This is a genomic window from Ruegeria sp. CJ2 (assembly GCF_056536745.1).
The window spans coordinates 1-220124 of sequence record NZ_JBQFQF010000006.1 but is presented as its reverse complement, the minus strand read 5'-3'; the positions used below and the strand labels follow the sequence as shown (position 1 = coordinate 220124).

Sequence of the window (220124 nt, the reverse complement as noted above, 5' to 3'; positions counted from 1 at the left end):
AATGCTGCCCCTCCGCGTCTATAAGCGCGTCTGTAGCAAAAGGAATTCGCCCATGCGCAGCGCAAAGATCAGCCGTCAGACCGCCGAGACCGAGATCTCGGTCGAGGTCAATCTGGACGGCACCGGCCAGTATGACAACCAAACCGGCGTCGGGTTCTTCGATCACATGCTGGACCAGCTTGCGCGCCATTCGCTGATCGACATGACGATCCGCGCCAAGGGCGATTACCACATCGACGATCACCACACGGTCGAGGATACCGGCATCGCACTGGGTCAGGCTTTGACCGAAGCCCTGGGCGACAAGAAAGGGATTCGGCGGTATGGCGAATGCCACCTGCCCATGGATGACGCGCAGGTGCGCTGTGCGCTGGACCTGTCGGGTCGCCCGTTCCTGATCTGGAATGTCGAGCTGCCCACGCCCAAGATCGGCACGTTCGACACCGAACTGGTGCGTGAATTCTTTCAGGCGCTGGCCACGCATGGCGGTATCACGCTGCATATCGACCAGTTACACGGCTTCAACAGCCACCATATTGCCGAGGCCGCGTTCAAGGCGGCCGCGCGCGCGTTGCGTCTGGCGGTTGAAACCGACCCGCGCAAGGCCGATGCGATTCCGTCCACCAAGGGCGCGCTATAAATGCTGACAGCCATTATCGACTACGAGAGCGGCAATCTGCACTCGGCAGAGAAGGCGTTTCAACGCATGGCGCGCGAACTGAATGCGGGTGAGGTCGTTGTCACCTCGGACGCAGACGTTGTTGCGCGCGCGGATCGCCTGGTTCTGCCGGGCGACGGCGCGTTTCCTGCTTGCGCTGCCGAGTTGCGGGGCCACAAGGGTATCTATGATGCCATGGTCGAAGCGGTCGAACAAAAGGGGCGACCGTTTCTGGGAATCTGCGTCGGGATGCAGCTTATGGCCTCAAAAGGCCACGAATACATCGAGACGGATGGTCTGGGCTGGGTTGCTGGGGACGTTGTACGCATCGCCCCTTCGGACGGCGCGCTAAAGGTGCCGCATATGGGCTGGAACGATTTGGTGCTTGAAAGCAACCACCCGGTCTTTGACGGGGTGAAGTCGGGTGACCATACTTATTTCGTCCACTCCTACCATTTTCGTGTCACCGAACCGGCGCAACGGCTGGCCTATGTGGATTATGGTCAGGAAGTCACGGCCGTGATCGGCCGCGACACAATGATTGGCATGCAGTTCCACCCCGAAAAAAGCCAGGACGTTGGCCTGCGTATGATCGGGAACTTCCTGAACTGGACTCCCTAGGCCTTACTGTACGCGGGTCCACGTCTGCCCGCGGCAGACCAGACCACCCGCAACACAGCCCTTTACGGTCAGTTGGTTCTGGCCGTTCAGCGTCATTTTCGAGTTGTAGGTCTTGTCCTTGTCCGGGGCCCAGATCTTGCCGCCACCATAGGCTCCGTCACCCTCTGGCGTCATGTCCCAGATCATCTGTTTGCCCAAGTGCTCATAATCCAGCACCTGATCGCCCGAGCCGTCAAAGGCGCTGTCGATGGTACCGCAGGTCGCACTTCCGCAAGGCTGGATCGAAACCTGCAGGTAATTGCCTTCCTCATTCGGCTCGGTTTTCCACAGACCGTCTACCGGATCGGCTGACGCGGCCGTGGAAAAGACGCAAAGCGCGGCCGCTGCAATGATTGAGTGTTTCATGATGTTCTCCCTTTGATGGCGGTACTGTGTCGCGCTGAGAGCCGTGCCGCAAGATTGACCCAGCGTCGCGTTGCAAACCCCGCCCCGCTTGTGCGATATCCCGCCGGACAGACCATGAAAGAAGGCCCAAAATGATCCTCTACCCCGCTATCGACCTCAAAGACGGCCAGGCCGTGCGCCTGCTGCGCGGTGAAATGGACAAGGCAACCGTGTTCAACGACGACCCGGCGGCGCAGGCCAAGGCCTTTGTCGATGCGGGGTGCGACTGGCTGCATCTGGTTGACCTGAACGGTGCCTTCGCGGGCGAGCCCATCAATGCAGCACCGGTCGAAGCGATTCTGGCGGCCTGCAACGTGCCCGCGCAACTTGGCGGCGGCATTCGCGATCTGAAAACGATCGAAACCTGGATCGACAAAGGGCTGGCGCGGGTCATTCTGGGCACCGTCGCCGTGGAAAACCCCGATCTGGTGCGGGAGGCCGCGCGTGAATTCCCCGGCAAGGTCGCCGTTGGCATCGACGCCCGCAACGGCATGGTCGCCACCAAGGGCTGGGCCGAGGAAACCGACGTGCAAGTCACCGATCTGGCACGCAGCTTCGAGGACGCGGGCGTTGCGGCCATCATCTATACCGACATCAACCGTGACGGGGCCATGCAGGGCCCCAACATCGAGGCAACTGCCGACCTTGCCCGGGCCGTCTCAATTCCTGTGATCGCGTCAGGCGGCGTCAGCTCTTTGGACGATCTGATTGCCCTGCGCGATTGCGGCGTGGAACTGGACGGCGCGATTTCAGGGCGCGCACTTTACGACGGCGCGATTGATCTGGCCGAAGCCATCCGCGCCCTGAGCTAGATTACTGCGCGGCCGCGGCGGTCAACTTGGCCAGCGCGCCGCGCAACTTGTCGATCACCGGCGATTTTTCGACCTCGTCCAACTCGTCCATCGTCTCTTTTGGGTCTTCGTAGGCCAGCCACACCTGACCATCGGCGTCTTGGTAAGCCTGAACCTTCAACGGCAGGAACAAACCGGCCCTCGGGTCGATCTGCATCGCGGGTGTGCCCAATGCAGGGTTGCCAAAGATCAGGACCTGATTGGCCGGGATCGGGGTGCCAACCTTTTCGGCACCGGCTGCATGGTCGACCCGGGCAAATACGGTCGCGCCCGCATTGCCGACGGCTGCCTCGAGCGCATCCAGTGCTTCAGCGACAGATTTGTCTGTAGGGATTTTGATAATGTCGTCGGCCATGGCGGACAGAGTGCCTCCGAAAGTCAGAAAAGTTGCCAGTATCAGATTGCGCATATCGGAATTCCTTTGTTGAATTTCACCCCAGTTTTCACAGCTTTGCGCCGTGCGGCAATCACAAGTCTGGCATCGGCGGGGCTTTGCCGGTAGACGTGCCCGCTATAGAGGATACCACATGCTGAAAACCCGCATCATTCCCTGTCTGGACGTCGCTGATGGCCGCGTGGTCAAGGGCGTCAATTTTGTCGGCCTGCGCGATGCGGGCGATCCGGTGGAGTCGGCGAAAGCCTATGACGCGGCCGGAGCCGACGAGATCTGCTTTCTGGACATCCACGCCACCCATGAAAACCGGGGCACCATGTTTGACGTGGTTCAACGGACGGCTGAGCAGTGCTTTGTCCCCCTGACCGTGGGCGGGGGTGTGCGCACCAAAGAGGACGTGCGCGCCCTGCTGCTGGCTGGTGCTGACAAGGTCAGCTTCAACTCGGCAGCCGTGGCGAACCCGGATGTGATCGCAGAATCGGCGGATCAGTTCGGCAGCCAATGCATCGTCTGCGCGATCGACGCCAAAACCGTCAGCCCCGGCAAATGGGAAATATTCACTCATGGGGGTCGCAAGCCAACCGGCATCGACGCAGTGGAATTTGCGAAAGCCGTGGTCGCAAAGGGTGCCGGGGAAATCTTGCTGACTTCGATGGACCGCGATGGCACGAAGGCTGGGTTCAACCTGCCTCTGACCCGCGCCATTTCCGACGCCGTTGACGTGCCGGTTATCGCCTCTGGCGGGGTCGGCAATCTTAACCATCTGGTCGAGGGCGTGACCGAAGGCGGCGCGAGCGCCGTTCTTGCTGCCTCGATCTTTCATTTCGGCGAGTACACAATCCGCGAGGCCAAAGAACATATGGCCGCCGCAGGCATTCCGATGAGGCTGACATGAGCATCCTGCAAGATCTGGCCGCAACGATTGAGGCGCGCAAAGGGGCTGACCCGGACAGCAGTTGGACCGCCAAGCTGCTGGCGAAAGGCCCGGAAAAGTGCGCCGAGAAATTCGGAGAAGAAGCCGTCGAAGCGATCATCGAGGCTGTCAAAGGCGATCAGGCTAAGCTGACCTCCGAGGCTGCGGATGTGCTTTATCATCTTCTGGTTATGCTGGCCGCACGCGACGTCGCGTTGGACGACGTGCTTGATGAGTTGGCACGGCGTCAGCGCGTCAGCGGTCTGGAAGAAAAGGCTGCGCGACCAAAGGGGTGACGCCCACCCTCGCAATCTCGTAATGTGTCTTTGGACGGTTCACAGATCGAAGGCGCGGACATGATCAGAGCTTTGGGGTTTGTATGTGCGCTTGCGATACTGGGCGCCTGTTCGGTCGCCCCGCCGCCCACCGGTGACGAGGTTCAGCGGCTGGCGGCTGAAATTCGCAGCCTTGGCCCGGATATTGACCCCGAAGAAGCAGACCGTGCGGCGCGTATCGCCTATTCCTATACCGCGCAATTGGTGCAGGAATACGAAATCACCGATCCCCCGCTGATTCACAATGCCAAGGTCAACAAGGGGCTGCGCCCTCGCGGGTTGTGCTGGCACTGGGCTGAAGATATCGAGCGGCGGCTGGATCAGGAAAGCTTCCAAACACTGGAAATGCATCGCGCCATCGCCAATGCAGACAACCCGTTTCGCATCGACCACAGCACCGCCATCATCAGCCGCAAAGGTGAAACCATGTATGATGGCGTCGTTCTGGACCCTTGGCGGTACGGTGGCACCTTGTTCTGGTCCCCGTTGCCGGAAGACACGAAATACGAGTGGGTGCCGCGCGACATCGTACTCGAACAGCGGCGGCTGGAGCAGGTCGCGCGGCTAAAGCCCCTGCCCGACAGCTAAACCCTCAAAGCTTGGACGATATCACCCCGGTTGCGAAGCCGCCCATGCGAAGCTCTCCGAACAGGCGTTGATATTCGATTTTCGGGCACCGATTCATCACAACCTCAACGCCGCGCGCCTCAGCTACGGCTGCGGCATCAGGATTTTCCACACCGATCTGCATCCAGATTGTGCGCAGGCTTGGAAACGCCTTCAGCGCCTCATCCACAATCGGCGGAACGGCTTCTGAGCGTCGGAAAATATCCACCATGTCCACCGGCTCGGAAATATCTGCCAGCGACGCGCGCACCGTCTCACCGAACAACATTTTGCCTGCATGCCCCGGATTGACCGGGATCACAGTATATCCCTTAAGCGACAGGTAGCGCGCCACATAATAGCTAGGCCGAACCGGGTTCATCGAAACACCAACAACGGCGATCGTTTTGGTTCGCTTCAGGATGTCTTTCAGAAATGCATCGGAATAGTCGGTCATGCGGTCACCCTATTCGGACCACACAAAAGAAAAAAGCGCTCAGATAGAAACCTGAGCGCCAGTTGTTGGAACGAGGGACAGTGAAATGACCCGCGGCAGTTCCGTTCCGCGGTCACTGTGACATTTAGGCATAAGTTGAGAGAAAAAAAGAGGGGGTGCGCGTTTTTGTGATGACAGATCACAAAAAGCGGAAAACCGCCTACTGCTCGTATAGTACGACGGGCCAATGTGCCTCGGCCATGCGGATGTATTCTGCCGTATCACTGCTCCACACCTGCTCGATCTCGGGCGAATGCGTCAGGTACAGGCGTCCATCAATCATTTTCCACAGATGCGGGTCAGTGCTGACCAACTCCCCCATTGCCATCGCGTAAGCGCAGTATCCGCCGAACTGAGGGGCATAGGCCCTTGGGTTCATCTCGAAAGCGTCGCGATTCTCGGCCGAGGCAAAGTGCCATTCAGCACCCTTCCACTTCACCGAATACTCGGGAAGCCCACGGCGCGGGGTGTCGTCGGTGAAATAGGAAACCGCATCATATCCGGCCATAACTGCCCCGTCCGTCTCAAAAAAGACGGGCATGTCCTGGGCAAATGCCGCCGGAGCAAAAACAGTGGCGGCCATCGCGCCAAGTAGGAAACGTCGGTTCATTATCATCGAGTCTCGGTCTGAGGTTTCGGGAATCAATGTGCAATTTTTTGACACATCGGAAACCCCCATTAACGCGGTTGTGATCGCATGGGACGTGAATAAACCCGATCAATCAAAGATATCTTCAACCACGTCCCATGCTTCATCCAGAACGCGCGAAAACAATCCCTTTTTCTTCTTTTTCTTCTTGTTCTTGTATGGATGCTGGTTTCTTGCGCTATCCCGCGTGGGCTTGCTGTCCGAAAGTTTGCGCTTGGGCACCATCTTCAGGTCGTGCAGCGGGGCGCCGCAGCTTGAACAACTAAGCTCATGACGCTGCTTTCCTTTTAGAACCAGCGCCGCGCGGGTTCCGCAATAGCAGCAGGTGGCGATTTTCGAGGGCGTGGAAATGGTGCTCTCCTGTTTATCTGTGCCTTGAGGCATATAGGGCAATCGCGGCCGCATTTGAGACGTTCAGAGACCCAAACCCACCCGCTGCGTCGATTTTCACCAGATGATCAACGGTTTCCTTGGTCTTCTGGCGCAGACCTGGTCCTTCGGCCCCAAGCACCAGAGCCACTGGTTGATCCAGTTTGCCTTCCAAAGTGGCCTCGATGGTAAGGTCCGCTTCGCCGTCCAGTCCCAGCACCAGAAAGCCCATATCCTGCAACGCGACTATTGCATCGGCCAGATTGCGGACGCGCAGATAGGGCTGCCTTTCCAGTGCACCACTGGCGGTTTTTGCCAAGGCCCCTGTTTCCGGGGCCGAATGATGGCGCGTTCCGATAACCGCGCTGGCCCCCAGCACTTCGGCCGAGCGAAGAATCGCCCCGACATTGTGCGGGTCTGTCACGCGGTCCAGCAGGATCACGCGCGGATGTTCGCGCCCGATGCAGTTCTCGGCCAGACCACCCCAGTCCAATGGCTTCACTTCCAACGCCGCGCCCTGATGGACGGAGCCGGAATCAATCGGAGCGTTGAATTTGCGCGGGTCGACCATCTCGGGCTCAATCCCTGCAAACTCAATGGCTTCGGTCAGTTTGTCCCGCGCGTTACGGGTCACAATCAAGCGCAGCTTCTGCCGCTCTGGATTCACCAACGCATCGCGCACAGCGTGCAAACCAAACAGCCAAACAGTTTCGGACGCGGCCGCCTTGCGCGCCTGTTCCTTTTCAACGACCCACTTGGGTTTCTTCATTTCTTGGGCCTCCGGGCCGGGAAATCGGTTTCCTGCGCCAAAGCGATATTTTCCTGTTGACGCTCCTTTAGAGCGCTAGTAATCACGCCTCCACGTCAGGTGCAACGCCTGACAGTGGGCGACAGGCCGCAAGGTGTGGCAGGGGACTGTAACTCCCTCGCGGAGACGCACGCCTGGTTCGATTCCAGGGTCGCCCACCATCTTCTTCAGATGGTGACAAAGATCAACGGGCCGTTAATTCGGCAGGCATTGCCATTCGTCCACCACCTGCCCCCCTTTCAAAACCAAAAGCGGTCCGAACTGGTTTAGAACTGCCTCGCTTTGTGTGGGTCGCAACAGGGCGATGTCTCCGGGTTTCACGCTGGAATCCAAGGGGCCGGTCCAAACTTCCTGATTGCTCGAACGGCCGAAAATCGACGAATAGGAAAAACCGCCTGGAAACACCGGCAACCCCAGAAAATGCCCACCAAATATCGCCAAGTCCGTCTTCCGTCTGGGCAGAAAGTCCAAACCCGGCAACGCGTTACCTTGCATCACTTTCAGAATTGGCGAGGCGATATATGCGGCAGGTTGAAACGCCGTTGTCGTGACGTGGTCAAAATCGGTGGGCTTGACCAGAACCGACCCAAAGGCAACCTCGTTGGCGGCTCCGTCAGCGCGATAGGACTGGAACGTCAGGCTGCCCCCCGTATTAAGGCAAAGCCCCTCACCCGCGTTTGGCAGCCCCGCGACTGCACGTTGAAACGCGTCTGCGCTCGACCGCGTGGCGCGGGATTTCAGAAGGCGTGGCAACTTGGCCAGATGCGCCTCATACCCCATAACTCCGACTAAATTCGCATGCGGATGACTGCCAATACGCCGCGCGATCCGAGGGATGTCTTCAGGGCGCAACCCACCCCGGTGTAAGCCGATATCCACCTCTAACGACAGGCGAAGCCGAAGATTGAGAGCTTCGGCCAGCGTCAAATAAGCATCCAGAGTTTCGCGCGTATCAATAAGCCACTGGACACGATCCGCTGCAGTTGGGGTCTTTTGCAACACACGCGCCACAGAACTGACGGGCAGCGGCTTACCGATCAAGTGATCGGTATCAGGCTCCGCCTCCAACAGCGCCGTCAGCATAGGTTCGGAGAAGGTCATGAGACCTGATGTCGGGATCTTCGCCCGAATGTGATCCAGCAGCGGCAGACATGGGAGGGATTTGGCAACAAGACGGCATGCCAAACCCGGCGCAACCGAACCAACCACCAGCGCGCAATTTGCATCGAGCCGGTCCAGATCGACCACGGCCACGGGCTTATCCACCCCGTAGTCTTGCAGCGTTTTGGACAGGTTCCGCAAATACTCTGCTGTCATGGCCGGAACAGCTTGGTTAGCGCGGGTGTAAGGAATTTTCCGCTTGGGTCCAGTTGCTCTCTCACCGCGCAGAAACGGTCGAAGTCAGGATACAGGCGTGAAAGCTCTTTATACGTCAAGCTATGCATCTTGCCCCAATGCGGGCGCCCTCCGGCCTCAAGAAGTATTGGCTCAATGTCGGCAAAGTAACGCATGTGATCTTCGGCAGCGTCGGTATGAACAGCAACCGAAACACGCGGGCCACCCTGAAACGGAGAAATGCAGGCCGTGTCGCCAGCGGTCTGCCTGACCTCGATCGGAAAGTATATGTCGGAATGATCCCGGTGCAGACGCGCGAACACATCCCGAAGCACATCCCCGGCGACATCGGGCGGCAGGTGATATTCCATCTCGTTGAACCGAATGTGGCGATCACTGCACAAAACGCGCCAGCTTTCGCCAACATAGTCCTCATCCGACTGGGCCAATGTCAGCAGCTTGAGCAACGCGCTTCGCAAACCGCTGCTGTAGCGCCCTGCGTTTCTTGCCAGCCTCAGCACTTTGACCGCGATCATGTCCAGATCGCGTGGCGCCTTGGTCTTGGGCGCGTCGGTTAGGTCATGGCGAATTTCGACCGCCTTGCCGGTAAACGGGATGTAGAAAAACTCAAAATTCCGAAACTCCGCCCATTTTCGATGCATGTTGGCTAGTGTTTCCTCGAGCGGTTCCAAAGTGACACGGCGTCGTAAGTTGTACTTCGGAACCACAGCGATTTGCGCGTCGGTCAGAACGCCGAGCAACCCAAGCGAGACCTGAGCCATCTCAAGCGGGATATCCTCGGTCGACAGGATATCTCCCCCCGCCCCTACAAAACTGGCTGCTGTAATTTCGGCGGAAATGCAGGGCAGGTCTCGACCGGTTCCGTGTGTCGCGGTTGCGGCCGCCCCCGTCAGCGATTGTGCGTTGATGTCCCCGAGGTTACGAAAGGCCAACCCATGTTCGGCCAATGCCGGAGAAAGATCGCGCAAACGCGCGTTGGCATTGACCCACACACGGTCTTCGGTGACCTGACCCAATGTCGGCAGCTTGAGGTCGGACAGGTCCAGGATCCGGTCCGCGCCAGCCACGATCGGCGTAAAGGAATGTCCTGCCCCAACAACGCGCATACTGTCAGGTTGCGCAACGGCGTGTTGCAGTTCGGCAAGGGTTGAAGGGCGCAATATGGGTGCGCTTGAGCTTTGGCCACCTGCCCAGTTGGTCCACATCTGCAATCTCCTCCGGCTTAGAGGATTGCAGCACATCGACCCCAAAACAAGTCAGGTTTCCAGTAAGTTACCCTACGGCAAGTATCGTCACGCGGCCGCCGCGCGCTCGGCTGTCACCCGGGCGAACCATTCAATGATCGCTTCAACCTCGGGCACAATCTGCTCAGCCGCGCCATCGGTGAAGGCTTCGAATTTTTCCCTGTTCAACCCGTTCACTCCGACCAGAACCGGGATGTCCTGCGCCAGGGCCTCGGCGATAACAGGGCGAAATCCGCGCCCGTCAGCTTCGTGCTTACCAAACTTGTTCACGACCAACAGTTGGGGTGCGTCTGCCAGTGACGCGGTGACATAGCCCACGGCTTGCTCCAGCGCGGCAGGGTCCAGACGGCAGCCGCGCGACTGTTCACCCAGTGACTGCGAAATGCGGATGGTCTCGCCTGCAGGCAGAACACGGACGTCCATGTCACATTTGCTGCTGTCTGCGCATTCGGTGTTGGTTTGCACAACACCTGCCAACTGCGCGCCGGTTTTCAGCAACTGCTCGGCGGCGGCGCTCAGCAGGCGATCGGTTGCGCCACGGTCCGTCGTGGTTACGTAGGCCAGGTACATTCAGAGACCTCTTGATAAAACTGTGACACTCCAGATAGCACGCAAGTCACCGCCCGACCACTCCCTGCATTATGGCAGCGGTGAAACTCCGATCACAGACGCGTGCGCACCAAGCAGAACCAGGTAAGCCACCAGCGACGCAACCCAAACCCAGGGACGCGGCCAGGGCGGCGGGACCCGCAAAGACAGCCGCGCGGTGTTGCGCGACAGACGAACCCATTCCATACCCATTTCGCGTGACTTGCGACGATCAATCACCGCCATGCCCATAGCTGCGAATCCGGCGAACAGGCCGAACAAGATGACATGAGACAGGCTGCCATTGGCCAGCAGATGCGCGACGGACCACAACATCAGGGCGGCCAGAATTGGGTGGCGGGTGATGCGCAATATGCCGGGGTTCTCGGGGTCAAAAGGGCGATGACCCAACCCGCCGAAAGAAAACGGGTTTTGAATGGCTACACCGCAGACAGCCAACCAGCACACAACGGGCATACACAATAGCGGAATCCATCGCAGGATCGCGAACGGCGGAATGATTTCGACATAGGGCGCGTGGGCGGCTGCAAGGATCAGCCAACCCAGAACCACCAGGGACAATATGGAATACGCGCCAAAATAACCCCGCCGACCAAGTATCGAGATCAAATGCTCGCGCACGGCAGGGCGGGCCGGAATGATATGGCTCAGCAGGAACACGATCAGCGCGGCAAAGAATGATCCCCAGCCCATCGTCATGGTCTCCGTAAGAATTGGACCTGACTTACGTCAGCGCGGCCGGGTGATCCTTGTCCGAAATCAAGTCGAGGGCGGGGCGGTCGCGCCGCCCCTGCCCTTTGGCTACAGACCCAAAGCTTTGCGGCGTTCTTCGGCAAAGCCCTGCACCATACGGTCGGCAATCAGCGCCAGAATCGCCATCGCAGCCCCGGCCGAGATACCAAGCCCAACATCCGCCTGCCCCAACGCCAGATAGATCGACTGCCCCAGACCAGTAGTCCCGATCAGCGCGGCGATCACCAGCATCGCAAAGGCATAGAGGATCGTCTGGTTCAGCCCCAACAAGATGGTCGGCGCAGCATAAGGCGCACGTACATCGCGCATGATCTGCCACTCGGTCGCGCCGCTGGAGATCGCGGCCTCCATCATTTCCTCGGGTGTGTTGACCAACCCATGCCGGGTGTAGCGGATCATCGGCACGATCGCGTAGGCGCAGATCGCAAGGAAGGCCGAGAACTCACCGATCTGAAACACCATCAGCACCGGGATCAGAAACACGAACAGAGGGATCGTCTGCAACATGTCGCAGATTGGTCGGACGATTTTCCACACCGGCTCCCACACTGCGCTGGCCAGACCGATCAGCCCGCCGACCACGGCACAGGAAAACACCGCCGCGCCGCTGAGGTAGAGCGACAGCAAGGCGCGCTCCCACAGCCCGGAGACGAGGATGGTGCAAAGCAGCCCCACCGACAGCGCCGCCAGCCGCCAGCCGCCAGCCACATAGCTGAGAGCAGCGGCACCGGTCAGAACAAACGGCCATGGCAGGTTGGCAATGCCGGTTTCCAACATGCCGATCAGGATCAGTACGACCAGCCCTCCGGTCATATGCCCGCGCCATGCCATCAGCGCAGCGATGACGGCAGCCACGGCGAACAGGCCATAGCTCATGCCCGGTGTCCACTGAAAGCCCCATGTGAACGGCAGTACCGCTTGGTCGAGGCCAATCCGCAGAGGCAACAGCACATAGAACAGCGAGTTGTTCTTGAGCGCATCCAGCCATGGGCCGTTGGCCTGAGTGAACGCGGTCAGGCCACTGTCAATCGCCTCGGCCATCGGGTCCAGCAGGGTCAGTTCGGACGGGTTCGGCAGCCATAGCCAGAAGGCAGCCGTGAACAGCACCGTAAAGCCCAGAACCGCCCAGACAACGCGCTGATCATAGCGTTTGCGCTCGGTCGCAAGCGTCCCGCTCATCCGGTCGATAACGACGGCAAAGACCACGATCACCAGACCGGCCATCAGGGATTCACCGAACTGCGCCTTGCGCATGGTCAGCAGAACCTCCCAGCCGATATCGTTGAAGCCTCCGATCACGGCGGCGATGATCACCATCGAAAGCGCCGCCATAAGGCATTGGTTCACACCGACCATGATCTGGGTCGCGGCAGCCGGGATTTCCACCTGAAACAATTGCTGGAAACGGGTGCCGCCGGACATGATGGCAGCCTCTTTGATCTCGGGCTCGACCCGTTCCAGCCCCAGCATCACGTTGCGCGCCATGGGCGGCGCGGCGTAGATGGCCGAGGCGATCAGACCCACCACCGGGCCGAAACCAAACAGCAGCAGCAAAGGCGTCAGATAAGCAAAAGTCGGCACGGTCTGCATCACATCCAGCACCGCCTGCACAAAGCTTTTTACGCGGGGGATTTCATTGGCAAGGATACCAATCCCGCCGCCCACAACCAGCGCCACGGGGACCGAAACGGCCACCAGCGCCAGCGTATTCATGCTCTCGGCCCAATAGCCCGAGGCCAGCACGAAGCTGAGGCCAAAGAACCCGAGCGCCGCCATCGGCAAGCCGCCCAGATACCAGCCCAGCGCGGTGACAAGCCCGATCAGGATCGGCCACGGGGTGTTCCCCAGTACGAAATTCGCCGCATCCATCGGATAGGTCATCAAGTCGGAAAACAACCGCATCGCCGGTTTGATGCCGTTCAGGAACCAGTCGAGGAAAGCTCCGACCCACTGAGTCGCGGGCAACTCCCACGCGGCGGGCCATTTGACCAGCCACGGGGCGACACCCTCAAGCGCCAAGCACAATGCCCCGACGACAACCGTGATCAGCGCGGCCTTGGCTCCGACCGTCAAACGAGCCTGCGCGGGAACGTCGGTAATCGCTGTCATGTCTCGTCCACCTGAAGCGCGGCGGCCAGATCGGACGGGTGGACCGTGCCGACGATATTGCCTGCCTCGTCACGCACAGGCACCGGCTCATAGAGTTCCATACAATGGGCCAGAGCTGCGTCCAGCGTCATACCGGTCGTCAGACCGGGATCATCCGGGCCGCGCTGATCGTCGTCGCGCATGACCGAGGCAACCTTAGCGTGCTGCCCCTTGGCAACGTCTTTCGAGAACTCGCGCACATAGTCATCAACCGGACGCAGCACGATATCCGTGGGCGTGCCGATCTGCACGATCTTGCCATCGCGCATGATGGCGATGCGGTCGGCCAGTTTCAGCGCCTCTTGGATATCGTGAGTGATAAAGACGATGGATTTCTTCAACGTCGCCTGAATGCGCAGGAATTCATCCTGCAACTGGCGACGGATCAAGGGATCGAGGGCCGAGAACGGCTCATCCAGAAACCAGATATCGGGGTTCACGGCCAAGGACCGCGCGATGCCTACACGTTGCCGCTGACCGCCGGACAACTGCCGTGGAAAACTGTCCTCGCGCCCCTCAAGGCCGACCAGCGAGATCACCTCTTGCGCGCGGGCCAGACGTTCTTTTTTGCCGACGCCCTGAACACGCAGCGGATAGGCCACGTTTTCGGCAACGGTCATGTGGGGGAACAGGCCGAAATGCTGGAACACCATGCCCAGCTTTTTGCGGCGCAGATCGGTCAGCACCTTTTTCGACGCGCCCATGACGTTTTCGCCATCCACACGAATCTCGCCCCCCGTTCCGGGCAGCAGTTGCGAGATACAGCGGATCAGCGTCGATTTCCCCGAACCCGACAGGCCCATGATGACGAACAGCTCGCCTTCCTGAACCTCGAAATTGGCGTCCTGTACGGCGGGTATGAACCCGTGTTCACGCAGGTCGGCGGCGGCTTTGTCGGCGTCATTCCCTGACCGAGACAGCGCGTCGGTCAGGGCCTTATCAGCACCGGGGCCAAAGACCTGCCAGAGGTTCTGGCAGGCAATGGCTGGCGTTTTAGCGTCAGTCACTTAGGCAGGCTCACTGCGTTGCCGCGTCAACAACCGGACGCCACTTGCCTTCGTTCTCGGCCATCCATGCCGCGACGACTTCTTCGACTTTACCGCCGTCCACGTCGATCGCGCCCATCATTGGCTGCTGGTCCTCGACCGCCAGTTGATAGTTGGTCAGGATCTCATACGCAGCCGGCCATTTATCTTCCATACCGCTCCAACCGGCCTTGAAGATGCGCGAGGGCGAGAAGTCACAGTCGTTGACAGCATTTGGATTCGGTCCCCAGGACGGGTCGTTAAAGCATGCTTCTTCGCCGGCTGGCAGTTCAACGAATTGCACGTCATAGGCCGACATCGCCCAATGCGGCTGCCAGAAGGTGATCAGCAATGGCGACTTACGCTCGGTCGATGCGCGAAGTTCGGCGATTAGAGCGCCCTCGGACCCAGCAGGAACCGCTTTGAACGGCAGCTCAAGCCCGGTCATGCGGTCTGCGCCGGGGGTACCCCAATCCGCCGGGTAATCGACCAGACGACCACCGGGCAGCGTTTCCGCAGTCGCAAAGACCTGCGCGCAATCTTTCAAGGCTTCCCAGGCGGGCAGACCCGGGCACAGTTCGGCCACGTGCGCGGGATACGCAATGCCTTCCTTGGCATCCAGACCCAGATCACCGATTTCGACGACGGTTCCTTCCTCGACCTTCTTGGCATATTCATCCGAGACGTTCGACGACCAGATTTCCAAGGTCGCGTCGATGTCGCCATCAGCCAGCGCCTGGAACTGGTTCATCATGCCCGCGGTGACATATTCCACGTTATAGCCCGCGGCTTTGAGCATCTCACCGGCAACATGTGTCGTGACATGCTGACCCGTCCATTCGTTGATCGCCAGTTTGATCGGCTCGTCCACAGCGCCCATATCGGCTGCGTAAGCAGATCCGGCTACCGTCATCGCCAAAAGGCTTACACTCAGTTTTTTCATCGACATTCTCCCTGTCTTCTATTTTTTGCCCAAACCGGCGCGATCGCGCGCCGGAAGGCTTGTCGCATGACAATACCATGTCGCAACATGCACAAAATTGGCCGGAAAAGGGAAGTGAACAGTTTGATGCACGACCGGTTCGCCATGACCAAACTTCTATCTGATTTCCCACCTTTCACTGTGCGCCGCGTCCTGCCCCTTGTGTTTTCACCCTATTCTCGGGGGTCGGAAGTTGATTGACGAGTCAATCACAAACCAAAACCACCCGGTTTGTCGAGCATTTCTTTTAAAAATCGAATGATTTCCTAACGTCCGCCCAAGAATTGATCTTCGGTACACGCCTTGCATCACATCCCCTAAAACGCGACCCTGTGATCGGAGGGCGCTTTTCATGCATCATTTCGACGAGATCTTTTCCATAGCAGCACAACGGCACGGCGGTCACGACGCGCTGGAACAAAAACTCAGCAAACCCAAAACCATAGATGAACTTGCTGCGATTCCGGATGACCGTTGGCTCGCGATCATTACAAAATGCATCTTTCAGGCGGGGTTCAACTGGAAGGTCATTGAAGCCAAATGGGATGGCTTTGAAACGGCGTTCGACGGGTTCGATGTCGGGCGTTGTGCTTTCATGGATGACGAAAAATTCGACTCGCTGCTGCAAGATACCCGAATCGTGCGGAACGGCACAAAGATCGCGACTGTTAGGGACAATGCGGCCTTTCTTCTTGAACTGCGGGAAGAAGGGGGCGCGGGCAAGGTGCTGGGCGGATGGCCGTCAACCGATTACGTCGGGCTGCTGACAATGCTGGGCAAACGAGGCTCGCGTCTGGGCGGCGCCTCGGCCCAATACGCCATGCGGTTTGTCGGGCGCGACAGTTTCATCCTTTCGCAGGACGTGACCGCGCGGCTGATTGCCGAGGGGGTTGTTGACAAGGCACCAACGTCCAAAAAAGCGATGACTGCTGTCCAAGACGCCTTCAATGTCTGGATGGAACAATCGGGCCGGTCGCTGACCGAAATCAGCCGTGTTTTGGCGATGAGCGTATGAAAACGGGTTACAGAGTGAAGGCAACGCATTAGGCTTTGAACATGACGCGCCTTATTTTGATGACGTTTCTATTGCTGTTTGCCTCCTGTGGTCGGCCGCTGACGGATCAGGAGGTGGCCTTTGCAAGCGCTGTTCAGGGCGACACGCTGAACCTTGAAAACGTGCGTCTGGTCGAGGGCGCCCCGGTCGCGCCGATTACGTTTTACCGCGAAAAGCGACCGCGCCTCGCCTGCCGAGAGCGTATTCTACCCCCCGCCGAAGAAGGTGTTGTGACTGCAAAACCCGCAGCCGTTGCCCTGTTCAACCGCGTCTATTTTACTCGGGAGTGGTATCTGGAGGACTATATGTCTGACTTTCCGGAACAAATGGACCTGATCGCCGCGATGCTTCTCGCGCACGAACTGACCCATGTCTGGCAATGGCAGAACCGCAAGACAACGGGATATCACCCCTTGCGGGCGGCGGCTGAACATGGCGGCAACAAGGACCCTTACCTGTTTGATCTGAATACCTCGCCTGATTTCCTGTCCTACGGGTTTGAACAACAGGGCGCGATTGTCGAGGAATACGTGTGCTGCCGGGCGCTGGACCCGACCGCCCCGCGCACAACGCGGCTGCATGAAATGCTGGGCCAGCATTTCGACCTGTCGCCGTTACCTCAGCACGAGCGGGAAAGGGCCGTGGTCATCCCATGGGCCGACGCAAAGGTTGAAGGCATCTGCCGTTAAAATCAGCCACCCTGTATCGTCTCGAGATACGCGACCAGATCGACAATCGGCTGGCTGGTCAGGATCGGTTGACCTTCAGGCGTTTTCATTGAGGTGTCTTGCCCGTCAAAATAGGGCCCATATACCGGCATGGGGCTGCCGTGGCTGACCAAAGGGTCGCGTCCATCAATGCGGGCCACAACCCGGGCGGTCGGAAACACACCGTCGTCCCCGGCAAGCTGGGTCAGGTCGGTCGGTTGAATGACAAGCACGCCAGCCATTGGCCCGTGACCCGTTGCCTCGATCCCATGGCAGGTCGCGCAATAGTGCTGATAGAGTTCGGCCCCAGTCTCAACATCCTGGGCGCCTGCCTGCGACGCCATCGCCGCCAGTCCTAATGAAACAGCCCCGAGTATCCTTCTGGTCATCCTATCCTCCTGTCGTGATTGACATTTGCAGGCTTGCCCGAAGCCCCGCTTGGCGCAATGATCCAGATCAACGAAGCAGGAGGGTTCGGGCGATGACTCAATACGCAGCTATCATGCTGGCAGCCGGGATTGGCGTACCAATCCTTGCGGCCCTGAACGCAGCGCTGGGAAAGCTGATCGGCTCTCCCACCACGGCGGCGGTGATCCTGTTCGCCATCGCGTTTCTGTCATCTGCGCTGGTGATGCTGTTGTTTCCCGGCGCAAGCGCCTTGTCCAAAGTCACCGAGGCCCCAAAACACCTTCTGCTGGCAGGCGTCTTGATCGCCTTTTACGTCCTGTCGATCACCCATGTCGCGCCGCATTTCGGGGTCGGCAATGCGGTGTTTTTTGTGCTGTTGGGGCAGTTGATCAGCACCGCCGCGATCGACCATTTTGGACTGTTCGGCGCACAGATCACTCCTTTGACGTGGATCCGGGCGGGCGGCATCGCAGTGATGGCGGCCGGGGTTGCTATTACTCAACTGGCTTGAGCACACCACCGTCCAGCCGCAACTTACGGTCCATCCGGGCCGCAAGATCCATATTGTGCGTCGCGATCAAGGCTGAAAGCCCTTCGTCCCGCACCAGCGCCATCAGCGCGTCGAACACCTGATCCGAGGTCTCGGGGTCCAGATTTCCCGTGGGCTCATCCGCCAGCAAGACGCGGGGCTTGTTGGCCAAAGCCCTGCAGAACGCCACCCGTTGTTGCTCGCCCCCGGACAAGGCCGCCGGTCGGTGATCGGCGCGTGCCGAAACGCCGACGCGATCCAGAAGGGTCATCGCTCTGCTCTGAGCATCTTTTTCCGAAACGCCATTGGCCAGTTGCGGCAGGGTAATATTCTCAAGCGCCGTGAACTCGGGCAACAGATGGTGAAACTGATAGACAAAGCCGACATCCTGCCGCCTGAGAGCGGTGCGGGTGCGGTCGCCTTTTCCGCTCACGCTTTGTCCGGCTATTTCCACCGACCCTGCATCGGGCGTGTCCAGCAAACCGGCGATATGCAGCAGGGTCGACTTGCCCGCGCCAGACGGGGCAACAAGCGCAACAGCCTCACCCGCGCGCAGATCCAGATCAACGCCGCGCAGAACCTGCACCTCGCCCGGTGTCCCTTTCAAATAGGTCTTGGTCAGACCATCCAACCGCAACGTGACATCACTCATAGCGCAGCGCCTCTACGGGGTTCAGCCGCGCCGCGCGACGGGCCGGGAAATAGGTGACAAAAAAGGACAAGCCCAAAGACAAGCCAACCGCCTTTAACACGTCCGCCAAATGCAACTCGGCGGGTAAAGCGTAAATCCCCCGGATGGACGGATCCCAGACACCACCCCCCATGACAAAGTTCACAAAACTGAAAATCGGATCGATATAGATCGCGAACAAACACCCCAGCACTACGCCCATCCCGGTACCGATGATCCCTGTAAAGGCCCCGCAGATAAAGAACACCCTGAGCACCGATCCCTCACTCAGGCCGATCGTTCGTAGAATTCCGATGTCGCGACCCTTGTTTTTGACTAACATGATCAACCCGGACACGATGTTCATCGCGGCAATCAGGACGAGGATCGACAGGATGATGAACATGACATTGTCCTCGACCTCAAGCGCGCGCAGAAACCCGCCGGACGCGTCCTGCCATGTCCAGATGCGGCTGTTTTCTCCGGCCGCCTGCAGGATCAGATATATGGTCGGGTCCAGCTCTTCGGGCTGATCCACCATGACTTCAATCTCGTCAGCGACACCTTCGCGGTTGAAGAAGCTCTGCGCCTGCGTGAACGGCATATAGACCCGCGTGCGGTCGATGTCATAGCGCCCGGCCGAGAACACATAGACCACGCGATAGGCATTCACCCGCGGCGATGTGCCAAACGCGGTCTTCACCCCGTTGGGCGAGGTCAGCTTGACCGTGTCCCCAACGGTCGCGCCGATGCTGCGGGCCACCCCTGACCCAATGGCGATCACATCCTCGCCGTTCTGAAACTGCGAAAGATCCCCGACGGCCTGTTCGCTTTCCGCCGCGCCCGGCAAGTCAAGCAAGTCGTCGGGTTGGATACCGAACACTTCGACCCCACTGCTGCGGTCGCGGTTGGTGATCAGCACTTGCCCTTTAACCAAAGGCGCAGCCCGGTTCACACCGGGGACCTCTGCAATACGCCCGGCCATGTCTGCATAATCCGAGATGGTGCGATCCAATCGGCCCTGCGCATCCATCTCTCCGGCCGAGTAGACCGTGACATGCGCATTGGCCCCCAGAATGGTTCCCACGAATTCTGACCGGAAACCGGACCGCACCGCCAATGTCGCGATCAGAGCGAATACCGCCAGAGTAATCCCGATCAGCGAGATCCATGTCATGACACTGACACCACCTTCTGCACGGCGCGCGCGCAGGTATCGCCAGGCGATTTTCCATTCAAAGGGGGCAAAGGGCGGGGGCGTCGTGGCCATGTCTGCTCCGGTTCTTATTGCTTGGCGCGACCCTTTCGGCATTTCACCCGATGGTCAAGTTCGTTATGCGCCACCCAAGCGTACGTGGGCAACACCGCCTTCTAACCCGGCGCGAATCACCCGCGAAGCCAGTTGGCCTACTCTGGCAGAAGGTGAGGGGCGTGCCATTTCTTACACCTTTGGTTGTGACGCCCTTCACAGACAAACGCCAATTGTTTCAGCTATGAAGCTAATGTGGCTGTTGCGTGAGCGACTGAACTCGAAATGCAACATTCATTAAGCAACTTTATTTCGCCTTTTGCTTATTTTCAGAAACTTTGTCACCCTAGAGTTAAGGGGGATACCATTTTTCAGAGCGGGAGACGCTCATGTTAGTAAAGAGTAGTACGGAATTGATGGACCCAATATTGGTCCCAAAAGCATCTTCAGAGTTGGATTGTGAAACCGCTGCGCTATTGCGCGCAACCATCCGCCCGATATTCGACACTGCGGCAAGCTGGGCAAGTTTGTCCGATATCCTGAGAGATAAAGGTTATCGCCTCGCCTTCCGCGAAGGGAGGATGTGCATCACAGATCGCACAACGGACGAGCGTGTCTGCGGGATTCGCTTTCTCGGGTTTGAATTCAAGGAACTGGTAAAACGTCTGGGACGCCCGATTGTCGTCGCACGTGGCAACAGCGCGGATGGCGATATTCTTGCCGAACGGCCAGAACCACAGCGCGGCTAGTAGCTGCGCCAGAATTGAGCCTTACGTCGCAGCGTCTTTGACAGGCTGTAAACAGCAGCGCGCGCGATCGCTGGATCCGACAGGGATTTCATCAATATGGCGCCGGATACCCGAACCGGCAGATGGCCCTGTTTGTACCATCCAAGGCGATCTTCATCCGAGTATCGGGACATGTCGCAGAACTGGCTATAATTCTTCAACCAACTCGCAGCCATTTCAGCACCTGCGGCGTCCGTGTCCGCAGATACCCCGCCAATCCGAAACAAGGACACCGGCATCTGCAACCGATGACCGGAATGGCCGGACAAAATCATCCGCAATACCATGTCGTAATCCGCAGCAATTCGAAACTGCAGGTCATGCCCACCCAATTCCAGAAACAGCGACCTTTTCAGGACCATCGCATTGTGACCGAACGGCAAACGCTGAAGGATGGATTTTGGCGTCAGTCGACGCGCGTGACGCCGGTTGCCTTCATCGTCAAAAAACACTGTTTCTCCGTACACGAAATCAGGTTTCTCGGGCGTGATGGCTTTCTGAACATTCGCGAGGCTGTCTGCGTCCGCGATCAAGTCGTCCGAATTCAGGAACAGCACATATTCCCCGGAACAACGTGCAACCGCTTGGTTCATCGCATCATACAGGCTTTTGTCCGCCTCGCAGAAATACCGCACCGGGATCGAATCACCAGAGCTTTCGATCTTTTGAATTGCGTCCCTCAGCAACTCTTGCGTGCCATCGGTGGACTGGCCGTCCCAGATCACATGCTCAATGTTGCGAAACGTCTGCGCCTGCACGCTGTCGAGCGCGGCGAGGACTTGATCCCCCCGCCCCGCTTCGATCAGGTTTCTGGTAACAGTAACGACCGAGATCAGCGGCCGAGTGTGCTGTTCAGGCGATTTGCTCATAGATTTCGGCAACTTTCGTAACGGCGGCCTCAGGGCTAAGCTCTTCGCTTTCACCGGTGCGGCGGCAGGTCAGTTCAACCACACCGTTTTTCAGACCGCGCGGACCAACGGTGATGCGCCAGGGCAGACCAATCAGGTCCATAGTCGCGAATTTACCCCCTGCCCGTTCGTTGCGGTCATCATAAAGGGGCTCCAGCCCCAAGGCAGTCAGAGCGGCATAGAGTTTGTCACAGGCTGCATCGGCTTCTTCGTCACCTTGCTTGAGGTTCACGATCCCGCAATGGAACGGGGTCACGCCTTCGGGCCAGATGATACCCTTGTCGTCATGGCTGGCCTCGATGATCGCCCCGATCAAGCGGCTGACGCCGATGCCGTGGCTGCCCATGTGAACGGGCGTCGGCTTGCCATCGGGACCCTGCACCGTTGCGCCCATCGCTTCGGAATACTTGGTGCCGAAATAGAATATCTGCCCAACCTCGATCCCCCGCGCCACGCGGCGGCGGTCTTCGGGCACTTGGTTGAACAGCGCCTCGTCATGGGTTTCATCGGTGCGGGCGTATTTCGAGGTGAACTCTTCGAGAATGGCCTGACATTGATCGCGGTCGTCATAGTCGATCTGACGGTCCCCAAAACTCAGGTCGGTGACGGCGCTGTCATAGAAGACTTCGGATTCGCCAGTATCAGCCAGAACCAGGAATTCATGCGTATCGTCGCCACCGATAGGGCCGGAATCGGCGCGCATCGGGATGGCTTGCAGGCCCATGCGTTCGTAAGTGCGCAAGTAGCTGACCAGATGGCGGTTATAGGCGTGCAGCGCGTCCTCTTTGGTCAGGTCGAAATTGTAGCCGTCCTTCATATAGAACTCACGCCCGCGCATAACGCCGAAACGCGGACGGATTTCATCGCGGAACTTCCACTGGATTTGGTAGAGCGTCAGCGGCAGGTCTTTGTAGCTGTTGACGTGGCCGCGGAAGATATCGGTCACCAGTTCCTCGGCGGTCGGTGTGAACAGCATATCCCGGTCGTGCCGGTCCTTCATCCGCAGCATTTCCTGACCGTAGTCATCATAACGCCCGGATTCGCGCCACAGGTCCGCCGATTGGATGATCGGCATCTGGATCGCGATGTGACCGGCGCGCGCCTGCTCTTCGTGGATGATGTTTTCCAGCTTGCGCAGCACTTTGAAGCCCATCGGTAGCCACGAATAAATCCCGGCCGAAGCCTGCTTGATCATGCCCGCGCGCAGCATCAGCCGGTGGCTGACGATCTGAGCCTCGGAGGGGTTTTCCTTGAGAACGGGCAGAAAGTAACGGCTCAGGCGCATTGGGTGACCTTCAAAGGTGAGAATTTCGCTGCAAGGTGATTATGCCAAAGCCTCGCCGGGGGCAATCACGCATTGGCGTTTTTGCGACCTCGGGTCAGTCGCATTTTTTATTGACCCGCCAATCAGGAAACTCAAATGTGACAGGAATGTAAAAGTAAGAGGCCGCGATGCAGACAATCTCGGAACCCGCCCGTCAAATCCCTGTGGTCCACAAAACGGACGTTCTGGTCGTCGGCTCTGGCCCCGCTGGTCTGGCCGCTGCGTTGGCTGCTGCACGTGCTGGGGCCGAGGTGTCTCTGGTCGACCGGTTCGGCTGCATGGGCGGCAATATCACCGCCGTGGGGGTCGAAGGGTTCGCGTGGTATCGCCACGAGCAAACGGTCGAGGCAGGCGGCATCGGGATGGAGTTCGAGACGCGCGCCAAAGAGATGGGCGCGGCGGTGCCGGAAAGCCAATCGCTGAGTTATGAACTGGACAGCGAAGGGTTCAAGTTGGTGGCTGACAAGCTGGTGCAAGAGGCAGGCGTGCATCCGATGCTGCATCGACAGTTCGTGGCCCCGATCATGGACGGCGACCGGATCACCGGCATCATCACCGAATCCAAAGCGGGTCGCGAGGCTATTCTGGCCCGCGTTGTGATCGACGCCACGGGGGATGCTGACGTCGCCCACCGCGCAGGCGCCCCCACTCACAAGACCGCGCGCGAGGATATGATGGCCGCCTCGGTCATGTTCCATCTGGCCGGTGTCGACAAACGCGCCTTTATGGAGGGCGTCAAGGCCGACCCGCAGACCTATAAGGACTGGGGCGGCGGTGGCGAGTGGAATATCGAGACCTCAGGCAAAGAGGACGATATGTTCTCGCCCTTCGTTCACAAACCCTTCCAGCAGGCGATTGATGCGGGGCTGATCCCGCCGCACCTGAACACCATCGCGGGCACTTGGGGCGCGATGCATGACACGGGTGAGCTGACCTACATGAACCTCATCCATCTGGCCGAGATTGACGGCACCGATCCCGACAGCCTGACGCGCGGTGAGATCGAGGGCCGTCGTCAATCGATGCTGGCTATCGAGGCGCTGCGACGCTTCATGCCGGGATGCGAGAACGCGCGGCTGCGCAACTTCGGTATGACCATCGGCATCCGCGACACCCGCAAGATCGACGCCACGTACAACATGACCGAGGATGACGCCCGCCATCAGGGTCGGTTCGAGGATACCATCGGCATCTACCCCGAATTCATCGACGGGTACGGCATCCTGATCCTGCCAACGACGGGGCGGTATATGCAGATCCCGTACCGGTCCATGCTGCCCAAGGGGATTAAGGGCCTGCTGGTCGCGGGGCGTTCGCACGGATCGGACAAGGTGGCACACGCGGCCACACGCAACATGGCGTGCTGCGCCGTGATGGGGCAAGGCGCGGGGATCGCCGCCGCGCTGTCGCTGAAAAGCAATCAAGACGTGCACGATATGAACCTCGCCCCCGTTCACAAGGAACTGGACCGGCAGGGCGTCAGGATTCACTGATGGATCACATCCCGACGATAGACATCGCACCGCTGTTTGAGCCGGACCACCCGCGCTGTGGACAGACAGTGGATCAAGTCATCGACGCCTGCACCGGCATCGGTTTTTTGTCCATCACCGGCACCGGAATAGCGCCCGAGACCGTAAAGACTGTTCGCGCCTGTGTTCGGAAAATCTTTGCTGTCGAAGAATCTTCGAAATGGGATCAGGCGATCACGCGACAGAATTACCGGGGGTATATCCCCATGGGCTTCTTCACGCCAAATGACGGGACGGGCAAGGCAGACAAGTACGAAGGTTATAAGCTTCACTATGACGTCGCCGCAGACGCAACGGTCCGGGCAGATTGCAGTCTGTATGGCCCGAACATCTGGCCCAAGGAAGTGCCAGAGGCCCGCGGGATCATTCTGGACTATTGGTCCCAACTGGATGGTGTCACTGACGTGTTGCTGGCCGCTTTGGAAGCTGGGTTTGGGCTGGAAGACAAGGTGTTACGCAAGGCGTTTCACACTCCGATGACCAATATGACCCTGCTGCATTACCCGCCACAGGCCGCTGACGAAGGTGGTTATGGCATTCATCCCCACAAGGATACCGACGCGCTGACCATTATCGCGCCCGATCCGGTCGGTGGGCTTGAGGTACAGACCCGAGACGGAGGATGGATCACCCCGGACTGCCCCCCAGATGGGTTCATCGTGAATATCGGCGACATGCTGGAGCTGTGGTCAGGCGGCAGGCTCATGTCGACGCCCCACCGGGTCGTCAACCGTTCGGGAAACGAGCGATACTCGTTCCCCTATTTCGCAGTACCACGCCATGATGTGGTTGTTTCACCCTTGTTGAACCCCGTCGACGGTTTCGATCGTCCCTCGGTCCATTGTGGCCATTGGTCTGCAGAAATCTGGCGCACCAACTGGCCGGACGAAATAGCCCACGATCAGACGCCCGAATTGGGCACGCTAGGCGATTAACCGCGACAATAGTCCAAAGAAATGAAACGCTTGCATCGCAGGCGTTCATAAGCCAATAACTTGTGCAAGAACCGATAAAAAGGGGATGAGCATGGCTTTGCCCGTGAAGGATCAACTTAGATACTGGGGCATTGCAGCGGCGATTTTTGTGCTTCTGTTATGGGCACTTGGCGACGTTTTGCTGCCTTTTGTGATCGGTGGCGCCATTGCTTATTTTCTCGATCCCGTCGCCGACCGGCTTGAAGGGTGGGGCCTGTCGCGGATCGCGGCAACCGGACTGATAACCGTCGTCGGGATATTGGGCTTTGTCCTGATGGTGCTGATGGTCGTGCCCGCGCTCGTCACGCAGTTGATCGACCTGATCGAGGTCCTGCCCAGCCTGATCAAGCAACTGCGCAGTTTCATCGAACAACAGTTCCCTTCCCTGCTGGATCGCGAATCCAACTCGCACCAATTCCTTGTGTCGTTGGGGGAAACGCTGAAATCCAAGTCCGGCGATGTGCTGCAATCTGTCGCCTCATCGTTCAGCTCGGCCATCAACGTGGTTGTTCTGCTGGTGATCGTGCCGGTTGTTGCCGTTTACCTGCTGCTGGACTGGGATCGCATGATTGCCCGCATCGGAGAGCTGCTGCCGCGTGATCACGCCCCCACCATCAAACGGCTTGCCGGGGAAATCGACGACGTCCTTGCCTCGTTCGTGCGCGGCATGGGCACGGTCTGCCTGATCCTTGGCACCTATTACGCTGTGGCATTGATGGCCGTGGGTTTGCAATTCGGCCTGATCGTCGGTTTCATCGCCGGGCTGGTTACCTTTATTCCCTATCTCGGCGCGCTCATCGGCGGCATGTTGGCCATTGGGCTGGCCCTGTTTCAGTTCTGGGGCGATTGGGTGCAAATTGGCCTGGTCGCCGGGATATTTGCGTTGGGTCAGGTGACCGAAGGCAACTTTCTGACCCCGAAACTGGTCGGTAACTCGGTCGGGCTGCACCCGGTGTGGTTGCTGTTGGCCCTGTCCGTATTCGGCGCCTTGTTCGGATTTGTCGGCATGCTGATTGCCGTCCCGGTCGCGGCAGCCTTGGGCGTATTGGCACGGTTTGCCACGTCGATCTATCTGGAAAGCCGTCTATACACCGGTTTAGAAAGCGCTGAACAGGCTGACCAGAAAGACGAATAAATGGCCCACCAACTGAGCTTTGATCTTCCGGCCAAAACTGCGCTGGGGCGAGAGGACTTTTTCGTATCCCCGGCAAATGCACTGGCCGTTGCCATGATCTCGGCCACGTCATGGCCGGGGAACAAGCTGGTTCTCAGCGGTCCCGCCGGGGCCGGAAAAACGCATCTGGCCCATGTCTGGGCCGCCGAAACGGGCGGACGCATTGTACAGGCGAAAGACATCACACACGACGACGTGCCAGACCTGGCCCGTTCAGCAATTGCTGTCGAAGATGTGCCCATGATCGCTGGTGACATTGAGCAGCAGAAAACCCTGTTTCACCTGCACAATCTGGTTTTGGCCGAAGGGAATGCTCTGCTGATAACAGGGCGTATGGCTCCGAAGTTCTGGGAACTGCCCCTGCCCGATCTGCAAAGCCGGATCGAGGGTGCGCACCATGTTGCGCTGGACCCGCCGGATGACGCGCTGCTGGGTGCGGTTCTGGCCAAGCTGTTTGTCGACAGGCAACTGAACCCCGGCCCCGAGGTCATTGCCTATCTGGTCAAGCACATGGACAGGCGGTTCGAGACGGCTGCCAGTGTCGTCGCGCAACTGGACCAGTTGGCGTTGTCGGAAAAACGTGAAATCACGCGGGCTTTGGCCGTGCGTGTCCTGAGCTCAGAGCGCGATGAATTCCAATCTGGTAATTGACCCGCACCCGGTGATCTCGCATTCTAAGCCCGGAATATCTGGAAGAGACATGGATCAGACCGTCGAGACCGATATCCCCGACTGGGGGCCTTTCGGAAAACCACTATTCGACGACCCCGAGGCGCGCGCCCTGTCGCGCGTGGGGGTTGTTGATGTCGGGTCAAACTCGGTCAGGATGGTGATCTTTGACGGGGCCGCGCGATCTCCGGCATATTTTTACAACGAAAAAGTCATGTGCGAACTTGGTGCTGGCCTCTCTGAGACCGGTCGCTTGAACCCACGCGGACGCGTGCGTGCATTATCTGCCTTGCAGAGGTTCAACCAACTGGCCGAGGATCTGGGCCTTCCGGGGTTGCATGTTGTGGCCACTGCCGCCGTGCGCGAAGCCGAAGACGGCCCGGATTTTTGCGCCGAGGTGTACAGCGAAACCGGCCTGACCGTTTCGGTCATCGACGGCGAAGAAGAGGCTCGCCTGTCTGCACAGGGCGTCCTGTTGGGATGGCCCGGTGCCTACGGTCTGATCTGTGACATTGGCGGGTCTTCCATGGAACTGGCCGAGATCGGCGACGGAGAGGTCGGGCGACGTGTCACGTCAGCCCTTGGTCCGCTCAAGCTGAGGGATATCAAAGGCGGTCGACGCGCGCGAAAGGCCCATATCAAAGAAACCATGGAAGAGCTGCGCGCCCAAATGGGTCCACAACGCGACCGTCTGTTTCTGGTCGGGGGCAGTTGGCGGGCGTTTGCGCGTCTGGACATGCTGCGGCGGGGGTATCCGCTGAACGTCTTGCACGAATACCGCATGACCACGTCGCAAGTTCGCGAAACCATTAAGTTCATTGAAAAGGGCGATCCGGATAAACTGCGCAGCCTGGCTGGGGTTTCCGGATCTCGGATGTCGCTGATTCCTTACGCGATGGACGTGCTTGGGCGGCTGGTTCGAACATTCAAACCCAAGGACATCGCCATTTCCAGCTATGGCATCCGCGAGGGCCTGCTGTACGAACAAATGCCGCAAGTCTTGCGAGACCGCGATCCGCTTGTTGAAGCCAGCCGGTTTTCCGAGGCCAAAGACGCGCGTCTTCCCGGGTTTGGCAAGCACCTCTTTGACTTTGTGATGCCTCTTTTCAAATCGGCCCCCCCTGCCCGGATCAGGCTGATCAAAGCCGCGTGCCTGCTGCATGACGTAAGTTGGCGCGCCCATCCCGACTACCGTGCGGAAGTTTGTTTTGATAATGTTACGCGTGCCAATCTCGGCGGACTGAAGCACTCTGAACGCGTTTTCATCGGCCTTGCGTTGCAGCATCGGTACCGCAACAAACGCGAAGGCAACAGGTTCGCACCGCTCTATGAGCTGCTGGACGAGAAAGACCAGAAACAGGCTGAAATTCTGGGCAAGGCCATGCGGTTTGGCGCGATGCTTTGGATGCAAAGCAACGCAACGATGGGAACTCTGCGGTTTTATCCCAAAAAGCGCCAGTTGGATCTGTACCTGCCGAAATCGGCCAGTCTGCTATTCAATGAAGTCGCCGAAGCGCGACTGAATTCTCTGGCCACCGCGCTGAAATCTGAGACACGCGTTATTACAAAAGGGTAGCGCTCAGATATCGGTCGCGCCTTCGGGCAGGTCCTCGGATGGATCGGGGGCCTTTTCTGGGTCCGGAGCATTCTCAGGCACAGACGGCTTTTTCCGAATGATGATATCCCCATTGGGCAGGATTTCCGGAGCCTCATACGCGCTCCAATCCTGAATTTCACCGACCAGTTCCGCCAGAGCCGGCCCCATTTCTTCAAAGAAAGACTGCATGGCCGGACCGAACTGATCCGCCAATCCCAGCAAGTCCTCCAATGCAGGCTCCATTTCCTGCCGCAGCCCCTCAAAGAACAGTTCTGCGCCCTGCTCCATCAAGGACTGTCCGGTCTCATCTTCTGCATGCGCAGGCATGGCCAGCGCCAGTGTCACTGCACATATGGAAACAAGGTTTTTCATGTCAGACGATATAAGCGGTTGAGGCTGTTGGTTAAAGGTCAAAGGTCAATATCCAAAGTCACCGGAAAATGGTCTGACGCGGTCAAAAGCGCGTCGTGCAAGTCTGGTTGAGCCTTGCAGATCGGGTCATGAAACGGGTGCCAGATGCGCCATTCAGGGCGGCGCGCGCGCAATCCGTCGCTGATCATTATGTAATCCAACAGCGCTTCGAGGTGCCCACCGGATTCAGGTCTTGGAAAACGCGCCGTTGACGGAATTACCCCCGGTTCTGGCCCATATGCTGTGATTGCATGCGGATCGAACAGCCCCGACTCTAGCAGAATTTCGACCGAAGACCGACCGAACAGGTTTTCGAACTCATCAAGTCCCGGCCCATCATTCAGGTCACCCAGAAGAATGACGTCCTCGCCCTTGGCGATATGGGCCTTGATCCGTCGCGCCAGCCAAACCGCCTGAGCGAGCTGCTTGCGGCGGTTGGCGATTGAAATGCGGATCGCCTCGTCGCGGCTTTCCGCCCCATGCGGCGCCTTGGATTTCAGATGCGCTCCGATCAGGCGCAACGAAGCACCGGTCGGAGTTTTGACTGCCATCTCCATAGGCGGTTTTGAGAACCGCACCTGATCCTCGGTCGCGTCGATATCGAGGTCAATTTGAAACACCGAATCGAAGCGGGGTGCATCGGACCGCGCTGCATCATCACCGATCGGGTCGTGGCGCACTGAAAGACAGGCGGGATCATACAGCAAGGCCAATTCCTGATGCGTATCATTCGCAAAGCCCATGGCTGCATGACTGGTTCGAAGATCAAAAGCCTCGGCAAACCGCTGCAACGCGCGGACAGTATTCTGAGTTTTGCCGGTGTTCGGCGCTTCGACGATCAAAAGGGCGTCGGCGTCGATGGCAGTCAGAACCTTAGCGATCGCTTCGACCTGCTGGGCGGTCGTGACATCATGTCTGCCGGACCAACTGTCGTCAAAAATCAACCGGTCTTTGCGGTCAAACAGATTGGCAAACCACTCGATATTGTAGGTCGCCAATCGCATGAGTGTCAGGCTCGGGCGCCATTGATCTGATCCCAGGCGCGATTGATGTCGATCATCTTCTTTTCGGCCAGACGAATGGCCTCTTCGGGGACCCCGCGTGAAATCATTGCATCAGGATGAGTTTCGCGCACCAATTGCCGCCAGACCTTGCGGATATCGGGCAAAGGCATGTCGTGCGGGACGCCCAGCACCGTATAGGGGTCTTTGGGCGCGTCCGGCACAAACCTTTCCCGCAGCGCAAGAAACTGGGCTTCGGTCTGCCCGAATATCCGGCTGACCTCCTCAAGAAACTCATTTTCGTTCGGATGGTAGAACCCGTCAGCCATCGCGATATGGAACAGTCCTTCCATCAAATCACAGAGCGTGGTGCTGTCATCGGCGAACATTCCGGCGATCTTGCGCGCGTATTCCTGATAGCCCGCGACGTCGGTCCGGGCCATGTCGAAAACGCGGGCGGCGTCGGCTTCATCCTCGCGCGCGATTTGGAACACGTCGCGAAAGGCTGTGACCTCGTCCCGTGTAACTTGCCCATCGGCCTTGGCCATTTTTGCGCCCAGCGCGATTACGGCAATGGTAAACGCGACCGACCGTTCAGGCGGTGTGCGAAGAATTTCAAAAACAGCGGTCAGGCTTTCGCCCTGTGCAAGCGCGCTCAGCGCGTCGGATATGCGGGTCCAGATCGACATGATCGCACCCTAACGCCCCAATTCGCCGGTGTCAGGTGCAACCAATGGGTCAGCGGCAAGAATTTTCTGCATCAGCACAAGATCCAGCCTTTTGCCCCACTTGAACCCAACCCCTGGCATGCACCCGACTTTTTCAAAGCCGATCGCGGCGTGAAACGAAATCGCCGCCGGGTTTGCCGACGATATCCCCCCAACCAGAACATGGACGCCCGCGTCCGTGGCCACAGCCTCTAGCGCAGCAATCAACGCGCGGCCAAAACCATGCCCACGCGCCATGGGAGAGAGTTGGATAGAGTGTTCCCGGCATTGGGCGTATCCTGGACCAGAACGAAACGGGCCGTAGGTGGCAAAACCCACAACCTGCCCGCCCAACTCGGCCACCAGAAAAGCGGGGCCACGGTTTTTGATATCGTCGGCTATGCCGGCCAAGTCGCGCTCGGCTGTGGTAAAGGTTATAAGCGTGTCCCGAATGATCTGGTTGGTGATCTCAGCAATGGCATCCGCATCGGTAACTTTAGCCTGACGGATGATCATTCCAGCACGCGCAGGCCATGGGGCGTTTCAAACTCAGCGCGCAGGGCGACGGGGCCGGAATCAAATACCACGCGGTCCAAAGCCCCCAGCAGTTTTGCCAGTTCAAGCGCGTCGGGATGGAACACAACCAACTGTCGCAATCGACATCCGCTATCCTGCAACATCTGCGCGGGGTGCAGGTCGCCGTGCCATTGGATCAATGCGGGAAACAAGTTGTCAAACGGCAACCGCCCGTTGGGGGGAACCGCCATACGCCAGCTCAGTGCGCCTCTGGTCAGGTTAATGGGATGTCCGACGCCATCCGGGAAAACGTCAAGCGATGCTTCGATGTCCGGGACACGGCAAATCCAGTTTGTCAGTCGCGGACTTCCCTGAAACCGGTCAAGGTCGAACCAGCGCGTCCGGTCGGGACGCGGTGCGGACGGGTCAATCGCGATCGCCTCAAGGTACAGGCCATCCGCCAGACCAAGCAGCCGATTGTATGTTCCGAATTTTTCGTGCTTTCCACCGTCCTGAAGGGGGACACCCAGCGCCTGCTCAACATGAGCAGCGGCGTCTTCAAGCGTTTCACCCGCGACGGCCAGATGATCGAGTAACATGAGCGCCCTCCTACGAAAAACGACCAGACCCAAACGGATCTGGTCGTATGTTTCCGCCAAAGGCGCGGGATCACAAGGGTTTTCAGTGGGAAACCCGCATTAACCCTTGGCCTCACCAATCAGGCGCAAAATGTCCTGCGCCGCCTCGGGGATATTGGTGCCCGGACCAAAGATCGCTTTGACCCCATGATCATAGAGGAACTGGTAGTCCTGCTGAGGGATCACACCACCGCAGATGACGATGATATCCTCGGCCCCGGCTTTCTTGAGTTCTTCCACCAATTGCGGTGCCAGTGTTTTATGCCCCGCCGCCTGCGAGGAAATACCGACCACATGCACGTCATTGTCCACCGCGTCCTGTGCGGCCTCGGCGGGCGTCTGGAACAGCGGGCCAACATCCACGTCAAACCCGATATCGGCAAAGGCGGTCGCGATCACCTTGGCGCCCCGGTCGTGCCCGTCCTGCCCCATCTTGACCACCAGCAGACGCGGGCGACGGCCTTCGGCCTCGGCGAACTCCTCGATGGATTTCTGGATGGCGGCAAAACCTTCGTCGCCCTCATAGGCCGCGCCATAGACACCAGCCAGTGTTTTAACCTCGGCGCGATGGCGGCCGAACTCTTTTTCCATTGCCATGCTGATCTCTCCTACGGAAGCGCGGGCGCGGGCGGCTTCGACCGCAGCCGCCAGCAGGTTTCCACCCTCCTGGGCGGCCTTGGTCAGCGCGTCCAGCGCCTTTTCGCAAGCAGCTTCGTCACGAGTTGCGCGGATACGCTCCAACCGTGCGACCTGTGCCTCGCGCACGGCCACGTTGTCGACGTCCAGAATGTCGATCGGGTCTTCCTGTTCCTTGCGGTATTTGTTGACGCCGACGATGACTTCTTCGCCCCGGTCGATCATTGCCTGACGTCGAGCGGCACTTTCTTCGATCCGCAACTTGGGCATGCCCGAAGCGACGGCCTTGGTCATGCCGCCCATCTCTTCGACCTCTTCCATCAGGGCCCATGCCTTTTCGACCAGCTCATTGGTCAGGCTTTCGATGTAATAAGACCCCGCCAGCGGATCGACCACATCGGTCACGCCGGTTTCCTCCTGCAACACAAGCTGAGTATTACGCGCAATGCGGGCCGAGAAATCGGTGGGCAGGGCAATCGCCTCGTCCAGCGCGTTGGTATGCAACGACTGCGTACCGCCCAGAACCGCGCTCATCGCCTCGTATGCGGTGCGGATCACGTTGTTATAGGGGTCTTGTTCCTGCAACGACACGCCGGAGGTCTGGCAATGGGTGCGCAGCATTTTCGACCGCTCGGATTTCGCGCCGAAATCGGTCATCACGCGATGCCACAGGGTGCGGGCGGCGCGCAGTTTGGCAATCTCCATGAAGAAGTTCATACCGATGGCAAAAAAGAACGACAGACGGCCCGCGAACTTGTCGACGTCCATCCCGGCCTGCGTCGCAGCGCGGACATATTCTCGGCCATCGGCGAGCGTATAGGCCAGTTCCTGCACGAGGTTCGCACCGGCCTCTTGCATATGATACCCCGAGATCGAGATCGAGTTGAACTTGGGCATCTCATTTGAGGTGTAGTCGATGATGTCCGAGATGATTTTCATCGACGGTTCAGGCGGGTAGATATAGGTGTTGCGCACCATGAACTCTTTCAGAATGTCATTCTGAATGGTGCCGGACAGGACGGATTTGTCGTGGCCCTGTTCTTCGCCCGCAACGATGAAATTCGCCAGAATCGGGATCACCGCGCCGTTCATGGTCATCGAGACCGAGACTTTGTCCAACGGGATACCGTCGAACAGGATCTTCATATCCTCAACACTGTCGATGGCCACGCCTGCCTTGCCCACATCGCCCACCACACGCGGGTGGTCACTGTCATAGCCCCGGTGCGTGGCCAGATCGAAGGCCACGGACACACCCTGCTGACCGGCGGCCAGATTGCGGCGGTAAAAGGCGTTCGATTCCTCAGCCGTCGAGAACCCTGCATATTGCCGGATCGTCCAGGGGCGGCCCGCATACATCGTGGCCTTCACCCCACGCGTGAACGGGCCGAACCCCGGCAGCGTGCCCATATGCGGCAGATCAGCGGTGTCCTCGGCTGTATAGAGCGGCTTGACGTCGATGCCTTCCAAAGTCTCTTTGGTGAGGTCTTTCAGCGGACGACCGCGCAGCTCTTTCTCGGCCAGCGCCTGCCAGTCTTTGGTATCGGTCATGGCGATTTCCTTTTCCTATTTCGGATCGCGCGCAGAGAGGAACCTGCCCGCAGTTATGTTTCGGATTGCCCGATCCAGTCGGGCTGCACGCAACAAATTGAGCGCGCAGTGCATTTCACTGGTCGCATTCATCGACACAGGGGCTATATTCGATGGGACAGGAGGCCCAATGACACGAACGCTTGCCCTTGTTTTCTCGGCACTAATCCCGCTGGCGGCCCTTGCCGCTGACGGGTCTGCGCCTGCCGAAGACGAATTCGTCCGCCCTGCTAGTGACAGCGATCTCAGCGAGTTTTTGTGGGTCAGCCGACCCATCGTCGTCTTTGCCGACACCCCAGCGGACCCACGGTTCCAACAGCAGATCGACATGCTGGTTGAAGGCGAAGCGGCCATGCGGGATCGCGACGTTGTGGTGCTGACAGATACCGACCCATCGGCCCGGTCCCCGATCCGGTCGCAACTGCGGCCGCGCGGGTTCCAGATGGTGTTTGTCGACAAGGACGGTGTGGTCAAACTGCGCAAACCGTCGCCGTGGAGCGTGCGCGAGATTGGCCGGTCCATCGACAAGACCCCCCTGCGCGAACGCGAAATTCGCGAAAGGCGTGAGGGCGGCTGAACGCTTTTGCCACGCCCCAGCCCCCCGGCGCAGAACGCCGGGGTATCAACGGGATATGGCAAACGCGCCGTCATGATCACTCGAACTCGATGATCACATCGTCCACGGCGAGGCTGTCGCCGGGACCAGCGTTGATCTTGGCGACCACGCCCTTTTTCTCGGCGCGCAGGATGTTTTCCATCTTCATCGCCTCGACGGTGCACAGAGCCTGACCTTCCTGCACCTCCTGCCCCACTTCGACATCGACCTTTACGATCAGGCCGGGCATCGGGCAAAGCAGCATCTTCGAGGTATCGGGCGGCAGCTTTTCAGGCATCAGACGCGCCAATTCCGCCTGACGCGGACGGCGCACATGGACTTTCAGGTCCGCACCCCGGTTGCGGATACGGAACCCGCCCGAGACTTTACCGACCTTCATGACCAGCGGATCACCGTCCACTTCGACCACCGCAAGCTGGTCACCGGGCGTCCATTCGGAAGCGACGCGCAGGGTTGACCCGTCCTCGAACCGGACCGTCGCGCCGTCCTTGTCCGCGCCAACGCGAACCGCAAACTCCTGCCCTTGCAGCGATACAACCCAACGGTTGCCAACCTTGCGTTCGTGATTGTCCATACGGCCCGACACGCGAGTCCGACGGATTTCAGCAACCCGGTACATGGCTGCGCAGGACGCCGCGATACGGCGCAGGTCTTCGTCGGGTAGTTCAACACCTTCGAACCCGTCCGGATATTCCTCGGCGATGAAGGCGGTGGTCATGTCGCCGCTGATGAATTTCGGGTGATCCATCACAGCTGACAAGAACGGCAGGTTGTGACCAATGCCTTCCACCTCGAAGCTGTCCAGCGCCACGCGCATCGCTTCAATCGCGGCTTCACGGGTCGGGGCCCATGTACACAGCTTGGCGATCATCGGGTCGTAGTACATGCTGATCTCGCCGCCCTCGTAGACGCCGGTATCGTTACGCACTGCGGCCTCGCCTTCGGGCGCGTCACCCTGCCATTTGCCATTCACCAACATCGGACCGGCCGCCGTTTCCATCGGCGGGCGATAACGGGTCAAACGGCCAATCGAGGGCAGGAAGTTGCGATACGGGTCTTCGGCATACAAACGGTTTTCAATCGCCCAGCCAGTCAGGGTCACGTCATCTTGGGTGATGGTCAGTTTCTCACCTGCGGCTACGCGGATCATCTGTTCCACCAGATCGACACCGGTGATCAGCTCGGTCACAGGGTGTTCCACCTGCAAACGCGTGTTCATTTCCAGGAAGTAGAAATTCTTGTCGCCGTCCACGATGAATTCCACCGTCCCGGCGCTGGCGTAATCCACGGCCTTCGCCAAAGCGACCGCCTGTTCGCCCATCGCCTTGCGGGTCTCGGGGTCGAGGAAGGGCGACGGGGCCTCTTCCACCACCTTCTGATTCCGGCGCTGGATCGAGCATTCGCGCTCGCCCAGATAGATGCCGTTGCCGTGGCTGTCGCACAGAACCTGAATCTCGATATGGCGGGGCTGGGTCACGAATTTTTCAATGAAAATCCGGTCATCGCCAAAGGAATTCGCGGCCTCGTTCTTGGACGACTGGAAGCCTTCGCGCGCCTCATCATCATTCCAAGCGATCCGCATGCCTTTACCACCGCCACCAGCGCTGGCTTTTATCATGACCGGATAGCCGATCTCGTTCGAGATCTTCACCGCCTCATCCGCGTCTTCGATCAGGCCCATATATCCGGGAACCGTCGAAACACCCGCGTCCTGCGCGATTTTCTTCGAGGTGATCTTGTCCCCCATGCTTTCAATCGCACCAACCGGCGGACCGACAAAAGCAACACCTTCGGCGTCCAGGGCCTCGGCAAACTTAGAGTTCTCAGACAGGAAACCATATCCGGGGTGAACCGCCTGTGCACCGCTTTGACGGATCGCATCCATGACCTTGTCGATCACAATGTAAGACTGGTTCGCAGGCGGCGGCCCGATATGGACAGCTTCATCCGCCATCGACACATGCAATGCGTTCTTGTCCGCGTCCGAGTAGATGGCGACGGTGCCAATACCCATTTTACGAGCGGTCTTGATGACCCGGCAGGCGATCTCGCCCCGGTTGGCGATCAGGATCTTGTTGAACATGGGACGTCCTTTGTCTTGGTGTTCTGGAAACGCAAAACGCCGCCGCAAGGCCTAAACCCCACGACGGCGTGATGCGCGATGACGGTCGAGGCGGCGCGCGCCCCGAGGATTACGTTAGTAGCAGTTTCTTTGTGTTTTGCAGAAAAGCACGTTGCCAGCGGCACCGACCGCAGCCCCGACAAACGGGTCGGCGCTAAGGACGGCCGCGCCCAACGCGCCCGCGCCACCGCCAAGCAGCGCCTGTTCGCCCGTGTTTTCACCACAGGCCGCAAGGCCCGCGCAGGTCGCCAATACAAGAACGACTTTGTTAATTCGCATGATATCTGCCCCTTCAGGTTATTAGATGCGTTCGGGGGCACATGTCGGATTTGCGCCTTGTTATTCAATATCAGGCGGATCAAATTCCGGGTTTGCGCAGATTTATGCCGCTTTTTGCGCAATTCACGCGCAAAGAAAAACGCGGGCAGGGAATTGTGGGTTTCACAAGCCTGCCCGCGGAAGGAAGGGGTACGGAATAGTAGGTGCATGTGCGGCGCAGGCAAAGTAGAGCCGCACGGCCCATCAACCATGCACGTCACACATTCGGTCGCCAACCACGCATCGTTTCCGTTTGATTTTCCGGCTGAATCCTGCCCATGCATTGAAACCACGCGCAAATATGCGCCGACGAGAATATGCAAAAATCTGTTCACAGACGCCGCGCAGACCGTCACATAGCTGTTACACGGTGATCTCAATTCGATACCTCGAGCCGAACTGACTTCACAGCGTGCTGCAGATGCAAAGACTACAAAACCCATGTTTTGCAACGCGTTGGCGGTTCCGTTCACCGGGCCGTGAAAATCGGCGAACGAAATAACACAGTCGCATGAGAATTTCGGCTCAAATTCTCCCGACTTGGTGATTTCCCTCTGAAATGCATGCGTGAAACCTTGGCCCTGCACACTCGCATACAAGGAATTATCCCCATGAAAACAAAGGGAAAATACGCTCGCCTGCTTGCTGCCAGCGCGCTTTGCGCGGCTGGCGTGCCGGCCTTGGCGCAAGATGCAGAAACCCAGGCTGAGCTGGAGAATCTGCGCCTCCGGATCGAAGCGCTGGAGTCTCAAGACCCTAACTCCACCCCCGGTGAGTTCCGGATTGGGAACACGACCCTGGACCTGTACGGCTATGTCAAAGCCGACTTCTTCTACGACTTTGACTTTGATCAGGGCGACACGGCCTTCGTGAACGTCGTAGGTGAGCCTTCTGCTGCGACCAGCGGTACCTTCGGCGCAACCGTTCGGCAATCGCGGCTCGGGCTTCTGACAAGTACGCCCAGCGCGATTGGCGATATCGGCGGGCAACTGGAACTTGACCTGTTCGCTGGCGGAGGGGCCGCCGAACTGCGCCTGCGTCACGCGAATATCCGCATTGGCGAACAATGGTTGATTGGTCAGTTCTGGACCAACTTCCAGCCGCTGGACACCTACCCGACCTCGGTCGAATTCAACGGCCCGGTTGGTATTGCCTTCGCCCGCGTTCCGCAGGTGCGTTACACGAATTCGTTCTCCAGCAACGCTGAGTTCGCGCTGTCCATCGAGGAAAATGTCGGCGGTTCGAATTCGGATGACCCGGTCCTGACGGCCTCGGCCGAGTATAATGACGGCAAGTTCATCGCGCGCGGCGCCCTGCTTTACGGTAAGGCCGAGGGTGGCGGTGTCGAAGTCGATCAGACCGGTCTGACCCTGTCGGGCTCGGCGCGTCTGTGGGAAGGTGGCCTGTTCCAGGTCAACTACGTCACCGGCGAGGCGCTTGGCCCGTGGCTGATCGGCCTTGGTGACGCGGTTGTCGGCGGCGAAGCCAATGACGTTGACGGTTTCACCGTCGAACTGCGTCAGCAGCTGACCCCCAAATGGAATGTCGGTATCGCCTACGGCTATGAAGATTATGACTTGGCGACCTCGACAGGTACGCTGGCCTTCACCGAGCTTGAGACGATACACGTCAACGCCTTCTATCAGGCGACAGACAACCTGACGCTGAGCGCCGAATACATCTATGGCGAACGCAACGACGCCCCTACCGGACGGACGTTCGACGCCAACCGTGTTCAGGTGGCCGCACAGCTGAACTTCTGACGCACGACCCTGACCCTGCCCCACGCTGGGCGGGGTCAACCGATCGGGACCTGACGTCCGCAGATATGTGGCGGCCAAAGGCACGATCAGCGCCCCCCATCGAAAATATCGGGAAACGACTGCCTTGCAGCCTCGACGTCAATCATCAAAAGCGCGTCATAGCTGGCGGGATCAAACGGGTCTTCGGCCGGGATCACCTCGCGCTGGAACAGCCAGCTCAGCCGTCCGGCATCCAGATTTCCACGCTCGAAGGGCTGATCGCCAAAATTCTCCCATAGCGCCTGCATGAAAGCCGTATCCGCGCGTCTGTCGGCCGGTTTGCGGTCGCGAAACCGTTCGCGCCGGGTAATCGGGGTCACCCCCTTGGGATTGGCCCGACGGATGGTGAACTGAAAATCCGTTCCGGCAAGGCGGCCCGGAAAACCTCGATGTTTCAGCATTGAGCCACCTCGCGAAAATAAGAACAAAACGCACATCCGTTGCAGGACGAAGCCATTTCAAACACCCCCATAGCGTCTTTGCTGGTCAGAAACGCTTTGACTGGTTTACACGCGGTCATCATGGTCAAAGCCCCTCCCAGATACACTGAGACTGTTCCAGCCGGTAGGCCTCGAAAAACTGCGTGGCATCAGGGGATGAGCGGCCAAATTCAGTGGGTCGATCAGACAGGGAAATAACGACACGGGCCGGTTCAAGCTCGTATTGTGCAACGTAGGCGACGGCCAGTGTCTGGCATAGATGCTCCATATCGACGGATGCAACGTCATAGCCAATTCGTCCCACGTCGGACCCGATCTTGGGCGCAATAAACCGAAACCGCACCCACAGCTCTCCGGGATTGTTGTCCAGAAGAACATCGCTCAGGTGTACGGGCTGGCCTGACGGGACCGGCAACAGCGCCGAAGACTCTGCGAAGGAAGGCTGTCCAAGAAGGATCAGAATAAAGGCGCGACCCCAGACCCGCCAATGGCAGGCTCCTCTCTCTGGGGTCGCGCGCGCATGGCTTTTGGCCCGCGCTTTCCTATTTCCGATAACCACATTCATTTAACAGCTTTGACCTCAAAGTCAAACTTGACTTTCATTAAGCCTAGTCACTTGATCCGAGTCCTGTCCTCAAACCAAGCAACCTGTTCTGCACCAAGACCTTACAGCGGGATATTGTCGTGCTTTTTCCACGGATTCTTGAGCTGCTTGTTCCGCAGGCTGGCAAAGGCCCGAGACACGCGACGGCGCGTCGACTGCGGCATGATCACCTCGTCAATGAACCCACGCTCAGCAGCAACAAAGGGGTTGGCAAAACGGTCTTCATAGTCCTGCGTATGCTGTGCGATTTTCTCAGCATCCCCCAGGTCGGCGCGGTGAATGATCTCGGTCGCGCCCTTGGCACCCATCACGGCGATCTCGGCGGTGGGCCACGCATAGTTAAAGTCCCCGCGCAGGTGCTTGGACGCCATAACGTCATATGCGCCGCCATAGGCTTTGCGGGTAATCACAGTAACCTTCGGCACAGTTGCCTCACCATAGGCAAACAGCAGCTTGGCACCATGTTTGATGACGCCGCCATATTCCTGACTGGTCCCCGGCAGGAAGCCCGGCACATCAACCAGCGTCAGGATAGGAATTTCGAAGCAATCACAGAAGCGCACGAACCGAGCTGCCTTGCGGGAACTGTCGATATCCAGACAGCCTGCCAAGACCATCGGCTGGTTTGCGACCACACCAACGGTCTGGCCTTCCAAGCGGATAAACCCGGTGATGATGTTCTTGGCATAGTCTTCCTGAATCTCGTAGAAATCCCCCTCATCCGCCACTTTGGTGATGAGTTCCTTCATATCGTAAGGGGTATTCGGATTGTCCGGGATCAACGTGTCCAGAGACGCCTCGATCCGGTCAGGTTCGTCAAAGAAGGGGCGAACCGGTGGCTTTTCGCGGTTGTTCAGCGGCAGGAAGTCGACCAGACGGCGCACTTCGGCCAGCGCTTCAACATCATTTTCGAACGCTCCGTCAGCGACCGATGACTTCTTCGTGTGGGTCGAAGCACCGCCCAACTCCTCGGCCGTGACGACCTCGTTGGTGACGGTTTTCACCACGTCAGGGCCCGTCACGAACATGTAGGACGTGTCCTTGACCATGAAAATAAAGTCGGTCATCGCCGGGCTATAGACCGCACCACCTGCGCATGGCCCCATGATCACACTGATCTGCGGCACCACGCCCGAGGCCATGATGTTGCGCTGAAAGACTTCTGCATAACCGGCCAGCGACGCGACGCCTTCCTGAATACGCGCGCCACCCGAGTCATTGATACCAATCACCGGCGCGCCATTCTGTATCGCCATATCCATGATTTTACAGATTTTCTGGGCGTGGGTTTCCGAAAGCGACCCGCCAAAAACGGTAAAGTCCTGGCTGAACACGTAAACCATGCGACCATTGATCGTGCCCCATCCGGTCACGACACCATCGCCAGCGGGCTTTTGGTTCTCCATCCCGAAATCGGTGCAACGGTGGCTGACGAACATGTCAAATTCTTCAAAGCTGCCTTCGTCCACCAGCAACTCGATCCGCTCACGCGCAGTAAGTTTGCCCCTGGCGTGCTGCGAGTCGATACGTTTTTGTCCGCCCCCGAGACGGGCATCGTTGCGGCGGCTCTCTAGTTCGGTCAGGATGTCTTTCATGACGATGATCCCCTCTGAAATTTGACGGGACCCTATACGCATTGCCCCAAGGACCAAAGCATCATTCGGCAAATTTGCAAAACTTTGGAAATATCATCTCAGAAAATTGTAAATTTGCTAATATTGTATCGAATTCGGCAAGACGGATGGTAATTGCGACGCTGCCCACTATACACGCGAACTATGCAGTTCAGTTCATCCTCGGCGCGACGCTCGCCCCCTACCATTACCACCCTCGTCCTTTTGTCGGGGCTGTCTGCGCTTAGCCTGAACCTTTTTCTACCCAGCCTTCCGAATATGGCGCTGTATTTCGACGCGGACTACAAGGTCATGCAGCTGTCGATAGCCCTGTATCTGTTGGTGAACGCAGTTCTGCAGATTTTGATCGGCCCCATCGCGGACAAGGCCGGTCGCAGACCAGTTCTTCTTTGGGGATTGTCCCTGTTCCTGATTGCAACACTCGGCAGCATCTACGCACCGAATGTCGAGGTGTTCCTGATTTTCCGCATGTGTCAGGCGGTCATTGTCGTTGGGATGGTACTCAGCCGCGCCGCCGTCCGCGATCTTTTTGATCAAGACCAAGCCGCCTCAATGATCGGTTATGTCACGATGGGAATGGCTGTCGTCCCCATGATCGGCCCAGCCGTCGGCGGTCTGCTGGAGGAAAGCTTCGGCTGGAAGGCAAACTTCTGGCTGCCATTTGTGCTGGGTGCGCTGACACTCCTGCTGGTGTACATAGACTTTGGCGAAACCAGTGCCAAAAGCGGCAAGACGCTGGGGCAACAGTTCAAGGAATACCCTGAATTGCTGACATCGCCGCGGTTCTGGGGATATTCGCTGTCATCCGCCCTGTCCTCAGGCTCCTTTTTCGCCTATCTCGGCGGCGCGCCCTTTATCGGCACCGAGCTGTTTGGCCTGACCGCATCCGAAGTCGGAATTTACTTTGGCGCACCCGCCATCGGATACTTCTTCGGGAACTTCATCAGCGGTCGGTACTCAGTTCGATTTGGCGTTAATCGAATGGTTCTATGGGGATGCGTATTGAGCGCCGCAGGCGTCTTGCTGTCTGTCATATTGTTTCTTGCCGGTTTTGGCACGGCGCTCAGCTTTTTTGGCTTCATGACCTTCGTCGGCGTTGGCAACGGCATGACGATACCTAACGCCACTTCGGGCGCCCTATCCGTGCGCCCCCATTTGGCCGCCACAGCCTCCGGCCTCAGCGGTGCCATCATGCTCGGCGGCGGCGCTGGCCTGAGCGCACTGGCTGGCACTCTGTTGACGCATGAAACCGGCGCGATGCCCCTGTTGTGGCTGATGCTTGCCACTGCGCTACTCGCTGTTTGCGCAATCGCAACGGTGATCCGGCGCGAGCGTCAATTGGGCCTATAAGACAGCTTGCACCCCTTAGTTTGCAAAGTTAGCCTAGCGCGACAGAAAAGTTGCAAAGGCACGCCATGGCGACCCAAAAGCTCTATGCTGGTGCGAAGCTGCGCGAGATGCGTACACGCCTGGCGCTGACCCAGAAAGAATTCGCAACCAAACTGGGCGTTTCGCTGCCGTACTTAAACCAGATGGAGAACAACAACCGCCCGATATCCACGACGGTTGTGTTGGCTCTGGCGCAAGAGTTTGGAATGGACGTGACCGAACTCAGCACAGGTGACAGTGAACGGCTTGTGTCGGACATGCGCGAGGCCTTGGCAGATCCGGTGTTCGATGACGCGACCCCGCCTCTGGCCGACCTGCGTCTGACGGCTTCGAATGCGCCCGCGCTTGCGCGCGCGTTTATCGCACTGCACCGCACCTACCGGCAGACGCACGAAAGACTGGCCTCGCTGGACGAAGCGCTGGGACGTGAGGACGCCCAGATACAGGCAAGCCCCTGGGAAGAAGTGCGCGACTTCTTTCATTACTGCGACAACTACATCGACGCCGTCGACCGCGCCGCCGAGAGGTTTTCCAGCCGGGCGTCAGACGCCGGCGATATTCGCACCGCCGCCATTGAAAGCCTGGGCGAGCGCGGCATCAGAGTTCAATTTCCAGATATCGCGGAAACGCGGAAATACGACGCAGACAGCAAAACTCTTTTCCTGTCATCCCGCATTGCGCCCCAGACACAGGTGTTCCAACTATTGCTGCAGGTCGCCCTGATCGACCAGGACAAGCTGCTCGAAGCGACACTGGATTTTGCAAAGTTTCAAAGCGACGAGGCCCGCGCAATCGCGAAAATCGGTCTGGCCAACTACTTTGCCGGGGCCTCCCTGATGCCGTATGGAAAATTCCTTTCCGCGGCTCAGGAATACAGGCACGACCTGGAATTGCTCAGCAACCGTTTTGGGGCCTCGATTGAACAGGTCGCCCACCGGCTTTCCACGCTGCAACGACCCGGCGCCAAGGGGATTCCGTTCTTTTTCGTGCGTGTGGATCAGGCCGGAACGATCACCAAGCGCCATTCCGCCACCCGACTTCAATTTGCCCGGTTCGGAGGGGCATGTCCCCTGTGGAACGTGCACCGCGCCTTTGAAACGCCCGGCCACTTCCTCAGACAGCTCGCCGAAACGCCGGATGGCGTCCAGTATATCTCCCTCGCGCGTGACGTGTCCAAATCCGGGGGATCGTTTGGCGCGCCGGTGCGCCGCTATGCCATTGCCCTTGGATGTGAAGTGCGCCACGCCGAGGCGTTGGTCTACGCCGACAACCTGGATATCAACAACGCCAGCGCATACGAACCCATAGGCATATCCTGCCGCATCTGCGAACGTCAAAATTGCCATCAACGCTCTGTTCCACCGCTGGAGCGTCGTCTGTCCATCGACGCGCATACACGTGGCACGCTGCCCTACGAAGTCACCTGATCTTCACCTGGCAATCAAATATCCCGGGGGAGTCGCGGCCTGCCGCGACGGGGGCAGAGCCCCCGCCTTTTGGATCAGGCTTTCGACAATATCGACCAGATCTCGTCCTTCAGGGCTGCGCGTTTCTTGCGCAGCTCGCCTTCGGCCAGATCTTCCATCGGCTCAACATTGGTTTCCGCGCGGTGAACGCTGCGGTTGATCTCATGATACTCATCTGCCAGCCGCGCGAAATGCGCGTCCGATTGCTTGAGCTGGCTCATCAGTTCAACTTTGTCCGGAAACTCTTCGGCCAGTTCATGCGGGGTGTGGGACATTCCTGTTCGCTCCTTGAATATGTCGTTGCGATTCAGGTCTATAGATGATTCCCATACCCCGCTTTGACGCGGATCAAATTACCGCTGCGCAGTCGCCCATTGCGGATGAATCCACGGCCGGTCGTTGGCCTTGGGCAAAGGGTCACGGCCCAGAAGATGATCCGAGACCTTCTCGCCCACCATGATCGAGGGCGCATTCAGATTGCCATTGGTAATCTGCGGAAAGACCGAGCTGTCGGCGACCCGCAGCCCCTCTACCCCGATTACACGACCCTGAGGATCTACAACCGCATTCCTGTCATCCGCCCGCCCCATGCGGCAGGTGCCGCAGGGATGGTACGCGCTCTCGGCATGCTCGGCGATAAAGCCGTTTAGCTCTTCATCACTTTGAACGCCTGCGCCGGGCTGAATTTCTTTTCCTGCGAACGGCTTGAACGCCTCCTGCCCGAATATTTCGCGCGTCAGTCGGATACAGGTTCGGAAATCTTCCCAGTCCTCTTCGTGGCTCATGTAGTTAAAGCGGATCACAGGTGCATCCTCGGCCCGTGCCGAACGCAAGGTTACAGACCCACGCGACGGAGACCGCATTGGCCCCACATGCGCCTGAAATCCGTGCCCCTCGGCCGCCGCCTGCCCGTCATACCGCACAGCGATCGGCAGGAAGTGGTATTGGATATCGGGGTACTCGACCCCTGGCTTCGACCGAATAAAGGCCGCACTTTCGAATTGGTTCGATGCCCCAAGCCCGGTTTTGGTAAACAGCCACTGCGCCCCGATCAAACCTTTGCTAATCAGGTTCCAGTGCTTATACAGCGTGATCGGCTGTAACGACGCCTGTTGGATATACAGTTCCAGATGGTCTTGCAGGTTCGCCCCCACACCGGGGCGATCAGCGACAACCTCAATCCCATGCTCGGCCAGTTGCGCCGCAGGACCAATCCCCGACAGCATCAGCAGTTTGGGCGAGTTGATCGACGAAGCCGCCAGAACAACCTCGCGCCGCGCGCGGATAATCTCCTTCTTGCCGCCCCGGATCAGTTCAACGCCAGTTGCCCGGCCATGCTCCATAACAACCCTAGAGGCAAGACCGCGGACAATATCGCAATTCTCGCGCTTGAGAGCGGGTTTGAGATAAGCATTTGCCGCCGACCAGCGCCGTCCCTTCCAGACGGTCTGCTCCATCGGGCCAAAGCCTTCCTGCTTTTCTCCGTTATAGTCGCCCGTGACCTCGTACCCGGCCTGCTGACCCGCATCAACGAACGCCTTGAACAGTGGGTTTTCGCGCGGGCCGCGTGACACGTGCAACGGACCATCGGTGCCACGCCACGCGGTGTCGCCACCATGACCGCCATCGTGCCACGTTTCCATGCGCTTGTAGTAGGGCAGCACATCCGCATAGGACCAGCCATCCGCGCCCATCTCGGCCCAGGTGTCAAAGTCCCGCGCATGGCCGCGCACATAAACCATGCCATTGATCGAGGACGATCCCCCTATCACCTTCCCGCGCGGACAGGCCAGACGGCGGTTATTCAGATGCGGCTCGGGTTCCGACTGATACCCCCAGTCGTAGCGCGCCATGTTCATCGGATAGCTGAGCGCGGCAGGCATCTGAATGAACGGGCCGGCATCGGTGCCGCCATGTTCAATAACCAGAACCGAGGCTCCGGCCTCGCTCAGTCGATATGCCATCGCGCAGCCTGCGGAACCTGCGCCGACGATGACGAAATCTGCTTCCATTTTCGGGTCTCCATTGCCGCTTCAGCGCTGAGATTTTCGTCAAACAATCTCAGCGATACCGAAGGGGGTATTTCTAAGTCAGTGTGTCATTCTCCGCGGGGAAAGCGCTGGCTTTCCTCGACGATATTCAGGTCCATGTGATTGCGCATGTAGCGTTCGGACGCTTTTTGCAGCGGCTGGTAATCCCACGGGTAATAGCCGCCCTGCCGCAACGCCTCATACACGACCCAGCGGCGGGCCTGGCTTGCGCGGACGTCGGCATCAAAGCGGTCCAGATCCCAGCGTGCCTCGGACTTGGCGCGCAGGGTTTGCAGGGTGCCTGCGTGCTCGGGCTTGTCCGCGAGGTTATCCAACTCGTGCGGGTCGGCCTCAAGGTCGAAAAGCTGATCGGGGTCCAGCGCGCAGCGGTTGTACTTCCACTTGCCATAGCGCAACGACACCAGCGGGGCATAAGACGCCTCGGCCGCGTATTCCATTGCAACGGGGGCCGTGCGCTCTGCCCCCTGCGCCAGCGGAACGAGGTCCTCACCATCGGTCCACGGCGCGATCTCGGCCATATCGACACCGGCCAACGCACCCAGCGTCGGGGTCACGTCGATGGTTGAAACAGGCGTATCAACTCGCCCAACCGGAAGGTCAGGGGCTGAAATCATCAGCGGCACGCGCGACGAGCCTTCGAAGAAGGTCATCTTGAACCACAAACCCCGCTCGCCCAGCATATCCCCATGGTCCGAGACGAACAGAATGATCGCTTCTTGGCGCGTGGAGTCCAGCACCTCGAGAATCTCGCCAATCTTGTCATCCAGATAGGAGATATTTGCAAAATAGGCTTGGCGGGACTTGCGGATGTCGTCCTCGGTGATGTTGAAACTGCGCCAATCATTGGCGTCGAAAATCCGTTTCGAATGTGCGTCCTGATTGTCGTATCCAAGGTCGGACACCTCGGGCATCAGATGCTCGCAATCTTCGTACAGGTCCCAGTACTTGCGGCGCGCCACATAGGGATCGTGCGGATGGGTAAAGCTGACGGTCACGCACCAAGGGCGCTCATCCTTGCCCCGCGCCAGATCATAGAGCTTGGCCTTGGCGTTGTAGGCGACCTCGTCGTCATATTCCATCTGGTTCGAGATTTCAGCCACGCCCGCACCCGTCACCGAGCCCATATTGTGATACCACCAGTCGATCCGCTCACCCGGCTTGCGATAATCCGGCGTCCAGCCGAAATCGGCAGGGTAGATATCGGTGGTCAGGCGATCCTCGAACCCGTGCAGCTGATCGGGGCCAACAAAATGCATCTTGCCAGACAGACAGGTGTAATACCCTGCCCGGCGCAGATGATGCGCATAGGTCGGGATGTCGCTGCAAAATTCAGCCGCGTTGTCATAAACACCGGTCCGAGAGGGCAACTGGCCGGACATGAAGCTTGCCCGTCCGGGCGCGCATAATGGCGAGGCCGTATACGCATTGGCAAATCGCGTTGAACGATCAGCCAACTTTTTCAGGTTCGGAGCATGAAGCCATTCGACGGGGCCGTCTGGAAAGAGGGTCCCGTTCAGCTGATCCACCATCAGGATCAGAATGTTCGGTTGTGTCATTTTTCAGCCTCGAGAAAGGTGTTGAGCACCCGGATGGCATGATTGACCGCCAGTTGCGGCTCTTCCGGGGCGCTCAGCGCGGCGCGGATGTAAAGCCCGTCGATCAGCGCGATCATGTTTTCAGTCGCCTCGACCGGATCAGACAACAGCGGCCGCAGCGCAAATATCAGATTTGACCGGATACGGGCCTGATAGATCTGCCACAAGCGCAGCGCGTCTTCATTGGTTTGCGCCAGAACATAGAATGTCATCCACGCAGCGATCACATCCGGCGTAAAACAAGACGGCGCAAAGCAAGATCGGATGATGGCTTGCGCGCGTTCATCAGGTGCAGCGGATCTAAGCTCTTCCCGTGCTTCTGCTCCGAAATCAGACAGAATTCGGCGCATCGCAGCAAGAAATATCTGGTCCTTTCCACCAAAATAGTGATGGGCCAGCGCGCTGGACATCCCTGCCCGTTTCGCAATCTGGCTGACGGTCACATCAAGGGATTTCTTGGACCCAAGCTCGGCAATCGTCGCCTTGACGATCGCATCACGACGAATTGGCTCCATTCCGAGTTTCGGCATCACGGCCCCCTCACCTGCTACTGGTGAGGAAACGCTAGGCGCTTTTTATTGACTCGTCAATCAATAACGGTTTTTCGACCGCTATACGCTTAAAGTTTGGGCGCGATGCTGGGTGTGGTCAAGCTGCTGCGGTTCAGAACAGCTTCGCGCCAGGCAATGAAACTGACCGCTGCAAGAATCAATGTTCCGCCTGCAACGACCCAGATGTCGACACTCTCGTGGAACACCAATGCCCCAAGCAGAGTGGCCCAGATCAGTTGCAGGAACGTCACCGGCTGCGTGACGGCCACAGGCGCCGCCTGAAGCGCAATCGTCATGAGATAATGGCCAAGTGTCGCAAAACTGGCGACCAGAAACAGAACGCCCAGATCATACAGGCTGGGCGGGGTCCAGACAGCGGCGGCAAAGGGGATCAGCGCAAGCGTGACCCAAATCGACATATGGGCAACAACGACCGAAGGCGGAAGGTCCCGCACCAGCGTTTTGGCCAACAGGTAAGACGCCCCCAGCATCAGGGATGTCCCCAACATCGCCAAATGACCCGCCGAGATTTCACGGAAACCGGGGCGCAGGATGATTGCGACCCCGATCATGGCGACAAGGATCGCCGCAATCCGGCGAAAGGCCAGTTTTTCACCCAGAAACAGGGCCGCGCCCAACGTGACGTAAACCGGTGTCATGTAGTTCATGGCCGTAACCTCGGCCAGCGGGATTTGCGTCATGGAAAAAAACCACAGCATGACAGCAACCGCGTGAACCAGACCGCGCACGCCAAACATCGCAACGTGCCTGCGTGTCAGATGCGTGGTGACGATTAAGCGCAGCGCGGGCAACAAAAAGACCAACCCGAACGCAAACCGAAAAAAAGCCGCCTGAATGGGGTTCATTGACGATCCCAGCGACTTGACCAGAGCGGTCATAACGACGAACGCCAAACCAGCGGCAAACATCCAGAACATGCCCGCGACGGGGCGATAAGAGGCGGCTTGAGTTGTCATGTTAACGATTCAATACTGAATTGCCGCCGGGAACAACCCTTCACATCGCAATAAGCTTTGCCGCAATCGCCAGCATCACGACCCCGATTACCGCATCCAGCACTTGCCATGCTCTGGGTCGGGCAAAGACGGGCGACAAAAGCCCGGCCCCGTACCCGAGGGAAAAGAAGAAAACGAAACTCGCGGACATGGCTCCCAGCGCAAAAGACAGCTGATCGTCGTATTGCGCGGAAATCGAGCCGATCAGAACGACCGTATCCAGATAGACATGAGGGTTGAGCCAGGTAAACGCGAGCACTGTCAGCAAAACGGATTTCAGGCTGGCCGACTGCCCCTGCCCGACCTCCATAACGGCCCCGCCGCGCCATGCTGAGCCAAGGCTGCGCAACCCGTACCACGTCAGGAATATCGCACCGCCATAGCGCATGACCGTTTCAAACCAGGGAAAAGCCTGCGCCAATGTGCCGAACCCGGCAACGCCTGCAGCAATCAGGATAGCGTCTGACACGGCACATGTCAGACACAGGGGAAACACATGCTCGCGCCGCAACCCCTGACGCAGGACAAATGCGTTCTGAGCACCAATGGCAAGGATCAGACTAAAGCCAAGCACAAAACCGGCGATCAGGGATGTGGTCATGAAACCTCCTGTGTTTGCACGTTGACTATGCGCATCCTCGCGATCTATCAAATTAAAGATGCTGACCCTTGTTAAGTTTTTCTAATGACTCTGGACCCTCATCACCTGTCCGCACTGTCGGCTATTCTGCGTCATGGCAGTTTCGAAGCCGCCGCCGCCGACCTGTCTGTAACTCCCTCGGCGATTTCCCAGCGGATCAAAGCCTTAGAGGATCGTGTCGGGGCTGCTTTGATACATCGCGGCACACCGTGCACGGCAACACCCATGGGATTGCGGATCGCGCAACATGCCGAGGATATCGGTCTGCTCGAGGCAAAGCTGGCCCGAGAGTTGACTCTGGATCGCAATACAGGTCCGGCGCGGGTGCGCATCGCAGTTCCGGCGGATTGTCTGGCTACCTGGTTTATTGATGCAATGGCCCAGGTCGACGACCTGCTGTTCGATCTGGTCATTGACGACCAAGACTACTCGGCCGAGTGGTTGCGGCGCGGCGAAGTCAGCGCCGCGGTAACCGTTGGAGGGCAAACAGTTGCCGGGTGTGATGCGATTGCCTTGGGCGCGTTGAGGTATCTTCCAACCGCCAGCCCCGAATACCTACGTAAATGGTTTCCAAGCGGTGTGGACGAAGCCAGCTTAAGCCGCGCGCCTTGCCTGACCTTCAATCGCAAGGACAGCTTGCAAAAGGAATGGATCGCGCGTCAGACAGGCCGTCGCCTTTCTCCGCCTTCGCACTTCCTGCCCTCTTCGCAAGGGTTCGTGGATGCAGCCATTGCCGGCTTGGGGTGGGGGATGAACCCGGTTGGGTTGGTGGAAACGGCCCTGTCGGTTGGGCGGCTGGGCTTGCTTGTCGAAGATGCGCCGCTGGATATCCCCATGACATGGCAGGTCGGGCGCATTCTGGCACCGGCGCTCAAGCCGTTAACCGCCGCTGTGCTCAAAAGCGCCCAGCGCGCCCTTCGGCCAGACACGCAAGCAGCCGATCAACTCTGACCCACAGTTTTGGAACGCGGAACAACCACGCGATAGCATGCGAGGGCTGCAAAAAGGCTCACAATGACGATGAACAGGATCGCCCAGCCCACTTCGTGCATATGCGCAACCGCGGCTAGGGCCGCCGAAAGAATGACCCCGGAAATACGGCAGATGCTTTTGATTGCTGCCGCCCCCTTCACGCGCTGATCTTTGGGCGCGACGTCCAGAAAGTACAGCTTTCGCGCGCTGCTGATGCCCGTAACGGCGACCGTCACAATAAACAAAGCGACCGCGTGCAGGTGAACGTCGTGATCGACACCCAAATAGTGAACGGACAACAGTGCCGCTCCGGTTACGGCCACCATGAGGTTTCCGGTAACCATGACCGCACGATGCGATTTCATATTCACCAACTGCCACAACGGGGCCGACACCAGATAACCTGACGCCGATGAGATTATCATCGCGGTCAGACCCTTTGCCGAGGTGTGGTGTGCTTCGGCTGCAATCAGGGCAAAGAACGGCACAGACAGGGACACCACAACAAGCGGCAGGCGCATAATCATATAACGACGGAACCAAGCTTCGTTGAACATGGCCGCGATATCGGTGAAATTTTCGGTGAACTTCCGTTTTCGCACGGCAAAGTCTTGGCCGCCCGCTTCTGGCCGCGAAGTTCCTTCGGACATTGCCAAAATGGACAGGCCAGACAGCACAAAGAAAGTCACCGACACCGCGATAATTGCGGAGTGACGCGAAAATGGAGGGTTTTCCTTGGTGATTTCGTGAACCAGCAGCGCCAGCCCGATGGCACCCAGCCCACCAATGCCAAGTTGCAGATAATGCATGATCATCCGCGACTTTGATTGTACGTGGTCGCCCAGAAGGTCCGTATACATCAGCGATTGGATCTCTTCGATCAGACCGATCAGAAAGAACGCCGACACGAAGGCAATCGCAATAAGGGGAACCTGTCCGGTCGCGGCAATGACAAGGGCCACAACAAGGCATGCGCCTATTGCGATTTCCGTCATCGCGATGCCGCGCTTCTTGCGCTCGCGGGCTGAAATCGGCTGGGCCAGGAACACGTCGGAAATCATGCTGCCAACCATCCGCACCGATACCAACGCACCGGCGACGAACATCGGCAACTCCAACGAAACCGCGAGAAAAGGCAAAACGATGGACGGGCTGCCAAGTGTCCAGGCGACCTGAGACAGAATGCTCTGCCCAGTCAGAACGGGGATGTTTCGTTTTGCTGTATCTGCGGGATTGCGCGTCATTCACTCGATCATGTGGCGCCCCGTCTGCGGCGCGAAAATGGCCAGGGGTCGATTGCGTTTCATCGCAGCTTACCGAGTTTAACAGCACCGGCCAAGCATCCAGAAAACGCAAACAAAAAACCCGGCCAATAGCCGGGTTTTCGCAGGTCAAATCAGGTTTGGATCAAAGCTGAGCCATAACCTCGTCCGATGCCTCGAAATTGGTTGTGACGCGCTGGACGTCATCGTCATCTTCCAGTGCATCCACCAGTTTCATCAGTTTTTGCATGTCGTCCAAACCCAATTCAGTGGTTGTGGTCGGCCTCCAGACCAGCTTGGTCGACTCTGTCTCGCCCAGTGCGGCTTCCAATGCGTTCGACACGTCATTCAGATCGGTATCGGCGCACCAGATGATGTGACCCTCGTCCGAGCTTTCGACATCTTCGGCACCAGCCTCGATCGCCGCTTCAAACACGGTATCAGCGTCGCCTACGGTCGTGGGGTAAACAACTTCGCCCTTGCGCTCAAACATGAACCCAACCGAGCCGGTCTCGCCAAGGTTTCCGCCATTTTTCGAAAAGGTCGAGCGCACAGTCGACGCGGTGCGGTTACGGTTGTCGGTCATCGTCTCGACGATCACGGCCACACCGTTCGGGCCATAGCCCTCGTACCGGATTTCTTCGTATTCGTCGCCTTCACCTGCGACCGATTTCTTGATCGCGCGGTCGATCACGTCCTTGGGGACCGAGTTCGACTTGGCTTCTTTAACGGCCAGACGCAGGCGCGGGTTCTTGTCGGGATCGGGGTCGCCCATCTTGGCGGCGACGGTGATCTCTTTCGACAGCTTGGAAAACAGTTTGGACCGCGCGGCGTCCTGACGTCCCTTGCGGTGCTGGATATTGGCCCATTTGGAGTGGCCTGCCATGGTGCGTCCTCGTGATAGTGATTGCGTATTCGGCGCTCATATAGACGTTTGCGGGCCTCGGGATCAAGAGAGCGGCTTGTCCGGTGGCCACTTGCGGGTATGGTGTCGGCATGACGACAGATCAGATTATTCTTTTTACCCTTTTTGCAACTGTATTTGGAATGCTGCTGTGGGGGCGTTACCGGTATGATCTTGTGGCGTTTTTGGCCCTGTTGATCGGGGTCGTCCTTGGGGTTGTGCCTGTAGACAATGCCTTTGCCGGGTTTGGCCACCCGGCCACGATTATCGTGGCGCTGGTTCTTGTTGTTTCCGCCGGGCTGGTGCGGTCGGGTGCCGTGTTCATGATCACGCGCACTTTGGTCGATGCATCGCGCGGCCTTGGTGCGCATATCGCCTTGATGGGCGGAATCGGAGCTGTCCTGTCGGCATTCATGAATAACGTGGCAGCGCTGGCCCTTTTGATGCCTGTCGACATTCAGACGGCGCGCAAAGCGGGGCGATCTGTTGGGCTGACGCTGATGCCGCTGAGCTTTGCAACCATTCTGGGCGGCATGGCCACGCTGATCGGCACGCCACCCAACATCATTATTGCCTCGATCCGCGCGGAAACACTGGGCGAGCCGTTCCATATGTTCGATTTTGCCCCGGTTGGCGGGCTGGCGGCTATTGCAGGCTTGGCTTTTGTCTCGTTGATTGGCTGGCGGCTGATCCCCAATCGCGGCCCGCAAGAAGAAAGCTCCGAGGCATTGGCCGAGTACATTGCCGAACTGACGATCCCACCGGATTCGGCCCATATTGGCAAACGAGTCAGCGAACTGTACGAGGCCGCCGAAAAGTCAGACGTCGCCATCATCGGCCTGATCCGGGATGGCAAACGGCGGTATGGTCGGTCGGCACATGCAACCCTGCACGAAGGCGACGCGCTTGTGCTGGAGGCCCGCCCCGAGGCGCTGGACGAATTCCGCGCGGCGCTGAACCTGAATTTCTCGGACACGCGGCGACAGGAGTTGCTGACGGCCGAAGGCGACGGGCTGGAAGTGATCGAGGTCGTCGCCACCGAGAGCGCGCGCATCACCGGGCGTACCGCGCAAGGGTTGGGCTTGGCGTGGCGTCAAAGCACGGTTCTCATGGGTATCTCACGCCAAGGCCGCAGGATCACGCAGCAGGTTCGGAAGACCGAAGTCGAAGCCGGTGATATCCTTTTGCTGCTCTGCCCTCGCGACCGGAGTGCGGATGTCACCGAATGGCTCGGATGCCTGCCGTTGGCCGAGCGCGGGTTGAACGTCACCGCCAATGACAAGGCCTGGCTTGCGATTGGCTTGTTTGCTGCTGCCGTGATTGCGGCCAGTGTCGGGCTGATCTACTTGCCGGTTGCGCTGGGGCTGGTGGTCGTTGCCTACGTACTGACCAAGATCATGCCCATTGCCGATCTCTACAACCATATCGAATGGCCCGTGGTCGTTCTGCTGGGGTCGATGATCCCGTTGGGCAGCGCGCTTGAAACCTCTGGCGGCACGGAACTGATTGCAAACGGGCTGATCCAACTCACCAATGGAATGCCCGCCTGGGCTATTTTGACGGTGCTGATGGTCGTCACGATGACGCTGTCGGACGTGCTGAACAACACGGCAACGGCGATCGTCGCGGCCCCCGTGGGCATCCAGATGGCCCGCACGCTTGAGGTTTCGCCCGACCCGTTCCTGATGACGGTCGCCGTGGCAGCCTCGGCCGCGTTCCTCACACCTATCGGACATAAGAACAATACGTTGGTGCTGGGCCCCGGCGGGTATCGCTTTGGCGACTACTGGCGCATGGGTCTGCCGCTGGAGATTCTGATCGTTGCGGTTTCGGTCCCGGCAATCCTTGTGTTCTGGCCTCTGTGACGGGTAAAGGCTGCGTATGAAACGATTTCTGATCCTGCAACTGCGCCCTGAAACCGATGCATCGGACGCTGAATATGCCTCGATTCTGGACAAGACGGGGCTGATGCCCGATCAAACCCACCGCATCCGGCTGGACCGCGAAGACCTGCCCGAGGGGTTGGACGTGACCGACTATGCAGGCGTGATTGTCGGCGGCGGTCCCGGTTGCGTCAGTGACGATCCGGCGACGAAATCGGCGGTCGATACACGGGTTGAGGCGGCGATCATGGGGCTGATGCCGCAGATCACCGCACAGGATCACCCATTTATGGGGTGCTGTTACGGCTTGGGGATACTGGCGTCCCATCTGGGCGGAGAGGTCAGCAAGGATCGCTTTGGCGAACCCGTCGGCCCATCCACGTGCCGCCTGACGGAAGACGGATTGCAGGACTCGCTGACCTCGGGGCTGGAACCACGCTTTGACGCCTTTGTTGGCCACAAGGAAGCTGTTCAGGCCTTGCCCGAGGGGTGCGTGCACCTGTTGGCCTCGGACCCCTGCCCGTTTCAGATGATCCGTTGGGGCCAGAATGTATATGCCACTCAGTTCCATCCCGAAGCCGACGCGGGCGATTTTGAAGAACGGATCAATATCTACAAGCATCACGGCTATTTCCCGCCCGAAGATGCCCAGCGCCTGATCGACATCTGCCATGCGGCGGACGTCACCCAGCCACGCGAAATCCTGCGGCGGTTTGCACAACGGTATGGATGACCCTACGGCGCTGTTGCCTGATCGCGCGCCCCTCGCATAGGCTGCCCGGAACGGCTTTGGGAGGAGTTGTTCTTGGATCTCATAATAAATGTCGGCCTGCCCCTGTCGCTGGCCATCATCATGCTGTCATTGGGCATCGGGCTGGAAGTTGCCGATTTTCGCCGTGTTCTAAGCAGGGGCTACCCGTTTGCGATCGGTGCCATATCACAGGTGATCTTGCTGCCCGTTGCGGCCTTTGCGACAGTAAAGCTGTTTGCCTTGCCGCCGGAAATCGCAGTTGGGTTCATGCTTCTCAGCTTTTGCCCCGGCGGGGTCACAAGCAATATCCTGTCCAAACTGGCCAAGGGTGATGTCGCCCTGTCCGTCAGCCTGACGGCTGTCATCAGCCTGTTGTCCATGCTGACCGTTCCCATTCTGGCCGCGTGGTCCATCGCCTACTTTATGGGAGAGGACGCGCCCGAAGTCTCGATCACCGGGTTGGCCATCGCCCTGTTCCTGATCACCACTCTGCCTGTCGCCATCGGCGTCAGTATCCGACATTTCTCAACCGGGCTCGCCAACCGGGTCGACGCGCCGTTGTCTAAACTGGCCACGGTCCTGTTTGTCCTGATCGTCGTCGCTGCACTTGCAGGTAACTGGCAGTTGTTCGTGGACAACCTCAGCATAATGGGCGCAGGCTTGATCACGCTGAATATCGCCTTGCTGCTGATTGGGCTTGGCTTGGCGCGCGCCGCTAACCTGTCGTGGAATGAGAGTAAGACGGTCTCAATCGAAACCGGCATTCAGAATTCGACCTTGGGAATAACCTTGGCCGCGCTAATTACTGGCACGGAAAGCGGATTTAGCCCGCTTGCGCTTCCATCCGCCGTTTACGGGATCACGATGTATGCGGTTGCCCTTCCCCTGATCCTTTGGTTCCGCCGCCGCTGAGAGGAGTTTTCATGTCCAACAATACTGCTGACGCCATTGTCGTAGGGGCTGGTCTGGCTGGTCTGGCCGCCGCAGCCGAACTGGGGGATCGCGGCAAGAAGGTGATCGTACTGGATCAGGAGCCGCAACATTTTCTTGGCGGGCAAGCGTTTTGGAGCCTTGGCGGGCTGTTCATGGTCGACACGCCCGAACAGCGCCGGATGGGAATCCGCGACAGTCACGAACTGGCCATGAGAGATTGGCTGGGCAGCGCCCAGTTCGACCGGGACGACGACGCCTGGCCGCGCAAATGGGCCGAAGCCTATGTCGAGTTCGCCGCCGGGGAAATGCGCCCTTGGCTGCATGATATGGGTCTGCGTTGGTTCCCGATCGTCGGCTGGGCAGAACGCGGCGGGTCCTATGCGGATGGTCACGGAAACTCGGTTCCGCGATTCCACATCACATGGGGCACCGGGCCGGGCGTTCTGGAACACTTCATCCGCCGCGTGCAGGAACATGTCGACGCCGGATTGATCGAGATGAAGTTCCGCCATCAGGTCAGCCACATCATCATGCAAAACGGATGCGCCAAGGGTGTCTCGGGCGAGGTTTTGGCCAATGACACCGCTCAACACGGCGCCAAAACCAACCGCGACGAAGTTGGAGAGTTCGAAATCTATGCCCCGTCAGTCATCGTCAGTTCCGGCGGGATCGGTGGCAATTTCGAGATGGTCCGCAAGAACTGGCCCCGCGACCGGCTGGGGGAGCCACCGAAAGATATGGTTGCGGGTGTGCCCTTCCATGTTGACGGCCGGATGATCGCGATCAGCGAAAAGGCTGGCGGGCATGTGATCAACGGCGACCGGATGTGGCACTACACTGAAGGCGTGCGAAACTGGGACCCGATCTGGCCCTCGCACGGAATTCGCATCCTGCCCGGCCCAAGTTCGATGTGGTTTGATGCGCGTGGAAACCGGATGAAACCACCTTGCCTGCCGGGGTTTGACACGCTGGGAACGCTGAAGGAAATCCTGAAAACCGGGTATGAATACAGTTGGTTTGTGCTGACCCAGAAGGTGATCAAAAAGGAATTCGCCCTCTCGGGGTCCGAGCAGAACCCGGACATGACGGAAGGCGGATGGCGCGAAGTGCTGTTGCAGCGCATTTTGACCGGCTCGAAGGCCACAGCCCCGGTTGAAGCGTTCAAGGAACACGGTGAGGACTTTATCGTCGCCAACACGCTGACCGAACTGGTCAGTGGCATGAACCAGATGGGCGGCGGTCTGATCGACGAAGCGCATCTGCGCGCCCAAATCGAAGCGCGGGACTCACAGATCGACAATCCGTTTACCAAAGATGCGCAGATGGCGGCGATTCTGGCGGCGCGCAACTATCGCGGAGATCGTCTGATCCGCACTGCCAAACCGCACAAGTTTCTTGACCCGGCCAACGGGCCTCTGATCGCAGTCAAGCTGCACATTCTAACCCGCAAAACTCTGGGCGGTCTGCAAACGAACCTCGACAGCCAGATGATCGGAGCCGATGGCCAGGTCGTCCCCGGCCTTTTTGCCGCTGGCGAGGTCGCCGGGTTCGGGGGTGGCGGCTACCACGGGTACAATGCGTTGGAAGGCACGTTCCTAGGGGGCTGCATATTCTCTGGACGCAATGCCGGTCGTTCACGGGCCGTCGCCTGATGGTCCGGCGATCAAGTCGCCCGTGCGAACTGGATGACGGCCTGTCCTGCACTGTCCAACAGCACGAGTGTGTCGCCTTTGAACGCATAGGCCGTCACGCCTGACAGGGCTTTGAAGAACTCTCGCTCAATCTCATCCAGCGGCGGCGGGCACGCCATCAGGGTCGCGGCCATATTGTCCGGGAAGTCAATCTGACTGCCGATAATCTCGGCCTGACCCGTGAACCGGTTGCAGCCGCCGCTGCCCGAAAACGCCCCGCCTTCGGCAAATGCCAGTACCGGGCGCTTTTCTGTCTCAAGCGGTTTTCCATTCAGTCCGGTCGCCGTCCACTTTGTGTTCTCCAATGTGGCAACCCCCTGTGGCTGGGCCTGAACCAGAACCAGATCGGTCGTGTTCCCACCACCATTCGTCAGAACCGGAAAGGCCGTATCCGTGGTGAACAGCAGTTTGTCCCCCTGAAAGATGGACCCGCGCACGACATACCGCATTCCGTCCCGGATCAGCGCATCGTCATAGCTCAGTTCGAATTGGGCGGGCACTCCGGTCAGTGCGTAGCGTTTCGAGGACAGCGTCACCGACGGCGCATCGGCGCGCGAGACATCCTGCAACTGGACCAACAGGGTCGCATCAGGCGGAACCGCGATACGTTCGCGGTAAGTGGCTGTGCCTTCAATCGTTCCGGCGCTCGCGACGCCCCCCAGAACCGTGGACATGGCGACAACGGCCAAGGCAGAAGATCCGAATTTGAGCATACGTTTGCTCCTTCCTGCAAAATCATTTTTTACAAAGATCGTAATAGAGGTCGATTTTACAAGGACTTCGCCGGAAAACCAGCGGTTATGCGCCGATGCTACAGAGGCCAGATCAGCGGGATCAGAAGCGACGCCAGCAAACCAACGGTTAGGTTCAGCGGGATACCCACTTTCATGAAGTCGACAAACCTGTACCCGCCCGGACCATAAACCATCATGTTGGTCTGATACCCGATCGGCGTCGCGAATGACGCCGAGGCCGCGACCATAACCGCAACGACAAGCGGGCGCGGGTCAATACCAACAGCCTGCGCCAACCCAATGGCGATGGGCGTCACAACGACGGCGACCGCATTGTTGGACACCAGTTCGGTCAGCACCGAGGTCAGAAGATATACGGCCCAGATGATCAGGAAAGGCGGCAGCGCGCTTAGTCCCGGCGCAATGGCTTCGACGATCAGCGAAACCGCGCCCGACTTGTCCAGCGCGGCACCAATGGCCAGCATGGAGAAGATCAGCGCCAACAGGCGGCCTTCGACAAAAGAAAACGCCTCGTCCGCGTCGATACACCGTGTCAGCAGAACCACCGCAACGGCTAGAACCGACAACAGCAATATCGGCGCGACGCCCAGCGCGGCCAGTACGACGATACCCGCAAGAGCGCCGATCGCAATCGGCGCATGGCTACGCCGGAACGCGCGCGCAGAAGGCTGCGTGACATCGACCATGTCCATATCTGCCGCAAGCCGCTGAATATCCTCAGGCGACCCTTCCAGCAGCAGGGTGTCACCTACCCGCACCACAAGTTCATCCAGTTGCCGCCCGATATTCTGGTTCCGGCGGTGCACGGCCAGCACATAAACACCATAGCGCCGCCGCAGGCGCATTGCGCCCAGCGTGCGCCCAACCATGCGGCAGCCCGGAGTAATCAGCACCTCGACCGTTTTGGTCTCGACAGCAGAAACCTGATCCACGCGCTTCAGTTCCTTGTTGCGCTGTAGGCCCAGCAATTCGGTCATCTGGGTACGCAGAACCACGCGATCGCCCAGTTGCAGCTGAACCCCCTTGAGGTTCCGGCGCAGCGATTCGTCACCCCGGATGACGTCGATCAGGCGCACTCCGGGCCGTTTGAAAAGTTGAACACCGGTGACTTCGCGACCGATCAGGTTGCTTTCCGGGGGGATAACCGCCTCGGTAAAGAACTTCATTTTGGACCTGTCGCTTAGAAGCGACGCCATGCTGTCCCGCTCGGGCAGCAAACGTGGCGCGACAAATCGCAGATACACCATGCCATAGATCACCAGCGCAATACCCAGCGGCGTGACCTCGAATATCGTGAACGGAGTCATGCCCTGCGACCGGGCCACACCGTCTACCAAAAGGTTGGTCGATGTGCCGATCAGGGTCAGTGTTCCGCCCAGAATGGCCGCATAGCTCAGCGGGATCAGCAGTTTCGAGGCCGGGACGTTAAGTGTCCGCGCAATCTGCACAAATACCGGAATCATAACGACAACGACGGGCGTGTTCGACACAACCGCCGACGCCAGCACAACGAAGGCCATCAGTAATCCGATAGCGATACGCGGGTTCACCTGCGCCTGTTTCTGGGCGGTTGAGGTAAACGCGTCTAACGCTCCGGTCCGCACCAACGCCCCCATGATGATGAACATCGCGGCGATGGTCCACGGCGCGGGGTTTGACAGCACGGCCAGGGCGCTTTGGTACGGAAGAATACCTGTCACCAACATCACGGCCACGCCGCCAATGGCGACGACCTCGGTCGGGTAAACCTCTCGCAGGAACATGACAAACATGCCTGCGACGACCAACAGCGCCAGTATCGCGCTTCCTGTTTCTGTCAGTTGGAGGAATTGCATTCTTGGTATTCTGTCCGAACCCTGGCTTGGCAAACGCGCCCGGCAAGCAGTTTCCCGCATTGCGCGGGTCAGAGCAAGCCTTACTGCGGCCCTGCCTGCTGTAACCGCCCGCCAACGCGCACCATTTGGACAGATTTCGCCTGCCCGTTCTGGTCATCGGTCTCGACAAACACGCCGCTGAGCGTCGCCTCGCCATTGGCTGGGGTGAATCTTGCCTTGGGCATTCCGGTGATAAAACGGCGCATGGGTTCCAATTTGTCCATGCCGATAACCGAGTCGTAGTCCCCGCACATACCCGCATCGGTCAAATAGGCCGTGCCGCCCGGAAGGATCTGAGCGTCCGCAGTGGGCACATGGGTATGCGTACCCACCACAAGGCTGGCGCGTTTGTCGCAATAGTGACCCATCGCCATTTTTTCCGAGGTCGCCTCGCAATGCATATCGACGATGATCGCCTGGGCCTGCCCACCCCGCGGATGGGATTTCAGGATCGGCTCGATGGCCGAAAACGGATCATCAAAGGGCCGTTTCATGAATACTTGCCCCAGCACCTGCACCACCAGCACCTTGCGTCCACCCGGCGCGGTATACAGACGATGCCCCCGCCCCGGTGCGCCTTTGGCAAAATTCACGGGGCGCACAATGCGCGGTTCATTTTCGATGAACTGCAGCATGTCCTTCTGGTCGAACGCATGATCGCCCAGCGTCAGGCAATCCGCGCCCGCATCCAGCAACAGTTTGGCGTGATCCCCGCTCAGCCCCATCCCGTTCGAGGCGTTCTCACCATTGACCACGACAAAATCCAGCCGCCATTCGTCACGCAGACGCGGCAGATGCTGCTGAATGGCCGAACGTCCCGCCCGCCCCATAACGTCACCCAAAAACAGTATTCTCATTCAAACCGTCCTAAGTGTGGCATCCATCAAGCACAAGTGGTTAAACTGACACCATAAACCGCCAATACCTATTCCAAAGGAGCTCTTCATGAACCGTTTCCTTATCTCGGCAGCAATTCTGACACCACTTGCGGCCTGTGATCCTGTTCCGGAACAATCCGCAGAACTGGCAAATCCCGCGGCGACATTCTGCGTTGAAAGCGGTGGAACATACGAAATTCGAGACGGCTCAGACGGGCAAAGCGGGGTCTGCATTCTGGCAGACGGTCGCGAAGTCGACGCTTGGGATTATTTCCGCGAGAACCACTCGGGGTAAGACAGTTTTCAGGTCGGAAAGGTCAACACGCGACTTTCTGTAACAACCATATCCAATGGCTGATCGGTCGCCTCAAGGGGCAGCCCGTCAGCCTGTTGCGCATCGAATGCGAAACCAATGGCCAGCGTCGGCCGCTTTGCCCGTAATCCTTCCAGCGTGCGGTCATAAAAGCCGCCGCCATACCCCAGCCGCCCCCCTTGCGCGTCAAAAGCAACTAAGGGGACGATCAGGATTTCCGGCTCAAAATAATCATCGACCTCGGGCACTTTGGCCCCGAAAGGTCCGTCTTTCAACGCGCCCTCTGGCGTCCAGCGAGAGAATTTCAAAGGCTGTCCCGCGGCCTGAATGACCGGCACTCCAACCGGGCCATAAGCCGACGCTTCGGCCATCGCAGGCAAAGGGTCAATTTCTGTTCGGATCGGCATATAGCCAGACAGCGCCACGCCCCGGTGCCCTGCCAGCACTTCGGACAGGCGCCCGGCTGCCCCGGGCAGGCATGTATCAAAGGCGGCCTTTCGACGGGCAAAAGCCTCTTTCCGCGCCGCAGCCTTAATTTCACTCAGATCGGTCACAATAGCACCACGCTGGCAAGTCCAAGGAACAGGAAGAACCCCATGACATCCGTTGTGGTTGTCACAAAGGTGCCGGACGCAAGCGCCGGGTCAGCGCCCAGACGGTCCAGCACCACCGGTACTACCGTACCAACGAAACCAGCGATGATCATGTTCACGACCAAGGCGGCCCCGATCACGACACCCAAGAGCGGCGAGTCGAACCAAAGCATCCCGACCGTTCCCAGAACGATGGCGAAACACAATCCGTTCAACATCCCCACCAGCAATTCACGACGGATCACCCGCAACACGTTCGACGGCGTCAGGTCGCGTGTGGCCAGTGCGCGCACGGCGACCGTCAGCGACTGTGTCCCGGCATTGCCGCCCATCGACGCCACGATCGGCATCAAGATCGCCAGCGCCACCAACTGGTCAATCGCCGCCTCGAATTGCGAGATCACCAGCGAGGCACAGATCGCCGTGCACAGGTTCACGGCCAACCACGGCAAACGCCGCTTACTGGTTGCCGCCACCGAGTCGGACAGCGAGCTTTCGTCGCTGACCCCCGCCAGGCGCAGGATGTCTTCCTCATGCTCTTCGTCCAGAACTACCATCGCGTCGTCGATGGTAATGACACCGACCAGCCGCCCGTCAGCATCCACAACCGGGGCCGAGATCAGGTGGTACTGATTGAAGGCATAGGCCACGTCTTCCTCATCCTGATCGACGGGAATCGTGTGAAATTCCTCTTCGGTGATGTCCAGCAACGGCACGTCGCGCCGCGCCGCCATCAGCTTGCCCAGCGTAACCTGAGCCGAGGGCTTCAGTCGGGGGTCAACCAGCACGACATGATAGAACTGTTCCGGCAGGCCGTCATTGGCGCGCATGAAGTCGATGGCTTGCCCGACCGTCCAATGCTCGGGCGCCATGACAACTTCGCGCTGCATAAGACGACCGGCCGAGTTCTCGGGGTAAGACAGCGCCTGTTCCGCCGCGATCCGCTCGGAATCCTCCAGCGCGTCCAGAATCGCCTCTTGCTGCGGTTCTTCGAGGTCTTCCAGCAGGTCAACGACATCGTCGCTTTCCATGTCGCGGACGGCTTCGGCCAGAACGTCCGGCTTGAGGATACCGATGATCTCTTCCCGAACGGCCTCGTCGAGTTCCGACAGGATGTCGCCGTCAAATTCCTTGTCATACAGCCGGATCAGCCGGGCGCGGTCGTAAGGGTTGATCTGTTCAAGAAGGTCCGCGATGTCAGCCGGATGCAACGGCTCCATCAACTCGATCAGCTTGTCGCGGTCATCCACGTCAACCGCATAGAGGATCGCAGCCACGGTTTTGCGATCCAGCGCATAGACGTCTTCGTCACTGCTCGTGTCGATTACGGGTTCATCAAAGCCTGTGGTCATATCTGCCCCCGTTCCGTTCGGTCATTGCCCCCTAATTAGAAGAAGCAGCTACCGGAAAACAATGACAATGCGCCGATTTACCGGCAAGTTTCCCGCCCTTATGCTGTTTCGCAGTCCCATACAGGCGGAGATGAATGAAAATGGCGCAAAAAACGCTGCTGAAAGGGCGTGTCCTGAGCTTCACCGGTTCCCCCTTCGAAGGAGAGCCGACCGAGGCCGTCAAGATCAGCGAAGCCGTTCTGATCGAAGATGGCCGGATTTTGGCCGTGGCGGATGCGGACAGCCTGCGCTCAGCGCATCCCGAGGCCACCGTGGTTGACCACGGCAATCATGTCATCATGTCTGGGTTCGTGGATGCGCATGTGCACTATCCCCAGACCGCAATGATCGCCAGTTGGGGAAAACGCCTGATCGACTGGCTGAACACCTATACTTTCCCCGAAGAAATGAAGTTCGGCGATCCTGCCTATGCCTCGGAGATCGCGAACCGCTATCTCGATCTGACGGCAGCCCATGGGACGACGACGATGTGTAGCTTCTGCACCATCCACCCCGAAAGCGTCGACGCTTTTTTCTCGGCCGCGCAGCAGCGCAATCAGCGCGTGGTCGCGGGCAAAACCTGCATGGATCGCAATGCACCCGAAGGGCTGCGGGACACGGTACAGACCGCCTATGATCAGTCCCAAGCGTTGCTGGAGAAATGGCATGGGGTCGACCGCCTGTCCTATGCCATCACGCCCCGCTTTTCTCCGACATCCACGCCCGAACAGCTTGAGGCGATGGGCGCGCTCTGGGCTGAACACCCGCATTGCCTGATGCAAACCCACCTCAGCGAGCAGACCGACGAAATCGCATGGGTTCGCGAGCTGTTCCCCGAGGCACGGGATTATCTGGATACTTATGAGAAATTCGGCCTGTTGGGATCGCACGGCGTTTACGGCCACGTCATCCATCTGGAGGCGCGCGAGCGCGACCGACTGCGCGAGGTGGATGCGGCCCTGATCCACTGCCCGACGTCAAACACGTTCATCGGCTCAGGATTGTTCGACATGACCGGGCTGATGCAGGACGGCCACCGCGTTGGCTTGGCGACGGATACAGGCGGCGGGTCGAGCTTTTCGATGCTGCACACCATGGCTTCGGCCTACGAAATCGGACAATTGCGCGGCGCACCTTTGCACGCGGCGCAATTGTTGTGGCTGGGCACAGTCGGTTCCGCCCGCTCGCTACGGCTGGATGACAGCATCGGCAACGTCGCACCGGGGATGGATGCGGATCTGGTCGTGCTTGATCTCGCCTCAACACCCGCGATTGCCCAGCGTGAAGCCTGCGCCGATGATCTATGGGAAGCCATTTTCCCAACGATCATGATGGGCGACGACCGGGCCATTGCAGAGGTTTGGATCGGAGGGCAGGCAGTATCGCGTTGAAGGGAATGGGCCTAGGGCCCATGCCTCCGGCGGGGATATTTTTGGCCAGATGAAGAACGGATCCGCGCTTAACCCGCCAACGCGTGGGCGAGGCGGTTTTGGGCTTCAATGATTTTGGGCAGTTCGAGCGTTGTGATCTGCCCGTCGCGCACGATCTGACGGCCTTCGACAAACAGGTGTTTGACTTTCATCGGCCCGGCCAGCAGCAAGGCGGCTGGATCCCAACTGCCGGCACTTTCGATGCCGCGCGTGTCCCAGATGGCGATATCGGCGCGTTTGCCGGGCTCTAACCGGCCGCAATCAGGGCGGTTCAGCACTTCCGCGCCGCCTCGGGTGGCAATTTCCAGCGCCTCGCGCGAGGACATAGCGTCGGCCCCGTTTGCGACCCGTTGCAGCAGCATGGCCTGCCGTGCCTCCAGGATCAGACTACCGTTGTCATTGCTGGCGGACCCATCTGCGCCAATCCCGACGGGTACGCCGCGATCTCGCATGGCGCGCACCGGCGCGATGCCAGATCCCAAGCGGCAATTCGAACAGGGGCAATGGGCCACCCCGGTTTGTGTGCGTGCAAAAAGGTCGATCTCGGACCCGTCCAGCTTGACACAATGGGCGTGCCAGACATCTGATCCGGTCCAGCCCAATTCTTCGGCATATTGCCCTGGACGGCAGCCGAACTGCGCCTGCGAATAGGCGATATCCTCGTCATTCTCTGCCAGATGCGTGTGCAGCATCACGCCCTTGTCGCGGGCCAGAACAGCAGAGTCGCGCATTAGGTCGCGGCTGACCGAGAAGGGTGAACACGGAGCCAACCCCACCCGGCACATTGAGCCATCAGAGGGGTCGTGGAATGCGTCGACCACGCGGATCATATCTTCAAGAATGGCGGCTTCGGCCTCGACCAGAGAATCCGGCGGCAGGCCTCCATCGCTTTCACCTATGCTCATCGCACCGCGCGTGGGATGAAACCGCATGCCGATCTCGGCAGCCGCCGCGATGGTGTCGTCCAGCCTTGAGCCGTTCGGATATAGGTATAGGTGATCGGAACTCAGGGTACATCCCGACAGGGCAAGCTCTGCCAGGCCAATCTGCGCCGAGACGAACATCTCTTCCGGTCCGAACCGGGACCAGATTGGATAGAGCGTTTTCAACCAGCCGAACAACAAGGCATCCTGTCCCCCCGGAACAGCGCGCGTCAGGGTTTGATACAGATGGTGATGCGTATTCACCAGCCCGGGGGTCACAACGCAGCCCGACGCATCATGGACATCGCCAACCGTCTTCAGCGCATGGCCAATCTGAGCAACCTGCCCGTCACGGATCAGGATATCCGCGCCCGAAAGCTCTTGGCGCGTGTCGTCCATCGTCAGGATTGTATCGGCATTTTTGATAAGGATTTCGGTCATTTCGCCCTCCTTGCACAAGCCCGTTTCATGCATGGAGTGCGAAGGCTGGCGGAAAACGGGCATAAGAACCAGCCGGGCAGAACTTACCCGACCGGCCCCACCACGGCAACAGGTTTCAATAGTTGCGCAGGATTTCCAAAGCTGCGGCATGCACGTCAGCATTTGCCGCCGCCAGCGCGCGCCCACCGTTATGAGCCGCCCTACCTTGCCAATCGGTGACAATACCGCCTGCGGCCTCGATCACCGCGATTGGTGCCTGGATGTCATAGGCGTTCAGGCCAGATTCGATCACTAGGTCAACCTGACCGGCGGCCAGCAATGCATAGGCATAACAATCCATGCCGTATCGGGTCAGGCGCACGTGTTGGGCGACAGCTTCGAACCCTGCGCGGTCCTGCAATGACCCAACTTCGGGGAAAGTCGTGAACAGGATTGCCTGATCCAACGTGCGTGTCGACCGCGTCCTGAGTTGCGTCGTTCCGGTCGGTCCGACCGCCTGAGCGACTTTCGCGGAACCCACAAATCTTTCACCGATATAGGGCTGGTCAATAACGCCCATAATCGGGCCGTCCTGACCGCTCAACGCAATCAGAACACCCCAGGTCGGCGTACCACTGATAAAGCCCCGCGTGCCGTCGATGGGGTCCAGAACCCATGTCCGACCGCTGCTGCCTTCGGCTTGCCCAAATTCCTCGCCGAAAATTCCATCCTCGGGGCGGTGACGGGCAAGAACCTCTCGCATGGCCTGTTCAGCCTCGCGGTCGGCAATCGTAACAGGATCAAATCCATCGGAGAGCTTATTGGATGTTTCCAGGTTGGATTGCCTGAAATAAGGAAGAATGGCCTTGCGCGCTGCATCGGCCATTTCTTCTGCGACTTCCAAGTCATTCAGCGAAGTATCTTGCATGCGCTACCCGTGCGGTCCGCACGCACCAGAGTCAACCCGGCAATTTAGGCGACATCGCTGAGGACGCGCGCCAATTCGAACAAACGGCGGCGTTGGTTTTCTGGGATCGCGTAGTAGGACCGGACCAGATCCAACGCTTCCTTGTCCCCCATCAGATCGGCAGGAACGGATTTCTTGCCGGCTGTTTCTTTTTCTGCCTCTTCCAGACCCTCAAAGAAAAAGCTGACAGGAACGTCCAATGCCTCGGCAATATCCCAAAGACGAGACGCGCTGATCCGATTGGCTCCGGTCTCGTATTTTTGAATCTGTTGGAACTTGATACCAACCTGCTGCGCCAGTTGCTGCTGCGTCATGCCTATCAGCCAGCGGCGATGCCGGACGCGCTTGCCCACATGGACATCCACGTGATGAGTCATTGGTATTCTCCTCTCCTACACACAACCACAAGGGGCGCGCGGCCGTTTTCACTGCCGCATCACTAGTGAGCTGTGCTTAACCACTCCCTAATTTGGATCATGCCCCCAAATCAGCACCATAGCGCAATATTGCTTCTTTTGGTTATTTTTTCAAGAAGGTTGAATCTTTGTCCGGTTACAAAGGTTTATGGTTGTGCTTTCCAGACGCTCCTGCGCTTGGATTTATTACAAATAAGGTTCAATTCTGGGAATTCTGCCCTTATTGTCGCGCAGGGTAACCGATTGACATTCGCAGGCCAAAACGAATCTATGCTCGGAAAACACGGAGCGCGATCATGTTGGCCTTTCGAATTCAATCCAAAGGGGCTGAGGCCCAACTCTGTGACGTGCCCCAGCCCGAACCCGGCCCCGGCGAATTACGCATTCGGATCAAGGCCTGCGGTTTGAATTTCGCCGACCTTCTGATGCAGAAAGGCACGTATCAGGACACACCGGATGCGCCGTTTACTCAGGGAATGGAAATAGCTGGTGTCGTAGATTCACTGGGAGAAGGCGTCACGCATCTGCGCCCCGGGGATCGCGTGGCGGTGTATTCTGGTCAGGGCGGATTGGCTGAGTTCGGGGTCTTTGAGGCTGACCGTGCGATTTCCTTGCCGGACACGATGAGCTTTGAGGACGCAGCGGCGATCCAGATTGCCTACGGCACAAGCCATATCGCGCTGGACCATCGCGCGCGCCTTCAACCCGGCGAAACGCTGCTGGTCACAGGCGCAGCTGGCGGAGTTGGCCTGACGGCTGTCGAGATCGGTAACCTGATGGGGGCGACGGTCATCGCGCAGGCGCGCGGCGCCGACAAGCTTGAAGTGGCTCGTGCCGCAGGCGCTGACCACCTGATCGACGCATCCGAAGACCTGCGCCAGCGGGTTCTGGAATTGGGCGGGGCAGACGTCGTCTATGATGCGATCGGCGGAGACGTTTTCAAAGCCGCGTTTCGCGCGACAAACCCCGAAGGCCGCCTGCTGCCGATCGGGTTTGCCGGCGGTGATGTTCCGCAGATCCCCGCAAACCATCTGCTGGTCAAAAACCTGACCGTGATCGGCTTCTATATTGGCGGATACCTGAAGTTCCGCCCCCAGATCGTTCAGGACAGTTTTGACACCTTGTTTCGATGGCGTAGCGAAGGCCGGATCAAGCCCCACATCAGCCACACCTTGCCTCTGGCGGAGGTTGAAAAAGGGTTACAGCTTTTGAGGGACCGCGCCGCGACAGGTAAAGTCGTGATTACCCCCTAGCCGACCACGGCCCTCAACTGTGTCCCGCCTACCAATCGGAAATTCTGCCGAACCAGAGAGGCCAATGCCTCAACAACCGCGCCGCGACCCGCTTCGCCGCCATAGAGGTTGATCATGTGCGCTGGCAGTTCCGGCAATACGCCGCCGTCATCTATTTGGACCAGATGCGCGGCTTCGGTTCCGTCCAGCATCGCGTGAACAGCCAGATCCGCGCTGACCGTCGCTTCGATCGTGCGGTCGTTTTCGGTTTCAACCGACAGCTCCCACGGAATATCGGCTTCGTCCAAGGCTGCGATCACCTGCGGACGGAACAGGCATCTGCGGCCCAGCGCCAAGGGTAAAGGACGTTTACGCCAGGCAGAGCCGCCTGGGGCCCCTATCCAACGCAACGGAAGTTCGGCAATCGTTTCGGCCCCATCACCGACAGACGCTTCTGTCGTCAGGATCAGGTCGCACTCTCCCTTTTTGTACATATCCTTCAGTTGTAGCGAATAGGACGACACAAGCTGAACACGCACCCTCGGGAAATCAGCATTGAACCGTTGAAGCACCCGAGGGATGGCCGGGTAGACAATGTCATGGGGCACACCCAAAACAACCTCTCCCTCAAAGGCCTGATCCGTGAGCTTTGAAATCACCTCATCATTCAGGGCGATCATACGGCGCGCATAGGCCAGCAACTGTTCGCCCGATGCAGTCAACGCAATGGTCCTGCCGCTGCGGTCCAGCAGTTCAAGACCCAGCAGCTCCTCCAGACGTTTCAATTGCATGGAAACGGCGGATTGCGTCAGGTGCAAAAACCCTGCCGCCCGCGTCACGCCGCCCTGATCGGCAACGGCCACGAAAGAGCGCAACGTGGTGATGTCCAGATTTCGCATGTTCACGATTCCTTATGCATCGGTTCATAAATATTCATTTTTAAAATGTGTCATATCGCGCCATATAAATCAAGGAAGTTGATAAGACCGAAGCAAACCATCGAAATTCACGGAAAGGACAAGGATTATGACCCAGTTAACGCTCGCTTCAAATTGCACCCCGCGCCGCCGTTTTTCAGTAACTTCGCTTTGGGACGCCCTGTCACTCATGCGTCAACGTCGTACCCTTGGCCAACTGGATGACCGGGCACTGGAGGATGTTGGAATCACAAGAGAACAAGCCCGATCAGAGGCAGCCCGCCACATTTGGGACGCTCCGGAGTTCTGGCAAAAGTGACCACAGGATGCTTCTTTTTTCGCTGAATGGCGGCCCGTGTCAGCAGGCCGCCATTTTTGTAGCGTGTTTTAGCCAGTTTCCGGTGTTAAACCCTTGAAACGTAGCTCGCACTTGCCGATATTTGCGGGGAACGCGCGCTGATTTCAGGGCGCAACAAGAATATGTAAAGGGAGACCCTTTAATGGCACAATTTGACGCGATCCGGACAGCGGCTGGTGCCCGCTCTGCCGAGATTGATGAGGGCCTGCGCGCCCATATGAACAAAGTCTACGGCACCATGTCCGTGGGCATGCTGATCACGTTTGCTGCGGCCTGGGCGATTGCTGGCTTGGCAACGACGACCGATCCGTCGGCCGCTGCCGCGCAACTGAGCGCCAACAAATACCTGACCTCGTTTGGTGCAACGCTTTTCGCGTCGCCCCTGAAGTGGGTCATCATGTTTGCACCGCTGGCCTTTGTTTTTGGCTTTAGCGCCGGAATCAACCGCCTTTCCGCATCCGGTGCACAGTCGGTCTTTTACCTGTTCGCCGCCGTTATGGGCGTGTCGATCAGCTGGATTTTCCTGGTCTTCACCGGTCAGTCGATCATTCAGGTCTTCCTGATCACGTCGATCGCCTTTGCGGGTCTGTCGCTATACGGCTACACCACCAAGAAAGACCTGTCGGCCATGGGCACGTTCCTGATCATGGGCGTTATCGGCCTGATCGTCGCGTCCATCGTGAACATCTTCATCGCCTCTTCTGCGGTGGCCTTCGCAATCTCGGTGATTGGCGTTCTGATCTTTGCTGGTCTGACGGCCTATGACACGCAGAATATCAAGACCACCTACCTGCAAATGGCGCACTCGGGCGATCAGGAATGGTTGGGTAAAGCCGCGATCATGGGCGCACTGAGCCTGTATCTGGACTTTATCAACATGTTCATGTTCCTGCTGCAACTCTTCGGCAACCGGGAATAACAGACAAACAAGCTTCGGCTTTTTGGGGCGGACCACTGGGTCCGCCCTTTTCTTTTGGCCTGTGGCGCAAGATTTTCCTGTGGCGCACGGCCCCCATTACGCCAAGCAGGACAAGAAAAAGCCCCCACCGACTGGTGGGGGCTTTTCTGAATTATTTGAGTTGCTCTTAGCTGCAGTTCAAAGGAACGGCAAACCCCGAGCTGCGCTGCGACGAACCTTTGCGGAACACGTCACCTGCCGCAAGGCATCCGGTAAACTGTTCGGCGTTCTGGCCGAACGCTGCGCCAATTTGATTGTCGACCCGGGTACTGTTGTTTTCAGTGCGCAGGACGCCATAGAGCGTGCCGTTTACGCTTACAGTGCTTAGGAACATGTTCGTCGACAGTCCGGTCAGAACCACCGAGTTCGTGTCGCTGCGTCCGCCATTATCAATGGCAACCCGCGCAAGTTTCTGCGGATCGGTCTCACCGGACGTCACCCGTATCGGCGGCAACACGGCCAATTCAGCGGGTACGTTGGTAGCCCGCGGTAGGAAAGCCACGGCACCGGGGACATCAGACAAGGTTCGTGGTTCACCATCGATACCCGTGAACCCGACCCCCTGACGGTTGTAAGGGTCTTCACAAGCCGCAAGGGCCAACACAGTGATTGTGGATAACAAGATTTTTTTCATGACGGCCAACATTTTGGAACGAGTTGTTGAAGCGTAGAGGCAAGCCATTCAAAAAAGCAACCCATGCCCCATTCGATTGATCTGACCGCTGATGCTTCGTTGCAACGCGTGTTTTTCGGTCGAGGGCCGGTTTTTTGCGTATCACACCGCCAAATTGCAAAGAAAAAGGGCCTGCTGCAGCAGACCCCTGAACTTTGCCCAAGCTGGACGGCAGATTACTTAATCTTGCCTTCCTTGTACTCGACATGCTTCCGAGCAACCGGATCGTATTTACGAACGGTCATCTTCTCAGTCATGGTGCGCGCGTTCTTCTTGGTCACGTAGAAGTGGCCCGTGCCCGCGGTCGAGTTCAGGCGGATCTTGATTGTCGTCGGCTTCGCCATGGTTATCTCCTGCGTCCGAAAAGGCAGGGCCTTTCGGTTGAATTCCTATGAGCGTGCGCTTTTACGCCCTGCACGGCCTATGTCAAGCGCAATCGCACCGGATAACCACCCTAAGCGGGATTGGCGTCAGACGGGCGGGGTGGCAAGCCAAAGCAGGAACGATTCTGACCCGAATTCCCACCGAGGAGCGCAATCCACAGGGCTATCTGTATCATATCCGAAGTTCCATGATCAGCCTTCGCCCGAATCGCGCCCGGACCAAGGGAAGTCCGACTTGGCCATCCGACTACCCTAGGAAGCCGCGCAAAAACCCCTGAGTTTGTCGCAATCCCTTAACCGTGGTAACTTCCCCTCAGTTCCAAGATCGAAGAAGCCACTGAACGGCTCGGTTTTCGAGGCACCAAAGACAGGCAAGCACAAATGACGGCAGCGTTTGTAGCTTGATATTTTTGGGGGACATCATGACCGAATGGACAATTCAGGGCGAAGAGCTGGCCAATTGCAACTGCAACTTCGGGTGCCCATGCCAGTTCAGCGTGTTGCCAACGCATGGAAATTGCGAGGCGGTGGTCGCGTATGACATTCAATCCGGGCACTATGGCGACACCGATCTGGCCGGGCTGCGCGCGGCAGGCGTCTATTATTGGCCGGGTCCCATCCACGAAGGCAATGGTCAGATGCAATTGATCATCGACGAAAGCGCCTCGGCGGATCAAAGGGCTGCTTTGGAAGCCATTATGAAGGGCGAAGACACCGACGAGATGGCAACCTTCTGGTATGTCTACAGCGCCATGGCGCCGACAAAACACGAAACCCTCTACCTTCCGATTGAGCTGGATTGGTCCCGCGAAGACCGCAAGGGATACGCAAAGGTTAAGGGCATCTTCGATCTTGAGGTGAACCCGATCCCTCATATCGTTTCAGGGCTACCGCATCGGGCGTCCATCCATCTGCCCAACGGGTTCGAGTATCGGCAGGCCGAGTCCGCATCCGGGACAACAAAAACGACGGGCGGGGAAATCAGCCTGACCTTCGACGCCACGCATGCGCATCTGGCTCACCTCAACATCTCTGGCCACGGCGTTATCGGCGCGTGATCCCCTGCAGATATGACACCTGAGACAAATCAACCGCACGTAGGAGCGGTCGACTATGTCCTGCGGCGCGACAGCGGAGTCGTGCTGCTTTGCGTCACCCTGATCGTGTTGGGGGCCGCGTGGTACACCATTGTCGGTATCGGCATGAACATGACCGCTGTCGAGATGACCCGCATGGCAGGGCCGATCGGTGAGCCCATGCAGATGGGCGGGCCGGTTATCTGGTCCCTGCCCTACACCATCCTGATATTCCTCATGTGGTGGGTCATGATGATCGCGATGATGACGCCCAGCGCCGCACCCACCGTGTTGTTGTACTCAGCCATCAAGCGCATGGGACCAGATAAGAAGCGCACAACATGGCTCAGTCTGGTATTTCTGAGCGGCTACCTCGTCGTCTGGGCTTTTTTCAGCGCGCTTGCCACTGGTGGGCAATGGGGGCTGGAACAGATTGGTCTATCAGACGGTCCGATGATGACGATCCGGTCCAAGGCGTTTGCAGGGTGTGTTTTGCTGGCGGCCGGTTTGTATCAGTTGTCCAGTCTAAAGTCTGCCTGCCTGCGCCACTGCCGCAGCCCGGCCCAGTTTCTGGCCGAGCACAACCGGCCCGGCGCAGGGGGCGCATTTCGCGTGGGCGCGGTGCACGGCGCGTATTGTCTGGGCTGCTGCTGGGCCCTGATGCTGCTGCTCTTTGTCGGAGGTGTCATGAATCTCTACTGGATCGTTGGTATTGCGATTTATGTGGGGCTGGAGAAGCTGCTACCGCGCGCCCGATGGCTTGGCCCTGCGACCGGTATCGCCTTGACCGCTGCAGGTCTGTGGCTGATTGGTAGCGCGGTAGCTATCGTGACTTAAAGGAGGAATACGCGCGGAGGGCCTGTAAGCCGGATCTTGTTCCGGGGTTGCCCCCTTCGATGACCATTCCTCTAGGCCGTGCATTGCTGCGCGGCTCAAGCTGCCAACCCGGTCCCTCTCGGCCAAGACGCGCTTAGCGGCGGTATCGGCTTGCGCCGACCTGCCCGCGCGGGGACCCTATTTGGCATTGCTCCCGGTGGGGCTTGCCGTGCCGCCCCTGTTGCCAGGGGCGCGGTGGGCTCTTACCCCACCGTTTCACCCTTACCTTTGACAGACGTCGCAGGCGGTCTGATTTCTGTGGCGCTTTCCGTCGGGTTGCCCCGCCCGGGCGTTACCCGGCACCGTTGTCTTGTGGAGTCCGGACTTTCCTCTCGGGTTTGCACCCCAGCGGCCATCCGGCCCTCCGCGCGTGGGCTGGGTATGCCTTGCATCGAGCCGCGTCAAGGGTTGAGAACGGGTGAAGGGGCCAGCCCCTTCTTGGCCTGCGGCCAATTCAACCCCGGGATATTTTCGGCCAGATGAAGAACGGATCAGCTTGATCCGGTTTCCCTGATCAGCGGGGTGAGGTCGTCGGGGGTCAGAGGTCCCTTGCCCCAAGGTCGATATCTCAGACGCACTGTATGTAGAAGTGTCTCGTCATCGACGCTTGCAGTGAAACCCGCCGCGCGCGCCAAGCGTTTGAATTCTTGCATTTCAGCAATCTGCGGGCGCTCACCGTCGCCTCGCGCCTGTACCAGCCCCCGATGCTCGAGGCGTTGCCAGTCAAATCGGGAACCCGGATCCAGCTTGCGACCGGGCGCCATATCAGAATGGCCGATGACGCCCTTAGGGGGGATCTTCCATCTATGCAAAAGATCGGTCAGCAGGTGCTCAAGAACCATCATCTGCGGTTCCGCAAACGGGTGATCGCCGCGATTGTCGAGTTCAATGCCGATCGATCGGGAATTGATGTCGTCCTGCCCATACCACTCACCTGCTCCGGCGTGCCAGGCGCGATCCTGTTCGCGCACCATCTGCCAGAGGTTACCGTCTGATCCAATCAGGTAATGGGCGGACACTTCGTGTTGTGGATCGCACAGGCGCTTTAACGCGTCCTGCGCGCTGTCCATTGCCGTGTAGTGCAGGACGATCAGAGACGGTTTCAAACCGCCGCGACGCGCACCAAAGTTGGGCGACGGGTGCCAGATCGGGTTGAGGTCAGTTGTTGACGGCACTGCGGAACGTGCTGGGATCCCAACCACATGCGTAGCCGTCCCCGTCCGGGTCCAGCCCTTTGCGATCACGTTGGGGGCCGCCGCTTGCAAGGAATTCGATCTGCGCCTGATCCGCCGAAGGATACCGGGCGCAATTGCGCTGCGCTTTGGCCTGCAGGTTAAACCCCGCGCGGCTGTACAGCTGGGTACCAACCGGGTTCGACGTATTCAGAGCGTATTGCACGATATTGGGCTGACCATCTGTGCCCCGTTGCGGCACGGCTGTTGGGGCAACCACTTCGTAGGTCTGGCTGTTTTGCTCGATCCGGGCTGCGTCGGATTCAATGGTGCGACGCCCGGAGACGGCCTCGAAATCCTGCTCGTCCGAAATCGCGTTATTGCTTGCGATTGGCGTCGTTGCGGGAACAGAGGTGTTGGCCAAAGCAACAGCGGTTGCAGACGCGATATCCGCGTTCTCTCCGGTTGGTGGAAGCGGCTCGCCGGGGGCGCCAAGCTGTTGTTCAGTCACGTCGACCGGTCCCAGCAGGGGGTTTCCGGTCAGCCCCTGCCCCGCCAATTCAGCCTCGCGCTGCGCCTGATATTGCGGCGTGTTGAAGCTTGTGCTCTGTATCGGGGCCACCGTATTGCAGGCGGCCACCAAGCCAAAAGCGGGAATCAGAAGCGTAAGGCGCATTCAGCTGCTCCGTTTTAAGTCGTCTTGCCTGAGCCGAGATTTACCACCATTTCCCCGGCTTGGCTACAAAACCCGCTGCGCTTTCCAGCGCGTAGGCCGTGTTCAGCAGATCGCCTTCGTCCCATGGGCGGCCGATCAGTTGAAGACCCAGCGGCAAACCCTGCGCATCCAAGCCCGCAGGCACCGAAATGCCCGGCAGACCAGCCAGGTTCACGGTCACGGTAAACACGTCGTTGAGGTACATCTGCACCGGATCGGCCTCGGTCATCTCACCCAAACCGAAGGACGCCGAGGGCGTTGCCGGGGTCAGGATCGCGTCGACACCTGCTGCAAAGACATCTTCGAAGTCTTTCTTGATCAGGGTGCGGACGCGGCGGGCACGGTTGTAATAAGCGTCGTAGAAGCCTGCCGACAGCACATAGGTGCCGACCATCACGCGGCGCTGGACCTCGTGGCCGAAGCCCTCGGCGCGGGTTTTCTCGTACATCTCGGTGATGCCATCACCCTGCGCCAGCGTCGCGCGGCGGCCATAGCGGACACCGTCATAGCGGGCGAGGTTCGAGGACGCCTCGGCCGGGGCAATCACGTAATATGCTGGCAGCGCGTATTTGGTGTGCGGCAGCGAGATATCAACGATCTCGGCGCCCGCAGCTTTCAGCATCTCGGCACCTTCGGACCAGAGCTTTTCGATCTCGGCAGGCATTCCATCCATACGGTATTCTTTCGGAATACCGATCTTCTTGCCCTTGATGTCACCGGTCAACATCGCCTCGAAGTTGGGTACGGCAAGCTCGGCGCTGGTGGAATCCTTGGGGTCGTGGCCACACATGGTTTCCAGCATGATCGCCGCGTCGCGCACGTTCTTGGTCATCGGCCCCGCCTGATCCAGCGAGGACGCAAAGGCCACGATACCCCAGCGCGAGCAGCGGCCATAGGTGGGCTTGATGCCGGTGATGCCTGTGAAGGCCGCAGGCTGACGGATCGAGCCGCCGGTATCGGTGCCGGTTGCCGCCAGACACAGGTCCGCCGCCACAGCCGAGGCAGAACCGCCCGACGACCCGCCCGGTGTCAGTTGCGCATCGTCATTGCCGCGGCGCCACGGGCTGACCGCGTTGCCGTAAACCGAAGTTTCATTGGACGAGCCCATGGCGAATTCGTCCATGTTCAGTTTGCCAAGCATAACAGCCCCGGCATCGGCCAGTTGCTGTGACACGGTGGATTCGTATTCCGGCTTGAAGCCTTCCAGAATCTTCGAGGCCGCCTGTGAAGGCACGCCCTTGGTGCAGAACAGGTCCTTGATGCCAATAGGCAGGCCACACATGGCAGGCGCGTCGCGTTCCTTGATCCGGGCGTCCGCGGCCTTGGCACGTTCCAGCGCGATCTCAGGCGTTTTATGGACAAAAGCGTTCAGCGCGTCGGCCTCGTCAATGGCCTTGAGGCAGGATTCGGTCAACTCGACCGAGGTTACGTCACCCTTGCGCAGCGCGTCGCGGGCCTCGGCCAGACCCAGTTTGTTCAGATCGCTCATGTCTTACTCCACCACTTTGGGGACTGCGAAAAAGCCCTCGCGCGCGTCGGGGGCGTTGGCCAGAACCTTGTCCTGCTGGTTTCCGTCTGTGACCACATCCTCGCGCCGTTTCAGGCGCATCGGCTCGACCGAGACCATCGGTTCGACACCTTCGACATCCACTTCGTTAAGCTGTTCGATAAACCCAAGGATGGTGTTGAACTCGGATGCCAGCGCAGGCAGCGCGTCATCCTCGACCTTGATCCGGGCCAGTTTTGCCACCTTTGCGGCAGTGCTTTGGTCAATCGACATCGGAAAACCTCATATGCGTTAGGGGGCGTTTACCTGTCTGATGCTTCGGTCGCAAGGGCACCGCTTGGCTGATCTGAGGCTAGAGCGCAGAGTTTTCCAACGTGATCATTCATTTTTGCATATCGGGTATGCGAAAAAATGAACCGTTTAGTTCACTTTTGATCTTGAAAAACTGAACTGAACTGTTCATTTCATTACCACGACACAGCCATCCCCGGAGTAAGACGATGAAAACTCTCATGACTGCCTTTGTATTGGCGACCACGGTTCTTGCCGCGCAAGCCCATGCGTTTGGGCCAACAATGGACAGCATGTTCCCGGATCTGAGCTTCCCTGATCAGGTCTCTGAACCAGTATCACAGGATAAGGCGAAGCCTGCCAGCTAACTTGCCCGCTTCGTCCGGGCCGGGTACTCCTCTCCCCGGCCCGAAAACTTATTTGCTTGCTGCACAGGACGCGGCGACCCGGTAGGGTAGCTCTGGAAAACCGGTCAGACATGACCGCAGAACCGGACGAACAACGGAGCACCCCATGAGCACGCGCAAGCAAGCCGTACTGGACGCAGTAGATGCGGCCAACGCCAAGGACCCCAATCTGGAGGATGGCCAGCCAGCCGCCCTTCTTTATGGTCAGCGCATGAGCGCTGAGCTTGAGAGGTTATTTCCGAACGCTTCGGATCCTCTGACAATCGCCGCGCGTGGTCAGCACGTTGAGCGCTGGAAACTGGCGCGCACCGAGTTCCCGGAAGGACGTGCAGGATATCTGGCCTGGCGAAAAGCGCAGGGCGTGCATCATGCCGAGATTGTCATGGGCCTAATGGAGTTGAGCGAATACGGTGCCGAAGACATCGAAGCCGCAGGTCGTATGCTTCGCAAACAGGGTATCAAGCGCGATGACGAGGTTCAGGCGCTGGAAGACGTGATCTGTTTCGTTTTCCTCAAATGGTACTTTGCCCCTTTCGCCGCCAAACATTCGGCTGATAAAATTCAAAGCATTGTCGAAAAAACAGCCCGCAAGATGTCAGCCGAAGGCCGCGCACGTGTGCTGGACGAGTTTGACCTGCCCGAAAACCTCGCTGCCGCTTTTCAAGCCTGAGACGTGCGTTTCAGGTGCCTGCGATACACTTCGATCATCCAGCCCAGCATGGTCGCGTTCAAGATGTGCCACATGAAATGCGTACCAGTTTCGAACTGAACGCAGATCGGTGCATCCAAAGCGCGGAACGTGATTGAGGCGATCAGTATCGCGGCACCACTTGCCAGCCCTGTTGCCGTCTCGGGGAACCTGCGGCGCAGCAAGGCTGCGTAGATCAGGATCAGCAGCGGAACCGGCGCATAACCCGCCGATCCGCCCAGACCGGGTACCAGTTGAAAGATCGGCACGGTTGCCGCCGCATAAGGAATAAACAGCGCCGTGGCGACCCCGGCATAAAGCGGCCGCAATTGCCAGACGTCGCGATTGATCGCGTAGATATAGACCAGAATATACAGCAGGATTGGCGCCACGTCCGCCAGTGCCGCCCAGACCTGCGCGTGGGTGTGAAACAGGTAACTGCCCACTCCGATCGCAGCCAGAATCACCACCAATGTCACTGCCAGCGGCATTCCCTGCCCGCGCACCCGCCTCCACATGATGAAAGCGGCGATGATAAATGCGACGTTTGTCACAGCGTTGATCGGCTCTGCCCAATAGTCGGGCGACAATCTCTCGCAATATCCGTCAATTTCCTGAAACCAGTCCATGAAATTTTACATAGCCGATGCTAGGTTAAAGCCAACAGTCTGTTTCGGAGGATTTTTTCATGAACATCATTTGGCTGGGCCACGGCAGTTTCCGCATCGAGACCGGAGGACAAGTGCTGCTGATCGACCCTTGGCTGACCGGCAATCCCGTCCTGTCCGAGGATCAGCACGATGCAGCGCTGGACGGCGCGACGCATATCCTTCTGACACACACGCATTTCGACCACGTGGCCGATGTGGTCTCGTTGGCCAAGCACCTCAAGGTTACGGTTGTGGGTCAATACGACCTGATGGGGTATTGGAGCGAGTCTGAAGGGATCGAGACCGTAGGCTTCAACAAAGGCGGCACGGTGAATTTGAACGGGGTGATGGTGTCGATGGTTCCAGCCTCGCACAGCTCGACCTTTTCCACACCCGACGGTCTGCGCACCGGCGGCAGCGAGGTCGGGTTCATGATCGCGGGCGATGGTCACATGCTCTATGTGTCAGGCGATACAGATATCATGGCCGACATGGACTGGATGGGGGATTATTACAAACCCGACATCGGTATCCTGTCGGCTGGCGGACATTTCACCATGGACATGAAGGGCGCGGCCTATGCCGCGAAGCGCTATTTCGATTTCAAGACGGTGATCCCCTGCCACTACAAGACTTTCCCGATCCTGGAACAGTCGGCGCGGGCACTGGTCGAGGGATTGCCGGGCGTCGATGTAATCGAGCCGGAAGTGATGCAGCCAATCAAGCTGTAGATCAATCCGTAGGCCGGGCTTCAGCCCGGCGCATCCCCCCGACGCGCCGCGAAGAACGCCTTTAAAAGCGCAGCAGCTTCCTGCCCTGCGATCCCGTCATAGACCTCAGGCACATGGTGCGCCTGCGCATGGGTGAAAACCCGCGCACCATGGGCCACGCCACCCGATTTCGGGTCAGCCGCGCCGTAGTAGATCCGCCGGATACGCGCCGCCGCCAAAGCCGCCGCACACATCGCGCAAGGCTCCAACGTGACATAGAGGTCATGGTCCGGCAGACGCTCTGACCCAGCCGCAGAACAGGCCGCGCGCAGAGCAAGGATTTCGGCATGTGCGGTCGGATCATTCAACTCGCGCGTGCGGTTGCCAGCAGTCGCCACGACATTATCGCCTGCGACGATCACGGCCCCCACCGGAACCTCGCCTCGGTCTGCCGCGGCGCGCGCCTCTTGCAGCGCGATATTCATGAATGATCTGAACACCATGTCTTTGACTGCATCAGAAACGCGTCTTTCGCAAGGCGACGGTATGCGCTATGGGCTGCGGATGAGCAAAACCCCTCCTCCCGGCGACCGGATCGCCAAAGTGCTTGCCCGCGCGGGCGTTGCCTCGCGCCGTGAAGCCGAGCGCATGATCGAAGCCGGTCGTGTGAATGTGAACGGCAAGACCATCACCAGCCCCGCCCTGAACGTCACCGGCAAGGACAGGATAACCGTAGACGGCAAACCGGTATCCGAGCCCGAACCCTCACGCCTGTGGCTCTATCACAAGCCCCCCGGTCTGGTGACGACGACGCGTGACGAAAAGGGCCGCGCGACGATTTTCGACAACCTGCCTGATGACATGCCCCGCGTCATGAGCGTCGGGCGGCTGGACCTGAATTCCGAAGGCTTGCTGCTGCTGACCAACGATGGCGGCATCAAGCGCAAGCTCGAACTGCCCTCGACCGGCTGGCTGCGCAAATACCGTGTACGGGTGAATGGCCGCCCCAAGGACGAGGATTTTGCCCCGCTGCGCAAGGGTCTGGTCATCGAGGGCGAACGGTTTTTGCCCATGGACGTCTCGCTGGACCGTCAGCAGGGCGCAAATGCATGGCTGACCATCGGATTGCGCGAAGGTAAGAACCGTGAAATTCGCCGCGCGATGGAGGATATCGGCTATGCCGTGAACCGCCTGCTGCGCGTGTCTTATGGGCCGTTCCAACTGGGCAATCTGAAACCCGGTAAAGTCGAGGAAATCCGTCGCCGCGTGATGCGCGATCAACTGGGGCTGGATGCTGATCCCGCAACCCCGGTCAAGCGCCCCGCGCGTCCGCAAAGAAAACGGGCGCCCATCGGCAAGAAACCTCGCAAGTGACGCCAGTTAAACAACCTTCCCCCTAGCTTCACTGGCCCTCTTGCCCTAGATTTTCTGCAAGGAAAGTCTTTGGGGGGCGTCATGTCCGGGACCGGAGTACAAAAACTGGCCTATGTGGTCTTACTTGTACTGCTCTTCGGTGTTTGCACCGGCGTACTTGGGGGCTTGTGAGCACATGGCCAAACGCTATGGCGGAAAATTCAGTCCTCAGGGTGACTCGTCCCAGCCAGACCAACCCCCGCGCGGTCAATTTGACCGTGCGCGCGTAGAACCTGCGGGCGCTCGTGCAAACCTGCTTTTCCTGCCTGCCGTTCCACTGGTGTTTCTGTCTCTCAACGATGGCGCGGTTGGAATGACGATCGGATTGATCGCGGCGGGCGTTCTGACTGCGGCTGCGTTCCTGCTGCGTGAAGGCTTGCGCGCCGAAGCCGCGTATAATGCGCGGCGAACAGCGCGGAGACCCGCCTTTCCCCGAAAGATTTTCGCCAGCGTTCTCACCGGTATCGGTGCAGCCTTAGCCTCTTATCGGTCCGAGTTTCTGGACGCCGCGTCTGCGTCCGAGGTCAGTTTGATCGCGCCTGTTCTGTTTGGCGGCGTGGCGACGGTTCTGCACTCGGTTTCTTTCGGGTTTGATCCGCTTTCAGACAAGGGGATGGAGGGCGTCGACACGTTTCAGCAAGACCGTGTCGCCCGTGTTGTGGAGGATGCAGAACAGCACCTGACCGAGATGACAGATGCGATAAAACGCGCGGGCGACCGAAGGATCGAAGCGCGGGTGGAACAGTTTCAGGACACGGCCCGAGACCTGTTTCGCACCGTCGAGGAAGACCCCCGCGATCTGGCCGGAGCGCGCAAGTACATGACGGTGTATCTGCAGGGCGCGCGGGACGCGACGGTCAAATTTGCAGATGTGTATGCGCGCACGCGCGACGCGCAGGCTTTGGCTGACTATTCAGCCCTTTTGGATGATCTTGAACAGAATTTCGCGGCGCGAACCCGTAAAATGCTTTTGGATGACCGCAGCGACCTGACCGTTGAAATTGACGTGCTGCGCGAAAGGTTGCAGCGCGAAGGCGTTCGGTTGGATTGACCGGCCATTTTTTGAGAAAGGATTTCACATGTCCAATGAGATCAAGAACAAGGCGGTAGAAGCAGAAACGCTGGTACAGGAAGTAACGGCCGTCGCGCTCCCCGAACCCACGACCGATGTGGTCTCGCTTGAGGACGCGGACGAACCCGTAAGCGCGGAAATCCGCAAGCGCATGGACGAGATTGACATGGGCAACACGAATTCGATCGTCGCGTTCGGGTCATCCGCCCAGGCCGAGTTGCAGGAGATCAGCCAGGCAATGCTGGCGGACGTGCGCAACAAAGACGTCGGCCCTGCCGGAGACAGCCTGCGCAATATCGTGACCACGATCCGGGGCTTTTCGGTCAGTGAGTTGGATGTGCGCCGCGAAAGAAGCTGGTGGGAGAAGCTGATCGGAAAAGCGGCCCCCTTTGCAAAGTTCACCGCGCAATACGAAGAGGTTCAGGGCCAGATCGATCGGATCACAGACGACTTGCTGGGGCATGAACACACGTTGCTCAAGGACATCAAGTCGCTGGATTTGCTGTATGAAAAGACGCTTGGGTTTTATGACGAGCTCGCGCTTTACATCGCCGCTGGCGAGGAAAAGCTGACCGAGCTGGACAGCCACGACATTCCCGAAAAGGAAGCCGAAGTTGAGGCCGCGCCCGAAGAAGAACAGGTGATGAAGGCACAGGAGTTGCGCGATATTCGCGCCGCCCGGGACGATCTGGAGCGCCGGGTCCACGACCTGAAGCTGACGCGGCAGGTGACGATGCAGTCCCTGCCCTCGATCCGATTGGTGCAGGAAAACGACAAGTCGCTGGTAACCAAGATCAACTCGACACTGGTGAACACCGTCCCACTATGGGAGACGCAATTGGCGCAGGCCGTCACCATCCAGCGCAGCGCCGAAGCAGCCGCAGCGGTTCGGGATGCAAATGACCTGACGAACGAGTTGCTGACATCGAACGCGGCCAACCTGCGGCAGTCGAACAAGATGATCCGCGAAGAAATGGAACGTGGTGTCTTTGACATCGAAGCGGTCAAACAGGCCAATGCCGATCTGATCGGGACGATTAACGAAAGCCTTGCAATTGCAGACGAAGGTAAGGCACGGCGCGCCGCCGCCGAACAGGAACTGCAAAAGATGGAGACGGAATTGCGCGACACATTGGCTGCCGCCAAAGCCCGCAAGGACGGAACTGGCGACAACGCCGGCACCGCTGTGCCGGGATAACAGAATGCGGCGACCGGGATTTCTAAAACTTCTATTGGGCTTTGTTTCACTATTGGCGCTGGCCAATTGTGACGAGACGCTGACGTCTTCCATCGTCCCCGAGTCGCGCCCGCCTGCCCCGGCGCCAGCGGCGAATGCCTATGCCCCGCCCTCCGCTGCTAGTCAGGACCTTGCGCGGTTTTATGAACGGGTTGAGCGCGATTTGCTGACGCGCGGATTGCTGCGCACGGACGGCGGTGGGCCGGATACACCGTTCGATGCAGACGACTTGGCACGAAATTTTGAGGCTATCGCTTTCTACAGCGAGTATCCCGATCATGCGGTCGCAGCTTCGTCGCGGCAGACGGATGGTCAGCTCAGTCGTTGGTCGGGGCCTGTCCGCGTACAGACGGAGTTCGGCCCCTCGGTCTTGCCGGCCACGCGCACGCAGGATGCTGCCGAGGTTGAATCCTTTACGGCTCGACTGGCAAAGCTGACCGGGCACCCGATCTCGGTTGTGAATCGCCGCGCCAATTTTCATGTCTTTTTCGCAGGCAAGGATGACAGTGCCTACGTTGTGACCCGCCTGAAAGAGCTTATCCCGAATATCAGTCAGGCCTCGCTGGAACTGGTTGCCAATCCGCGCGCAAATATCGACTGCTTCGTCTTTGCTTCAGCCACCAGTTCGTCACCTTACAAATACGTGCGTGCCGTCACCTTGATCCGAACCGAGTTGCCGGAATTGCTGCGTCGTAGCTGCATTCACGAAGAAATCGCGCAAGGTTTGGGATTGTCCAACGACAGCCCAGCGGCCCGGCCTTCCATATTCAACGACGATGACGAATTTGCGCTGTTGACCAGCCATGACGAAAAGCTGCTGACCATGCTGTACGATCCGCGCCTCGAACCCGGCGTGACGGTGGACAACGCGCGCCCGGTGGTCCGCATTATTGCACGCGAATTGATGGGCCAGCCGCTATGAGCCCCCTGAAAGGAGACCCCAAATGGGTATTTTCGATTTTCTGACCGGCGAATTTATCGACGTCATTCACTGGGTCGACGACACCCGCGACACGATGGTCTGGCGGTTCGAGCGCGAAGGCCATGCTATCAAATATGGCGCCAAGCTGACGGTTCGCGAGGGGCAGTCAGCCGTGTTCGTGCATGAAGGACAGTTGGCGGATGTGTTTACTCCGGGGCTTTACATGCTCGAAACCAACAACATGCCGATCCTGACAACCCTGCAGCATTGGGATCACGGGTTTCAGTCGCCGTTCAAGTCCGAGATTTATTTCGTCAACACCACCCGGTTCAACGACCTGAAATGGGGCACCAAGAACCCCATCATGCTGCGCGACCCCGAGTTCGGGCCGACCCGAATTCGCGCATTCGGAACCTATACGATCCGCGTCAAGGACCCCGCGAAGTTCATGGTCGAGATTGTCGGAACTGATGGCGAGTTCACCATGGATGAGATCAGCTTTCAGATCCGCAACATCATCGTGCAGGAGTTCAGCCGCGTGATCGCAGGATCGGGCATTCCGGTTCTGGACATGGCCGCCAACACCGCCGATCTGGGCAAGCTGATCGCGGCCGAGGTCTCGCCCGTACTGGACAGCTATGGGCTGGAAATGCCCGAGTTCTACATAGAGAACATCTCGCTTCCGCCTGCGGTCGAGGCAGCGCTGGACAAGCGTACTTCGATGGGGTTGGCGGGCGATCTGGGCAAGTTCACACAATACTCGGCGGCCGAGGCGATGACGGCGGCTGCCAACAATCCCGGTCAAGGCGGCGGTATGGGCGCCGGGCTTGGAATGGGCATGGGAATGGCGATGGCCCAGCAGATGTCGAACATGGCAGCGGGTCAGCCGGGCGGCCCGTGGGGAAGCCCCGCCCCCGCTGCCCCGCAACCGTCGGCGCAAGCCGCACCGCCGCCACCGCCACCCGTCGAGCATGTCTGGCATATCGCCGTGGATGGGCAGACCAGCGGGCCATTTTCCAAGGCTAAAATGGGGCGCATGGCCGCCGAGGGTGAAATCACACGCGACACTCACGTCTGGACGGCGGGGCAGGACGGATGGAAAAAGGCGGGTGATGTTCAGGAACTGGCGCAGTTGTTCACCATCTTGCCGCCGCCACCTCCGGGTGCCTGATTGGTTCCGCGTTTGTCAGAGATGAACGAGGGGGCGGCATGACCGAGGAACATCGTTTTCCCTGCGATCAATGCGGTGCGGATTATCGGTTCAACCCCGGTGACGGCACCCTGACCTGCGATCATTGCGGGCATTCCGAGAGCATCGCCGCCGGTCCTTGGGGCGGTGCAAGCCTGAAAGAGCTGGATTTCAACGCCGCCCTGTCCGAAAGCCTGCCCGAAGGTGAAATCGAAGAAACACGCGTTCTGACCTGCCCCAACTGTGCAGCCCAAGTCGAGTTTGACCCGGACACCCATGCAGCCGAATGTCCGTTCTGCGCCACGCCCGTAGTCACCGGCACCGGTGTCAGCCGACATATCAAGCCACGCGGCGTTCTGCCCTTTGCGCTGGACGAGCGTTCTGCGCACAAAGCTATGGGGGACTGGCTTGGCCGATTGTGGTTCGCGCCCAATGGCCTAAAGGACTATGCCCGCAAAGGGCGCAAGATGCAGGGCATTTATGTACCCTACTGGACGTTCGACGCGGATACGCAATCCTCTTACCGGGGTGAGCGTGGGACGGTCTATTACGAAACCCGCACAATGATGCGTGACGGAAAACGGGTGCAACAGCAAGTCGCCAAGGTCCGCTGGTCCCCGAAATCGGGTCGGGTCGCGCGCTTTTTCGATGACGTTCTGGTGCTGGCCTCTCGGTCCCTGCCCAAAAGCTATACGGATGCGTTGGAACCGTGGGACCTGCCTGCGCTGGAGCCCTATCAGCCCGAATATCTGGCAGGCTTTCGCGCCGAGGCCTACACGGTTGAACTGCAGGACGGATACACCGAGGCACGCGGACATATGGCCCGAGTGATTGAACGCGATGTCCGGTTCGATATCGGTGGGGATCGTCAACGTATTCACTCGGTGGATACGGACGTGCGCGATGTGACGTTCAAGCATATTTTGCTGCCGGTCTGGATGGCCGCCTACAAATACCGGGGCCAGACCTATCGGTTTGTTGTCAACGGACGTACCGGACGCGTTCAGGGTGAGCGTCCATGGTCGGCGATCAAGATTACGATCGCGGTTGTTGCCGGCCTGCTGGTCGCGGCAGGCGTTGGGTATCTGATCGCGACCGGACAACAATAACCAAGCGTTCGGAAACAAGACAGGTTTCGCCGTTTAATCGCTTGAACATCCTCAAGCCACACGCCATCCTCGCCCCGTCGACGCCGATGGGGAGGCCTGTGTGACGTTATCGGACCTGAACACGCTATTGGCTGAGCGCCACTCCTGTCGGGCATTCCGACCCGATCCGGTTCCCCGGGAACACATCGAACACATCCTGACCAGCGCGGGACGCGTGCCCAGTTGGTGCAATGCGCAACCCTGGAAAGTTGTGATCACCAGCGGCTCGGAAACCGAGCGTTTTCGCGAAGCCCTGCAAGAGGAGGCAACGTCTAGCTCACCTGCGCCTGACCTGCCCTTCCCTACGTCCTATTCGGGCGTTTACAGGGATCGCCGCCGAGAATGCGGGTGGGCCCTTTATCAAGCCGTCGGAGTCGAACGAGGCGACCGCGTGGCGTCGGCACGACAAATGATGGAGAACTTCTCGTTATTTGGCGCGCCGCACTGCGCGATCCTGTCCAGCCCGGCTGAACTTGGATCTTACGGGGCGATGGATTGCGGCGGTTTCGTCACTGCGTTTACGCTTGCGGCTCAGGCCCTTGGCGTGGCCACCATTCCGCAAGCTGCAGTGGCAAGTTATGGCTCGTTCCTGCACCGCTATTTTAGCATCCCCCAAGACCGCCTGATCCTGTGCGCGATATCCTTTGGCTATGCCGACAAGGACCACCCCGCCAACGGCTTCCGCACGGACCGCGCCAGCCCGGACGCTTTTGTCGACTGGCTCGGCTAAGAACATATTGGAGAAACGGATTGCGCGCAGTATTACAACGGGTCTCTCACGCCAAGGTTTCGGTGGATGGCGAGGTGATCGGGCGAACTGGTCCCGGCCTCATGGTACTTGTGTGTGCTATGCAGGGGGATGATGAGGCTTCCGCACAGCGGCTTGCAACCAAAATCTCCAAGCTACGGATATTCAAAGATGATGCAGGCAAGATGAACCGGTCCGTTCTGGACATTGGCGGCTCTGCCCTTGTGATCAGCCAATTCACGCTGGCCGCTGACACGTCGCGCGGAAATCGCCCCGGATTTTCAGAAGCGGCCTCTCCCGATCTTGGCAAACGCCTGTACGAAGTGTTCGCTGAGCAGTTGGGGGCGATAGATGTGCCAACGGAAACAGGGCAGTTCGGGGCGGATATGGCAGTAGAACTGGTCAATGATGGCCCCGTTACGATTTGGGTAGAAAGCTGATGGATCAGAAACAACGTGCAATTCGCATCTGGCAAGCCGGTGTGGATGCAGTCGGCGGACATGCGGCAACCTCGGCAGTCTTGGACAGCATTGCGCCACCCGATCAAATTCTGGCCGTTGGCAAACCTGCCGCAGCCATGGCGCGGGCCGCGCTGGAACACTTTGGGCCGAAACCGACATTGGTTGTCACTAAAGATGATCACGGACGAGACCTGCCCGATCATGTCACTGTCATCGAAGCCGCGCACCCCGTGCCGGACTCTCGCAGCCTTGACGGGGGCCGCGCCCTGCGCGAGGCCGTTGAAGCCATGGGGCCTGCCTCGCATTTGCTGCTGTTGGTGTCAGGTGGTGCATCCTCACTCGCCGAAGACCTGATACCCGGTAAAACGCAGGCTGACTTGGAACAACTGAACCAAAAGCTGCTATCCGAAGGGCTGGACATAACGGCCATGAACGCCGAGCGCCGCAAGCTGTCGCGCATCAAGGGCGGAGGGCTGCTCTCGCATTTCCACGGCGATAAGGTGACTGTGCTGGCGGTATCTGACGTGCCCGGCGACGATCTGAATGTCATCGGGTCGGGTATTGGCGCATTGCCCGACGCGCCCAAATTTCAGGCCGCGACCCAGATCGTGGCCTCCAACGCCATTGCCCGGGCTGCTGCGGTTGCTGCCGCAAAATCAGAAGGCTGCGAGGTGCATGCGAATGAAGAATGTCTGCACGCTGATTATCTGAAGGTCGCAAAGCAGTTGGGACAACGTCTGCGCGACATGCCGAAGGGCGTCATGGTCTTTGGCGGAGAGCCAACGGTGGTTTTGCCCGATAATCCGGGGCGCGGTGGCCGCAATCAGGCGCTGGCGCTGGCCTTGGCCAAAGAGGTTGCGGGCATCCCGGACCTAACAGTGGTGGTCGGCGGCACCGATGGAACCGATGGCCCGACTCAGGCGGCGGGGGCCGTGATTGATGGGTCCACCTGGAATCCAGCAGCGGAAGACGCGCTGAAAAACGCCGATAGCGGCAGCTATCTGGATCAGGTGGGGGCCTTGCTGGTTACGGGGCCGACCGGGACAAACGTGATGGACCTGCTTGTCGCAATCCGTACGTGATTTGACGATTTTCAGATGACCGGAAAAAACAAAGACCCTGAGACTGAGACTATGACGCCCAATCCCAACGCGCTGCAGGAAATTCAGGATCTGCCGGATGTCGGCATCCGCATGCCGGACGGCTGCCGCCTTTCGGCACGTATCTGGATGCCGGAGACTGCTGCCAACACCCCCGTTCCCGCCATTCTGGAGTTTTTACCGTATCGCAAGCGCGACGGAACCGCGACTCGCGACGCTCTGACCCATCCCTGGTTTGCCAAGCGCGGCTACGCGTGCGTTCGTGTCGATATGCGCGGGAATGGCGACAGCGAAGGGCTGATGGAGGATGAATACACCCAGCAGGAACTGGACGATGCTGTCGCAACGATAGAGTGGTTGGCCCAGCAACCCTGGTGCTCGGGCAATGTCGGCATGATGGGTATCAGCTGGGGCGGCTTCAACGCGTTGCAGGTCGCGGCCATGCAGCCCGAAGCACTGAAGGCCATCATCACGCTCTGCTCCACCGCCGATCGCTATGCGGATGACATCCACTATAAGGGCGGGTGCCTGCTGAACGAAAACCTCGGATGGGGCGCAACAATGTGGTCCTATTCCTCGCGCGCGCCCGATCCTGCCTTGCGTCCGAATTGGCGTGAACTGTGGCTGGACCGGCTTGAGAATGAACCGTTCCTGCCTTCGGTCTGGCTCCGCCATCAGACGCGGGATGCGTATTGGCAGCATGGCTCGGTTTGCGAGGATTTCAGCGCGATCCGGGCTGCAACATTGGCCGTCGGGGGCTGGGGCGACGCATATAAAAACACGGTTCCCTTGCTGGTTGAGCAGTTGGAGGCCCCAGCCAAAGGCATCGTTGGGCCATGGGTCCACAAATATCCGCATTTCGCGGTGCCCGAACCCCGGATCGGGTTTCTGCAAGAGGCGTTGCGCTGGTGGGATCACTGGCTTAAAGGGGCGGATACCGGGGTTGAGAACGACCCGGATTTCCGCGCGTATCTGATGGATGGGGTTCGCCCGCAACGCTGGTACAACGACCGTCCCGGACGCTGGATCGCCGAGAATGAAGGCGCGACATCCCATTTGCCGACGCAGGATTGGCACCTGACCAATTCCGGGTTGGGTGAGGCCGGACCTCTGGACGTCAAAGTCAGGTCTCCTCAGACATGCGGTATGGAAAGCGGCGAGTATTGCGCCATCTGGCTGGGTCCGGACATGCCGGGTGATCAGCGCACTGACGACGCCCTGTCTGCCTGTTTTGACAGCAACCCGCTGGACGAGGATCTGGATATCGTCGGTGCGCCCCGCATTCGTCTGCGGATCAGCGCCGACCGTCCTCAGGCGCAGGTTGCCATACGTCTGAACCACCTGCACCCGGACGGGGCGTCGACACGCGTCACCTATGGCGTCTTGAACCTGTCCCATCGCGACAGCCACGCCCAGCCTACCCCGTTGTCACCCGGCGTCGCGTACGACGTCACGCTGGATTTGGATCACATCGCCTATCGGATTCCGAAAGGTCACCGCCTGCGCGTTGCTGTTTCAAGTGCCTACTGGCCCTTGATCTGGCCCTCGCCGGAACCGGTCGAGCTGCACCTGTCTCAGGGTGAAATCTCAATCCCTGTTCGTCCGACCGAAACAGACGAGCATGTATTCCCGCCAGCCGAATCCGAGGTGCCACGCGATGCCACCATCCTTCGAGAAGCCCGGAATTCCAGACGTGTCGAAACGGATATGAACACCGGTGAAACCCGTCTGATCATCGAAGATGACTTTGGCCTGACCACTGACAATCACCATGGCCTGACAAATGGCGGAACCGCCTACGAATGCTGGTCGATCCACCCGGATGACCCCCTCTCCGCCAAGGGGTATTGCCTTTGGACACAGGAATTGCAGCGGGACGGTATCGAATTGCGCACCGAAACATCCTGTCAAATGTGGTCAGATCGCACTAGTTTTTTCCTGCGGGCGAAACTGACCGCCTATGAGGGAGAGACCAAGGTGTTTTCTAAGGAACTGGAGGGTACCATACCACGCAACCAGATGTGATTTTCGGGCTGCAAAGGTTAGACATTAATCCTTGCTCAAAAGACCGAATTACGCCTAACTTGACTCACGCGTCAATAAAAAGCCCACCAAGGGCCAAAAATCCAACCAATTGGGAGATCATTGGATGAACGAACAACTCACTCACATGACCAAAGAGGTCACAGCGGGCAAGCTGACCCGTCGCGAATTCATGGGGAAAGCCGCGGCCTTGGGTGTATCGGCAGCAATGGCCAGCACAATGTTCGCGGACGCTGCACGCGCGGCAGGCCCGAAAAAAGGCGGTGACCTGAAATTCGGTCTGCAAGGCGGCGAGTCGACCAACTCGCTTGACCCGGCAACCTATGCAAGCTCGGTTCCGTTCCAAAACGGTAAGCAATTCGGTGACCAACTGGTCGAAGTTGCGCCTGATGGCTCGATCGAACCGCGCCTTGCTGAAAGCGTTGAGGGCAGCGCCGACGCCAAGGTCTGGACCTTCAAACTGCGTCAGGGCGTGGAATTCCACAACGGCAAAACCATGACCAGCGAAGACGTGCTGAAGACCATGGAGCGCCATTCGAACGAAGACTCCAAGTCCGGTGCTTTGGGCATCATGAAGGGCATCGAGTCGATGAAGGCCGATGGCGACAACTTCCAAGTCACGCTGACCGAGCCGAACGCCGACCTTCCTTACCTTATGGCCGATTACCACCTGATCGTTCAGCCCGATGGCGGCATGGACAACCCCGGCGCGGGTATCGGGACCGGCCCCTACCAGTTGGAAGTCGATGAGCCCGGCGTGCGCCACGTGTTCAAGAAGTTCGCCAACCACTGGAACCCGGATTTCGGCAATTTCGACAGTGTCGAAGTGGTCGTCATCAACGATGCAACGGCCCGTACCGCCGCGCTGCAATCTGGTCAGGTTCACGCGATCAACCGCGTCGAGCCCAAGGTCGCAGACCTGCTGGGTCGTGCGCCCAACCTGACCGTACATTCGACCGCTGGTCGCGGGCACTATGTGTTCATCATGCACTGCGACACCGCACCATTCGATCAGAACGAACTGCGCCTGGCGCTGAAGCACGCAATCAACCGTCAGGAACTGGTGGACAAAGTTCTGCGTGGCTATGGCACCATCGGGAATGACATGCCGATCAACGCGGCCTATCCGCTGTTCGACGGGTCGATCCCGCAGCGTGAATTCAGCCTCGAAAAAGCGGCCGAACACTACAAGAAATCCGGTCACGACGGCTCGCCGATCATCCTGCGTGTTGCAGATGGCGCATTCCCCGGTGCTGTGGATGCGGCGGCGCTGTTCCAGCAGACGGCAGCGCAGGCTGGCATCCCGCTGGAAATCAAGCGCGAACCCAATGACGGCTACTGGTCCGAGGTCTGGAACGTACAGCCCTTCTGCGCCTCTTACTGGGGTGGCCGTCCGGTGCAGGATCAGATGTATTCGACCGCCTATCTGTCCAGCGCAGACTGGAATGACACGCGCTTCAAGGTTCCGGCCTTTGACGAGATGCTGTTCCAGGCCCGTGCAGAGCTGGACAACGACAAGCGTAAAGACATCTACAGCCAGATGGGTCAAATGGTCCGCGACGAAGGCGGCTTGATCTGCCCGATGTTCAACGACTTTGTCGAAGGCGTCAGCAACCAGCTTGCCGGGTGGGAGTCCGATCCGACCCAAGAGATGATGAACGGCAACGTGTCTCGTAAACTGTGGTTCGCCTGATACGGGTCACGGATTTATGCATCCTATATTGAAACTGGTTTCCCAGCGCCTGGCGCTGGGACTCCTTTTGCTGCTCGGCGCTTCGGCCCTGATTTTTGGCATGACCGAAGCCCTTCCCGGAGACGCCGCGCAAGCCGTCCTGGGGCAGTCCGCAACCCCAGAAGCCCTTGCCAACCTGCGCGAAGAGATGGGCCTGAATCGCCCTGCGCTGACCCGCTATTTCGAATGGCTGGGGGGCCTTGTTCAAGGTGATCTGGGACAATCCCTGACCAACAAGCTCGACATTGCCGAATCTGTCGGCGGCCGTCTGAGCAATACCCTGTTTCTTGCATTTTGGGCGGCGGTTATTTCCGTCCCGCTTGCGATCTTTCTCGGCCTGCTGGCCGTGCGCTACCGTAACCGCTGGCCTGACAAGCTGATCTCGGCGGTCACGCTGACCACGATCTCAATCCCCGAGTTTCTGATCGGCTACGTTCTGGTCTATTTCGTCGCTGTGAAGCTGGGCATGTTCTCACCGCTTGCGATGATCAATGACAGCATGACACTTGGCCAAAAGCTGAACTCGATCGCCCTGCCCGTCATCGTTCTGACGCTTGTGGTCCTTGCGCATATGATGCGCATGACCCGCGCCGCGATCCTGAACGTGATGCAGTCGGCCTATGTCGAGACGGCTGAACTGAAAGGTCTGACCAACTTCAAGATCATCTATCGCCACGCGCTGCCCAACGCGGTCGCGCCGATTGTCAACGTGGTGATGCTGAACCTGGCCTATCTGGTTGTCGGCGTCGTCGTGGTCGAAGTGGTATTCGTCTATCCCGGCATGGGGCAGTATCTGGTGGACCACGTGACCAAGCGTGATGTTCCGGTGGTTCTGGCCTGCGGCGTGATCTTTGCCGCGATCTATATCGGTTTGAACATGGTTGCCGACATCGTTGCCATTCTTGCCAACCCAAGGCTGAGGCATCCGAAATGAAGAACATCCCAATCTCTGCAATGATCGGGCTGGCCTTCACAGCCCTCTACTTCATCATCGCGCTGCTCGCACCCCTGCTGGCCCCTTACGGAATGGCTGAGGTCGTGGGCGACGTGTGGGAGCCGTCGAGTTCACAGTTCTGGCTGGGCACCGACAATATCGGACGCGATCTTCTCAGCCGTATGATCTATGGCGGGCGGACGACGATCTTTATCGCAACGGCTGCGACGATCCTCAGCTTTGTGACCGGCTCGATCCTTGGGTTTCTGGCTGCTGTGCTGGGCGGTTGGGCCGATCAGGTCATGTCGCGGACCGTCGATCTGATCATGTCGATCCCGACGCTGATCAGCGCGCTGGTCGTTCTGGCCATGGTTCCCGTGACCATCCCGGTTCTGATCCTTGTTATGGGTCTGCTGGATTCGACCCGTGTTTACCGTCTGGCCCGTGCGGTCGCGGTGGATATCGCCGTGATGGACTATGTCGAAGCCGCCAAGCTGCGCGGCGAAGGCCAGTCATGGATCATCTTCCGTGAAATCCTGCCAAACGCCCTGTCACCGCTGGTGGCGGAACTGGGCTTGCGCTTCATCTTTGCGGTTCTCTTCGTATCCACCCTGTCGTTCCTTGGCTTGGGCGTACAACCGCCGCTGGCCGATTGGGGCGGGATCGTGAAAGAAAACAAGGACGGTATCGTCTATGGCATCGGCGCGGCACTGTACCCGGCTGTGGCCATCGCAACGCTGGCGATCTCGGTCAACCTCGTGGCTGACTGGGTCCTGAACCGCACCACATCGCTGAAAGGAGGCCGGGGATGAGTGATACCCTTCTCAAGGTCCGCGACCTCAAGATCGGCGCGACCGTCTATCCGCCGGGTGAGAAACCCCATGACATCGAGATCGTGCACGGGGTCAGCTTTGACCTCGAACGCGGCAAGGTGCTGGGACTGATCGGTGAATCCGGCGCCGGTAAATCCACCATCGGCCTTGCTTCGATGGCATATGGTCGAGGTGGAGTTGAGATCACCGGAGGCGAGGTTTGGGTCAACGGGCGCGACATCCTGAAGACCTCATATGGCGATATCCGCAAGCTGCGCGGGGGTGAGGTCACGTATGTGTCTCAATCCGCAGCAGCGTCCTTCAACCCCGCCAAGAAGATCATGGATCAGGTAGTTGAAGCTGCGGTGGAACAGAAAAAGTTCAGCCGCAAAGAGGCCGAAAAACGCGCGCGGGAATTGTTTGCCAAGCTGGGCCTGCCCGACCCCGACAATATCGGTGAGCGGTATCCACACCAGGTGTCTGGCGGTCAGCTACAGCGCTGTATGACTGCGCTGGCGCTGTGTCCCGAACCCGATCTGGTGGTGTTTGATGAGCCCACAACGGCGCTGGACGTAACCACCCAGATCGACGTTCTGATGGCCATCAAAGAGGCCATCGCAGACACCGGCGTCGCCGCGCTTTACATCACGCACGACCTCGCGGTCGTGGCGCAGGTGAGCGACGACATCATGGTTCTACGCATGGGCAACACGATCGAATACGGCAACACCGATCAGATCATTAACAACCCGCAGGAAGAGTATACCAAGGCTCTGGTCTCGGTCCGCTCGATCGAACATGAAGAGAAACAGCCGACACCGGAACCGGTGCTGAGCGTTGACGGGATCACCGCACGCTACAAGGGGCTGAATTTTGACGTGCTGCACAACGTCAACGTCGAGCTTCATCCGGGGCAGACACTGGCGGTTGTGGGCGAATCCGGTTCAGGCAAATCCACGCTAGCGCGGGTGATTACCGGCCTGCTTCCGCCCCGTGATGGTGAGATCACCTTTGCCGGACGCAAGCTGTCGGCTGATCTCAAGGGCCGCACCCGCGAGGACCTGCGCGAATTGCAGATGATCTACCAGATGGCGGACGTTGCGATGAACCCGCGTCAGACCGTTGGCACCATCATCGGCCGCCCGTTGGAGTTCTACTTCAACATGCGTGGCGCGGAAAAGCGTAAGCGGATCATCGAATTGCTGGATGAGATCGAGTTGGGCGAGAAGTTCATCGACCGCTATCCGGCAGAACTGTCGGGCGGGCAAAAACAGCGTGTCTGTATCGCGCGGTCTCTGGCGGCCAAGCCCAAGATGATCATCTGTGATGAGGTTACTTCGGCGCTGGACCCGCTGGTGGCGGATGGCATCCTGAAACTGCTGCTGGACCTGCAAAAGATCGAGGATGTGGCCTATCTGTTCATCACCCACGATCTGGCGACAGTCCGTGCGATCAGCGACAGTATCGCGGTGATGTATCAGGGCCGCGTTGTACGCTACGGCCCCAAGTCTCAGGTGCTGAGCCCGCCGTTCGACGATTATACCGACCTTCTTCTCAGCTCGGTCCCCGAGATGCATCTGGGCTGGTTGGAAGAGGTTGTCGCCCACCGCAAGATGGAGAGCGCGGGGAACTGATCGAACGCAAAACAACCACAAAATCCCGGCGCTTGTCACAAACAGGTGTCGGGATTTTGCTATTTGGGGCGGGAACAAGCTGCCCCTGCCCTGCGAATCTCGTAGGGTCGCCGAAAGACCCCATGAAAAGGCCGAACCATGGACCGCAAACTCCTCCTCATCATCCTCGACGGTGTTCCGTGGCGCAATTTCCGCCGCTTGTTCGGCAATCTTGAAGGCTGGGTCGACAGCGGTGAGGCGCGCGTGTGGAAGCTGCGCTCGGTGCTGCCATCGACCTCGGCCAGTTGCTATGCCTCGATCCACACTGGGGTGACGCCGCAGGAACATGGCTGCACAGGCAATGGCAATGTCTTCCGCCTGAGCCACAAGGACGTGTTCAGTCAGGTGCGCGAGTCTGGCGGTGTTACCGGCGCTGTGACCCACAGCTACTGGTCACAGTTCTTCAACCGCCACCCGTTCGACTACGTGCGTGACGTGGAATATGACGAACCGGACAGCAAGACGATCAATCACGGCCGGTTCCACACCATGACCGGCTATGGCAAGGCCAACCAGATGACGCCTTGTGACGTTGACCTGTTCGCCCAGCTAACGAACATGTGCCTGCGCTTCGGGCTGGATTACGGCATCCTGCACACCTGCACGCTGGACAGTATGGGACATCGCTTTTTCCATGAAAGCGAGGAAATGGATCACGCCTGTTTCGTCATGGACGAGATGCTCGCCCCCTTCATTCACCGCTGGCGGCAACTGGGGTACGAAGTGATCGTCACCGCCGATCACGGTCAGGACGAACGCGGCCATCACGGAGGCCGCAGCCCGTTGCAGCAGGAAACAGCGCTGTATTATTTCGGTGATGCGGAAGGCCCCGAAGCGGATGCGGTCATCGACCAGCTTCAGCTTGCGCCGACAGTCCTGACCCGCATGGGCGCGCCCGTGGCCGAGACGATGAAGGCACAGCCGTTTCTCAAGTAATCAGTCGTAAGGCCATATCTGCTGGCCCAGCGCCTCGATCGCGACCGAGATCCGCTCAAAACTATCCGCAGCGCGTTTGACCGAAGTGCGCGCCCGCAAATATCCATGCACCAGCCCTGCTTCGTTGATGCAATGCGCTTTGCCGCCAGCCTCGGTGATCCGGGCGCAGTAGTCCGGCCCGTCATCGCGTAGCGGGTCACAGTCGGCTGTTATGACAACAGTCGGCGGCAGGTTCGAGAAATCGCTGTCGTGCAACGGCGCGTAAGTTGGGTCATCCTGCGGAGCCGGCCCGCCACACCGCACCTTTTCGTAGAAAACGATATCCTCCAACGTCAATAGCGGCGCATGGGCGTGTTCAAGATACGACCCTTTCGCCCGATCCCCGCCCAAGCCGGGATAGATCAACACCTGCCCCAAAACCGAATCCAATCGCCCGCGCGCGTGATGAGCGACGGCCGCTGCCAGATTTCCTCCGGCACTGTCCCCGGCCAATACCAGCGCATCCCCGTATTCCGTTGCAGCCCAGTTCACCGCAGTCCAGGCGTCCTGAAACTGAGCGGGATGAACATGGTCCGGGCACAGGCGGTAATCCACCGCGACCACCCGATACCCGGTTTGCGCACAAATCTCGGCACAGACATCGTCGTGACTGTCCAGACCGCCGACGACAAAGCCGCCCCCATGCAGGTACACAACCGTTCGAGTGGGAACGCCTGCAGTATAGACGCGAACAGGCACGCCGTCGGCATGCCTGTCTTCTGTTTCAACCCCTGCGGGGCGCGGTTGGCGAAAGTCTTGACACATCGCGTCATAGACACGGCGCTGGTCCTCAATCGACAACTCGACCGCGTCATCGGGATAGCTTTCAGCCGTTCGTCTTATGAACGCCCAGGTTTCTTCGTCAATCAGGCGTTCATAATCCATGTCCCCTCCGCGATCAGGCAGCCCATTCCCATGGCCGGGTGAATGAGCCCAGCACTTTACCGACATCGTCGTCCGAGGAACCGTTCGCGTCAAGCTGTGCAACCAATCCGCGTTTCTTGTCGTCAATTACTGAGACCACACGGGCATCAACGCCCGCTTTTTCCAGCGCGCCGTTATAGATACGCGTGATTGCCTGTTTACGCAGTTCGGGTTTGAACACCTTGCCCACTGCGGTCTTGGGAAGCTCGTCCAGAATGGTCATGTGCTTGGGCTGCGCGGCACGTTCGTGAACATGAACGTCGCAATATTCCATCAGCTCTTTTTCGGTAACTGAGGCGCCATCGACCAGTTCAACAAAGGCACAGGGCACTTCACCCGCATAGGCATCGGGTTGTCCAATCGCCCCGGCAAAGGCAACGGCGTCGTGCCCCAGCAGCGCCTCTTCGATCTCGGCGGGGTCAATGTTGTGGCCACCCCGAATGATCAGATCCTTGGCGCGGCCCGTGATCCACAGATAGCCATCCTCATCGAAACGGCCCAGATCGCCGGTGCGCAGATACTTGTCATAGTGATAGAGATCCGCGTTCTTGTCCGCCTCGGTATAGGTGTTCCCAGCATAGACTCCCGGATTCGAGATACAAATTTCACCGATCTCGTTGGGGGCGGCTTCTGCCGGGCCATCCTGTCCATCGTTCAGAATTTTGACATCCGTGTAGGGGAACGGAATCCCGATCGAGCCGATCTTCTTCTCTCCATCTGTGGGGTTACATGACACAAGACACGTCGCCTCGGTCAGACCGTAACCTTCGATAATGGTGACACCGGTCGCCTCTTCGAAGCGGCGGAACAGCTCAACCGGCAGCGGAGCCGAACCTGAGAACGCTGTCTTCACGGTCGAGATATCCGCATCCACCGGGCGTTGCATCTTGGCGGCAATCGCGGTGGGCACGGTGATGATGAACGTGACTTTCCAACGCTGGATCAGTTTCCAGAAATTGTCGAACACGCCGTCGCCGCGATATCCGGCCGGTGTCGGGAACACCACATGCGCGCCCGAGGACACGGCGGACATCATGATCACGTGAACCGCAAAGACGTGGAACATCGGCAGCGGGCACATCACAACGTCTTTGTCCGTGAACAGCAACGTATCGCCCAGCCAGCCATTGTAAATCAGGCCAGAATACTTGTGCTGTGCCACTTTCGGCATGCCCGTGGTGCCACCGGTGTGGAAATAGCAGGCGACCCGGTCTTCCTTGCTGTCTTCGAAGGCCAGTGTCGTAGGTTGCTTTGCCAGCTCTTTGTTGAAACTCTTGTAGTTCGCATGGGCCAGATGTTCCTTGTCGCCCATCTTGGGACGCAGGAACGGAACCAGCCACGACTTGGGAGGCGTCAGATAGCGGTTCAGGTCAATCTCAAGGATGGTGTTGACCTTGGGCGCGTGGCGCACAGCCTCTTCGACTTTTTGCGCGACATCCGTCTTGGGGAAAGATTTCAGCGTGACAACAACTTTTGCGCCGGTCTCGCGCAGAATCGCAGCAATCTGCTCAGGCTCCAGCAGCGGGTTGATCGGGTTGACGATCCCTGCCACTGCACCGCCCATCATGGTGATCAGCGTCTCGTTACAATTGGGCAGGATATAGGCCACCACATCCTTTTCACCCACGCCCAGCGAGCGGAACAGGTTCGCCGCCTGATTGACCTTTCCAAGCAATTCGGACCACGTGAGCGTTTCGGCCTTGTCCGTCGGACCGGACATGAGCTGGAAGCTAATCGCGTTGTTGTTGGGGAACTTACCCGCAGTTCGGGACAGCAGTTGATGGAATGTGACCGGAACATCCCGATCCTTCCACGGCATTTCCTGCTCCAGTTTTAGCTTGTCTTCCACACCGACAAAGGCCATGCGGCTCCTCCCTGATTGTTTCCCGTGTCACGCCCGGGTTTAAATTCCGTCACAGGATGGAAGTAAAACCGTATACGTGCAAGCAGGCGGATAGCCTAAAACTGCGCAATTTTGCAGCGTGACGCAGCGGAGTGTTCAGCACTGCCCCAACGTCATCTCATTCATTCAGCGGCAACTCCGTCGGTAAACTGAAGCCGGGCCAGGCGCGCGTACAGCCCATCCTGTGCCACCAGGTCATCATGAGTGCCCTGCGCGACGATCTGCCCAGCCTCCATCACGATGATCCGATCCGCCTTTTTGACCGTCGCCAGGCGGTGCGCCACAATCAGCGTCGTGCGACCTGCGCGCATCTGGTCTACCGCACCCTGAACCGCGCGCTCGCTTTCGGCATCCAGCGCCGAGGTCGCCTCGTCCAGCAATAGAACCGGCGCGTCTCTCAGAATTGCACGCGCGATGGCGATGCGCTGTTTCTGCCCCCCTGACAGCATCACGCCGCGCTCGCCAACAAAACTGTCATATCCTTCCGGGAGGGCCGAGATGAAATCATGCGCGGCAGCGGCACGAGCCGCAGATTCCACTTCTGCATCAGACGCGTCCAGACGACCAAATCGGATGTTTTCGCGGGCCGACGCCGCAAAGATGATCGGGTCTTGCGGCACGAGGGCCATGTGACTGCGGAAATCATTCCGGTCCAGATCCCGCAAATCGACACCATCAAGGCTGACACGGCCTGAATCCGGATCATAGAAACGCTGGATCATCTGGATGACCGTCGTCTTTCCAGCGCCCGACGGCCCCACGAATGCTACAGTTTCACCGGGCTTGACCGTAAGAGACAGGTGATCCAGCGCCACGACATCAGGTCGTGCGGGATAACGGAATGTAACCTTGTCAAAGTTGATCTCACCGCGCACAGGCGTCGGCAAGAGAGAGGCGGAGACAGGATCGGTCACGGTGTCCTGCGCGTTCAGCAGTTCGACCAATCGCTCAGTCGCGCCAGCCGCGCGTTGCAACTCGCTCCAGATTTCCGACAGGGCGGCGACTGAACCCGCCATTATGATCGAGTAGATAACGAACTGGATCAGAACGCCTTCGGTCATCAAACCGTTGCGAACGTCATTCGCCCCCATCCACAACACCCCGACAATGCCTGAAAACACCAGAAAGATAACAATCACGGTCAGCACGGCGCGTGTGCGGATACGGCGCAGCGACACGACATACGAGGTCTCGGTCATCTCACCAAACTGCTGGCGGCTTGCGTGTTCATGGGTGAAGGCTTGCACGGTCTGAACGGCCGTCAACGCCTCACCCGCGTTACCGGACGAGGCCGCGATCCAATCCTGATTTTCACGGCTGATCACCCGCAGACGACGACCCAGCACCAATATAGGAACCACGACCAACGGGATCAGCAGCAGCACCATTCCCGTCAATTTGGCCGAGGTCAGAAGCATCAGAACCAGACCACCGACAAACATCAGCATGTTCCGCAGAGCGATGGAAACAGAAGACCCAATGACCGACTGAATCAGCGTCGTATCCGTCGTAATTCGGCTTAGAACCTCGCCGGTCATGATACGTTCGTAGAACTCGGGGCTCATCCCGATCACACGGTCGAAAACCGCCTTGCGAATATCCGCCACCACACGTTCGCCCAGCTTGGTTACAAGCGCATAGCGGATGCCAGTCCCGACAGCCAGAACAGCGGCAATCGCGAGCGCGGCAAGGAAATACCAATCAAGCAGTTCGCCATCTTCGATCCGAAAATTATCGACAACGCGACGCACCGCCAGAGGCAACGTCAGGGTCATACCAGCCGTCAGAACCAAGGCGAGCCCCGCCCCCATCATGAGCAATCGGTACGGCTTCATGAAGGGCCACAAAGACGCAAGAACGCCTATTTTCTTAGAGCCCACACGCTCTTCAGTCGCACCGGGTGCGGAATGTCCTGCGGGCTTGGCGGCGTCGGATCTTGCCATGTCTGGGCCTTATGTCGTGTTCGCGCTTGAGTGAAGGCTTCTTGACCGCACGAAGGGTTGGGGTCAAGCAGAGCGCCAGAATTTGGACCCTCAAAGGGCCTTTTGACGCAGAGTTTTAAGCTGATTTGGAGCGGGCGGCGGGAATCGAACCCGCTTCATCAGCTTGGAAGGCTGAGGTAATAGCCAGTATACGACGCCCGCTCAGCGGAGGTCGGTTTAAGCGATGCGCAAGGTGCCGTCAAGCGCAGTTCTGGGGCTGATTTCGATTTCATCGGATAAAGGTTCTGCGGGATCAGCTATACCGGGGCGGTCCCGGAAATCAGGACCGGTCAGGCGGTATTTCTTAATCCCTCGGCGGAAGCCAATCACATGAGTCGAGCGTTGCCGAGATACGGATCATCGACGCATACCCAAGGTGCAGCGCACCAGAATGCGCGATCAATTGCGCAGGATAGGATGTCGCCGCAGCCAAGACCTGCGGTAAAGGTACACCAACCTGCGTAACCAGAACGCGGATGGCCGTCGTCAAATCCAGATCGGCCCCGGCCAAGGTGCCATCCTCAAGCGTGAGTTTCCCGTTCGACCGCGTGATCCTGCGGCCCTCCAGCTCGAACGCGGTCTGGTCCGTGCCCGCAACGGCCATCGCGTCGCTGACAAGGAATATCTGCCCCGGAGACGTCTTGGCCGCCCACGCAGCACGCATGACTTCGGGATGCACGTGAATGCCATCAGCAATCATACCGGCGGAAAGCCCGCCATTTGCCAGCGCAGCCCCTACAAGACCGGGTTCCCGGTTTCCAAGCTGGCTCATCGCGTTGAACAAATGCGTCACGCACCGCGCACCAGCCGCTGCATAGCGCTGGCACGTAGCGAAGTCCGCATCGCTATGCCCCAGAGATACCAAAACCCTGGCGTCATGGAGCGCGGCAACTTGCTGCTCGGTCACCGCCTCGGGCGCAACCGTGACCATCAGACAGGGCAGCGCGTCTGCCGCAGCGATCAGAGCCGCCAAATCCGTGTCTTCCATCGGTCGGATCAGGTCCGCATCATGGGCGCCCTTGCGCGCCACCGACAGGTGAGGTCCTTCCAGATGCAGCCCCGCCACCCCGGAAACGCCATCGCGGACCGCCTGCACGGTCGCGTCAATGGCCGCCTGTGTTTTCTCTGCCGTATCCGTAATCAGCGTGGGCAACAGCGACACAACGCCCAGACGACGGTGAGCCGCCGCGATCCGCTGGATCGTCTGCACCGAGGGGTCATCATTGAACATGATCCCATCTCCGCCATTGACCTGCAGGTCGCAAAAGCCGGGACTTAGAATATCACCCTTCAGGTCGACAATTTCACCACCAGCCGCCTCAGAATCGGGTCGGATTTCGCCTTCCGCCCCATCCCGGAAGGTGATCGCGTGGTCATACAACAAACGGTTGCCGTCGAAGATGGGACCATTGCGGTAGGTTACCGTGTGATTTGTCATACCGTCTCAGTCACTTTCTTCAGATGCCGCGGCGCATCGGGGTCGATCCCGCGGGCACTGGCCACGGATTCGACCATACCATAGAAGGCAGTTATGGCAGTGATTGGATCGGTGATCCAATGGCCAGTCTTGACGACCGGAAGCGGGCTGGCCTGCGTGACCTTGTCCGTGGTCGCAAAGACGGCTGCCCCCTTCCCGGCCAATGCATCGGCGGCTTCAGCCGTGGCGTGTTCGGCTGCGTCACTGGCGGCGAACACGATAGCCGGGAATCCGTCTTCCACGATCGAGACCGGGCCATGCAGAACTTCGGCCACCGAATAGCTTTCTGCGTGAATCTGGCAGGTTTCCTTGATCTTCAACGCCGCCTCGCCGGAAATTGCAAAGGACGGGCCCCGCCCAAGGGTAAACAACGATCTACCCGTGATGGTGTCCGCCGCCGCAGACCAGTCGCAATGAGCGGCCTTTTCAAGCAGCGGCGGTAAGGCTTGGATGGCCTTCAGAAGGCCCGCATCGCGCTTGACCTCTGCCAGCAACCAAAGCCCGGCAACTAGCGACGTCACGAAGGTTTTGGTGGCCGCTACACTCAATTCGGGCCCGGCGTGCAGGGGCAGGACAGCACCGGCGACCTCAGCCAAACGGGAACTGGTGTTGTTGGTGATCGCAACCGTTGCAGCCCCTGATCTGCCCAACGAGCGTGCGAGGTCCACAATATCCGGGCTTTGCCCGGACTGTGATACAGACAGGCAGACCGCGCCTTTTGCCTGCAACTCAACCCCGTAAATCGAACTGACCGATGGCCCGACCGAAGCGACGGGAAGGTTCAGTAACAGCTCACTTGCATATTTGATGTAGCTGCACGCGTGATCAGACGATCCGCGCGCCACCGTGATCAGAAAGCGCGGGTCAGCCTCGCGGAAAATCTGAGCGGCAGTCTGGATGTCCGGCGCGCCTTGGGACAGCAACCTGTCAACCGCCGCAGGGATCTCCAGAATCTCCTGGCGCATTTTCGAAGTAGTTTCTGACATGAACTTCCGGTCCTTCCGGTTACAACCGCAGCTCGGCCACAAAGTCGTAGGCGTCGCCGCGATACAACGACCGGGTCAGTTCCGCGACCCGCCCGTTCTTGAGAAATGAGATACGCTCGATATTCAAACCTGCAGCACCTTCGGGAACCTCCAGCAACTCAGCCTCGCGCGCAGCAAGGTTGAGTGCCGAGATTTTCTGAACAGCCCGCACCGGACGACGCCCCAGACCGTCAAGAACCTCGTAGAGTGAGGTCGTCACCTCGATCGGATTTGGCAGGATATCCAAGGGCAGCGCCGCGCGCTCAAGCGCAAGGGGGCGACCATCTGCTTCACGCAACCGATAGATACGGGCAATCTGCTCGCCCTCCGACAGGTTCAGCGCACTGATTTCTTCGGCAGTCGGCGCGAAAACTCCGCGCTCAAGCCATTTGGACGCGGTTTTCATGCCGCGGGTCGACATATCCTCGGTAAACGATGTCAGGTGAGTCAGAGATTGCTCAACCTTTGGGACGCGTTCGCGAATAAAAGAACCCGACCCCTGTCGCTGTTCAATGACGCCTTCCTGCACAAGTTCTTGTATCGCCTTGCGCACAGTGACGCGCGACAAGTCGGTAATTTCAACCAGTTCACGCTCGGACGGCAGCGACGAATTGGGGGCAAGCACACCTTTGTCGATCCCCTCCTGCAACCTGCGTCGCAGTTGAACGTATCGTGGGCCGTTTTCAGGTGAAAGCCACAGGTCTGCGCGCAGGAAATCAGTTATGCTCATGCTGAATCTCCTTCGCTAATTCCAATGCTCCGGCCAGAGGTTCCGCCAATGGTGCAAGAAGGGCGGTCTGCATCTCCGATGGCAGATAGTCCGCATAATGCGACGCGATCCCTCCTGTCAGGCAGAACGCCTGATCTGCGCGCCAGCCCAATTTCGCTGCCATCGACGCAATATAATCAGCCCCTGCCCGCATGATCTGTTTGGCGACAGCATCATTTTCACGTGCCGCCAGGGTCACCTCGGGCGCAAGGGCGCCGAATTGGTCAGGCGTTGCAGCCCCGGCAAAGTCCACGATACCAGCAGCCCCGTCGAAACGGGTCAGCAGCTTTCGCGTCAGGTCGGTTTCCGACCCAACCCCGTCGACCACATTCAGCGTTTCAGTCAAAGCGCGGCGCCCGACCCATTGGGCCGAGGCTTCGTCGCCTAAAACAGACCCCCATCCGCCAGCGAACCGCATTTCTCCACCCATCTGCGCCGCAAGAAATGAACCAGTGCCGCAATGTGCAATCAAGCCGTCGCGCGCACCCAAGGCCCCGCGCAGGGCTGCGGGCCGGTCATCCTCGATCCGGGCCTGCGCCAAACCCAAAGACACCCTTAATCGGGACGCAATCTCGGCATCGGTCACCCCGGCCAATCCAATAAAGGACGGCCATTGAAGCAAGTCGTTCTTTCTGAGGCCCAGACTTTTGGCCAACTGCTCCAGACCAATACTGATCTGCTCAACCGCGCCCTCAAAATCACTCGAAACATTGGCCGGACCGGTTTCGATGGAATGGACGACACCATCCATGTCGCAAGCAACACGGCACCGCGTTCCACCCCCATCAACCGCTAACACGGCGCTATTTCGAGACTCAGTCATGACAATACCATTATAATACCTATTGCTGTCAGGAAAGCCGAAAATAGACCACTTCGTACAATTTTTCCGAGTAAATTGCAAATTCCTTCGGATTTCTTAGTCTCAAAAGAAAATTATAGACAAGTGGTATTGAATAGGTATTGTAAGGGAAACCAATGGGGGATTCTCTTGACGCTGCCGTCGACTGAACAACTGCACCAAGACGCCGCGCGGCTTGACCGGGGCGACCTGACTCTGTCCGCCCGCCTCTTGGCTTTGGGGCAGATTGCCGCCGCAAACACCGCGCTTGAGGCGGTGGACGCCGTAGCAAGCGGAGCGGCAGCAATGGCAGAAACCATCCGTTCCGGCGGCGTGCTTCACTATATTGCTGCGGGCTCTTCTGGCCTTATGGCAGCCGCCGATGCGCAAGAGCTTGGGGGTACGTTCTCAATCCCGGCAAGCCAGTTGCGGATTCACATGGCGGGCGGGCTACCAACCGGTGTCGAAATGCCTGGCGCCGCCGAGGACGAGGATGCAGGCCTCAGAAATGATCTGCAGGACCTTCAGGGCAATGACACGGTTATCGCAGTGTCGGCCAGCGGGTCCACGCCATACACACTGGCGGCCTGCGAAATCGCCAAAGAAAAAGGTGCCGCCGTGATCGGCATCGCCAACAACGCGCATAGCCCGCTGCTGGAAGGGGCCGACATCCCGATCCTTCTGGCCACGCCGCCTGAGCTGATTTCCGGATCAACCCGGATGGGCGCGGGGACGGCGCAGAAGATCGCTTTGAATATGCTGTCTTCGCTGATGGCGCTCGAACTTGGGCACGTACATCACGGCATGATGGTCAATCTGCGCGCTGACAACGACAAGCTGCGCGCGCGGGCTGCGGGCATCGTCTCGCGGATCGCCAAAGTGGATGCGGCCACGGCGCAAACGGCTTTGGACAATGCAGGCGGCGACGTAAAGCCCGCCATCCTGATCGCAGCACGCGGCCTGTCACTGGCCAAAGCAAACGCCCAGCTAGAGGCGACGAACGGCATCCTGAGCACCGCATTGGAAATACACAACAACTGCTAACCAACTGGGAGAATACAATGAAACGCAAAAGCCTGAAACTTGCCCTATTGGGCACGACGCTTATGGCAACTTCGGCCTTGGCCGAAGACGTGACGCTGACCATCGAAAGCTGGCGCAACGACGACCTGACGCTGTGGCAGGAAAAGATCATCCCGGCATTCGAAGCCGCCAATCCGGGCATCAAGGTGAACTTCACGCCCTCGGCCCCTGCGGAATACAACGCGGTTCTGAACGCCAAGCTGGAAGCTGGCTCTGCGGGCGATCTGATCACCTGCCGCCCCTTCGACACGTCGCTTTTGCTGTTTGAAAACGGAAACCTGGCTGACCTGAGCGATCTGGGCGCGATGGACAACTTTTCGGACGTGGCGAAATCCGCGTGGCAGAACGATGACGGCTCAGCCACGTTCTGCGTGCCGATGGCATCGGTGATCCATGGGTTCATCTACAACAAGGACGCATTTGCCGAGTTGGGTATCGACGTTCCCACGACGGAAGACGAGTTCTTTGCCGCTCTGGACAAGTTCAAGGAAGACGGCACCTATATTCCGATGGCGATGGGGACAAACGACCAGTGGGAAGCCGCCACGATGGGCTACCAGAATATCGGCCCCAACTACTGGAAGGGCGAAGAAGGCCGTCTGGCGCTGATTTCGGGTGAGCAGTCCTTGACCGATCCGCAGTGGGTCGCGCCGTATGAGACCATTGCACGCTGGAAGGATTATCTGGGCGACGGTTTCGAGGCACAGACCTACCCTGACAGCCAGAACATCTTTACCCTCGGTCGCGCCGCGATTTATCCGGCCGGTTCATGGGAGATTTCGGGCTTCAATGCGCAAGCCGATTTCGAGATGGGCGCATTCAAGCCCCCGGTCCGCAACGCGGGTGACGAATGCTATATCTCTGACCACACGGATATTGCGATGGGTCTGAACGCGGCATCGGAAAATGCCGACGCCGCGCGCACCTTCCTTGATTGGATGGGCACGTCCGAGTTCGCCACGATCTATGCCAACGCTCTGCCGGGCTTCTTCTCGCTGTCGAGCCATGACATCGCGATGGAAGATCCACTGGCGCAGGAGTTTGTAAGCTGGCGGAATGACTGCGGCTCAACAATCCGGTCCACCTACCAGATCCTGTCGCGCGGCACGCCGAACCTTGAGAACGAAACCTGGAACGCCGCCGCTCAGGTCGTCAAAGGTGCGGAAAGCCCCGCCGATGCTGGCGCCCGCCTGCAAGAGGGGCTGGCCTCGTGGTACGCACCGCATCAGTAAGCTGACGCATACCCGGGCGAAATTGTTCGCCCGGGTACCCTTTTACTCCTTTGAAAGCTGATCCATGAACCGCCCCCGCTTCCGCTGGCATATCGTTGTATTTCTGGCACCTGCCGTGCTGGTTTATACGGCGGTGATGATCTTCCCGCTGTTCAACACGCTTCGACTGGCGCTGTATACCGAGATTGATCAGAGCCGCGTGTTCGTTGGATTGCAGAACTTTCAAACCCTGTTTTTTGACCCCATCTGGTCCGAGCAGTTCTGGAACGCTTTAGGCAACAACTTCTGGTTCTTCCTGATCCATATGCTGGTGCAAAATCCCATCGGGATCGCACTGGCGGCGCTGCTCAGCCACCCGCGCCTGCGGTTCTCGGCGCTCTATCGGTCGGCGATATTCATCCCGACAATCCTGAGTTTCGTGATCGTCGGTTTTGCATGGAAACTGATCCTGTCACCCATCTGGGGCATCGCCCCTTCGATGCTGGATGCCGTGGGCCTGAAATCCCTGTTCGCGCCATGGCTGGGAAAAGAGGAATACGCGCTGACCACGCTGGCGCTGATCTCGGTCTGGCAATTCGTGGGCATCCCGATGATGCTGATCTATGCCGCCCTGCTGACCATCCCCGAGGAAATCCTTGAGGCCGGAGAGATTGACGGCATCACCGGGGCTTCCGCATTCTGGAAGATCAAGCTGCCGCTGATCTTGCCGTCCATCGGGATCATCTCGATCCTGACCTTTGTGGGCAATTTCAACGCGTTCGACCTGATTTATGCTGCCCAAGGCGCGCTGGCCGGCCCGGATTTCTCGACCGATATCCTGGGCACCTTCATGTATCGCACATTCTTTGGTTTCCAGTTGCAACTGGGCGACCCGCATATGGGGTCGGCCATCGCCGGGGCCATGTTCGCGATCATCCTCGTGGGCGTCTGTATTTACCTCTTCGGCATCCAGACCCGGATGCGCCGGTACCAGATGTGAGGGGGCTGAAATGAACAAAGCACGCCATAACCCGATCAACACCGCTGCAATGCACGGGGCGCTGATCCTCTACACCCTGATCGCCCTGTTCCCGGTCTTTGTGATCCTGATCAACAGCTTCAAAACCCGCCGCGCGATCTTTCGTGAGCCGCTGGCGCTGCCAAATGCCGACAGCTTCTCGATGATCGGCTATGAGACGGTGATGAAGCAGGGGGATTTCTTCCTCTACTTCCAGAACTCGATGATCGTCACCGTTGCGTCGCTGTTCTTCATCCTGCTGTTCGGGGCAATGGCGGCCTATGCGCTGTCGGAATATCAGTTCAAGGGCAACCTTGTGATGGGTCTGTATCTGGCGCTGGGGATCATGATCCCGATCCGCATCGGCACCGTGGCGATTCTTGAGATGATGGTGGCGACCGGACTGGTCAACACGCTTTGGGCGCTGATACTGGTCTACACAGCGCAGGGGTTACCGTTGGCGGTGTTCATCCTGTCCGAGTTCATGCGGCAGGTCAGTGATGATCTGAAGAACGCAGGCCGCATCGACGGGCTGTCGGAATACACGATCTTTTTCCGGCTGGTGCTGCCTCTGGTCCGGCCCGCGATGGCGACCGTTGCGGTGTTCAACATGATCCCGATCTGGAATGATCTGTGGTTCCCGCTGATCCTCGCCCCGGCCGAGGAAACCAAAACGCTCACGCTGGGCAGTCAGGTCTTTATCGGCCAGTTCGTAACTGACTGGAACGCGGTTCTGTCGGCGCTGTCGATGGCGATCCTGCCGGTGCTGGTTCTGTACGTCATCTTCTCGCGTCAGCTGATCCGCGGCATCACTTCAGGAGCTGTCAAATGACCAAAGTTCTGATCGCTGGCCTTGGCAATATGGGCCTCAGCCACGCTCTGGCTCATCACAACCACCCAGATGCGCAGATCGTGGGGCTGGTGAACCGGTCTGGTCGCGTGGATCACCCCGAGCTGGGCCAATACCCTGCCTATTCGGATTTCCAAACCGCACTGGCCGAGACCAATCCCGATCTGGTGGTCGTCGCCACCTATTCTGACAGTCACGCCGATTTCGCCTGCGCTGCGATGGAGGCAGGCGCGCATGTCTTCGTGGAAAAACCGCTGGCCACCAACGTGGCCGACGCGCGGCGCGTGGTCGAAACGGCCACACGGCTGAACCGCAAGCTGGTCGTGGGCTATATCCTGCGCCACCACCCGTCATGGATGCGCCTGATCTCCGAAGCGCGCGATCTGGGCGGGCCTTACGTATTCCGCCTGAACCTGAACCAGCAATCCTCGGGCGCAGAATGGGAGACACATAAGGCGCTGATGCAGACCACCTCGCCTATCGTGGATTGCGGCGTGCATTATGTTGACGTGATGTGTCAGATCACCGACGCGCAGCCTGTCCGGGTGCATGGCATGGGCCTGCGCCTGTCCGATGAGATCGCCGAGGACATGTATAATTACGGCCAGTTTCAGGTGATCTTCGAGGACGGCTCAGTCGGCTGGTACGAGGCCGGATGGGGCCCGATGATGTCCGAAACCGCGTTTTTCGTAAAAGACATCGTCTCGCCCAACGGCTCGGTCTCGATATCCGACGGCAACAAGGGCGCGTCGGCGGATATTGACGGCCACACCAAGGTTGGCGGGCTGCTGATCCATACACAGGGCGGCGACCGAACGGTCGAGATGCCAGATGAGCCCGGCCATCAGGAACTGTGTGACGCCGAGCAAGCCTATATGCTGCACGCCATCGCGGACGATATCGACCTGACGCGCCATATGAATGACGCCGTCCAATCCCTAGCCATTTGTCTGGCCGCAGATGAAAGCATCCGCACCGGCCAGCCCGTTTCGCTCAAGGAGCCCACGACATGACCGCTCTGACCCTGACCAATGTGAACAAGTCCTTTGGCAATGTGCATGTTCTGAAAGACATCACGCTTGAAGTCGAAGAAGGTGAGTTCGTTGTCTTCGTCGGTCCCTCGGGCTGCGGCAAGTCCACCTTGTTGCGCGTGATTGCGGGGTTGGAGGATGCGTCCGCGGGCGAGATCAATATCGACGGGCAGACCGTCAATCTGGTGCCGCCGTCGAAACGCGGGATCGCGATGGTGTTTCAAAGCTATGCGCTCTACCCCCATCTGAACGTGCGTGGGAACATGACGCTGGCTTTGAAACAAGAGAAGCAATCCAAAGCGGTGATTGAGGAACGTGTCGCCACGGCCAGCCGGATGCTGAACCTTGAGGAGTATCTGGATCGCTACCCCTCGGAACTATCCGGCGGTCAAAGGCAGCGCGTCGCCATCGGGCGGGCCATCGTGCGCGAGCCGAAACTGTTCCTGTTTGACGAGCCGCTTTCGAACCTCGACGCGGCGCTGCGGATGAACACGCGGATCGAGATAGCGAACCTGCACCGGGCGCTGGATGCCTCGATGATCTATGTCACCCATGACCAGACCGAGGCCATGACGCTGGCCGACAAGATCGTCGTGCTGCGTGACGGGCGGGTCGAACAGATCGGCACTCCGATGGAGCTGTATAACAACCCCGCCAACCAGTTCGTCGCCGGGTTCCTTGGATCACCCTCAATGAATTTCCTGCCCGAGGGGTTATTGGGTGAAGGTCAGAACACCATCGGCATTCGCCCAGAGGATCTGTTCCTGTCCGATGACGGCCCGCTGACCGCGCGGGTTAGCCATGTCGAAAAGCTGGGCGGCGATACAAATGTCATCGCAAAGGTAAACGACCATTCCGTCACGGCCCGATTGTTCGGCCAGCATGCGATCAGCGAAGGTGAGGAGTTGCGATTCGCCTTTACCCCGGACAAAGCCTATCGCTTTGATACCAATGGGCAGCGTTTGCGCTAGGCACGCGCATAAACGCCAAAAATCCCTGGGGCGCCCCAACCCTCACCAAAACTTGAAATTGCGGCCATTTGGTTGGAATTGCGACGTTTTCAGTCATATATATTGGGCAATGGGTGTTGGGCAGGAAATCCGCCCGACACATAGGCCAAGTCGTTATTCAACTGTCACAATGGGGCTCTAAGTCCATTTCATAGCTATTCATTTACAGCCAGGAGCTCCCCCATGAAAGACGCTGATCGCATGCCCCTCTCTGCAGACGATTGGGACGAACTGCACTTTCCGCGCCCCGAAGAAAACGGGTTTGACCGCGTTGTCGAAAGCGCCATCTCTCGCCGAGGGTTTCTGGGTGGAGTTCTGGCGTTCGGCTCGGGCGCAGCAGCAATGGGTGCCGGTCTTTTGGGGTCGACATCGGCGCAGGCGGTCGAATCCTCGCGCTTTGCCTTCACCCCGATCCCGGCGCAGACGGACGGCACCGTTCACGTTCCGGAAGGGTATGAATGGAAGGTTCTGGCGCGTTGGGGCGATGCGCTGTTCTCGGACGCTGATGGGTACGAGATCACCGATGGTGGGCCGCTCGAAAACTCGGACAGAATCTTTGGTGAAAACACTGACGGGATGGAAACATTCTCGTTTCAGGGATTGGAACTGATCGCGATCAACCACGAGTATCCAAACGGCGACATCAACCTTCCCGCCGCGCAGGAGGGTGTTCCAGCCAGTGCCGAAGACGTTCTGAAACTGCAGAATATTCAAGGCGTCACGGTGATGGAGATCAAGGAAGGCCCGGATGGATGGTTCGTTGTAAAAGACAGCCCATTCAACCGCCGCATCCACCACAACACTCTTATGAAAATCGTTGGGCCCGCCGCCGGTCACGACCTGCTGAAAACCAAGGCTGACCCAACCGGCACATCCTCGCTGGGCACCATGAACAATTGTGGCGCAGGTAAAACTCCGTGGGGCACCTACCTGACCTGCGAAGAGAATTTTAACGGCTATTTCGGGTCGTCCGATGAAACCGCCGTTTACGATCAACCGGTCGCGGACGGATACGCGCGATATGGCGTCAAAGCCCAAAGCTGGAACGGCTACGAGCTGTTTGACCCACGTTTTGACACGTCGAAAAACCCGAATGAACCTCACCGGGCCGGATGGATCGTCGAAATCGACCCGACCAAACCCGACAGCACTCCGGTCAAGCATACCGGTCTGGGCCGTTTCAAGCACGAGAACGCCGAGGTGACTCTGGCTGCGGATGGCCGTGTGGTGGTTTACATGGGCGACGATGAGCGGGGCGAGTACCTGTATAAGTTCGTCTCGAACGGCACCTATCAGCCGGGCGGCGAGACCGAGAGTCTGCTGAACGACGGCACCTTGTATGCGGCCAAGTTCGATGACGACCTGTCGGGTGAATGGCTGCCTTTGACGCCGGAAACAACAGGCATGGACGCCGCAGAGATTTCGATCTTCACGCGCCTGGCGGCCTCGAAAGTGGGTGCCACCACCATGGACCGCCCCGAATGGGTTGCCTCCAGCCCGGTTGCGGTTGAGGCCTATTGCTGCCTGACCAACAACAAGAACCGGGGCATCAAGCCAAACGCCGGTGGCGACGATACCTCGGTCAATGGACCCAACCCGCGTGAGGCCAACAAATACGGCCAGATCGTGCGCTGGCGCCCAAGCAACGACGACCACGCCGCAGACACATTCGACTGGGATCTCTACGTCATGGCCGGCAACCCAACCGTGCACACGGATGCTTATGCAGGGTCGCCCAATGTCAATGAAGGTAATCTGTTCAATTCCCCGGATGGGATGGTCATCGACACAACCGGACTGATCTGGATCCAGACGGACGGCGATGACGACAACGCAGAAGACTTTGCTGGAAACGGGAACAACCAGATGCTGGTTGGTGACCCGATCACCGGAGAAATCGCGCGCTTTATGACGGGTCCGAATGGGTGTGAAGTCACGGGGCTTGCGTGGTCAACCGACTTGCGGACAATGTTCGTCGGAATTCAACACCCCGGCAGCAATTGGCCCGATGGCGGCACGCCACGGTCCTCGATCATCGCTATCAAGCGGAATGACAACGGCTTGGTCGGCTAATAAACTCGGGCAGCGCTTTCTTTCGAATGCGAGTGAGGGCGCTGTCAGATATCCTCTCCCGGTGGAGCCAGCGGCCCGCCGGGGGCCATCAGGTGACGCTCTGACAGCCATGGGTTCAATTCCAAAGCCTGCTGCAGAGCTTCTCGCGCTTCGTCCGTTCGCTGAAGCCCCATCAACGTCAACGCACGGCCACTGATCGCGGCAACGTGGTTCGGTGACAGCTCAATCGCCCGGTCCAGATCGGGCAATGCAGCCTGAAAATCCTGCCTCAGATAATGGGCAAAGGCGCGCTGATTATACCCCTCGGCATAGGACGGGCAGTATTCGATCAGCTTGTCGAAATCCTCGATCGCGCCCAACAAGTCCCATGCGTTCCGACGCGTCATGCCACGGTCCAGAACAGCCTGCGCCGTTTCGTCCGGCGCATCCGTCCAGAACTCCCACAATTGATTGGATAGCGCGCGGGCGGCCTGTTCGTTTTCGGCCTGTTGTATCTGCGAGATCAACCCGGTCACACCGGCAGAATGATCCGGTGCCATGGGGCAGTCATCGGCAAAGGCAGCAACCGAGGTTGCGGCAACAAAGGCAGAGGCAAGGAAAAGCTGTTTCATAAAGCAATGGTGACGCTTGCGCGGCTTTCGTCAACCCGGCCTTCAGAACCCGCCCGAGACGCCGGTTTCCTTCACCGCCTCCATCGCAACAAAGGTCGAGGTGCTGGCCACATGGGGTAACGAGGAAATTTTCTCGGCCAGAACAGCCCGGTATTCGGACATCGAACCGGTGCGAATTTTCAGAAGGTAATCAAAATTCGATGCAATCATATGGGCTTGCTCAATCTCGGCCACTTTGCGCACCGCTGCATTGAACTCGGCCAATGCCTTTTCGCGGGTATCGGTCAGACGCACCTCGACAAAGGCCACATGGTCCAGACCAAGGCGGATCGGGTCCAGCAGGGCGCGGTATCCGGTGATGATGCCATCGGCTTCAAGTCTCTTCACACGTGCTTGAGTGGGCGATTTCGACAACCCGATGCGCCGCGCAAGGTCCGCGATGGGGATGCGCCCATCCTCGGACAGAATCGTCAGAATGGACTGATCGAACCGATCCAGACCCGGAAAGTCCTTTTGCATTGGTTACCCCTCAATATTCAGGCCAATCGCCTAACCGAAGCAAAAAATAAGGCAATCCTCCCGCCAAATCGACCCTATATTTATCAAAAGCCCCGGAGGATACATGTCACACAGCCTGCGCGCCCATATCGACGGTCAGACCTATGCCGATCAGTCAGCCATTCTGGACCACCTGATTGCACAGTCTGATCTGACCCAAGCCGATCGTCGGTCCATATGCGCCTCTGCCGCTCAGTTGGTGCGCGATATCCGATCCAGTACTTCACCCGGCATGATGGAGGTGTTTCTGGCCGAATACGGCCTGTCTACCGATGAAGGCGTGGCATTGATGTGTCTGGCCGAAGCCTTGTTGCGTGTCCCCGACGCCGACACGATCGACGCGCTGATCGAGGATAAGATTGCGCCCTCGGACTGGGGGAAACATCTGGGGCAGTCCTCATCCTCGCTGGTCAATGCTTCGACTTGGGCCTTGATGTTGACGGGCAAGGTTCTGGATGAAGGCAAAGCATCCCCAGTCGGTGCTTTACGCGGCGCGATCAAGCGATTGGGTGAGCCGGTGATCCGCACCGCTGTAGGCCGGGCCATGAAGGAAATGGGCCGACAGTTCGTGCTGGGCGAAACGATACAGTCCGCGATGGATCGCGCCAGTGGGATGGAAGCCAAGGGCTATACCTACTCCTACGATATGCTGGGCGAGGCCGCCCGGACCGAGGCCGACGCAGCCCGCTATCACCTGTCTTATTCCCGGGCGATTGCGGCCATTGCCGATGCCTGCACCCATGACGATATCCGCGCCAATCCGGGAATATCGGTGAAGCTATCGGCACTGCACCCGCGGTACGAACTAGCGCAGGAACAGCGCGTCATGGATGAGCTTGTGCCCCGCCTGCGTGCGCTTTGCCTGTTGGCCAAGGCCGCCGGGATGGGCCTCAACGTGGATGCCGAAGAAGCCGACCGCCTGTCCCTGTCGCTGCAAGTGATCGAAGAGGTCATGGCCGAGCCCGCCCTGGCCGGGTGGGATGGGTTCGGGATCGTGGTGCAGGCCTATGGCCCCCGCGCCGGGGTGGTTCTGGACACGCTCTATGACATGGCCCAGCGCCATGATCGCAAGTTGATGGTGCGGCTGGTCAAAGGTGCCTATTGGGATACTGAGATCAAGCGCGCGCAGGTCGAAGGCGTCGATGGGTTCCCCGTCTTCACCCGCAAGGCGGCGACCGATATCTCGTACATCGCGAACGCGCGCAAATTGCTGGGTATGACCGACCGGATCTATCCGCAATTCGCCACCCACAACGCCCACACGGTCAGCGCGATCCTGCATATGGCCAAGGACCAACCCTATGAATTCCAGCGCCTTCACGGGATGGGCGAAACGCTGCACGGGCTGGTCAAAGATCAAAACTCTACCCGCTGTCGCATCTACGCTCCGGTCGGTGCGCATCGTGACCTGTTGGCGTATCTGGTGCGGCGACTGTTGGAGAATGGTGCGAATTCATCTTTCGTGAACCAGATCGTCGATGAGACTGTGCCGCCCGAAGTCGTCGCCGCAGACCCTTTCGAAACGGTCCGTGAACCTGCGCGGCCCCTGCCCACCGGACCCGAACTGTTTCAACCCGAGCGCCCGAACTCGCGCGGGTTTGACTTGCATCACACGCCCACACTGGATCAGATCGACGCCGCCCGCGATGGCTTCCGAGCACATCACTGGTACGCGCGGCCACTTTTGTCCGGGGATGCAACGCCCGAGGGTGATCAACCTGTCATCAACCCGGCGCAACCGCAGGACCGGCCCGGCGCCGTCGCCCCTGCAAGCGCCGAGGATGTCGAGCTGGCGCTGGCCTCTGCCGTACCGTGGCACTCACCAGCGACCGACCGGTCCCGCATCCTGAACGCTGCGGCCGACCTGTACGAAGAACACTACGGCGAGCTTTTTGCCCTGTTGTCTCGTGAGGCCGGAAAATCGCTTCCGGACGCTGTTGCTGAATTGCGTGAAGCCGTTGATTTCCTGCGGTATTACGCTGCGAATATTCCTGATCTTGCGCCTGCGGGAACCTTCACCTGCATTAGCCCGTGGAACTTTCCGCTGGCCATTTTCACCGGCCAGATTGCTGCGGCCCTTGCGACTGGTAACGCTGTACTGGCCAAACCTGCCCCGCAGACACCCTTGATCGCGCATCGCGCCGTTCAGTTGATGCACGAGGCAGGCGTGCCACGGGATGTTCTGCAATTGCTGCCGGGTGGCCCGATGGTGGGCGCGGCACTGACCTCGGATGCGCGGGTGTCGGGCGTGGCTTTCACCGGCTCGACCGCGACGGCTCTGAAAATTCGTGAGGCGATGGCAGAAAACCTGCGGCCCGGCACACCGCTGATTGCGGAAACCGGTGGGCTGAATGCCATGATAGTGGACAGCACCGCCCTGCCCGAACAAGCCGTGCAATCCATCATCGAAAGCGCGTTTCAATCGGCGGGACAGCGCTGCTCGGCCCTTCGGTGCCTCTATGTGCAAGACGACATCGCGGACGATCTGCTGACGATGCTGAAAGGCGCGATGGAGGCCTTGCAGGTTGGCGATCCTTGGCTGATTTCAACCGATTGCGGCCCCGTTATCGACAATGATGCGCGGCAGGTCATCACGGATCACGTGGCTACGGCCCGTCGAGAAGGGCGTATCCTGAAAGAGATGCCAACGCCGCCCATCGGCACATTCGTCGCACCGACGCTAATCGAAGTCCCCGGCATTGCCGCGCTCGAACGCGAGATTTTTGGCCCGGTTCTGCATGTCGTGCGGTTCAAGGCGTCCGAGATTGATCAGGTGATCGCCGATATCAACGCCACGGGATACGGCCTGACCTTTGGTCTGCACACGCGCATCGACGACCGTGTTCAGCACATCACCGAGGCCGTTCACGCGGGCAATATCTACGTGAACCGCAATCAGATCGGTGCGATTGTCGGCTCACAACCCTTTGGCGGCGAAGGGCTTTCCGGGACTGGCCCCAAGGCCGGTGGCCCGAATTACAAGACCCGTTTCTGCGCACCCGACCGCCAGAGCAGCGCCGGGACGTGGGGTACAAAGATGGGCGAAATGCCTGCCCCCGACGGCGAGGCGCCATCGGTTCAAACCCGGTCTCTGCCCGGCCCGACCGGAGAATCCAACCGCCTTAGCGAGTTCCCCCGCCTGCCTTTATTGTGTCTGGGTCCGGGTGAGGCCGCAGTTCAGGCGCAGGCGGCCGCCGTGCAGGAATTGGGCGGTTCAGCTATCCGCGCCACAGGAGCAATCGACCTGCACCGACTTGAAAACGCGACGGGTATCTCTGGCGTTTTGTGGTGGGGGGATGAAGCCACCGCCCGAGACATCGAACGGCATCTGGCCCGCCGCACCGGTCCGATCCTGCCCCTGATCCCCGGTCTGCCCGACAAGGCCCGTGTCCTGGCCGAGCGCCATGTCTGCGTCGACACAACCGCTGCAGGGGGTAACGCGGCGTTGCTGGGTGGTGCGGCCTAAACAGACCTTGACGCTGGGCTGCGGAAAGCCCAGCGTCGCGCCATGTTTCCGATCCGTGATCATAACCCTTCGGGGCGTACTCCATACGTCGTTTATCTGCTGATGGCGGCGAATATCCTGATCTTTGTCAGCTATGCAGGCGCCATGGACGATGCGCGCCTCATCAACCAGATTTACTATGACTACGCCGTCATTCCAGCACGGATCACCGACGGTTTTGCCTTTGATACTCTGGTGACGTCAATGTTCCTGCACGGGGGTTGGATGCACCTGATCGGAAACATGCTGTTCCTATGGATATTTGGCGACAACCTCGAAGATGAGATGGGCCACCTGCCCTTCCTGCTGTTCTATCTGGCTGCCGGAATCGGAGCTGGCCTGATCCATGTCCTGACAGCCCCGGCGTCATTGGTGCCCACTATCGGTGCATCGGGCGCGATTGCCGGTGTGATGGGCGGCTATTTGCTGCTGTTCCCCAAGGCGCAGGTAGATATCCTGTTGATCCTGATCATTTATATTCGCGTCTTCACCATTCCGGCCTTTGTCATGCTTGGGGTCTGGCTCGGCATGCAGTTTCTGGGCAGCCTCTCCAGCAACCCGGACGAGGGAGGGATTGCATATTGGGCGCACACAGGCGGTTTCTTCGTCGGGTTGGTGCTGAGTATTCCCTTATGGTTGCGGCGCGGTGGCATCAGATATTGGAACCGGACTCACGGCCATCCACCCCACCCAGAGCAGACCTATAAATTCTCGCAATCACGCATCCCCCGCATCCCGCGCAGGTAGACGGCCACCGCTAAGTTCAGTGATTTCCCGGGCAGCAGCCATGACCAGACCACCCAAATCCGGCGCGCGATCCGCTTTGAACCGAACAGTCGGGCCAGATACGGAAATTCCGGCACAAGGTTCAGCGCGATCATTGAATATCGCCGCGCCAATGCAGGACATGCCCTCGTATCGCTCCTCCCGGTCATGCGACCAACCCCGCCTTCGGGTCTGTGCCAAGTCCGACTGCAATTTTGGTCCGGGCAGCAGAGTATTCTCGGTAAAGGCAACCGGATCACCCAAACCCAGCGCTTTGGTCAACCCGGCCTCCCCCAGTTCGGCCAGGATCGCTTTGCCGGTTCCAGACGCATACATCGGCGTCCTGGCCCCCGGTGGAAAGAACGCCCGGATGGGGTTTCCGGTTTCGACCTGCCCAACAAAAACAACCTCGAACCCGTCCGGAACCGCGAGATTGGCCGTCTCACCGCTGTCCTGCATCAAGCGTCGCAGGATTGGCCGTCCGATCTCGATCACGCTGTTACGACGCAGGAATGACGCGCCGGTTCTGTAAGCCTCGATACCAATCATCCACTCCTGACGCTCATCGTCGAAACTCACAAAACCATGTTTCTGCAGCGTGACCAGAATACGATGTGTGGTGGCAGTGGGCACGCCGATCTCTCTGGCCAGATCACTCAGCGCGGCGCGTTCCATGCGCGCAACCGTGGTCATAACACCCAGCGCCCGGTCCAGAGATTGCATGGTCCCGGCCGAACTTTCCTTGAACATGGATTTCGGCCGACCCCGCGGTCTTTTTTGCGGCTCTTGTCCCAATTCCCCTCCTCCTGTGTACAAAGTTTTTTTTCGTGTGGTGGCTCCGCTTCGCCAAAATGAAAAACGGAAATCCCCGCGAATCTCGCCAGTTATGGATTTTTTCGCAAAAATGAAAATATTTTTCAAGAAAATTGCATGACGCGACGTTATCTCGGAAAATGACCTCCAAAGCGGAGGAATAAGAGATGTCCAACCAAAACCCGGTTTTCATACCAGGCCCAACAAATATCCCGGACCGGCTACGGCTGGCCATGCAGGTTCAAACGCAAGACCATCGTGCCCCGGACTTTGTCGATACGTTTGCCCCGGTTCTGGAAGACACAAAACGGGTCTTCAGCACTCAGACCGGTCAGATCGTAACATTCCCTGCCTCGGGTACCGGCGGGTGGGAAGCGGCGATCACCAACACCCTCAGCCCCGGCGACAAGGTTCTGGTGGCCCGCTATGGCGTTTTCAGCCATCGCTGGATCGACCTGTGTCAGCGGCACGGGCTGGACGTGCAGGTGATTGATTGCCCTTGGGGGACGGGCGCACCAGCAGACCTGTTTCAGGCCGCTCTTGCCAAGGACACGTCACACGACATCCGCGCCGTTCTGGTGACCCATAACGAAACTGCAACTGGCGTGCTTTCGGACATCGGTGCGGTGCGTCACGCCATGGACGCCGCAAACCATCCCGCGATGCTGTTTGTGGATTGCGTAAGCTCGCTGGCCTCTGTGCCGTTTAAGTTTGACACATGGGGCGTCGACATCGCCGTGTCCGGGTCGCAAAAGGGGTTCATGCTGGCGACCGGGATGGCGATCCTGTGCGTCAGCGACAAAGCGCAAGAGGCGATGGCGTCTGCCAAGCTGCCCCGCACTTTCTTCGATTTCCGCGACATGATGACGGCGAATGCGTCGGGCGGGTTTCCCTATACCCCGCCGCTGCAACTGATCTACGGGATGCGCGAAAGCCTCAAGATGCTGTTCGAAGAAGGCTTGGACAACGTCTATACCCGCCACCACCGACTGGCCGAAGGGGTTCGCCGTGCCACCGACGCGTGGGGCTTGAAGTTGGTTGCACAGTCGCCCGACCTTTATTCCGATACGGTCAGCGCAATCTATGTCCCCGATGGGTTCGACAGCAACGCCCTGACAGATCACGCGTTCAACGCATATGGCGTGTCCTTCGGGATCGGCCTTGGGCAACTCAACGGCAAGGCGTTTCGCATTGGTCATTTGGGCAGCCTGACGGATGTGATGGTTCTGTCTGGCCTCAGCGCGATCGAGATGGCGATGGCGGACCTGAATTACCCCATCTCACTCGGCAGCGGGGTCGCGGCCGCGCAGGAGTTCTATCGTTCCGGCTCGTCCGGCAACGCAATGGCGGCAGCCTGAGGAGAATGACCATGCTGGATCAAACCCCCGCCGCAGAACTCACGATCGACGATATGCGAGCGGCGCATGAACGGATTAAACCATATATCCGTCGAACCCCGGTCATGGTGTCCGACTACCTGAATGATCTGACCGGCGCAGAGCTGTTTTTCAAATGCGAGAACTTTCAGGAGGCTGGTGCCTTCAAGGTTCGCGGTGCAAGCAACGCCGTGTTTGGCCTAAGCTATGAGATGGCGGCAAAGGGTGTCTGCACTCATTCCAGCGGCAACCACGCCCTTTCGCTGTCCTACGCGGCCGGACGGCGCGGCATCCCCTGCCATGTGGTCATGCCGCGCACGGCACCGCAGGCCAAAAAGGACGCGGTCCGGCGCTTTGGTGGAACGATCACCGAGTGCGAGCCGTCGACCACCTCGCGCGAGGCGACCTTTGCCGAAGTGCAGGCCCGAACGGGTGGTGAATTCGTCCACCCCTATAACGACCCCCGCGTCATCGCTGGGCAGGCGACATGTTCGGCAGAACTGCTGGAACAAACCGATGGCGTGGATGCGGTCATCGCACCGATTGGCGGCGGCGGCATGGTATCGGGAACCTGTCTGACGGTGTCAAACCTGGCGCCCAGCACCGCAATCTATGCCGCGGAACCGGAACAGGCGGATGACGCTTATCGCTCGTTCAAAGCGGGCCATATTATCGCGGATGACGCCCCAAAAACGGTTGCCGATGGTCTGTTGGTGCCGCTCAAGGAAAACACGTGGCACTTTGTGTCCAATCACGTGACCGACATCTTCACCGCCTCAGAAGATGAGATCGTCGAGGCGATGAAACTGACGTGGAAATATCTGCGCGTGGTGATGGAGCCGTCCTCGGCAGTGCCTTTGGCGACCATTCTCAAAAATCCGGACGTGTTTCGCGGAAAACGCGTTGGCGTGATCATCACCGGCGGCAACGTGGATTTGGACAAGCTGCCCTGGCTGAAAGGGTAAGGAGGAAGAACATGAACAAACCTGTAAAATTTGACGATCTCGAAGTCGGCTTCGACATCCCTGCCTCAATCGGTATGGACGAAAGCGAAATTCAGACACCCTGCCTGATACTGGATCTGGACGCGCTAGAGCGGAATATCAGGAAGATGGGCGACTATGCCACGGCACATGGCATGCGCCATCGCGTGCACGGAAAGATGCACAAGTCCGTTGATGTCGCCAAACTTCAGGAAAAACTGGGCGGCGCGGTGGGTGTCTGCTGTCAGAAAGTCTCGGAAGCCGAAGTTTTCGCGCGCGGTGGCATCAAGGATATCCTCGTGTCAAACCAGGTGCGCGACCCGGCCAAGATCCAACGGCTGGCACGGCTGCCCAAGACCGGAGCGCGCACCATCGTCTGTGTGGACGACATCAACAACGTCGCGGACCTGTCTGCCGCTGCGGTCAGCGCTGGCACCGAACTAGAGGTTCTGGTCGAAATCGACTGCGGTGCTGGGCGGTGCGGCGTGACCACAACTCCGGCAGTGGTCGAGATCGCCGAGGCGGTCGTGGCAGCCCCAAACCTGAAATTCACAGGCATTCAGGCGTATCAGGGCGCGATGCAACATCTCGACACGTATGAGGCCCGAAAAGAGAAGCTGGATGCTGCTATTGCGATGGTCGAAGACGCGGTTGACGGGTTGAAAACCGCAGGCATCGACTGCGAGCTGGTCTCGGGCGGCGGCACAGGATCGTATTATTTCGAAAGCAATTCAGGTGTTTACAACGAGTTGCAATGCGGGTCCTACGCCTTCATGGACGCCGACTATGGCCGTATTCTGGACAAGGACGGCAAGCGGATCGACCAGGGGGAGTGGGAAAATGCGCTGTTCATCCTGACCAGCGTCATGAGCCACGCCAAAGTGGACAAGGCGATCTGTGATGCAGGTCTAAAGGCGCAGTCCGTCGATAGCGGCTTGCCGTTCATCTATGGGCGCGACGATGTCGAATACCTCAAATGTTCGGATGAGCACGGCGTGATCGGTGATCCCGGCAATGTTCTCAAGGTCAACGACAAGCTGCGTCTGGTGCCCGGTCACTGTGACCCAACCTGCAACGTCCATGACTGGTATGTAGGTGTCCGGGACGGCAAGGTTGAAACACTCTGGCCTGTTTCGGCCCGTGGAAAGGCGTTCTGAGCAATGAGGGATATCATGACTTCACAAGACGGCCTGCTGATCGTGGGCGAAGATCTTTGCAAGCAACTGGTCGGCCGCCAGCAAGCCTTTGATGCGGTTCAGTCGGTCTTTGGCGCAATGGCCAGCGGCGGGGCGTGGAACTTTCCTGTTGTGCGCGAGGCGCTGGGTTACGCAGATGCTTTGTACGGCTTCAAGTCAGGCTTCGACAGGGATGGTCAGGTGCTGGGCGTAAAGTCGGGCGGATATTGGCCCGGCAATGCCGAAAAAAACCTGACAAACCACCAATCGACGGTGTTTCTGTTTGATCCTGACACCGGGCAACTCTCTGCGCTGGTCGGGGGCAATTACCTGACGGCGGTGCGCACGGCGGCCTCGTCAGCGGTTTCGATTGCGCATCTGGCCCGGAAAGACTCGAAGGTTCTGGGGATGGTTGGTGCAGGTCATCAATCCGCCTTCCAACTGCGCGCGGCGGCCGAACAGCGCGCGTTTGAGAAGGTCGTCGCCTGGAACCCCCACCCGGACATGCTGCCGCGTCTGGCTGCCGTGGCCGAGGAAATCGGGTTGGAGTTTGAAGCGGTCAGCCAGCAGGAACTGGGCGCGCAGGCGGATGTGATCATCACGATCACCTCGGCGTTTGAGCCGCTGTTGATGAAAGACTGGATCAAATCCGGTACGCATCTGGCCTGTATGGGTACAGATACGAAAGGCAAGCAAGAGGTCGACCCCGCGCTTGTGGCCGCAGCAACCGTCTTCACAGACGAGGTTGCCCAGTCCATTACCATCGGCGAAGGCCAGCACGCCATAAACTCGGGCGCGCTGACGCGGGATCAGATCACCCCGATTGGTGCCGTGATCAACGGGGATCACCCCGGTCGGACCAGCGAAGACGAGATTACCCTGTTCGACGGAACCGGGGTTGGCTTGCAAGATCTGGCCGTTGCGTCGGTCGCCGCGCGATTGGCGGATGAGGCAGGATTGGCGCAGCGCGCAGCCCTATGAAACGAAAAAGCGCGCCTCGTACGGGGCGCGCAACTTCGATTGTTTTGATCAGGTTTTAGTCCCGGATCACCTTTGCGAACTGGTCGAAGATCGGTTCGTTTGAACAAATCACTTCGCCATCGTCCAGCACGCTGCCTTCGGGGTTCAGGGCCTGCACAAACCCGCCGGCTTCTTTGACGATGATGATCCCGGCGGCCAAGTCCCACGCATTCAGGCGGCGTTCCCAGAACCCTTCGTACCGACCAGCGGCCACGTAAGCCATGTCCAGTGCAGCAGCACCCCAGCGGCGCACGCCTGCGCATACCGGCATCAAACGCGCCAGGTCCTGCAGCGTTGCTGGCAAGTCCGAACGGCCACCGAAGGGCAAGCCCGTCGAAAAGATCGACTCGATCATGCGATGACGGCCCGAGACGCGAATGCGCGTGTCATTCATCCACGCGCCCTCGCCCTTTTCGGCAAAGAACATCTCGTCCTTGGCAGGGTCATAGATCACGCCGGCGACGATCTTGCCCTTATGCTCCAGCGCGATCGAAATCGCCCAGTGCGGCAGGCCGTGCAGGAAATTCGTAGTCCCATCCAGCGGGTCCACGATCCAGCGGCGGGTGGGGTCTTCGCCCGCGATTGCACCCCCCTCTTCGGCCAGCCAGCCATAGGTCGGGCGCGCGCCCAGAAGCTCCTCTTTCAGGATCGCTTCGGCGGCGATATCTGCCTTGGACACAAAATCGCCCGCGCCTTTCATCGACACCTGCAGGTTCTCGACTTCACGAAAATCCTTGACCAAAGACCGCCCCGCCTTGCGCGCGGCTTTAATCATGATGTTGAGGTTTGCACTGCCAACCATTGTCCAAAGGCTCCTGTCCGGTCAAGCCGCGCGTATACTGATGCAAAGCGCCCTTGCCAAGAGGAATGATACGCATAGCAGACCCGCGTTTTGCGCCTATTGCAGTTGCAACTTGCGCGCCTCGGTTCCGGCCAGTTGAATCAGCTCCTGCACATAGGGCTTTTCAAGGTCTTCCGTGCGAACCGCCGCGTATAGCCTGCGGGTAATTCCGTCTTTGGTCAGCGGACGTGTCACATAGTCCGAATTGTACTTAACCTCGCGCACGACCCAATCCGGCAGCACCGCAACCCCTCGGTTCGACGCGACCAGCAGCAATATCACCGCGGTCAGTTCGACCTGCCGGATTGCCGCCGGTTCCACCCGCGCGGGGATCAGCAACTGGCTGAACACATCCAGCCGCGTGCGCTCGACCGGATAAGTTATCAGGGTCTGCCCTCGGAAATCCTCGGCCTCGACAAAGTCCTTTTGTGCCAAAGGATGGACAGAAGCGGCGACAAACACGGCGTCATAGTCGAAAAGCTCGATGAACTCGACGCCCGGCAGGTCTTCGGGGTCGGACGAAACAACCAGATCGACCTCTTCTTTTTGCAGCGCTGGCAAAGCGTCGAACGCAAGGCCCGGCCTGATATCGACATCCACATCCCCCCAGGACTTGCGGAAGGTCTCCAGCACCGGGAACAACCACTCAAAACAAGCATGGCACTCAATAGCGATGTGCATCCGACCAGTTCGCCCATCACGCAGGGACGAAAACTCCTGCTGGGTCGCCTCGACCTGCGGCAGAATTTGCTCGGCCAACCGCAACAGACGCAGACCGGCGGCCGATAATTTCATCGGTTTGGACCTACGCTGAAACAGTTCGACACCCGCCTGATCTTCCAGGCCCTTGATCTGATGACTCAGCGCCGACTGCGTGATGTTCAACTGGTCCGCAGCGCGGGCAAGCCCACCACATTCGTGGATCGCCTTGATCGTGCGCAGGTGCCGGAATTCGATGTGCATTTCAGGATGACTCATGTTGTTCTTGAAGAATATGAGTTTGTCTCACATTGCAGAAACTGACACAAGACCCGGGAACGGAACAAATGAGGCCAAGATGACCAAGCCAGAAATATCATTCGAGTTCTTCCCGCCGCAATCGCTGGAAGCCTCCTTCCGGTTGTGGGACACCGTTCAGACATTGGCCCCGCTTGATCCCCGGTTTGTGTCTGTCACCTATGGCGCAGGCGGAACCACGCGAGAGTTGACCCGCGATGCGGTGGCAACTTTGCACAAGTCCTCCGGCCTGCCTGTCGCGGCCCATCTGACCTGCGTAGACGCGACACGTGACGAAACACTGGCTATTGCAGATAGTTTCGCCAAATCGGGCGTCCGCGACATCGTCGCGCTGCGCGGCGATCCCCCAAAGGGTCAAAACGGTTATGTTCCGCATCCCGACGGCTTTCAGAACTCCGTCGAACTGATTGCGGCGCTGGCTGATAACGGCAAGTTCAATATTCGCGTCGGCGCTTATCCCGACATCCACCCCGAGGCGCAAAACGCGCGCACGGACGTGGACTGGCTCAAGGCCAAGCTGGATGCCGGTGCCGACGAAGCCCTCACGCAGTTCTTCTTTGAGGCCGAGACCTTCTTCCGCTTTCGCGACGATTGCGCCAAAGCAGGAATCGACAAGCCCATCGTTCCGGGCATTCTGCCGATCGAAAACTGGAAAGGGGCGCGCAACTTTGCCCACCGCTGTGGAACACGCATCCCGGCATGGGTAGAACACGCGTTCGACAAGGCCGTTCGGGACGACCGCGAAGACCTGCTGGCCACGGCCCTGTGCACCGAGCTGTGTTCCGACCTGATCGAGGGCGGCGTCGATAAGCTGCATTTCTATACGCTGAACCGCCCCGAGCTTACTCGTGACGTCTGTTTTGCGCTTGGTATCACGCCCAAAACCGAACTTCAGAACGTCGCCTGATCCAAAGGCCCAAACGCACCCGGACGCTCGACAATGCGCTGCGCAAATCGGGGAACAATCAAGGATCGTATTACCTGATTGTTCCCCTATCATATTCAATATTTTGCCTTATTTGACAAAAATTCACCCGTCCTGACACTGGTTCCCGTAGTTGTTTAACGAGTGATTTATTATGGAACCTGTTGATAGGATCAGGGCGCGCACAGAGGCGCTTCACGCTCTTGGCTTAAACCAGCAAGCCGGTTCTGAGGACATCAGAAACGCGTGGCGACAGATCGCCTTTCACGCACATCCCGATTGTTCCGAATCTGATACAGCAAGTTTCACCCGCGCGAAGGAAGCCTATGACCTGCTGCGCGAAGAAGGGTTGGCGGGCAAAGCTGCCTGTGCCGGTAAACCAAAGCGTCCCAAGCTGCGCAAACGCGTGATCACTCTGGAGGATGCAGACCTCGACGCCTGTCGTTCATTGCTCGACACGGCGCTTGCACATGTTCCGGAAGGGCAAGAAGACAATCAGGCCGAGGCGACGGTCGATCTGCGGGCCGACTCGGATCATATCCCCGAAGCGGTTGGTTGCTATGGTCGCAACCTGACCTATTTCGTGTCATCTCCGGTTTGCGAAGGGGCAAACCGCATCGCGCTTCCCACGTCGATTCTGGCCGGGACACGCCGCACCGAGACGCAGGTGCTTAGCTTTCAGTCCAAGGAAGCCGGCGCTGGCGAAGTCGTTGTCCCCGAGACAATCATGAACCGCGAGTTCCCCGGCGCAAAAAGCGTTCGTATTCGGTTTGAAGCGGATCAGAAAACGCAGGATGAGTTCTGGTTGGCCAGTTGATTTCGAAACAGAAAACCCGACTGAATCAGCCGGGTTTCCAACAGAACATTTAACCTTAGTTTGAAACAGGGCCGTCCGACGTGAATTTCGGGATGACGCTGGTTGACGCTGCATCGGGCTCGATCCCTGGCCAGTTCCCTTCGGCCAGGTTGATGTTTCCGGGGATATCCTCTTCGAAGAAGCCGACGACAACATCCGTGATGTTGAGATACAGCTTGTCGTCCACGATCCGCCACAGGTTGGGATTTGCCGGAACCTTGCCGCCGCGCGATACACCATAGGCACAATGCCCATCGTATTGCGGCGCGTAGAACGCGGGGTTCTCAAGGAATTTGTCGCGGTTCTCTTCGGTTGAAAACGCCCAGGTTGCCCCGTTGTAATCTGCGGTAATATCCGAGCGACCGCGCACCCCTTCGGGCTGCGACTGACCGACCGGAGCCTGATCAAGGCTGCGATAAGCCACGACGTCGTAACCTGAAACTGCATAACCGGTGCCATCAACATACTGGTCTCCGGCAAATGCAGGTAACGACATCGCCAAAGTAGCGGCTACGGTCAGGGCAAAGCGTTTCATGTGTTCAATCCTCATGTCCGAGGAGCGGTTCATCGCTCCGGTTTTCGGGTTCGGTCTGAGGATAGGTGATTTGTGTGCTCTGCGCAGTCCCGCTCGCGCCGCTGTGACGTCGCACGTGAAAACGTGAAGGTTTCGGCCCGTTTGTTACAAAAACGACCCAACTTCCGGGGTTGGACTCTGTTGTCTGCAATATTAGCTGTTGTGACGGACGGACAATTTACATGAAATTTTCTGGGAAAGACGGACAATGACCGAACAAACGACCTATACGCCCCCCAAGGTCTGGACATGGGACAGTCAGAATGGCGGCCAGTTCGCCAACATCAACCGGCCGATTGCCGGAGCGACACATGACAAGGACTTGCCGATCGGACGACACCCGCTGCAGTTGTACTCGCTGGCGACCCCGAATGGGGTAAAGGTAACGGTCATGCTCGAAGAGCTGTTGGCGCTGGGTCATGAAGGTGCCGAGTATAACGCATGGCTCGTCAACATTGGCGACGGCGACCAGTTCGGGTCGGGTTTTGTCGAGGCCAACCCGAACTCGAAGATCCCTGCCCTCTGGGACCGCTCTGGTGAAAAGCCTGTGCGTGTGTTCGAAAGCGCCTCAATCCTGTTTCATCTGGCGGAAAAGTTTGATGCCTTCCTGCCCAAATCCGGCCCGGAACGCGCAGAAGTCATGAACTGGGTATTCTGGCAAATGGGCAGCGCGCCCTATCTCGGCGGCGGGTTCGGGCATTTCTACGCCTACGCGCCCGAAAAGTTCGAATACCCGATCAACCGTTTCGCCATGGAGACCAAGCGTCAGCTTGACGTGCTGGACCGTGAACTGGCCGACAAGACCTATATCGCGGGCGACGACTATTCGATTGCGGATATTGCGATCTGGCCCTGGTACGGTCAGCTTGTTCTGGGGCGTCTTTACAGTGCGGCCGAATTCCTGGACGTCGACTCCTACAAGAACGTCATGCGTTGGGCCAAAGCGATTGACGAGCGCCCAGCCGTCAAGCGCGGCCGGATGGTGAACCGTCCATTCGGAGAGAAACACACGCAGCTTCACGAACGTCACGAGGCCAGCGATTTCGAAACCCGCACGCAGGACAAGCTTGAAGCCGCGGCGGAATAATGTGCTCAGACCTCGCGGGGATACGCTCCGCGAGGTTTTTCATTTCAGGATAGGCGGCTTTTCCGGATCGCTGCCCGGCGCAATCTGCGTCATGACGCGCGCTTCGGGCTGAGGTAAGTCAAAGCGCAATCCGACACGGGCCAACGCTGCTGCCGTCGCATCATGCGCCTTGAAGAACCCGACATCCATCGCCCCGGCCTCGATCCCCGAAAACGTCAGCGCCTCGGACGCGGCTTTGGCCAATGCAGCTTCGGCACCGTCGACAGCGTCAACAAAGCCCAGCATGTGCCCTGCCCCACCTTCTTGTGATCTGGTGCCCACAAGATACGCGGCCTGAGCCAACCCAACCGCAGTGGCCAGCTTGGTGTCCAGCGCGGTCAGCAGTTCATCCGGCAGTCCCACAGGCGGCACAAACTCCGCAAAGTGCTGCTCAACTTCTTCGGGTCCGTGTTGCAGGGTTGCCGCCAGCCAGCCCAGCGCATCGGACGGAATCAACATCGAAGACGGTGCCGTTTCCAGATTCAGGCCAAGACCGATACCCTGCCCCGCCAGCATCGACGACAGGACACGGCCTGACACCGCGACGTAGGGAACCGGGCGACCTGCGAATTGCGCCAGACGATCCTCACGATCGAAGGCCAGCACGAAACTGCCATCCGCAACGTCAAAAAGTTCGGGCGAGATGTTTTCGTCCCGCGCCTCTTCGGTCAGCATCAGGAACAGCTCGCTGTCCGCCAGCCGCTCAAAGAACCTCAGACGCGCGGCGTCATCCTGCGGCGCAGCGTCCATCGCGGCGTGGGCCGAGTCCAGCGCGGTTATCTCAGTCATTCAGAACCTCTTGCACCCGCGCTCGCAGGACCGGCAAAAGGTCGGACACGAACCACGGATTTTTCTTGATCCATGCCGTATTCCGCCAAGACGGATGAGGCAAGGCAAAGACCCGCGGCGCATGGTCCCGCCAGTTGCGCACAGTTTCCGTAACCGAGCCGGGCGCCTTGAGATGGTACTTGAAAGCGTGGCCGCCCACGAGGACTGTCAACGGAACCTCACCCAGCGTCTGCATTACCTTGTCATGCCAGGTTTGGCCGCAAACAGGGGGAGGCGGCAAATCCGCCTTGCGTGCATCATATCCGGGAAAGCAAAACGCCATTGGAACAATGGATACGCAGGAGCGGTCATAAAACGTGGCTTCATCCACCCCCAGCCATTCGCGCAACCGATCACCGGAGGGGTCCGTGAATGGCCGACCCGACGCATGCACCCGCGCGCCCGGTGCCTGCCCAGCGATCAAAATCGGTGTGCCCTTACGAAACCAGACAACCGGTTTCGGCTCATGGGCCGTCTCAGTTGCCGCGAACCGGTCCGCGCAAAGACGGCATGCAGAAATTTCTTCTTCGAGTGAATTCATAAGATCGCAAGGTTTCCTGAAGCAAACTGTCCGAGACTGACTCAGTAACGTAATCACGGCGAGGTACTTCTGAAACAGGTGGAAAAGTCACAATCCCAACAGGCCGGATCAGCACGCATTGAACATTTGTTTCATAATTCGACATAATGTAGCCAACATGAACAGATAAAAAATCTGCTTTTCCGCCGCCTCGTTCGGTAGGAAGTGACAGAAAATACAGCAGGCCCCGAATGCTAGAATTCGAGAATGTCAGTAAGTCCTTCTGGACCGGGACGCGCCGCAAGGTGATCCTGGACAGGGTCTCGTTCAGGGTCGAGCTGGGCAGATCCGTCGGCATTCTCGCTCCGAACGGGACAGGAAAAACAACGCTGATCAACATGATGGCCGGGTTGGAAAAACCTGACGAAGGTGTCATTCGCAAATCTTGCCGGGTGTCGTTTCCAATGGGCTTCACCGGCGGCGTGTCCAACAAGCTCTCCGCCTTGGAAAACGCGCGGTACATCGCCAAGATATATGGCATGGACCCTGATTACGTCGAAGCCTATTGTAGCTGGCTGTGCGGTCTGGGCGAGTATTTTGATCAACCACTGGCCACCTATTCGTCAGGCATGAAAGCACGTTTTACCTTTGCGCTCATGCTGGCGTTGGACTTCGACATGTACCTCATTGATGAGGGGATGCCAGCCACGACAGACGTTGAGTTCAACAAAAAAGCCGGCGATATCCTGCGGGAAAGGCTGCGCACCACCACTTTGGTGATCGTGTCGCACAGCCCGCAAGTGCTTGAGAAATTCGCGCGACAAGCGGCTGTGCTGGTGGACGGCCAGCTTTACATGTTCGACACCTTGGAAGAGGCAAAACAGCTATATGACTACCAAACCCAAGGCTAGAATTTATAACTGGCGGCGCAAACGCAGCGGATCGGGCACTGCCGAGGCCCGCGCCGACGCGATTTCGCGTATCCGAAAGGCAACCAGCGCACCCGCGGCCAACGAACCGCAGCCGGGCACGGATATTGACGAGATCAAACAGGAAGGCCTGACCGGACGGCAGCTCAGGATCGCCCGACGCCTTGCCCACAAACACGGTTTGGCCGCAACGTCGGATTACGACGCGGTTCGGTTGTTGCGAAAGAAAGGCATAGATCCCTTTGAACGCGCCAGTCTGCTGGACCTTGCAGCAGAAAAAAAACGTGTCGAGGACGAAGCGACAGACAAGATCAAGATTCAACTGCCTCAGACGTTCACTGAAAGTCCTCAGAACCTGCCCGGTCCTGAATTGAACCCGGCACAACGTCGGGAATTCGAGATCAGCGAAATACAAAAGGACATCGCACGTCGCCGTCGCCGTAAACTGTTTGCCCTGTTTGCGCGGCTGGCTGTGTTTGTTCTGCTGCCGACAATACTTGTTGGAATGTATTTCTACCGCTACGCGACGCCGATGTATGCCAGCGACTCGGCCTATTCGATTTTGCAGGCCGATGGCGGAGGAGCGGCGTTTGGCGGTTTTCTGGCCGGAACCCAATATGCCACCGCGCAGGATTCGGTCGCAACGCAGGAATTTCTGGAATCCAAGGACGCTCTGATCAGGTTGGAGCGGGATATGGGTTTCTCGGACATCTTCAAACAAGAGTGGATTGATCCGATCCAGCGCCTTGCCCCGGACGCAAGCCTTGAAGAAACCTACAAACTCTACAAGCGAATGGTCACGATCGGATATGACCCAAGCGATGGCATCATCCGTATGGAAGTTGCGGCCCCCTACCCTGAAGTCGCGGTGGGATTGTCCGAAAAACTGCTGTCTTACGCCGAAGAAACGATCAATGGCCTGTCCGAATTGAAGCGCGAAGACCAGATGCGGGACGCACTGGAAAGCTTTGAACTCGCGCAGGAAGAACGCAGGCAAGCGCAGGAAGCCCTTATTGAACTGCAACTGCAGGGCGCGATTCTGGACCCCGAGAACGTCATTGTTGGCTTGCGCACGCGCATTAATACGCTTGAAACTCAGCTTCAGGATAAAGAGCTGCAATTGGCGGCGCTATTGGACAACTTGCGCCCGAACAAGGCCAAGGTAGACGGCGCGCGCGCCGATATCGCGCGGCTGGAGGCCGTTCTTGAGGAACTGAATGCCGAGATGCTGGATGTTTCTGGCGGCGAAAACTCTCTAGCCCGATTAAGCGTGCGGATTCAGATGGCGCAGGCTGACCTGGCCGCGCGCGACATGATGCTGCAAACGGCACTGCAGCAGATGGAAACCACCCGGACAGAGGCAAACCGAAAGGTCCGATACTTATCTGTGTCAGTGAACCCCGTCCCCAGCCAGGATCCGACTTATCCACGGAAATTCGAAAATACGATTTTGGCTTTCCTGTTGTTTGCTGGTATCTACCTGATGATCTCGCTAACAGCGTCGGTCCTTCGTGAACAGGTATCCTCGTAAGACACATGAAACATGTAAAAATCTCCGATCTCACGGTCGGCAATGATCTGCCTCTGACGATCATCGCCGGCCCCTGTCAGCTTGAATCGGCTGATCATGCCCAAATGATTGCGGGTAAAATGAAAGAAGCCTGCGATGCCGCGGGTGCCCAGTATGTTTTTAAGGCCTCTTATGACAAGGCAAACCGGACTTCTTTGTCCGGCAAGCGGGGTATGGGGATTGATGCCGGGCTGAAGGTTCTGGATGATATCCGCAAAACGATGGGTATTCCGGTTCTGACCGATGTCCATACCGAAGCCCAATGCGCCACCGCTGCCGAAGCCGTGGACGTCCTGCAAATCCCGGCGTTTCTGTGCCGCCAGACGGACATGTTGCTGGCTGCGGGCAATACCGGCAAGGCCGTGAACGTCAAAAAGGGTCAGTTCCTTGCCCCATGGGAAATGACCAACATTGTCGACAAGGTTGAAAGCACGGGAAACCAGAACATCCTTCTGACCGAGCGTGGAACCTCATTTGGGTACAACACGCTGGTGGCCGATATGCGAGCGCTGCCTCAGATGGCGCAAACCGGGTATCCTGTTGTCATGGATGCGACCCATTCGGTTCAGCAACCCGGCGGCAAAGGAGGTTCGTCCGGCGGACAGCGCGAATTTGCACCAGTCATGGCCCGGGCTGCTGTCTCTTTAGGCGTTGGAGCTGTTTTCATTGAAACCCATCAGGATCCCGACTCGGCACCTTCTGATGGCCCGAATATGATCCCCCTGGATCAAATGCCTCAATTGATTGACACATTGATGCGCTTTGATGCACTGGCCAAAGCCAACCCAATTCAAATTTGAACAAGAGCAATAAAATGACCAAACCCATCCCCGAGGTGACCCCAAACACCTGGAGCTTTCTGCGCGACCCGATGATCAAACCCACCGGGTTTCGCGAATATGACGCCCGTTGGAAATACCCCGAAGAAATCAATCTGCCCGGCATGACCGCCCTTGGTCTGGGTCTGGGCACGCAGATGCGTAAACGCGGGATTGAACCGGTGATCGCGGTCGGTAACGATTATCGCGACTATTCGCTGGCCATTAAGAACGCACTGATCCTGGGACTGGTGCAGGCGGGGATTCAGGTTAAAGATATCGGCCCCGCGCTCAGCCCTATGGCTTATTTCGCGCAGTTCCATCTGGATGTGCCTGCGGTGGCGATGGTCACGGCCAGCCATAACCCGAACGGCTGGACCGGTGTGAAAATGGGCTTTGACCGCCCCCTGACCCACGGTCCTGATGAGATGTCCGAGTTACGCGATATCGTCCTGAACGGCGAAGGCGTGGCGCATGAGGGCGGATCATACGAATTCGTCGATGGTGTGAAAGAAGCCTATATCGACGATCTGGTCGGTGATTTCAAAATGTCGCGTCCGCTGAAAGTGGTCTGCGCGACCGGGAATGGCACGGCCTCGGCCTTCGCGCCCGAGATATTTGAGCGGATGGGCGTCGAAGTGGTCCCCAGCCACAACCGGCTGGATTACACCTTCCCCAATTACAACCCCAACCCCGAAGCCATGGAGATGTTGCACGACATGGCCGATACGGTGAAGTCCAGCGGTGCGGATATGGCGCTGGGGTTTGACGGCGACGGCGACCGGTGTGGTGTTGTTGACGATGAGGGTGAGGAGATCTTCGCTGACAAGGTCGGCGTCATCATGGCGCGCGATCTGGCGAAACTGTACCCCAACTCCACCTTTGTGGCCGATGTAAAGTCAACCGGTCTGTTCGCCAGTGACCCTGAGTTGCAGGCCCGTGGGGTCAAGGCGGACTATTGGAAGACCGGCCACAGCCACATGAAGCGCCGGGTCAAGGAAATTAACGCGCTGGCCGGGTTCGAGAAATCGGGCCACTACTTTCTGGCTGAACCCATTGGGCGCGGATATGACTGCGGGATGCGCGTCGCGGTCGAGATTTGCAAGCTGATGGATCGCAATCCGGATCAAAGCATGTCGGATCTGCGCAAGGCTCTGCCAAAGACGTGGTCAACGCCGACCATGTCCCCCTATGCGGCGGATACCGAGAAATATGACATCCTCAAGCGGTTGGTCGACAAGCTGGTCGCCAAGTCCGAAGCGGGCGAGACCTTTGCGGGCCGTGCAATCAAAGACGTCGTGACCGTCAACGGTGCGCGGGTCATTCTGGACAATGGAAGCTGGGGTCTGGTGCGCGCGTCGTCAAACACACCCAATCTTGTGGTGGTCTGCGAAAGCAGCGAAAGCGAAGACGAAATGCGTGCAATCTTCGCGGATATTGACGCCGTCATTCGCACCGAACCCGGTGTTGGTGACTACGATCAGACCATCTGATCTTGCCATAGGGTTGGGGCGCAGATAACGCCCCACCCCATCAATCTGCGCCAAGCAGTTTCAAAAGCCCTTTCTTGGCTTCCTCTTCAAGCTTCTTCTTTACCGCTTTTTCAAGGCTTTCGCTGTCCGTGACAGCGGTGCCCAATTCGTCCCCGACCTTTTCAAGGACTTGCTGTTTGGCGTCGCCTTCCAGTTCCTTGATCTTTCCCTCAGCGGCGGCCTCGATCACTTTGCTCAGGTCCGGTTGAATCGAGGGGTTGCTCCACGGCCCCACGATCCTGACCGGCACAGACAATCCCTGACCCGAGTTGGCCCGCAACGCGGTCGGCGTGAACAGATAGTCGATATTGCGCGCACCTATGCCGACCGTGCCCTGACCGTCGGCCCTGAAGATATCCAGCGACATCAGCAGATCCTCATTCCTGAGAACCCCTTGATCAATGGTGAAGCTGGCCGTCAGGCTGTTGAACACCGTCGCGCCACCATTCCCGTCTCCGCGCCCCATTATCCGGTCCAGATCAATCCCTGAGATCACCCCTCTGCCGATATCCAGCCGACCCTTGCCACTGAGAGAGCGCATGATCTGATCTTCGGTCTGACCCACCCCAAGAAACTCAAACGATCCAGAGCCGGTGCCAGATAAACGAGTGATATCTGCCAAAGTGGTCAAAGCAGATTGGATGTCGATGCCTTCGGCCTGAAGATTACCGCCAACTGACAAACCGTTTCTGTTATTTGCCACGACCTGACCGGTCAGTTTTCCGGAAAACAGCGTGGCGGGATTCATTTGAAGCACCGCTCTTGAACGATCGAGGTTCAGCGTCAGGTCACTTGGCCCAAGGGTGAGTTCGGGTACAGAAATCGAGTTGGCCGTAAGTCGGATTTGTCCATTGGCCAACGCAAGGGCCGAGGCGTCGATTGGCGCGGTCGACCACCCTTCCGCGGCCGCAATCGTCGCCGATCCGCCGCCGCCACCACCTTCGCCAGAAGGCGCGTTAAAGCGCGATAGATCAAGATCACCGCCGTCCAGCCGAGCTGTGATCTGCGGAGGGTCCGAGATCACGATATCCGCCTCTCCGGTCAACCGGTTGTCGTCCAGTTGCGCCACCATTTCTCGCAGTGAGATGCGGCCTTCGCTGGTGTAGGTCATATGGCCCGCGACTTCGGCAGTTCGCCCCAAACCAAGCGGCACGACAACGCCGGCCTGCCCAAAAGCGGCCAGCATCCTTTCGGTGTCTTGGGTTTTGACATGCAGTTTGCCGTCCATCTCTCCGGCGAGGTTCACTAAGCCATCGAAATCCACTTCGCCGCCCGGTGCCCGCAAAAGCAGCTCCAGTGGCGCCGCAACGCCAGTGGCGTAGGCAGGCAAGTCCTGGATTTTCAGATCAACCTCTACCTTGCCACCGGGGACGCCCATTTTGGCTTCGACAAATAGCGGGGCAGTCACATCAGGCCAGTTTGCCGAGAGGTCCACGTTCGCAAAGTCGAACTTCACCGCGTTGTTTTCCACATAGACCAGACGGGCGTTGGTCAGTTCCAGAAAGTCCAGCGTGACCGTACCCGTCGCACTTTGCGAGGTCGCACTGGCCGTATTGCCAGAGGATACAGGCGCCGCCCGGTCGAATTGCCAGTTGCCGCGCCCGTCGGACAGCTCAAGCCGCAGCGTTGGGTTTTCTGCGATGATCCGACGGATCTTCAGATCGCCCGAGATCAATGCCGCGGCATCCACACCAACCGCCATGCTGTCGGCGCTCAGCATGGGCTCAGGTCCGGCCCAAGACGCGTTACTGAATGTCACGGGGCCGGTTTCCATGCCCAAGACCGGCCAGAACGACAGATTTACATCGCCGGACAGTTTCAAATCTCGTCCCGTCTGGGCGCGCACCTGCTCGGCCAGGATCACCGCGAGCTTGTCCCCGGGCATCAACAAAAATGCTCCGCTCACCAACCCGATAACGGCCACAAGAAAGAAGGCAATGCGCAACAGCCATTTCATTTTTCTGCTCTCCGCTTATCTGGCATGCGTTGAAAAGATCATTCAAAGCCTGCGCAGCATTTGCAAGGGGAAGCGTTCCCCACTATATGCCGCGCCATGACCACGAACCCGCCGAACCTCCGCCCCGACCTGGCACCTGCAGCCCGGATCACCGAGACACCCCGCGCAAACCAGCCCACCATTGGTATGGTGTCTTTGGGCTGCCCGAAAGCGTTGGTCGACAGTGAACGCATCCTGACCCGCCTGCGGGCGGAAGGGTACGGGATATCGCCCGATTATTCAGGCGCAGATGCCGTGATCGTGAACACCTGCGGGTTTCTCGACAGCGCCAAGGCGGAATCACTGGACGCGATCGGCGAAGCTCTGGTCGAGAACGGCAAGGTCATCGTCACGGGATGTCTGGGGGCCGAGCCGGACTACATCCGTGAACATCACCCCCGTATCATGGCCGTCACCGGCCCGCATCAATATGAACAGGTATTGGATGCTGTACATCAGGCGGTGCCGCCCGATCCCGACCCGTTCGTGGACCTGCTGCCTGCGGCAAGCGTGCAACTGACCCCACGCCATTACAGCTATCTGAAAATCTCGGAAGGCTGTAACCACAAATGCAAGTTCTGCATCATCCCCGACATGCGCGGTAAATTGGCCAGCCGCCCCGCCCATGCTGTCCTGCGCGAAGCGGAAAAGCTGGTCGACAATGGCGTGCGCGAGTTGCTGGTGATTTCTCAGGATACCTCGGCCTATGGGCTGGACCGCAAATACGACGTGAACCCGTGGAAAGACCGTGAGGTCCGCAGCCATATCACCGATCTGGCGCGTGAGTTGGGGCAGTTCGATGCATGGGTGCGCCTTCACTATGTCTACCCCTATCCGCATGTGCGTGAGCTGATCCCGCTGATGGCGGACGCGGGCTGCAACGTGCTGCCCTATCTGGACATTCCGTTCCAGCACGCCCACCCCGACGTTCTGAAACGCATGGCTCGCCCTGCGGCTGCGGCCAAAACGCTGGATGAGATCGCCGCATGGCGCGCCACTTGCCCGGATATCACTCTGCGGTCGACCTTTATCGTCGGCTATCCCGGCGAGACCGAGGCCGAGTTCCAGACCCTGCTGGACTGGATGGACGAGGCTCAGTTGGATCGTGTCGGATGCTTTCAATACGAAAACGTGGATGGCGCACGGTCGAACGACTTGCCGGATCACGTTCCGGCCGACATCAAACAGGACCGTTGGGAGCGGTTCATGGAAAAGGCGCAGGCGATTTCCGAGGCAAAGCTGGCTGCCAAGGTTGGCCAGACACTCGACGTGATCGTGGACGAGGTCGATGACGAGGCCGCCACCTGCCGCACCAAAGCCGACGCACCAGAGATTGACGGCAACCTATTCATCGACGACGCTTTTGAAAGCCTGAAGCCCGGCGACATCGTTTCGGTCGAAGTGGATGAGGCTGGCGAATACGACCTTTGGGGCAAACTGGTCTGACCTGCTCACCCAAGATCGTTGCGGCGTGAAACAAGTTTATTGGCGTTTTGCGCCCATTTGGTTGATCGTGACGGGACAACCTGCCTTTAAACCAGGAGGGTCCCTTGTCCAGTTTGCACCGCTTTGGCCTGAACCTGTTGGCGCTGGTCGTTGCCGTCCAGTTTTTCGCCGAGCCCGTTTACGCCAATAGCAAGCAAACAGGCGGTTTCCTTTTCATTGGGTCCGACACGGTCAGCCTGCATCTTCGTAGCAAGCACCAAGTCCATAGATATTATGCCGCTCCGAAGGTGTATCACCGCAAATCCAAACCATCGGTACACGGACACAAATCCAGTGCGACCAGCCTTGAATACACGGGCAAACCCAAGGCGCATTCCCATAAAGGCCACCGCTACAAAGCCAAGTCAAAGCGGTATTATGGCAAACCGGCGAAGCGGTATCACCACTCGGTACACAGCCCCTTCAACCGATTGTCTTCGCCCTATCACATTCCGCAAAACTATGGCATTCGACGCCGCTGACCGTGGTTAACATCCAAGGTCAGAACAGGCTGACTAGTCCGATTATCCACGCCACACCTGCGGCAACTGCAGTCAGCGCGACAGCGGCACTCGCCGCGTCTTTGGCCTGCCCCGCCAATATGTTGTGATCTGTGGACGTATGGTCCACTGCACGCTCAACGGCCGTGTTGAACAGCTCTGCCACCATCACCAAAACGCCCAGCACAATAATCAACGCGCGCAGGCCGTCAGACAGGGGCAAAGAAAGGGCCAAGGCGACGGAAACAAGGTTGGCCCATGCCCAAGCGCGAAACGAATACTCATCCTTCCACGTCGCGGTCAAACCCTGCCAGCTCCAACGCGTGCGATCCTTTAGACGAATAAAGAAATTTTTCATGGGCCCTCTGCTTTCAGACAGGGCCGACAGAAACCTGATGGAAGGCTGCTAGGCAAGAAAAAACCGCCGGGAAAGGCGGTTGGACGTCAGGTGCAGGTGGCCCGAGCGTGGGCCACCTGCGAAATTCTTATTGAGCGACAGGGTTACAAACGGTCTGTCCAGCCTCGGTTGTTGCCAGTTCCGTACCTGCCGGGCAGCTCGGCGTGCCGAACTTGTCATACTCAGGTGTGATGTAGACCGGTGCCGGCTCTTCTTGTTGCGAGCATGCAGCCAGGATCAGGGCAATTGCGCTAACGGCGGCGAATTTAATTTTCATGTCCGTCATTCCTCTATCAATTTTCTAGTATTGCCCTGAAATTCGGGGCCGTCTCAAAAATACGCCGTCCATGGCTTTTTTGCAACAAAATCAATCACGAAAATGTGAAAACGGCAAAACCACGCTACTTGGCCTGCAGCGGTGTTGCCCCCTACAGTTTTGCCAAAAGCGCTCTACAGTTGGAAAACGACAATCGCAAATCACGGAGTAGCCAAATGTCAGAAGCGCCTATTATCGCACAAAAAGCCCCATATCCTGTCGAGGTAACCGAGGGCAAAAGCTATTTCTGGTGTGCGTGCGGCCAATCCAAGCGGCAGCCGTTTTGCGATGGCTCGCACAAGGATACGGGCATCGAGCCGGTGAAATTTACAGCGGACGCAAACAAGAAAGTGTTTTTTTGCGGCTGCAAACACAGCGCAAATCCGCCGCTTTGCGACGGTTCGCACTCCAAGCTCTGACTACCTTTTCAGTGAGTTGAGGGTATCGGCGTTGGCGCAGAACTCTGGCGCCTCCTCCGCTGTGGCCTGCCGCTCGGCAAGCCATACCACGCATTGCTCACCGCACTGGGATGCACGGCAGCGTGTGACCATTTCGGCGTAGCCTGCGGGGGAAATTCGTTTATCCGCGATTGCTTCGGTCAGAGACACATCAAGGCATCTGGCAACGGACCGGGTCAGCCAGAAGTGTTTTTCAATGTCGCCCAGAACGTCCTTCATCGTCAGCTAACCTTTGACTGCTGCGCTTTTAGTGCCTCAAAGCGCGTGCGGTTGGGACATGTTGCCGGAGGGCGCGCCGCACCTTTGGTGTCATCCAGCCAATCGGGGCACCTGTCAGCCCACGTACACCCCTGACATGAGCGCACCATCTTAGCCCAGTCTTCCTGCGACAATTGCCCCTTCCGGTGTGCGGCCACGACGTCAGTGCCCGTTGCCTGCCCCATGCGCAGCACAAGACGCAAATGGGTCATGATGTGACCCAGCCTCTGCATCACTTGTTCGCTTCCGGGATCAATTGGGCGAACAGGTGTGAGTTCCGACAATATTCTGGCGTTTTTTCCAGCGCCTCGGACCGTTCCATAAGGCTTTCACAATGATCCGGGTTTGGGCATCCGCTGCATCGCAGAACTGATTCCGAAATCTGGTCGATCGAGATTTCGCCACCAAGCGCGGCCGCCTCCAGATCAACGCCAACTTTTGACGCCATGTTGTCTACCAGACCGGCGTGCCGCCTAAGCGTTTCTCGGCTGTGCATTCGACATCCTTTCCCTAACGCGTTTAGGTAAGGATAGCCGATGCCGGAACGCTGGCATTTGACTCAGGTCAAGAGGGCGATGCGATATGGTCGAGATAGGCGCGCGTGGCGTCCTGTACGCGACGAAAGCGGTCTCCGCCCAGTTTCTTACCACCATACCAACGTGTGACGATGATCACGTGACCTTTCAGCTCGGCGCGCTCCATCATCCGCAGGATCACCATACCCGCACCGCTTTCGCCATCGTCGGCCTTGAGCGCGCCGGTGGGTAGAACTGCGGCCCAGGTATTGTGAGTGGCCTTGGCATAGCTTTTGTCAGATTTCAGCTCTTGCAGGACGGCGTCCACATCATCGCGCGTGGCCACAGGTGCGCCGGACACGGCGTATTTCGATCCGCGATCCGTCAGGATCACGCCCATGCGTTCAATTGCGGTCATTGTGAAAGCCCAAGCTGCCGTGCGGTTTCCACGACAATCTGAACACGCTGCTCGTTGGGTGGATGCGTTCCCAGAAAACTGTCATCCGGGTCAGGCAAGCGGTCAAAATACTTGGCACCGATCAAAGGGTTGTACCCGGCCTTATACGTTATGACTGTGCCCAACTGATCTGCTTCCAGTTCGAAATCCTTGATGTAAACCTGTGCACCGACCTGAGCGCCCAATTTCTGAGCCTTTTCTACTCCGGCCCCGTCTGCCCCGCCCAATCTGGCCAGTTCGCCAAAAATCTCGGCGCTTTCGCGGGCGTTTACGGTTTGGCGCGGAATATGTCTTAGGATGTGATGCGCCGCCTCATGCCCCATGACAAAAGCCAATTCATCTGCGTTTTGCGCGGATTCGATCATGGACCGCGTGAAAATGATGACCGGCTGGTTGTTTTCATCCAACGTCTGAAAGGCGTTGGCCGGGGCTCTTGGGTTCAGATCGACCACGATCGTGAAATCGCAATTGGTGACATTCCGGCGGTTGAGGCATTCCGATCTGGCCTGCTGACCAACCTGTCGGCTGATCTCCTGAAAGGTCGCGGCCTCAACTTGAAAATCGTCCCTGTCCTGTTGCCATTCTTCCGCTGGCTGAACGCGCAAAGTGTCGGCAACGCAGGCCGCCAACGTCAGGGGAAACAACAGTAAAGTCAGACGGCGCATGGATCATCCTTTGAAACGGTCATGCCGTTTTCCAAACCATAGCGCGGGACGTGGGGGACTGCCACAGCCTGAATGCGATTGAACGGGTTGCAATGCGGTTCGCCGCCCTTCACTGTTGGCTCATGTTTTCGATTGAGCATGAATTCGACTCGACGGTGATCACTCTGGTGGACGAAGGCGCAAAGCCTCTGCAAGAAGATGTGGTCATCAATAATTTCGCTGAATGCGTGACGCTGGAACAACTGGACCCGCGCACGGACAAGGTGCAGAAGATTACCTTGTCCCCCGAACAGGTCCGGGATCTGGCGGCGGCGCTGGACTTGCCCGAAGGGGTCTATCAAATCCACGAAACGCCACGTCAGGGTTCATAGACAAATACCTTGTCCCGCGCCGCATGTCCGCGCGCAAGCGACAAATGGGATGGCGCAACCCCCAGCGCAGACGCAAGGATGCGGCACACCGCCTGATTTGCCTTGCCATTTTCAGGGGGCGCTGTGACGTGAATGCGGAAGGACCCATTGTCATACGTCATTCGGTCCGACGCGGATTTGGGTATGACCTTAACTTCGAACGTGGCACCCGGCTTGGCCAAACGGGTCAAGTCCGGCAGGTCGCGCGGTTTTGGTCTGGCCATTCCATCCTCCAATTCACGAACATTCTTGCACGACCGGCTATTGAATGAAATTGATCTGGGAAACCAAGCCGGTTCCACTTGAAACCCGCCAGGTGTTCAACCAGATAGACACTGCTTATGTAAAGGAAGTTAACATATGTCCTTGAAAAACCCGGCCGCCTTGGAGTTCTTACAATCGCGCCGGTCCCGGCCTGCCAAAACTCTGATCGCCCCTGCCCCGACCCGCGAACAGTTGCAGCCACTTTTGACCGCTGCGGCGCGCTGCCCGGATCATGGCAAGCTGGAGCCATGGCGGTTTATCGTGATCGAGAAAGGCGCAATGCCGCGATTGACCAAGCTGACGCACGACAGAGGCATGGCCCTGGGCAAGTCACCCGAAGACATCATTAAGGCGCGCAGCCAGTTCGAATTGGGTCATCTGGCGGTGGCCGTGATCGAGGTACAGAAGCCGTCTGAGAAAATTCCGTCAATTGAACAGACCTACTCGGCGGGTGCCGTGTGTCTGGGGCTATTGAACGCCGCGCTTGCGTCTGGTTGGGGGGCAAACTGGCTGTCGGGCTGGCAGACCCATGATCCGGACTTCTGCCGTGCCGCATTCGGGCTTGCAGATCATGAACGGGTGGCCGGACTGATCCATATCGCAACCGAAGGTGTTGCCCCGCCTGAACGCCCCCGCCCTGATGTTGACGCGCTTACAGAATGGGTTTCGGAATGATGATCCTGAATGCTTTTTTCGCGGCATTGGGTCAGATCGGGGACCCCAAGTTTCGCTCGGTTCTGTTTCGCGGTGTTGGTCTGACGATCGTCCTGCTGATTGCGGCCTGCGCGGTGGCGATCTGGCTGATCAACTGGTTGGCCAGTGGTGAGATTTCGTTGCCATGGATCGGCGCCGTCCCGTGGTTAAACGACGTCCTGAACTACTCGGGCATTTTTGTGGTTCTGGTTCTTCCGGTTTTCCTGATGATGCCGGTCGCCTCGGCCATTATCTCGATGTTTCTGGAAGAGGTCGCGCAGGCGGTCGAAGATAAACACTATCCAGCCTTGCCCTCTGTGCCCGGCATTCCGTTCAGCGAAGGGCTGCGCGATGCGATCAGCTTTATGGGTGTGCTGATTGTTGCCAACCTGCTGGCGCTGATCCTTTATGCCATCTTCACACCGTTGGCCCCGTTTATCTTTTGGGCGATGAACGGGTTCTTGCTGGGGCGCGAATACTTCACTCTGGCGGCCATGCGCCGGATTGGGCGCGATGGCGCACGCAAATTGCGCGCAAAACACTCGGCAACAATCTGGATGGCGGGAACGCTGATGGCGATCCCTTTGTCAGTGCCACTGGTGAACCTCGTGATCCCGATTATCGGAGCCGCCACATTCACCCATATCTATCACAGGCTGTCGACCTGAGGATCAGTTGCGCGGCTCCAACTGGTTCAACCAGTCAAAGTCGCGCACCGAGATTACGCCCGAGATGATGATCCCGGCGATGATCGCCCAGAGCACCACCGAAATACCGGTGGTGATCCACAGCTTTTTCTTCATGTGATGCACTTCCGGGGCACCCGCATGCGTGCCCGGAACAATCTCACCCAGATCGCCTTGCGTCTTGATGCGGACCGGCAGCACGACCAACAGCGTCAGGAACCAGATAACGGCGAACAGAACCAGTGCAGCAGTGATCGTCATGACAGCCTCGCTTGGGTTAGACCTGTTCTAGCTCGACCAGGCAGCCGTTAAAGTCCTTGGGATGCAGAAACAGCACCGGCTTACCGTGGGCACCAATCTTGGGCTCGCCCGAGCCCAGCACCCGCGCGCCGGTTTCCTTCAGGTGGTCACGCGCGGCGATGATATCCTCGACTTCATAGCAGACATGGTGAATTCCGCCTGCGGGGTTCTTTTCCAGAAACCCGTTGATCGGGCTGTCATCGCCCAACGGATAGAGAAGTTCGATCTTGGTGTTGGGCAGTTCGATGAACACGACGGTCACGCCATGATCGGGTTCGTCCTGCGGTGCGCCGACTTTGGCCCCCAGTGCAGTGCGATACTGTTGGGACGCGGCCTCAAGGTCCGGTACGGCAATGGCAACGTGGTTCAGGCGACCAATCATGAAACTCTCCTCTGTTCTGCGTTGCAGCGGTTTATGAGGGCAGTTCGGCCAAAGAACAAGTGCGCCAAATTGCCGTTAACGCGGTGTTAGCCAGAAGTTCCTAGCGTGAGGCATCTGCTGATTAGGAGTTCTGCCATGGACGATTCGAGCCACCTTGCCTCTCCCGCGCAGCCGACCGCCACGCGGCCTCTGCTGGGTCAAACAATCCTGGTTGTCGAGGACAGCCGGTATGCCTGTGACGCAATCCGGCTGATGTGCCTGCATTCCGGCGCGCGTATTCGTCGGGCGGATTGTCTGAAGTCGGCTAGGCGGCATCTGCAAATCTATCGACCGTCCGTGATCCTTGTGGACATGGGGCTACCCGATGGGTCGGGGGCCGAGTTGATTGCCGAACTGGTCGAAGCGACCCCGCGCATCGGTGCCATTCTGGGAATGTCAGGGGATGATCACACCCAGAGCACGGCATTAGAGGCGGGCGCTGACGGCTTTCTGGCAAAACCGCTGAAATCGCTGGCCTATTTCCAAACCTCAATTTTGGAACGCTTACCCGAGGATCGCCGCCCAAACAGCCTCCACGCTGTTCGGGAGGAGGTAATCAGCCCGGACCCGATGGCCTATCAGGATGACATGGCCCATATCGCCGATGTCCTTGCTGGCCCAAATGATCACCGCACCCTGGATTATGCAGCGCAGTTCCTGCGCGGCGTAGCACGGGATGCGGATGACGCGGTGCTGGCGGACGCAGCCCGGAAACTTGCCACGTCCCGGGCCGACGGAACTCCCGTCACCGCGTTGGCGGCTCAGGTGGCCGGAATTGTACAGGCCCGGCTTGAACAGCGTGAGGCGATCTGAATGGCCGCTGCCTATTTCACGACGGCCACCATCCTGTGTCTCTGGGCGTATCTGCAGACGCGCGCGGCGGCACGAAAGATACGGCGGGCACGAGACGATTTGATCGACCCGGTCGAAAAAACCGGGCAGCTATAACTGCAGGTCTACTGAAAGTTCGAACGTCAACCCGCCGCGTGGTCGGCGACGGGTTGCATCTTACTCCTGAGGGATGATCCGCAGACCCAGTTCCATCAACTGATCCGACGTCGGGTCAGAGGGCGCGTCCATCATCAGGTCTTCGGCGCGCTGGTTCATCGGGAACATCATGACCTCGCGGATGTTGGCCTCATCCGCCAGCAGCATGACGATCCGGTCGATGCCCGCAGCACAGCCGCCGTGCGGCGGCGCGCCATAATGAAACGCATTGAACAGCGCGCCAAAGCGGGATTTCACCTCATCCGCGCCATAGCCTGCCAGCTCAAAAGCCTTCAACATGATCTCGGGCTTGTGGTTCCGGATCGCGCCCGAGACCAGCTCATACCCGTTGCACGCCAGATCGTACTGATAGCCACGCACGTCCAGCGGGTTGCCGTTCAGCGCCTCCATCCCGCCCTGCGGCATCGAGAACGGGTTATGTTCAAAGTCGATCGCGCCGGTTTCTTCGTCCTGTTCATAGATCGGGAAATCCACGATCCAGGCAAAGGCAAAGCGGTCTTTCTCAGTAAGACCCAGCTCATCACCGATCACGTCACGAGCTTTACCAGCCACCTTTTCAAAGGCCTTCGGCTTGCCACCCAGGAAGAACGCCGCGTCCCCGACACCCAGGCCCAGTTGCTGACGGATCGCCTCGGTGCGTTCGGGGCCGATGTTCTTAGCCAGCGGGCCTGCGGCCTCCATTCCCTCGCCTTGATCGCGCCAGAAGATATAACCCATCCCCGGCAGACCCTCTTTCTGGGCAAAGGCGTTCATGCGATCGCAGAACTTACGGCTGCCGCCCGTGGGCGCTGGAATGGCGCGGATTTCGGTGCCGTCCTGCTCCAACAGCTTTGCGAAAATCGCAAAGCCAGACCCGCGGAAGTGGTCGGAGACCACTTGCATTTTAATCGGGTTGCGCAGGTCGGGCTTGTCGCTGCCATACCACAGGGTGGCGTCCTTGTAGGAAATCTGCGGCCACTCCTGATCGACCTTGCGACCTCCGCCGAATTCCTCAAACACGCCGGTCAGAACGGGTTGGATTGTGTCGAACACGTCCTGCTGCTCGACAAAGGACATCTCAAGGTCGAGCTGGTAGAAATCGGTGGGCGAACGGTCGGCACGCGGGTCTTCATCGCGGAAACACGGCGCGATCTGGAAATACTTGTCGAAGCCCGACACCATGATCAATTGCTTGAACTGCTGCGGCGCCTGCGGCAGCGCGTAGAACTTGCCGGGATGCAGGCGCGACGGCACCAGAAAGTCACGCGCGCCTTCGGGAGAAGACGCGGTGATGATCGGCGTCTGGTATTCGCGGAAGCCCTGATCCCACATGCGTTTGCGCATCGAAGACACAACGTCCGAGCGCAGGGTCATGTTGCGCTGCATCGCCTCGCGGCGCAGGTCGAGGTAGCGATAGCGCAGGCGGGTTTCCTCAGGGTATTCCTGATCGCCGAACACCATCAGCGGCAGTTCGTCGGCAGCGCCCAGCACTTCCAGCTCACGCACGTAAACCTCGATCTCGCCGGTGGGCAGTTTCGGGTTCACCAGATCGGCGTCACGCGCTTTGACGGTGCCGTCGATGCGGATACACCATTCGGAGCGCACCTTTTCCAGTTCCGCAAACGCCGCGCTGTCGCCGTCGCACAGCACCTGCGTCACGCCGAAATGGTCGCGCAGGTCAATGAACAGCACGCCGCCGTGATCTCGGACACGATGCACCCAACCGGACAGGCGGACGGTTTCACCGACATTGGCGGCGGTCAGAGCGGCGCAGGTGTGGCTGCGATAGGCGTGCATGGATCATATCCCTTCGGGCGCAGAATTCGTCGCGCCGATACACCCTGTCAGGCTTGGAAAGTCAAGGCGGGTCAGCCCGTCAAAACGGCCTTTGCACGTTGCCCGAGTAGAAATAGATGCCCAGACCTGCCGCAAAGATGATGTTCCCCGCAATCGCGTGCAGCAGCACCGCGTAGAAAAACGAGTCGCGTCTGCGATAGGCCCATGTGAACAGCAAGCCGCCGCCAAAGGTCATGATGGCGACGATCCAGCTCCAATACATCAGGTGAGCCAGCGAAAACAGGGACGCATTCAGCAGGTAAAAGGCGCGGCCATCTGGTAAAATCGCGTGGTATCTGCGGCAAAACAGGACGCGAAACAGCAATTCCTGCGGCAATGCCGAGACCAAGGGATAAAAAGTCCAGATGACAATCAGAAACTCGGGCCGGTTGCGCAGCAGAAAGAACGCGGCATCGGGCTTTGTGGACATGACAAGTGCCGCGCAAAATACCGTCATTGCGGCGGTAAAAAGAGCCACCTCGCCCCAAGACCAGTTGCGCCAGTTGTATCGCAGTTCAGCCCAGGCAAAGCCGGGCGTATTGTGCAAAAGCAATATGCCCAGTGCCGTAAAAGTGAACAGGGACGGGAACATCCAGTTCGGCGGGAAGAACACCGCGATCAGAACCGGAACCGCCACGAAGAACAGTCCAAATTCCAATCGCAACCGCAAAAGCGGCGCCGCGCGGTCGGCCCAATCGGTTTGTTTGCTCACTCTGCTGCCAACTCCGCTCGGATCAGACCACGCAAGGAATTTCCTACGAAGACCATTTCCGCATTTCGCAGATCGGTCAAGGTCAGAGCGGCCTCGGTAACTTCTTTATTATCAAGCAATTCTTCGCGCAGGATGCCGGGCAGCAAACCGCTGGACAGTGCGGGCGTCAGGCGGCGGCCATCCGGCATGTGCAAAAACAGGTTGGTGATCGTGCCCTCGCACAGTTCCTCACGCTCGTTGAGGAAAAGCAACTCGTCGATCCCCTTGGGCAGTGCAGCGCGGGCCGTGTCATAAAGCGCCCGCTGGGTTGTCTTGTGTTGCAGCCAGATATCCGAGGCTGCCAGGCGCTGATCCGCCACAGCCACCCGCCAGACCGGTGGGTTCTCGGCCAAAGCGCCAGTCGTCACCTCAATCTGGCCGTTCGCCGCCAGGGTCAAACGACAGCGCAGCGGCGACGTCCCGGCGGCACTATCCAACGCCTCCTCTGCCTGCTGCGTTACGAACGGTATCCCAAGTGCCTTGGCCGTGCGGTCCATCCGCGCCAGATGACGATCGCGACGCACAAAGCCCTGCCCCGGCTGGAAGGCCAGCGTTTCGATTATGCGGAAGTCAGGGTCATTTGGCGGGCGAAGCGGGCTTTCCATAACGCCTCCTCATATTCTGACGGGGCGGTGCTGTCCCAGACGACGCCGCCACCCACGTTTAAGGTCGCTTTGCCATCTTCGACCATCAGCGTGCGGATGGCCACGTTAAACTCCGACCGCGCATCCGGGGCCGCCCAGCCAATGGCGCCGCAATAGATGTCGCGCGGCCAAGGCTCTAGGTCAGACAGAATCTCCATCGCACGGATCTTGGGCGCGCCGGTGATCGAGCCGCAGGGGAACAGGGCCATCAGGATATCCGACAGCTCGGCCCCCAGATGAAGCTGCGCCTGCACCAACGAGATCATCTGGTGCACGGTCGCGTAGGTCTCGACCTTGAACAGCTCGGGCACTTTGACCGAGCCGGGCAGAGCCACGCGGCTGATATCGTTGCGCAGCAAGTCGACGATCATCAGGTTTTCGGCGCGGTTCTTATCGTCGCTCGACAGAAAATCACGGCGACGGGCGTCCTCGGCCATGTCTTCGCTGCGCGGTTGGGTGCCTTTCATCGGCCGGGTTTCGATTATCCGGTCGGCATCCGTGCGAAAGAACAACTCGGGCGAGCGGCTGAGCAGGTCAGGCAGGCTGTCCTGCTGCACAAGCGCCCCATGACCCACAGGCTGCCCCGAGGCAAGAGCGGCGTACAAAGCAGCGCTGTCACCCTCGACCGTCAGATCAATCGGAAAGGTCAGATTGGCCTGATAGATGTCGCCTGCGCCGATGGCATCATGCACCTGCTGAAACGCGCGGGTGTATCGCGCCTCGTCCCAGCGGGGCACAAACCCGGTAACTCTGCCCCGATTGGCGGTCAGGTCGGTAGAACTGGGCGCGTCATATACGCCGAAACACAGCAACGGCAGGCGGCGTTCGACAGGCATCCGGTCCGCAAGGCGCGGCTCAAGCGCATAGCCCAGCTCGTAACTGGCATAGCCTGCCAACCACGCACCGTCTGCGCGTGCGTTGTCCAGCGCCGCCAATGCCTGGGGCACCTCCTCCGCCGTGTCAGCGCGGATCACGTCTGTTGGCCGGTCGAAAGTTGTCCCCTGCCCGGCCGGGCCCTGATCAAAACGAATACGCAAGTGCATCCTCATTTGCCGTGCTGCGCGGTATAGAGAATACGGCAGCAAGGGAAAGAGGGGAAAGCGGCAATTTCACCCCCGTTTCCGATACCCCTTGAACCTTTTCGCGCGGTCCCTATAACGCAGGACAATTTGGGCGCTCGGGGGGTGCCCTGACTCGCGAACAATCGAAGGAACATGGCCATGCCCAGAAGAACCGACATCAAGTCGATCATGATCATCGGGGCGGGCCCCATTGTTATCGGTCAAGCCTGCGAGTTCGACTATTCCGGCGCGCAAGCGTGTAAAGCGCTGCGCGAAGAAGGGTACCGGGTTATCCTTGTGAACTCAAACCCGGCCACCATCATGACCGATCCCGGCCTGGCCGACGCGACTTATATCGAGCCGATCACCCCCGAGGTCGTCGCCAAGATCATCGAGAAAGAGCGCCCCGACGCCCTGCTTCCCACCATGGGCGGTCAGACCGGCCTGAACACCTCGCTGGCGCTGGAAGAGATGGGCGTTCTGGACAAGTTCGGCGTTGAGATGATCGGTGCCAAACGCGACGCCATCGAAATGGCCGAAGACCGTGCCCTGTTCCGCGAAGCGATGGACCGGCTGGGCATTGAAAACCCGAAGGCCGAGATCGTGACCGCCCCCAAGGATGCGGACGGCAAGAAAGACCTTGAGGCTGGTGTGGCACTGGCCTTGGAAACGCTGGAAACGGTTGGTCTGCCCGCCATCATTCGCCCTGCCTTCACGTTGGGTGGAACCGGTGGTGGTGTGGCCTATAACCGCGAGGATTATATCCACATTTGCCGCTCGGGTATGGACGCGTCCCCGGTGGGTCAGATCCTGATCGACGAAAGTCTGCTGGGCTGGAAAGAATATGAGATGGAGGTGGTCCGCGACACAGCCGACAATGCCATCATCGTCTGTTCGATCGAAAACGTGGACCCGATGGGTGTGCACACCGGTGACTCGATCACCGTGGCCCCGGCGCTGACGCTGACTGACAAAGAATACCAGATCATGCGCAACCACTCGATTGCCGTGTTGCGCGAGATCGGGGTCGAGACCGGCGGGTCGAACGTGCAATGGGCGATCAACCCGGTCGATGGCCGTATGGTCGTGATCGAGATGAACCCGCGCGTGTCGCGGTCCTCGGCGCTGGCGTCCAAGGCGACCGGCTTCCCGATTGCCAAGATCGCCGCGAAACTGGCCGTGGGTTACACGCTGGATGAGCTGGACAATGACATCACCAAGGTCACGCCCGCCTCGTTCGAGCCGACCATCGACTACGTCGTCACCAAAATCCCGAAATTCGCCTTTGAGAAATTCCCCGGTTCCGAGCCCTACCTGACCACCGCGATGAAGTCGGTGGGTGAGGCGATGTCCATCGGCCGCACGATCCACGAATCGATGCAGAAGGCGCTGGCTTCGATGGAATCGGGTCTGACCGGGTTTGATGAGATCGAAATCCCCGGCCTGAATGTGGGCCTGTGGGATGAGGCCGACGATAAGGCCACCGTCATCAAGGCCATCAGCCAGCAGACGCCGGATCGTCTGCGCACCATCGCGCAAGCCATGCGTCACGGCCTGACTGACGACGAGATTTTTGGCGTCACCAAGTTCGACCCGTGGTTCCTGGCCCGTATCCGTGAGATCATCGAGGCCGAACGTCAGGTCCGCAAGGACGGCCTGCCCGTCACAGAAGAGGGCGTCCGCAAGCTGAAAATGCTGGGCTTCACGGATGCGCGTCTGGGCAACCTGACGGGCCGGGATGAGGACAACGTCCGCCGCGCCCGCCGCAATCTGGGCGTACACGCTGTCTTTAAACGCATCGACACCTGCGCGGCTGAGTTCGAGGCACAGACACCCTATATGTACTCGACCTATGAGGCCCCGATGATGGGCGAGGTTGAGTGCGAAGCCCGCCCAAGCGACCGCAAAAAGGTTGTCATTCTGGGCGGCGGCCCCAACCGGATCGGTCAGGGGATCGAGTTCGATTATTGCTGCTGCCACGCCTGTTTCGCGCTGACCGAACAGGGCTATGAGACGATCATGGTCAACTGCAACCCCGAGACGGTCAGTACCGACTATGACACCTCGGACCGGCTGTACTTTGAGCCGCTGACCTTTGAGCACGTCATGGAAATCCTGACGAAAGAGCAGGAAAACGGCACGCTGCACGGTGTGATCGTTCAGTTCGGCGGTCAGACCCCGCTGAAACTGGCCAACGCTTTGGAAGAGGAAGGTATTCCGATCCTCGGCACCACGCCTGACGCGATTGATCTGGCCGAAGACCGTGAACGGTTCCAGGCGCTGGTCAACGAACTGGGCTTGAAACAGCCCAAGAACGGCATCGCCTCGACCGACGAGCAGGCGCTTGAGATCGCGGACGAGATCGGCTTCCCGCTGGTGATCCGCCCCTCTTACGTGCTGGGCGGTCGCGCGATGGAAATCGTGCGCGATATGGAGCAGCTGAAACGCTATATCAACGAGGCCGTCGTGGTCTCGGGCGACAGCCCCGTGCTGCTGGACAGCTATCTGGCCGGTGCCGTTGAACTGGACGTGGACGCGCTGTGTGATGGCACCGACGTACATGTCGCGGGCATCATGCAGCATATCGAAGAAGCCGGCGTGCACTCGGGCGATAGCGCCTGTTCGCTGCCGCCCTACTCGCTGTCGAAGGATATCCTCGACCAGATCAAGGATCAGGCATTCAAATTGGCCAAGGCGCTGAATGTCGTGGGCCTGATGAATGTTCAGTTCGCGATCAAAGACGATGAGATCTACCTGATCGAAGTGAACCCGCGCGCCTCGCGCACTGTGCCGTTTGTCGCCAAGGCCACCGACAGCGCGATTGCGTCCATCGCCGCGCGCATCATGGCCGGCGAAAAACTGGCAAGCTTCCCGATGCGCCCCGCGTATAAAGAAGGTCAGGACACCAAGATCGCCGACCAGATGACACTGGCCGACCCGGATATGCCGTGGTTCTCGGTGAAAGAGGCGGTGCTGCCCTTCGCCCGCTTCCCCGGTGTTGATACCATTCTGGGCCCCGAAATGCGCTCGACCGGTGAGGTCATGGGCTGGGACCGCGACTTCCCGCGCGCCTTCCTCAAGGCGCAGATGGGGGCCGGTATGGTGCTGCCCTCCGAAGGTCGCGCGTTTATCTCGATCAAGGATGCCGACAAGACGCCCGCAATGCTTGAGGCGGCGCAGGTGCTAACGGCACAGGGCTTTACGCTGGTTGCCACGCGCGGCACGCAATCGTGGCTGGCGGAACAGGGCGTGGCCTGCGACGTGGTCAACAAGGTCTATGAGGGTCGCCCCGACGTGGCAGACATGCTGAAGGACGGTCAGGTGCAACTGGTGATGAACACCACCGAAGGCGCGCAGGCAGTCGAGGACAGCAAGGCCATCCGGTCCATCGCGCTCTATGACAAGATCCCCTATTTCACCACCGCCGCGGCCAGCCACGCGGCAGCGCTGGCGATCAAGGCGCAGGCCGAGGGCGATGTTGAGGTCAAATCCCTGCAAGGCTGACCTCACCACCCCGCACCAGAATAAAGCAAAACCCCCGGTCGATGACCGGGGTTTTTCGTTTAAACAACAGGTTGCGGTCCGTTCTTGCGCCGATATTCCGGCAAGAAGAACACCATGTAGAACACGGGCGCGGCCACCATTGTCAGGATCGTGGCAAAAGCCAGCCCCCCCATGATCGTCACCGCCATCGACTTGAAGAACGCATCCGTCAACAGCGGTGCCATCCCCAGAATGGTGGTGATCGCCGCCAGCATCACAGGACGCAGACGCGAGACCGAGGCTTCAATGATCGACTCGCGCAGCCCTTTGCCCGTTGCACGGACAAGGTCGATCTCTTCGACCAGGACAATCCCGTTTTTGATCAGCATACCGGACAGACTCAGCAAGCCCAGCAATGCGGTAAAGGTGAAGGGCAGACCGGTTCCCAACAGGCCGATTACGACACCGTTGACCGACATCGGCACAAGCAGCCAGATAATGATCGGCTGACGAATGGCGTTGAAGATCAGTACCGAAATCAACACCATGATAAGCAGGCTCAAAGGAAGCTGTCGGCCAAGGCTTTCATTCGCGTCACCCGCATTTTCAAACTCACCGCCCCATTCCATACGATAGCCGGGCGGAAGGTCCATGGATTCAATGGCGCTGCGCACTTCCGAATGCACCTGTGCCGCAGTCAGGTCAGAAGGGATATCCGCCCCAACTGTGATGGTCAGCACCCTGTCCCGCCGGTGAACCAATGTGTTCAGGGCTTTGTATTCGAACCCATCAACCATTTGTTCGATGGGGACGAACCTCTCGGACTGGTCCGAAAAAACCACCTGATCAACGATCGAATAATCTCCGTCGGCTGGTCGTCGCAGAATAATCGGGATCAGGCGGTCGCGCTCGCGCAACGTGCCGCCCGATATCCCGTCTGTCGAGAACTGAAGTGTCGCGGCAATAGCCTCGCGCGTGACCCCTGCGGTCTGCGCCCGTTCGGTTGCATAGATCGGCTGCACCACCAGTTCTTTCTCGCGCCAGTCGTGGTGCACATTCAGCACGTTGTCCGACGCCTCTCGCATCCGCAAAACGGCCTCATCCGCAAGCTGCCGCAATACGGCCGGGTCACTGCCCGAGAAGCGTGCCTGAATGGGATCACCGCCACCGGGACCAAATACCAGACGCCGGGTTCGGAACTCGCCCTCGGGGAACTGGGCCGTACCGAAGGCCTCGAGCTCTGCCTGCAACGGCGGAATGTCGTCCAGCGTTTTGGTGCGAATGATCAGGTGACCGTAGCTGGGGTTAGGCTTTTCCGCTGAATAGGTCAGCAGGAATCGGGTCGCGCCCTGCCCGACAAAAGTCGTAACCGAGACAACATCTTCCCGCTCTGCCAGCCAGTCCTCGAAAACCCCCATATCCTGCGCAGTGCGCGAGATCGGTGTGCCCTGAGGCAATTTGTAGTGAACGAAGAATAGGGGCGTATTCGAGTCCGGGAAGAACTGCTGCTTGACCAGCCCGAAGCCCGCGAAACAGGCGGCTGTCACCCCGATCAGGCCAGCAATCACCAGCCAGCGGAACCGCAATGCCCAACGTAGAATAGCGCCGTAGATACGGAACATGATCCCGCCATAGGCGTCCACCGCGCCCTCTTTCCCCTGCTTGAAAAAGTAGTGGCCCAGCAGCGGCGTTACGGTCAGCGCCAGTACCCAGCTCAAAAGCAGCGAGATCCCGATGACGGCAAACAGCGAGAACAGGAACTCGCCCGTCGCATCGGGGCTGAGACCGATACCGGCAAAGGCCATGATCCCGATGATCGTCGCGCCCAGCAGCGGAATCTGCGTCTTGGAGGCAGCCTCATCCGCGGCATCGCGCGAGTTCTTGCCCCGCAACATCGCGATCTGCATACCCTCGGCGACCACAATGGCATTGTCGACCAGCATCCCCATGGCAATGATCAGCGCACCAAGCGAAATCCTCTCCATCTCGATCGAAAAAATCGACATGAACAAAAGCGTGCCGACAACCGTCAGCAACAAGGTCGAGCCGACGACAATCGCCGCTCGCCACCCCATGAACAGGGCCAACACTGCAACCACGATGGACACAGACAGCGCCAGATTCACGAGAAAATCATTCGACGCTTGTTCAACCACGACATGTTGCTGATAGATCGGCTGGATTTCGACGCCATAAGGAACCTGCGAATCCAATTCGGCGAACTTGGCGTCGGCTCGCTTGCCGACTTCGACAATATTCTCTGACGACAGGCCAGCAATGCCCAGTGTGAAAGCCTCGGACCCATCAAAGCGGATGATGACCTCGGGGTCGGTTTGGCGTCCGCGATATACGTCGGACATGTCGAACAGATTGATCACCTGCCCCTGTGACCCAACTGACAGCCCGGCGATGGCCGAAACACTGTCAGACCCTTCTGCTGTCAGAATGGTCGTGCGCTCGTCCTCTGACCGCACGGACCCCGAAGCGTTGACTGAGTCTGCGTTGGCGATTGCTTCGTTGATGGCCTGAATCGGAACATTCTGGTTCACGGTGATCGCCAGATCGGGTTCGACGAAAATAGCCTCTTCCGGCAGCCCCATCACTTCAACATCGGCCACGCCTTCGACAGTCAGCAATTCGCGCCGCAGAAAGGTTGAAAGCTCGTGTTTTTCGGCGTCTGAGAACCCCTCTGCGGTCACTGCGTAAAACAAACCGAACACATCGCCAAAGCCGTCATTGACCAGCGGTTGCCCAACGCCTGACGGCAGATGCCGGGCAGCATCGCGCATTTTGGCGCGCAGTTTGGTCCAGACTTCGGGCAATTCGGTGCCGTCATAGGTGGATTTGATCTCAACCTCGATCAGCGAAAATCCGGGCTGGTTGATCGAAGTGATCGTGTCGACCTCGCCCATCTGCTGAATGGCGGATTCCAAAGGCTCGGATACTTCCAGCGCCACTTGTTCAGCCGTGGCACCGGGATATTGAGTCGAGATGACCGCGTTCTTGATGGTAAATGCCGGATCCTCAAGCCGACCAAGCGAGAGGAAACCCCAGATACCACCTAACAAAGCGATCAGGATGATCAGCCAAGTGTAGATCGGGCGGTCGATGGATGCGCGTGCGATGTTCATCCGTCAGCCCTCAGTTCGCAAAGCCGACAAAGCGGCGCACCGCCTGCCCGTCGGTCAAGGCACCGCCCCCGGCAACCACGATCTCATCACCATTGTTCAAGCCCGTCAGGACGCGAACATCGCCGGATTGAGTTGGCTCAATCGTAACCGGTACACGGCGAATGGTGCCTTCATCCGCCCCAACAGGCGAAAATACCATGACGCCCAGCGCACCGTCCGCGTCAGCGACAATAGCCGTCGAAGGGACAATGATGCCTGTGCGCTGATCTTGAACCTGCACGTTAACCGTCACCGAAGACCCCGGCAGAATTTGCAATCCTTCGGGCGGTGTCAGACCAAACTGGATGCGAAATGTCTGTCCCACACTTGACGATTCCGCGTCAAACTCGCGAATCTGCAACGGGAAGACCTCGTCACTGACAGGGAACTTTGCGGTGATTTCGATATCATCCTGCTGCCGTGAACGCTGGAAGAGAATCTCGGGCACATCGACTTCGATCCGCAACTCGGACATGTCATGGATGCGCACGATTGGGGTGCCAGCCGAAACCGTGGTAAAGGACTCCACCGCCCGGCTTGATACCAACGCATCGAAAGGCGCGGTCAAAGTGGCCTGTTCCAGATCGTATTGCGCATCGCGCACTGCAATTTCGGCAAGTTGCGCGGCGGTTTCTGCATCATCTACGGCCACCTGGCTGGCAGCAGTCCCCCGCAACCGCGACAAACGGGCCAAGGTCCGATCCGCCTGATCCTTTTGCAGTACCGCCCTGTCATACCGGCGTTGGAACGGCTCCTGATCCAACTGGGCGATCAACCCGTCTTTCGGGATCACAAAGCCCTGTGTAACAGGAAGCTCGACAATCTGCCCCGCCACCTGAAACGCCAGATCGACCGTCTGGCGCGCTGCAACCCGCCCGAAAAACTGACGCGAAAACCCCGGGCTCGTTTCCTGTACAACCATAAGCTTAACGGGCTTTGCAGTTTCCTGTGCTGCCAAGGATGTGGCCAGAACGCTCAGAGCAAGGCTTAGAACTGTGAAAAGCTTCATTTCGTCAATCCCTCGGGTATTCCCGTTTTCAAGATGTTTTCCCGGATTTTCCGCGCCAGCCGAGCAAATTCGGCGGTTTCGGCATCGTTCAATCCAGAGGCCCGGTTAAACAGATCACCTGCCTCGGTTAATATTTTCTGCCGCATTTCCAGACCCTTGCCCGACAAAACCAACAGCCACGCGCGGCGATCCTCGGGATCGCGCTCACGCGTCAGGTATCCGGCCGCCTCGAGCGCGTCAGCCGTAGACGTGATGGTTGAAGGAACTGTCAACATATCTGCCGCCAGAATGCCCATACGTTTGGGCTGATCCAGCTTGATCAACATGTGGCATTCCTGTTGGCTGACCTCTACGTCGATGAGGTCAAGGCTTTCCTGCAGCTTCCAGTAGAGAGCATAGACTCCCATCATCGCCTGCATTTCGGGGCTGAGCCGCTTTACCAGCTCGCTGTCGTCAAGGGTCATTCGTCGAATCCGGTTCAGACTTCGTCTTTGCCATATACTTCGAAAAATGAAATATTCAATAACTGAAGCTGATTTACCCCAATCTTTGATATTCCCTTAGGTCAATCTACCTTGAACTAACCCCAAGTTGACTGCATTTTGGGCAAATTCGAGATATCCAGGGACGATCATGTACACGCCAGCTATCACCGGCACCGGTGTTTTCACGCCAGAGAATGTCATCACGAATGCTGAACTCGTCACCGCGTTTAATGCCTATGCCGACAAGATGAACGCCGAGAATGCAGATGCGATTGCCGCAGGCGAGATGGAGCCTATGCAACATTCGTCGGAAGAATTCATCCTGAAAGCCTCTGGTATCGAGAACCGGTACGTGATGGACAAAAGTGGTGTTCTGGACCCCGACGTCATGCACCCCCTACTGCGTCAGCGCAGCGATGACGAGCCGGGCATCATGACCGAGATGGCCGTTGACGCCTGCAAGAAAGCCTTGGCGCAAGCCGGGCGCACGGCGGAAGATGTTGATCTGGTCATCTGTGCGGCTTCGAACCACGAGCGCGCCTATCCCGCGATTGCGATCGAGATTCAGCAGGCTCTGGGCATAAACGGCTTTGGCTTTGACATGAACGTCGCCTGTTCTTCTGCCACGTTTGGTATTCAGGCGGCCGCCGACATGGTTAGGTCGGGCTCGGTCAAAAGTGCTCTGGTCGTGAACCCCGAGATTTGCACGGGACACCTGGAATGGCGTGACCGTGATTGCCACTTCATCTTTGGCGACGTCGCAACAGCCACGCTGATCGAGCGGATCGAGGACGCGGATGGCCCGCATTTCGAAATCCTTTCGACGCGTTGCGCGACCGAGTTTTCCAACAACATTCGCAACAACAACGGATTTCTGCGCCGTACCCGTCCCGCAGGACTTGAGGATCGCCGTGATATGCAGTTCATGCAGAACGGCCGGAAGGTGTTCAAAGAAGTCTTGCCGATGGTCAGCAAACATATCGCCGATCACATGGACGCCGAGGGTGTCAGCAGCGAAAACCTAAAGCGTCTGTGGCTGCATCAGGCGAACAAGACCATGAACGATTTCATCGGCAAAAAAGTTATGGGCCGCGAGCCTGCACCCGAGGAACAGCCCAACATTTTGCAGGACTACGCCAACACGTCTTCGGCCGGGTCGATCATCGCCTTCTCAAAATACTCCGACGACTTTGCAGAGGGCGAGGTTGGTCTGATCTGCTCTTTTGGGGCGGGTTATTCCGTTGGGTCGGTGATTGTAAAGCGCCACGGATAAGGCAAACAACCCGGCGAACCGGGATGACAGCGTTGGGTTGCCCCCGCTCGACACCTAAGGGCAGTAGTGTCAGCTCACGCTTTCTTCTTCAAGGTGCAGTTTCATTTCGATCAGCACCTGCTGCAGCAGGCTGGTTTCTTTGAGCAGCCGCTTTGCCTCGTTCACCGTAATAATGCCGTCTTCAATCGCAGCCTGATATTCGGTCATCAGCATCGCAAAACGCTGGCTCAACGCGATCACGTCAGAGTTCACCCCGCCAGTGCGCGGCGCGTCACTGTTTCGTCCGTCATAGGACAAGGTGATATTTTTCAGATCCGCCAAAGCCGACGTGACATGCGGAAAATTGGCCGTGGATTCCAAACGGGCAACGGCGTCGACTGGCATAAAGCGGTCGGCATGTTCGGCATTGTCAGAGTAGTAACGCCCAAGCGTCGCTTTGGATTTTCCGGTAATCTCGCACGCGGCCTCGATTCCGACATCCTTAACCAACGCTTCGGTATGCTTTTTCAGGTAAGCCCCAATATCCGCCATGTTCCACCCTCTGCTGCCTGCCTCCCCTCTGCACTCCTCGTTGCGGGGGAAAGGGAAAAGAAATTTCCCATAACCGAGTCATAATTCAAATGGCATATATTGGCTATCCCTCAGATATGCAGGGGTTTTGTGAGTGAGTGGCGGCAGTTCATGCCGAGTACGAGTGATTGTGGGGCGATTTTTGAAAGTCCCGCTTTGTTTAGGCCGCATGTTGGCCGACGACGTCGCTGTTGTTGTCGTTCGGGTATCCATCCCCTTTGAGCCTATGCTCGGCCCTGACAGTAACAACGGCGGCGTCGCTTCTATTGCGACACAAGATGGCTTGTCCGCACCGTTCAGGCGTTTTAGACCCGGGACCATGGCAAAGCTGTATTTCAATTATTCCACGATGAACGCAGGCAAATCGACTGTGCTGCTGCAAGCCTCGCACAACTATCGCGAGCGGGGCATGGACACCTATTTGATGACCGCCGCGCTGGACGGTCGTGCCGGTGTGGGCAAAATTGCATCCCGCATCGGGATATCGGCGGACGCCGACACATTCACGGCCCGGGACGATGTGTTTGCCATGATCGAAAAGCGATTGGCGGTGGGTAAGGTTGCCTGCGTGTTTATCGACGAAGCCCAGTTCCTGACCGAGGATCAGGTTTGGCAATTGGCGCGCGCGGTAGACGACCTGAAAGTACCGGTGCTGGCCTATGGGCTGCGTGTGGATTTTCAGGGACGTCTGTTCCCCGGTTCAGCTGCATTGTTGGCACTGGCTGACGAAATGCGCGAGGTCCGCACCATCTGCGCATGTGGGCGCAAGGCGACGATGGTGATTCGTCAGGACGAAAACGGAAACCCGATCACCGAAGGTGCGCAGGTACAGATTGGCGGGAACGAAACCTACGTCTCGCTGTGCCGCAAACACTGGCGTGAGGCTGTGGGCACTTAGACCGGGTTTGGCAGTGGGCGTCCGTCGACAAAGGCGGCGACATTGTCCAAGGCCATGTGCCCCATATCGCTGCGCACGTCTTCGGTCGCGGTGCCTAGATGGGGCAACAGAGTCACGTTCTCCATATCGCGCAGGGCTTGTGGGACTACAGGTTCGAACTCGTAAACATCCAAACCCGCGCCAGCAATCTGGCCAGAGTGCAGGGCGGCGATCAACGCGGCTTCGTCCACGACTTCTCCGCGCGCAATATTGATCAGTAGGGCCGACGGGTTCATTGCCTCTAGTATCTGCGCGTCGATCAGGTGACGGGTTTCCGCACCACCTGGGACCGCCAGGACCAGGAAATCGACCCGAGCGCCCAGTTCTTTCAGGTCAGGAACATATTCCGCCGGAAAGTCGATCTCTTTCTCGCTGCGGGATTGATAAAGGACCTGCATACCAAACCCAAAGTGGCACCGACGCGCGATGGCCTGACCGATGCGGCCCATGCCGACGATCCCAACACGCTTGCCCGTCACGTGGTGGCCCAGCATCTGTGTCGGATGCCATCCTTGCCAAGTGCCCGCCCGGACCTGCCGTTCCCCTTCCCCCGCACGCCGGGCGGTAGAAAGCAGCAAGGTCATCGCTATGTCGGCGGTGGCATCCGTGACTGCGCCCGGTGTGTTGGTCACGGCAACGCCTGCGGCCCGCGCCGCATCGACGTCGATGTGGTTATACCCAACCCCGAAATTTGCCAGCAATTTGCAGCGGGGGTTGGGCACCTGCGCAAATACCTGTTCCGAAAAAAGGTCGCCCAAAGTCGGGACCACCACATCAAATTCGGTCAGGGCACGCAGTATCTCATCCTGCGTCATCGGCAACGTGTCTTCGCGAAACTCGACATCAAACTCAGCCTGCGCGCGGGCTGTAACTGCTGCTGTCATGGGGCGGGCAATTAGCAGTCTCATCAGTGCATCCGCCCGCCAACTGGTACTTCACCATCAGGGCCGATCAGAACAATCTCGCCATTTTCATCAGGAAGGCCCAACACAAGAACTTCTGACATGAAGCGACCGATCTGGCGCGGGGGGAAGTTCACCACAGCCAACACCTGTTTGCCTACCAGCGTGGCCGGATCGTAATGCGCGGTAATTTGGGCCGAGGTCTTGCGCTCGCCAATCTCATCTCCAAAGTCGATCCACATCTTGATCGCGGGCTTTCGCGCCTCGGGGTATGGTTCGGCGCGGATGACCTTGCCGACGCGGATGTCGACCTTGAGAAAATCATCGAATGAAATCTCACTCACGAGACAGCTCCTTGGATCGGTCGGTGGCGGCTTTCACGGCACGGTGCAGCAGATCGGGGAAGCCTTCCTCTTCGTGCATCAACACCTCAAGCGCGGCCTGAGTCGTACCGTTGGGAGAGGTCACGTTGATCCGCAGTTGGGATGGATCTTCGTCGGCAGCCATCGCCAGCGCCCCCGCTCCGGCCACAGTCGACTTGGCTAGTTTCATCGCCAGATCGTGCGGCAACCCCTGCGCCTGACCCGCAGCAGCCAAGGTTTCGATCAGGTGAAAGACATAGGCCGGACCCGAACCGCTCAGGCCCGTCACTGCGTCCATCTGAGATTCGTCATCCAGCCGGACGGTTTCGCCAATGGCTGACAACAGGCCTTCGGCCAGCGCGACATCGTCACCCGAGGCCACAGAATTCCCGATCAGTGCCGTGATCCCCTGCCGGATCGCCGCAGGTGTGTTTGGCATCGCGCGCACGATTGGCGTGTCCGCGCCCAAAACGGCTTCGAATGTAGCAATCGACGTCCCCGCCGCGACCGAGATAAATAGGCTGCTGCCCCCGCCTAGCGCCTTGATCGCAGGCAGTGCCTCGCCCATCATCTGCGGTTTGACGGCCACCAGCACCACAGCGGGCGCTTCGGGCAAAGGTGTGTTGATGTTGACGCTCTGCGCCTTTAACCAGTCCGATGGATACGGGTCCACAACCCAGACCGATGACGCAGGAAGGCCATGCTCCAACCATCCGGCGAGCATGGCCGATCCCATCTTGCCGCATCCCAGAAGCACCAACCCCTGTTCGGCGACGCGTGACATATCCATGATTGCCCCTCCCCTGACTTGTCGGTTCGGGGCAAAGCTTTACGCGCGCCCGTAGGCCTCTGCAATGGCGACCTGCATCGCATCTTCGGGATCGCGGTTGCCCCATGTGACCAACTGGATCGCGGGGTAATACCGCTCGGCGCTCAGGACGGCCGCAGTGATCATCGTGTCAATTTGCTCGGGGCTGGCCATCTGTCCGCCAGCGAGAACCAGACCGTAACGATAGACCATCAGTTTCTGGTTGGCCCAATACGTGAACGCGCCCGCCCAGCACTGATCATTCATCTTGTTCAGCAGTTCATACAGTTCAGATTCACGCTCGGACGGTGGGTCCATTTCAAACGAACACACCATGCGCAAGGTTTCGTCATAGTTCGACCAGGCCAGCGTGATTGAGTATGTACGCCACTGCCCTTCGACAGCCATGGCGATCTGGTCATCCCCGATCCGGTCAAAGTCCCAGTCGTGGTGTTCAGCCAGGTGTTCAACAATATCTATAGGATGAAGATCTTCTTCGAGAAACTGCTCGGAAAGGGCCATAATGCCACCTCACTAATCTCTAGCATTTTGGGGCTGGCAGCGCCCCAGCGCTAGTTGCCTGCTCTACAAGCCGGGCTTCCCCCTTGGGCCTGTACTAAATATGGTGCGCTGCCAGTACCCGTCTGGCAACCCTATTTATTGGGGATAACAGCAATAAGTTGTGGACGAACGGTCACGGCGATCAAAATATTGGCGTCGCGTGCAGCTTTGTCTTGATTAAATTCTGCAAGGCGGCAAGATGCACAACACCGCACAATCCCTACCCGGATCGCGCGGCGTCTCTGTTGCATCGAAAACTTGGATTCGGACGTTACTTGTCCAGTTTCGCCTCAAGCGCCGCGATACGCTCTTCCAGCGCGGCATTCTCTTCGCGCGCTTTCTGCGCCATCGCACGGACCGCGTCAAATTCCTCGCGCGTCACAAAATCACGATCCGCCAGCCAGCGGTCGATCATGGACTTCATCGCATTCTCGGCCTCTTCCCGCGCACCCTGTGCCACGCCCATGGCGTTGGTCATCAGTTGGGATACATCGTCTAGGATCTTGTTGCGGGTCTGCATGGCTTTTCTCCGAAATCGCGGTTGATCCCTATATGGGTAAAGTTTGCGTCAGGCTCAAGGTTGACTTGCCCCATAAAGCACGGGCAATGAGACGCACATGCAGGCTGTTTTGAATTTCCCCGATCTGTCGCCCGAGTTGTTCTCGATCTCACTCTTCGGGATGGAGTTCGCGCTGCGCTGGTACGCGCTGGCTTATATCGCAGGCATCCTGATCGCATGGCGCTTGGGCGTGATGGCGCTGCGGCGGCCTGCCCTCTGGCCAAAATCGACCCCACCCATGAAGCCGGAACAACTGGAAGACCTGCTCACATGGATCATTCTCGGCGTCATTCTGGGTGGTCGGCTGGGATTCGTGTTGTTTTACCAACCCGCCTATTACTTGGCGAACCCGCAGGACATTCTGAAGGTCTGGCAAGGTGGAATGGCCTTTCACGGCGGGTTGCTCGGGGTGGTCGTTGCCTCTTACCTGTATGCCCGTCGCCACAAGGTTCCGGTATTGTCTTTGGCTGACCTTGTCGCGCACGCGGTTCCGCCGGGGTTGCTGCTGGGACGGTTGGCGAACTTCGTAAACGCGGAGTTGTGGGGACGCCCCAGCGAGCTGCCCTGGGCCGTCATTTTCCCCGGAGCGGCCGCACAGGATTGCCCCGGCGTTCTGGCTGGTATGTGCGCGCGACATCCATCGCAACTCTATGAAGCGGCGCTGGAAGGGGTGCTGCTTGGGGCGGCGCTGCTGTGGCTGGCCTATCGGCGCGGTGCGTTCAAGACGCCCGGTCTGATCATGGGTGTTTTCATGGCCGGTTATGGTGCCTCGCGATTTTTTGTCGAGTTCTTCCGGCAACCGGACGCACAATTCATCTCGCCCGGTAATCCGCTGGGTCTGGCGTGGCATGTCGGCGGCTATGGGCTGACAATGGGTCAGTTGCTGTCGATCCCCATGATCGCACTTGGGCTGTGGTTCGTGCGGCGTGCACGGGCGGCTCGATGACGCTGGCCGATCACTTACTTGCGCGTATTGCGCAGGACGGCCCGATGAGCGTGGCCGACTACATGACCGAATGCCTGCTGCACCCGACGCAAGGATATTACGCCACCCGCGATCCTTTGGGAGTTTCGGGCGATTTTATCACCGCTCCCGAAATCAGTCAGATGTTCGGCGAGTTGATCGGCTTGTCGCTGGCGCAGGCCTGGATAGATCAGGGCCACCCCGAGCGCTTTGTTCTGGCCGAACTGGGTCCGGGGCGTGGCACGCTGATGGCCGACATTCTGCGCGCCACCCGAACCATTGAGGGCTTTCACAGCGCCGCGGACGTCACCTTGCTGGAGGCTTCTCCGGTCCTTCGGCAAATCCAGTCAGACACCCTGAAAGGATACGCGCCACGTTGGATCGACTCGGTTGCCGACTTGCCCGAAGCACCGCTGTTTTTGGTCGCGAACGAGTTCTTCGACGCCCTCCCCATTCGTCAGTTCCTGCGCGACGGTGATGGATGGCGCGAGCGCTTGGTCGGACGTGAAGGCGAATCGCTGACCTTTGGTCTGGGGGCACAAGCATCTCAGGTGGCGCTGGCGGATCGGCTGGACGATACGCAAGACGGCGATCTTGTCGAACTCTGCCCATCCGCGATTCCGATTATCACCGTATTGGCGGGCCGGATCGCGACGCATGGCGGTGTCGGTCTTATTGTTGATTATGGCGACTGGCATTCACTGGGTGATACATTGCAGGCCATTCGCGCTCATGAACGGGCAGACCCTTTGCAGGCACCCGGACAGGCCGATCTGACCGCCCATGTGGACTTTGAGCCCTTGGCCACCGCCACACGTGCCGCCGGATGCGCCCACACGCGCCTGACACCTCAGGGGGTGTTTCTGGAACGACTGGGCATAACGGCGCGCGCGCAGCGGCTTTCTGCGACTCTCGGCGGGGACGAGCTTGATAAACTGGTTTCTGCACATCGCCGGTTGACGCACCCAGATGAAATGGGAAACCTGTTCAAAGTACTGGGACTCTACCCTTCCTATGCCACCCCCCCTCCGGGACTGGAATCATGACGCTGGAAATTCTGACTTCGGAAATGCTGTCCTCTGTTCGCCACGGGTTCTTCAGCCGTCGCGGAGGCGCGTCATCCGGCATATTCGCCGGGCTCAACTGTGGATATGGCTCCTCGGATCAGACCGAAGCTGTCACGATCAATCGCAATCGTGTCGCAGACGCCATGGAGGTTACGCCTGATGCAATGATCGGGGTCCATCAGGTCCACTCGCCGACGGTTCTGACGGTCGACGGCCCGATAAATGGGGAAAAGCCCAAGGCTGACGCAGTGGTGACATCGACGCCTGGTCTGGCGCTCACGATCCTGACAGCGGATTGTCAGCCGGTTCTGTTTGCCGACCCCGGTGCACAGGTCATCGGCGCAGCCCATGCAGGATGGAAAGGCGCGCTGGATGGCGTGTTGGAGGCCACGCTGGACGCAATGGAAGCGTTGGGCGCAAGTCGCGACAACACTATCGCAGTGATCGGACCGACGATTTCGCAGACGGCCTACGAAGTGGGTCCAGAGTTTCTGGATGACTTCGCTGCGGAGTCCCCCGATAACCTGCGGTTCTTTGCAAACGGCACAGGCGACAGGCTTCAGTTCGACCTGCCCGCATTTGGCCTGCACAGGCTTCGACAGGCGGGAATCGGTCAGGCCGAGTGGACTCGGCACTGCACCTATTCCGATCCTGAAAGGTTTTATTCCTATCGCAGGGCGACCCATGCCAAAGAAGCCGACTATGGCCGACTGATTTCAGCAATCAAATTGTAAACCAAGACCGAATTGTGGCGATATCGCCGCTTTTTCGCCACATTCTTTGTGTCTATCTGAGTCGGAACAATTTGATTTTTATTGTCCGCTCTCAGGTGCTTATCTGCCGATGCTCCAGCAGTGCGAGACAGTATGAAGAAAGAGGAGCTGCCAACCTTCAATTTGTCCTGAATTGATCCCGGATCAGCCTTATCGGTGCCTCAATATGGCGTCACATTGGCTAATCAGAGGGAACGGGGTGTCAAACCCCTGAGGAGCAGGAACACAAAATGAAGGTAAAATCTCGCTTTCTCAGCGCCGTTGTTGCGGCGAGCAAAGAGAAGGGGCTGGAGATGCCGTGGAAACACGTATCCAGCCGCTCGGTCAGGGTTGCGCGCCGCTTGGCGAAGCAAGGTTGATCGACATGCCCAGGGTGCCAAGCTGCCGGTCCCCAGGGCCAAGAAACACGCCGGAGGGGTGCTCCGGTCCGGTGTGTGGCCTGCCGCAGGTATTCAAAGCGGTCAGGTTCAGGGGCATGTGTGCGCCGGCAATTTTAGCCTGCGTTGGTGTGAGTTTGCTTGGGGGGTCAAAATGTTGGCCAAAGGTCTGCGGATTAGTATTTCATCGCGTCGTCGAATCGACCGCCGCCTTAGGGTCGCCCTTTCAATCAAAACAAAAAATAAGACTAATCAGACGGGTCTCTTTCGAGAGGTCACCCTGTCTGAGCGGGTACTAGAAGGGACGGAATAACTATGCCTATTCCACATTCGCTCTCACGGGCTGCCAGGAATGCCGTTGATACGTCGGCAATGCTGCAAGATGCCTCAAGGACGCCGAACAAACCCAAGGCGCAGCTGCGGCGCTATGAGGTCAGTTCACTGATGCCAAATGGAGACGTTTCGCAGACGCGGCACATCGCGCCTGCTTTGCCGATGTTTGAAGATGCATTCTGCGCCTTTACGCGCGGTTCGCTGGTTGAAACAAAGTCGGGTCCCTTGGCGATCGAAGACTTGCTGCCCGGCGACACCGTCCTGACGCAAGATGGGTCTTCGCAAACGGTTCTGTGGAAAGGTTCGGTCACTCTTATTCCTGGACGCGAGGATTCGCGCGGCCGCACTCGTCCCCTGACCCGCATCATGGCGGACACGTTTGGAATGCAAAAACCCCTGTCTGGCGTAATCGCAGGTCCGGCCGCGCGCATTGTCGGGACACCGGCCCATCTACGCCACTTGCACGGCAATGAAACGATTTTGACACCGGTCCACGAATTTCAGGACGGGATGAGTGTTATCGAAACCCTTCCACCCACTCCGGTCGAGCTGTTTCACATCTGCCTGAAGCGCCACTCGGTCATCAAGGTTGATGGGCTTCAGTTCGAAACTTATCACCCGGGGGTCAACGCTGTTCGGAAGATCAGCCACTCGCTGCGGGCAATCTATCTGAACCTGTTCGCGCATGTCGATTCGCTTAACGATTTCGGCCCGCTGTTGATGCCGCGCGCCGGTGACGGAGAGGTCGACGCGATCACAGCGTAAACACACCAAAACTGCTGCAAAGTGGGGGCTTTATGCAGATTTTACTAGGTTGGGCACTGTTCTTGCTCGTCACGGCGATTCTGCCGCCATGTTGTGCTGCGCATAAACGCGCGCGGTTCAAGCCATCCGGCTCATTCGTTCTTCCAGCACGTCAAAAGGAACGCCGGGCTCGTCCTTAGCGCCCCGGATCACCAGCGACGTTTTCACACTGGCCACGTTCGGAGTGGTCAGCAACTCACCTGTGAGAAATTGCTGAAAGCTGCTCAGGTCCGGGGCCACGCATTTCAGGATGAAATCGACTTCGCCATTCAGCATGTGGCACTCGCGCACCAAAGGCCAGTCGCGGCAGCGTTCTTCAAAGGCGCTGAGTTCGGATTCGGCCTGGCTTTCCAGCCCGACCATGGCAAAGACCTGAACCTCGAAACCCAGTTCGCGCGCGTTCACCTCGGCATGATATCCGCGGATCAGCCCGGATTCTTCCAACGTGCGAACACGTCTCAGGCAGGGCGGGGCAGAAATTCCCACGCGCTTTGCCAGTTCGACATTGGTCATGCGACCGTCTGCCTGCAATTCCGCCAGAATCTTGCGGTCAATCTCATCCAGCCGTGTCGCGACCATCAATTGCTCCTGATTTTTCGGTTGTTATATCAGCACCCCAAAGATGCGCAATAATCTTTCGCGCGTGCGCAATTTTCTTTATTTTCAATGTTCTTTTTTTGGGCGCTTTTCGCTGAGCGCATAGCAGATGTGTGACAGGTAGGGGCTTTAAGCGCCGGACTGTGGTCGTTATATCCATTCGCCAAGGGGCCGCGCGCCCATAATAGGCAGATCGAGTTGGGGGTACCATGGCCGAAACACGTCACACGAAGGTTCTGATCATCGGGTCGGGGCCGGCCGGTTATACTGCGGGCGTCTATGCCAGCCGCGCGATGCTTGAACCGATCCTGGTTCAGGGCATTGAACCGGGCGGTCAGTTGACCACCACCACCGAGGTCGAGAACTGGCCGGGTGACACCGAAGTTCAGGGACCTGACCTGATGGTGCGTATGCAGGATCACGCCAAGGCGATGGGTTGCGAAATCATCGGCGACATCATCAGTGACCTGGACGTCTCGAAACGTCCGTTCACCGCCAAGGGTGACAGCGGCACGGTTTACACGGCCGACGCCGTCATTCTCGCCACTGGTGCACGCGCCAAATGGCTGGGCCTGCCGTCGGAAGAAAAGTTCAAAGGGTTCGGTGTATCCGCCTGTGCAACCTGTGACGGCTTCTTCTATCGCGGGCAAGAGATCGTAGTGATCGGTGGCGGCAACACCGCCGTGGAAGAAGCACTGTTCCTTACCAACTTCGCCAGCAAGGTGACGCTGATCCACCGCCGCGACGAACTGCGCGCCGAGAAAATTCTGCAGGACCGTCTGCTGAAGAACGAAAAGATCGAGCCGCTGTGGTTCCACCAACTGGAAGAAGTTGTCGGTACGGATGCCCCACTGGGCGTCGAAGGCGTGCGTGTCAAGAATGTGAAAACCGGCGAGGTCACCGAGATCCCGTGTAAAGGCGTCTTTGTTGCGATCGGCCACGCACCTGCGAACGAGTTGGTCAAAGACTCGCTGGAAACCCACATGGGCGGGTATGTCGTCACCAAGCCGGGATCGACCGAGACATCGGTTCCGGGCGTCTTTGCGGCGGGCGACCTGACCGACCACATCTATCGTCAGGCCGTTACCAGCGCCGGTATGGGCTGTATGGCCGCGCTGGATGCGGAACGGTTTTTGGCCGAGCAGGAGTAATCCCCTCAATGCCGCCCCCAACGACGGGGCGGCATAACCCCCTTGTGCAACCAAATCTTGACCACCGCGCGACCGCGTATCAGACTCGGGATGCGAGCAAATTAGCGCAGGTGATCTGAGTGAGTAGCGTTCTTTGGCAAGGCGGGTGGGCAACCCGGCTGCGGATTGGCAGCGGCTTGATCCTGTTTGCCTTTGCGTTCTTTCACTTCATCAATATTGGTCTGGGCCTGTTCCACACCGATTATCTGCACGATATGCAAGACGGCCGCCACGCCGTCACGCGCCACGATATCGGCAGCGCCATTCTATACGTGGCCCTGTTCACCCACTTCGGACTTGCGCTTTATTCCATCAGCCAGCGTCGCACGTTGCGCATGCCGTTCAACACCGCCCTGCAAGTGGTGCTGGGGCTGCTGATCCCACTGCAATTGATCGCGCATATCGTGCACACGCGCTATGCCCATGAGATATACAACGTCAATGACGAGATGGGGTATATCATCGCCCTGATGTGGCCCAGTTCGGCGATCTACATGCAAAGCCTTCTTTTGCTGGTTGTCTGGGTTCACAGCTGCATCGGGCTGCATATGTGGCTTCGCCTCACCCGCTGGTGGTCTAAAGTCGCCCCCTCTTTGATCGGGGTGGCTGTGTTTGTGCCGTCCTTTGCCCTTGCGGGCCTGCTGACCGAGGGGCGCAGGATTTGGGCTGATTTTGCCGATCCTTTCCTACGCGAACAATATATCGAGCATTACAACTGGCCTTCGCCCGAAGAATTTCAGGCCCTTTTCAGTGTAAAAGACAACGCGATGATGGCGTTCTGGGTCGCATTGGCTGCGTCCTTGGCGGTGTTTATTGGGCGCAAACTCTGGCGGCGCAGACATTCTGTTCGGATCAAATATGTCGAAGGCCCCGAGGTCGTGGCAGAGAAAGGCATGACGCTGCTGGAAATCTCGCAGGCCAATGGTATCCCACACACGGCCCTGTGCGGCGGCAAAGGGCGCTGCACGACATGTCGTGTCATCGTTGAAGACGGCGCCGAAAAGCTTCCAGCCCCCAGTGATGTCGAGGCCCGAAGTCTGGCAGCGGTCAGCGCGCCCGACGGTGCTCGGCTGGCGTGCCAGATACGCCCGACAGAACCGATTACGGCCTTTCGCATGTTCCGTCCCGACGGCGGGCGGCAGCGCGCGCATGCCAGCCAGGGTCAGGAACGCAAGCTGGCCGTTCTGTTTCTGGATATGCGCGGGTTCACCTCGCGGACGACAGGGCAGTTGCCTTATGACATCGTCTTTCTTCTGAACCGGTTTTTTGACGCCATCGTTCCGGCCATCACCTCCGACGGGGGTGTCGTCGACAAGTACATGGGTGACGGCTTGCTGGCGGTATTTGAAACGCCCGATGCGGAAAGTTCGGCAAAAGCGGGCTTGAAAGCAGCCGCAGATGTCAGCCACGCCCTCACGCGGTTCAATCAACAGTTGGAGGCCGAAGGAAGCCCGCGCATTCGCATTGGTATGGGCCTGCATCTGGGCGATCTGGTTCTTGGTGAAATCGGAGCCGCAGGCAACGCCGCACGCACCATCATCGGCGATGCGGTCAATGTCGCCAGCCGATTGGAGGCCGAGACGAAAGCCCTTAAAGCTGAACTTCTTGTCTCGGACGACTTGCTTAAGACCGCCGGATACCGGGGCGATCTGAGCGGGATGAAATCCTTTCAACTGCGCGGTGTGACCCGACCGATTCCCGCCCTGCCCGTTCATAACGCGGCGGACCTGCTGGAAAGCGCCGCCGCATAGGAACACATTCACGTTTTCGCGCCATTTTGCCGACTATTGCAGGAACCATGGTCGCAATTTTCGGCAGATGCCAGAAAATCCTTCCATTCCGCGAAAAAACAACGCATTTCGTCCTTTGTTTCATGAATGTATATGGACTTCGCCCAACGGTCGGGGCACATGCCCCGCAAACGCCCTTGAATCACTGGCAAAACCGCACTTCGACAAGAGTATTCCTATGACGATGTTAAGCAATCTCGCTCCGATCCCCGAACTATATGTTTCCTACGAATCCGCGCAGAAACTGAAAATAGAAGCCGCTGATCTGACAAGCTGGGACCTGAGCCCGCGTCAGATCTGTGACTTGGAACTGCTGATGAATGGCGGGTTCAACCCGCTCAAGGGGTTTCTGACCGAGGCTGATTACGACAACGTCGTAGACAACATGCGTCTGGCTGACGGCACCCTGTGGCCGATGCCCATCACGCTGGATGTCAGCGAAGATTTTGCCGAAACCATCGAACTGGGTCAGGACATCGCACTGCGCGACCAAGAGGGCGTGATCCTGGGCACCATGACCGTGACCGACCGCTGGACCCCGGACAAATCCCGCGAGGCTGAAAAAGTGTTCGGCGCGGATGATGACGCACACCCGGCGGTGAACTATCTGCACAACACCGCAGGCAAGGTTTATCTGGGAGGTCCCGTTGTCGGCATCCAGCAGCCTGTCCACTATGATTTCCGCGCCCGTCGTGACACCCCGAACGAGCTGCGCGCCTACTTCCGCAAGCTGGGTTGGCGTCGCATCGTTGCGTTCCAAACCCGCAACCCGCTGCACCGCGCGCACCAGGAACTGACCTTCCGCGCCGCGAAAGAGGCACAGGCCAACCTGCTGATTCACCCGGTTGTCGGCATGACCAAGCCCGGCGACGTCGATCATTTCACCCGCGTGCGCTGCTATGAGGCGGTTCTGGACAAATACCCGGCCTCGACCACCTCGATGTCCCTGCTGAACCTAGCCATGCGCATGGCTGGCCCGCGCGAAGCGGTCTGGCACGGTCTCATCCGCGCCAACCACGGCTGCACCCACTTTATCGTCGGCCGCGATCACGCAGGCCCCGGCAAGAACAGCCAAGGCGAAGATTTCTACGGCCCCTATGACGCGCAGGACCTGTTCCGCAAATATCAGGACGAGATCGGCCTTGAGATGGTTGACTTCAAGCACATGGTCTATGTGCAGGAGCGCGCCCAGTACGAACCGAATGACGAGATCGAAGACAAGGACAACGTCACGATCCTGAACATCTCGGGCACCGAACTGCGCCGCCGTCTGGCCGAGGGTCTGGAAATCCCCGAATGGTTCAGCTTCCCCGAGGTTGTGGCCGAGTTGCGCAAGACCAAACCGCCGCGCAGCCAGCAAGGTTTCACCGTGTTCTTCACCGGGTTCTCGGGCTCGGGCAAATCCACCATCGCCAACGCGTTGATGGTCAAGCTGATGGAGATGGGTGGTCGTCCGGTTACGCTGCTGGATGGTGACATCGTGCGTAAGAACCTGTCGTCGGAACTGGGTTTCTCGAAGGAACACCGCGACCTGAACATCCGTCGCATCGGTTACGTGGCCAGTGAGATCACCAAAAACGGTGGCATCGCCATCTGTGCGCCGATCGCGCCTTACGCAACCACACGCCGCGCAGTTCGGGAAGATATCGAACAGTTCGGTGCCTTCTGTGAAGTTCACGTCGCGACCAGCATCGAGGAATGTGAACGTCGCGATCGCAAGGGCCTGTACAAGCTGGCGCGTGAAGGCAAGATCAAGGAATTCACAGGAATTTCTGACCCCTATGACGTGCCCCAGAACCCCGAGCTGAGCGTCGAGACCGAGAATGTCGATGTCGACAACTGCGCCCATCAGGTGCTGCTCAAGCTGGAAAGCATGGGCTTGATCGCAGCGTCCTAAGACGGCTCATATGTTCTATCAAAGGCCCTCGCAGCACGGGGGCCTTTTGCATTTCTGGTTAAAGCTCTGCGCGCAGGGCCGCGACCGCGCGGCCTTCAAAATCCCCAAACTCCGCTGCCTTGGCCTGAATCGCTTGCAACCGAGGCAGGCGCGCTGCGTAATCCTCGGGCGTCAGAGATTGGATCGCTTGCTGAATATCGGTCTCGGACTCGCATAGGATTATGCCCGTGCTATCCATGAAATCGCCGATATTCGGACATCCCCAATAGATCGGCACTGTTGAACACAGGATCGCGTCGGTCAGTTTCTCGGAGAAATAGTTTTTCTCGCGCACGTTTTCGATCACCACAGAATAGCGATAAGGTGCCAGACCGTCGGATTTTTGATCAAAGGGGTTATACCCCCGCCCCATGATATCCACATCTGTACCGGTGTCCCGCACCCAGTCGATGACAGAATGACGTAGCTGGTGCCCCTCGAGATCGCGTTTGGCCGACGCGATCAGCGAACAGGATTTTGACTTGGTTACATCCAGTTCGCGCCAATCCGGAATCATTGTGACGCCATAGGGCAGGAACACCGCGTTTGGGATGCCTTGCAGCAAAACGTCATGAAATGTCAGGACGCGAAAAAACCGACGCCACGTCCAGCGCAGCATCCGGTCGTGTTTGGCGTGGATGGCTGAAGGTTCACCCATCATCAGGGAAATCTGCGCTCGGGTGCCCCGGCGCAGGCGCAGATGCACGGTGGAATTGGGGTACATGATCAGGTGATCGGTGGGCTCAAGGTCTCCGACGGTTTTGCCGATCAGTCGCTCGGGGCACCCTTCGGGCCAGATCAGGTCAGCCAGGGGAAGCGATGACAGCTTTGGCCCCAAGCGGTTTCCATAAGGCAGTATTGCAATGGCAGGTTCGGTCATGCGGACACCTCTGGCAAGTCGACCTGCCCACGCATCAGAACGTGACCTCGCCCCGCAACTTTAATACCGGTCATCGCATCGGAAGGCCCGACGCGGGTCACGGTCGCTTGCCCCGGACGTCCCATGTCATGCCCCTGTTCAGCCGTGAACGTATCCTTCACCATCAGACCATGTTTCCACAGATAGGCGGCCATCGCCCCTGTTGCCGAACCGGTAAAGGGGTCTTCGGGCGGGCTGGGTGGTGCTAGCAACAGGCGCGAGAACGTATCCCCTGCATCGGTTGCGCCCTTCAGAGTGACAAAAAAGGGTTCGGCCATATCGGACCCTGAGAACCCTGCCATTTCCGACACAGCCCGAAGCGCCTCGACATTCAACTTGGCTGCTCGCAAAGCGTCGTGATCTCGCAGGACCGTAATGCAAAAAGGCAGTCCCGTAGAGACAAACTGCGGAGGGGATATGATGTCGTCCCGGGACAAACCAATCGCCGCGGCCACCAAATCGACAGGAACATACGCCCCAAATTGCGGCGCGACCTGAGTCATCTCAATCTCATCACCGATCAGGCGGATCGAAACAACACCGGCACCCGTTTCCAGCGTCAGCGTGTTTCCCTGAAAAAGCCCACGGGACCGCATGGCTGCGACAGTCGCAATGGTCGGATGCCCCGCAAACGGGATTTCTCGGCTGGCCAGAAAGTAGCGGACCCGGATGTCGGCGATCTCGGACGGTCCTGTAAACGTGCATTCAACAAGCGAGGTTTCTTTCACGAAGGCCATCGAGGTGTCATCAGACAGGGCCGCTCCGCCGTGGACCACCGCGCAGCCGTTTCCACCAAATGCCCTGTCGGTAAAGGCATCTACCCAGTCAAAATCAAACCAACTCATTTCCGCGCGCTCTTTCTTATGCAAACCGTCTCCGGTTCGCATAACTCGCCCGACGGACAGCAGATGTCACGTGGAAAACGTCAAAGGGGCCGCGTCAGTGCACGGCCACCGGCGAGAAGTCATGCTCGCGCGCAAGGTTGAACGCCAGTTTGCGGTCGGCGACCAGCGCCAGTTGCTGACCGTCCGAGTCGTGGACAGCATAGAGCAGATCCAGATCGCCCGCCTGTTCGCGCACTTCCCGAGGCAGATCAGCGACTTCGACCGTTTTGACATAGACGATCCGGTCGCCTTCGGCGTTCAGTTCAATCGGTGTATTCATTGCTCTTACCCCTTTCTTATGTTGATCGTTTGCACCACAGTTTCGGGCACGGCGCGGGTCAGATCCACATGCAGCAGACCGTTTTCCATGATCGCCTCGCCCACCTCGACCCCATCGGCCAGCACGAACATGCGCTGGAACTGACGCGCCGCGATGCCGCGATGCAGGAAGATGCGCCCTTCGCTGTCGTCGCGTTGACGGCCCCGGATCACCAGTTGGCGATCCTCGATGGTGATCGACAGATCCTCTTCCGCGAACCCGGCCACTGCCAGAGTGATGCGATACGAAAAATCCGAGGTCTGTTCGATATTATAGGGCGGATACCCTTCATTTCCGGCCTTTGCAGACCGTTCCAGAAGGCGTTCCAATTGCTCGAACCCCAGAAGATGCGGGTATGAGCCAAGAGTAAGTTTTGACACGTATTTTCGTCCTTTATTGTCAAAGCGACGTGTTTTGCGGCCCCTTTCTGGCAACCGCATGCTATAGAATATGGGAAGAAACCAGGATGTCCACAAGGTCTGGCGGGATAACGCCTGACACACTATCTTGTGTGACAAGCACCACAATAACCACCGAGTCGCCCATGAACGCGCCCACCGATCTTTCAATGAAAACAGATGAGGTTTTACGGGTGGAGCTGGAGGTTTTTCGCCGCCAGCACCGTGATCTGGACGAGGCGATCGAAGCGTTGCAGGCCAAGGGCACGTCCGATCAACTGACGATCAAACGGCTGAAAAAACAAAAACTGCGCCTGAAAGACATCATCCGCCTGATCGAAGACCGTTTGACCCCGGATATCATCGCCTGAACGCTCTGTACCGCATTGCCACAAAAGCGGATTTGGCTATAGTGCGCGCTCTTTCCAAAGGCAGAGGCACAAGCGGATGAGCGACGTGAAAGTGGGGATCATCATGGGCAGTCAATCGGACTGGCCCACGATGAAAGAAGCCGCAGACATTCTGGATGAATTGGGCGTTGCGTATGAAAAGCGCATTGTCTCAGCGCACCGGACCCCTGACCGTCTTTGGGACTATGGAAAAACCGCCGTGTCGCGTGGCCTGCAAGTGATTATCGCCGGTGCTGGCGGAGCAGCGCACCTGCCAGGGATGATGGCCTCGAAAACGCGGGTGCCGGTGATCGGGGTGCCTGTTCAGACGCGGGCCCTGTCCGGGGTTGATTCGCTTTATTCCATCGTGCAGATGCCCAAAGGGTTTCCCGTGGCGACCATGGCCATCGGATCAGCGGGTGGTGCCAATGCCGGGCTTATGGCCGCTGGCATACTGGCCTTGCAGGACGATGCACTGGCCGCGCGGCTGGATGCCTGGCGCGATGCGCTGTCGGCCTCAATCCCGCAGGAGCCTGTCGATGACTGAAATGCTGCAACCCGGCGCAACGATCGGTATTCTTGGCGGTGGTCAGTTGGGACGGATGCTGTCCGTTGCAGCGGCCCGTCTGGGATTTGTCACCCATATCTATGAGCCCGGCGCGAACCCTCCTGCCGGTCAGGTGGCCGACCGGGTGACCACGGCAGCCTATGACGACCCCGCCGCATTGAAAGTCTTTGCCGAGTCGGTTGATGTCATCACCTATGAATTTGAGAACATCCCGACTGAGGCGTTGGATATTCTGGAATCTCATCGCCCCATTCGCCCGGGGCGCGAGGCTTTGCGCGTCAGTCAGGATCGCCTGACCGAGAAGACCTTTCTGCAAGGGCTGGGCCTGCAAACCGCGCCGTTTGCGGACGTTACTGATCTGGACAGCCTGAAGGGTGCGATTGAGCAAATCGGAACGCCTGCGATCCTGAAAACCCGTCGTTTTGGCTATGACGGCAAGGGGCAGGCCCGACTACGCACTGCCGACGATGCCGAGACCGCTCTGGCAGACATGGCCGGTGCGCCTGCAATTCTCGAAGGCTTCGTCGATTTCAGTCACGAGGTCTCGATCATTGCCGCCCGCGGGTTGGATGGTCAGGTGGCCTGTTTCGACCCCGGTGAAAACGTGCATCGCGACGGCATCCTGCACACAACGACCATCCCGGCACGCCTGCGCCCGGCGCAGCGCACGGATGCGGTTTTGCTGGCCGCCAATATCCTGAACGCCTTGGACTATGTGGGCGTGATGGGGGTTGAGCTGTTTGTCACGCCCGGCGGCCTGATCGTGAACGAGATCGCACCGCGCGTTCATAACTCGGGCCATTGGACGCAAAACGGCTGTGCTGTGGATCAGTTCGAGCAGCATATTCGCGCCGTAGCCGGATGGCCCTTGGGCGACGGACAGCGTCACGCAGACGTGGTGATGGAGAACCTGATCGGCGACGACGTGACCCGCGTGCCGGAATTGGCGCAGGAACGAGACGTGGCACTGCATCTATACGGCAAGGCTGAGGTCAAGGCTGGCCGCAAGATGGGCCATTTCAACCGTATCATCCGGTGAGAAATCGCGCTGACGCGCGATGCCTCCGGCGGGGATATTTTTGGCCAGATGAAGCCTGCGGATCAGGCTAGGAACCGGGCCGCGATATCTCCGGCCATGTAGCTGATCTGGCCTGCTGCCATTGTGGTGGCAACCCGGTGCGTCTTTGCGTCCAAAATGACCAGATCAGCGCGTTGGCCGGGTGCCAGCGTGCCTCGGTCCTGCAATCCCAGAACCTGCGCCGGGCCAGAGGACACAAGGCTCCAGGCGCCGGCAAAATCCAGCAGACCGCTTTTGGCCAACATCAAAGCGGCACGACGTGGGCTAGGGTAGTGGTAATCCGAGGCCAGAGCGTCGCACAGCCCCATAGCAATCAAGTCGAGCGCGCTGACATTGCCTTTATGCGATCCGCCACGCACCACATTCGGGGACCCCAGAATAACGTGATCTCCCGCAGAACGGGCGGCCTCGGCTGCCTCAAGCGTTTCGGGAAACTCGGAAATACGCGCGCCCCGACTTCGCCAGTCGGTCCGGGTTGCCAAAGTCGCGTCATCGTGACTGCCCATGCGCACCCCCTGCCCTGCCAGTGTCGCGCAGAGATCGTCCAGCGCCCCAGGCACCTCGGCACTGCGCGCGTGCATGGACAGAAGCATCTCAAAATGTTTGTCCGGGTTACGTCCTGCCTTCAGCGCTTGCCCAGTCAGGCGCGGCGGTTTGCGCCCTTCTGACAGGCGGTCATGCGGCAGGTGATCGTTGAAGACGACATAGGGCACTTGCCAAGCAGCGATGCGTTCCGGCAGGCCGGTGTAGTCATCCAGCATGTGCGTCTCAAACCGCAGTTGAGGCAGTAAATCCGTTACGACCTGGCTTTTCACCGACGCGATCGCATCAAATACTTGCCCTGCAAATTCAGGACCGCGCACGCCGCCTTCCCAACTGTAGAACTGCGCCAAGACAGCCGTTGTGATTCCGTTGGCGGCAAGCTCGGCCTCGACCGACAGGATACCCTCATCCATCTGTTTCATCGCCCCTCGGCGCGGCGCGATGTGGCGTTCGAACCCGTCGCCATGCAGGTCTATGATGCCAGGTAGGACAAGGTACCCTGACAGGTCGATGACCCGCCCGGTGCGGCCGGGCTGAATGACCCCCTCGGCCAATGACAGATCGGCACAGGTCAGGCCACTATCCGGCAACAGAACCTCCGCCCCGGCCAGCGTCAGGTTGAGTGGGGTCATTGCGAGGGCTCCGAGGCAGGTTCCGAACAATCCTGCCCGATGCAGATTTCATCAATGATATCCTGCACCCCGTCCAGCCATGTGATTTCGGGATCGAACTGGCCAAACTCGATAAAATGCAGCGCCTGAGCCATGACGCGCGGGTTGTTCATCATGAACGTATGGGTCACGGGCAAGACGATATGGTCCTTCATCCCGTCAACTTTGGTGGTTTCGACAGAGACCTTGCCGTCATCCTTGCCGTCGATCATCGAAGAAAACAAAGGGTTCAGAGAATTCTCACCCGCGATTACCCCCAACTCAAAATCAACTGGCGGCAACCGGGCTGGTATCCCTTCTGGTCCAGTTCCCAGCGCCAGGCCCGCAGGTCCGTGAAGCATTCCGAACACCTCATATGCACCCAACTCATCCACCAGTTGGCTGCCCTGATTGGGCGGTCCAAGCATGACTACACGGCCGAAATTCTCGGGCTGATTATCCTGCAGCCAATACCGCAGAAGAATGCCCCCCATCGAATGGGCCACTACATTCACCGTGTCGTCGCCGCAGGCCGCAAATGCTTCGGGCAAAGTCTGGTGGGCCAGTTCAGGGATTGGCAGATCCGTCGACGGGTAGCCGGGCCGCACGACCGTATAGCCATGTGCCTTGAACAGCTGCTCCATCACGGTAAACGACGCTTCGGTGCGCGCAAGCCCATGCAACAGCACAACGCACTTAGCCTGCACGACAGCGGGAACTAAAAACAGAACAAGGGCAAGCAGGTATCTCATAGCGGCCAGATAAGCCCAAACAAGGTGTAATAAAACCCCTAGCGCGGTTGCAACTTAAGGACCGCCAGCGCAATGCCGCCCAACACAAGAGCCGCACCAAGAATAAGGCGCAGAGAAGCGGCTTCACCCAACAGGGCGACACCGCCAACAATCGCGATGATCGGAACGCTCAACTGCACCACCGCCGCCGTGGTTGGTGCCAGTTGTGGCAGAACACGGTACCAAAGCGCATAGCCCAATCCGGATGTAACACCCCCAGAAAGAGCAGCCAGCAGGTAACCGTTGACTGTCATATGCCAGTCGGCGCCGCTGAACAAAAGAACCAATCCAGTGACCGGCAGCGCGACAACAAAATTGGCTGCAGTGCCTGCCAACGCGTCCGGCTCTGACCGGCCAACCAACGAGTAGATGGCCCAGCCCACGCCAGCAGCCGTCATCAAGGCGGCACCGACAGGGTCCACACGCACTTCGCCAGAGGGCCATAAAACCCAGGCAAGCCCGGCAAGTGCAATCGCGGCCCCGGCGATCTGGCGGGCGCTCGGAGTGGTTCCGGTCACCGATGTCACCGCAAACATGGTCATCTGGACGACACCGAACAGGATCAGCGCGCCCAATCCCGCATCCAGCGTCAGGTAGGCAATCGAAAAGCCGATCATATACAAAGACAGTGACCCGGCCCCGGCGATCCGGCGTGTGTTTCCCAACGGCAGATGCCCGCCTCTGAGAAAGATCAGCGCGGCCAGAACCACAGCCCCTGCCAGAACGCGCATCACGGCAAATCCGGCAGGGTCGGCAGCGCCGCTGTCAATGGCCAACCGGTTCAGTATCGAATTCGCCGCAAAAGCGCACATGGTCAGGGCAGTGAGTAAAAACAGTCGCATACCCACCGCATAGCGGGTTCCACGCCGTTTGCACACTCACTTTCCCGCAAACAAAACCCCGATCTTCTTCTGTTCAAAAATACTTCCGCCGGAGGCATGGCCGCGCAGCGGGCATTTTAAACGAAACGGGGCCGCCCGAAGGCGACCCCATCCATTAGCACTAAGGCTTAGACAGCTTACATCATGCCGCCCATGCCGCCCATGTCGGGCATGCCGCCGCCGGGGGCCGCGCCTTCTTTGGCCGGGCGATCAGCAACCATTGCTTCGGTGGTGACCAGCAGGCCAGCAACCGAGGCCGCATCTTCCAGAGCGGTACGTACAACTTTGGCCGGGTCGATCACACCGAACGAGAACATGTCGCCATATTCTTCGGTCTGTGCGTTGAAGCCGAACGATACATCGCCGGATTCGCGGACTTTGCCCGCAACAACCGCACCGTCAACACCTGCGTTCTCAGCGATCTGGCGCAGCGGCGCTTCGATTGCTTTGCGAACGATGTTGATACCGGCGTTCTGGTCGGCGTTTGCACCTTCCAGCGATTCCAGTGCTTTACCGGCCTGAACCAGAGCAACACCGCCGCCCACAACAACGCCTTCCTGCACAGCAGCGCGGGTCGCGTTCAGAGCATCGTCCACACGGTCCTTACGCTCTTTCACTTCGACTTCGGTCATTCCGCCGACGCGGATCACAGCAACACCGCCTGCGAGTTTGGCAACGCGTTCTTGCAGCTTCTCACGGTCGTAGTCCGACGAAGTTTCTTCGATCTGAGTGCGGATCTGAGCAACACGTGCTTCGATCTCGGCTTTCTCGCCAGCACCGTCGACGATGGTGGTTTCGTCTTTGGTGATTTCGATTTTCTTGGCGGTGCCCAGCATGTCCATGGTCACGGACTCGAGCTTCATGCCCAGATCTTCGCTGATGACCTGACCACCGGTCAGGATCGCGATGTCCTGCAGCATGGCTTTGCGGCGATCGCCGAAGCCCGGTGCTTTGACAGCCGCAATTTTCAGGCCGCCGCGCAGTTTGTTGACCACGAGGGTCGCCAGCGCTTCGCCTTCAACGTCTTCCGCGATGATCAGCAGCGGCTTTTGCGACTGGATCACTTGTTCCAGCAGCGGAACCATCGGCTGCAGCGAGGACAGTTTCTTTTCGTGCAGCAGGATCATGCAGTCGTCGAGCTCTGCGATCATTTTGTCTGCGTTGGTGACGAAGTAAGGCGACAGGTAGCCACGGTCGAACTGCATACCTTCGACAACATCGGTCTCGGTTTCCAGACCTTTGTTTTCTTCGACGGTGATAACGCCTTCGTTGCCAACCTTCTGCATCGCGTCTGCGATCTGCTGGCCGATTTCGGCTTCGCCGTTGGCCGAGATGGTGCCAACCTGAGCAACTTCTGCCGAGTCTTTGACTTCACGCGACGCGTCTTTGATGCCAGCAACAACTTTGGCAGTCGCCAGGTCGATGCCGCGCTTCAGGTCCATCGGGTTCAGGCCAGCAGCAACCTGCTTGAGACCTTCGCGCACGATGGCTTGGGCCAGAACGGTCGCGGTGGTGGTGCCATCACCGGCTTCGTCATTGGTGCGGCTGGCGACTTCTTTCACCATCTGCGCGCCCATGTTTTCGAACTTGTCTTCCAGTTCGATTTCCTTGGCAACCGAAACACCGTCTTTGGTGATGCGCGGTGCGCCAAAGGATTTGTCCAGAACCACGTTGCGCCCTTTAGGGCCCAGGGTCACTTTAACAGCATCGGCCAGAACATTTACGCCTGCCAGCATGCGGTTACGGGCATCGGTGTCGAACTTGACGTCCTTTGCAGCCATGTCGTTTCTCCTTGAGAAATAAGTTGTAAATGAAGATCAGAGTGAAGCGCGCGCTTACTCGATGATCCCCATGATGTCGCTTTCTTTCATCATCAGCAGCTCTTCGCCGTCGACCTGAACCTCGGTGCCCGACCATTTGCCGAACAGGATCTTGTCGCCAGCTTTTACAGCCATTGCGATCAGCTCGCCGCTGTCCTTGCGTGCGCCTTCGCCGGTTGCGACGACTTCGCCTTCGCTGGGCTTTTCTTTTGCGCTGTCAGGAATGATCAGGCCACCTGCGGTTTTTTCTTCGCTTTCGGTACGGCGAACCAGCACGCGGTCATGAAGCGGTTTCAATGCCATCTTTGCAGCTCCTTGGGCTCAAAGTTGTTAATCCTCCCCTCGCCGGATGGCGGGGCGTTAGCACTCAGGGTATGCGAGTGATAACGACGCATAGCTAGGGAGTTCAAAACCCCGAGTCAACAAGCTGTGAAGGTTTTTTTGACGTGGGGTCCTATTCCGGCTGTTCCCAACTATAGGCCCAGTGCTTCAGGCCCTCCTGCCCGGCTTCGGTCAGGCAATAGACGCCCTTCTCGACTTTGTCGAACCAGCCATAGTGATTGTCACGCATCAGCCGGGTCGCCTCGGAAACACCGGTGGCCTTTGCGACCTCGGCCCCTTTGGTGGCACCCTGTTCGGCAAGATGGGCAGCGCATTTCAGGGCATCCTGACGATAGGCGGTGACGATCCCATGCCGCGTGGCGCCTCCGGCGTTGGGGTCGCCTTCCAACCGGTCGAATTCGCGCAACAACCGGACAGCCTTGGCCTTGTTTTTGCGCGGCGCATAGGGGCCGGGATCGCATTGAACCTCGACAGCGCCATCCGCGCGCACCGTGATCAGCCCCAACCCCAAACGACGGCACAGCGCAACATTGTCTTTCAAAGCACGGCGCGCCGTGCGCCCTGTCGGTTTGCTCACCCCGATATAGACCTGATCCGTCACTTTTAGCCGGGTGATGGCCTGATGGAACAACGCCAAAGAAAACCGCAGCTTCAACTCGACGATCACGGGCTCTTCATCGGCGCGAACAGCAACAATATCGGCCGCGCCAACCTCGCCTTTGACGGTGTAACCCTGACGCTCCAGCAGCGTTTTGATGGGAGGATAGAGGTCCTGCTCGCGGTTCATCCTGCCATGCTAGGCGTTTTGCTGTGGAATGCCAGACACAGATCGACCCTGCCTGTCTCCAAGTCGCTTGAACCAACACCTTGAGCAAGGCAAGGTCGCGACACATATAAGTACTTGGTTTAACGGGATGGTGCTGATGCGATTTCTTTTTGTCTTCCTCTTTTCGCTTTTGCCGCTGGCGGTTCATGCAGCCTGCGAAGGGCGGGATCTGAGACCCGACATATCGGCTGAGATGCAAGAGGAACTGCAACAGGCCCTGAAAGATTTCCCATTTCCCGAAGGCAACCACTGGACGGCCACGAAAGGCGACACGGTTCTGCACCTGATCGGCACCGTGCATACAAACGACCCGCGCATGGACGCCGTGGTTGAAAGACTGGCCCCGTCCCTCAGCCAAGCTGACGCGTTCTATTTCGAGGTGACACAATCCGAAATGAAAGCGTTCGAGCAGGAACTGGCGCAGGACCTCAGCCCGGTTCTGATCACGTCCGGACCAACATTGATCGACATGATGTCAGAGGAAGACTGGGCTGCGCTGTCCAAAGGATTGGCCGATCGCGGCATTCCCGGCTGGATGGGCGCGAAAATGCGCCCATGGTTCCTGAGCATGACCCTTGGCATCCCACCTTGCATGATTCAGGACGCGGACGCCAACCACGGGATGGATGCACGCCTGACCGATCTGGCTGCGGAACATGATATCCCGCAGCTCTCGCTTGAACGCATCGAAGACCTGATGGCGATGTTCGACGAATTCCCCATGGAACAGCAGGTGCAATCCCTGGTGCGTATGGCAGACGCGTTTGAAAGCAGCGAAGACCAGTTGGCCACCATGCTGAATGCCTATCTCGAAGAAAAACACGGCGAGATCATTCAGTTCGCCCGCCTTCAGGGGCTCGAATCTTCCGGTCTTTCAGAAGAAATCTTTGACGAGGAATGGGGCGGCTTCGAACAGCAGCTTCTGGTCGAACGCAACAACAACTGGATGCAGCATATTCTGGGCATTCAGGATCAGATGGTCGTGATCGCGGTCGGCGCTGGTCATCTGGGCGGTGAGCACGGATTGCTCAACCAACTTCAGCAAGCCGGATACACGCTGGAACGGGCCGAGTTCTGACGCAAAGATTACCCTTCGTCGCAGTTTACGCGAGGGCGGGTGACAAGCCTGCGGGACCGCCCTATAAGGCGCGCAAAATGACCATCCTCAGGACCCTGACATGACAACCCTCGTATTTGGACATAAATCCCCCGACACCGATTCCACCGGCTCTCCGATCCTGTGGTCGTGGTACCTGAACGAAGTGAAAGGCGAACAGGCCGAGCCCGTTCTGCTGGGCGAACCCAACACCGAAGCAGCCTTCATGCTGCAACGCTGGGACCTGCCCAAGCCGCGCATCATCGCAGACGTGGACGCAGACGCGCCGGTTGTCATCGTTGACACCAACAACCCCGCCGAGCTGCCCGCCAACGTCAACAGCGCCGATATCCGCGCGATCATCGACCACCACAAGCTGGTCGGCGGTCTGGAAACCAAAGGCCCTATCGACATCACCGTGCGCCCGCTGGCCTGCACCGCGACTATCATGGTTGACTTGATGGGTGACGACGCTGCCAAAATGCCCGACGCTGTCAAAGGCGCGGCGCTGACCTGCATCCTGTCGGACACGCTGGAATTCCGCTCGCCCACCACCACCGCGCATGACCGCGCCGTGGCCGAAAAGCTGGCCGCTGAACTGGGGCTGGACGTTTCGGCCTATGCTGCTGACATGTTCGCCGCGAAGTCGGACGTGTCTTCGTTCTCGGACGCCGAGCTGATCCGCATGGACAGCAAGGAATACGAGGTCGACGGCACCAAGTTCCGCGTCTCGGTTCTGGAAACCACCGCCCCGGGCGTTGTTCTGGACCGCAAAGACAGCCTGGCCACGTCGATGGTGGATGTTGCCAAGGAAGACGGCGTCGATCAGGTTCTGCTGTTCGTGGTCGACATCCTGAACGAAGAGGCCACCCTGCTGGTCCCCAACGATCTGGTTAAATCGGTCGCCGAGAAAAGCTTTGGCGCATCGGTCGATGGCGACGCCGTCGTTCTGCCCGGCATCATGAGCCGCAAAAAACAGATCATCCCGAACCTCAAGGTCTGATCTGCCAATCCAGTGATTGAAAGGGCGCCCGGTCAGGGCGCCTTTTTTGTTTGCGCCTAAAGATTTGCGAGAACCGTTTCCGTTGGTAATCTGATCCAAGACACCTCGGAAACACGGGCGAAACCAATCGCATGAGTATGCTCAGCTATAGCACAACGCGGGATATCCTGCGGTTTGAGGGAAAAGACCAAGCTGCTTACTGGCGGCGCTTTGCCATGCTGCTGACCCTGTCGGTGGTCATTGCCACAATGGGTATGCTGCGCAATTCGGGCGCAGTTGTAATCGCTGCAATGCTTGTTGCCCCCCTGATGACGCCGATCCTTGGGATTGCGGCGGCGATGGTCATGGGGTGGCTCAAACGCGCGCTGTTTCTGGCCCTGACTGTCTGTGCCGCAGCTTTTCTGAGCGTTCTGCTGGCCTGGTTTCTGGTCTACTTAGCAGACGTACCGCGGGGCATTCTGATCCCCAATCAGGTGTTGGCGCGCACTGACCCGGGAACTGAAGACCTGATTGTCGCGCTGGCCGCTGGCGTGGCGGCTGCATATGTCCAGATCAACAGATCAGAGGCCAGCTTGCTGCCCGGGGCCGCGATTGGCGTTTCGCTTGTGCCCCCTCTGTCTGCTTCGGGTGTTCTGCTGTATTTCGGCGAGCCCGCTGACGCCTATGAAGCCGGGTTGCTGTTTGCGACAAACCTTGGGGCGATTATCCTGTCCGCCTGCGCCGTCTATATCGTCTATGCCGCGCGGTCGGTGATGTTCAGCAAGGGCAAACGCAAACTTAGCTTTACGGCCAGCGTGTTCGTCACCCTTGCATTCCTCGCAGTCGTGGTCCTGCAATTGGGGAAATCCACATATAACCGGTACCTTGAAACCAGAACCGAGGCGCGCGTCGCACAGGCAATCCGCGATTGGGCAGACCCGGTTTCGGTTGAGATCGTCCGCATCGACGTCAGCGCCAAGCGCAAACACGCCGACCTTTGGCTGATCGTCGACCTACCCATCGAAGCGGCTTTCAAAGTGTCCTCGATCGCGGGGCTGCTGCCTGACAGCCTGAGAGAAACGCCCTTGGTCGACGTTTTGGAGGACGAACTGGGGCCCGGATATCTGATAGTCGTGAGGTTCCAGAATAGAATTGGCGCACAACTCATCCTGGGGACAGAGAATATTCAGCAAGCGCCGGATGTAGACAAGATTTCGGAAGAAAACTGATGGGTATGCCACGCAACCGTCAGGAATTCGCATTGCGGGATGGTCAAAACACATCAGCTTTGCCATAGCTGACGCAACTGCGATTTCTGTGCCCGGGGGCAATCAAATGACCCAGATCATCCATACACTTTCTGACATCTCTGACCGATACAAAGCCCTGTTCGTGGACCTGTGGGGCTGCGTCCATAACGGCATCACGGCCTACCCCGAGGCTGTCGCGGCTTTGCAGGATTACCGCGCCAAGGGTGGAATTGTTGTCTTGGTCACCAACTCTCCCAAACCCCGCGCGGGCGTGGCTGAGCAGCTAACGCAGTTCAACGTCCCAAAGGACGCCTATGACACAATTGCCACCAGTGGCGATTCCGCCCGGTCAGCCATGTTCCGAGGCGCCGTTGGTGAGAAGGTTTACTTCATGGGCGAATGGGAACGGGATGCTGGCTTTTTCGAGCCGCTGAAGTTGCTGCATCACCCCATTCACATTGAGCGTGTTCCCCTAAGCGACGCCGAAGGTATTGTCTGTTGCGGTCCATTCGACCCGATGGCCGACCCGTCCGTGAATCGCGCAGATTTCCTTTTTGCCAAGCAGAAGGGCATGAAACTGCTTTGCGCCAACCCAGACATCGTCGTCGACCGAGGAGAGGTACGGGAATGGTGCGCCGGGGCTTTGGCCAAGCTCTACACAGACATGGGGGGCGAAAGCCTGTATTTCGGAAAACCGCACCCGCCAATCTATGATCTGGCACGTCGCAGGTTGCAGGAACTGGGCCACGATATCCCCGACAGCGATATTCTGGTGATCGGCGACGGGCCACACACAGACATTCTGGGCGGGATGGGCGAAGGGATTGATTCTCTGTTCATCTCGGGCGGGCTGGCCGCTGCCGAGACTAAAACGTCGCACCACCCTCATCACGAATCCCTAACTGATTATATTGCAAGGGAAAACATCAATCCGACCTACACAATCGGACGTTTGCGCTGATCAGAAAGGGCTTGATTTTCTGCGCTTGCGAAGTAATAAAGTTACCCAACATGGGTGACTTTGGTTTTTTTGTTGCCCGGTCAAATCGAATGAGGGTGACATGTTGGACAATCTTCCACGCGGCACGATCTGCATTGAAGACATCGAAATGGGTATGACCCGCCACCTGCGCAAAGTGGTGACGGACGAAGATATCGAGATGTTCGCGCAGGTTTCGACCGACCGGAATCCGGTGCACCTGGATGACGATTACGCCCGTGACACGATTTTCGAAGGGCGCATTGCCCACGGGATGCTGACGGCTGGGTTGATTTCGGCTGTGATCGGCGAGCAACTGCCCGGTCATGGCACTGTCTATATGGGGCAGTCGCTGAAATTCCTGGCCCCTGTCCGCCCGGGCGACATGGTCTATGCCGAAGTCAAAGTGATCGACATCGACTTTGCCAAGCGCCGGGTCAAGCTGGATTGCCACTGTGCGGTGGACGGCAAAAAGGTGTTGGTGGGCGAAGCCATGGTGCTGGCCCCGTCGCGCAAGTTCGACTGACGTCTCAACCTCTTGAACACCGGCTGTAGTCCCGTTAGGCAGACGCTATGCGCATCATCCGGGATTTTCAGTTTGTCGAGCCTCAAGACCGTGGCGCCAGCGTAGCCATCGGTAATTTTGACGGCGTCCATATCGGTCACCAGTCGGTTATTGAACTGGCGCGGAACGCCGCGCCGGACGCGCCGCTTGGTGTCATGACGTTCGAACCGCATCCCCGCGAGTATTTTGCCCCGGATTCTCCGCCTTTTCGCCTGATGCGAGGCAATGCGCGCGCGCACCGGTTGCAGAAACTGGGCGTGAAGAAGCTGTATGAATTACCGTTCAACGCGGCGCTGGCCGGGCTGACGCCCGAGCAATTTGCGCGCACCGTGATTTACGATGGGTTGGGGTTGTCGCACGTGGTTGTCGGAGCAGATTTCTGTTTCGGCAAGGGCAGAAGCGGGACGGCAGAAGATCTGGTGCGGTTTGGAAAAGAGATGGGGTTTGGTGTGACCATCGCCCCCCTGATGGAGCGGTCCGAAAACGTCGTGTCCTCGACCGCGATCCGCACCGCGCTGTCCGAAGGCCGTCCGCGCGATGCTGCCGCCATGCTAGGCCATTGGCACCGGATCGAGGGCGAAGTGATCGGCGGCGAACAGCGCGGGCGCGAGCTGGGCTATCCCACCGCGAACATGTCGATCGAGGGGCTGCACCCGCCGAAATTCGGTGTCTATGCGGTTCTGGTCGATGTGCTGGACGGCCCGCATCGGGGCAGCTACCACGGGGCGGCCTCGGTGGGCACGCGGCCTATGTTTCAGGGCGAAGTGCCCAATATCGAGACGTTCCTGTTTGACTTTTCTGGCGATCTCTATGGCGCGACCCTCTCGGTCGGACTGGTTGAATACCTGCGCCCCGAGATGACCTTTGACGGGCTGGACGGGCTGATTACCCAGATGAATGCCGATTGCGACTCGGCCCGCGCGCTTTTGGCGGCGCTATGACCACCGACCCGATCGACCGCAACGGTCTGTCCGCCCGGTTCTGGGAGCGCAAACCGCTGACCAAGATGAACCAGCGCGAGTGGGAGGCCCTGTGTGACGGGTGCGGCAAATGTTGCCTGAACAAGCTGGAAGACGAAGACACTGGCGAGGTCGCCCTGACCTGCGTCGCCTGTCGCCTGTTGGATGATGAGAACTGCCGCTGCACCCAATACGATATCCGCCACCAATTCGTGCCGGAATGCATCGTTATGAAGCCCGACAATATCGACAGCCATGCCTATTGGCTGCCCCAGACCTGCGCCTACCGGTTGCTGTGGGAGGGTAAGCCCCTTTACGACTGGCATCCTTTGATATCTGGTACGCCCGATAGCGTGCATGCCGCCGGGATCTCGGTTCAGGGGCGCACGGTGTCCGAGTTCGAAACCCCCATGGAAGAGTGGGAAGACTATATCATCGAGGAGCCCAGCTGATGTATTTCGCCTCTGACAATTCCGGGCCGGTTCATCCGCAGGTCATGGCCGCCTTGAACGCGGCCAACGAAGGCTATCAGATGGCCTATGGCGCTGACACGCTTATGAACGAAGTGCGCGACCGCATCCGTGGGATATTTGAGGCTCCGGGAGCGGCGGTCTATCTGGTGGCGACCGGGACAGCGGCGAATTCGCTGGCGCTGGCAACCCTGACAAACCCTTGGGATACCGTGTTCTGTTCGCCGGTTGCGCATATCCACGAAGATGAATGCAACGCGCCCGAATTCTACACCGGCGCAAAGCTGACGCTTGTACCGGGTGGAGACAAGATGGACCCGGATGCTTTGCGTGGCGCAATTCTGGCAGAAGAAACCCGAGGGGTACACGGCCCCCAGCGTGGACCGGTCTCCATCACGCAAGTGACCGAGCGCGGGTCGGTGTATTCGTTGGGCGAACTACAGACATTGTGCGACGTGGCAAAAGAATACGGCCTGCCTGTGCACCTTGATGGCGCGCGCTTCACCAACGCTCTGGTCGCGTTGAACTGCTCCCCAGCCGAGATGACGTGGAAATCAGGGGTGGATGTGGTCAGCTTTGGTGGCACCAAGAACGGCCTGATGGGGGTCGAAGCCGTTGTATTCTTCGACGAGACCAAAGCCTGGGAGTTCGAGTTGCGCCGTAAACGCGGGGCGCATTTGTTTTCCAAGCACCGTTATCTGTCGGCGCAAATGGCGGCATACCTTCAGGACGATCTGTGGCTGACAATGGCGCGTCAGGCCAATACCAACTGCGCACGGCTTGCAGACGGGCTGCGGGCGAAAGGGGCCTCGTTCCTGCACGAGCCGCAAGCCAACATGATCTTTGCCGAGTTTTCGCGCGCACGCCACAAGCAGTTGCACCAAGCTGGCGCAGTCTATCACTTGTGGGGCGCGGAACTGGATGGTGCAAACGAGGAAGAGCCCCTCGCCTGCCGGCTTGTTTGCGACTGGTCGATCAGTTCGGATGACATCGACCGCTTCCTCGCCTTGCTCTGAACGCTCTCAGGGCAAACGCCAGCTTATCCCGAGGAGCCGGTGGTTTTCCAGAAGCTCTGCACAAGCTGTGCGGTTGCCGCAGGGTGAGAGATCGGCAGCATATGCCCGGCTCCTTCGACGACGTCAAAGGACGCGTTGGGCAGACGGCTCTGCAACCCCTGACCGATCACAGGCATGACCGGGTTCGTTTTTGAACCGCTCAGAACCAAGATGGGCATGGTTGCACGGTCCAGAACACCGGGTTTCAAAAAGCCCTTTTGGTCGTCAAACACCGCTTCTTTCACGGCTGGCACGACAGGCACACCCCGTATCATCGCGGTGCGGGTTTTCTCCTGCATTTCTGTCCATCGCGGGCTGATATCGGTGCTCCACATTCGATTGAACAGCCGAGCCGCCAGTTGCATATCCCCAGCAGCCAAGGCATCGGCATAGGGCTGCGCCTCTTGATCGTGGCGTGCAAGAACGTCAGGCGCATCCTGCGCGGCCACGGCAAAGAAAACCGGTTCTATCAACACGGCGCTGCGAACGCGGTCCGGGTACTGCAGCGCAAGCCGTAGCGCGACCATTGCGCCGAAAGAATGGCCGATCACATCCATCGGTTCGGTCAACAGATTGGCCGAAAACCCGGTGGTGAGATCAAAGAAATCCCCCTGCCCGTCCCAATCCGGGCTGCGCCCATGAGAAAGCATGTCCGGAGCGATCAAAGTGGCCTGATCACCCAGCGCAGAGGTCAGACCGGCCCACACCCCAGAATGCGCGATTGTACAATGCAGGGCGAGCACTTTGCGCGCGCCCTGTCCAAGTGTTCTGACGAATACAGGGGATGTGACTGTTCCGTCGTTCACCCCTTCATCTCCGACAGGTGACGATCCAGATCATCCAGTCGATCCTGCCCCCAGAAACGCTGACCGTCTTCGGTTATGTAAAACGGGGCACCAAACACACCGCGATCGACGGCTTCTTCCAGATTCGCCGAATAGGTCTCGGCTCCAACCAGCAGGCCGCTATCGGCAAGTCCCGGATAAAACCCGGCTTGCGTCAGGCAATCGCGGATCACGTCATCCTGCGCGATGTCTTTTTCCTCGGCCCAGCACGCGCGAACGAAGGAATGAACCAGCTTTCCGATATCCCCGGAGCCATCCTTGATCGCGGCAATCACCGCATAGGACGATGGCGCGGCATTGGTCGGCCAATGTGCCGGTTGCAGGTTGAATGCCATACCAAGATTTTTTGCCTGCCTCTGCAGATCCTGCGCCCGGTATTCCACGCGCGAGATATGCCGGTCCTTGGGCGGTGTCCCCCCCGTGCGGCCGAACAGAGCCATAATATCCAGCGGTTTATAGTTGATTGTCGCGCCGTGTTTCGCCGCTACCTCCTCCAGCCGGGTTCCGGCCAGGTAGGTGAAGGGCGAGAGTGTCGCAAAATAGTAGTCAATGGTAGGCATGTTCACTTTCTCCGCTGCGTAATCTTTGCGAGACGGTAAGGCCATGATAAGCGGTGTCAACATCACGAATCTGTCACATTGCCATTGCTGCCCGGGGAAAAACAGCCGATGCCGACACTCAACGAACCCAAGCTAATCGCTGGGAACGCCAACCTTCCTCTTGCCGAAACCATCTCGCGACGCATGAGCCTGTATCGCGGCGTCGATCAGGGTTTGGTCGATGCACGCGTCGAGCGGTTCAATGACGGCGAGATTTTCGTCGAAGTTTTCGAGAACGTGCGGGGCGAGGATATGTTCATCGTTCAGCCGACCTCGAACCCGGCAAACGATAACCTGATGGAGCTGCTGATCATCGCCGACGCGCTACGCCGCTCGTCCGCGCAGCGGATCACCGCCGTGATCCCCTATTTCGGATATGCCCGTCAGGACCGCCGCACCAAGGCGCGCACGCCGATTTCCGCCAAGCTGGTCGCCAATATGCTGACCGGTGCGGGGATTGAACGCGTTCTGACCATGGATCTGCACGCCGCTCAGATTCAGGGGTTCTTTGATATTCCGGTGGACAACCTCTACGCCTCGCCGATCTTTGCGCTGGATGTGAAAAACCAGTTCAAGGACAATCTGGACGAGATCATGGTGGTTTCACCCGACGTGGGCGGCGTTGCCCGCGCGCGGGAACTGGCCAAACGCATCAACGCGCCGCTGTCGATCGTGGACAAACGCCGCGAGAAGGCTGGTGAAGTGGCCGAGATGACCGTGATCGGTGACGTGAAAGACAAAATCTGCCTGATCGTCGATGACATGTGCGACACGGCTGGCACTTTGTGCAAAGCGGCGCAAGTTCTGCTAGATAACGGCGCGAAAGAGGTTCATTCCTACATCACCCACGGCGTCATGAGCGGCCCCGCGGTCGAGCGCGTGACCAATTCGGTGATGAAATCTCTGGTGCTGACGGACACGATCCAGCCCACCAAGGAGGTCGCGAAGGCCAAGAACATCCGCATCGTGCCGACCGCGCCGATCTTTACACAGGCGATCCTGAATATCTGGAATGGCACCAGCGTGTCGTCCCTGTTCGAGGATAAGACCCTGACCCCGATCTACGAGTCCATGTACCATATGGATTGATCTGAACGGGCGGCTCGCCAGCCGCCCTTTTTCGTGACCAAAAGGCAGGAGCTTCCCGTGACAGCCCCCAAACGTATTGTTCTTTCCAGTGACCACGCCGCAATCGAGCTGCGCCAGGCGGTGGCCGACCACATCTCGGCCCAAGGCTGGGAGGTCATGGACATCGGCCCGACCTCGCCGGAAAGCACCCACTACCCCATCCATGGTCAGGCTGCGGCTCAAGCCGTTGCTGCGGGCGATTGTGCGCTGGGGATTATTCTGTGCGGCACCGGTCAGGGGATCATGATGGCCGCCAACAAAGTGCCCGGCATTCGCTGTGGCGTTTGTTCGGATGCGTTTTCGGCACGGATGATCCGCCAGCACAATAACGCCAACATGCTGTCCATCGGCGCGCGTGTTGTGGGCGAAGGACAGGCGCTGGATATCGTGAATGCCTTCCTGAACGCTGAATTTGAGGGCGGCCGCCATGCCACCCGCGTCGATATGATCGAACCTCAGGGCGTTTGAAAACGGCCCGGCCCCTTGATCAGGGGCCTATGAGATATCCCAATCATCGTCATGGGCCACCTCACCAATCGCGGTCCATTTCACGCGGATGCGCGCGATGCGCGTATCCGACCACGTGCGAAAGACTGCATTGAATCCAGTGACCGTGACATCCTCGGCCACGACTTCTGCGCGCAAGGACGAGGACGTGTCCACATCCCAAAGCGAAATGTTGACCTGAACCACAGGTGGGGTGCGGAATGGCTGACTGAATGTGACAACCGAGCGCCTTTCCCGCGCGCCCTCGCCTGTCCACATGTCTCCGCCGTTGGAAAAGTCGGAAAACAAGACGGTTTCGCCTTGGTCGATGCCAATCGGATGCGTTCGAAAAACCTGCATTTATGTCTTCGGTTATGTTTTCTTTACTAACTATTTCGGCAGCTTATTCCGACGCATTGTCAAAATCACGACAAAAAAACGGCCCTGCATTTGCAAGGCCGTCTTACAATCTGGGTGTAATATGAACCTTACAGGCTCATATGTGTCCCAAGCGCTTCCATGTCGGCCAGCAGCTTGGCTGCGTCGTCAACGATGGTTTGATCGTCGCCTGCCTTGGCAGCTTCGTGCGAGGCGCGAGCTTCGGCGATCAGGTCGTCCAGATGCGACCGGGTCACTTCGGCAACCGGAATGGCCTTTTCAGCCAGTACCGACATGCTGTCGCCGTTGATCTGGGCAAACCCACCGGTGACCAGGTATTCGCTGGCTCCTGCGGGTGCCTCAACCTTCAGCAGACCGGGGCGTAGCGTGGTGATGGTGGGGGCATGATCGGGCATCGCCGTCATGTCCCCGTCCGCGCCGGGAATCTGGACCGCGGTGGCCTCAAGCGAAGCAAGGCTCCGCTCGGGGCTGACGAGGTCGAATTGCATCGTGTTTGCCATCAGGGATACTCCTTAGGCGGCTTCTGCGGCCATCTTTTCCGCTTTGGCGATCACTTCGTCGATGCCGCCAACCATCAGGAAGGCCGCTTCGGGCAGGTGATCGTATTCGCCAGCGACAACCGCTTTGAACGACGCGATGGTCACGTCCAGAGGAACCTGAACGCCCGGCGAACCGGTGAAGACTTCGGCAACGTCGAACGGCTGCGACAGGAAGCGCTCGATCTTACGGGCGCGAGCCACGGTCAGTTTGTCTTCTTCCGACAGTTCGTCCATGCCGAGGATGGCGATGATGTCCTGCAGCGACTTGTAGCGCTGAAGGATCTGCTGAACGTCGGTCGCAACGCCGTAGTGCTCTTCACCCACAATCGCGGGGTCCAGCAGACGCGAGGACGAGTCGAGCGGGTCAACCGCCGGGTAGATACCCTTTTCCGAGATCGCACGGTTCAGAACGGTGGTCGCATCCAAGTGCGCAAACGAGGTTGCCGGCGCGGGGTCGGTCAGGTCGTCCGCAGGCACGTAGATCGCCTGCACCGAGGTGATCGAGCCCGACTTGGTCGAGGTGATGCGTTCCTGCAGGGCGCCCATGTCGGTCGCCAGAGTCGGCTGGTAGCCCACAGCCGAAGGAATACGACCCAGCAGAGCCGAAACCTCGGAACCCGCCTGCGTAAAGCGGAAGATGTTGTCGACGAAGAACAGAACGTCGGTACCGGACTGGTCGCGGAACTGTTCGGCCAGGGTCAGACCGGTCAGAGCAACACGCGCACGCGCTCCGGGAGGTTCGTTCATCTGACCGTAAACCAGCGCAACCTGCGATTCCGACAGGTTGTCAGGCTTAATGACGTTCGATTCGATCATCTCGTGGTACAGGTCGTTCCCTTCACGGGTCCGTTCACCAACACCCGCGAACACGGAAAAGCCCGAGTGCACTTTTGCGATGTTGTTGATCAGTTCCATGATCAGAACGGTTTTACCCACGCCGGCACCACCGAACAGGCCAATCTTGCCGCCTTTGGCGTAAGGGGCCAGCAGGTCAACAACCTTGATGCCGGTGACCAGGATTTCCGACTCGGTCGACTGTTCGTCGAACTCGGGCGCGGGCTGGTGGATGGCACGGGCTTCAGTTGCTTCAACCGGACCTTTTTCGTCGATCGGCTCACCGACCACGTTCAGGATGCGGCCCAGCGTGGCATTACCAACCGGAACCGAGATCGGTGCGCCGGTGTCGGTCACGGCTTCGCCGCGGACCAGACCTTCGGTCGCGTCCATCGCGATGGTACGGACGGTGTTTTCACCCAGGTGCTGAGCAACTTCCAACACCAGGCGCTTGCCGTTGTTGGTGGTTTCCAGCGCGTTCAGAATTTCAGGCAGCTGATCTTCGAAGTGCACGTCAACGACGGCCCCGATGATCTGTGTGACTTTGCCTTTTGCATTCGCCATGTTTCGTCTCCGGTATGTCTCTACAGCGCTTCGGCGCCGGAAATAATTTCAATCAGCTCGTTGGTGATCACGGCCTGACGCGAGCGGTTGAACTGGATCGTCAGCTTGTCGATCATCTCACCCGCGTTGCGTGTCGCGTTGTCCATTGCGGACATCCGTGCACCCTGTTCAGACGCTCCGTTTTCGAGCAGAGCCGAGAAGATCGCGGTCGCAACCCCCTTGGGCAGCAGGTCGGCCAGGATAGCCTCTTCGCTGGGCTCATAGTCGAAGATGGCACCGCTGTCGTCACCCGTCGCTTCGTCCTCGAACGAGGCGGGGATGATCTGCTGTGCCGTCGGGATCTGGGTCACGACGTTGACGAACTTCGAGTAGAAGATCGTGGCAACATCGAACTCAGCCCCGTCAAAGCGGGACAGGATGTCCTTCGCGATATCCTGCGCGTTGGTGTACCCAATGCGCTTGACCTCGCTCAGGTCGATATGTCCAACGAACAGATCGCCAAAATCACGCTTGAGCGCGTCGCGCCCTTTCTTGCCGACGGTCAGAACCTTGACCGTCTTGCCTTTGCCGCGCAGCTCTTCCGCTTTGACACGGGCGAGCTTGGCAATGTTCGAGTTGAAGCCACCGCAAAGGCCGCGTTCAGCTGTCATCACAACCAGCAGATGCACATCATCACTGCCCGTACCACGGAGCAGCTTGGGGGCGCTGTCGCTGCCCCCGACCGAAGCTGCCAGCCCCGCCATCACAGCATTGAACCGCTCGGCATAAGGGCGTGAGGCTTCGGCAGATTCCTGGGCGCGTCGCAGTTTTGCGGCCGCGACCATCTGCATGGCCTTGGTGATCTTGCGGGTCGATTTGACCGACTCGATCCTGTTTTTAAGGTCCTTCAGACTAGGCATCGGAACCCCCCGTTACGCGAAGGTCGCGGCAAATTCGTCGATCGCTGCCTTGATCTTGTCGGACGCGTCACCCTTGATCTTCGGATCTTCGTCGGTGATCCACTTCAGCAGGTCAGCATGTTTGCCGCGCAGATGCGCCAGCAGACCAGCCTCATAACGGCCAACATCCGAGACGTCGATCTTGTCGAGGTAACCGTTGGTGCCCGCAAAGATAACGCAGACGATTTCCGCGTTGGTCAGCGGCGAGTACTGCGGCTGTTTCATCAGTTCGGTCAGGCGCGCACCACGGTTCAGCAACTGCTGGGTCGCGGCGTCGAGGTCCGAGCCAAACTGAGCAAAGGCCGCCATTTCGCGGTACTGCGCCAGTTCCAGTTTCACCGGACCAGCAACCGATTTCATCGCGTCAGTCTGAGCCGAGGAGCCCACACGCGAAACCGACAGACCGGTGTTCACAGCAGGACGGATGCCCTGATAGAACAGTTCGGTTTCCAGGAAGATCTGACCGTCGGTGATCGAAATCACGTTGGTCGGAATAAACGCCGAAACGTCACCACCCTGAGTTTCGATAACCGGAAGAGCGGTCAGCGATCCCGCGCCGAAATCTTCGTTCAGCTTCGCCGAACGCTCCAACAGGCGCGAGTGGAGATAGAAAACGTCACCCGGGTAAGCTTCACGTCCGGGCGGGCGGCGCAGCAGCAGCGACATCTGACGATAGGACACAGCCTGTTTCGACAGGTCATCATAGATGATCAGCGCGTGGCGGCCGTTGTCGCGGAAGTATTCCGCCATCGCGGTCGCCGAGTAAGGCGCCAGGAACTGCATTGGTGCCGGGTCGGACGCGGTTGCGGCGACAACGATCGAATATTCAATCGCGCCGGACTCTTCCAGCTTCTTCACCAGCTGCGCAACGGTCGAACGCTTCTGACCAACAGCCACGTAGATGCAATACAGTTTCTTCGACTCGTCGTCGCCTGCTGCGTCGTTGTAAACTTTCTGGTTCAGGATGGTGTCCAGAGCCACAGCGGTTTTACCAGTCTGACGGTCGCCAATGATCAGCTCTCGCTGGCCACGGCCAATCGGGATCATCGCGTCAACCGATTTCAGGCCGGTTGCCATCGGCTCGTGCACCGATTTACGCGGGATGATGCCAGGGGCTTTGACGTCTGCAACGCCACGCTTGGAGGCATTGATCGGGCCTTTGCCGTCCAGCGGGTTGCCCAGACCGTCAACAACGCGGCCCAGCAGCTCGTCACCGATTGGAACGTCCACGATCGAGTTGGTGCGCTTGACAGTGTCACCTTCTTTGATGTCACGGTCAGACCCGAAGATAACGACACCCACGTTGTCGCTTTCCAGGTTCAGGGCCATGCCCATGATGCCGCCGGGGAATTCGACCATCTCACCGGCTTGCACATTGTCCAGGCCGTATACGCGGGCGATACCGTCACCGACGCTCAGCACGCGGCCGATTTCGGCTACTTCGGCTTCCTGACCAAAATTCTTGATCTGGTCCTTCAGGATTGCAGAAATCTCTGCAGCTTGGATTCCCATTTATCCGACCTCTTTCATTGCATTCTGTAGGGAGTTCAGCTTCGAACGGATCGAACTGTCGATCATTTTCGAACCCACTTTAACGACAAGACCGCCGATGAGACTTTCATCAACGGTCGCATTGATTGTCACGGTCTTGCCCACACGCTCGGACAGCGTCTTGGACAGTTTTTCCATCTGTGTCTTGGTCAGCGCCTTAGCCGAGGCGACATCGGCGGTCACTTCGCCACGCTCTTCGGCCAGCATGTCACGCAGAACTTGGATCAGCTGGGGCACAACAAACAGGCGGCGCTTCTGCGCCATCAGTCCCAGCGTATTGCGCAGGATGGCGTTCAGACCCATTTTGTCGGCAACCGCAGTAATGGCGCCTTCCTGTTCGGCGCGCGAAACCAGAGGTGAAGCAATCAGGTCGCGCAGTTCGGCGCTGTCGCCCAATGCTGCTGCCAAATCGTTGATTCCGGTTTCCAGACCTGCAAGGTCATTATTCTCTTTGGCGATCTCGAAGATCGCAGTGGCATAGCGCTCGGCAATGCCAGTGGAAATCGAAGCTGGTTCGGACACGTCCACCCTTCCGATATTTGAGGCCCCGAATTCGCGTAGCGGCCGCTACCCCGGGGGCGTGAAGAAACCCCGCCCATGCGGTCGGGGATCAAAATCACCGGGGATGTAGCAGAGCCGAACCAACCTAGCAATACGTTATAATCCCCCCCGCGTTATCCACAAAATGTTCTATTTCAAATACTTACGTAAGGTGCGACCCTTTTGTCCGGCTGAGGGGCGCGAAAAATGTTACCAAAGTGTAGGTTTTTGCGATTCCTGCGGCCTTTTTGCCGCAATTTCTGCGTCTGACGTCGCGTTAAATACTTGGCGCGGCCTAGGCCGGTTTCAACAGGCCATCAAGCGCCTTGATCGGACGCCGTTCCGTGTCTTTTGTGACACTGCCGCTGGGTGGCCGGATATGTTTGGTCACCTCGACCATTAGCACCCCACCCGCCATGATCGTCGGCAGGCGTTGTCCGGTTTTTTCGATCAAACTTCCGGATTTCAGCCAGAACCGGCGGAAGGATGGCGGCAGATACAGGGCCGAGCAGTGGTTTTCCGGGATGAAGTGATGCGACTTGAGCTGGCTTTCAAGCTGCGACGCTGAATAAGGCCGTCCAAATCCAAAGGGGGTGCGGTCGGTCCGCGACCATAGCCCGGCCCGGTTGGGCACGATAAAGAATGCCCGACCTCCGGGCCCCAATACGCGCCAGCATTCATCCAGCAATTCGCTGGGGCGCTGTGATGTCTCAAGCCCGTGCATAACGACCAGCTTGTCGACATGACCCGTTTCAATCGGCCAAAGCGTCTCTTCCGTCAGGACTGACACGTTGGGCATCCCGGCAGGCCAGGGCATCACCCCCTGCGGCCCGGGCATCAAACCGATCACACGCCGCGCTTCGGTCAGATAAGGCCGCAGCAATGGAACGGCAAAGCCGAATCCAACCACGGTTTGCCCTTTGGCTTCGGGCCATAAATCCGTCAAACGTCCGCGGATTGCAGCCTGCGCCGCACGGCCCAGGGTGCTGCGGTAGTAAAAGTTCCTCAGATCCTGCACATCAAGATGCATTGCGGACACCCGGTCAATCGGCTTAGCTTCGGCGCAGTCTAGCAACGAAAGGGCAAAAGGCCATGCCTCTTGAGATCGTCACCATCCCATGTCTCAGCGATAACTACGCTTTTTTGGCCCATGACGCCGAAAGCGGCAACACCGCATTGATCGACGCGCCAGAAGCCGGTCCCATTCTGGCCGAGCTGGAAAAACGCGGGTGGACCCTTAGTCACGTATTGTTGACACACCATCATTTCGACCATGTGGATGGCCTGCCCGCCATTCTCGAAAAACATCCGGCCAAGGTGATCGGGGCCGCCGCTGACGCGCATCGCCTGCCGCCGCTGGATCAGCAGGTTGGCGAGGGCGACCAATTTGAGGTTGGTGGAGAGCCCGTTCAGGTCATGGATGTCTCGGGTCACACGGTCGGGCATATCGCTTACTACATGCCGCAGAGTTCCGTCGTTTTCACCGCAGATAGCCTCATGGCCCTTGGATGCGGCCGTCTGTTCGAAGGCACCGCGCCGCAAATGTGGGCTTCGCTGTCGAAACTGGCCGCCCTGCCCGACGACACACTGATTTGTTCCGGTCACGAATACACGCAGTCCAACGGGAAATTCGCAGTAACTGTCGATCCTGATAACGCGGCATTGCAGGACCGTGTCGAAGATATCGCACGCGCCCGCGCCGCCGGAGAGCCAACCGTGCCGTCCACTTTGGCGCTGGAAAAGGCCACAAATCCGTTCCTTCGCGCCGCTGATCCAGCGATTCAGGCGCATCTTGGGATGGAAAATGCCGATCCTGCCGCAGTTTTTGCAGAAATCCGGGCTAGAAAAGACCGCTTCTAGTGCTTATTTCGCGCTCTTCACGGCCACGGTCACAATAAATGTGACTGTCAAGTGAAAGAAAACCCTTGAAGCCGGGCCGCGATCAACCAAACTCTAATAGTATGAGGACATGGTTGGGATGGGGATCCGGCCTAAAGCCCGCGCCCCTTCCGACCCAAGACAGAGGAGCACCCGCGTGCCTTCATTCTCGAGCACATTAGAACAAGCCATTCACGCGGCCTTGGCTGCTGCGAACGAACGGCGACATGAATTTGCAACGCTGGAGCATCTGTTGCTGGCGCTGTTGGAAGAGCCTGATGCCATCCGCGTCATGAAAGCCTGCAGCGTCGATCTGGATGAGCTGCGCAGTACTCTGGTCGAATTCATCGACGAAGACCTGTCGAACCTTGTCACGGATATCGACGGGTCCGAAGCCGTTCCGACGGCAGCCTTCCAGCGCGTGATCCAACGCGCCGCGATCCACGTCCAAAGCTCGGGCCGGACCGAAGTAACCGGTGCCAACGTGCTGGTTGCGATTTTCGCTGAACGCGAAAGCAATGCGGCTTATTTCCTGCAAGAACAGGACATGACCCGCTATGACGCGGTGAATTTCATCGCGCACGGCGTCGCCAAAGACCCCGCCTATGGCGAGAACCGGTCGGTTTCCGGCGCGGATCAGGTCGAAGAGGAAGTTCAGTCAAACGCCGGAGAAGGCGAACAGAAAGAAAGCGCGCTTGGGAAATACTGCGTTGATCTGAACGCAAAATCGCGCGCAGGTGATGTTGACCCGCTGATCGGCCGAGCCGACGAGGTTGAACGCTGCATTCAGGTTCTGTGCCGCCGCCGCAAGAACAACCCGCTGCTGGTGGGTGATCCGGGCGTGGGCAAAACCGCCATCGCCGAAGGGTTGGCCCACAAGATCGTCGCGGGCGAAGCGCCGGACGTTCTGTCGGAAACCACGATCTATTCTCTGGACATGGGCGCGCTGTTGGCGGGCACCCGCTATCGCGGCGATTTCGAGGAACGTCTGAAAGCGGTCGTGACCGAATTGGAAGATCACCCCGATGCGGTGCTGTTCATTGACGAAATTCACACCGTGATCGGTGCCGGTGCCACGTCGGGTGGCGCGATGGATGCGTCGAACCTGCTGAAACCTGCGTTGCAGGGTGGCAAGCTGCGTACGATGGGCTCGACCACGTATAAAGAGTTCCGCCAGCATTTTGAAAAGGACCGCGCGCTGAGCCGCCGGTTCCAGAAGATCGACGTGAATGAGCCTTCGGTCGAAGACAGCGTGAAAATCCTGCGCGGTCTGAAACCCTATTTCGAGAAGCATCACGAGATCAAATACACCGCCGACGCGATCAAGACAGCCGTCGAGCTTTCTGCGCGTTATATCAACGACCGCAAACTGCCCGACAAAGCCATCGACGTGATTGATGAGGCCGGTGCCGCACAGCATCTGGTCGCGGAAAGCAAGCGCCGCAAGACGATCGGCGTCAAGGAAATCGAGGCTGTCGTGGCCAAGATCGCCCGTATTCCGCCCAAGAATGTCACCAAGGACGATGCCGAGGTTCTGAAAGACCTTGAAGCCTCGCTGAAGCGGGTGGTGTTCGGACAGGATGACGCCATCGTTGCGCTCTCCAGCGCGATTAAACTGGCCCGGGCCGGTCTGCGTGAGCCTGAGAAACCCATCGGCAACTACCTGTTCGCCGGTCCGACCGGTGTGGGTAAAACCGAGGTCGCGAAACAGTTGGCGGATACGCTGGGTGTGGAACTGCTGCGTTTCGATATGTCGGAATACATGGAGAAACACGCGGTATCCCGTCTGATCGGCGCGCCTCCGGGCTATGTCGGGTTTGACCAAGGTGGCTTGCTGACCGACGGTGTCGACCAGCACCCGCATTGCGTGCTGCTGCTGGACGAAATCGAGAAAGCGCACCCGGATGTGTTCAACATCCTGTTGCAGGTGATGGATCACGGTGAGCTGACTGATCATAACGGCCGCACGGTGAATTTCCGCAACGTGGTTCTGATCATGACCTCGAACGCCGGTGCGCAAGAACAAGCCAAGGCCGCCATCGGCTTTGGACGGGATCGCCGCGAAGGGGAAGACACCGCCGCGATCGAACGGACCTTTACGCCAGAGTTCCGCAATCGTTTGGACGCCGTAATCTCCTTCGCGCCGCTGCCGAAAGAGGTCATTCTGCAGGTTGTCGAGAAATTCGTCCTGCAGCTTGAGGCCCAGTTGCTGGATCGCAACGTGACCATCGACCTGACGCCCAAAGCGGCCGAATGGCTGGCTGACAAGGGTTATGATGACAAGATGGGCGCGCGTCCGCTGGGCCGGGTCATTCAAGAGCACATCAAGAAACCTCTGGCCGAGGAACTGCTGTTCGGCAAGCTGGCCAAGGGCGGCGTGGTCCGTGTCTCGGTCAAGAAGGGTGATCTGAATCTCGAAATTCTCGGCCCCGATCAGCCGCGCATTCCGGGCGACAAGCCACCGTTGCTGACAGCGGACTGAGAATTCCACAAACACTGACACAAAGCCCGCCATCTTCTGATTGGCGGGCTTTTTCTAACCTGTGGCAGCACAGTTAAAGCCCTGACAACGTCTCCATTGACTGCCAGCCTTGCAGCGGTTTCATTTGATCAAGGCTGAACGGAAACCAGTTTCCCCCTCCGCCCGGGCCCTGATCATAGCGGCGGTCAATCGGCAGGCAGGACAAGGCGCAATAAAGCAAAGTTCCCACACCTCCGTGACCAACAAACAGAATGTCGCCGCCATCACCGCCGGACAAACACGCCTTCACCGCGTTCAAAATTCGCGCCTGTGCATCAATGGCCCGTTCCCATCCCCGTACTGAACACTCTGGCTGAGCAAAGAATTGATCGGCGACGTCTTCGAATTCGTCAGGCGGCAGAAAACCCGTGCTTGAACGGTCATTCTCATGCATCTCGGGGTTCAACTCGACCTCAATCCCCAGCGCGTCGGCGAAGGGCTGAGCCGTTTCCTTGGCCTTGACCTCCAGACTGCTGACAATACGCGTGGTATGTTTCAATGCCCCTAGGTTCTCAACCAAGCGCATTACCCGAGTTTTGCCTGTTTCGTTTAACGACCAGCGTGTCACGTCGACTGTAGGATCAATCGAAACCTGCGGATGTGTCAGGTATCGGGCGACGCGCCCCTTGGACAGGCCCATTACCGTTCGGTCAGCTTCAATTCGATCCGACGGTTCTGAGCGCGGGCCTCAGGCGTGTCGGCGGGGTTGACCGGCTGGAACTCGCCAAAGCCGTTTGCAGCCAGCCGGTTTGGTGGGATACCCAGCGCCTCGACCATGTAACGCACAACCGATAAGGCCCGCCCCTGGCTCAACTCCCAGTTATCGCGGTAACGCCCTGTTCCGGCCAGTGGCACGTTATCCGTGTGGCCATCGACGCGGATAACCCAATTCAAGCCTTCCGGGATCTCGGCGGCCACGGTACGCAGAATATTCGCAACCTTGGCAACCTCCAACTGCCCTTCCCCTGACAACACGGCCGAGCCTGTGTCAAAAAGAACCTCGGACGAAAATACGAACCGGTCACCTTCGATTCGAACACCTGCCTGATCGCCCAAAACATCGCGCAGCCGGCCAAAGAACTCTGAGCGATAGCGTTGCAAATCTTCGGCTTGGGCCACCAGTTCTTCGTTCTGACCTGACAATGCCTCAGCTTCGGCTTCCAAACGGGCGCGCTCCGCTTCCTCCAGCAAGCGGCGGCGGCGTTCCTCTGACGCGGCGCGCGCGAGGGCGGCGTTCAAATCCTGACCCAGTGACTGGATCTGGATATCCGCAGCCGCATTGCGCTCTTCATAGTCGTCAAGCAAAGCCTGTAGCCCACCCAGTTGCTGTCGCAAAGCAGCCATTTGCTGATTCAACAAGGCCGCCTCACGCTGGGCTTTTTCTGAAATTGTCTGCTCGACCGAAAGGGTTTCACGCGCGACCGCAAGCAGGGCTGCGCGTTCTTCAGCCAGAGTGCGCTGCGTCTGCGCCTCGGCCTGCGCTTCGGTCTGTGCGGCCAACGCCGCCTCAAGCCGGGCTTGCAGGTCCTGCGAGCTCAACTCTCCAAACTGCCGCTCCAGTTCAGCCTTTGCAGCTTGCGCGGCGGCCAGAAGGGTCAGCGTATCCTCTGCCTCTTTGCGCTGCGCCTCAAGCGCCAGCGTCATGGCCGTCAGTTCCGCGTCAGCGTCTTGCAGCCTGTTGCGCAGATTTTCGGCAGCGGCGGCTTCGGCCAGTCTTGCGGCTTCCTCGGCGCTCAGCTGATCCTCAAGTTCGGTGATCAGTGCAGATTGCGCGGCTTCGCTTTGCTCAAGATCAGCGATCAGCGCCTCAAGCGCCTCACGCCGGGCTGCGGCAAGGCGCGCGGCCTCGGTCTGTTCGTCGATTTCGGCGCGGCTTTGGGCAAGCGCCAGATTCAACGCGTCTTGCTCGGTCAGCAATTCGTCACGCTCGGCCTCAAGCCCCGCAATGGCGCCTTCCGCCCGTTCCTGTTCCGCCAGTAACGCCGTGACCTGATCTTCGAAATCCGTTAGGCGAATCTGGGCTTGAACAAGCTCGGTTTCGACCTGCGACAACGTCGAATTCAACGCCCCGAGCCTTGCCTGCAAGCGGCTATTCTCGCGCTCTTCCAAGCCCAAAGCACCGGCCAGCGCCGCTATTTCATCAGACAACGCCGTCAGTTCATCCTCTTGTCCCGAGATCGTTTCGCGCAAGACAAACTGCACGACCATGAAAATGGTCAGCACGAATGTCAGCACCATCAACAACCCGGTAATCGCGTCCACAAATCCGGGCCAGACCGACCCCTGGAACCGTTGACCAGTGCGACGGGACAGCGCCATGGCTTACTCTCCTTCCGGAGCGGTACGCACGGCGCCTCGGGGGAGTGTGAGCGCTTTGACCAGCAACTCGATATCTTTGCGCAATTCGCTCATGCTTTCCTGACGGCCAGCCGAAATCTCTTCGAGTATTCGCAGCAGTTGCACGTCCATGGACCGCAGGCGCATCCGGCTTTCGGCATCTATACCGTCGCCTGTCCCTTGCTCGCGCATATGATCAAGCAAGGCATCCTGCCCCAGCGCGACGCGTTCCAACGCAGCCGTCACGCCTTCGCTTTCGGATTGCCGCTGGTTCATGTCACCAATCACGTCGACCAGTTGACCCAGCTTGGCTGACAGCTCAACACGGTCGCGTTCCTGCGCTGAAAAAAGGTCCTGCAGTGCGTTCATCTGCTCTGACATCGTGTCCAGAACCGGGGTCAGAACTGCCAGCTCTGCGCTGCTGCCTTCATCGCCAGCGGCAAACCCGACGCGCGTGATCGAGGACAGCCATTCCTCCAGTTCGCGATAAAACCGGTTTTGCCCGTGACCCGCAAAAAGCTCGAGCAGACCCACGATCAGCGATCCGGCCAGCCCCAACAGCGAGGATCCGAAGGCTACGCCCATACCCTGCAACTGCGATTCCAGTCCGACCATGAGGCGGTTGAACACAGCGAGACCCTCTTCACCCTCTTGCGGATTGAGGCTGCGGATTGTGTCCACAATGGCTGGAACCGTGGTCGCCAACCCAAAGAATGTTCCCAGAAGACCCAGATAAATCAGCACGTTGGTGATGTACCTTGTGATCTCACGTTCTTCTTCCACCCGTTCGGCCACCGAATCCAGAATGGATCGTGTCGAGCTGGAACTGATCTGAGACCGTGCCCCCCGCTCGCGCAGCAACGACGCCAAGGGTGCCAAAAGTTGCGGGGTGCGGGCATCTTCGCGCACGACACCGCCAACAAACGCCTCGATCCACCGGACCGAGCCGATCAACTGGGTGACCTGATAAAAACAGGCAAAGACACCGACCACAAAGACCAGCAGGATGAACCCGTTCAGGTAAGGGTTTGCGTAAAAGACCGGCAGGACATACGGCGTCGCCATGAAAACGCCCAGCCCCGCCAAACCAATCGCGACCAGCATCGTTACGATCTGGCGAATGGGTTGCGAGAAATGCGGTCTCGCGCCCTGATGTGCCTGCGCCATGCGCGTGGTTCCCGGTTTTTTTCCTGCTCCACGCTGAATCTAGCGAAATTCCGCCGGTGACGCCAAGGGTTTATGCGGTAATGGTCCGCACCCGTTGCGCCAACCACTCAAGATCAGGATCGTGCAGGCCAATCTCGGTCAGGTGTTCTGCCGTATTATAGAGGTATTCCGTATTCGGACCACGCCCCCCGACAGCATGCGCGATGATCTGTGCCTGCTCCTCCAGCGGCATCCCTCCGCAGTACTGCACATGGTCCGGGTCGATGACATAGGTCACCGCCGTTACGACCTGCCCGTCGTGCAGATGAACCTCCAACATTTTCTCGACATAGGCTGATGAGATCAGTTCACGGTCGCGCAGTTCTTGCAACGTGCGGTCCTCGTGCCCCGCCTCAACTGCAAGGGCCAGACCAGTGCAATTCGCGTCGGTCTGTTCGTCCAAAGCCAGAACCAGCCCCGGGTCTTCTTCTGTCCCGCGATGATGGATCGAACTCATGCAAAAGGAACGTGCATAGCCGTGCAAGGTGGCGTGTTCGCTTCGGGCCACGGGAAAGCCGGGATTCCACAACAGCGACCCATATCCGAATACCCACATTGTCATTGTACTGGTCCTTGCCCGTTTGCGCCTATAAACATCAATTCCAAGGCGGGAAAAAGGGCCAACTGCCATGCGCGGTTTGATCAGAGCAGTCATTTTCGTAATCGTGATCTGGAGCGCGTACTGGTTCATCGCCGGTTATGGGCTGCGCAACGCAATCACAACCTGGTTCGACAAGCAGGAGGAGATGGGCTGGCAGGCGGATTTCTCAGCCGTTGAAACGGCGGGCTACCCCACGCATCACGTCACGCGCCTGAACAATCCGGCCCTGGCCGATCCCGTTAACGGAACCGCCTGGAGCGCGGATTGGATCGAATTTCAAAGCCCCGCAATCTGGCCGGGTCGTCAGATGCTGCGGTTCGCCGACGCGCCGCAGCGCCTGTCCTACTTCGATCAGACTTCAACAATTCAGGCCGATGACCTTCAGGCAGAGCTGCAATTGCAACCCGGCGTGGCCCTCGTGCTGGAAAAGATGGCACTGACAGCAGGACCATGGTCCATCAAGGACGAAGCCGAGGAATTGGCGGGTGGCGAAACGCTTGGCCTCGTCATGGAGCAAACCGATCTGTCGGAAGCTTACAACATCAGCGCGCGAATTGATGGCTTTACCCCTGGTGACGACCTGCGCGATCTCATGCGTTCTGCAACCACCCTGCCCCAGTCATTCGAGACGTTGGAATTGGACATGACAACCACCTTCGATAAAGTCTGGGATCGCTCGGCGCTTGAACAAAGCAGGCCCCAGCCGGTCAAGATCGACCTCCATCTGGCGGAGATGAAATGGGGTGCGTTGCGTCTGTTCGCGGCTGGGCAACTGGATGTTGACGGTCAGGGCATTCCAACCGGCGAAATCGCAATCAAGGCCGAGAATTGGCGGGACATGGTCGCTATGGCCAATGCCGCAGGCGCCCTGCCCGATCAGGCCGTCAGCCCGGTAACGCGCGCCTTGAATTTCATGGCCGGGCTTGGGGGCAATCCCAATGCACTGGATATGCAGTTGAATTTCCGCGACGGGTTTGTTGCCCTGGGTCCATTGCCCCTTGGACCCGCACCGCGCCTGATCCTGCGCTAACGGCAGTACGCCCCACGGCGATGGCGCGCTGTGTCCAAGTGGAAATGATCGCGGTGATACCGGTCTGAATTTGGCCCCAGTACCGTGCCAAACGGTCCGCACGCGCCGCGCCAGACCTTGATCAACTGTTTTTGCGAGGGATTCTTGCGCCAGCCGTTCAGCACGGTCACGACTTCTCCGTCTGCCATCTTGAAGCCCGAGATATCTATCGCGCGCCCCTTTCCGTGTTCAGAGATACGCGCGCCCTTTTGGTTGTTGCGGGTCCGGCAGGCATAGTGGGCCGCAACTTGCAGTTCGACCACGGGACCGCGCCGCTTGAAGGTTGGAATGACCGTCTTGTCGACCCATTCATTCAAGGCGATCGCCGTGCCACAATCCATTGTCGACGGGCGACTTAACGCAACACCCGAGATGGACGTGATCTGAACCGCATCCTTGATCCCGCAGGCCTTGATCTTGCCGGGAACCTTACCAACGGCCTTGCCCTGTATTTGAATATCACCACAGACTGACCCTTTGCGAAGCTTGCGCTTTTTGAACAACGCCTCCTGTTCCAGCGCTTTTGGGCGCAGATAGGGCATCAGGGACGTATCTGGCCCTAGCGTCGGCACATCTACCGGACGTGCCGCGACCGCCAGAACCTGTGCCGAAACGGGGCGCAATTCGGGGCGCATCTTGGACGGGGTTGGGCTTGCAAAGGCCAGGACCGGGGTCGCAGAGGGTCGCATCATAGGGATCAGAGAATGTTCCAAAGGGGCCGCGTTCGAAAGCGAGGCGCTGAGCGCCACAATTCCAACCGCCAGAACCCTTTGGACGCCTATCATGAGCCTGCTTTCCCCCGTCCGAAATCCGGGGCATCCGTATCCTGCCCCGCGTCAATGATCCCACGGCGGATCGCGCGGGTCCGGGTGAAATAGTCAAACAACTGATCCCCGTCACCGGTACGAATAGCCCGCTGCAGGGCGAAAAGCTCCTCGGTAAAGCGGCCAAGAATTTCCAGCGTTGCGTCCTTGTTGGTCAGGAACACATCGCGCCACATGGTCGGGTCCGACGCCGCAATCCGCGTGAAATCCCGAAAACCGGCGGCCGAATACTTGATGACTTCGCTATCGGTCACCCGGCGCAAGTCATCCGCCACACCGACCATCGTATAGGCGATCAGGTGCGGCGCGTGCGAGGTCACGGCCAGAACCAGATCGTGGTGATCCGCGTCCATCTCATCCACGTTGGAGCCCATCCCCTCCCACAGCGCACGCAAATGCGCGACGGCGTCGGGGTCGGTGCCTTCGACCGGGACCAACAGACACCAGCGGTTATCAAACAACTCTGCAAAACCGGCTTCGGGGCCGGAATGCTCGGTTCCCGCCAGGGGATGCGCGGGGATGAAATGCACGCCGTCGGGGATGTGCGGCGACACAGCCTCAATGACATGCCGTTTGACCGAGCCTACATCCGATACGGTCGCACCCGGCTTCAATACTGGCGCGATATCGGCGGCTACCGCGCCCATCGCGCCGACCGGCACACAGAGAACGACCAGATCAGCCCCTTCGACCGCCTCTTGTGCGGTGTCACACACCCGATCACACAAGCCAATCTTGCGCGCCGTGTCGCGCGTCGCCTCTGAACGGGCATAACCCGTCACCTCGCCCGCCAGACCAGCGCGTTTGATTGCCCAGAACATCGAAGAGGCAATCAGGCCCAGCCCGATCAGCGCAACACGGTCGTAAACTTGGGTCATGCGGCGCCCTCTTTGAATGCGGTTATGGCCGTGACGACGCGGCGGCAGGCGTCTTCGTCGCCCACGGTGATCCGCAACGCGTTCGGCAGGTTGTACCCCGCAACCCGGCGCACGATCAAACCCTGTGATTTCAGGTAATCGTCACATGCCTCTGCTTCGGCCTGATCGCGAAACCGCGCGAGGATGAAGTTGGTGCTGGACGCGTCCGACGGTACGCCGACCTTAGCAAGTTCGTCGGACAGCCACACCCGCAGACGCGTATTTTCCGTATGACAGAAGGCCAGATACTCTTCGTCCTTGATCGCGGCTTCCGCCGCAGCCAGCGCGGTCAGCGATAGGTTAAAGGGCTGGCGTACCCGATTTAGCACGTCGATGATCGACTGCGCGGCATAGCCCCAACCGACGCGCATCCCGCCTAGCCCATAAATCTTGGAGAACGTCCGGGTCATGATCACATTCTCAAACCGGTCCACCAGCGCGGCACCACCGTCGAAATCCGCGACGAACTCGGCATAGGCCCCGTCGATGACCATCAGGCAGGACTGTGGCAAGGCCTCGGCCAGCCGCTCCAACTCGGCCTCCGGGATCATGGTCGAGGTCGGATTGCCGGGGTTGGTCACGAATACGATCCGTGTTTGCTCGGTTACGGCCGCCAGAATATGGTCGACATCCACGCGACGGTCCGTCTCGGGCACCATGACCGGCATCGCCCCCGCCATCCGCGCGATGATCGGGTACATGGAAAAGCCATGCTCGGTATAGATGACCTCATCCCCTGGCCCCGCATAGGCTTGCGCCACGAATTGCAGCACCTCATCGCTACCGACACCGCAAATGATCCGCGCGGGGTCCAGTTCATGACGCGCGCCGATCGCAGCGCGCAGGCTGGCGTGATCGGTGCTGGGATAACGATGTAGGGTGGCTGCACTGTCGCGCACAGCCTCGATCGCCTTGGGGCTGGGACCAAACGGGTTTTCATTGGAACTCAGCTTGATCACATGCTCGACCCCGGCCACATGCGACTGACCGCCCTGATAGAGCGCGATGTCCATAATGCCGGGTTGCGGGGTGATCTTTGTCATAAGAGGCTCCGTTTATTGGAGCCTCTCTTACCTGTCTCAACGCGTTGAGAAAAGCGGCAATTCCGTCACGCCGCTTTGAAGCGGGCCGTTGCCGGATCAGCGTTGTAGTAAGGCGCAAATTCCTCGGTCCGGTGGGACAGGTCGTTGACGCTGTCGATTATGAACTGAACCGTCTCATCACTCATCAGGTATGAGAAGTTCAGACGCACCCAACCCGGTTTCTTCATCTCTTCCCCTGCCGACAGCGCGGCGTGCAACCCCTCGGACGCCGCTTGGTCGATACCCAGCAACCGATGCGCATAGGGTCCGGCGCAGGCGCAGCCCCCGCGCGCTTGGATACCGTAGATGTCGCTGAGCATCCGGGTGAAGAGTTGCTGATGAACCGGATGGCCCGCGTTGTCACGTACAAGGAACGAATAGATCGGCAACCGATGCGGATGATCCGCGCCCAGCAGGGTCAGGTTCGGGTTGTCGCCCCACCCGGCCAGCGCCATTCGGTTATAGCGCTCTTCCCGTCTGGCAATCTCATCCGTGCCGACCACATCCTTGACGATAAAGGCCAGCGCAGCCCGGATGTCCCCGATCACGTTCGGGGTTCCCGCTTCCTCGCGCGTGGCAAGGTCCTCACTGTAATCGTGCCGCCACGGAGAGACAAAGCTGACCGTACCGCCGCCCGGCCAACTGGGACAGTTGCGTTTGACCGCAGCCTTGTTGACGATCAAAACGCCAGATGCACCCGGTCCGCCCGGAAATTTGTGAGGTGAAACGACGATGGCGTCCTTGCGCGCATATGCAGGCCCCATATCCATCGGCAGGTATGGCCCACCCCCCGCATAATCCCAAACGGACACGGCCCCATGAGATTTGAGCAGCCGCGTTACCGGATTCGGGTCGGTAACGATGCCGGTCACGTTTGACGCCGCCGAGAAGGATCCGATGATCAAATCCGACGCGGCATGATCTACCAACATCCGCTCTAATATTTCGAGGTCGACACCGCCCTCAGGTGCCTCTGGAATCTCGATCACACGCGCCTTGCTTTCACGCCAGGGCAAAATGTTGGAATGGTGTTCGTATGGCCCGATAAATACAACCGGCCGGTCAGCCGCCTCCACACCAAGCAGGCTGACCAGCCGGTTGAGACCCGCAGTGGCGCCGGCCCCGGTGAAGATCACCGCGTCCTCTTCCTTGGCGCCAACAATGCGGGCGATCTCTGCGCGTGCCTCACGGCGCAGACGGGTCATATAGGACCCGCAATAGGAAGCCTCGGTATGGCTGTTTGCATAGAAGGGCAGCACCTGTTCCGCGACAAAGTCTTCGACCTGCCGCAGCGCCCGACCCGAGGCGACGTAATCCGCGTAAACCAGCGGAACATCCCCATGCAGACCCGGAATCAGAACATTCTCTCCGATCAATCCTTCGCGCAGGCTTGAGATAGGAGTGGTGGCTTCTAATGCTGTGCGAAATTGGGACAAGGTCATTTGATGGCTCCGTATTGCACCATCGAATATGATTGAGGTTACTCGAATAAACTTCACCATTCTTTCGGTAGTTTTCTAAATTTTTGTGTCATATGATTAGAAATGGCAACAAAAATAGATCAAATTGACAATCGAATACTGCGCGAACTTCAAAAGGACGCAACCCTGTCGCAGCGGGAATTGGCGGATCGTGTCGGGCTGTCGCAAAACGCGTGTTGGCGACGGTTGAAGGCGTTGAACGAGGATGGGGTAATCACCGGCTCGTCGGCCCGGATCTCGCGCGAGAAACTGGGGCTGAACCTGGTTGTCTTCGTCATGATGCGCACACGGCACCATTCTGCGGAATGGCTGCAATCTTTCCGAAGCCACGTTCTGACCATCCCCGAAGTGGTGGATTTCCACCGGATCGGTGGGGATTATGACTATCAGTTGAAAGTCGTGACCGAGGATATGGCGGCCTATGACAAGGTCTATCAGCGTTTAATCGAAAAGGTCGAGCTGGACAGCGTGACCTCGTATTTCGCGATGGAAGCTATTGCCGAAGGACGACCGCTGCCGATCTGATCCGCCTCTTCATCTGGCCAGAAATATCCCGGGGGAGTCGCGCAGCGACGGGGGCAGAGCCCCCACAAACAAAAAAGACCGCGCTGAAAGCGCGGCCCTTTGGATCATGTGTATCGGCGAAGATTAGTTCTTCGCGTAGAATTCGACGACCAGGTTCGGTTCCATCATGACCGGGTAAGGCACATCGCTCAGGCCCGGTGCGCGAACGAAGGTTGCGGTCATTTTCGAGTGGTCGGCGTCGATGTAGTCAGGCACATCACGCTCGGCCAGTGCGACAGCTTCCAGAACAACAGCCAGTTGCTTGGACTTGTCACGTACTTCGATCACGTCGCCTTCTTTGACGCGGTAGCTGGGGATGTTGACCCGCTTGCCGTTCACTTTGACATGGCCGTGGTTCACGAACTGACGTGCGGCAAATACGGTCGGCACGAACTTGGCGCGGTAAACAACAGCGTCCAGACGGCGCTCCAGCAGACCGATCAGGTTTTCACCGGTGTCGCCTTTGACGCGCTCGGCTTCGGCGTAGATGCGGCGGAACTGCTTCTCGGTCAGGTCGCCATAGTAGCCTTTCAGCTTCTGCTTGGCGCGCAGCTGCAGACCGAAGTCCGACAGTTTACCCTTACGGCGCTGACCGTGCTGGCCGGGGCCGTATTCACGACGGTTGATCGGGGATTTCGGACGACCCCAGATGTTTTCACCCATCCGGCGGTCGATTTTGTACTTGGCAGACGTGCGTTTGGTCACGGCTGATCTCCTTCGTTCTGGTCGAGGCCCATGCAGGCCACTATGAAGGGCGTTGTCCTCTTGAGGTCTCCCCCATGACAGGCATCCCCTTGCGGGGGCCACCAACACCAATGAAGCCGCGCTTATATCCGCAGAAGCGGCAGAGTCAACACACCGATTGACACATAACCAGAGTTTTCAGAAACCTTTTGCCGGTCGCTCAGTCCAGCGCAGCACCCGCATTCACCGCAGGCAGAGGCGCAGGCGCGCGGCCATCTGCATTTACGTGCTTTCGACCCGGAAACGCGACGACTCGGTCACCGCCCGATACAGCCTCGCCGCTGTACTGGCGCAACTGGACAAGCTCGTTCACCCAATATTCCTGATCGCGGTCCGGGCATCCGTTGTCGAAAACGAAAACCGGCGCTGGCTCACCCGGGACCGAATACAGCACGCCCGTGAATTCCCGCGCGCCGTTGGTCAGAACGACAACGCCTTTCTCAGACCGTTCCAGATCCTCTATGGACAGAAACTGGTTCGGCATAACCACTGTGTGCGACCCCGCCTGTTCAACCGGGTCGACCAAGAACATCGCCTGGCCCCGCCAAGACCATGCTGCACCGATATCCAGAAAAGAAAGCGGCGCGGCCTCGAGCCCATCGAGTTCCGTCTGCTTCCATTGAATGACTACACGACCGTTTTCTCCGGCTCTCATCTTGTACCGCCCGCACCCTTCAACAAATCACTGCTCACGTGGTCGTTCTTATCAGCGAAGAATCTGGCAGAAAAGAGACGTTAATATTCTGTTCATAAATTTGTGACTAAAGAGATTCAGGTTTTGGACGCCAGCGGGAAACTATCCCGCCAGCGACAGGGCCATTGTCATGAAGCACCAACCTATTAGAACCCACTCGTAGACAGATCACCGCTCAAAAATAGTGAAAAAACAATGGATGCATAGTATCCGGCTACCGAATGGCCCATACGACAAGGTCATTCCCGCCCACGTGAAAGATCACTTGCAACAAAAAAGACCGCTCAATAGAGCGGTCTAGGTCTGAGCCTCCCCAACTGAACTGGTCCACCGTTATGTTTAGGAAACGGAGGACCACGAATGGCAAACAAGAGACCGAAGCCCGAAGAGATTGTCTCGAAGTTACGGCAGGTTG

At 58.7% G+C, this 220124-nt stretch carries 228 protein-coding genes, 2 tRNA genes and 1 other RNA gene; 106 read left to right on the top strand and 125 right to left on the bottom strand.

Going from position 1 to position 220124, the window contains the following annotated elements; translation table 11 throughout:
• Positions 1-52 precede the first annotated feature (52 nt).
• Together hisB and hisH are read left to right on the top strand one after the other, a co-directional pair.
• Positions 53-640: an imidazoleglycerol-phosphate dehydratase HisB gene (hisB, locus tag ACR0MS_RS11140; RefSeq protein ID WP_480572153.1), complete on the top strand. Its 588-nt coding sequence runs from the start codon at positions 53-55 to the stop codon at positions 638-640.
• A complete protein-coding gene (gene hisH, locus ACR0MS_RS11135) occupies positions 641-1279 on the top strand; it encodes an imidazole glycerol phosphate synthase subunit HisH (protein WP_480572156.1) in 639 nt (212 codons plus the stop codon). It begins immediately after the preceding gene.
• Between the two features lie 3 nt (positions 1280-1282).
• On the opposite strand, the gene ACR0MS_RS11130 is transcribed toward hisH, so the two are convergent.
• A complete protein-coding gene (locus ACR0MS_RS11130) occupies positions 1283-1684 on the bottom strand; it encodes a DUF2147 domain-containing protein (protein ID WP_480572159.1) in 402 nt (133 codons plus the stop codon).
• 131 nt (positions 1685-1815) lie between these two features.
• Here ACR0MS_RS11130 and hisA point away from each other — a divergent pair, with 131 nt between their 5' ends.
• Positions 1816-2535: a 1-(5-phosphoribosyl)-5-[(5-phosphoribosylamino)methylideneamino]imidazole-4-carboxamide isomerase gene (gene hisA, locus ACR0MS_RS11125; RefSeq protein ID WP_480572162.1), complete on the top strand. Its 720-nt coding sequence runs from the start codon at positions 1816-1818 to the stop codon at positions 2533-2535.
• A 1-nt stretch (position 2536) separates the two neighbouring features.
• Here the strand turns inward: hisA and ACR0MS_RS11120 are convergent, their stop codons facing one another.
• A complete protein-coding gene (locus ACR0MS_RS11120) occupies positions 2537-2983 on the bottom strand; it encodes a DUF302 domain-containing protein (RefSeq protein WP_480572165.1) in 447 nt (148 codons plus the stop codon).
• Between the two features lie 118 nt (positions 2984-3101).
• Here ACR0MS_RS11120 and hisF point away from each other — a divergent pair, with 118 nt between their 5' ends.
• Genes hisF through ACR0MS_RS11105 form a run of 3 tightly spaced genes read left to right on the top strand, consistent with a single transcriptional unit; the run spans position 3102 to position 4804 of the window.
• Positions 3102-3863 carry an imidazole glycerol phosphate synthase subunit HisF gene (gene hisF / locus ACR0MS_RS11115; protein ID WP_480572167.1) on the top strand — a complete coding sequence of 254 codons (762 nt, stop codon included), beginning with the start codon at positions 3102-3104 and terminating at the stop codon, positions 3861-3863.
• Positions 3860-4177, top strand: a complete 318-nt coding sequence (locus tag ACR0MS_RS11110) for a phosphoribosyl-ATP diphosphatase (RefSeq protein ID WP_480572170.1) — start codon at positions 3860-3862, stop codon at positions 4175-4177. Before hisF ends, ACR0MS_RS11110 begins: the two co-directional genes overlap by 4 nt.
• A gap of 60 nt (positions 4178-4237) precedes the next feature.
• Positions 4238-4804, top strand: coding sequence for a hypothetical protein (locus tag ACR0MS_RS11105; protein ID WP_480572173.1), 567 nt, complete (start codon positions 4238-4240; stop codon positions 4802-4804).
• A gap of 4 nt (positions 4805-4808) precedes the next feature.
• Here ACR0MS_RS11105 and ACR0MS_RS11100 read toward each other — a convergent pair whose 3' ends face one another.
• The 4 genes from ACR0MS_RS11100 to rlmB all read right to left on the bottom strand — a co-directional run bounded on the left by ACR0MS_RS11100 (position 4809) and on the right by rlmB (position 7105).
• Positions 4809-5279, bottom strand: a complete 471-nt coding sequence (locus ACR0MS_RS11100; RefSeq protein WP_480572176.1) for a CoA-binding protein — start codon at positions 5277-5279, stop codon at positions 4809-4811.
• A 199-nt stretch (positions 5280-5478) separates the two neighbouring features.
• The gene (locus ACR0MS_RS11095; protein WP_480572179.1) at positions 5479-5928 is read right to left on the bottom strand and encodes a YHS domain-containing (seleno)protein; all 450 of its coding nucleotides are present in this window, start codon (positions 5926-5928) and stop codon (positions 5479-5481) included.
• A 108-nt stretch (positions 5929-6036) separates the two neighbouring features.
• Positions 6037-6351 carry a hypothetical protein gene (locus tag ACR0MS_RS11090; RefSeq protein ID WP_480572181.1) on the bottom strand — a complete coding sequence of 105 codons (315 nt, stop codon included), beginning with the start codon at positions 6349-6351 and terminating at the stop codon, positions 6037-6039.
• Positions 6332-7105, bottom strand: a complete 774-nt coding sequence (gene rlmB, locus ACR0MS_RS11085) for a 23S rRNA (guanosine(2251)-2'-O)-methyltransferase RlmB (RefSeq protein WP_480572184.1) — start codon at positions 7103-7105, stop codon at positions 6332-6334. Before rlmB ends, ACR0MS_RS11090 begins: the two co-directional genes overlap by 20 nt.
• A 116-nt stretch (positions 7106-7221) precedes the next feature.
• Between rlmB and ACR0MS_RS11080 the strand changes: the two genes are divergently transcribed.
• A tRNA-Tyr gene (locus ACR0MS_RS11080) sits at positions 7222-7305 on the top strand.
• A gap of 34 nt (positions 7306-7339) precedes the next feature.
• Here ACR0MS_RS11080 and ACR0MS_RS11075 read toward each other — a convergent pair.
• From ACR0MS_RS11075 to ACR0MS_RS11045, 7 genes are all read right to left on the bottom strand, one after another.
• Positions 7340-8461: an alanine racemase gene (locus ACR0MS_RS11075; RefSeq protein WP_480572187.1), complete on the bottom strand. Its 1122-nt coding sequence runs from the start codon at positions 8459-8461 to the stop codon at positions 7340-7342.
• Positions 8458-9705 (bottom strand): D-arabinono-1,4-lactone oxidase, encoded by a 1248-nt coding sequence (locus ACR0MS_RS11070; protein WP_480572190.1) that lies wholly within the window; start codon positions 9703-9705, stop codon positions 8458-8460. The genes ACR0MS_RS11075 and ACR0MS_RS11070 overlap by 4 nt, the downstream gene beginning before the upstream one ends.
• A gap of 87 nt (positions 9706-9792) precedes the next feature.
• Positions 9793-10314 (bottom strand): DUF2478 domain-containing protein, encoded by a 522-nt coding sequence (locus ACR0MS_RS11065; RefSeq protein ID WP_480572193.1) that lies wholly within the window; start codon positions 10312-10314, stop codon positions 9793-9795.
• A gap of 69 nt (positions 10315-10383) precedes the next feature.
• Positions 10384-11046: an NnrU family protein gene (locus ACR0MS_RS11060; RefSeq protein ID WP_480572196.1), complete on the bottom strand. Its 663-nt coding sequence runs from the start codon at positions 11044-11046 to the stop codon at positions 10384-10386.
• Positions 11047-11154: 108 nt separating this feature from the next.
• The gene (locus tag ACR0MS_RS11055; protein WP_480572199.1) at positions 11155-13215 is read right to left on the bottom strand and encodes an ABC transporter permease; all 2061 of its coding nucleotides are present in this window, start codon (positions 13213-13215) and stop codon (positions 11155-11157) included.
• Positions 13212-14261, bottom strand: coding sequence for a quaternary amine ABC transporter ATP-binding protein (locus ACR0MS_RS11050; protein WP_480572202.1), 1050 nt, complete (start codon positions 14259-14261; stop codon positions 13212-13214). Before ACR0MS_RS11050 ends, ACR0MS_RS11055 begins: the two co-directional genes overlap by 4 nt.
• A 10-nt stretch (positions 14262-14271) precedes the next feature.
• The gene (locus tag ACR0MS_RS11045) at positions 14272-15222 is read right to left on the bottom strand and encodes an ABC transporter substrate-binding protein (RefSeq protein ID WP_480572205.1); all 951 of its coding nucleotides are present in this window, start codon (positions 15220-15222) and stop codon (positions 14272-14274) included.
• Between the two features lie 391 nt (positions 15223-15613).
• On the opposite strand from ACR0MS_RS11045, the gene ACR0MS_RS11040 reads away from it, so the two are divergent.
• Complete coding sequence (locus ACR0MS_RS11040) at positions 15614-16276, top strand: DNA-3-methyladenine glycosylase I (RefSeq protein ID WP_480572208.1); 663 nt, start codon at positions 15614-15616, stop codon at positions 16274-16276.
• A gap of 41 nt (positions 16277-16317) precedes the next feature.
• Complete coding sequence (locus ACR0MS_RS11035) at positions 16318-17004, top strand: hypothetical protein (RefSeq protein WP_480572210.1); 687 nt, start codon at positions 16318-16320, stop codon at positions 17002-17004.
• Positions 17005-17006: 2 nt separating this feature from the next.
• Here the strand turns inward: ACR0MS_RS11035 and ACR0MS_RS11030 are convergent, their stop codons facing one another.
• Positions 17007-17411, bottom strand: coding sequence for a c-type cytochrome (locus ACR0MS_RS11030; RefSeq protein WP_480572213.1), 405 nt, complete (start codon positions 17409-17411; stop codon positions 17007-17009).
• Positions 17412-17503: 92 nt separating this feature from the next.
• Between ACR0MS_RS11030 and ACR0MS_RS11025 the strand changes: the two genes are divergently transcribed.
• Complete coding sequence (locus tag ACR0MS_RS11025; protein ID WP_480572216.1) at positions 17504-17941, top strand: DMT family transporter; 438 nt, start codon at positions 17504-17506, stop codon at positions 17939-17941.
• Here ACR0MS_RS11025 and ACR0MS_RS11020 read toward each other — a convergent pair.
• Positions 17925-18611: an ABC transporter ATP-binding protein gene (locus tag ACR0MS_RS11020; RefSeq protein WP_480572219.1), complete on the bottom strand. Its 687-nt coding sequence runs from the start codon at positions 18609-18611 to the stop codon at positions 17925-17927. The two genes, ACR0MS_RS11025 and ACR0MS_RS11020, sit on opposite strands and share 17 nt — an antisense overlap.
• Positions 18604-19899, bottom strand: a complete 1296-nt coding sequence (locus ACR0MS_RS11015; protein ID WP_480572222.1) for a lipoprotein-releasing ABC transporter permease subunit — start codon at positions 19897-19899, stop codon at positions 18604-18606. The genes ACR0MS_RS11020 and ACR0MS_RS11015 overlap by 8 nt, the downstream gene beginning before the upstream one ends.
• Before the next feature lie 368 nt (positions 19900-20267).
• On the opposite strand from ACR0MS_RS11015, the gene ACR0MS_RS11010 reads away from it, so the two are divergent.
• Entirely contained in the window at positions 20268-20627 is a 360-nt protein-coding gene (locus ACR0MS_RS11010) for a hypothetical protein (protein WP_480572225.1), read from the top strand.
• Here ACR0MS_RS11010 and ACR0MS_RS11005 read toward each other — a convergent pair.
• Positions 20624-21535: a glycosyltransferase family 2 protein gene (locus ACR0MS_RS11005; protein WP_480572228.1), complete on the bottom strand. Its 912-nt coding sequence runs from the start codon at positions 21533-21535 to the stop codon at positions 20624-20626. The two genes, ACR0MS_RS11010 and ACR0MS_RS11005, sit on opposite strands and share 4 nt — an antisense overlap.
• The gene (gene proS, locus ACR0MS_RS11000) at positions 21519-22859 is read right to left on the bottom strand and encodes a proline--tRNA ligase (RefSeq protein WP_480572231.1); all 1341 of its coding nucleotides are present in this window, start codon (positions 22857-22859) and stop codon (positions 21519-21521) included. Before proS ends, ACR0MS_RS11005 begins: the two co-directional genes overlap by 17 nt.
• Positions 22860-23026: 167 nt before the next feature.
• On the opposite strand from proS, the gene ACR0MS_RS10995 reads away from it, so the two are divergent.
• The 5 genes from ACR0MS_RS10995 (at position 23027) to ACR0MS_RS10975 (ending at position 28823) form a co-directional block, all read left to right on the top strand.
• The gene (locus tag ACR0MS_RS10995; protein WP_480572234.1) at positions 23027-24391 is read left to right on the top strand and encodes an FAD-dependent oxidoreductase; all 1365 of its coding nucleotides are present in this window, start codon (positions 23027-23029) and stop codon (positions 24389-24391) included.
• Complete coding sequence (locus tag ACR0MS_RS10990; RefSeq protein ID WP_480572237.1) at positions 24391-25365, top strand: isopenicillin N synthase family dioxygenase; 975 nt, start codon at positions 24391-24393, stop codon at positions 25363-25365. The genes ACR0MS_RS10995 and ACR0MS_RS10990 overlap by 1 nt, the downstream gene beginning before the upstream one ends.
• 91 nt (positions 25366-25456) lie before the next feature.
• On the top strand, positions 25457-26539 hold the full coding sequence (locus ACR0MS_RS10985; RefSeq protein WP_480572240.1) for an AI-2E family transporter: 1083 nt from the start codon (positions 25457-25459) through the stop codon (positions 26537-26539).
• Positions 26540-27229: an HdaA/DnaA family protein gene (locus tag ACR0MS_RS10980; RefSeq protein ID WP_480572243.1), complete on the top strand. Its 690-nt coding sequence runs from the start codon at positions 26540-26542 to the stop codon at positions 27227-27229.
• A gap of 49 nt (positions 27230-27278) precedes the next feature.
• Entirely contained in the window at positions 27279-28823 is a 1545-nt protein-coding gene (locus ACR0MS_RS10975; RefSeq protein WP_480572246.1) for a Ppx/GppA family phosphatase, read from the top strand.
• A 3-nt stretch (positions 28824-28826) separates the two neighbouring features.
• On the opposite strand, the gene ACR0MS_RS10970 is transcribed toward ACR0MS_RS10975, so the two are convergent.
• From ACR0MS_RS10970 to scpA, 6 genes are all read right to left on the bottom strand, one after another.
• Positions 28827-29216 (bottom strand): hypothetical protein, encoded by a 390-nt coding sequence (locus ACR0MS_RS10970; protein WP_480572248.1) that lies wholly within the window; start codon positions 29214-29216, stop codon positions 28827-28829.
• Positions 29217-29254: 38 nt separating this feature from the next.
• Positions 29255-30259 carry an endonuclease/exonuclease/phosphatase family protein gene (locus ACR0MS_RS10965; RefSeq protein WP_480572251.1) on the bottom strand — a complete coding sequence of 335 codons (1005 nt, stop codon included), beginning with the start codon at positions 30257-30259 and terminating at the stop codon, positions 29255-29257.
• 5 nt (positions 30260-30264) lie between these two features.
• Positions 30265-30945, bottom strand: coding sequence for a TerB family tellurite resistance protein (locus tag ACR0MS_RS10960; protein ID WP_480572254.1), 681 nt, complete (start codon positions 30943-30945; stop codon positions 30265-30267).
• Between the two features lie 9 nt (positions 30946-30954).
• Positions 30955-31479, bottom strand: coding sequence for an N-acetyltransferase family protein (locus ACR0MS_RS10955; RefSeq protein WP_480572257.1), 525 nt, complete (start codon positions 31477-31479; stop codon positions 30955-30957).
• Positions 31476-32078, bottom strand: coding sequence for a VOC family protein (locus tag ACR0MS_RS10950; protein ID WP_480572260.1), 603 nt, complete (start codon positions 32076-32078; stop codon positions 31476-31478). Before ACR0MS_RS10950 ends, ACR0MS_RS10955 begins: the two co-directional genes overlap by 4 nt.
• Before the next feature lie 99 nt (positions 32079-32177).
• A complete protein-coding gene (scpA, locus tag ACR0MS_RS10945; RefSeq protein ID WP_480572263.1) occupies positions 32178-34304 on the bottom strand; it encodes a methylmalonyl-CoA mutase in 2127 nt (708 codons plus the stop codon).
• A gap of 169 nt (positions 34305-34473) precedes the next feature.
• Between scpA and ACR0MS_RS10940 the strand changes: the two genes are divergently transcribed.
• Complete coding sequence (locus tag ACR0MS_RS10940; protein WP_480572266.1) at positions 34474-34920, top strand: DUF4174 domain-containing protein; 447 nt, start codon at positions 34474-34476, stop codon at positions 34918-34920.
• A 76-nt stretch (positions 34921-34996) separates the two neighbouring features.
• On the opposite strand, the gene ACR0MS_RS10935 is transcribed toward ACR0MS_RS10940, so the two are convergent.
• Both ACR0MS_RS10935 and ACR0MS_RS10930 read right to left on the bottom strand, forming a co-directional pair.
• The gene (locus ACR0MS_RS10935; protein WP_480572269.1) at positions 34997-37042 is read right to left on the bottom strand and encodes an acetyl-CoA carboxylase biotin carboxylase subunit; all 2046 of its coding nucleotides are present in this window, start codon (positions 37040-37042) and stop codon (positions 34997-34999) included.
• A gap of 114 nt (positions 37043-37156) precedes the next feature.
• Positions 37157-37360 carry a hypothetical protein gene (locus ACR0MS_RS10930; RefSeq protein WP_480572272.1) on the bottom strand — a complete coding sequence of 68 codons (204 nt, stop codon included), beginning with the start codon at positions 37358-37360 and terminating at the stop codon, positions 37157-37159.
• A gap of 650 nt (positions 37361-38010) precedes the next feature.
• Between ACR0MS_RS10930 and ACR0MS_RS10925 the strand changes: the two genes are divergently transcribed.
• Entirely contained in the window at positions 38011-39162 is a 1152-nt protein-coding gene (locus ACR0MS_RS10925) for a DcaP family trimeric outer membrane transporter (RefSeq protein ID WP_480572275.1), read from the top strand.
• An 86-nt stretch (positions 39163-39248) separates the two neighbouring features.
• On the opposite strand, the gene ACR0MS_RS10920 is transcribed toward ACR0MS_RS10925, so the two are convergent.
• The 3 genes from ACR0MS_RS10920 to ACR0MS_RS10910 form a co-directional block, all read right to left on the bottom strand.
• Positions 39249-39602, bottom strand: coding sequence for a hypothetical protein (locus ACR0MS_RS10920; protein ID WP_480572278.1), 354 nt, complete (start codon positions 39600-39602; stop codon positions 39249-39251).
• 124 nt (positions 39603-39726) lie between these two features.
• A complete protein-coding gene (locus ACR0MS_RS10915; protein ID WP_480572282.1) occupies positions 39727-40206 on the bottom strand; it encodes a DUF6497 family protein in 480 nt (159 codons plus the stop codon).
• A 101-nt stretch (positions 40207-40307) separates the two neighbouring features.
• Positions 40308-41840 carry an acyl-CoA carboxylase subunit beta gene (locus tag ACR0MS_RS10910; RefSeq protein WP_480572284.1) on the bottom strand — a complete coding sequence of 511 codons (1533 nt, stop codon included), beginning with the start codon at positions 41838-41840 and terminating at the stop codon, positions 40308-40310.
• A 183-nt stretch (positions 41841-42023) separates the two neighbouring features.
• On the opposite strand from ACR0MS_RS10910, the gene ACR0MS_RS10905 reads away from it, so the two are divergent.
• Positions 42024-43229: a multidrug effflux MFS transporter gene (locus ACR0MS_RS10905; protein WP_480572287.1), complete on the top strand. Its 1206-nt coding sequence runs from the start codon at positions 42024-42026 to the stop codon at positions 43227-43229.
• Positions 43230-43294: 65 nt separating this feature from the next.
• Positions 43295-44695 (top strand): helix-turn-helix domain-containing protein, encoded by a 1401-nt coding sequence (locus tag ACR0MS_RS10900; protein ID WP_480572290.1) that lies wholly within the window; start codon positions 43295-43297, stop codon positions 44693-44695.
• A gap of 74 nt (positions 44696-44769) precedes the next feature.
• On the opposite strand, the gene ACR0MS_RS10895 is transcribed toward ACR0MS_RS10900, so the two are convergent.
• The 6 genes from ACR0MS_RS10895 to ACR0MS_RS10870 all read right to left on the bottom strand — a co-directional run bounded on the left by ACR0MS_RS10895 (position 44770) and on the right by ACR0MS_RS10870 (position 50548).
• Positions 44770-45009: an HP1242/YdcH family protein gene (locus ACR0MS_RS10895; protein ID WP_480572293.1), complete on the bottom strand. Its 240-nt coding sequence runs from the start codon at positions 45007-45009 to the stop codon at positions 44770-44772.
• Positions 45010-45087: 78 nt separating this feature from the next.
• A complete protein-coding gene (betA, locus tag ACR0MS_RS10890) occupies positions 45088-46746 on the bottom strand; it encodes a choline dehydrogenase (RefSeq protein ID WP_480572296.1) in 1659 nt (552 codons plus the stop codon).
• Between the two features lie 86 nt (positions 46747-46832).
• Positions 46833-48341, bottom strand: a complete 1509-nt coding sequence (gene betC, locus ACR0MS_RS10885) for a choline-sulfatase (protein WP_480572299.1) — start codon at positions 48339-48341, stop codon at positions 46833-46835.
• Entirely contained in the window at positions 48338-48910 is a 573-nt protein-coding gene (gene betI / locus ACR0MS_RS10880) for a choline-binding transcriptional repressor BetI (protein WP_480572302.1), read from the bottom strand. Before betI ends, betC begins: the two co-directional genes overlap by 4 nt.
• A gap of 89 nt (positions 48911-48999) precedes the next feature.
• Positions 49000-49908: a DMT family transporter gene (locus tag ACR0MS_RS10875; protein ID WP_480572305.1), complete on the bottom strand. Its 909-nt coding sequence runs from the start codon at positions 49906-49908 to the stop codon at positions 49000-49002.
• A 40-nt stretch (positions 49909-49948) separates the two neighbouring features.
• Positions 49949-50548, bottom strand: a complete 600-nt coding sequence (locus ACR0MS_RS10870) for a LysE/ArgO family amino acid transporter (protein WP_480572308.1) — start codon at positions 50546-50548, stop codon at positions 49949-49951.
• 84 nt (positions 50549-50632) lie between these two features.
• Between ACR0MS_RS10870 and ACR0MS_RS10865 the strand changes: the two genes are divergently transcribed.
• Positions 50633-51538, top strand: coding sequence for a LysR family transcriptional regulator ArgP (locus ACR0MS_RS10865; RefSeq protein WP_480572311.1), 906 nt, complete (start codon positions 50633-50635; stop codon positions 51536-51538).
• On the opposite strand, the gene ACR0MS_RS10860 is transcribed toward ACR0MS_RS10865, so the two are convergent.
• Together ACR0MS_RS10860 and ACR0MS_RS10855 are read right to left on the bottom strand one after the other, a co-directional pair.
• The gene (locus ACR0MS_RS10860) at positions 51529-52803 is read right to left on the bottom strand and encodes an MFS transporter (protein WP_480572314.1); all 1275 of its coding nucleotides are present in this window, start codon (positions 52801-52803) and stop codon (positions 51529-51531) included. The genes ACR0MS_RS10865 and ACR0MS_RS10860 overlap by 10 nt on opposite strands.
• A gap of 163 nt (positions 52804-52966) precedes the next feature.
• Entirely contained in the window at positions 52967-53707 is a 741-nt protein-coding gene (locus ACR0MS_RS10855) for a YebC/PmpR family DNA-binding transcriptional regulator (protein ID WP_480572317.1), read from the bottom strand.
• A 110-nt stretch (positions 53708-53817) separates the two neighbouring features.
• On the opposite strand from ACR0MS_RS10855, the gene ACR0MS_RS10850 reads away from it, so the two are divergent.
• The 4 genes from ACR0MS_RS10850 to ACR0MS_RS10835 all read left to right on the top strand — a co-directional run bounded on the left by ACR0MS_RS10850 (position 53818) and on the right by ACR0MS_RS10835 (position 58944).
• Positions 53818-55590 (top strand): SLC13 family permease, encoded by a 1773-nt coding sequence (locus ACR0MS_RS10850; protein ID WP_480572320.1) that lies wholly within the window; start codon positions 53818-53820, stop codon positions 55588-55590.
• 16 nt (positions 55591-55606) lie between these two features.
• Positions 55607-56341 (top strand): glutamine amidotransferase, encoded by a 735-nt coding sequence (locus ACR0MS_RS10845; protein ID WP_480572323.1) that lies wholly within the window; start codon positions 55607-55609, stop codon positions 56339-56341.
• Positions 56342-56413: 72 nt separating this feature from the next.
• Positions 56414-57271, top strand: a complete 858-nt coding sequence (locus ACR0MS_RS10840) for a bile acid:sodium symporter family protein (RefSeq protein WP_480572326.1) — start codon at positions 56414-56416, stop codon at positions 57269-57271.
• Between the two features lie 11 nt (positions 57272-57282).
• Positions 57283-58944 carry an FAD-binding dehydrogenase gene (locus ACR0MS_RS10835; protein WP_480572329.1) on the top strand — a complete coding sequence of 554 codons (1662 nt, stop codon included), beginning with the start codon at positions 57283-57285 and terminating at the stop codon, positions 58942-58944.
• A gap of 11 nt (positions 58945-58955) precedes the next feature.
• On the opposite strand, the gene ACR0MS_RS10830 is transcribed toward ACR0MS_RS10835, so the two are convergent.
• The 3 genes from ACR0MS_RS10830 to ACR0MS_RS10820 all read right to left on the bottom strand — a co-directional run bounded on the left by ACR0MS_RS10830 (position 58956) and on the right by ACR0MS_RS10820 (position 62469).
• A complete protein-coding gene (locus tag ACR0MS_RS10830; protein WP_480572332.1) occupies positions 58956-59696 on the bottom strand; it encodes a YbaY family lipoprotein in 741 nt (246 codons plus the stop codon).
• A gap of 98 nt (positions 59697-59794) precedes the next feature.
• Positions 59795-61573: an SLC13 family permease gene (locus ACR0MS_RS10825; protein WP_480572335.1), complete on the bottom strand. Its 1779-nt coding sequence runs from the start codon at positions 61571-61573 to the stop codon at positions 59795-59797.
• 80 nt (positions 61574-61653) lie between these two features.
• Entirely contained in the window at positions 61654-62469 is an 816-nt protein-coding gene (locus tag ACR0MS_RS10820; protein ID WP_480572339.1) for a TIGR00282 family metallophosphoesterase, read from the bottom strand.
• Positions 62470-62557: 88 nt separating this feature from the next.
• Between ACR0MS_RS10820 and ACR0MS_RS10815 the strand changes: the two genes are divergently transcribed.
• Positions 62558-62785 carry a putative hemolysin gene (locus tag ACR0MS_RS10815; protein WP_480572342.1) on the top strand — a complete coding sequence of 76 codons (228 nt, stop codon included), beginning with the start codon at positions 62558-62560 and terminating at the stop codon, positions 62783-62785.
• Positions 62786-62793: 8 nt separating this feature from the next.
• Here the strand turns inward: ACR0MS_RS10815 and ACR0MS_RS10810 are convergent, their stop codons facing one another.
• Positions 62794-63357 (bottom strand): 5-formyltetrahydrofolate cyclo-ligase, encoded by a 564-nt coding sequence (locus ACR0MS_RS10810; protein WP_480572345.1) that lies wholly within the window; start codon positions 63355-63357, stop codon positions 62794-62796.
• On the bottom strand, positions 63354-64748 hold the full coding sequence (gene mgtE / locus ACR0MS_RS10805) for a magnesium transporter (protein WP_480572348.1): 1395 nt from the start codon (positions 64746-64748) through the stop codon (positions 63354-63356). Before mgtE ends, ACR0MS_RS10810 begins: the two co-directional genes overlap by 4 nt.
• Before the next feature lie 140 nt (positions 64749-64888).
• On the opposite strand from mgtE, the gene guaD reads away from it, so the two are divergent.
• Positions 64889-66178, top strand: coding sequence for a guanine deaminase (gene guaD, locus ACR0MS_RS10800; RefSeq protein ID WP_480572697.1), 1290 nt, complete (start codon positions 64889-64891; stop codon positions 66176-66178).
• Between the two features lie 68 nt (positions 66179-66246).
• Here the strand turns inward: guaD and ACR0MS_RS10795 are convergent, their stop codons facing one another.
• The 3 genes from ACR0MS_RS10795 to ACR0MS_RS10785 form a co-directional block, all read right to left on the bottom strand.
• Complete coding sequence (locus tag ACR0MS_RS10795; RefSeq protein ID WP_480572351.1) at positions 66247-67581, bottom strand: 8-oxoguanine deaminase; 1335 nt, start codon at positions 67579-67581, stop codon at positions 66247-66249.
• A gap of 115 nt (positions 67582-67696) precedes the next feature.
• Positions 67697-68488 (bottom strand): histidinol-phosphatase, encoded by a 792-nt coding sequence (hisN, locus tag ACR0MS_RS10790; protein ID WP_480572354.1) that lies wholly within the window; start codon positions 68486-68488, stop codon positions 67697-67699.
• A gap of 44 nt (positions 68489-68532) precedes the next feature.
• Positions 68533-68904: a helix-turn-helix domain-containing protein gene (locus ACR0MS_RS10785; protein WP_170352458.1), complete on the bottom strand. Its 372-nt coding sequence runs from the start codon at positions 68902-68904 to the stop codon at positions 68533-68535.
• A gap of 335 nt (positions 68905-69239) precedes the next feature.
• Between ACR0MS_RS10785 and ACR0MS_RS10780 the strand changes: the two genes are divergently transcribed.
• Complete coding sequence (locus ACR0MS_RS10780; RefSeq protein ID WP_480572357.1) at positions 69240-70196, top strand: NADPH:quinone oxidoreductase family protein; 957 nt, start codon at positions 69240-69242, stop codon at positions 70194-70196.
• Here ACR0MS_RS10780 and ACR0MS_RS10775 read toward each other — a convergent pair.
• Positions 70193-71074: a LysR family transcriptional regulator gene (locus ACR0MS_RS10775; protein ID WP_480572360.1), complete on the bottom strand. Its 882-nt coding sequence runs from the start codon at positions 71072-71074 to the stop codon at positions 70193-70195. The genes ACR0MS_RS10780 and ACR0MS_RS10775 overlap by 4 nt on opposite strands.
• 127 nt (positions 71075-71201) lie before the next feature.
• On the opposite strand from ACR0MS_RS10775, the gene ACR0MS_RS10770 reads away from it, so the two are divergent.
• Together ACR0MS_RS10770 and ACR0MS_RS10765 are read left to right on the top strand one after the other, a co-directional pair.
• A complete protein-coding gene (locus ACR0MS_RS10770; protein ID WP_480572363.1) occupies positions 71202-71411 on the top strand; it encodes a DUF1127 domain-containing protein in 210 nt (69 codons plus the stop codon).
• A 181-nt stretch (positions 71412-71592) separates the two neighbouring features.
• The gene (locus ACR0MS_RS10765; RefSeq protein WP_480572366.1) at positions 71593-72369 is read left to right on the top strand and encodes a Bax inhibitor-1/YccA family protein; all 777 of its coding nucleotides are present in this window, start codon (positions 71593-71595) and stop codon (positions 72367-72369) included.
• 166 nt (positions 72370-72535) lie between these two features.
• On the opposite strand, the gene ACR0MS_RS10760 is transcribed toward ACR0MS_RS10765, so the two are convergent.
• Positions 72536-73042 carry a hypothetical protein gene (locus tag ACR0MS_RS10760; RefSeq protein WP_171120450.1) on the bottom strand — a complete coding sequence of 169 codons (507 nt, stop codon included), beginning with the start codon at positions 73040-73042 and terminating at the stop codon, positions 72536-72538.
• 215 nt (positions 73043-73257) lie between these two features.
• On the bottom strand, positions 73258-73425 hold the full coding sequence (gene rpmG, locus ACR0MS_RS10755) for a 50S ribosomal protein L33 (RefSeq protein ID WP_005630270.1): 168 nt from the start codon (positions 73423-73425) through the stop codon (positions 73258-73260).
• Positions 73426-73886: 461 nt separating this feature from the next.
• Between rpmG and ACR0MS_RS10750 the strand changes: the two genes are divergently transcribed.
• Both ACR0MS_RS10750 and ACR0MS_RS10745 read left to right on the top strand, forming a co-directional pair.
• The gene (locus tag ACR0MS_RS10750) at positions 73887-74522 is read left to right on the top strand and encodes a DUF1326 domain-containing protein (RefSeq protein WP_480572370.1); all 636 of its coding nucleotides are present in this window, start codon (positions 73887-73889) and stop codon (positions 74520-74522) included.
• A gap of 12 nt (positions 74523-74534) precedes the next feature.
• Positions 74535-75377 (top strand): DUF2182 domain-containing protein, encoded by an 843-nt coding sequence (locus ACR0MS_RS10745; RefSeq protein WP_480572374.1) that lies wholly within the window; start codon positions 74535-74537, stop codon positions 75375-75377.
• 9 nt (positions 75378-75386) lie between these two features.
• Here ACR0MS_RS10745 and rnpB read toward each other — a convergent pair.
• From rnpB to gatC, 5 genes are all read right to left on the bottom strand, one after another.
• An RNA gene (gene rnpB, locus ACR0MS_RS10740) (RNase P RNA component class A) lies at positions 75387-75784 on the bottom strand.
• Positions 75785-75907: 123 nt separating this feature from the next.
• The gene (locus ACR0MS_RS10735) at positions 75908-76591 is read right to left on the bottom strand and encodes an N-acetylmuramoyl-L-alanine amidase (RefSeq protein WP_480572377.1); all 684 of its coding nucleotides are present in this window, start codon (positions 76589-76591) and stop codon (positions 75908-75910) included.
• Positions 76575-77264: a hypothetical protein gene (locus tag ACR0MS_RS10730; RefSeq protein WP_480572380.1), complete on the bottom strand. Its 690-nt coding sequence runs from the start codon at positions 77262-77264 to the stop codon at positions 76575-76577. Before ACR0MS_RS10730 ends, ACR0MS_RS10735 begins: the two co-directional genes overlap by 17 nt.
• A gap of 40 nt (positions 77265-77304) precedes the next feature.
• Positions 77305-78792, bottom strand: a complete 1488-nt coding sequence (gatA, locus tag ACR0MS_RS10725; protein ID WP_480572383.1) for an Asp-tRNA(Asn)/Glu-tRNA(Gln) amidotransferase subunit GatA — start codon at positions 78790-78792, stop codon at positions 77305-77307.
• Between the two features lie 3 nt (positions 78793-78795).
• Positions 78796-79083 carry an Asp-tRNA(Asn)/Glu-tRNA(Gln) amidotransferase subunit GatC gene (gene gatC, locus ACR0MS_RS10720; RefSeq protein WP_170325838.1) on the bottom strand — a complete coding sequence of 96 codons (288 nt, stop codon included), beginning with the start codon at positions 79081-79083 and terminating at the stop codon, positions 78796-78798.
• Positions 79084-79310: 227 nt separating this feature from the next.
• On the opposite strand from gatC, the gene ACR0MS_RS10715 reads away from it, so the two are divergent.
• Both ACR0MS_RS10715 and ACR0MS_RS10710 read left to right on the top strand, forming a co-directional pair.
• Positions 79311-79469, top strand: a complete 159-nt coding sequence (locus ACR0MS_RS10715; protein ID WP_171120441.1) for a hypothetical protein — start codon at positions 79311-79313, stop codon at positions 79467-79469.
• Positions 79470-79614: 145 nt separating this feature from the next.
• Positions 79615-80178: a DUF4202 domain-containing protein gene (locus tag ACR0MS_RS10710; protein WP_480572386.1), complete on the top strand. Its 564-nt coding sequence runs from the start codon at positions 79615-79617 to the stop codon at positions 80176-80178.
• Here ACR0MS_RS10710 and ACR0MS_RS10705 read toward each other — a convergent pair.
• Positions 80169-80825 (bottom strand): ceramidase domain-containing protein, encoded by a 657-nt coding sequence (locus ACR0MS_RS10705; RefSeq protein WP_480572389.1) that lies wholly within the window; start codon positions 80823-80825, stop codon positions 80169-80171. The two genes, ACR0MS_RS10710 and ACR0MS_RS10705, sit on opposite strands and share 10 nt — an antisense overlap.
• Before the next feature lie 59 nt (positions 80826-80884).
• On the opposite strand from ACR0MS_RS10705, the gene ACR0MS_RS10700 reads away from it, so the two are divergent.
• On the top strand, positions 80885-81577 hold the full coding sequence (locus ACR0MS_RS10700; protein ID WP_480572392.1) for a metal-dependent hydrolase: 693 nt from the start codon (positions 80885-80887) through the stop codon (positions 81575-81577).
• Positions 81578-81597: 20 nt separating this feature from the next.
• Here the strand turns inward: ACR0MS_RS10700 and ACR0MS_RS10695 are convergent, their stop codons facing one another.
• The gene (locus ACR0MS_RS10695) at positions 81598-82059 is read right to left on the bottom strand and encodes a nucleoside deaminase (protein ID WP_480572395.1); all 462 of its coding nucleotides are present in this window, start codon (positions 82057-82059) and stop codon (positions 81598-81600) included.
• Here ACR0MS_RS10695 and ACR0MS_RS10690 point away from each other — a divergent pair.
• The 15 genes from ACR0MS_RS10690 (at position 82040) to ACR0MS_RS10620 (ending at position 98976) form a co-directional block, all read left to right on the top strand.
• Positions 82040-82930: a pseudouridine synthase gene (locus ACR0MS_RS10690; RefSeq protein WP_480572398.1), complete on the top strand. Its 891-nt coding sequence runs from the start codon at positions 82040-82042 to the stop codon at positions 82928-82930. The two genes, ACR0MS_RS10695 and ACR0MS_RS10690, sit on opposite strands and share 20 nt — an antisense overlap.
• A gap of 175 nt (positions 82931-83105) precedes the next feature.
• Positions 83106-84020 (top strand): 5-bromo-4-chloroindolyl phosphate hydrolysis family protein, encoded by a 915-nt coding sequence (locus ACR0MS_RS10685; protein ID WP_480572401.1) that lies wholly within the window; start codon positions 83106-83108, stop codon positions 84018-84020.
• Between the two features lie 28 nt (positions 84021-84048).
• Positions 84049-85239 carry a toxic anion resistance protein gene (locus ACR0MS_RS10680; protein WP_480572404.1) on the top strand — a complete coding sequence of 397 codons (1191 nt, stop codon included), beginning with the start codon at positions 84049-84051 and terminating at the stop codon, positions 85237-85239.
• Positions 85240-85243: 4 nt separating this feature from the next.
• Complete coding sequence (locus ACR0MS_RS10675; protein ID WP_480572407.1) at positions 85244-86200, top strand: DUF2927 domain-containing protein; 957 nt, start codon at positions 85244-85246, stop codon at positions 86198-86200.
• Positions 86201-86222: 22 nt separating this feature from the next.
• Positions 86223-87371: an SPFH domain-containing protein gene (locus tag ACR0MS_RS10670; protein WP_480572410.1), complete on the top strand. Its 1149-nt coding sequence runs from the start codon at positions 86223-86225 to the stop codon at positions 87369-87371.
• A gap of 38 nt (positions 87372-87409) precedes the next feature.
• Positions 87410-88498, top strand: a complete 1089-nt coding sequence (locus ACR0MS_RS10665) for a TFIIB-type zinc finger domain-containing protein (RefSeq protein WP_480572413.1) — start codon at positions 87410-87412, stop codon at positions 88496-88498.
• Between the two features lie 100 nt (positions 88499-88598).
• Positions 88599-89267, top strand: coding sequence for a nitroreductase (locus ACR0MS_RS10660; RefSeq protein ID WP_480572415.1), 669 nt, complete (start codon positions 88599-88601; stop codon positions 89265-89267).
• 20 nt (positions 89268-89287) lie between these two features.
• On the top strand, positions 89288-89725 hold the full coding sequence (dtd, locus tag ACR0MS_RS10655; RefSeq protein WP_480572417.1) for a D-aminoacyl-tRNA deacylase: 438 nt from the start codon (positions 89288-89290) through the stop codon (positions 89723-89725).
• On the top strand, positions 89725-90828 hold the full coding sequence (locus ACR0MS_RS10650; RefSeq protein WP_480572419.1) for a glycerate kinase type-2 family protein: 1104 nt from the start codon (positions 89725-89727) through the stop codon (positions 90826-90828). The genes dtd and ACR0MS_RS10650 overlap by 1 nt, the downstream gene beginning before the upstream one ends.
• 51 nt (positions 90829-90879) lie before the next feature.
• Complete coding sequence (locus ACR0MS_RS10645; RefSeq protein WP_480572699.1) at positions 90880-92871, top strand: CocE/NonD family hydrolase; 1992 nt, start codon at positions 90880-90882, stop codon at positions 92869-92871.
• 124 nt (positions 92872-92995) lie between these two features.
• Positions 92996-94582 (top strand): ABC transporter substrate-binding protein, encoded by a 1587-nt coding sequence (locus ACR0MS_RS10640; protein ID WP_480572421.1) that lies wholly within the window; start codon positions 92996-92998, stop codon positions 94580-94582.
• A 16-nt stretch (positions 94583-94598) separates the two neighbouring features.
• A complete protein-coding gene (locus ACR0MS_RS10635; protein ID WP_480572424.1) occupies positions 94599-95555 on the top strand; it encodes an ABC transporter permease in 957 nt (318 codons plus the stop codon).
• Positions 95552-96367 (top strand): ABC transporter permease, encoded by an 816-nt coding sequence (locus tag ACR0MS_RS10630; RefSeq protein ID WP_171120411.1) that lies wholly within the window; start codon positions 95552-95554, stop codon positions 96365-96367. Before ACR0MS_RS10635 ends, ACR0MS_RS10630 begins: the two co-directional genes overlap by 4 nt.
• The gene (locus tag ACR0MS_RS10625; RefSeq protein WP_480572427.1) at positions 96364-98001 is read left to right on the top strand and encodes an ABC transporter ATP-binding protein; all 1638 of its coding nucleotides are present in this window, start codon (positions 96364-96366) and stop codon (positions 97999-98001) included. The genes ACR0MS_RS10630 and ACR0MS_RS10625 overlap by 4 nt, the downstream gene beginning before the upstream one ends.
• A 138-nt stretch (positions 98002-98139) precedes the next feature.
• On the top strand, positions 98140-98976 hold the full coding sequence (locus ACR0MS_RS10620) for an alkaline phosphatase family protein (RefSeq protein ID WP_480572430.1): 837 nt from the start codon (positions 98140-98142) through the stop codon (positions 98974-98976).
• Here the strand turns inward: ACR0MS_RS10620 and ACR0MS_RS10615 are convergent, their stop codons facing one another.
• From ACR0MS_RS10615 to ACR0MS_RS10580, 8 genes are all read right to left on the bottom strand, one after another.
• Positions 98977-99900 (bottom strand): alpha/beta hydrolase, encoded by a 924-nt coding sequence (locus ACR0MS_RS10615; protein WP_480572433.1) that lies wholly within the window; start codon positions 99898-99900, stop codon positions 98977-98979.
• A 13-nt stretch (positions 99901-99913) separates the two neighbouring features.
• Positions 99914-101803 carry an acyl-CoA synthetase gene (locus tag ACR0MS_RS10610; protein ID WP_480572436.1) on the bottom strand — a complete coding sequence of 630 codons (1890 nt, stop codon included), beginning with the start codon at positions 101801-101803 and terminating at the stop codon, positions 99914-99916.
• 161 nt (positions 101804-101964) lie between these two features.
• Positions 101965-103785 carry an ABC transporter transmembrane domain-containing protein gene (locus ACR0MS_RS10605; RefSeq protein WP_480572439.1) on the bottom strand — a complete coding sequence of 607 codons (1821 nt, stop codon included), beginning with the start codon at positions 103783-103785 and terminating at the stop codon, positions 101965-101967.
• Between the two features lie 126 nt (positions 103786-103911).
• Positions 103912-103986: transfer RNA gene (locus ACR0MS_RS10600), tRNA-Gly, on the bottom strand.
• A gap of 142 nt (positions 103987-104128) precedes the next feature.
• Positions 104129-105262, bottom strand: a complete 1134-nt coding sequence (gene nagA, locus ACR0MS_RS10595) for an N-acetylglucosamine-6-phosphate deacetylase (protein WP_480572442.1) — start codon at positions 105260-105262, stop codon at positions 104129-104131.
• Positions 105259-106287, bottom strand: a complete 1029-nt coding sequence (locus tag ACR0MS_RS10590; RefSeq protein WP_480572445.1) for an SIS domain-containing protein — start codon at positions 106285-106287, stop codon at positions 105259-105261. Before ACR0MS_RS10590 ends, nagA begins: the two co-directional genes overlap by 4 nt.
• A gap of 19 nt (positions 106288-106306) precedes the next feature.
• Positions 106307-107056, bottom strand: a complete 750-nt coding sequence (locus ACR0MS_RS10585) for a GntR family transcriptional regulator (protein WP_480572447.1) — start codon at positions 107054-107056, stop codon at positions 106307-106309.
• Positions 107043-107918, bottom strand: a complete 876-nt coding sequence (locus ACR0MS_RS10580; protein ID WP_480572450.1) for a glucosamine kinase nucleotide-binding domain-containing protein — start codon at positions 107916-107918, stop codon at positions 107043-107045. The genes ACR0MS_RS10585 and ACR0MS_RS10580 overlap by 14 nt, the downstream gene beginning before the upstream one ends.
• Before the next feature lie 168 nt (positions 107919-108086).
• Between ACR0MS_RS10580 and ACR0MS_RS10575 the strand changes: the two genes are divergently transcribed.
• The 7 genes from ACR0MS_RS10575 to ACR0MS_RS10545 all read left to right on the top strand — a co-directional run bounded on the left by ACR0MS_RS10575 (position 108087) and on the right by ACR0MS_RS10545 (position 116212).
• Positions 108087-108980 carry an N-acetylmuramic acid 6-phosphate etherase gene (locus tag ACR0MS_RS10575; RefSeq protein ID WP_480572453.1) on the top strand — a complete coding sequence of 298 codons (894 nt, stop codon included), beginning with the start codon at positions 108087-108089 and terminating at the stop codon, positions 108978-108980.
• A 17-nt stretch (positions 108981-108997) separates the two neighbouring features.
• Positions 108998-110251 carry an ABC transporter substrate-binding protein gene (locus tag ACR0MS_RS10570; RefSeq protein WP_480572456.1) on the top strand — a complete coding sequence of 418 codons (1254 nt, stop codon included), beginning with the start codon at positions 108998-109000 and terminating at the stop codon, positions 110249-110251.
• A 64-nt stretch (positions 110252-110315) separates the two neighbouring features.
• Positions 110316-111230 (top strand): carbohydrate ABC transporter permease, encoded by a 915-nt coding sequence (locus tag ACR0MS_RS10565; RefSeq protein WP_171120388.1) that lies wholly within the window; start codon positions 110316-110318, stop codon positions 111228-111230.
• 10 nt (positions 111231-111240) lie between these two features.
• On the top strand, positions 111241-112080 hold the full coding sequence (locus ACR0MS_RS10560; RefSeq protein WP_480572459.1) for a carbohydrate ABC transporter permease: 840 nt from the start codon (positions 111241-111243) through the stop codon (positions 112078-112080).
• On the top strand, positions 112077-113111 hold the full coding sequence (locus ACR0MS_RS10555) for a Gfo/Idh/MocA family protein (RefSeq protein ID WP_480572462.1): 1035 nt from the start codon (positions 112077-112079) through the stop codon (positions 113109-113111). The genes ACR0MS_RS10560 and ACR0MS_RS10555 overlap by 4 nt, the downstream gene beginning before the upstream one ends.
• Complete coding sequence (locus tag ACR0MS_RS10550) at positions 113108-114100, top strand: ABC transporter ATP-binding protein (RefSeq protein ID WP_480572466.1); 993 nt, start codon at positions 113108-113110, stop codon at positions 114098-114100. The genes ACR0MS_RS10555 and ACR0MS_RS10550 overlap by 4 nt, the downstream gene beginning before the upstream one ends.
• A 222-nt stretch (positions 114101-114322) precedes the next feature.
• Entirely contained in the window at positions 114323-116212 is a 1890-nt protein-coding gene (locus tag ACR0MS_RS10545) for a PhoX family protein (RefSeq protein ID WP_480572469.1), read from the top strand.
• Positions 116213-116256: 44 nt separating this feature from the next.
• Here ACR0MS_RS10545 and ACR0MS_RS10540 read toward each other — a convergent pair whose 3' ends face one another.
• Both ACR0MS_RS10540 and ACR0MS_RS10535 read right to left on the bottom strand, forming a co-directional pair.
• Positions 116257-116823 carry a tetratricopeptide repeat protein gene (locus tag ACR0MS_RS10540; RefSeq protein WP_480572472.1) on the bottom strand — a complete coding sequence of 189 codons (567 nt, stop codon included), beginning with the start codon at positions 116821-116823 and terminating at the stop codon, positions 116257-116259.
• A gap of 42 nt (positions 116824-116865) precedes the next feature.
• Positions 116866-117342 carry an Lrp/AsnC family transcriptional regulator gene (locus ACR0MS_RS10535; RefSeq protein ID WP_480572475.1) on the bottom strand — a complete coding sequence of 159 codons (477 nt, stop codon included), beginning with the start codon at positions 117340-117342 and terminating at the stop codon, positions 116866-116868.
• Between the two features lie 103 nt (positions 117343-117445).
• Between ACR0MS_RS10535 and putA the strand changes: the two genes are divergently transcribed.
• Together putA and ACR0MS_RS10525 are read left to right on the top strand one after the other, a co-directional pair.
• Positions 117446-120847 carry a bifunctional proline dehydrogenase/L-glutamate gamma-semialdehyde dehydrogenase PutA gene (gene putA / locus ACR0MS_RS10530; RefSeq protein ID WP_480572479.1) on the top strand — a complete coding sequence of 1134 codons (3402 nt, stop codon included), beginning with the start codon at positions 117446-117448 and terminating at the stop codon, positions 120845-120847.
• A 42-nt stretch (positions 120848-120889) separates the two neighbouring features.
• Positions 120890-121633, top strand: a complete 744-nt coding sequence (locus tag ACR0MS_RS10525; RefSeq protein ID WP_480572481.1) for a rhomboid family intramembrane serine protease — start codon at positions 120890-120892, stop codon at positions 121631-121633.
• Here the strand turns inward: ACR0MS_RS10525 and ACR0MS_RS10520 are convergent.
• A complete protein-coding gene (locus ACR0MS_RS10520) occupies positions 121604-122401 on the bottom strand; it encodes an IclR family transcriptional regulator (RefSeq protein ID WP_170616106.1) in 798 nt (265 codons plus the stop codon). The two genes, ACR0MS_RS10525 and ACR0MS_RS10520, sit on opposite strands and share 30 nt — an antisense overlap.
• Positions 122402-122631: 230 nt before the next feature.
• Here ACR0MS_RS10520 and bhcA point away from each other — a divergent pair, with 230 nt between their 5' ends.
• From bhcA to bhcD, 4 genes are read left to right on the top strand one after another with little or no spacing between them, the layout of a single operon-like run.
• A complete protein-coding gene (gene bhcA, locus ACR0MS_RS10515) occupies positions 122632-123822 on the top strand; it encodes an L-aspartate--glyoxylate aminotransferase BhcA (RefSeq protein ID WP_480572484.1) in 1191 nt (396 codons plus the stop codon).
• Between the two features lie 11 nt (positions 123823-123833).
• Complete coding sequence (gene bhcB, locus ACR0MS_RS10510) at positions 123834-124805, top strand: beta-hydroxyaspartate dehydratase BhcB (RefSeq protein WP_480572487.1); 972 nt, start codon at positions 123834-123836, stop codon at positions 124803-124805.
• An 11-nt stretch (positions 124806-124816) separates the two neighbouring features.
• Positions 124817-125980, top strand: coding sequence for a 3-hydroxy-D-aspartate aldolase BhcC (bhcC, locus tag ACR0MS_RS10505; RefSeq protein WP_480572490.1), 1164 nt, complete (start codon positions 124817-124819; stop codon positions 125978-125980).
• 15 nt (positions 125981-125995) lie between these two features.
• Positions 125996-126979 (top strand): iminosuccinate reductase BhcD, encoded by a 984-nt coding sequence (bhcD, locus tag ACR0MS_RS10500; RefSeq protein WP_480572493.1) that lies wholly within the window; start codon positions 125996-125998, stop codon positions 126977-126979.
• 55 nt (positions 126980-127034) lie between these two features.
• Here the strand turns inward: bhcD and ACR0MS_RS10495 are convergent, their stop codons facing one another.
• Both ACR0MS_RS10495 and ACR0MS_RS10490 read right to left on the bottom strand, forming a co-directional pair.
• Positions 127035-127820 carry an inositol monophosphatase family protein gene (locus ACR0MS_RS10495; RefSeq protein ID WP_480572496.1) on the bottom strand — a complete coding sequence of 262 codons (786 nt, stop codon included), beginning with the start codon at positions 127818-127820 and terminating at the stop codon, positions 127035-127037.
• 96 nt (positions 127821-127916) lie between these two features.
• The gene (locus tag ACR0MS_RS10490; RefSeq protein ID WP_480572701.1) at positions 127917-128822 is read right to left on the bottom strand and encodes a LysR family transcriptional regulator; all 906 of its coding nucleotides are present in this window, start codon (positions 128820-128822) and stop codon (positions 127917-127919) included.
• Positions 128823-128916: 94 nt separating this feature from the next.
• Between ACR0MS_RS10490 and metF the strand changes: the two genes are divergently transcribed.
• Positions 128917-129783, top strand: coding sequence for a methylenetetrahydrofolate reductase [NAD(P)H] (metF, locus tag ACR0MS_RS10485; RefSeq protein WP_480572499.1), 867 nt, complete (start codon positions 128917-128919; stop codon positions 129781-129783).
• Positions 129784-129955: 172 nt separating this feature from the next.
• Positions 129956-130618 (top strand): DnaJ domain-containing protein, encoded by a 663-nt coding sequence (locus tag ACR0MS_RS10480; protein ID WP_480572502.1) that lies wholly within the window; start codon positions 129956-129958, stop codon positions 130616-130618.
• A gap of 55 nt (positions 130619-130673) precedes the next feature.
• Here the strand turns inward: ACR0MS_RS10480 and ACR0MS_RS10475 are convergent, their stop codons facing one another.
• On the bottom strand, positions 130674-131192 hold the full coding sequence (locus ACR0MS_RS10475) for a YHS domain-containing (seleno)protein (protein WP_480572505.1): 519 nt from the start codon (positions 131190-131192) through the stop codon (positions 130674-130676).
• A gap of 247 nt (positions 131193-131439) precedes the next feature.
• On the opposite strand from ACR0MS_RS10475, the gene yghU reads away from it, so the two are divergent.
• Positions 131440-132318: a glutathione-dependent disulfide-bond oxidoreductase gene (yghU, locus tag ACR0MS_RS10470; protein ID WP_480572508.1), complete on the top strand. Its 879-nt coding sequence runs from the start codon at positions 131440-131442 to the stop codon at positions 132316-132318.
• Between the two features lie 39 nt (positions 132319-132357).
• Here the strand turns inward: yghU and ACR0MS_RS10465 are convergent, their stop codons facing one another.
• On the bottom strand, positions 132358-133146 hold the full coding sequence (locus tag ACR0MS_RS10465) for an SseB family protein (RefSeq protein WP_480572511.1): 789 nt from the start codon (positions 133144-133146) through the stop codon (positions 132358-132360).
• Positions 133139-133726 carry a uracil-DNA glycosylase family protein gene (locus ACR0MS_RS10460; protein WP_480572514.1) on the bottom strand — a complete coding sequence of 196 codons (588 nt, stop codon included), beginning with the start codon at positions 133724-133726 and terminating at the stop codon, positions 133139-133141. Before ACR0MS_RS10460 ends, ACR0MS_RS10465 begins: the two co-directional genes overlap by 8 nt.
• Positions 133727-133956: 230 nt before the next feature.
• Between ACR0MS_RS10460 and ACR0MS_RS10455 the strand changes: the two genes are divergently transcribed.
• The 4 genes from ACR0MS_RS10455 to ACR0MS_RS10440 are packed head-to-tail and all read left to right on the top strand — an operon-like array spanning position 133957 to position 138515.
• Positions 133957-134616 (top strand): ABC transporter ATP-binding protein, encoded by a 660-nt coding sequence (locus ACR0MS_RS10455; RefSeq protein ID WP_480572516.1) that lies wholly within the window; start codon positions 133957-133959, stop codon positions 134614-134616.
• On the top strand, positions 134594-136165 hold the full coding sequence (locus ACR0MS_RS10450; protein WP_480572519.1) for a KpsE/RkpR family capsule polysaccharide export protein: 1572 nt from the start codon (positions 134594-134596) through the stop codon (positions 136163-136165). The genes ACR0MS_RS10455 and ACR0MS_RS10450 overlap by 23 nt, the downstream gene beginning before the upstream one ends.
• 5 nt (positions 136166-136170) lie before the next feature.
• Positions 136171-137004 (top strand): 3-deoxy-8-phosphooctulonate synthase, encoded by an 834-nt coding sequence (gene kdsA, locus ACR0MS_RS10445; RefSeq protein ID WP_480572522.1) that lies wholly within the window; start codon positions 136171-136173, stop codon positions 137002-137004.
• Between the two features lie 14 nt (positions 137005-137018).
• The gene (locus tag ACR0MS_RS10440) at positions 137019-138515 is read left to right on the top strand and encodes a phosphomannomutase/phosphoglucomutase (protein WP_480572525.1); all 1497 of its coding nucleotides are present in this window, start codon (positions 137019-137021) and stop codon (positions 138513-138515) included.
• Positions 138516-138555: 40 nt separating this feature from the next.
• On the opposite strand, the gene ACR0MS_RS10435 is transcribed toward ACR0MS_RS10440, so the two are convergent.
• Positions 138556-140511: an AsmA family protein gene (locus ACR0MS_RS10435; RefSeq protein WP_480572528.1), complete on the bottom strand. Its 1956-nt coding sequence runs from the start codon at positions 140509-140511 to the stop codon at positions 138556-138558.
• A gap of 96 nt (positions 140512-140607) precedes the next feature.
• On the opposite strand from ACR0MS_RS10435, the gene rimO reads away from it, so the two are divergent.
• Positions 140608-141996, top strand: coding sequence for a 30S ribosomal protein S12 methylthiotransferase RimO (gene rimO / locus ACR0MS_RS10430; RefSeq protein WP_480572531.1), 1389 nt, complete (start codon positions 140608-140610; stop codon positions 141994-141996).
• A gap of 104 nt (positions 141997-142100) precedes the next feature.
• A complete protein-coding gene (locus tag ACR0MS_RS10425; RefSeq protein ID WP_480572534.1) occupies positions 142101-142517 on the top strand; it encodes a hypothetical protein in 417 nt (138 codons plus the stop codon).
• A gap of 19 nt (positions 142518-142536) precedes the next feature.
• Here ACR0MS_RS10425 and ACR0MS_RS10420 read toward each other — a convergent pair whose 3' ends face one another.
• Positions 142537-142893, bottom strand: coding sequence for a diacylglycerol kinase (locus ACR0MS_RS10420; RefSeq protein ID WP_480572537.1), 357 nt, complete (start codon positions 142891-142893; stop codon positions 142537-142539).
• A gap of 127 nt (positions 142894-143020) precedes the next feature.
• Positions 143021-143209 carry a hypothetical protein gene (locus ACR0MS_RS10415; protein ID WP_180884275.1) on the bottom strand — a complete coding sequence of 63 codons (189 nt, stop codon included), beginning with the start codon at positions 143207-143209 and terminating at the stop codon, positions 143021-143023.
• 215 nt (positions 143210-143424) lie between these two features.
• Here ACR0MS_RS10415 and ACR0MS_RS10410 point away from each other — a divergent pair, with 215 nt between their 5' ends.
• A complete protein-coding gene (locus ACR0MS_RS10410) occupies positions 143425-143667 on the top strand; it encodes a CDGSH iron-sulfur domain-containing protein (RefSeq protein WP_480572703.1) in 243 nt (80 codons plus the stop codon).
• On the opposite strand, the gene ACR0MS_RS10405 is transcribed toward ACR0MS_RS10410, so the two are convergent.
• The 5 genes from ACR0MS_RS10405 to ACR0MS_RS10385 form a co-directional block, all read right to left on the bottom strand.
• A complete protein-coding gene (locus ACR0MS_RS10405) occupies positions 143668-143925 on the bottom strand; it encodes a DUF6455 family protein (protein WP_480572540.1) in 258 nt (85 codons plus the stop codon).
• Positions 143926-143927: 2 nt separating this feature from the next.
• The gene (locus tag ACR0MS_RS10400; RefSeq protein WP_480572705.1) at positions 143928-144197 is read right to left on the bottom strand and encodes a DUF6455 family protein; all 270 of its coding nucleotides are present in this window, start codon (positions 144195-144197) and stop codon (positions 143928-143930) included.
• Complete coding sequence (locus tag ACR0MS_RS10395; protein ID WP_480572543.1) at positions 144197-144460, bottom strand: DUF6455 family protein; 264 nt, start codon at positions 144458-144460, stop codon at positions 144197-144199. The genes ACR0MS_RS10400 and ACR0MS_RS10395 overlap by 1 nt, the downstream gene beginning before the upstream one ends.
• Positions 144461-144528: 68 nt before the next feature.
• Positions 144529-144897 carry a YigZ family protein gene (locus ACR0MS_RS10390; protein ID WP_480572546.1) on the bottom strand — a complete coding sequence of 123 codons (369 nt, stop codon included), beginning with the start codon at positions 144895-144897 and terminating at the stop codon, positions 144529-144531.
• A complete protein-coding gene (locus ACR0MS_RS10385) occupies positions 144894-145601 on the bottom strand; it encodes a M48 family metallopeptidase (RefSeq protein WP_480572549.1) in 708 nt (235 codons plus the stop codon). The genes ACR0MS_RS10390 and ACR0MS_RS10385 overlap by 4 nt, the downstream gene beginning before the upstream one ends.
• A 122-nt stretch (positions 145602-145723) precedes the next feature.
• On the opposite strand from ACR0MS_RS10385, the gene ACR0MS_RS10380 reads away from it, so the two are divergent.
• Positions 145724-145972 (top strand): hypothetical protein, encoded by a 249-nt coding sequence (locus ACR0MS_RS10380; RefSeq protein WP_480572552.1) that lies wholly within the window; start codon positions 145724-145726, stop codon positions 145970-145972.
• Here the strand turns inward: ACR0MS_RS10380 and ACR0MS_RS10375 are convergent.
• On the bottom strand, positions 145960-146235 hold the full coding sequence (locus ACR0MS_RS10375; RefSeq protein ID WP_480572554.1) for a DUF167 domain-containing protein: 276 nt from the start codon (positions 146233-146235) through the stop codon (positions 145960-145962). The two genes, ACR0MS_RS10380 and ACR0MS_RS10375, sit on opposite strands and share 13 nt — an antisense overlap.
• A gap of 136 nt (positions 146236-146371) precedes the next feature.
• On the opposite strand from ACR0MS_RS10375, the gene ACR0MS_RS10370 reads away from it, so the two are divergent.
• Both ACR0MS_RS10370 and ACR0MS_RS10365 read left to right on the top strand, forming a co-directional pair.
• Positions 146372-146950, top strand: coding sequence for a nitroreductase family protein (locus tag ACR0MS_RS10370; protein WP_480572556.1), 579 nt, complete (start codon positions 146372-146374; stop codon positions 146948-146950).
• The gene (locus tag ACR0MS_RS10365; RefSeq protein WP_480572707.1) at positions 146950-147636 is read left to right on the top strand and encodes an EI24 domain-containing protein; all 687 of its coding nucleotides are present in this window, start codon (positions 146950-146952) and stop codon (positions 147634-147636) included. Before ACR0MS_RS10370 ends, ACR0MS_RS10365 begins: the two co-directional genes overlap by 1 nt.
• Positions 147637-147639: 3 nt before the next feature.
• On the opposite strand, the gene ACR0MS_RS10360 is transcribed toward ACR0MS_RS10365, so the two are convergent.
• Positions 147640-147915, bottom strand: coding sequence for a DUF1467 family protein (locus ACR0MS_RS10360; RefSeq protein ID WP_480572558.1), 276 nt, complete (start codon positions 147913-147915; stop codon positions 147640-147642).
• 16 nt (positions 147916-147931) lie between these two features.
• Positions 147932-148336, bottom strand: a complete 405-nt coding sequence (gene mce, locus ACR0MS_RS10355) for a methylmalonyl-CoA epimerase (RefSeq protein ID WP_480572560.1) — start codon at positions 148334-148336, stop codon at positions 147932-147934.
• A 135-nt stretch (positions 148337-148471) separates the two neighbouring features.
• Here mce and ACR0MS_RS10350 point away from each other — a divergent pair, with 135 nt between their 5' ends.
• Together ACR0MS_RS10350 and ACR0MS_RS10345 are read left to right on the top strand one after the other, a co-directional pair.
• Positions 148472-149188, top strand: a complete 717-nt coding sequence (locus tag ACR0MS_RS10350; RefSeq protein ID WP_480572562.1) for a response regulator — start codon at positions 148472-148474, stop codon at positions 149186-149188.
• On the top strand, positions 149189-149323 hold the full coding sequence (locus ACR0MS_RS10345) for a hypothetical protein (RefSeq protein WP_480572564.1): 135 nt from the start codon (positions 149189-149191) through the stop codon (positions 149321-149323). It abuts the gene before it with no gap.
• A gap of 60 nt (positions 149324-149383) precedes the next feature.
• On the opposite strand, the gene aspS is transcribed toward ACR0MS_RS10345, so the two are convergent.
• The 4 genes from aspS to ACR0MS_RS10325 form a co-directional block, all read right to left on the bottom strand.
• On the bottom strand, positions 149384-151159 hold the full coding sequence (gene aspS / locus ACR0MS_RS10340; protein WP_480572566.1) for an aspartate--tRNA ligase: 1776 nt from the start codon (positions 151157-151159) through the stop codon (positions 149384-149386).
• A 79-nt stretch (positions 151160-151238) separates the two neighbouring features.
• Positions 151239-151910, bottom strand: a complete 672-nt coding sequence (locus ACR0MS_RS10335; RefSeq protein WP_480572568.1) for a CPBP family intramembrane glutamic endopeptidase — start codon at positions 151908-151910, stop codon at positions 151239-151241.
• Positions 151907-152554: an aminotransferase class IV family protein gene (locus ACR0MS_RS10330; RefSeq protein WP_480572570.1), complete on the bottom strand. Its 648-nt coding sequence runs from the start codon at positions 152552-152554 to the stop codon at positions 151907-151909. The genes ACR0MS_RS10335 and ACR0MS_RS10330 overlap by 4 nt, the downstream gene beginning before the upstream one ends.
• Positions 152509-153636, bottom strand: coding sequence for an aminodeoxychorismate synthase component I (locus tag ACR0MS_RS10325; protein WP_480572572.1), 1128 nt, complete (start codon positions 153634-153636; stop codon positions 152509-152511). Before ACR0MS_RS10325 ends, ACR0MS_RS10330 begins: the two co-directional genes overlap by 46 nt.
• Before the next feature lie 177 nt (positions 153637-153813).
• On the opposite strand from ACR0MS_RS10325, the gene carB reads away from it, so the two are divergent.
• Positions 153814-157158, top strand: coding sequence for a carbamoyl-phosphate synthase large subunit (gene carB / locus ACR0MS_RS10320; protein ID WP_480572574.1), 3345 nt, complete (start codon positions 153814-153816; stop codon positions 157156-157158).
• A 59-nt stretch (positions 157159-157217) separates the two neighbouring features.
• On the opposite strand, the gene ACR0MS_RS10315 is transcribed toward carB, so the two are convergent.
• The 3 genes from ACR0MS_RS10315 to ACR0MS_RS10305 are packed head-to-tail and all read right to left on the bottom strand — an operon-like array spanning position 157218 to position 161780.
• Positions 157218-160268, bottom strand: a complete 3051-nt coding sequence (locus tag ACR0MS_RS10315; RefSeq protein ID WP_480572576.1) for an efflux RND transporter permease subunit — start codon at positions 160266-160268, stop codon at positions 157218-157220.
• 10 nt (positions 160269-160278) lie between these two features.
• Positions 160279-161316 (bottom strand): efflux RND transporter periplasmic adaptor subunit, encoded by a 1038-nt coding sequence (locus tag ACR0MS_RS10310; RefSeq protein ID WP_480572578.1) that lies wholly within the window; start codon positions 161314-161316, stop codon positions 160279-160281.
• On the bottom strand, positions 161313-161780 hold the full coding sequence (locus ACR0MS_RS10305) for a MarR family winged helix-turn-helix transcriptional regulator (RefSeq protein ID WP_480572580.1): 468 nt from the start codon (positions 161778-161780) through the stop codon (positions 161313-161315). Before ACR0MS_RS10305 ends, ACR0MS_RS10310 begins: the two co-directional genes overlap by 4 nt.
• 169 nt (positions 161781-161949) lie before the next feature.
• Between ACR0MS_RS10305 and ACR0MS_RS10300 the strand changes: the two genes are divergently transcribed.
• Positions 161950-163074, top strand: a complete 1125-nt coding sequence (locus ACR0MS_RS10300; protein ID WP_480572582.1) for a beta-ketoacyl-ACP synthase III — start codon at positions 161950-161952, stop codon at positions 163072-163074.
• A 69-nt stretch (positions 163075-163143) separates the two neighbouring features.
• Here the strand turns inward: ACR0MS_RS10300 and ACR0MS_RS10295 are convergent, their stop codons facing one another.
• Positions 163144-163605: a hypothetical protein gene (locus tag ACR0MS_RS10295; protein ID WP_480572584.1), complete on the bottom strand. Its 462-nt coding sequence runs from the start codon at positions 163603-163605 to the stop codon at positions 163144-163146.
• Between the two features lie 358 nt (positions 163606-163963).
• Between ACR0MS_RS10295 and ACR0MS_RS10290 the strand changes: the two genes are divergently transcribed.
• Positions 163964-164542, top strand: coding sequence for a thymidine kinase (locus ACR0MS_RS10290; RefSeq protein ID WP_480572586.1), 579 nt, complete (start codon positions 163964-163966; stop codon positions 164540-164542).
• Here the strand turns inward: ACR0MS_RS10290 and ACR0MS_RS10285 are convergent.
• The 5 genes from ACR0MS_RS10285 to ACR0MS_RS10265 all read right to left on the bottom strand — a co-directional run bounded on the left by ACR0MS_RS10285 (position 164539) and on the right by ACR0MS_RS10265 (position 167734).
• Positions 164539-165489 (bottom strand): 2-hydroxyacid dehydrogenase, encoded by a 951-nt coding sequence (locus ACR0MS_RS10285; RefSeq protein WP_480572588.1) that lies wholly within the window; start codon positions 165487-165489, stop codon positions 164539-164541. The two genes, ACR0MS_RS10290 and ACR0MS_RS10285, sit on opposite strands and share 4 nt — an antisense overlap.
• Positions 165489-165827 carry a tRNA-binding protein gene (locus tag ACR0MS_RS10280; RefSeq protein WP_480572590.1) on the bottom strand — a complete coding sequence of 113 codons (339 nt, stop codon included), beginning with the start codon at positions 165825-165827 and terminating at the stop codon, positions 165489-165491. The genes ACR0MS_RS10285 and ACR0MS_RS10280 overlap by 1 nt, the downstream gene beginning before the upstream one ends.
• A complete protein-coding gene (gene proC / locus ACR0MS_RS10275) occupies positions 165820-166635 on the bottom strand; it encodes a pyrroline-5-carboxylate reductase (protein WP_480572592.1) in 816 nt (271 codons plus the stop codon). The genes ACR0MS_RS10280 and proC overlap by 8 nt, the downstream gene beginning before the upstream one ends.
• 39 nt (positions 166636-166674) lie before the next feature.
• Positions 166675-167175: a type III secretion system chaperone family protein gene (locus ACR0MS_RS10270; protein WP_170753355.1), complete on the bottom strand. Its 501-nt coding sequence runs from the start codon at positions 167173-167175 to the stop codon at positions 166675-166677.
• A 310-nt stretch (positions 167176-167485) separates the two neighbouring features.
• Positions 167486-167734 carry an accessory factor UbiK family protein gene (locus ACR0MS_RS10265; protein ID WP_170384762.1) on the bottom strand — a complete coding sequence of 83 codons (249 nt, stop codon included), beginning with the start codon at positions 167732-167734 and terminating at the stop codon, positions 167486-167488.
• A 97-nt stretch (positions 167735-167831) separates the two neighbouring features.
• Here ACR0MS_RS10265 and lgt point away from each other — a divergent pair, with 97 nt between their 5' ends.
• From lgt to ACR0MS_RS10240, 5 genes are all read left to right on the top strand, one after another.
• The gene (gene lgt / locus ACR0MS_RS10260) at positions 167832-168719 is read left to right on the top strand and encodes a prolipoprotein diacylglyceryl transferase (protein WP_480572594.1); all 888 of its coding nucleotides are present in this window, start codon (positions 167832-167834) and stop codon (positions 168717-168719) included.
• Entirely contained in the window at positions 168716-169783 is a 1068-nt protein-coding gene (locus ACR0MS_RS10255; RefSeq protein ID WP_480572596.1) for a class I SAM-dependent methyltransferase, read from the top strand. Before lgt ends, ACR0MS_RS10255 begins: the two co-directional genes overlap by 4 nt.
• Positions 169780-170538: a peptidoglycan editing factor PgeF gene (gene pgeF / locus ACR0MS_RS10250; RefSeq protein WP_480572598.1), complete on the top strand. Its 759-nt coding sequence runs from the start codon at positions 169780-169782 to the stop codon at positions 170536-170538. Before ACR0MS_RS10255 ends, pgeF begins: the two co-directional genes overlap by 4 nt.
• Before the next feature lie 269 nt (positions 170539-170807).
• Entirely contained in the window at positions 170808-170936 is a 129-nt protein-coding gene (locus ACR0MS_RS10245; protein ID WP_480572600.1) for a hypothetical protein, read from the top strand.
• A gap of 333 nt (positions 170937-171269) precedes the next feature.
• Positions 171270-172052 carry a Hint domain-containing protein gene (locus tag ACR0MS_RS10240; protein WP_480572602.1) on the top strand — a complete coding sequence of 261 codons (783 nt, stop codon included), beginning with the start codon at positions 171270-171272 and terminating at the stop codon, positions 172050-172052.
• A 117-nt stretch (positions 172053-172169) separates the two neighbouring features.
• On the opposite strand, the gene ACR0MS_RS10235 is transcribed toward ACR0MS_RS10240, so the two are convergent.
• Positions 172170-172670, bottom strand: coding sequence for an Lrp/AsnC family transcriptional regulator (locus ACR0MS_RS10235; protein ID WP_480572604.1), 501 nt, complete (start codon positions 172668-172670; stop codon positions 172170-172172).
• Between the two features lie 227 nt (positions 172671-172897).
• On the opposite strand from ACR0MS_RS10235, the gene trxB reads away from it, so the two are divergent.
• The 3 genes from trxB (at position 172898) to ACR0MS_RS10220 (ending at position 177565) form a co-directional block, all read left to right on the top strand.
• The gene (gene trxB / locus ACR0MS_RS10230) at positions 172898-173839 is read left to right on the top strand and encodes a thioredoxin-disulfide reductase (RefSeq protein WP_480572606.1); all 942 of its coding nucleotides are present in this window, start codon (positions 172898-172900) and stop codon (positions 173837-173839) included.
• A gap of 119 nt (positions 173840-173958) precedes the next feature.
• Positions 173959-175629 carry an adenylate/guanylate cyclase domain-containing protein gene (locus tag ACR0MS_RS10225; protein WP_480572608.1) on the top strand — a complete coding sequence of 557 codons (1671 nt, stop codon included), beginning with the start codon at positions 173959-173961 and terminating at the stop codon, positions 175627-175629.
• A 217-nt stretch (positions 175630-175846) separates the two neighbouring features.
• The gene (locus ACR0MS_RS10220) at positions 175847-177565 is read left to right on the top strand and encodes a bifunctional sulfate adenylyltransferase/adenylylsulfate kinase (RefSeq protein ID WP_480572610.1); all 1719 of its coding nucleotides are present in this window, start codon (positions 175847-175849) and stop codon (positions 177563-177565) included.
• Between the two features lie 58 nt (positions 177566-177623).
• On the opposite strand, the gene ACR0MS_RS10215 is transcribed toward ACR0MS_RS10220, so the two are convergent.
• The 4 genes from ACR0MS_RS10215 to ACR0MS_RS10200 form a co-directional block, all read right to left on the bottom strand.
• Complete coding sequence (locus ACR0MS_RS10215) at positions 177624-178484, bottom strand: glycosyltransferase family 10 domain-containing protein (protein WP_480572612.1); 861 nt, start codon at positions 178482-178484, stop codon at positions 177624-177626.
• Complete coding sequence (locus tag ACR0MS_RS10210) at positions 178481-179368, bottom strand: PhzF family phenazine biosynthesis protein (RefSeq protein WP_480572614.1); 888 nt, start codon at positions 179366-179368, stop codon at positions 178481-178483. Before ACR0MS_RS10210 ends, ACR0MS_RS10215 begins: the two co-directional genes overlap by 4 nt.
• Before the next feature lie 94 nt (positions 179369-179462).
• Positions 179463-179687, bottom strand: a complete 225-nt coding sequence (locus tag ACR0MS_RS10205) for a DUF1150 family protein (protein WP_480572616.1) — start codon at positions 179685-179687, stop codon at positions 179463-179465.
• Positions 179688-179692: 5 nt separating this feature from the next.
• Positions 179693-180106, bottom strand: coding sequence for an Hsp20 family protein (locus tag ACR0MS_RS10200; RefSeq protein ID WP_058275530.1), 414 nt, complete (start codon positions 180104-180106; stop codon positions 179693-179695).
• A 164-nt stretch (positions 180107-180270) separates the two neighbouring features.
• On the opposite strand from ACR0MS_RS10200, the gene ACR0MS_RS10195 reads away from it, so the two are divergent.
• The 3 genes from ACR0MS_RS10195 (at position 180271) to ACR0MS_RS10185 (ending at position 182120) form a co-directional block, all read left to right on the top strand.
• Complete coding sequence (locus ACR0MS_RS10195; RefSeq protein WP_010441787.1) at positions 180271-180495, top strand: YdcH family protein; 225 nt, start codon at positions 180271-180273, stop codon at positions 180493-180495.
• A gap of 76 nt (positions 180496-180571) precedes the next feature.
• A complete protein-coding gene (purE, locus tag ACR0MS_RS10190) occupies positions 180572-181060 on the top strand; it encodes a 5-(carboxyamino)imidazole ribonucleotide mutase (protein ID WP_480572618.1) in 489 nt (162 codons plus the stop codon).
• Positions 181053-182120, top strand: coding sequence for a 5-(carboxyamino)imidazole ribonucleotide synthase (locus ACR0MS_RS10185; protein ID WP_480572620.1), 1068 nt, complete (start codon positions 181053-181055; stop codon positions 182118-182120). The genes purE and ACR0MS_RS10185 overlap by 8 nt, the downstream gene beginning before the upstream one ends.
• A gap of 62 nt (positions 182121-182182) precedes the next feature.
• On the opposite strand, the gene ACR0MS_RS10180 is transcribed toward ACR0MS_RS10185, so the two are convergent.
• The 6 genes from ACR0MS_RS10180 to ACR0MS_RS10155 all read right to left on the bottom strand — a co-directional run bounded on the left by ACR0MS_RS10180 (position 182183) and on the right by ACR0MS_RS10155 (position 187973).
• On the bottom strand, positions 182183-183334 hold the full coding sequence (locus ACR0MS_RS10180) for an alpha-D-ribose 1-methylphosphonate 5-triphosphate diphosphatase (RefSeq protein WP_480572622.1): 1152 nt from the start codon (positions 183332-183334) through the stop codon (positions 182183-182185).
• Positions 183331-184104 (bottom strand): alpha/beta fold hydrolase, encoded by a 774-nt coding sequence (locus ACR0MS_RS10175; RefSeq protein ID WP_480572624.1) that lies wholly within the window; start codon positions 184102-184104, stop codon positions 183331-183333. The genes ACR0MS_RS10180 and ACR0MS_RS10175 overlap by 4 nt, the downstream gene beginning before the upstream one ends.
• A gap of 38 nt (positions 184105-184142) precedes the next feature.
• Positions 184143-184985 (bottom strand): DMT family transporter, encoded by an 843-nt coding sequence (locus ACR0MS_RS10170; protein ID WP_480572626.1) that lies wholly within the window; start codon positions 184983-184985, stop codon positions 184143-184145.
• A gap of 176 nt (positions 184986-185161) precedes the next feature.
• Entirely contained in the window at positions 185162-186805 is a 1644-nt protein-coding gene (gene groL, locus ACR0MS_RS10165; protein WP_480572628.1) for a chaperonin GroEL, read from the bottom strand.
• Positions 186806-186859: 54 nt separating this feature from the next.
• Entirely contained in the window at positions 186860-187147 is a 288-nt protein-coding gene (groES, locus tag ACR0MS_RS10160; RefSeq protein WP_170352338.1) for a co-chaperone GroES, read from the bottom strand.
• A gap of 151 nt (positions 187148-187298) precedes the next feature.
• Positions 187299-187973: a DUF2161 domain-containing phosphodiesterase gene (locus tag ACR0MS_RS10155; protein WP_480572630.1), complete on the bottom strand. Its 675-nt coding sequence runs from the start codon at positions 187971-187973 to the stop codon at positions 187299-187301.
• A gap of 136 nt (positions 187974-188109) precedes the next feature.
• On the opposite strand from ACR0MS_RS10155, the gene ACR0MS_RS10150 reads away from it, so the two are divergent.
• From ACR0MS_RS10150 to ACR0MS_RS10115, 8 genes are all read left to right on the top strand, one after another.
• Positions 188110-189090: a TraB/GumN family protein gene (locus ACR0MS_RS10150; RefSeq protein ID WP_480572632.1), complete on the top strand. Its 981-nt coding sequence runs from the start codon at positions 188110-188112 to the stop codon at positions 189088-189090.
• 100 nt (positions 189091-189190) lie between these two features.
• Positions 189191-190111 (top strand): manganese-dependent inorganic pyrophosphatase, encoded by a 921-nt coding sequence (locus tag ACR0MS_RS10145; RefSeq protein ID WP_480572634.1) that lies wholly within the window; start codon positions 189191-189193, stop codon positions 190109-190111.
• A gap of 131 nt (positions 190112-190242) precedes the next feature.
• The gene (locus tag ACR0MS_RS10140; protein WP_480572636.1) at positions 190243-191319 is read left to right on the top strand and encodes a DUF389 domain-containing protein; all 1077 of its coding nucleotides are present in this window, start codon (positions 190243-190245) and stop codon (positions 191317-191319) included.
• A 106-nt stretch (positions 191320-191425) separates the two neighbouring features.
• The gene (locus ACR0MS_RS10135; RefSeq protein WP_480572638.1) at positions 191426-192301 is read left to right on the top strand and encodes a TIGR01459 family HAD-type hydrolase; all 876 of its coding nucleotides are present in this window, start codon (positions 191426-191428) and stop codon (positions 192299-192301) included.
• 100 nt (positions 192302-192401) lie between these two features.
• Complete coding sequence (locus ACR0MS_RS10130; protein ID WP_058275996.1) at positions 192402-192845, top strand: MaoC family dehydratase; 444 nt, start codon at positions 192402-192404, stop codon at positions 192843-192845.
• Positions 192846-192892: 47 nt separating this feature from the next.
• Complete coding sequence (locus ACR0MS_RS10125; protein ID WP_480572641.1) at positions 192893-193825, top strand: bifunctional riboflavin kinase/FAD synthetase; 933 nt, start codon at positions 192893-192895, stop codon at positions 193823-193825.
• Positions 193822-194295, top strand: a complete 474-nt coding sequence (locus tag ACR0MS_RS10120) for a YcgN family cysteine cluster protein (RefSeq protein ID WP_480572643.1) — start codon at positions 193822-193824, stop codon at positions 194293-194295. The genes ACR0MS_RS10125 and ACR0MS_RS10120 overlap by 4 nt, the downstream gene beginning before the upstream one ends.
• Positions 194295-195329: a threonine aldolase family protein gene (locus ACR0MS_RS10115; protein ID WP_480572645.1), complete on the top strand. Its 1035-nt coding sequence runs from the start codon at positions 194295-194297 to the stop codon at positions 195327-195329. The genes ACR0MS_RS10120 and ACR0MS_RS10115 overlap by 1 nt, the downstream gene beginning before the upstream one ends.
• A 23-nt stretch (positions 195330-195352) precedes the next feature.
• On the opposite strand, the gene ACR0MS_RS10110 is transcribed toward ACR0MS_RS10115, so the two are convergent.
• Positions 195353-196174: an alpha/beta fold hydrolase gene (locus ACR0MS_RS10110; protein WP_480572647.1), complete on the bottom strand. Its 822-nt coding sequence runs from the start codon at positions 196172-196174 to the stop codon at positions 195353-195355.
• Positions 196171-196773, bottom strand: coding sequence for a DsbA family protein (locus ACR0MS_RS10105; protein ID WP_480572649.1), 603 nt, complete (start codon positions 196771-196773; stop codon positions 196171-196173). The genes ACR0MS_RS10110 and ACR0MS_RS10105 overlap by 4 nt, the downstream gene beginning before the upstream one ends.
• Before the next feature lie 108 nt (positions 196774-196881).
• On the opposite strand from ACR0MS_RS10105, the gene ACR0MS_RS10100 reads away from it, so the two are divergent.
• The gene (locus tag ACR0MS_RS10100) at positions 196882-197901 is read left to right on the top strand and encodes a ribose-phosphate pyrophosphokinase (protein WP_171120214.1); all 1020 of its coding nucleotides are present in this window, start codon (positions 196882-196884) and stop codon (positions 197899-197901) included.
• 57 nt (positions 197902-197958) lie between these two features.
• Positions 197959-198408 carry a ribose 5-phosphate isomerase B gene (gene rpiB, locus ACR0MS_RS10095; RefSeq protein ID WP_480572652.1) on the top strand — a complete coding sequence of 150 codons (450 nt, stop codon included), beginning with the start codon at positions 197959-197961 and terminating at the stop codon, positions 198406-198408.
• 27 nt (positions 198409-198435) lie between these two features.
• Here rpiB and ACR0MS_RS10090 read toward each other — a convergent pair whose 3' ends face one another.
• From ACR0MS_RS10090 to ACR0MS_RS10060, 7 genes are all read right to left on the bottom strand, one after another.
• Positions 198436-198786, bottom strand: a complete 351-nt coding sequence (locus ACR0MS_RS10090; RefSeq protein ID WP_480572654.1) for an H-type lectin domain-containing protein — start codon at positions 198784-198786, stop codon at positions 198436-198438.
• A gap of 128 nt (positions 198787-198914) precedes the next feature.
• Positions 198915-199325 carry a F0F1 ATP synthase subunit epsilon gene (locus ACR0MS_RS10085; RefSeq protein WP_480572656.1) on the bottom strand — a complete coding sequence of 137 codons (411 nt, stop codon included), beginning with the start codon at positions 199323-199325 and terminating at the stop codon, positions 198915-198917.
• A 12-nt stretch (positions 199326-199337) separates the two neighbouring features.
• Positions 199338-200762 (bottom strand): F0F1 ATP synthase subunit beta, encoded by a 1425-nt coding sequence (gene atpD / locus ACR0MS_RS10080; protein ID WP_480572658.1) that lies wholly within the window; start codon positions 200760-200762, stop codon positions 199338-199340.
• Positions 200763-200782: 20 nt separating this feature from the next.
• Complete coding sequence (locus tag ACR0MS_RS10075) at positions 200783-201661, bottom strand: F0F1 ATP synthase subunit gamma (RefSeq protein WP_480572660.1); 879 nt, start codon at positions 201659-201661, stop codon at positions 200783-200785.
• 12 nt (positions 201662-201673) lie between these two features.
• Positions 201674-203212: a F0F1 ATP synthase subunit alpha gene (atpA, locus tag ACR0MS_RS10070; RefSeq protein WP_480572662.1), complete on the bottom strand. Its 1539-nt coding sequence runs from the start codon at positions 203210-203212 to the stop codon at positions 201674-201676.
• Positions 203213-203773, bottom strand: coding sequence for a F0F1 ATP synthase subunit delta (locus tag ACR0MS_RS10065; RefSeq protein ID WP_480572664.1), 561 nt, complete (start codon positions 203771-203773; stop codon positions 203213-203215).
• Between the two features lie 313 nt (positions 203774-204086).
• On the bottom strand, positions 204087-204821 hold the full coding sequence (locus tag ACR0MS_RS10060; RefSeq protein WP_170385020.1) for a methyltransferase domain-containing protein: 735 nt from the start codon (positions 204819-204821) through the stop codon (positions 204087-204089).
• A gap of 62 nt (positions 204822-204883) precedes the next feature.
• On the opposite strand from ACR0MS_RS10060, the gene gloB reads away from it, so the two are divergent.
• Positions 204884-205651, top strand: coding sequence for a hydroxyacylglutathione hydrolase (gene gloB / locus ACR0MS_RS10055; protein WP_480572666.1), 768 nt, complete (start codon positions 204884-204886; stop codon positions 205649-205651).
• A gap of 175 nt (positions 205652-205826) precedes the next feature.
• Positions 205827-208151 carry an ATP-dependent Clp protease ATP-binding subunit ClpA gene (gene clpA / locus ACR0MS_RS10050; protein WP_480572668.1) on the top strand — a complete coding sequence of 775 codons (2325 nt, stop codon included), beginning with the start codon at positions 205827-205829 and terminating at the stop codon, positions 208149-208151.
• Positions 208152-208224: 73 nt separating this feature from the next.
• Here clpA and ACR0MS_RS10045 read toward each other — a convergent pair whose 3' ends face one another.
• The 4 genes from ACR0MS_RS10045 to ACR0MS_RS10030 form a co-directional block, all read right to left on the bottom strand.
• The gene (locus ACR0MS_RS10045; RefSeq protein WP_480572670.1) at positions 208225-208830 is read right to left on the bottom strand and encodes a histidine phosphatase family protein; all 606 of its coding nucleotides are present in this window, start codon (positions 208828-208830) and stop codon (positions 208225-208227) included.
• The gene (locus tag ACR0MS_RS10040) at positions 208830-210509 is read right to left on the bottom strand and encodes a peptidoglycan -binding protein (protein ID WP_480572672.1); all 1680 of its coding nucleotides are present in this window, start codon (positions 210507-210509) and stop codon (positions 208830-208832) included. The genes ACR0MS_RS10045 and ACR0MS_RS10040 overlap by 1 nt, the downstream gene beginning before the upstream one ends.
• 3 nt (positions 210510-210512) lie before the next feature.
• On the bottom strand, positions 210513-211694 hold the full coding sequence (locus ACR0MS_RS10035) for a biopolymer transporter ExbB (RefSeq protein WP_171127019.1): 1182 nt from the start codon (positions 211692-211694) through the stop codon (positions 210513-210515).
• 70 nt (positions 211695-211764) lie between these two features.
• Positions 211765-212295: a gamma-glutamylcyclotransferase gene (locus tag ACR0MS_RS10030; protein WP_480572675.1), complete on the bottom strand. Its 531-nt coding sequence runs from the start codon at positions 212293-212295 to the stop codon at positions 211765-211767.
• Positions 212296-212362: 67 nt separating this feature from the next.
• Between ACR0MS_RS10030 and ACR0MS_RS10025 the strand changes: the two genes are divergently transcribed.
• Positions 212363-213364 carry a DUF2125 domain-containing protein gene (locus ACR0MS_RS10025; protein WP_480572677.1) on the top strand — a complete coding sequence of 334 codons (1002 nt, stop codon included), beginning with the start codon at positions 212363-212365 and terminating at the stop codon, positions 213362-213364.
• Here ACR0MS_RS10025 and ACR0MS_RS10020 read toward each other — a convergent pair.
• The 4 genes from ACR0MS_RS10020 to ACR0MS_RS10005 form a co-directional block, all read right to left on the bottom strand.
• Positions 213361-214188: an extensin-like domain-containing protein gene (locus ACR0MS_RS10020; RefSeq protein ID WP_480572679.1), complete on the bottom strand. Its 828-nt coding sequence runs from the start codon at positions 214186-214188 to the stop codon at positions 213361-213363. The two genes, ACR0MS_RS10025 and ACR0MS_RS10020, sit on opposite strands and share 4 nt — an antisense overlap.
• The gene (locus tag ACR0MS_RS10015; protein WP_480572681.1) at positions 214185-215105 is read right to left on the bottom strand and encodes a prephenate/arogenate dehydrogenase family protein; all 921 of its coding nucleotides are present in this window, start codon (positions 215103-215105) and stop codon (positions 214185-214187) included. Before ACR0MS_RS10015 ends, ACR0MS_RS10020 begins: the two co-directional genes overlap by 4 nt.
• Complete coding sequence (gene hisC / locus ACR0MS_RS10010) at positions 215102-216187, bottom strand: histidinol-phosphate transaminase (RefSeq protein ID WP_480572683.1); 1086 nt, start codon at positions 216185-216187, stop codon at positions 215102-215104. Before hisC ends, ACR0MS_RS10015 begins: the two co-directional genes overlap by 4 nt.
• A 65-nt stretch (positions 216188-216252) precedes the next feature.
• Positions 216253-217668, bottom strand: coding sequence for an aminotransferase class V-fold PLP-dependent enzyme (locus ACR0MS_RS10005; RefSeq protein ID WP_480572685.1), 1416 nt, complete (start codon positions 217666-217668; stop codon positions 216253-216255).
• Between the two features lie 102 nt (positions 217669-217770).
• Between ACR0MS_RS10005 and ACR0MS_RS10000 the strand changes: the two genes are divergently transcribed.
• A complete protein-coding gene (locus tag ACR0MS_RS10000) occupies positions 217771-218232 on the top strand; it encodes an Lrp/AsnC family transcriptional regulator (RefSeq protein WP_480572687.1) in 462 nt (153 codons plus the stop codon).
• 123 nt (positions 218233-218355) lie between these two features.
• Here the strand turns inward: ACR0MS_RS10000 and rpsD are convergent, their stop codons facing one another.
• Both rpsD and ACR0MS_RS09990 read right to left on the bottom strand, forming a co-directional pair.
• The gene (rpsD, locus tag ACR0MS_RS09995) at positions 218356-218976 is read right to left on the bottom strand and encodes a 30S ribosomal protein S4 (RefSeq protein WP_170325974.1); all 621 of its coding nucleotides are present in this window, start codon (positions 218974-218976) and stop codon (positions 218356-218358) included.
• A gap of 199 nt (positions 218977-219175) precedes the next feature.
• Positions 219176-219670 carry a hypothetical protein gene (locus ACR0MS_RS09990; protein WP_480572689.1) on the bottom strand — a complete coding sequence of 165 codons (495 nt, stop codon included), beginning with the start codon at positions 219668-219670 and terminating at the stop codon, positions 219176-219178.
• Positions 219671-220124: the final 454 nt, after the last annotated feature.

Excerpts from the sequence above, each read along its gene's own strand:
- hisB (WP_480572153.1), top strand. The coding sequence starts at position 53 with ATGCGCAGCGCAAAGATCAGCCGTCAGACCGCCGAGACCGAGATCTCG.
- hisH (WP_480572156.1), top strand. The coding sequence starts at position 641 with ATGCTGACAGCCATTATCGACTACGAGAGCGGCAATCTGCACTCGGCA.
- ACR0MS_RS11130 (WP_480572159.1), bottom strand. The coding sequence starts at position 1,684 with ATGAAACACTCAATCATTGCAGCGGCCGCGCTTTGCGTCTTTTCCACG.
- hisA (WP_480572162.1), top strand. The coding sequence starts at position 1,816 with ATGATCCTCTACCCCGCTATCGACCTCAAAGACGGCCAGGCCGTGCGC.
- ACR0MS_RS11120 (WP_480572165.1), bottom strand. The coding sequence starts at position 2,983 with ATGCGCAATCTGATACTGGCAACTTTTCTGACTTTCGGAGGCACTCTG.
- hisF (WP_480572167.1), top strand. The coding sequence starts at position 3,102 with ATGCTGAAAACCCGCATCATTCCCTGTCTGGACGTCGCTGATGGCCGC.
- ACR0MS_RS11110 (WP_480572170.1), top strand. The coding sequence starts at position 3,860 with ATGAGCATCCTGCAAGATCTGGCCGCAACGATTGAGGCGCGCAAAGGG.
- ACR0MS_RS11105 (WP_480572173.1), top strand. The coding sequence starts at position 4,238 with ATGATCAGAGCTTTGGGGTTTGTATGTGCGCTTGCGATACTGGGCGCC.
- ACR0MS_RS11100 (WP_480572176.1), bottom strand. The coding sequence starts at position 5,279 with ATGACCGACTATTCCGATGCATTTCTGAAAGACATCCTGAAGCGAACC.
- ACR0MS_RS11095 (WP_480572179.1), bottom strand. The coding sequence starts at position 5,928 with ATGAACCGACGTTTCCTACTTGGCGCGATGGCCGCCACTGTTTTTGCT.
- ACR0MS_RS11090 (WP_480572181.1), bottom strand. The coding sequence starts at position 6,351 with ATGCCTCAAGGCACAGATAAACAGGAGAGCACCATTTCCACGCCCTCG.
- rlmB (WP_480572184.1), bottom strand. The coding sequence starts at position 7,105 with ATGAAGAAACCCAAGTGGGTCGTTGAAAAGGAACAGGCGCGCAAGGCG.
- ACR0MS_RS11075 (WP_480572187.1), bottom strand. The coding sequence starts at position 8,461 with ATGACAGCAGAGTATTTGCGGAACCTGTCCAAAACGCTGCAAGACTAC.
- ACR0MS_RS11070 (WP_480572190.1), bottom strand. The coding sequence starts at position 9,705 with ATGTGGACCAACTGGGCAGGTGGCCAAAGCTCAAGCGCACCCATATTG.
- ACR0MS_RS11065 (WP_480572193.1), bottom strand. The coding sequence starts at position 10,314 with ATGTACCTGGCCTACGTAACCACGACGGACCGTGGCGCAACCGATCGC.
- ACR0MS_RS11060 (WP_480572196.1), bottom strand. The coding sequence starts at position 11,046 with ATGGGCTGGGGATCATTCTTTGCCGCGCTGATCGTGTTCCTGCTGAGC.
- ACR0MS_RS11055 (WP_480572199.1), bottom strand. The coding sequence starts at position 13,215 with ATGACAGCGATTACCGACGTTCCCGCGCAGGCTCGTTTGACGGTCGGA.
- ACR0MS_RS11045 (WP_480572205.1), bottom strand. The coding sequence starts at position 15,222 with ATGAAAAAACTGAGTGTAAGCCTTTTGGCGATGACGGTAGCCGGATCT.
- ACR0MS_RS11040 (WP_480572208.1), top strand. The coding sequence starts at position 15,614 with ATGCATCATTTCGACGAGATCTTTTCCATAGCAGCACAACGGCACGGC.
- ACR0MS_RS11035 (WP_480572210.1), top strand. The coding sequence starts at position 16,318 with ATGACGCGCCTTATTTTGATGACGTTTCTATTGCTGTTTGCCTCCTGT.
- ACR0MS_RS11030 (WP_480572213.1), bottom strand. The coding sequence starts at position 17,411 with ATGACCAGAAGGATACTCGGGGCTGTTTCATTAGGACTGGCGGCGATG.
- ACR0MS_RS11025 (WP_480572216.1), top strand. The coding sequence starts at position 17,504 with ATGACTCAATACGCAGCTATCATGCTGGCAGCCGGGATTGGCGTACCA.
- ACR0MS_RS11020 (WP_480572219.1), bottom strand. The coding sequence starts at position 18,611 with ATGAGTGATGTCACGTTGCGGTTGGATGGTCTGACCAAGACCTATTTG.
- ACR0MS_RS11015 (WP_480572222.1), bottom strand. The coding sequence starts at position 19,899 with ATGGCCACGACGCCCCCGCCCTTTGCCCCCTTTGAATGGAAAATCGCC.
- ACR0MS_RS11010 (WP_480572225.1), top strand. The coding sequence starts at position 20,268 with ATGTTAGTAAAGAGTAGTACGGAATTGATGGACCCAATATTGGTCCCA.
- ACR0MS_RS11005 (WP_480572228.1), bottom strand. The coding sequence starts at position 21,535 with ATGAGCAAATCGCCTGAACAGCACACTCGGCCGCTGATCTCGGTCGTT.
- proS (WP_480572231.1), bottom strand. The coding sequence starts at position 22,859 with ATGCGCCTGAGCCGTTACTTTCTGCCCGTTCTCAAGGAAAACCCCTCC.
- ACR0MS_RS10995 (WP_480572234.1), top strand. The coding sequence starts at position 23,027 with ATGCAGACAATCTCGGAACCCGCCCGTCAAATCCCTGTGGTCCACAAA.
- ACR0MS_RS10990 (WP_480572237.1), top strand. The coding sequence starts at position 24,391 with ATGGATCACATCCCGACGATAGACATCGCACCGCTGTTTGAGCCGGAC.
- ACR0MS_RS10985 (WP_480572240.1), top strand. The coding sequence starts at position 25,457 with ATGGCTTTGCCCGTGAAGGATCAACTTAGATACTGGGGCATTGCAGCG.
- ACR0MS_RS10980 (WP_480572243.1), top strand. The coding sequence starts at position 26,540 with ATGGCCCACCAACTGAGCTTTGATCTTCCGGCCAAAACTGCGCTGGGG.
- ACR0MS_RS10975 (WP_480572246.1), top strand. The coding sequence starts at position 27,279 with ATGGATCAGACCGTCGAGACCGATATCCCCGACTGGGGGCCTTTCGGA.
- ACR0MS_RS10970 (WP_480572248.1), bottom strand. The coding sequence starts at position 29,216 with ATGAAAAACCTTGTTTCCATATGTGCAGTGACACTGGCGCTGGCCATG.
- ACR0MS_RS10965 (WP_480572251.1), bottom strand. The coding sequence starts at position 30,259 with ATGCGATTGGCGACCTACAATATCGAGTGGTTTGCCAATCTGTTTGAC.
- ACR0MS_RS10960 (WP_480572254.1), bottom strand. The coding sequence starts at position 30,945 with ATGTCGATCTGGACCCGCATATCCGACGCGCTGAGCGCGCTTGCACAG.
- ACR0MS_RS10955 (WP_480572257.1), bottom strand. The coding sequence starts at position 31,479 with ATGATCATCCGTCAGGCTAAAGTTACCGATGCGGATGCCATTGCTGAG.
- ACR0MS_RS10950 (WP_480572260.1), bottom strand. The coding sequence starts at position 32,078 with ATGTTACTCGATCATCTGGCCGTCGCGGGTGAAACGCTTGAAGACGCC.
- scpA (WP_480572263.1), bottom strand. The coding sequence starts at position 34,304 with ATGACCGATACCAAAGACTGGCAGGCGCTGGCCGAGAAAGAGCTGCGC.
- ACR0MS_RS10940 (WP_480572266.1), top strand. The coding sequence starts at position 34,474 with ATGACACGAACGCTTGCCCTTGTTTTCTCGGCACTAATCCCGCTGGCG.
- ACR0MS_RS10935 (WP_480572269.1), bottom strand. The coding sequence starts at position 37,042 with ATGTTCAACAAGATCCTGATCGCCAACCGGGGCGAGATCGCCTGCCGG.
- ACR0MS_RS10930 (WP_480572272.1), bottom strand. The coding sequence starts at position 37,360 with ATGCGAATTAACAAAGTCGTTCTTGTATTGGCGACCTGCGCGGGCCTT.
- ACR0MS_RS10925 (WP_480572275.1), top strand. The coding sequence starts at position 38,011 with ATGAAAACAAAGGGAAAATACGCTCGCCTGCTTGCTGCCAGCGCGCTT.
- ACR0MS_RS10920 (WP_480572278.1), bottom strand. The coding sequence starts at position 39,602 with ATGCTGAAACATCGAGGTTTTCCGGGCCGCCTTGCCGGAACGGATTTT.
- ACR0MS_RS10915 (WP_480572282.1), bottom strand. The coding sequence starts at position 40,206 with ATGAATGTGGTTATCGGAAATAGGAAAGCGCGGGCCAAAAGCCATGCG.
- ACR0MS_RS10910 (WP_480572284.1), bottom strand. The coding sequence starts at position 41,840 with ATGAAAGACATCCTGACCGAACTAGAGAGCCGCCGCAACGATGCCCGT.
- ACR0MS_RS10905 (WP_480572287.1), top strand. The coding sequence starts at position 42,024 with ATGCAGTTCAGTTCATCCTCGGCGCGACGCTCGCCCCCTACCATTACC.
- ACR0MS_RS10900 (WP_480572290.1), top strand. The coding sequence starts at position 43,295 with ATGGCGACCCAAAAGCTCTATGCTGGTGCGAAGCTGCGCGAGATGCGT.
- ACR0MS_RS10895 (WP_480572293.1), bottom strand. The coding sequence starts at position 45,009 with ATGTCCCACACCCCGCATGAACTGGCCGAAGAGTTTCCGGACAAAGTT.
- betA (WP_480572296.1), bottom strand. The coding sequence starts at position 46,746 with ATGGAAGCAGATTTCGTCATCGTCGGCGCAGGTTCCGCAGGCTGCGCG.
- betC (WP_480572299.1), bottom strand. The coding sequence starts at position 48,341 with ATGACACAACCGAACATTCTGATCCTGATGGTGGATCAGCTGAACGGG.
- betI (WP_480572302.1), bottom strand. The coding sequence starts at position 48,910 with ATGCCGAAACTCGGAATGGAGCCAATTCGTCGTGATGCGATCGTCAAG.
- ACR0MS_RS10875 (WP_480572305.1), bottom strand. The coding sequence starts at position 49,908 with ATGACAACTCAAGCCGCCTCTTATCGCCCCGTCGCGGGCATGTTCTGG.
- ACR0MS_RS10870 (WP_480572308.1), bottom strand. The coding sequence starts at position 50,548 with ATGACCACATCCCTGATCGCCGGTTTTGTGCTTGGCTTTAGTCTGATC.
- ACR0MS_RS10865 (WP_480572311.1), top strand. The coding sequence starts at position 50,633 with ATGACTCTGGACCCTCATCACCTGTCCGCACTGTCGGCTATTCTGCGT.
- ACR0MS_RS10860 (WP_480572314.1), bottom strand. The coding sequence starts at position 52,803 with ATGACGCGCAATCCCGCAGATACAGCAAAACGAAACATCCCCGTTCTG.
- ACR0MS_RS10855 (WP_480572317.1), bottom strand. The coding sequence starts at position 53,707 with ATGGCAGGCCACTCCAAATGGGCCAATATCCAGCACCGCAAGGGACGT.
- ACR0MS_RS10850 (WP_480572320.1), top strand. The coding sequence starts at position 53,818 with ATGACGACAGATCAGATTATTCTTTTTACCCTTTTTGCAACTGTATTT.
- ACR0MS_RS10845 (WP_480572323.1), top strand. The coding sequence starts at position 55,607 with ATGAAACGATTTCTGATCCTGCAACTGCGCCCTGAAACCGATGCATCG.
- ACR0MS_RS10835 (WP_480572329.1), top strand. The coding sequence starts at position 57,283 with ATGTCCAACAATACTGCTGACGCCATTGTCGTAGGGGCTGGTCTGGCT.
- ACR0MS_RS10830 (WP_480572332.1), bottom strand. The coding sequence starts at position 59,696 with ATGCTCAAATTCGGATCTTCTGCCTTGGCCGTTGTCGCCATGTCCACG.
- ACR0MS_RS10825 (WP_480572335.1), bottom strand. The coding sequence starts at position 61,573 with ATGCAATTCCTCCAACTGACAGAAACAGGAAGCGCGATACTGGCGCTG.
- ACR0MS_RS10820 (WP_480572339.1), bottom strand. The coding sequence starts at position 62,469 with ATGAGAATACTGTTTTTGGGTGACGTTATGGGGCGGGCGGGACGTTCG.
- ACR0MS_RS10815 (WP_480572342.1), top strand. The coding sequence starts at position 62,558 with ATGAACCGTTTCCTTATCTCGGCAGCAATTCTGACACCACTTGCGGCC.
- mgtE (WP_480572348.1), bottom strand. The coding sequence starts at position 64,748 with ATGACCACAGGCTTTGATGAACCCGTAATCGACACGAGCAGTGACGAA.
- guaD (WP_480572697.1), top strand. The coding sequence starts at position 64,889 with ATGGCGCAAAAAACGCTGCTGAAAGGGCGTGTCCTGAGCTTCACCGGT.
- ACR0MS_RS10795 (WP_480572351.1), bottom strand. The coding sequence starts at position 67,581 with ATGACCGAAATCCTTATCAAAAATGCCGATACAATCCTGACGATGGAC.
- hisN (WP_480572354.1), bottom strand. The coding sequence starts at position 68,488 with ATGCAAGATACTTCGCTGAATGACTTGGAAGTCGCAGAAGAAATGGCC.
- ACR0MS_RS10785 (WP_170352458.1), bottom strand. The coding sequence starts at position 68,904 with ATGACTCATCACGTGGATGTCCATGTGGGCAAGCGCGTCCGGCATCGC.
- ACR0MS_RS10780 (WP_480572357.1), top strand. The coding sequence starts at position 69,240 with ATGTTGGCCTTTCGAATTCAATCCAAAGGGGCTGAGGCCCAACTCTGT.
- ACR0MS_RS10775 (WP_480572360.1), bottom strand. The coding sequence starts at position 71,074 with ATGCGAAATCTGGACATCACCACGTTGCGCTCTTTCGTGGCCGTTGCC.
- ACR0MS_RS10770 (WP_480572363.1), top strand. The coding sequence starts at position 71,202 with ATGACCCAGTTAACGCTCGCTTCAAATTGCACCCCGCGCCGCCGTTTT.
- ACR0MS_RS10765 (WP_480572366.1), top strand. The coding sequence starts at position 71,593 with ATGGCACAATTTGACGCGATCCGGACAGCGGCTGGTGCCCGCTCTGCC.
- ACR0MS_RS10760 (WP_171120450.1), bottom strand. The coding sequence starts at position 73,042 with ATGAAAAAAATCTTGTTATCCACAATCACTGTGTTGGCCCTTGCGGCT.
- rpmG (WP_005630270.1), bottom strand. The coding sequence starts at position 73,425 with ATGGCGAAGCCGACGACAATCAAGATCCGCCTGAACTCGACCGCGGGC.
- ACR0MS_RS10750 (WP_480572370.1), top strand. The coding sequence starts at position 73,887 with ATGACCGAATGGACAATTCAGGGCGAAGAGCTGGCCAATTGCAACTGC.
- ACR0MS_RS10745 (WP_480572374.1), top strand. The coding sequence starts at position 74,535 with ATGACACCTGAGACAAATCAACCGCACGTAGGAGCGGTCGACTATGTC.
- ACR0MS_RS10730 (WP_480572380.1), bottom strand. The coding sequence starts at position 77,264 with ATGCGCCTTACGCTTCTGATTCCCGCTTTTGGCTTGGTGGCCGCCTGC.
- gatA (WP_480572383.1), bottom strand. The coding sequence starts at position 78,792 with ATGAGCGATCTGAACAAACTGGGTCTGGCCGAGGCCCGCGACGCGCTG.
- gatC (WP_170325838.1), bottom strand. The coding sequence starts at position 79,083 with ATGTCGATTGACCAAAGCACTGCCGCAAAGGTGGCAAAACTGGCCCGG.
- ACR0MS_RS10715 (WP_171120441.1), top strand. The coding sequence starts at position 79,311 with ATGAAAACTCTCATGACTGCCTTTGTATTGGCGACCACGGTTCTTGCC.
- ACR0MS_RS10710 (WP_480572386.1), top strand. The coding sequence starts at position 79,615 with ATGAGCACGCGCAAGCAAGCCGTACTGGACGCAGTAGATGCGGCCAAC.
- ACR0MS_RS10705 (WP_480572389.1), bottom strand. The coding sequence starts at position 80,825 with ATGGACTGGTTTCAGGAAATTGACGGATATTGCGAGAGATTGTCGCCC.
- ACR0MS_RS10700 (WP_480572392.1), top strand. The coding sequence starts at position 80,885 with ATGAACATCATTTGGCTGGGCCACGGCAGTTTCCGCATCGAGACCGGA.
- ACR0MS_RS10690 (WP_480572398.1), top strand. The coding sequence starts at position 82,040 with ATGAATGATCTGAACACCATGTCTTTGACTGCATCAGAAACGCGTCTT.
- ACR0MS_RS10695 (WP_480572395.1), bottom strand. The coding sequence starts at position 82,059 with ATGGTGTTCAGATCATTCATGAATATCGCGCTGCAAGAGGCGCGCGCC.
- ACR0MS_RS10685 (WP_480572401.1), top strand. The coding sequence starts at position 83,106 with ATGGCCAAACGCTATGGCGGAAAATTCAGTCCTCAGGGTGACTCGTCC.
- ACR0MS_RS10680 (WP_480572404.1), top strand. The coding sequence starts at position 84,049 with ATGTCCAATGAGATCAAGAACAAGGCGGTAGAAGCAGAAACGCTGGTA.
- ACR0MS_RS10675 (WP_480572407.1), top strand. The coding sequence starts at position 85,244 with ATGCGGCGACCGGGATTTCTAAAACTTCTATTGGGCTTTGTTTCACTA.
- ACR0MS_RS10670 (WP_480572410.1), top strand. The coding sequence starts at position 86,223 with ATGGGTATTTTCGATTTTCTGACCGGCGAATTTATCGACGTCATTCAC.
- ACR0MS_RS10665 (WP_480572413.1), top strand. The coding sequence starts at position 87,410 with ATGACCGAGGAACATCGTTTTCCCTGCGATCAATGCGGTGCGGATTAT.
- ACR0MS_RS10650 (WP_480572419.1), top strand. The coding sequence starts at position 89,725 with ATGGATCAGAAACAACGTGCAATTCGCATCTGGCAAGCCGGTGTGGAT.
- ACR0MS_RS10645 (WP_480572699.1), top strand. The coding sequence starts at position 90,880 with ATGACGCCCAATCCCAACGCGCTGCAGGAAATTCAGGATCTGCCGGAT.
- ACR0MS_RS10640 (WP_480572421.1), top strand. The coding sequence starts at position 92,996 with ATGAACGAACAACTCACTCACATGACCAAAGAGGTCACAGCGGGCAAG.
- ACR0MS_RS10635 (WP_480572424.1), top strand. The coding sequence starts at position 94,599 with ATGCATCCTATATTGAAACTGGTTTCCCAGCGCCTGGCGCTGGGACTC.
- ACR0MS_RS10630 (WP_171120411.1), top strand. The coding sequence starts at position 95,552 with ATGAAGAACATCCCAATCTCTGCAATGATCGGGCTGGCCTTCACAGCC.
- ACR0MS_RS10625 (WP_480572427.1), top strand. The coding sequence starts at position 96,364 with ATGAGTGATACCCTTCTCAAGGTCCGCGACCTCAAGATCGGCGCGACC.
- ACR0MS_RS10620 (WP_480572430.1), top strand. The coding sequence starts at position 98,140 with ATGGACCGCAAACTCCTCCTCATCATCCTCGACGGTGTTCCGTGGCGC.
- ACR0MS_RS10615 (WP_480572433.1), bottom strand. The coding sequence starts at position 99,900 with ATGGATTATGAACGCCTGATTGACGAAGAAACCTGGGCGTTCATAAGA.
- ACR0MS_RS10610 (WP_480572436.1), bottom strand. The coding sequence starts at position 101,803 with ATGGCCTTTGTCGGTGTGGAAGACAAGCTAAAACTGGAGCAGGAAATG.
- ACR0MS_RS10605 (WP_480572439.1), bottom strand. The coding sequence starts at position 103,785 with ATGGCAAGATCCGACGCCGCCAAGCCCGCAGGACATTCCGCACCCGGT.
- nagA (WP_480572442.1), bottom strand. The coding sequence starts at position 105,262 with ATGACAAATCACACGGTAACCTACCGCAATGGTCCCATCTTCGACGGC.
- ACR0MS_RS10590 (WP_480572445.1), bottom strand. The coding sequence starts at position 106,287 with ATGTCAGAAACTACTTCGAAAATGCGCCAGGAGATTCTGGAGATCCCT.
- ACR0MS_RS10585 (WP_480572447.1), bottom strand. The coding sequence starts at position 107,056 with ATGAGCATAACTGATTTCCTGCGCGCAGACCTGTGGCTTTCACCTGAA.
- ACR0MS_RS10580 (WP_480572450.1), bottom strand. The coding sequence starts at position 107,918 with ATGACTGAGTCTCGAAATAGCGCCGTGTTAGCGGTTGATGGGGGTGGA.
- ACR0MS_RS10570 (WP_480572456.1), top strand. The coding sequence starts at position 108,998 with ATGAAACGCAAAAGCCTGAAACTTGCCCTATTGGGCACGACGCTTATG.
- ACR0MS_RS10565 (WP_171120388.1), top strand. The coding sequence starts at position 110,316 with ATGAACCGCCCCCGCTTCCGCTGGCATATCGTTGTATTTCTGGCACCT.
- ACR0MS_RS10560 (WP_480572459.1), top strand. The coding sequence starts at position 111,241 with ATGAACAAAGCACGCCATAACCCGATCAACACCGCTGCAATGCACGGG.
- ACR0MS_RS10555 (WP_480572462.1), top strand. The coding sequence starts at position 112,077 with ATGACCAAAGTTCTGATCGCTGGCCTTGGCAATATGGGCCTCAGCCAC.
- ACR0MS_RS10550 (WP_480572466.1), top strand. The coding sequence starts at position 113,108 with ATGACCGCTCTGACCCTGACCAATGTGAACAAGTCCTTTGGCAATGTG.
- ACR0MS_RS10545 (WP_480572469.1), top strand. The coding sequence starts at position 114,323 with ATGAAAGACGCTGATCGCATGCCCCTCTCTGCAGACGATTGGGACGAA.
- ACR0MS_RS10540 (WP_480572472.1), bottom strand. The coding sequence starts at position 116,823 with ATGAAACAGCTTTTCCTTGCCTCTGCCTTTGTTGCCGCAACCTCGGTT.
- ACR0MS_RS10535 (WP_480572475.1), bottom strand. The coding sequence starts at position 117,342 with ATGCAAAAGGACTTTCCGGGTCTGGATCGGTTCGATCAGTCCATTCTG.
- putA (WP_480572479.1), top strand. The coding sequence starts at position 117,446 with ATGTCACACAGCCTGCGCGCCCATATCGACGGTCAGACCTATGCCGAT.
- ACR0MS_RS10525 (WP_480572481.1), top strand. The coding sequence starts at position 120,890 with ATGTTTCCGATCCGTGATCATAACCCTTCGGGGCGTACTCCATACGTC.
- ACR0MS_RS10520 (WP_170616106.1), bottom strand. The coding sequence starts at position 122,401 with ATGTTCAAGGAAAGTTCGGCCGGGACCATGCAATCTCTGGACCGGGCG.
- bhcA (WP_480572484.1), top strand. The coding sequence starts at position 122,632 with ATGTCCAACCAAAACCCGGTTTTCATACCAGGCCCAACAAATATCCCG.
- bhcB (WP_480572487.1), top strand. The coding sequence starts at position 123,834 with ATGCTGGATCAAACCCCCGCCGCAGAACTCACGATCGACGATATGCGA.
- bhcC (WP_480572490.1), top strand. The coding sequence starts at position 124,817 with ATGAACAAACCTGTAAAATTTGACGATCTCGAAGTCGGCTTCGACATC.
- bhcD (WP_480572493.1), top strand. The coding sequence starts at position 125,996 with ATGACTTCACAAGACGGCCTGCTGATCGTGGGCGAAGATCTTTGCAAG.
- ACR0MS_RS10495 (WP_480572496.1), bottom strand. The coding sequence starts at position 127,820 with ATGGTTGGCAGTGCAAACCTCAACATCATGATTAAAGCCGCGCGCAAG.
- ACR0MS_RS10490 (WP_480572701.1), bottom strand. The coding sequence starts at position 128,822 with ATGCACATCGAATTCCGGCACCTGCGCACGATCAAGGCGATCCACGAA.
- metF (WP_480572499.1), top strand. The coding sequence starts at position 128,917 with ATGACCAAGCCAGAAATATCATTCGAGTTCTTCCCGCCGCAATCGCTG.
- ACR0MS_RS10480 (WP_480572502.1), top strand. The coding sequence starts at position 129,956 with ATGGAACCTGTTGATAGGATCAGGGCGCGCACAGAGGCGCTTCACGCT.
- ACR0MS_RS10475 (WP_480572505.1), bottom strand. The coding sequence starts at position 131,192 with ATGAAACGCTTTGCCCTGACCGTAGCCGCTACTTTGGCGATGTCGTTA.
- yghU (WP_480572508.1), top strand. The coding sequence starts at position 131,440 with ATGACCGAACAAACGACCTATACGCCCCCCAAGGTCTGGACATGGGAC.
- ACR0MS_RS10465 (WP_480572511.1), bottom strand. The coding sequence starts at position 133,146 with ATGACTGAGATAACCGCGCTGGACTCGGCCCACGCCGCGATGGACGCT.
- ACR0MS_RS10460 (WP_480572514.1), bottom strand. The coding sequence starts at position 133,726 with ATGAATTCACTCGAAGAAGAAATTTCTGCATGCCGTCTTTGCGCGGAC.
- ACR0MS_RS10455 (WP_480572516.1), top strand. The coding sequence starts at position 133,957 with ATGCTAGAATTCGAGAATGTCAGTAAGTCCTTCTGGACCGGGACGCGC.
- ACR0MS_RS10450 (WP_480572519.1), top strand. The coding sequence starts at position 134,594 with ATGACTACCAAACCCAAGGCTAGAATTTATAACTGGCGGCGCAAACGC.
- kdsA (WP_480572522.1), top strand. The coding sequence starts at position 136,171 with ATGAAACATGTAAAAATCTCCGATCTCACGGTCGGCAATGATCTGCCT.
- ACR0MS_RS10440 (WP_480572525.1), top strand. The coding sequence starts at position 137,019 with ATGACCAAACCCATCCCCGAGGTGACCCCAAACACCTGGAGCTTTCTG.
- ACR0MS_RS10435 (WP_480572528.1), bottom strand. The coding sequence starts at position 140,511 with ATGAAATGGCTGTTGCGCATTGCCTTCTTTCTTGTGGCCGTTATCGGG.
- rimO (WP_480572531.1), top strand. The coding sequence starts at position 140,608 with ATGACCACGAACCCGCCGAACCTCCGCCCCGACCTGGCACCTGCAGCC.
- ACR0MS_RS10420 (WP_480572537.1), bottom strand. The coding sequence starts at position 142,893 with ATGAAAAATTTCTTTATTCGTCTAAAGGATCGCACGCGTTGGAGCTGG.
- ACR0MS_RS10415 (WP_180884275.1), bottom strand. The coding sequence starts at position 143,209 with ATGAAAATTAAATTCGCCGCCGTTAGCGCAATTGCCCTGATCCTGGCT.
- ACR0MS_RS10410 (WP_480572703.1), top strand. The coding sequence starts at position 143,425 with ATGTCAGAAGCGCCTATTATCGCACAAAAAGCCCCATATCCTGTCGAG.
- ACR0MS_RS10405 (WP_480572540.1), bottom strand. The coding sequence starts at position 143,925 with ATGAAGGACGTTCTGGGCGACATTGAAAAACACTTCTGGCTGACCCGG.
- ACR0MS_RS10400 (WP_480572705.1), bottom strand. The coding sequence starts at position 144,197 with ATGCAGAGGCTGGGTCACATCATGACCCATTTGCGTCTTGTGCTGCGC.
- ACR0MS_RS10395 (WP_480572543.1), bottom strand. The coding sequence starts at position 144,460 with ATGCACAGCCGAGAAACGCTTAGGCGGCACGCCGGTCTGGTAGACAAC.
- ACR0MS_RS10390 (WP_480572546.1), bottom strand. The coding sequence starts at position 144,897 with ATGACCGCAATTGAACGCATGGGCGTGATCCTGACGGATCGCGGATCG.
- ACR0MS_RS10385 (WP_480572549.1), bottom strand. The coding sequence starts at position 145,601 with ATGCGCCGTCTGACTTTACTGTTGTTTCCCCTGACGTTGGCGGCCTGC.
- ACR0MS_RS10380 (WP_480572552.1), top strand. The coding sequence starts at position 145,724 with ATGTTTTCGATTGAGCATGAATTCGACTCGACGGTGATCACTCTGGTG.
- ACR0MS_RS10375 (WP_480572554.1), bottom strand. The coding sequence starts at position 146,235 with ATGGCCAGACCAAAACCGCGCGACCTGCCGGACTTGACCCGTTTGGCC.
- ACR0MS_RS10370 (WP_480572556.1), top strand. The coding sequence starts at position 146,372 with ATGTCCTTGAAAAACCCGGCCGCCTTGGAGTTCTTACAATCGCGCCGG.
- ACR0MS_RS10365 (WP_480572707.1), top strand. The coding sequence starts at position 146,950 with ATGATCCTGAATGCTTTTTTCGCGGCATTGGGTCAGATCGGGGACCCC.
- ACR0MS_RS10360 (WP_480572558.1), bottom strand. The coding sequence starts at position 147,915 with ATGACGATCACTGCTGCACTGGTTCTGTTCGCCGTTATCTGGTTCCTG.
- mce (WP_480572560.1), bottom strand. The coding sequence starts at position 148,336 with ATGATTGGTCGCCTGAACCACGTTGCCATTGCCGTACCGGACCTTGAG.
- ACR0MS_RS10350 (WP_480572562.1), top strand. The coding sequence starts at position 148,472 with ATGGACGATTCGAGCCACCTTGCCTCTCCCGCGCAGCCGACCGCCACG.
- ACR0MS_RS10345 (WP_480572564.1), top strand. The coding sequence starts at position 149,189 with ATGGCCGCTGCCTATTTCACGACGGCCACCATCCTGTGTCTCTGGGCG.
- aspS (WP_480572566.1), bottom strand. The coding sequence starts at position 151,159 with ATGCACGCCTATCGCAGCCACACCTGCGCCGCTCTGACCGCCGCCAAT.
- ACR0MS_RS10330 (WP_480572570.1), bottom strand. The coding sequence starts at position 152,554 with ATGGAAAGCCCGCTTCGCCCGCCAAATGACCCTGACTTCCGCATAATC.
- ACR0MS_RS10325 (WP_480572572.1), bottom strand. The coding sequence starts at position 153,636 with ATGCACTTGCGTATTCGTTTTGATCAGGGCCCGGCCGGGCAGGGGACA.
- carB (WP_480572574.1), top strand. The coding sequence starts at position 153,814 with ATGCCCAGAAGAACCGACATCAAGTCGATCATGATCATCGGGGCGGGC.
- ACR0MS_RS10315 (WP_480572576.1), bottom strand. The coding sequence starts at position 160,268 with ATGAACATCGCACGCGCATCCATCGACCGCCCGATCTACACTTGGCTG.
- ACR0MS_RS10310 (WP_480572578.1), bottom strand. The coding sequence starts at position 161,316 with ATGAAGCTTTTCACAGTTCTAAGCCTTGCTCTGAGCGTTCTGGCCACA.
- ACR0MS_RS10305 (WP_480572580.1), bottom strand. The coding sequence starts at position 161,780 with ATGACCCTTGACGACAGCGAGCTGGTAAAGCGGCTCAGCCCCGAAATG.
- ACR0MS_RS10300 (WP_480572582.1), top strand. The coding sequence starts at position 161,950 with ATGTACACGCCAGCTATCACCGGCACCGGTGTTTTCACGCCAGAGAAT.
- ACR0MS_RS10295 (WP_480572584.1), bottom strand. The coding sequence starts at position 163,605 with ATGGCGGATATTGGGGCTTACCTGAAAAAGCATACCGAAGCGTTGGTT.
- ACR0MS_RS10290 (WP_480572586.1), top strand. The coding sequence starts at position 163,964 with ATGGCAAAGCTGTATTTCAATTATTCCACGATGAACGCAGGCAAATCG.
- ACR0MS_RS10285 (WP_480572588.1), bottom strand. The coding sequence starts at position 165,489 with ATGAGACTGCTAATTGCCCGCCCCATGACAGCAGCAGTTACAGCCCGC.
- proC (WP_480572592.1), bottom strand. The coding sequence starts at position 166,635 with ATGGATATGTCACGCGTCGCCGAACAGGGGTTGGTGCTTCTGGGATGC.
- ACR0MS_RS10270 (WP_170753355.1), bottom strand. The coding sequence starts at position 167,175 with ATGGCCCTTTCCGAGCAGTTTCTCGAAGAAGATCTTCATCCTATAGAT.
- ACR0MS_RS10265 (WP_170384762.1), bottom strand. The coding sequence starts at position 167,734 with ATGCAGACCCGCAACAAGATCCTAGACGATGTATCCCAACTGATGACC.
- lgt (WP_480572594.1), top strand. The coding sequence starts at position 167,832 with ATGCAGGCTGTTTTGAATTTCCCCGATCTGTCGCCCGAGTTGTTCTCG.
- ACR0MS_RS10255 (WP_480572596.1), top strand. The coding sequence starts at position 168,716 with ATGACGCTGGCCGATCACTTACTTGCGCGTATTGCGCAGGACGGCCCG.
- pgeF (WP_480572598.1), top strand. The coding sequence starts at position 169,780 with ATGACGCTGGAAATTCTGACTTCGGAAATGCTGTCCTCTGTTCGCCAC.
- ACR0MS_RS10245 (WP_480572600.1), top strand. The coding sequence starts at position 170,808 with ATGAAGGTAAAATCTCGCTTTCTCAGCGCCGTTGTTGCGGCGAGCAAA.
- ACR0MS_RS10240 (WP_480572602.1), top strand. The coding sequence starts at position 171,270 with ATGCCTATTCCACATTCGCTCTCACGGGCTGCCAGGAATGCCGTTGAT.
- ACR0MS_RS10235 (WP_480572604.1), bottom strand. The coding sequence starts at position 172,670 with ATGGTCGCGACACGGCTGGATGAGATTGACCGCAAGATTCTGGCGGAA.
- trxB (WP_480572606.1), top strand. The coding sequence starts at position 172,898 with ATGGCCGAAACACGTCACACGAAGGTTCTGATCATCGGGTCGGGGCCG.
- ACR0MS_RS10220 (WP_480572610.1), top strand. The coding sequence starts at position 175,847 with ATGACGATGTTAAGCAATCTCGCTCCGATCCCCGAACTATATGTTTCC.
- ACR0MS_RS10215 (WP_480572612.1), bottom strand. The coding sequence starts at position 178,484 with ATGACCGAACCTGCCATTGCAATACTGCCTTATGGAAACCGCTTGGGG.
- ACR0MS_RS10210 (WP_480572614.1), bottom strand. The coding sequence starts at position 179,368 with ATGAGTTGGTTTGATTTTGACTGGGTAGATGCCTTTACCGACAGGGCA.
- ACR0MS_RS10205 (WP_480572616.1), bottom strand. The coding sequence starts at position 179,687 with ATGAATACACCGATTGAACTGAACGCCGAAGGCGACCGGATCGTCTAT.
- ACR0MS_RS10195 (WP_010441787.1), top strand. The coding sequence starts at position 180,271 with ATGAACGCGCCCACCGATCTTTCAATGAAAACAGATGAGGTTTTACGG.
- purE (WP_480572618.1), top strand. The coding sequence starts at position 180,572 with ATGAGCGACGTGAAAGTGGGGATCATCATGGGCAGTCAATCGGACTGG.
- ACR0MS_RS10185 (WP_480572620.1), top strand. The coding sequence starts at position 181,053 with ATGACTGAAATGCTGCAACCCGGCGCAACGATCGGTATTCTTGGCGGT.
- ACR0MS_RS10180 (WP_480572622.1), bottom strand. The coding sequence starts at position 183,334 with ATGACCCCACTCAACCTGACGCTGGCCGGGGCGGAGGTTCTGTTGCCG.
- ACR0MS_RS10175 (WP_480572624.1), bottom strand. The coding sequence starts at position 184,104 with ATGAGATACCTGCTTGCCCTTGTTCTGTTTTTAGTTCCCGCTGTCGTG.
- ACR0MS_RS10170 (WP_480572626.1), bottom strand. The coding sequence starts at position 184,985 with ATGCGACTGTTTTTACTCACTGCCCTGACCATGTGCGCTTTTGCGGCG.
- groL (WP_480572628.1), bottom strand. The coding sequence starts at position 186,805 with ATGGCTGCAAAGGACGTCAAGTTCGACACCGATGCCCGTAACCGCATG.
- groES (WP_170352338.1), bottom strand. The coding sequence starts at position 187,147 with ATGGCATTGAAACCGCTTCATGACCGCGTGCTGGTTCGCCGTACCGAA.
- ACR0MS_RS10155 (WP_480572630.1), bottom strand. The coding sequence starts at position 187,973 with ATGAACCGCGAGCAGGACCTCTATCCTCCCATCAAAACGCTGCTGGAG.
- ACR0MS_RS10150 (WP_480572632.1), top strand. The coding sequence starts at position 188,110 with ATGCGATTTCTTTTTGTCTTCCTCTTTTCGCTTTTGCCGCTGGCGGTT.
- ACR0MS_RS10145 (WP_480572634.1), top strand. The coding sequence starts at position 189,191 with ATGACAACCCTCGTATTTGGACATAAATCCCCCGACACCGATTCCACC.
- ACR0MS_RS10140 (WP_480572636.1), top strand. The coding sequence starts at position 190,243 with ATGAGTATGCTCAGCTATAGCACAACGCGGGATATCCTGCGGTTTGAG.
- ACR0MS_RS10135 (WP_480572638.1), top strand. The coding sequence starts at position 191,426 with ATGACCCAGATCATCCATACACTTTCTGACATCTCTGACCGATACAAA.
- ACR0MS_RS10130 (WP_058275996.1), top strand. The coding sequence starts at position 192,402 with ATGTTGGACAATCTTCCACGCGGCACGATCTGCATTGAAGACATCGAA.
- ACR0MS_RS10125 (WP_480572641.1), top strand. The coding sequence starts at position 192,893 with ATGCGCATCATCCGGGATTTTCAGTTTGTCGAGCCTCAAGACCGTGGC.
- ACR0MS_RS10120 (WP_480572643.1), top strand. The coding sequence starts at position 193,822 with ATGACCACCGACCCGATCGACCGCAACGGTCTGTCCGCCCGGTTCTGG.
- ACR0MS_RS10115 (WP_480572645.1), top strand. The coding sequence starts at position 194,295 with ATGTATTTCGCCTCTGACAATTCCGGGCCGGTTCATCCGCAGGTCATG.
- ACR0MS_RS10105 (WP_480572649.1), bottom strand. The coding sequence starts at position 196,773 with ATGCCTACCATTGACTACTATTTTGCGACACTCTCGCCCTTCACCTAC.
- ACR0MS_RS10100 (WP_171120214.1), top strand. The coding sequence starts at position 196,882 with ATGCCGACACTCAACGAACCCAAGCTAATCGCTGGGAACGCCAACCTT.
- ACR0MS_RS10090 (WP_480572654.1), bottom strand. The coding sequence starts at position 198,786 with ATGCAGGTTTTTCGAACGCATCCGATTGGCATCGACCAAGGCGAAACC.
- ACR0MS_RS10085 (WP_480572656.1), bottom strand. The coding sequence starts at position 199,325 with ATGGCAAACACGATGCAATTCGACCTCGTCAGCCCCGAGCGGAGCCTT.
- atpD (WP_480572658.1), bottom strand. The coding sequence starts at position 200,762 with ATGGCGAATGCAAAAGGCAAAGTCACACAGATCATCGGGGCCGTCGTT.
- ACR0MS_RS10075 (WP_480572660.1), bottom strand. The coding sequence starts at position 201,661 with ATGCCTAGTCTGAAGGACCTTAAAAACAGGATCGAGTCGGTCAAATCG.
- atpA (WP_480572662.1), bottom strand. The coding sequence starts at position 203,212 with ATGGGAATCCAAGCTGCAGAGATTTCTGCAATCCTGAAGGACCAGATC.
- ACR0MS_RS10060 (WP_170385020.1), bottom strand. The coding sequence starts at position 204,821 with ATGCATCTTGATGTGCAGGATCTGAGGAACTTTTACTACCGCAGCACC.
- gloB (WP_480572666.1), top strand. The coding sequence starts at position 204,884 with ATGCCTCTTGAGATCGTCACCATCCCATGTCTCAGCGATAACTACGCT.
- ACR0MS_RS10045 (WP_480572670.1), bottom strand. The coding sequence starts at position 208,830 with ATGGGCCTGTCCAAGGGGCGCGTCGCCCGATACCTGACACATCCGCAG.
- ACR0MS_RS10040 (WP_480572672.1), bottom strand. The coding sequence starts at position 210,509 with ATGGCGCTGTCCCGTCGCACTGGTCAACGGTTCCAGGGGTCGGTCTGG.
- ACR0MS_RS10035 (WP_171127019.1), bottom strand. The coding sequence starts at position 211,694 with ATGGCGCAGGCACATCAGGGCGCGAGACCGCATTTCTCGCAACCCATT.
- ACR0MS_RS10030 (WP_480572675.1), bottom strand. The coding sequence starts at position 212,295 with ATGACAATGTGGGTATTCGGATATGGGTCGCTGTTGTGGAATCCCGGC.
- ACR0MS_RS10025 (WP_480572677.1), top strand. The coding sequence starts at position 212,363 with ATGCGCGGTTTGATCAGAGCAGTCATTTTCGTAATCGTGATCTGGAGC.
- ACR0MS_RS10020 (WP_480572679.1), bottom strand. The coding sequence starts at position 214,188 with ATGATAGGCGTCCAAAGGGTTCTGGCGGTTGGAATTGTGGCGCTCAGC.
- ACR0MS_RS10015 (WP_480572681.1), bottom strand. The coding sequence starts at position 215,105 with ATGACCCAAGTTTACGACCGTGTTGCGCTGATCGGGCTGGGCCTGATT.
- hisC (WP_480572683.1), bottom strand. The coding sequence starts at position 216,187 with ATGACAAAGATCACCCCGCAACCCGGCATTATGGACATCGCGCTCTAT.
- ACR0MS_RS10005 (WP_480572685.1), bottom strand. The coding sequence starts at position 217,668 with ATGACCTTGTCCCAATTTCGCACAGCATTAGAAGCCACCACTCCTATC.
- ACR0MS_RS10000 (WP_480572687.1), top strand. The coding sequence starts at position 217,771 with ATGGCAACAAAAATAGATCAAATTGACAATCGAATACTGCGCGAACTT.
- ACR0MS_RS09990 (WP_480572689.1), bottom strand. The coding sequence starts at position 219,670 with ATGAGAGCCGGAGAAAACGGTCGTGTAGTCATTCAATGGAAGCAGACG.